This window comes from Curtobacterium sp. SGAir0471 (genome assembly GCF_005490985.1).
In the GTDB taxonomy this organism is placed as follows: Bacteria; Actinomycetota; Actinomycetes; order Actinomycetales; family Microbacteriaceae; genus Curtobacterium.
Window position 1 is genome coordinate 1824911 of the sequence record NZ_CP027869.1, and the last position, 230686, is coordinate 2055596.

At 72.2% G+C, this 230686-nt stretch carries 206 protein-coding genes, 2 tRNA genes and 1 pseudogene (2 of these 209 cut by a window edge); 57 read left to right on the plus strand and 152 right to left on the minus strand.

The features are described from left to right. On the minus strand, positions 1 to 357 hold the start of the coding sequence (locus C1N91_RS08480; RefSeq protein WP_175415965.1) for a D-alanyl-D-alanine carboxypeptidase family protein. Its footprint begins 975 nt before the window's first position; the window shows 357 of its 1332 coding nt (coding positions 1-357); it begins with the start codon at positions 355 to 357; its stop codon lies beyond the left edge, outside the window. Positions 358 to 516: 159 nt separating this feature from the next. Here C1N91_RS08480 and C1N91_RS08485 point away from each other — a divergent pair, with 159 nt between their 5' ends. After that, the gene (locus C1N91_RS08485) at positions 517 to 1707 is read left to right on the plus strand and encodes an acetamidase/formamidase family protein (protein ID WP_137767379.1); all 1191 of its coding nucleotides are present in this window, start codon (positions 517 to 519) and stop codon (positions 1705 to 1707) included. Next, the gene (locus tag C1N91_RS08490; protein WP_137767380.1) at positions 1704 to 3278 is read left to right on the plus strand and encodes an AtzH-like domain-containing protein; all 1575 of its coding nucleotides are present in this window, start codon (positions 1704 to 1706) and stop codon (positions 3276 to 3278) included. Before C1N91_RS08485 ends, C1N91_RS08490 begins: the two co-directional genes overlap by 4 nt. A 60-nt stretch (positions 3279 to 3338) precedes the next feature. On the opposite strand, the gene C1N91_RS08495 is transcribed toward C1N91_RS08490, so the two are convergent. Further along, positions 3339 to 4166 carry a TrmH family RNA methyltransferase gene (locus tag C1N91_RS08495; protein ID WP_137767381.1) on the minus strand — a complete coding sequence of 276 codons (828 nt, stop codon included), beginning with the start codon at positions 4164 to 4166 and terminating at the stop codon, positions 3339 to 3341. 50 nt (positions 4167 to 4216) lie between these two features. On the opposite strand from C1N91_RS08495, the gene C1N91_RS08500 reads away from it, so the two are divergent. From C1N91_RS08500 to C1N91_RS08510, 3 genes are all read left to right on the plus strand, one after another. After that, positions 4217 to 5146 carry a Sir2 family NAD-dependent protein deacetylase gene (locus tag C1N91_RS08500; RefSeq protein ID WP_254678196.1) on the plus strand — a complete coding sequence of 310 codons (930 nt, stop codon included), beginning with the start codon at positions 4217 to 4219 and terminating at the stop codon, positions 5144 to 5146. Next, on the plus strand, positions 5143 to 5778 hold the full coding sequence (locus C1N91_RS08505) for a histidine phosphatase family protein (RefSeq protein WP_137767382.1): 636 nt from the start codon (positions 5143 to 5145) through the stop codon (positions 5776 to 5778). Before C1N91_RS08500 ends, C1N91_RS08505 begins: the two co-directional genes overlap by 4 nt. Before the next feature lie 144 nt (positions 5779 to 5922). Then, positions 5923 to 6663, plus strand: a complete 741-nt coding sequence (locus tag C1N91_RS08510; protein WP_137767383.1) for a hypothetical protein — start codon at positions 5923 to 5925, stop codon at positions 6661 to 6663. Positions 6664 to 6696: 33 nt separating this feature from the next. On the opposite strand, the gene C1N91_RS08515 is transcribed toward C1N91_RS08510, so the two are convergent. Further along, positions 6697 to 7770, minus strand: a complete 1074-nt coding sequence (locus tag C1N91_RS08515; RefSeq protein ID WP_137768740.1) for a glycosyltransferase family 4 protein — start codon at positions 7768 to 7770, stop codon at positions 6697 to 6699. A gap of 5 nt (positions 7771 to 7775) precedes the next feature. Then, positions 7776 to 8762 (minus strand): alpha/beta fold hydrolase, encoded by a 987-nt coding sequence (locus tag C1N91_RS08520; RefSeq protein ID WP_137767384.1) that lies wholly within the window; start codon positions 8760 to 8762, stop codon positions 7776 to 7778. Positions 8763 to 9033: 271 nt separating this feature from the next. Here C1N91_RS08520 and treS point away from each other — a divergent pair, with 271 nt between their 5' ends. Together treS and C1N91_RS08530 are read left to right on the plus strand one after the other, a co-directional pair. Continuing rightward, positions 9034 to 10746 carry a maltose alpha-D-glucosyltransferase gene (treS, locus tag C1N91_RS08525; protein WP_137767385.1) on the plus strand — a complete coding sequence of 571 codons (1713 nt, stop codon included), beginning with the start codon at positions 9034 to 9036 and terminating at the stop codon, positions 10744 to 10746. A 238-nt stretch (positions 10747 to 10984) separates the two neighbouring features. Continuing rightward, the gene (locus C1N91_RS08530) at positions 10985 to 11692 is read left to right on the plus strand and encodes a 3'-5' exonuclease (protein WP_137768741.1); all 708 of its coding nucleotides are present in this window, start codon (positions 10985 to 10987) and stop codon (positions 11690 to 11692) included. A 773-nt stretch (positions 11693 to 12465) separates the two neighbouring features. On the opposite strand, the gene C1N91_RS08535 is transcribed toward C1N91_RS08530, so the two are convergent. From C1N91_RS08535 to glgA, 3 genes are all read right to left on the minus strand, one after another. After that, positions 12466 to 12714, minus strand: coding sequence for a type B 50S ribosomal protein L31 (locus tag C1N91_RS08535; protein ID WP_022905175.1), 249 nt, complete (start codon positions 12712 to 12714; stop codon positions 12466 to 12468). Between the two features lie 136 nt (positions 12715 to 12850). Next, positions 12851 to 13633 carry an ABC transporter ATP-binding protein gene (locus C1N91_RS08540; RefSeq protein WP_058727815.1) on the minus strand — a complete coding sequence of 261 codons (783 nt, stop codon included), beginning with the start codon at positions 13631 to 13633 and terminating at the stop codon, positions 12851 to 12853. Positions 13634 to 13642: 9 nt separating this feature from the next. After that, positions 13643 to 14842: a glycogen synthase gene (gene glgA, locus C1N91_RS08545; RefSeq protein ID WP_137767386.1), complete on the minus strand. Its 1200-nt coding sequence runs from the start codon at positions 14840 to 14842 to the stop codon at positions 13643 to 13645. Between the two features lie 47 nt (positions 14843 to 14889). Between glgA and C1N91_RS08550 the strand changes: the two genes are divergently transcribed. Both C1N91_RS08550 and serB read left to right on the plus strand, forming a co-directional pair. After that, positions 14890 to 16131 (plus strand): glucose-1-phosphate adenylyltransferase, encoded by a 1242-nt coding sequence (locus C1N91_RS08550; protein ID WP_137767387.1) that lies wholly within the window; start codon positions 14890 to 14892, stop codon positions 16129 to 16131. Between the two features lie 79 nt (positions 16132 to 16210). Further along, positions 16211 to 16849 (plus strand): phosphoserine phosphatase SerB, encoded by a 639-nt coding sequence (serB, locus tag C1N91_RS08555; RefSeq protein WP_137767388.1) that lies wholly within the window; start codon positions 16211 to 16213, stop codon positions 16847 to 16849. Between the two features lie 115 nt (positions 16850 to 16964). On the opposite strand, the gene fabG is transcribed toward serB, so the two are convergent. Then, a complete protein-coding gene (gene fabG / locus C1N91_RS08560) occupies positions 16965 to 17678 on the minus strand; it encodes a 3-oxoacyl-ACP reductase FabG (RefSeq protein ID WP_137767389.1) in 714 nt (237 codons plus the stop codon). A 163-nt stretch (positions 17679 to 17841) separates the two neighbouring features. Between fabG and C1N91_RS08565 the strand changes: the two genes are divergently transcribed. From C1N91_RS08565 to C1N91_RS08575, 3 genes are read left to right on the plus strand one after another with little or no spacing between them, the layout of a single operon-like run. Beyond that, on the plus strand, positions 17842 to 18333 hold the full coding sequence (locus C1N91_RS08565; RefSeq protein WP_137767390.1) for a DUF3099 domain-containing protein: 492 nt from the start codon (positions 17842 to 17844) through the stop codon (positions 18331 to 18333). After that, positions 18333 to 18641, plus strand: a complete 309-nt coding sequence (locus C1N91_RS08570) for a hypothetical protein (protein WP_374109361.1) — start codon at positions 18333 to 18335, stop codon at positions 18639 to 18641. Before C1N91_RS08565 ends, C1N91_RS08570 begins: the two co-directional genes overlap by 1 nt. Then, positions 18638 to 19666 carry an SURF1 family cytochrome oxidase biogenesis protein gene (locus C1N91_RS08575; protein WP_137767391.1) on the plus strand — a complete coding sequence of 343 codons (1029 nt, stop codon included), beginning with the start codon at positions 18638 to 18640 and terminating at the stop codon, positions 19664 to 19666. Before C1N91_RS08570 ends, C1N91_RS08575 begins: the two co-directional genes overlap by 4 nt. A 74-nt stretch (positions 19667 to 19740) precedes the next feature. On the opposite strand, the gene C1N91_RS08580 is transcribed toward C1N91_RS08575, so the two are convergent. After that, a complete protein-coding gene (locus tag C1N91_RS08580) occupies positions 19741 to 21339 on the minus strand; it encodes an ABC-F family ATP-binding cassette domain-containing protein (RefSeq protein WP_058727809.1) in 1599 nt (532 codons plus the stop codon). 115 nt (positions 21340 to 21454) lie between these two features. Between C1N91_RS08580 and C1N91_RS08585 the strand changes: the two genes are divergently transcribed. Beyond that, on the plus strand, positions 21455 to 22054 hold the full coding sequence (locus tag C1N91_RS08585) for a biotin transporter BioY (RefSeq protein ID WP_137767392.1): 600 nt from the start codon (positions 21455 to 21457) through the stop codon (positions 22052 to 22054). Between the two features lie 338 nt (positions 22055 to 22392). Here the strand turns inward: C1N91_RS08585 and C1N91_RS08590 are convergent, their stop codons facing one another. Genes C1N91_RS08590 through sufB form a run of 5 tightly spaced genes read right to left on the minus strand, consistent with a single transcriptional unit; the run spans position 22393 to position 26636 of the window. Further along, positions 22393 to 22722, minus strand: coding sequence for a metal-sulfur cluster assembly factor (locus C1N91_RS08590; protein ID WP_137767393.1), 330 nt, complete (start codon positions 22720 to 22722; stop codon positions 22393 to 22395). Continuing rightward, positions 22722 to 23489: a Fe-S cluster assembly ATPase SufC gene (gene sufC / locus C1N91_RS08595; protein WP_058727807.1), complete on the minus strand. Its 768-nt coding sequence runs from the start codon at positions 23487 to 23489 to the stop codon at positions 22722 to 22724. Before sufC ends, C1N91_RS08590 begins: the two co-directional genes overlap by 1 nt. Before the next feature lie 58 nt (positions 23490 to 23547). Then, the gene (locus C1N91_RS08600) at positions 23548 to 23874 is read right to left on the minus strand and encodes a non-heme iron oxygenase ferredoxin subunit (RefSeq protein ID WP_374109362.1); all 327 of its coding nucleotides are present in this window, start codon (positions 23872 to 23874) and stop codon (positions 23548 to 23550) included. Continuing rightward, positions 23874 to 25217, minus strand: coding sequence for a Fe-S cluster assembly protein SufD (sufD, locus tag C1N91_RS08605; RefSeq protein WP_175415966.1), 1344 nt, complete (start codon positions 25215 to 25217; stop codon positions 23874 to 23876). The genes C1N91_RS08600 and sufD overlap by 1 nt, the downstream gene beginning before the upstream one ends. Then, positions 25218 to 26636: a Fe-S cluster assembly protein SufB gene (sufB, locus tag C1N91_RS08610; RefSeq protein ID WP_058727805.1), complete on the minus strand. Its 1419-nt coding sequence runs from the start codon at positions 26634 to 26636 to the stop codon at positions 25218 to 25220. 250 nt (positions 26637 to 26886) lie between these two features. On the opposite strand from sufB, the gene C1N91_RS08615 reads away from it, so the two are divergent. After that, a complete protein-coding gene (locus C1N91_RS08615) occupies positions 26887 to 27873 on the plus strand; it encodes a COX15/CtaA family protein (RefSeq protein ID WP_137767394.1) in 987 nt (328 codons plus the stop codon). Positions 27874 to 28442: 569 nt separating this feature from the next. On the opposite strand, the gene C1N91_RS08620 is transcribed toward C1N91_RS08615, so the two are convergent. Beyond that, positions 28443 to 29387 carry a heme o synthase gene (locus C1N91_RS08620; RefSeq protein WP_137767395.1) on the minus strand — a complete coding sequence of 315 codons (945 nt, stop codon included), beginning with the start codon at positions 29385 to 29387 and terminating at the stop codon, positions 28443 to 28445. A 373-nt stretch (positions 29388 to 29760) separates the two neighbouring features. On the opposite strand from C1N91_RS08620, the gene tkt reads away from it, so the two are divergent. From tkt to pgl, 5 genes are all read left to right on the plus strand, one after another. After that, complete coding sequence (gene tkt / locus C1N91_RS08625) at positions 29761 to 31854, plus strand: transketolase (protein ID WP_137767396.1); 2094 nt, start codon at positions 29761 to 29763, stop codon at positions 31852 to 31854. Positions 31855 to 32008: 154 nt separating this feature from the next. After that, complete coding sequence (gene tal / locus C1N91_RS08630; RefSeq protein WP_137767397.1) at positions 32009 to 33121, plus strand: transaldolase; 1113 nt, start codon at positions 32009 to 32011, stop codon at positions 33119 to 33121. A gap of 193 nt (positions 33122 to 33314) precedes the next feature. After that, positions 33315 to 34853, plus strand: a complete 1539-nt coding sequence (zwf, locus tag C1N91_RS08635; RefSeq protein ID WP_137767398.1) for a glucose-6-phosphate dehydrogenase — start codon at positions 33315 to 33317, stop codon at positions 34851 to 34853. Next, a complete protein-coding gene (locus tag C1N91_RS08640; protein WP_137767399.1) occupies positions 34850 to 35794 on the plus strand; it encodes a glucose-6-phosphate dehydrogenase assembly protein OpcA in 945 nt (314 codons plus the stop codon). Before zwf ends, C1N91_RS08640 begins: the two co-directional genes overlap by 4 nt. 107 nt (positions 35795 to 35901) lie before the next feature. Then, positions 35902 to 36672 carry a 6-phosphogluconolactonase gene (pgl, locus tag C1N91_RS08645; protein ID WP_137767400.1) on the plus strand — a complete coding sequence of 257 codons (771 nt, stop codon included), beginning with the start codon at positions 35902 to 35904 and terminating at the stop codon, positions 36670 to 36672. Between the two features lie 302 nt (positions 36673 to 36974). Here pgl and C1N91_RS08650 read toward each other — a convergent pair whose 3' ends face one another. The 15 genes from C1N91_RS08650 to polA all read right to left on the minus strand — a co-directional run bounded on the left by C1N91_RS08650 (position 36975) and on the right by polA (position 58646). Then, entirely contained in the window at positions 36975 to 37334 is a 360-nt protein-coding gene (locus C1N91_RS08650) for an RNA polymerase-binding protein RbpA (protein WP_058727798.1), read from the minus strand. A gap of 3 nt (positions 37335 to 37337) precedes the next feature. Continuing rightward, positions 37338 to 37589, minus strand: coding sequence for a preprotein translocase subunit SecG (secG, locus tag C1N91_RS08655; protein WP_058727797.1), 252 nt, complete (start codon positions 37587 to 37589; stop codon positions 37338 to 37340). A gap of 120 nt (positions 37590 to 37709) precedes the next feature. After that, positions 37710 to 38489, minus strand: a complete 780-nt coding sequence (tpiA, locus tag C1N91_RS08660) for a triose-phosphate isomerase (protein ID WP_137767401.1) — start codon at positions 38487 to 38489, stop codon at positions 37710 to 37712. Beyond that, the gene (locus tag C1N91_RS08665) at positions 38486 to 39703 is read right to left on the minus strand and encodes a phosphoglycerate kinase (protein WP_137767402.1); all 1218 of its coding nucleotides are present in this window, start codon (positions 39701 to 39703) and stop codon (positions 38486 to 38488) included. Before C1N91_RS08665 ends, tpiA begins: the two co-directional genes overlap by 4 nt. Beyond that, a complete protein-coding gene (gene gap / locus C1N91_RS08670; protein ID WP_058727794.1) occupies positions 39700 to 40710 on the minus strand; it encodes a type I glyceraldehyde-3-phosphate dehydrogenase in 1011 nt (336 codons plus the stop codon). The genes C1N91_RS08665 and gap overlap by 4 nt, the downstream gene beginning before the upstream one ends. Before the next feature lie 259 nt (positions 40711 to 40969). Further along, complete coding sequence (whiA, locus tag C1N91_RS08675; RefSeq protein WP_137767403.1) at positions 40970 to 41950, minus strand: DNA-binding protein WhiA; 981 nt, start codon at positions 41948 to 41950, stop codon at positions 40970 to 40972. A 75-nt stretch (positions 41951 to 42025) separates the two neighbouring features. Next, positions 42026 to 42937 (minus strand): RNase adapter RapZ, encoded by a 912-nt coding sequence (gene rapZ / locus C1N91_RS08680; RefSeq protein WP_137767404.1) that lies wholly within the window; start codon positions 42935 to 42937, stop codon positions 42026 to 42028. Positions 42938 to 43045: 108 nt separating this feature from the next. Continuing rightward, the gene (gene uvrC, locus C1N91_RS08685; protein WP_254678197.1) at positions 43046 to 45202 is read right to left on the minus strand and encodes an excinuclease ABC subunit UvrC; all 2157 of its coding nucleotides are present in this window, start codon (positions 45200 to 45202) and stop codon (positions 43046 to 43048) included. Beyond that, on the minus strand, positions 45203 to 48286 hold the full coding sequence (uvrA, locus tag C1N91_RS08690; protein WP_254678198.1) for an excinuclease ABC subunit UvrA: 3084 nt from the start codon (positions 48284 to 48286) through the stop codon (positions 45203 to 45205). It lies immediately after the preceding gene. Between the two features lie 49 nt (positions 48287 to 48335). Continuing rightward, the gene (locus C1N91_RS08695) at positions 48336 to 49259 is read right to left on the minus strand and encodes an SDR family NAD(P)-dependent oxidoreductase (RefSeq protein WP_137767405.1); all 924 of its coding nucleotides are present in this window, start codon (positions 49257 to 49259) and stop codon (positions 48336 to 48338) included. Further along, positions 49249 to 51333 carry an excinuclease ABC subunit UvrB gene (gene uvrB / locus C1N91_RS08700; protein WP_175415968.1) on the minus strand — a complete coding sequence of 695 codons (2085 nt, stop codon included), beginning with the start codon at positions 51331 to 51333 and terminating at the stop codon, positions 49249 to 49251. Before uvrB ends, C1N91_RS08695 begins: the two co-directional genes overlap by 11 nt. Positions 51334 to 51417: 84 nt before the next feature. Further along, positions 51418 to 52020, minus strand: coding sequence for a dephospho-CoA kinase (gene coaE / locus C1N91_RS08705; protein ID WP_137767406.1), 603 nt, complete (start codon positions 52018 to 52020; stop codon positions 51418 to 51420). 89 nt (positions 52021 to 52109) lie between these two features. After that, the gene (gene rpsA / locus C1N91_RS08710) at positions 52110 to 53579 is read right to left on the minus strand and encodes a 30S ribosomal protein S1 (protein ID WP_058727787.1); all 1470 of its coding nucleotides are present in this window, start codon (positions 53577 to 53579) and stop codon (positions 52110 to 52112) included. A gap of 256 nt (positions 53580 to 53835) precedes the next feature. Next, positions 53836 to 55515, minus strand: a complete 1680-nt coding sequence (locus C1N91_RS08715) for a DUF885 domain-containing protein (RefSeq protein WP_137767407.1) — start codon at positions 55513 to 55515, stop codon at positions 53836 to 53838. A gap of 458 nt (positions 55516 to 55973) precedes the next feature. Beyond that, complete coding sequence (gene polA, locus C1N91_RS08720; protein WP_137767408.1) at positions 55974 to 58646, minus strand: DNA polymerase I; 2673 nt, start codon at positions 58644 to 58646, stop codon at positions 55974 to 55976. A 101-nt stretch (positions 58647 to 58747) separates the two neighbouring features. Between polA and C1N91_RS08725 the strand changes: the two genes are divergently transcribed. Further along, positions 58748 to 59116, plus strand: coding sequence for a PaaI family thioesterase (locus tag C1N91_RS08725; protein ID WP_137768745.1), 369 nt, complete (start codon positions 58748 to 58750; stop codon positions 59114 to 59116). 15 nt (positions 59117 to 59131) lie between these two features. Here C1N91_RS08725 and C1N91_RS08730 read toward each other — a convergent pair whose 3' ends face one another. The 6 genes from C1N91_RS08730 to C1N91_RS08755 all read right to left on the minus strand — a co-directional run bounded on the left by C1N91_RS08730 (position 59132) and on the right by C1N91_RS08755 (position 63723). Further along, positions 59132 to 59602, minus strand: coding sequence for a GNAT family N-acetyltransferase (locus C1N91_RS08730; RefSeq protein ID WP_137767409.1), 471 nt, complete (start codon positions 59600 to 59602; stop codon positions 59132 to 59134). Between the two features lie 293 nt (positions 59603 to 59895). Continuing rightward, on the minus strand, positions 59896 to 60501 hold the full coding sequence (locus C1N91_RS08735; RefSeq protein WP_022903868.1) for an ANTAR domain-containing response regulator: 606 nt from the start codon (positions 60499 to 60501) through the stop codon (positions 59896 to 59898). Positions 60502 to 60816: 315 nt separating this feature from the next. Further along, positions 60817 to 60897: transfer RNA gene (locus C1N91_RS08740), tRNA-Leu, on the minus strand. 41 nt (positions 60898 to 60938) lie between these two features. Next, positions 60939 to 61496, minus strand: a complete 558-nt coding sequence (locus tag C1N91_RS08745; protein WP_137767410.1) for an MOSC domain-containing protein — start codon at positions 61494 to 61496, stop codon at positions 60939 to 60941. Continuing rightward, on the minus strand, positions 61493 to 63064 hold the full coding sequence (locus tag C1N91_RS08750) for a sensor histidine kinase (RefSeq protein WP_137768746.1): 1572 nt from the start codon (positions 63062 to 63064) through the stop codon (positions 61493 to 61495). The genes C1N91_RS08745 and C1N91_RS08750 overlap by 4 nt, the downstream gene beginning before the upstream one ends. Then, on the minus strand, positions 63064 to 63723 hold the full coding sequence (locus C1N91_RS08755) for a response regulator (RefSeq protein WP_254678199.1): 660 nt from the start codon (positions 63721 to 63723) through the stop codon (positions 63064 to 63066). The genes C1N91_RS08750 and C1N91_RS08755 overlap by 1 nt, the downstream gene beginning before the upstream one ends. 237 nt (positions 63724 to 63960) lie before the next feature. Here C1N91_RS08755 and C1N91_RS16710 point away from each other — a divergent pair, with 237 nt between their 5' ends. Further along, on the plus strand, positions 63961 to 64440 hold the full coding sequence (locus tag C1N91_RS16710; protein WP_175415969.1) for a hypothetical protein: 480 nt from the start codon (positions 63961 to 63963) through the stop codon (positions 64438 to 64440). 212 nt (positions 64441 to 64652) lie between these two features. Continuing rightward, complete coding sequence (locus C1N91_RS16715; protein ID WP_175415970.1) at positions 64653 to 65192, plus strand: HdeD family acid-resistance protein; 540 nt, start codon at positions 64653 to 64655, stop codon at positions 65190 to 65192. Positions 65193 to 65252: 60 nt separating this feature from the next. Here C1N91_RS16715 and C1N91_RS08765 read toward each other — a convergent pair whose 3' ends face one another. The 18 genes from C1N91_RS08765 to C1N91_RS08850 all read right to left on the minus strand — a co-directional run bounded on the left by C1N91_RS08765 (position 65253) and on the right by C1N91_RS08850 (position 87076). Next, positions 65253 to 66329: a VIT1/CCC1 transporter family protein gene (locus C1N91_RS08765; RefSeq protein ID WP_137767413.1), complete on the minus strand. Its 1077-nt coding sequence runs from the start codon at positions 66327 to 66329 to the stop codon at positions 65253 to 65255. A gap of 401 nt (positions 66330 to 66730) precedes the next feature. Beyond that, complete coding sequence (gene pyk / locus C1N91_RS08770; RefSeq protein WP_058729696.1) at positions 66731 to 68176, minus strand: pyruvate kinase; 1446 nt, start codon at positions 68174 to 68176, stop codon at positions 66731 to 66733. A gap of 139 nt (positions 68177 to 68315) precedes the next feature. After that, positions 68316 to 69773: a glutamate synthase subunit beta gene (locus C1N91_RS08775; RefSeq protein ID WP_137767414.1), complete on the minus strand. Its 1458-nt coding sequence runs from the start codon at positions 69771 to 69773 to the stop codon at positions 68316 to 68318. Between the two features lie 59 nt (positions 69774 to 69832). Further along, on the minus strand, positions 69833 to 74440 hold the full coding sequence (gene gltB / locus C1N91_RS08780) for a glutamate synthase large subunit (protein WP_302640935.1): 4608 nt from the start codon (positions 74438 to 74440) through the stop codon (positions 69833 to 69835). 214 nt (positions 74441 to 74654) lie between these two features. Then, positions 74655 to 75650, minus strand: coding sequence for a prolipoprotein diacylglyceryl transferase (gene lgt / locus C1N91_RS08785; protein ID WP_137767415.1), 996 nt, complete (start codon positions 75648 to 75650; stop codon positions 74655 to 74657). Positions 75651 to 75851: 201 nt separating this feature from the next. After that, positions 75852 to 76655, minus strand: coding sequence for a tryptophan synthase subunit alpha (gene trpA / locus C1N91_RS08790; RefSeq protein WP_137767416.1), 804 nt, complete (start codon positions 76653 to 76655; stop codon positions 75852 to 75854). Further along, positions 76652 to 77866, minus strand: a complete 1215-nt coding sequence (gene trpB / locus C1N91_RS08795; protein ID WP_137767417.1) for a tryptophan synthase subunit beta — start codon at positions 77864 to 77866, stop codon at positions 76652 to 76654. The genes trpA and trpB overlap by 4 nt, the downstream gene beginning before the upstream one ends. A 62-nt stretch (positions 77867 to 77928) precedes the next feature. After that, positions 77929 to 78729: an indole-3-glycerol phosphate synthase TrpC gene (gene trpC / locus C1N91_RS08800; protein ID WP_137768748.1), complete on the minus strand. Its 801-nt coding sequence runs from the start codon at positions 78727 to 78729 to the stop codon at positions 77929 to 77931. A gap of 14 nt (positions 78730 to 78743) precedes the next feature. Then, a complete protein-coding gene (locus C1N91_RS08805) occupies positions 78744 to 78983 on the minus strand; it encodes a DUF6704 family protein (protein WP_137767418.1) in 240 nt (79 codons plus the stop codon). Continuing rightward, positions 78980 to 79780 (minus strand): Trp biosynthesis-associated membrane protein, encoded by an 801-nt coding sequence (locus C1N91_RS08810; protein ID WP_137767419.1) that lies wholly within the window; start codon positions 79778 to 79780, stop codon positions 78980 to 78982. The genes C1N91_RS08805 and C1N91_RS08810 overlap by 4 nt, the downstream gene beginning before the upstream one ends. Further along, on the minus strand, positions 79777 to 81321 hold the full coding sequence (locus C1N91_RS08815) for an anthranilate synthase component I (RefSeq protein ID WP_137767420.1): 1545 nt from the start codon (positions 81319 to 81321) through the stop codon (positions 79777 to 79779). Before C1N91_RS08815 ends, C1N91_RS08810 begins: the two co-directional genes overlap by 4 nt. Further along, entirely contained in the window at positions 81318 to 81743 is a 426-nt protein-coding gene (gene hisI / locus C1N91_RS08820; RefSeq protein WP_137767421.1) for a phosphoribosyl-AMP cyclohydrolase, read from the minus strand. The genes C1N91_RS08815 and hisI overlap by 4 nt, the downstream gene beginning before the upstream one ends. A 67-nt stretch (positions 81744 to 81810) precedes the next feature. Further along, entirely contained in the window at positions 81811 to 82566 is a 756-nt protein-coding gene (gene hisF / locus C1N91_RS08825; RefSeq protein ID WP_137768749.1) for an imidazole glycerol phosphate synthase subunit HisF, read from the minus strand. Positions 82567 to 82628: 62 nt separating this feature from the next. Beyond that, positions 82629 to 83468 (minus strand): ATP phosphoribosyltransferase, encoded by an 840-nt coding sequence (gene hisG / locus C1N91_RS08830; protein ID WP_137767422.1) that lies wholly within the window; start codon positions 83466 to 83468, stop codon positions 82629 to 82631. A 75-nt stretch (positions 83469 to 83543) separates the two neighbouring features. Beyond that, entirely contained in the window at positions 83544 to 83807 is a 264-nt protein-coding gene (locus tag C1N91_RS08835; RefSeq protein WP_058726551.1) for a phosphoribosyl-ATP diphosphatase, read from the minus strand. 113 nt (positions 83808 to 83920) lie between these two features. Further along, positions 83921 to 84580, minus strand: coding sequence for a ribulose-phosphate 3-epimerase (rpe, locus tag C1N91_RS08840; protein WP_137767423.1), 660 nt, complete (start codon positions 84578 to 84580; stop codon positions 83921 to 83923). A gap of 28 nt (positions 84581 to 84608) precedes the next feature. Beyond that, positions 84609 to 86144 (minus strand): RsmB/NOP family class I SAM-dependent RNA methyltransferase, encoded by a 1536-nt coding sequence (locus C1N91_RS08845; RefSeq protein ID WP_137767424.1) that lies wholly within the window; start codon positions 86142 to 86144, stop codon positions 84609 to 84611. Next, on the minus strand, positions 86141 to 87076 hold the full coding sequence (locus C1N91_RS08850) for a methionyl-tRNA formyltransferase (RefSeq protein ID WP_137767425.1): 936 nt from the start codon (positions 87074 to 87076) through the stop codon (positions 86141 to 86143). Before C1N91_RS08850 ends, C1N91_RS08845 begins: the two co-directional genes overlap by 4 nt. Positions 87077 to 87169: 93 nt before the next feature. Between C1N91_RS08850 and C1N91_RS08855 the strand changes: the two genes are divergently transcribed. Continuing rightward, complete coding sequence (locus C1N91_RS08855; protein WP_175415971.1) at positions 87170 to 87625, plus strand: DUF4383 domain-containing protein; 456 nt, start codon at positions 87170 to 87172, stop codon at positions 87623 to 87625. A gap of 94 nt (positions 87626 to 87719) precedes the next feature. Here the strand turns inward: C1N91_RS08855 and C1N91_RS08860 are convergent, their stop codons facing one another. The 16 genes from C1N91_RS08860 to C1N91_RS08935 all read right to left on the minus strand — a co-directional run bounded on the left by C1N91_RS08860 (position 87720) and on the right by C1N91_RS08935 (position 106550). Beyond that, positions 87720 to 88901, minus strand: coding sequence for a glycine C-acetyltransferase (locus C1N91_RS08860; protein ID WP_137767426.1), 1182 nt, complete (start codon positions 88899 to 88901; stop codon positions 87720 to 87722). Continuing rightward, positions 88901 to 89953: an L-threonine 3-dehydrogenase gene (tdh, locus tag C1N91_RS08865; protein WP_137767427.1), complete on the minus strand. Its 1053-nt coding sequence runs from the start codon at positions 89951 to 89953 to the stop codon at positions 88901 to 88903. Before tdh ends, C1N91_RS08860 begins: the two co-directional genes overlap by 1 nt. Positions 89954 to 90147: 194 nt before the next feature. Next, positions 90148 to 92130: a primosomal protein N' gene (locus C1N91_RS08870; RefSeq protein WP_137767428.1), complete on the minus strand. Its 1983-nt coding sequence runs from the start codon at positions 92128 to 92130 to the stop codon at positions 90148 to 90150. A gap of 7 nt (positions 92131 to 92137) precedes the next feature. Then, entirely contained in the window at positions 92138 to 93352 is a 1215-nt protein-coding gene (gene metK / locus C1N91_RS08875) for a methionine adenosyltransferase (RefSeq protein WP_137767429.1), read from the minus strand. A 5-nt stretch (positions 93353 to 93357) separates the two neighbouring features. Then, positions 93358 to 93618: a DNA-directed RNA polymerase subunit omega gene (rpoZ, locus tag C1N91_RS08880; RefSeq protein ID WP_137767430.1), complete on the minus strand. Its 261-nt coding sequence runs from the start codon at positions 93616 to 93618 to the stop codon at positions 93358 to 93360. A gap of 115 nt (positions 93619 to 93733) precedes the next feature. Then, positions 93734 to 94666: a guanylate kinase gene (gene gmk, locus C1N91_RS08885; protein ID WP_394586446.1), complete on the minus strand. Its 933-nt coding sequence runs from the start codon at positions 94664 to 94666 to the stop codon at positions 93734 to 93736. Next, positions 94663 to 95547, minus strand: a complete 885-nt coding sequence (gene pyrF / locus C1N91_RS08890) for an orotidine-5'-phosphate decarboxylase (RefSeq protein WP_137767431.1) — start codon at positions 95545 to 95547, stop codon at positions 94663 to 94665. Before pyrF ends, gmk begins: the two co-directional genes overlap by 4 nt. Next, positions 95544 to 98822 (minus strand): carbamoyl-phosphate synthase large subunit, encoded by a 3279-nt coding sequence (carB, locus tag C1N91_RS08895; RefSeq protein ID WP_137767432.1) that lies wholly within the window; start codon positions 98820 to 98822, stop codon positions 95544 to 95546. The genes pyrF and carB overlap by 4 nt, the downstream gene beginning before the upstream one ends. After that, entirely contained in the window at positions 98822 to 100051 is a 1230-nt protein-coding gene (gene carA, locus C1N91_RS08900; protein ID WP_137767433.1) for a glutamine-hydrolyzing carbamoyl-phosphate synthase small subunit, read from the minus strand. The genes carB and carA overlap by 1 nt, the downstream gene beginning before the upstream one ends. After that, complete coding sequence (locus C1N91_RS08905; protein ID WP_137767434.1) at positions 100051 to 100593, minus strand: PH-like domain-containing protein; 543 nt, start codon at positions 100591 to 100593, stop codon at positions 100051 to 100053. The genes carA and C1N91_RS08905 overlap by 1 nt, the downstream gene beginning before the upstream one ends. A gap of 16 nt (positions 100594 to 100609) precedes the next feature. Continuing rightward, complete coding sequence (locus tag C1N91_RS08910; protein WP_137767435.1) at positions 100610 to 101992, minus strand: dihydroorotase; 1383 nt, start codon at positions 101990 to 101992, stop codon at positions 100610 to 100612. Beyond that, positions 101989 to 102951, minus strand: a complete 963-nt coding sequence (locus tag C1N91_RS08915; RefSeq protein ID WP_137767436.1) for an aspartate carbamoyltransferase catalytic subunit — start codon at positions 102949 to 102951, stop codon at positions 101989 to 101991. The genes C1N91_RS08910 and C1N91_RS08915 overlap by 4 nt, the downstream gene beginning before the upstream one ends. Next, positions 102948 to 103589, minus strand: a complete 642-nt coding sequence (pyrR, locus tag C1N91_RS08920) for a bifunctional pyr operon transcriptional regulator/uracil phosphoribosyltransferase PyrR (protein WP_137767437.1) — start codon at positions 103587 to 103589, stop codon at positions 102948 to 102950. The genes C1N91_RS08915 and pyrR overlap by 4 nt, the downstream gene beginning before the upstream one ends. A gap of 57 nt (positions 103590 to 103646) precedes the next feature. After that, the gene (gene nusB / locus C1N91_RS08925; protein ID WP_394586450.1) at positions 103647 to 104165 is read right to left on the minus strand and encodes a transcription antitermination factor NusB; all 519 of its coding nucleotides are present in this window, start codon (positions 104163 to 104165) and stop codon (positions 103647 to 103649) included. An 11-nt stretch (positions 104166 to 104176) separates the two neighbouring features. Continuing rightward, positions 104177 to 104740: an elongation factor P gene (gene efp / locus C1N91_RS08930; RefSeq protein ID WP_058729119.1), complete on the minus strand. Its 564-nt coding sequence runs from the start codon at positions 104738 to 104740 to the stop codon at positions 104177 to 104179. Between the two features lie 121 nt (positions 104741 to 104861). Beyond that, positions 104862 to 106550, minus strand: a complete 1689-nt coding sequence (locus C1N91_RS08935) for an ABC1 kinase family protein (protein ID WP_137767438.1) — start codon at positions 106548 to 106550, stop codon at positions 104862 to 104864. 380 nt (positions 106551 to 106930) lie between these two features. Between C1N91_RS08935 and C1N91_RS08940 the strand changes: the two genes are divergently transcribed. Next, entirely contained in the window at positions 106931 to 107110 is a 180-nt protein-coding gene (locus tag C1N91_RS08940) for a hypothetical protein (RefSeq protein WP_137767439.1), read from the plus strand. Here the strand turns inward: C1N91_RS08940 and aroB are convergent. The 9 genes from aroB to C1N91_RS08990 form a co-directional block, all read right to left on the minus strand. Beyond that, the gene (gene aroB / locus C1N91_RS08945) at positions 107107 to 108189 is read right to left on the minus strand and encodes a 3-dehydroquinate synthase (protein ID WP_137768752.1); all 1083 of its coding nucleotides are present in this window, start codon (positions 108187 to 108189) and stop codon (positions 107107 to 107109) included. The genes C1N91_RS08940 and aroB overlap by 4 nt on opposite strands. Positions 108190 to 108200: 11 nt before the next feature. Further along, a complete protein-coding gene (locus tag C1N91_RS08950; RefSeq protein WP_254678200.1) occupies positions 108201 to 108824 on the minus strand; it encodes a shikimate kinase in 624 nt (207 codons plus the stop codon). After that, positions 108821 to 110056 carry a chorismate synthase gene (aroC, locus tag C1N91_RS08955; RefSeq protein ID WP_137767440.1) on the minus strand — a complete coding sequence of 412 codons (1236 nt, stop codon included), beginning with the start codon at positions 110054 to 110056 and terminating at the stop codon, positions 108821 to 108823. The genes C1N91_RS08950 and aroC overlap by 4 nt, the downstream gene beginning before the upstream one ends. A gap of 55 nt (positions 110057 to 110111) precedes the next feature. Further along, positions 110112 to 111713 carry an endolytic transglycosylase MltG gene (gene mltG, locus C1N91_RS16865; protein ID WP_254678201.1) on the minus strand — a complete coding sequence of 534 codons (1602 nt, stop codon included), beginning with the start codon at positions 111711 to 111713 and terminating at the stop codon, positions 110112 to 110114. Positions 111714 to 111802: 89 nt separating this feature from the next. After that, complete coding sequence (gene ruvX / locus C1N91_RS08970) at positions 111803 to 112246, minus strand: Holliday junction resolvase RuvX (RefSeq protein WP_175416095.1); 444 nt, start codon at positions 112244 to 112246, stop codon at positions 111803 to 111805. A gap of 8 nt (positions 112247 to 112254) precedes the next feature. After that, positions 112255 to 114912, minus strand: coding sequence for an alanine--tRNA ligase (alaS, locus tag C1N91_RS08975; RefSeq protein ID WP_137767442.1), 2658 nt, complete (start codon positions 114910 to 114912; stop codon positions 112255 to 112257). A gap of 56 nt (positions 114913 to 114968) precedes the next feature. Beyond that, positions 114969 to 115151 (minus strand): hypothetical protein, encoded by a 183-nt coding sequence (locus tag C1N91_RS08980; RefSeq protein WP_137767443.1) that lies wholly within the window; start codon positions 115149 to 115151, stop codon positions 114969 to 114971. A 130-nt stretch (positions 115152 to 115281) separates the two neighbouring features. Continuing rightward, complete coding sequence (gene rpsD / locus C1N91_RS08985) at positions 115282 to 115911, minus strand: 30S ribosomal protein S4 (RefSeq protein WP_058726527.1); 630 nt, start codon at positions 115909 to 115911, stop codon at positions 115282 to 115284. A gap of 252 nt (positions 115912 to 116163) precedes the next feature. Beyond that, positions 116164 to 117552, minus strand: coding sequence for a replication-associated recombination protein A (locus C1N91_RS08990; RefSeq protein WP_137768755.1), 1389 nt, complete (start codon positions 117550 to 117552; stop codon positions 116164 to 116166). A gap of 129 nt (positions 117553 to 117681) precedes the next feature. On the opposite strand from C1N91_RS08990, the gene C1N91_RS08995 reads away from it, so the two are divergent. Together C1N91_RS08995 and C1N91_RS09000 are read left to right on the plus strand one after the other, a co-directional pair. Next, on the plus strand, positions 117682 to 118488 hold the full coding sequence (locus C1N91_RS08995; protein ID WP_137767444.1) for a peptidylprolyl isomerase: 807 nt from the start codon (positions 117682 to 117684) through the stop codon (positions 118486 to 118488). A gap of 148 nt (positions 118489 to 118636) precedes the next feature. Next, entirely contained in the window at positions 118637 to 119869 is a 1233-nt protein-coding gene (locus C1N91_RS09000) for a DUF349 domain-containing protein (protein WP_175415972.1), read from the plus strand. Between the two features lie 90 nt (positions 119870 to 119959). Here the strand turns inward: C1N91_RS09000 and C1N91_RS09005 are convergent, their stop codons facing one another. The 5 genes from C1N91_RS09005 to C1N91_RS09025 form a co-directional block, all read right to left on the minus strand. Beyond that, the gene (locus tag C1N91_RS09005) at positions 119960 to 120922 is read right to left on the minus strand and encodes a bifunctional riboflavin kinase/FAD synthetase (protein ID WP_137767445.1); all 963 of its coding nucleotides are present in this window, start codon (positions 120920 to 120922) and stop codon (positions 119960 to 119962) included. Positions 120923 to 120930: 8 nt separating this feature from the next. Beyond that, complete coding sequence (locus C1N91_RS09010) at positions 120931 to 121371, minus strand: hypothetical protein (protein ID WP_137767446.1); 441 nt, start codon at positions 121369 to 121371, stop codon at positions 120931 to 120933. 76 nt (positions 121372 to 121447) lie between these two features. Beyond that, positions 121448 to 121813 carry a hypothetical protein gene (locus tag C1N91_RS09015; protein ID WP_137767447.1) on the minus strand — a complete coding sequence of 122 codons (366 nt, stop codon included), beginning with the start codon at positions 121811 to 121813 and terminating at the stop codon, positions 121448 to 121450. Continuing rightward, a complete protein-coding gene (truB, locus tag C1N91_RS09020; RefSeq protein WP_137767448.1) occupies positions 121810 to 122772 on the minus strand; it encodes a tRNA pseudouridine(55) synthase TruB in 963 nt (320 codons plus the stop codon). Before truB ends, C1N91_RS09015 begins: the two co-directional genes overlap by 4 nt. A 48-nt stretch (positions 122773 to 122820) precedes the next feature. Continuing rightward, a complete protein-coding gene (locus tag C1N91_RS09025) occupies positions 122821 to 123267 on the minus strand; it encodes a hypothetical protein (protein ID WP_137767449.1) in 447 nt (148 codons plus the stop codon). A gap of 70 nt (positions 123268 to 123337) precedes the next feature. Between C1N91_RS09025 and C1N91_RS09030 the strand changes: the two genes are divergently transcribed. Beyond that, complete coding sequence (locus C1N91_RS09030; RefSeq protein ID WP_137767450.1) at positions 123338 to 124237, plus strand: A/G-specific adenine glycosylase; 900 nt, start codon at positions 123338 to 123340, stop codon at positions 124235 to 124237. Between the two features lie 138 nt (positions 124238 to 124375). Here the strand turns inward: C1N91_RS09030 and rbfA are convergent, their stop codons facing one another. From rbfA to C1N91_RS09090, 12 genes are all read right to left on the minus strand, one after another. Beyond that, entirely contained in the window at positions 124376 to 124822 is a 447-nt protein-coding gene (gene rbfA, locus C1N91_RS09035; RefSeq protein ID WP_137767451.1) for a 30S ribosome-binding factor RbfA, read from the minus strand. An 88-nt stretch (positions 124823 to 124910) separates the two neighbouring features. Beyond that, on the minus strand, positions 124911 to 127772 hold the full coding sequence (infB, locus tag C1N91_RS09040; RefSeq protein WP_137767452.1) for a translation initiation factor IF-2: 2862 nt from the start codon (positions 127770 to 127772) through the stop codon (positions 124911 to 124913). A 75-nt stretch (positions 127773 to 127847) separates the two neighbouring features. Further along, positions 127848 to 128165, minus strand: a complete 318-nt coding sequence (locus tag C1N91_RS09045) for a YlxR family protein (protein WP_082687788.1) — start codon at positions 128163 to 128165, stop codon at positions 127848 to 127850. A gap of 99 nt (positions 128166 to 128264) precedes the next feature. Next, positions 128265 to 129260 (minus strand): transcription termination factor NusA, encoded by a 996-nt coding sequence (nusA, locus tag C1N91_RS09050; protein ID WP_137767453.1) that lies wholly within the window; start codon positions 129258 to 129260, stop codon positions 128265 to 128267. Positions 129261 to 129520: 260 nt separating this feature from the next. Beyond that, positions 129521 to 131275 (minus strand): proline--tRNA ligase, encoded by a 1755-nt coding sequence (locus tag C1N91_RS09055; protein ID WP_137767454.1) that lies wholly within the window; start codon positions 131273 to 131275, stop codon positions 129521 to 129523. 99 nt (positions 131276 to 131374) lie between these two features. After that, positions 131375 to 132508, minus strand: a complete 1134-nt coding sequence (gene ispG, locus C1N91_RS09060; RefSeq protein WP_137768757.1) for a flavodoxin-dependent (E)-4-hydroxy-3-methylbut-2-enyl-diphosphate synthase — start codon at positions 132506 to 132508, stop codon at positions 131375 to 131377. A 50-nt stretch (positions 132509 to 132558) separates the two neighbouring features. Continuing rightward, positions 132559 to 133134, minus strand: a complete 576-nt coding sequence (locus C1N91_RS09065) for a cysteine hydrolase family protein (protein ID WP_137767455.1) — start codon at positions 133132 to 133134, stop codon at positions 132559 to 132561. Continuing rightward, complete coding sequence (locus C1N91_RS09070; RefSeq protein ID WP_137767456.1) at positions 133131 to 134615, minus strand: purine-cytosine permease family protein; 1485 nt, start codon at positions 134613 to 134615, stop codon at positions 133131 to 133133. The genes C1N91_RS09065 and C1N91_RS09070 overlap by 4 nt, the downstream gene beginning before the upstream one ends. Before the next feature lie 47 nt (positions 134616 to 134662). Then, complete coding sequence (locus C1N91_RS09075; RefSeq protein ID WP_254678202.1) at positions 134663 to 135997, minus strand: M50 family metallopeptidase; 1335 nt, start codon at positions 135995 to 135997, stop codon at positions 134663 to 134665. A gap of 145 nt (positions 135998 to 136142) precedes the next feature. After that, positions 136143 to 137267 carry a 1-deoxy-D-xylulose-5-phosphate reductoisomerase gene (locus C1N91_RS09080; RefSeq protein WP_137768759.1) on the minus strand — a complete coding sequence of 375 codons (1125 nt, stop codon included), beginning with the start codon at positions 137265 to 137267 and terminating at the stop codon, positions 136143 to 136145. Between the two features lie 69 nt (positions 137268 to 137336). Beyond that, positions 137337 to 138308, minus strand: a complete 972-nt coding sequence (locus tag C1N91_RS09085) for an FKBP-type peptidyl-prolyl cis-trans isomerase (protein ID WP_137767457.1) — start codon at positions 138306 to 138308, stop codon at positions 137337 to 137339. Between the two features lie 6 nt (positions 138309 to 138314). Then, positions 138315 to 138791 (minus strand): OsmC family protein, encoded by a 477-nt coding sequence (locus C1N91_RS09090; protein WP_137767458.1) that lies wholly within the window; start codon positions 138789 to 138791, stop codon positions 138315 to 138317. Positions 138792 to 138896: 105 nt separating this feature from the next. Here C1N91_RS09090 and C1N91_RS09095 point away from each other — a divergent pair, with 105 nt between their 5' ends. Next, complete coding sequence (locus C1N91_RS09095) at positions 138897 to 139889, plus strand: asparaginase (RefSeq protein WP_137767459.1); 993 nt, start codon at positions 138897 to 138899, stop codon at positions 139887 to 139889. Between the two features lie 46 nt (positions 139890 to 139935). Here C1N91_RS09095 and C1N91_RS09100 read toward each other — a convergent pair whose 3' ends face one another. The 23 genes and pseudogenes from C1N91_RS09100 to C1N91_RS09205 form a co-directional block, all read right to left on the minus strand. Then, positions 139936 to 140868: a hypothetical protein gene (locus C1N91_RS09100; protein WP_137767460.1), complete on the minus strand. Its 933-nt coding sequence runs from the start codon at positions 140866 to 140868 to the stop codon at positions 139936 to 139938. Between the two features lie 108 nt (positions 140869 to 140976). Further along, positions 140977 to 142401, minus strand: coding sequence for an FHA domain-containing protein (locus C1N91_RS09105; RefSeq protein WP_254678203.1), 1425 nt, complete (start codon positions 142399 to 142401; stop codon positions 140977 to 140979). A 456-nt stretch (positions 142402 to 142857) separates the two neighbouring features. Next, positions 142858 to 142926 (minus strand): annotated as a pseudogene (locus C1N91_RS17215) (zinc-ribbon domain-containing protein); the annotation flags it as partial. Then, complete coding sequence (locus C1N91_RS09110; protein WP_137767462.1) at positions 142923 to 145424, minus strand: transglutaminase domain-containing protein; 2502 nt, start codon at positions 145422 to 145424, stop codon at positions 142923 to 142925. The gene C1N91_RS09110 and the pseudogene C1N91_RS17215, both read right to left, overlap by 4 nt. Further along, positions 145421 to 146833 (minus strand): DUF58 domain-containing protein, encoded by a 1413-nt coding sequence (locus C1N91_RS09115; protein ID WP_137767463.1) that lies wholly within the window; start codon positions 146831 to 146833, stop codon positions 145421 to 145423. Before C1N91_RS09115 ends, C1N91_RS09110 begins: the two co-directional genes overlap by 4 nt. Further along, positions 146830 to 147801, minus strand: coding sequence for an AAA family ATPase (locus tag C1N91_RS09120; RefSeq protein WP_137767464.1), 972 nt, complete (start codon positions 147799 to 147801; stop codon positions 146830 to 146832). Before C1N91_RS09120 ends, C1N91_RS09115 begins: the two co-directional genes overlap by 4 nt. A gap of 49 nt (positions 147802 to 147850) precedes the next feature. Continuing rightward, positions 147851 to 153712 (minus strand): Ig-like domain-containing protein, encoded by a 5862-nt coding sequence (locus C1N91_RS09125; RefSeq protein ID WP_137767465.1) that lies wholly within the window; start codon positions 153710 to 153712, stop codon positions 147851 to 147853. Next, positions 153685 to 155094: a serine/threonine-protein kinase gene (locus tag C1N91_RS09130; RefSeq protein ID WP_137767466.1), complete on the minus strand. Its 1410-nt coding sequence runs from the start codon at positions 155092 to 155094 to the stop codon at positions 153685 to 153687. The genes C1N91_RS09125 and C1N91_RS09130 overlap by 28 nt, the downstream gene beginning before the upstream one ends. Before the next feature lie 155 nt (positions 155095 to 155249). Next, positions 155250 to 156071: a PP2C family protein-serine/threonine phosphatase gene (locus C1N91_RS09135; protein WP_254678204.1), complete on the minus strand. Its 822-nt coding sequence runs from the start codon at positions 156069 to 156071 to the stop codon at positions 155250 to 155252. A gap of 52 nt (positions 156072 to 156123) precedes the next feature. Further along, positions 156124 to 156792 carry an FHA domain-containing protein gene (locus C1N91_RS09140; protein WP_137767467.1) on the minus strand — a complete coding sequence of 223 codons (669 nt, stop codon included), beginning with the start codon at positions 156790 to 156792 and terminating at the stop codon, positions 156124 to 156126. Between the two features lie 2 nt (positions 156793 to 156794). Further along, on the minus strand, positions 156795 to 157430 hold the full coding sequence (locus C1N91_RS09145) for a DUF4192 family protein (RefSeq protein WP_137767468.1): 636 nt from the start codon (positions 157428 to 157430) through the stop codon (positions 156795 to 156797). 106 nt (positions 157431 to 157536) lie between these two features. Beyond that, complete coding sequence (locus C1N91_RS09150; protein WP_368074220.1) at positions 157537 to 158307, minus strand: YaaA family protein; 771 nt, start codon at positions 158305 to 158307, stop codon at positions 157537 to 157539. Further along, positions 158304 to 158567, minus strand: coding sequence for a F0F1 ATP synthase subunit epsilon (locus tag C1N91_RS09155; protein ID WP_058729238.1), 264 nt, complete (start codon positions 158565 to 158567; stop codon positions 158304 to 158306). The genes C1N91_RS09150 and C1N91_RS09155 overlap by 4 nt, the downstream gene beginning before the upstream one ends. 1 nt (position 158568) lies before the next feature. Further along, positions 158569 to 160023, minus strand: coding sequence for a F0F1 ATP synthase subunit beta (gene atpD, locus C1N91_RS09160; RefSeq protein ID WP_137767470.1), 1455 nt, complete (start codon positions 160021 to 160023; stop codon positions 158569 to 158571). 48 nt (positions 160024 to 160071) lie between these two features. Next, positions 160072 to 160974 carry a F0F1 ATP synthase subunit gamma gene (locus C1N91_RS09165; protein WP_137767471.1) on the minus strand — a complete coding sequence of 301 codons (903 nt, stop codon included), beginning with the start codon at positions 160972 to 160974 and terminating at the stop codon, positions 160072 to 160074. After that, positions 160975 to 162603, minus strand: coding sequence for a F0F1 ATP synthase subunit alpha (gene atpA, locus C1N91_RS09170; RefSeq protein ID WP_137767472.1), 1629 nt, complete (start codon positions 162601 to 162603; stop codon positions 160975 to 160977). It lies immediately after the preceding gene. 110 nt (positions 162604 to 162713) lie between these two features. After that, the gene (locus C1N91_RS09175; RefSeq protein ID WP_137767473.1) at positions 162714 to 163508 is read right to left on the minus strand and encodes a F0F1 ATP synthase subunit delta; all 795 of its coding nucleotides are present in this window, start codon (positions 163506 to 163508) and stop codon (positions 162714 to 162716) included. A 2-nt stretch (positions 163509 to 163510) separates the two neighbouring features. After that, positions 163511 to 164065, minus strand: coding sequence for a F0F1 ATP synthase subunit B (locus C1N91_RS09180; RefSeq protein ID WP_058729233.1), 555 nt, complete (start codon positions 164063 to 164065; stop codon positions 163511 to 163513). A gap of 9 nt (positions 164066 to 164074) precedes the next feature. Then, a complete protein-coding gene (gene atpE, locus C1N91_RS09185; protein ID WP_027465781.1) occupies positions 164075 to 164311 on the minus strand; it encodes an ATP synthase F0 subunit C in 237 nt (78 codons plus the stop codon). Between the two features lie 56 nt (positions 164312 to 164367). After that, complete coding sequence (atpB, locus tag C1N91_RS09190) at positions 164368 to 165153, minus strand: F0F1 ATP synthase subunit A (RefSeq protein ID WP_111226179.1); 786 nt, start codon at positions 165151 to 165153, stop codon at positions 164368 to 164370. Positions 165154 to 165332: 179 nt separating this feature from the next. Next, complete coding sequence (locus C1N91_RS09195; protein WP_137767474.1) at positions 165333 to 165812, minus strand: hypothetical protein; 480 nt, start codon at positions 165810 to 165812, stop codon at positions 165333 to 165335. Further along, positions 165809 to 167035 (minus strand): MraY family glycosyltransferase, encoded by a 1227-nt coding sequence (locus tag C1N91_RS09200; RefSeq protein WP_137767475.1) that lies wholly within the window; start codon positions 167033 to 167035, stop codon positions 165809 to 165811. The genes C1N91_RS09195 and C1N91_RS09200 overlap by 4 nt, the downstream gene beginning before the upstream one ends. Next, positions 167032 to 167706, minus strand: coding sequence for an L-threonylcarbamoyladenylate synthase (locus C1N91_RS09205; protein WP_137767476.1), 675 nt, complete (start codon positions 167704 to 167706; stop codon positions 167032 to 167034). The genes C1N91_RS09200 and C1N91_RS09205 overlap by 4 nt, the downstream gene beginning before the upstream one ends. A 37-nt stretch (positions 167707 to 167743) precedes the next feature. Here C1N91_RS09205 and C1N91_RS09210 point away from each other — a divergent pair, with 37 nt between their 5' ends. Beyond that, positions 167744 to 168397 carry an HAD-IA family hydrolase gene (locus C1N91_RS09210; protein WP_137767477.1) on the plus strand — a complete coding sequence of 218 codons (654 nt, stop codon included), beginning with the start codon at positions 167744 to 167746 and terminating at the stop codon, positions 168395 to 168397. A gap of 56 nt (positions 168398 to 168453) precedes the next feature. Here C1N91_RS09210 and prmC read toward each other — a convergent pair whose 3' ends face one another. The 9 genes from prmC to argS form a co-directional block, all read right to left on the minus strand. Then, the gene (gene prmC / locus C1N91_RS09215) at positions 168454 to 169329 is read right to left on the minus strand and encodes a peptide chain release factor N(5)-glutamine methyltransferase (RefSeq protein WP_254678413.1); all 876 of its coding nucleotides are present in this window, start codon (positions 169327 to 169329) and stop codon (positions 168454 to 168456) included. A 19-nt stretch (positions 169330 to 169348) separates the two neighbouring features. After that, complete coding sequence (gene prfA / locus C1N91_RS09220; protein WP_137767479.1) at positions 169349 to 170431, minus strand: peptide chain release factor 1; 1083 nt, start codon at positions 170429 to 170431, stop codon at positions 169349 to 169351. A gap of 3 nt (positions 170432 to 170434) precedes the next feature. After that, positions 170435 to 172660 carry a transcription termination factor Rho gene (gene rho, locus C1N91_RS09225; RefSeq protein ID WP_254678205.1) on the minus strand — a complete coding sequence of 742 codons (2226 nt, stop codon included), beginning with the start codon at positions 172658 to 172660 and terminating at the stop codon, positions 170435 to 170437. A gap of 177 nt (positions 172661 to 172837) precedes the next feature. Beyond that, complete coding sequence (thrB, locus tag C1N91_RS09230) at positions 172838 to 173794, minus strand: homoserine kinase (RefSeq protein WP_137768761.1); 957 nt, start codon at positions 173792 to 173794, stop codon at positions 172838 to 172840. A gap of 32 nt (positions 173795 to 173826) precedes the next feature. Continuing rightward, positions 173827 to 174906, minus strand: coding sequence for a threonine synthase (gene thrC, locus C1N91_RS09235; protein ID WP_137767481.1), 1080 nt, complete (start codon positions 174904 to 174906; stop codon positions 173827 to 173829). A 51-nt stretch (positions 174907 to 174957) separates the two neighbouring features. Then, the gene (locus C1N91_RS09240; protein WP_058729225.1) at positions 174958 to 176277 is read right to left on the minus strand and encodes a homoserine dehydrogenase; all 1320 of its coding nucleotides are present in this window, start codon (positions 176275 to 176277) and stop codon (positions 174958 to 174960) included. Between the two features lie 55 nt (positions 176278 to 176332). Then, positions 176333 to 177733: a diaminopimelate decarboxylase gene (gene lysA / locus C1N91_RS09245; protein ID WP_137767482.1), complete on the minus strand. Its 1401-nt coding sequence runs from the start codon at positions 177731 to 177733 to the stop codon at positions 176333 to 176335. 78 nt (positions 177734 to 177811) lie between these two features. Continuing rightward, on the minus strand, positions 177812 to 178567 hold the full coding sequence (locus C1N91_RS09250) for an LmeA family phospholipid-binding protein (protein ID WP_137767483.1): 756 nt from the start codon (positions 178565 to 178567) through the stop codon (positions 177812 to 177814). A 251-nt stretch (positions 178568 to 178818) separates the two neighbouring features. Beyond that, complete coding sequence (gene argS / locus C1N91_RS09255) at positions 178819 to 180489, minus strand: arginine--tRNA ligase (protein WP_137767484.1); 1671 nt, start codon at positions 180487 to 180489, stop codon at positions 178819 to 178821. Positions 180490 to 180561: 72 nt separating this feature from the next. Between argS and C1N91_RS09260 the strand changes: the two genes are divergently transcribed. From C1N91_RS09260 to C1N91_RS09275, 4 genes are all read left to right on the plus strand, one after another. Further along, positions 180562 to 181134, plus strand: coding sequence for a hypothetical protein (locus C1N91_RS09260; protein ID WP_137767485.1), 573 nt, complete (start codon positions 180562 to 180564; stop codon positions 181132 to 181134). A 135-nt stretch (positions 181135 to 181269) separates the two neighbouring features. Then, positions 181270 to 181341 (plus strand) — tRNA-Arg (locus C1N91_RS09265). 168 nt (positions 181342 to 181509) lie between these two features. After that, on the plus strand, positions 181510 to 185520 hold the full coding sequence (locus C1N91_RS09270; protein ID WP_137767486.1) for a Pls/PosA family non-ribosomal peptide synthetase: 4011 nt from the start codon (positions 181510 to 181512) through the stop codon (positions 185518 to 185520). After that, a complete protein-coding gene (locus C1N91_RS09275; RefSeq protein ID WP_137767487.1) occupies positions 185517 to 186842 on the plus strand; it encodes a M1 family metallopeptidase in 1326 nt (441 codons plus the stop codon). Before C1N91_RS09270 ends, C1N91_RS09275 begins: the two co-directional genes overlap by 4 nt. On the opposite strand, the gene C1N91_RS09280 is transcribed toward C1N91_RS09275, so the two are convergent. Further along, positions 186839 to 187144: a helix-turn-helix domain-containing protein gene (locus C1N91_RS09280; RefSeq protein WP_137767488.1), complete on the minus strand. Its 306-nt coding sequence runs from the start codon at positions 187142 to 187144 to the stop codon at positions 186839 to 186841. The two genes, C1N91_RS09275 and C1N91_RS09280, sit on opposite strands and share 4 nt — an antisense overlap. A gap of 47 nt (positions 187145 to 187191) precedes the next feature. Here C1N91_RS09280 and map point away from each other — a divergent pair, with 47 nt between their 5' ends. Next, the gene (map, locus tag C1N91_RS09285) at positions 187192 to 187962 is read left to right on the plus strand and encodes a type I methionyl aminopeptidase (protein WP_137767489.1); all 771 of its coding nucleotides are present in this window, start codon (positions 187192 to 187194) and stop codon (positions 187960 to 187962) included. On the opposite strand, the gene C1N91_RS09290 is transcribed toward map, so the two are convergent. Both C1N91_RS09290 and C1N91_RS09295 read right to left on the minus strand, forming a co-directional pair. Beyond that, positions 187943 to 188596, minus strand: coding sequence for a 4'-phosphopantetheinyl transferase family protein (locus tag C1N91_RS09290; protein WP_137767490.1), 654 nt, complete (start codon positions 188594 to 188596; stop codon positions 187943 to 187945). The genes map and C1N91_RS09290 overlap by 20 nt on opposite strands. A gap of 43 nt (positions 188597 to 188639) precedes the next feature. Continuing rightward, positions 188640 to 188843: a hypothetical protein gene (locus C1N91_RS09295; protein ID WP_058729997.1), complete on the minus strand. Its 204-nt coding sequence runs from the start codon at positions 188841 to 188843 to the stop codon at positions 188640 to 188642. 289 nt (positions 188844 to 189132) lie between these two features. Here C1N91_RS09295 and C1N91_RS09300 point away from each other — a divergent pair, with 289 nt between their 5' ends. The 5 genes from C1N91_RS09300 (at position 189133) to C1N91_RS09320 (ending at position 194617) form a co-directional block, all read left to right on the plus strand. Further along, on the plus strand, positions 189133 to 191097 hold the full coding sequence (locus C1N91_RS09300; protein WP_175415976.1) for a TPM domain-containing protein: 1965 nt from the start codon (positions 189133 to 189135) through the stop codon (positions 191095 to 191097). A 116-nt stretch (positions 191098 to 191213) separates the two neighbouring features. Then, positions 191214 to 191939, plus strand: a complete 726-nt coding sequence (locus C1N91_RS09305) for a PspA/IM30 family protein (RefSeq protein ID WP_137767492.1) — start codon at positions 191214 to 191216, stop codon at positions 191937 to 191939. A gap of 45 nt (positions 191940 to 191984) precedes the next feature. Beyond that, on the plus strand, positions 191985 to 192806 hold the full coding sequence (locus C1N91_RS09310; protein WP_137767493.1) for an arginase family protein: 822 nt from the start codon (positions 191985 to 191987) through the stop codon (positions 192804 to 192806). Positions 192807 to 192854: 48 nt separating this feature from the next. Further along, on the plus strand, positions 192855 to 194258 hold the full coding sequence (locus C1N91_RS09315) for a dihydrolipoyl dehydrogenase family protein (RefSeq protein ID WP_137767494.1): 1404 nt from the start codon (positions 192855 to 192857) through the stop codon (positions 194256 to 194258). 2 nt (positions 194259 to 194260) lie between these two features. Then, the gene (locus C1N91_RS09320; protein ID WP_137767495.1) at positions 194261 to 194617 is read left to right on the plus strand and encodes a Fe-S oxidoreductase; all 357 of its coding nucleotides are present in this window, start codon (positions 194261 to 194263) and stop codon (positions 194615 to 194617) included. 190 nt (positions 194618 to 194807) lie between these two features. Here the strand turns inward: C1N91_RS09320 and C1N91_RS09325 are convergent, their stop codons facing one another. Both C1N91_RS09325 and C1N91_RS09330 read right to left on the minus strand, forming a co-directional pair. Then, positions 194808 to 195608, minus strand: coding sequence for an ABC transporter ATP-binding protein (locus C1N91_RS09325; RefSeq protein ID WP_254678206.1), 801 nt, complete (start codon positions 195606 to 195608; stop codon positions 194808 to 194810). 20 nt (positions 195609 to 195628) lie between these two features. Continuing rightward, positions 195629 to 196558: a siderophore-interacting protein gene (locus C1N91_RS09330; protein ID WP_137767496.1), complete on the minus strand. Its 930-nt coding sequence runs from the start codon at positions 196556 to 196558 to the stop codon at positions 195629 to 195631. 83 nt (positions 196559 to 196641) lie between these two features. Here C1N91_RS09330 and C1N91_RS09335 point away from each other — a divergent pair, with 83 nt between their 5' ends. From C1N91_RS09335 to C1N91_RS09360, 6 genes are all read left to right on the plus strand, one after another. Continuing rightward, positions 196642 to 197583 (plus strand): alpha/beta fold hydrolase, encoded by a 942-nt coding sequence (locus C1N91_RS09335; RefSeq protein ID WP_175415977.1) that lies wholly within the window; start codon positions 196642 to 196644, stop codon positions 197581 to 197583. A gap of 60 nt (positions 197584 to 197643) precedes the next feature. Continuing rightward, the gene (locus tag C1N91_RS09340) at positions 197644 to 199167 is read left to right on the plus strand and encodes an ABC transporter substrate-binding protein (protein ID WP_137767498.1); all 1524 of its coding nucleotides are present in this window, start codon (positions 197644 to 197646) and stop codon (positions 199165 to 199167) included. A 97-nt stretch (positions 199168 to 199264) separates the two neighbouring features. Beyond that, entirely contained in the window at positions 199265 to 200218 is a 954-nt protein-coding gene (locus C1N91_RS09345) for an ABC transporter permease (protein WP_137767499.1), read from the plus strand. After that, positions 200215 to 201174, plus strand: coding sequence for an ABC transporter permease (locus tag C1N91_RS09350; RefSeq protein WP_254678207.1), 960 nt, complete (start codon positions 200215 to 200217; stop codon positions 201172 to 201174). The genes C1N91_RS09345 and C1N91_RS09350 overlap by 4 nt, the downstream gene beginning before the upstream one ends. After that, positions 201171 to 201983 carry an ABC transporter ATP-binding protein gene (locus C1N91_RS09355; protein ID WP_137767500.1) on the plus strand — a complete coding sequence of 271 codons (813 nt, stop codon included), beginning with the start codon at positions 201171 to 201173 and terminating at the stop codon, positions 201981 to 201983. The genes C1N91_RS09350 and C1N91_RS09355 overlap by 4 nt, the downstream gene beginning before the upstream one ends. After that, on the plus strand, positions 201980 to 202762 hold the full coding sequence (locus C1N91_RS09360) for an ABC transporter ATP-binding protein (protein WP_175415978.1): 783 nt from the start codon (positions 201980 to 201982) through the stop codon (positions 202760 to 202762). The genes C1N91_RS09355 and C1N91_RS09360 overlap by 4 nt, the downstream gene beginning before the upstream one ends. 206 nt (positions 202763 to 202968) lie before the next feature. Here C1N91_RS09360 and C1N91_RS09365 read toward each other — a convergent pair whose 3' ends face one another. Together C1N91_RS09365 and C1N91_RS09370 are read right to left on the minus strand one after the other, a co-directional pair. Continuing rightward, the gene (locus C1N91_RS09365; RefSeq protein WP_137767501.1) at positions 202969 to 204408 is read right to left on the minus strand and encodes an amidase; all 1440 of its coding nucleotides are present in this window, start codon (positions 204406 to 204408) and stop codon (positions 202969 to 202971) included. Between the two features lie 11 nt (positions 204409 to 204419). Further along, positions 204420 to 205334, minus strand: a complete 915-nt coding sequence (locus C1N91_RS09370; RefSeq protein ID WP_137767502.1) for an NmrA family NAD(P)-binding protein — start codon at positions 205332 to 205334, stop codon at positions 204420 to 204422. Between the two features lie 121 nt (positions 205335 to 205455). On the opposite strand from C1N91_RS09370, the gene C1N91_RS09375 reads away from it, so the two are divergent. The 3 genes from C1N91_RS09375 to C1N91_RS09385 are packed head-to-tail and all read left to right on the plus strand — an operon-like array spanning position 205456 to position 208470. Next, positions 205456 to 206439 (plus strand): CPBP family intramembrane glutamic endopeptidase, encoded by a 984-nt coding sequence (locus tag C1N91_RS09375; RefSeq protein WP_137767503.1) that lies wholly within the window; start codon positions 205456 to 205458, stop codon positions 206437 to 206439. Beyond that, entirely contained in the window at positions 206426 to 207805 is a 1380-nt protein-coding gene (locus C1N91_RS09380) for a sensor histidine kinase (RefSeq protein WP_137767504.1), read from the plus strand. The genes C1N91_RS09375 and C1N91_RS09380 overlap by 14 nt, the downstream gene beginning before the upstream one ends. After that, positions 207802 to 208470, plus strand: coding sequence for a response regulator (locus tag C1N91_RS09385; protein WP_137767505.1), 669 nt, complete (start codon positions 207802 to 207804; stop codon positions 208468 to 208470). The genes C1N91_RS09380 and C1N91_RS09385 overlap by 4 nt, the downstream gene beginning before the upstream one ends. 172 nt (positions 208471 to 208642) lie before the next feature. Here C1N91_RS09385 and C1N91_RS09390 read toward each other — a convergent pair whose 3' ends face one another. From C1N91_RS09390 to C1N91_RS09400, 3 genes are read right to left on the minus strand one after another with little or no spacing between them, the layout of a single operon-like run. Next, entirely contained in the window at positions 208643 to 209458 is an 816-nt protein-coding gene (locus C1N91_RS09390) for an ornithine carbamoyltransferase (protein WP_254678208.1), read from the minus strand. Positions 209459 to 209478: 20 nt separating this feature from the next. Continuing rightward, positions 209479 to 210159, minus strand: coding sequence for an HAD family hydrolase (locus tag C1N91_RS09395; RefSeq protein ID WP_175415979.1), 681 nt, complete (start codon positions 210157 to 210159; stop codon positions 209479 to 209481). Between the two features lie 17 nt (positions 210160 to 210176). Next, the gene (locus tag C1N91_RS09400; RefSeq protein ID WP_137767507.1) at positions 210177 to 210773 is read right to left on the minus strand and encodes an NAD(P)H-dependent oxidoreductase; all 597 of its coding nucleotides are present in this window, start codon (positions 210771 to 210773) and stop codon (positions 210177 to 210179) included. A 110-nt stretch (positions 210774 to 210883) separates the two neighbouring features. Here C1N91_RS09400 and C1N91_RS09405 point away from each other — a divergent pair, with 110 nt between their 5' ends. After that, positions 210884 to 211417, plus strand: a complete 534-nt coding sequence (locus C1N91_RS09405) for a GNAT family N-acetyltransferase (protein WP_137767508.1) — start codon at positions 210884 to 210886, stop codon at positions 211415 to 211417. Between the two features lie 46 nt (positions 211418 to 211463). On the opposite strand, the gene C1N91_RS09410 is transcribed toward C1N91_RS09405, so the two are convergent. Both C1N91_RS09410 and C1N91_RS09415 read right to left on the minus strand, forming a co-directional pair. Next, positions 211464 to 211685, minus strand: a complete 222-nt coding sequence (locus C1N91_RS09410) for a hypothetical protein (RefSeq protein ID WP_137767509.1) — start codon at positions 211683 to 211685, stop codon at positions 211464 to 211466. A gap of 65 nt (positions 211686 to 211750) precedes the next feature. Beyond that, positions 211751 to 212674: a LysR family transcriptional regulator gene (locus C1N91_RS09415; RefSeq protein WP_254678209.1), complete on the minus strand. Its 924-nt coding sequence runs from the start codon at positions 212672 to 212674 to the stop codon at positions 211751 to 211753. A gap of 85 nt (positions 212675 to 212759) precedes the next feature. Between C1N91_RS09415 and C1N91_RS09420 the strand changes: the two genes are divergently transcribed. Continuing rightward, the gene (locus C1N91_RS09420) at positions 212760 to 213917 is read left to right on the plus strand and encodes a TDT family transporter (RefSeq protein ID WP_137767511.1); all 1158 of its coding nucleotides are present in this window, start codon (positions 212760 to 212762) and stop codon (positions 213915 to 213917) included. A gap of 482 nt (positions 213918 to 214399) precedes the next feature. On the opposite strand, the gene C1N91_RS09430 is transcribed toward C1N91_RS09420, so the two are convergent. Further along, a complete protein-coding gene (locus C1N91_RS09430; protein WP_137767512.1) occupies positions 214400 to 215263 on the minus strand; it encodes a 3-hydroxyacyl-CoA dehydrogenase family protein in 864 nt (287 codons plus the stop codon). Positions 215264 to 215340: 77 nt separating this feature from the next. Here C1N91_RS09430 and C1N91_RS09435 point away from each other — a divergent pair, with 77 nt between their 5' ends. From C1N91_RS09435 to C1N91_RS09445, 3 genes are read left to right on the plus strand one after another with little or no spacing between them, the layout of a single operon-like run. Continuing rightward, positions 215341 to 216093 (plus strand): acetoacetate decarboxylase, encoded by a 753-nt coding sequence (locus C1N91_RS09435; RefSeq protein ID WP_137767513.1) that lies wholly within the window; start codon positions 215341 to 215343, stop codon positions 216091 to 216093. A gap of 9 nt (positions 216094 to 216102) precedes the next feature. Continuing rightward, entirely contained in the window at positions 216103 to 216714 is a 612-nt protein-coding gene (locus tag C1N91_RS09440) for a TetR/AcrR family transcriptional regulator (RefSeq protein ID WP_137767514.1), read from the plus strand. A 30-nt stretch (positions 216715 to 216744) separates the two neighbouring features. Next, positions 216745 to 218409 carry an ABC-F family ATP-binding cassette domain-containing protein gene (locus C1N91_RS09445; RefSeq protein ID WP_137767515.1) on the plus strand — a complete coding sequence of 555 codons (1665 nt, stop codon included), beginning with the start codon at positions 216745 to 216747 and terminating at the stop codon, positions 218407 to 218409. Positions 218410 to 218470: 61 nt separating this feature from the next. Here C1N91_RS09445 and C1N91_RS09450 read toward each other — a convergent pair whose 3' ends face one another. Beyond that, entirely contained in the window at positions 218471 to 219187 is a 717-nt protein-coding gene (locus C1N91_RS09450; protein ID WP_137767516.1) for a DUF6584 family protein, read from the minus strand. Between the two features lie 88 nt (positions 219188 to 219275). Here C1N91_RS09450 and C1N91_RS09455 point away from each other — a divergent pair, with 88 nt between their 5' ends. Next, positions 219276 to 220016 (plus strand): hypothetical protein, encoded by a 741-nt coding sequence (locus C1N91_RS09455; RefSeq protein WP_137767517.1) that lies wholly within the window; start codon positions 219276 to 219278, stop codon positions 220014 to 220016. A gap of 51 nt (positions 220017 to 220067) precedes the next feature. On the opposite strand, the gene C1N91_RS09460 is transcribed toward C1N91_RS09455, so the two are convergent. The 3 genes from C1N91_RS09460 to C1N91_RS09470 form a co-directional block, all read right to left on the minus strand. Continuing rightward, positions 220068 to 220253 carry a hypothetical protein gene (locus C1N91_RS09460; protein WP_137767518.1) on the minus strand — a complete coding sequence of 62 codons (186 nt, stop codon included), beginning with the start codon at positions 220251 to 220253 and terminating at the stop codon, positions 220068 to 220070. Between the two features lie 253 nt (positions 220254 to 220506). Beyond that, positions 220507 to 221085 (minus strand): hypothetical protein, encoded by a 579-nt coding sequence (locus tag C1N91_RS09465; RefSeq protein ID WP_137767519.1) that lies wholly within the window; start codon positions 221083 to 221085, stop codon positions 220507 to 220509. Between the two features lie 58 nt (positions 221086 to 221143). Next, positions 221144 to 222460, minus strand: a complete 1317-nt coding sequence (locus tag C1N91_RS09470; protein ID WP_254678210.1) for a cytochrome P450 — start codon at positions 222458 to 222460, stop codon at positions 221144 to 221146. A 72-nt stretch (positions 222461 to 222532) separates the two neighbouring features. Here C1N91_RS09470 and C1N91_RS09475 point away from each other — a divergent pair, with 72 nt between their 5' ends. Next, a complete protein-coding gene (locus C1N91_RS09475) occupies positions 222533 to 223447 on the plus strand; it encodes a L,D-transpeptidase (protein ID WP_137767521.1) in 915 nt (304 codons plus the stop codon). Between the two features lie 6 nt (positions 223448 to 223453). Here C1N91_RS09475 and C1N91_RS09480 read toward each other — a convergent pair whose 3' ends face one another. Then, complete coding sequence (locus tag C1N91_RS09480) at positions 223454 to 223972, minus strand: gluconokinase (protein ID WP_137767522.1); 519 nt, start codon at positions 223970 to 223972, stop codon at positions 223454 to 223456. Further along, entirely contained in the window at positions 223972 to 225543 is a 1572-nt protein-coding gene (locus C1N91_RS09485; RefSeq protein WP_254678211.1) for a GntP family permease, read from the minus strand. The genes C1N91_RS09480 and C1N91_RS09485 overlap by 1 nt, the downstream gene beginning before the upstream one ends. A gap of 255 nt (positions 225544 to 225798) precedes the next feature. On the opposite strand from C1N91_RS09485, the gene C1N91_RS09490 reads away from it, so the two are divergent. Continuing rightward, a complete protein-coding gene (locus tag C1N91_RS09490; RefSeq protein WP_175415980.1) occupies positions 225799 to 226530 on the plus strand; it encodes a FadR/GntR family transcriptional regulator in 732 nt (243 codons plus the stop codon). A 424-nt stretch (positions 226531 to 226954) separates the two neighbouring features. On the opposite strand, the gene C1N91_RS09495 is transcribed toward C1N91_RS09490, so the two are convergent. The 5 genes from C1N91_RS09495 to C1N91_RS09515 all read right to left on the minus strand — a co-directional run bounded on the left by C1N91_RS09495 (position 226955) and on the right by C1N91_RS09515 (position 230522). After that, entirely contained in the window at positions 226955 to 227563 is a 609-nt protein-coding gene (locus C1N91_RS09495; protein WP_058729872.1) for a GNAT family N-acetyltransferase, read from the minus strand. Positions 227564 to 227628: 65 nt separating this feature from the next. Beyond that, positions 227629 to 228309 (minus strand): uracil-DNA glycosylase, encoded by a 681-nt coding sequence (locus C1N91_RS09500; protein WP_137767524.1) that lies wholly within the window; start codon positions 228307 to 228309, stop codon positions 227629 to 227631. A gap of 5 nt (positions 228310 to 228314) precedes the next feature. Further along, positions 228315 to 229034, minus strand: coding sequence for a Type 1 glutamine amidotransferase-like domain-containing protein (locus C1N91_RS09505; RefSeq protein WP_137767525.1), 720 nt, complete (start codon positions 229032 to 229034; stop codon positions 228315 to 228317). Next, the gene (locus C1N91_RS09510; RefSeq protein WP_254678212.1) at positions 229031 to 229564 is read right to left on the minus strand and encodes a phosphoribosyltransferase; all 534 of its coding nucleotides are present in this window, start codon (positions 229562 to 229564) and stop codon (positions 229031 to 229033) included. Before C1N91_RS09510 ends, C1N91_RS09505 begins: the two co-directional genes overlap by 4 nt. Positions 229565 to 229682: 118 nt before the next feature. Further along, positions 229683 to 230522, minus strand: a complete 840-nt coding sequence (locus tag C1N91_RS09515) for an SDR family oxidoreductase (protein WP_137767526.1) — start codon at positions 230520 to 230522, stop codon at positions 229683 to 229685. Between the two features lie 71 nt (positions 230523 to 230593). Here C1N91_RS09515 and C1N91_RS09520 point away from each other — a divergent pair, with 71 nt between their 5' ends. Then, positions 230594 to 230686, plus strand: partial view of an acyltransferase family protein gene (locus tag C1N91_RS09520; RefSeq protein WP_175415981.1) — the start only. Its footprint extends 1005 nt past the window's final position; only the first 93 of its 1098 coding nucleotides appear in the window; it begins with the start codon at positions 230594 to 230596; the stop codon falls past the right edge of the window.

Genomic DNA, 230686 nt, shown 5'->3' on the forward strand with positions numbered 1-230686 from the left:
GTCGAAGCGGATCGTCGGCCCGGACTCCCCGCGGCCGAGGGGCTTCGCGTCGAGCACGACCAGCGCCGTCACGACCTTCGTGATGCTCGCGATGGACCGCGGCTTCGAGTCGCCGCTCGTGCGGAGGCTCTCGGGGAACCCGGTCGCCTGCACCGCGGTCGCGCCGTAGCCCGGGAACCGCAGGTCCGGCAGCGTCGAGGTCGGGGCGGAGTACTTCGTCGTGGATGCGCTCGCCGGGGCGAACGGCACGACCGCGACGGCAACCAGGTACCCGACGGCGAGCAGGAGCACCGCGACGACGCCGATCGTCACGGGCCTCCGGACGGCGGAGCGGGGGCTGCGAGCGGTACGGGGCACGGGAACCGAGGGTACCGGGCGGTCCCGGGATGCCGGCCGACAGCGTGCCGCGCGGCGGCACGGGCCCGCAGGCCACGGTCGCGCTCGCCGTGTGACGAACACGTAAAACATCGCGCTCCGGCACCCGCCCGGTGTCGGGCTGCCCCTAGCGTGCTGGACATGCACCACGGAACCACCCCGGGCGCCACGCACGGCGACCGCACCACCGCGCCGCCCAGCGGCGACCCGACGAGCACGACCAGGTCTCCGCGCCGGCCGAGCCAGCCGAGCACGGCGACCGTGCTCCAGCCGGGGACCGGGCCCGTCCGCTCGTCCCGGTACCTGCCGGCCGAGGCGGACCAGGTGCTCTGGGGTCGTCTCCCGAGCGGCGACGACCGCCCCGTCGTCACGCTCGCCCCCGGCGACGACCTGACCATCGACACGGTGAGCCACGAGGGACTCCTTCCGGACCAGGGCAGCGACCCGGTCGCGTTCTTCGGTCGCCACGGGGTCCCGCCGGAGCACGTCCTCGCCGACGCGGTCGCGATCGCCAGGACGGGTCGCCGTCACCCCGAGCAGGACGGTCCGCACGTCGTGACCGGACCGATCGCCGTCGAGGGCGCCGAACCGGGCGACGTGCTGACCATGACCGTCCTCGAGACCCTCCCGCGCGTCCCGTACGGCGTGGTGTCGAACCGGCACGGCCGCGGGGCCCTGCACGGCGAGTACCCCGTCGACGGCACGACCGTCAGCGTCTTCGCCGACGTGGTGCCCGGCGACGACGGCCCCCGCGGGCGCATCCCGATCACCGAGGGCGGCGACCGGTACGCCCGCTTCCCGCTCGCACCCTTCCTCGGGATCATGGGCGTCGCCACACCCGGCGAACGCCTGCACTCGGTGCCGCCCGGCCGCCACGGCGGCAACATCGACGTGAACCTGCTCCAGGTCGGCGCCCAGCTGCACCTGCCCGTGCTCGTGCCCGGCGCGCTGGCGTACGTCGGCGACCCGCACTTCGCGCAGGGCGACGGCGAGGTCGCGCTCACCGCGATGGAGGCCTCGCTCCGCGCCACCGTGCGCTTCGACGTGACGCCGGCCGCCGAGGCCGCGCAGCAGTTCGGGGACCTCGTCTGGCCGCTCGTCGAGACGCACGAGCACCTGGTGCCGACCGGGCTCGACCCCGACCTCGACGAGGCCGTCCGAGCCTGCGTCCGGCACGCGATCGCGATCCTCGGCGCCCGGTACGGCATGGAGCCGCACCTGGCCTACGCCTACGTCAGCGCGGCCACGGACTTCGACGTCTCGCAGGTGGTCGACCTGGTCACCGGGGCGCACGCCCGCATCCGCAAGGCCGACTTCGCGGACGTCCGGTGAGCGCCGCGACACGCGACACCGGCGGTCCGGCCGTCCCCGCCGGGCTCCTCGACGCCCTCGACGCCTACGAGCGGGCACTCGCGGACGACGACCTCGCCGCACTCGACGACGCCTTCGTCCGCTCGCCCGACACGCTCCGCGGGGACGACCGCGGACTGCTCGTGGGCCACGACGCGATCAGCGCCTTCCGCGGGACGCGCGGGGGCATCGCGCCGCGGCACCTGAGCCGCGTCGAGGTCCGCGTGCTCGCCGAGGACCTCGCGCTCGTGGTCTCGGTCTCCGCCTTCCGCGACGGCGGGTCGGGTCTGCAGACGCAGCTCTGGCGCCGCGACCCCGAGGCGTGGCGCATCGAGGCGGCGCACGTCACCGGCCGGCAGCGCCCCCTCGACACCACGGTCTGGCGCGTCGTCGGCGACCCGCTCCTCCCGCCCACCGGCAGCGGCCCCCTCGACCGTGCCACGGTGGCGGTCAAGGACCTGTACGCCGTCGCCGGTCACCGCGTCGGCGCGGGCAACCCGACGTACCTGCGGGAGTCCGAGCCCGCCGCCGCGTCCGCCGCCGCGGTCGCCGCGCTCCTCGACGCGGGTGCGTCGGTCCGCGGCATCGCACGCACCGACGAGTTCGCCTACGCCCTGACCGGGCGCAACGAGCACCACGGCACCCCGCCGAACGCCGCCGACCCGTCGCGTGTGCCGGGAGGCTCGTCCAGCGGGTCCGCATCGGCCGTCCGTTCCGGGGCTGCTGACGTCGGACTCGGCACGGACACCGCGGGCTCGCTCCGGATCCCCGCCTCGTACCAGGGGCTCTGGGGTCTGCGGACGACGCACGGCGTCGTGGACCGCGCCGGGCTGCTGCCGCTCGCACCGTCGTTCGACACCGTCGGTTGGCTGACGCGGGACGCCGACACGCTGGTCAGGGCACTCGACGCCACGGTGCTGCACGGCTCCGACCGCGCCTCGGACGCCGGGACACCCGTCGTGCTCGCCGAGCTCCTCGCCGCGGCGGACCCGGCGACGCAGGACGCCTTCCGCGCGGTCGCCGGCGACTTGCCGGTCGTGACCCTCGACGACCTCGGGATCCCGCCGCTCGACGAGCTGCGGGAGCTCCTGCGGCTCGTGCAGGGTGCGGAGGCGACGGCGGCGCACGGGGTCTGGATCGTGGCGCACCCGGGCGCGCTCGGGGACGTCGTCGGTGCCCGGTTCGCCACGGCCGCAGCGAACGGACCAGAGCTCGTCGCGGCCGCCCACACGCGATTCCCCGTCGTCCGCGCCGCGATCCGCGCAGCCCTGGCCGACCGGGTGCTCGTCGCGCCGACCGCGCCCGGCCCGGCACCGTCGCTCACGGCGAGCGCGGAGGAGCTCGAACGGGTCCGGACCGCCACCACCACCATGACCGCGCTCGCGAGCGTGGGCGGAGTGCCGTCGCTGAGCGCTCCCGCGCTCACCGTCGACGGTGCGCCCGTCGGACTGTGCCTCACGGGCGGGACCGGCACCGACCGGTCCCTGGCGACCACGGCGGACCGGTGGCTGCGCGACGGGGTCGGGGCGAGCCTCCCGGCCGGCACGACCTGAACGGTCCGCATGGGCTGCCTGAGCTGCGCGACCTGAGCTCCTGCGCGAGCGCCGGACGGGTCAGGCGGACGGTCGCGCGGCGCGCTGCGCGTGCGTGACCGCCCAGAGGCCCACGGCGCTCGCCGCGGCGACGTTGAGCGAGTCGACGCCGTGCGCCATCGGGATGCGGACCGTCGTGTCGGCCGACGCGATGGCGGCGTCGGTCAGGCCCTGCCCCTCCGTGCCCATCACGAGCGCGACCCGCTGGGGGACGTCGGCGACGAACGCGTCGAGGTCGACCGAGCGGTCGGTGAGGGCCATCGCGGCGAGGTGGAAACCCTGGGCGCGGAGCTCCTCGCCCGCGGCCGGCCACTCGCCGATGCGGGTCCACGGCACCTGGAGCACCGTGCCCATGCTCACCCGGACGCTGCGGCGGTAGAGGGGGTCGGCGCACCGCGGGCTGACGAGCACCGCGTCCGCTCCGAGCCCGGCGACGCTCCGGAACACCGCGCCCACGTTCGTGTGGTCGACGACGTCCTCGAGCACCACGACGACCTTCGCGTCCCGGACGACGTCGGCGACGGACGGCAGCTGCGGGCGGTGCATCGCGGCGAGGGCGCCACGGTGCATCCGGAAGCCGGTCAGGTCCTCGAGCAGTGCGTCCGGCCCGACGAACACCGGGCCCTCGTGCTCCGCCACGAGCGGCAGCACGCTGTCGAGCCACTTCTCCTGGACGATGACGCTCCGCGGGACGTGCCCCGCGCGGACGGCGCGCTCGATCACCGTGTTCGACTCGGCGATGTAGAGCCCACCCTCCGGCTCCATGACCCGGCGGAGCGCCACGTCGGTGAGCCGGGCGAAGTCGTCGAGGCGGGGGTCGTCGAGGGAGTCGATGCGGACGGGGTGCACGGGGCTCGTTTCGTGGGAAGGCGGCTGGGCGTTCGGCTGTTGAGGGTACCGTGGACGACGTGCTGACCGACCCGACGACGGACGAGCTCGACCGCGTCGTGGAGCTCCTGGCGGGCAAGCGTGTCGCCGTGCTCTCCGGCGCCGGGCTCAGCACCGACTCCGGCATCCCGGACTACCGCGGCGCGGGCCGCGTCGTGCGGAAGCCGATGACGTTCCAGGAGTTCCGCTCGGACCCCGCGAAGCGGCAGCGCTACTGGGCCGGGTCGCACCTCGGCTGGCGCACCTTCGCCGCCGCACGACCGAACACCGGCCACGGGGCGCTCGCCGCCCTCGAGGACGCGGGCATCGTCACCGGCGTCGTCACGCAGAACGTCGACGGCCTGCACCTCCGCGCCGGGTCGCGACGGGTCGTGGAGATCCACGGATCGATGGACCGCGCGGTGTGCCTGACCTGCGGACAGGTGTTCTCCCGCGCCGACCTCGCGGCCGTGCTCGACCGCGACAACCCGTGGATCGACGACCCCGGCACCGTGCAGCTCCAGCCGGACGGCGACGTCGAGATCACCGACGTCGAACGGTTCCGCGTGCCCGACTGCTCGGTGTGCGGCGGTGTGCTGAAGCCCGACGTGGTGTTCTTCGGCGAGTTCGTGCCCGCCGAGAAGTTCCGCGAGGCCGTCTCGATCGTCGCGGACGCCGACGCGCTGCTCGTCGTGGGCTCGTCGCTCACCGTGAACTCCGGCGTCCGGCTCGTCGACCACGCCACCAGGCGGAAGCACCCGGTCGTCATCGTGAACCGCGGCGCCACCCGCAGCGACCGTCGGGCCGCGGCGAAGCTCGACGCCGGCACGACGGAGACGCTCGAGGCGCTGGCCGCACGGCTGGTCCCGTCCGACGCCGCGCCGGTCGCTCCGTCGTCGGGCGCTGCGCCGGTCGCTCGAGAGGCGTCCGCTCCTGGTCGCTCTGGCAGGATCGACGCGTGACGACGCTCCTCACCCTGGTCCGGCACGGCGAGACCGACTGGAACGCGCAGCGGCGCATCCAGGGCTCGACCGACATCCCCCTGAACGACACCGGGCGCTCGCAGGCCGCGGCCACCGCGCTGCTCCTCGGCCGCCGACGCTTCGACGCGGTCGTCGCCTCGCCGCTGTCCCGCGCGTTCGAGACCGGCGCGATCATCGCGCGCCACCTCGGGCTCCCGGAGCCGACGACGTACCCGGGACTCGCAGAGCGCTCGTACGGCGAGGCCGAGGGTCTCACCGACACCGAGGTGGCCCGCCGGTACCCCGACGACGTGATCCCCGGACGCGAGTCCCGCTCCGCGCTCCTGGAGCGCGCGACCGAGACCCTGGCCGAGATCGCCGTCCGCTTCGACGCCGGATCGGTCGTGGTCGCGACGCACGGCGCCGTCATCCGTGCCGTCGTGAACGCCGCCGCTCCCGGGACGGCGGACCGGTGGACGACACCGATCCGGAACGGGTCCGTGCACTCGTTCCGCTGGGACCCCGAGCGCTTCCGCGCCGAGCTCGTGCGCTTCGACGACCCGCTCGACGACGTCTCCGAGCAGACCGGCGACGAGTCCTTCGCGGAGCAGAACCCGCTCGAGCGCCGGTAGGGCGCAGCCGGCCGCGCTCCTCGGACCGTTACCGGACCGTCACCGCGCCTGGGGGATGGCTTCGCACTGCCCGGACTAGGCTCCGGTCCACGGGCGACCTGACCACCGCCCGGTGGTGCTCGCACCCGTGCGCGAGGAGGAGCCGTGACGAACCAGGGACCGGCGACCGACGGCCCGGCAGAGGACGGTGCACGACCGGAGGACGACCTGGACCGCGCGTTCGGTCCGGAGACGGCCTCGGTCGCGACTCCGTCGATCGGCCAACGGGTCCGACGCGGCACCGTCATCACGCTGGCCTTCGTCGCGGTCGGCGTCGTCATCGCCCTGGTGCTCTCGGTCATCGTGGGCAGCGTCCAGACCGGGGTCGGTGGGGTGTTCCCCCGACCGCAGGCAGCGCTCGACCGGTTCCGCAGCGCGGCCGGAGCCGTGCCGGGGGTCAGCGCCGTCCGTGACGAACAGACCACCCGCGACTCACTGGCCGCCTACCGGGTGTCGGCCGTGGTCGACGCGGCACCGGGCCTGTCGGCCGGGCAACAGGTCGACCTCGTCCGGGCGCTGAGCGCTGCGGCCGCCGACGCGGACGGCAACGGGGTGGTCGTGTCGGCGGAGGTCCACCTCGACACCCTCACGGTCGGGGTCACGACGGACGCCGAGGTCACGCGTCAGCGGCTCGAGGTCGCTCGGACGGTCGCGGCCATCGGAGGCGTCGTGGGCGTGCGGTGCGACTGGGGATCGGAGACTCCGAAGGACGCGGCGGACGCACAACGCGTCGAACTCGTCACCGGCGGCACCGGCGAGGCCCTCGCGGCGATCATGGACGTCGCACAGCGCGAGACGCAGGCGGTGTTCCCCGGCGCCGACGTCAGCTCGCGGCAGTCGACCTGACGGCACGCCGGCGGGTGGTCGCGCTGCGGTCGCTCACCGGTGCTGCCGGTCCGCCACGGCGCGCTCGACCGCTCGCGTCACCTGCTCCGCGGAGTCCTGCCACCGGAACCGGGCAGCACGTTCCAGCGATGCCCGTGCTGCCTCGTCCCACCGGGCCTCGAGCCGACGCACCGCAGCGGCCACCGCGGACGGCGAGGACGGATCGAAGTACTCCGCGGCGTCTCCGCCGATCTCGCGGAAGATCGGGACGTCGCTGACGACGACGGGTGTGCCCACGCCCATCGCCTCGACCAGGGGGATGCCGAAGCCCTCGTCGAACGAGGCCGTCGCCAGGGCGGTCGCGCTCCGCAGGGTGGCCAGGTACTCGTCGTCCGAGGCGCCGTCGTGGAACACGATCGACCCGGTCGGCGCGAGTGCCTCGAGCCGTCGGCGATCGGCATCGGACACCCGGGACATGCAGTGCAGCGTCCAGTCGGCGCCGAGCAGGGGCAGCGCGGCCGCGAGCGTCGCGACGTTCTTGTACGGCATGAACGAGCCCATGTAGACGAGCGTCCGAGAGCGTCCCGCTGCTGGATCGCGCGGAGCGGCGGGGTCGGCGGCGTTGTACGCCACGGTGACGGGCCGCTTCGTCAGACGGTGCTGCTCGATCAACCCGGCGGTGGTCTCCGACACGGTCACGACGCCGTCGGCACCGTTCAGCAGGAGACGCTGCGGCGCCCAACTCAGGTGGAAGAGGCGCCAGCCGATGCGGATCGGCCACGAGAACTCCCGCGGGGGCGTGCGGTTCCGGTAGTAGATGAGGTCGTGCAGCGTGAGCACGAGCGCGTACTGGCGTCCGCGGGACCCCATGGTCTGCATCGGCGAGAACACCGCGTCGAGTCCGAGTCGGTTCACCGCCCTGGCGACGAGCGGCTCGCCGGCGTCGGTCGGTGCGGGGATCCGCTCCCACGGCATGCCCTCGGGCAGGGACGCGAGCTGCCGTTCGTCGTGCACGAGCAGCACGTGGTCGTGCCGATCGGGCAGGTGCGCCACGATGCCGGCCGTGAAGCGGCTGATGCCGTCGTGCCGACCGATCCGGACGTAGCGGCAGTCGATGCCGATCCGCAGGCGCCTCACGACGCCGACTCCCCCGAAGCCGAGCCGGGCGCCGGCTGCGCCGACGACCGCTTCGACCCACGCGCGTGGCCCCGTCCGGCGCGGCGCCGTGGCGCAGGCTCCGCCATCCGACGCAGGACGGCGTCCGCAGCCGCCCCGGGGGTCTCGTAGTGCACCAGGTGCCCCACCCCGGGCACCACGACGAGCTCGGCGTCGCGGAGCCGCTCTGCCAGCGCCCGTTGCTCGGGCACCGCCGTGATGTCGTCGTGCTCTGCCGCGACGAGCAGGACGGGGACGTCGATGCGGTCCGCGTACTCCGAGACGTCGTGCGTGACCGAGGTCCGGAACGCCTCGAGCACGCTCGTGCGGTCCGCGAACGCCGAGAAGTACCGGTCGTGCTGGTCGTGCACCCAGCGCCGCAGGTCGCGGTCACGGGCCTTCAGCATCGCCAGGCTCATCGCTCGGACGATCGCCCCGTTGCGGAGCAGTCCGAGCCCGAGCGCGCGCGGCAGCAGGGCGGCGGCGCGGTAGTACCCGATCGCGATGCCGGTGCCGATCGCACGCGGCCCCTGCAGCGCGGGCGCGGCGATCGGGTTCACGAGCACGAGCAGCCGCGTCTCGAGCCCGGCGGCGACGGCGGCCGCCGTCACGATCGACCCGAACGAGTGTCCGAGCACGACCGTGTCGGGGTCGAGGCCGAGCGCGCGGTGGAACCCGGTGAGCCAGGTGACGTACGAGTCGATGTCGGACACCGGCAGCGGGTCGGAGATCCCGAACCCGGGCAGGTCGGGGACGACCACCCGCTTGCCGAGCAGGTGCGCCGCGATCGTCTCGAGGCCGTGGTGGTCACCACGGAAGCCGTGCACGGCGAGGACGGTCTCGGTCGCGTCGGCGGGGCCGTACTCCCAGTAGTGCGTGGTGCGGCCGTCGACGGTCAGGGCCCGGTGCACGACGGGCGTCGCGGCGACGAGCGACTGGTACGGGGAGATCACGGGGGGTTGCATCGCGGCCAGTCTACGAAGCGGGGCCCGACGGGGACGCGCCCCGCGCCCGGCTGTGGACGACGGCGGGCGTCCGGGACGCTGTGGAGGGGCACCGCGCCTCCCGGCCGACCTGCCGGAGGACCTTCGGGACGTGTCGTCGACCACCCTGCCGACCCGCCGTCCGGCCGCGCGGCGCGGTCGTGGTCCCGACCCGCGGACAGCAGCAGGAGCACGCGCCTACTGTGGCCGGAGTCGGGCCACGTCGCCGGCCCGCCGACGACGAGGAGCACGCTTGACCTTCACGGCCCCGATCCAGCTGCCCGGCCTGACCCTGGACCCGCAGTGGTACAAGCGCTCGGTCTTCTACGAGTGCATGATCCGCTCGTTCGTCGACTCGAACGGCGACGGCATCGGGGACATCCAGGGCGTCATCGGCAAGCTCGACTACCTGCAGTGGCTCGGCGTCGACGCGATCTGGCTGCCGCCGTTCTTCCAGTCGCCGATGCGCGACGGCGGGTACGACATCTCCGACTACAAGGCGATCCTGCCGGAGTTCGGGACCCTCGACGACTTCCGCGAACTCGTCACGAAGTCGCACGAGCGGAACATGCGCATCGTCATCGACATGGTGATCAACCACACGTCCGACCAGCACGAGTGGTTCCAGCAGTCCCGCGAGGACCCGGACGGCCCCTACGGCGACTTCTACGTCTGGCGCGACACCGACGAGCACTACGAGAACATCCGCATCATCTTCGTGGACACCGAGGAGTCGAACTGGACCTTCGACCCGGTCCGTCGGCAGTTCTTCTTCCACCGGTTCTTCTCGCACCAGCCCGACCTGAACTTCGAGAACCCGGCCGTCGTCGAGGCCGTCTACGACGTCGTCCGCCACTGGCTCGACCTGGGCGTCGACGGACTGCGGCTCGACGCGATCCCCTACCTGTTCGAGTCCGAGGAGGGCAACGGCGAGGGCGAGCCGGAGACGCACGAGTTCATCAAGAAGCTCCGCGCGATGGTCGACGACGAGTACCCCGGTCGGGTCCTGCTCGCCGAGGCGAACCAGTGGCCCCGCGAGACGGCGGCGTTCTTCGGCACCGACGAGGAGCCCGAGTGCCACATGGCGTTCGACTTCCCGGTGATGCCGCGCATCTTCTACTCGCTCCGCGCCCAGCACGCCGCCGAGCTCAAGGCGATCCTGTCCGAGACGCTCGACGTGCCCGAGAAGGCGGCGTGGGGCGTGTTCCTCCGCAACCACGACGAGCTGACGCTCGAGATGGTCAGCGAGGAGTACCGCCAGGCCATGTACGGCTGGTACGGCTACGACCCGCGGATGCGGTCGAACATCGGCATCCGCCGCCGCCTCGCACCCCTGCTCGACAACTCCCGCGCCGAGCTCGAGCTCATCCACGCGCTGCTCTTCTCGCTGCCCGGGTCGCCGTTCCTGTACTACGGCGACGAGATCGGCATGGGCGACAACATCTGGCTGCCGGACCGTGACTCCTCGCGCACGCCGATGCAGTGGACGCCGGACCGCAACGCGGGCTTCTCGACCGCCGACCCGGGCAAGCTCTACCTGCCCGTCGTGCAGTCGCTCGTGTACAACTACGCGCAGGTCAACGTCGAGGCGCAGCTCGCGCAGTCCCGCTCGCTGCTGCACTGGGTCCGCAACGTGATCCACGTCCGCAAGGCCCACCCGGTGTTCGGCATGGGTTCCCTGCACGTGCAGGACACCAGCAACGAATCCGTGCTCGCGTTCGTCCGCTCGTGGGAGGGCTCCGGACAGCAGTTCGGGCCGTCCGCCGAGGACGTCCTCTGCGTGTTCTCCTTCGCCACGAACCCGACGTCGGTGACGATCTCGGCACCGGAGTTCGCCGATCGGCCGCTCTACGACCTGTTCGGTGGCGGGTCGTTCCCGTCCTTCGACGAGGAGGGCACCGTGACGCTGACGATGGGCACGCAGTCGTTCTACTGGCTGCACGTGGGCGCGCCGGTCGGCGTCTAGGCACGGTCGCCGCATCGGTCCCCCGCGCGGTCACCGGCTCCGGCCGGTGGCCGCGTCGTCGTGTCGGCCGGTGACCGCGTCGACGTGTCCGCCGGTGACCGCGTCGACGTGTCGGCCTGGAGGCGCGGCGCACCCCCGGCAGGCGGGTCGCGTGGAGCGTGTCGGTACGTCCCGTTAGCCTCGTCGCGTGACGTACTCCGCAACAGCGCTCGACACGCCCGCACCCGCCGCCACGGCGGTGCAGGACCTCAGCGGTCGCCCCTGGTGGCACGCCCTCGGCGTGTTCGACCTCGAGACGACCGGCGTCGACGTCGAGACCGCCCGCATCGTCACCGCCCACGTCGGCCTGATCGACATGACCGGTCGCTCCATCGTCGAGGGCGCCTGGGTGGCCGACCCGGGCATAGCCATCCCCGAGGGCGCGGCGGCCGTGCACGGCTACACCACCGAGCGCGCGCAGGCCGAGGGGCGTCCCGCCGGCGAGGTCGTCGCCGAGATCGTCGCCGCGGTCGAGGCCGTCTTCGCCCGCGGCATCCCGCTCGTGATCTACAACGCACCGTACGACCTGACGGTGCTCGATCGCGAGGCCCGTCGGCACGGCATCGCCTCCCCCGTGATCGGCAACGTCGTCGACCCGCTGGTGATCGACAAGGCGCTCGACACCTACCGGAAGGGCAAGCGCACGCTCGAGGCGGCGTCGGAGCTGTACGGCGTCACGCTGTCGGACGCGCACGACGCCGGCGCGGACGCCATCGCTGCCGGGCGTGTCGCGCAGGCGATCGCGGCGAAGTACCCGGAGGAGCTCGGAGTCTCAGCCGAGGAACTCCACCGCAAGCAGGTCGGTTGGTGCGCCGAGCAGGCGACCTCGTTCCAGGACTACATGCGGAAGAAGCGCGACCCGTCCTTCACCGCCGACGGACGCTGGCCGCACCGCAACGGTTCGTAGCGCCTGAACGCTTCCCTTCGTAGCGCTCGCACGCTTCCCGCCGAGCTCCGCCGCGTGCTTCGCGCCGAGCGCGCTGCCCGCGGCCGCCGTCGCCCGTCGCCGTCGCGTCGCCCGTCGCCGCTGCCCGTCGCCGTCGCCCGTCGCCATCACGTCGCCGTCGCCGTCGCCGTCGCCCGTCGCCCGAGTCGAACCAGGTCGGCGCGCCGGTTCGACGTCGGAATCGTGGTTCGACGCGCGCGGTCCCGTCCTTTCGCGGCGGTCGCGCGCCGGCGCCGGCGCTGCGGCGCGGTCCGCGCGCACAGCCGAACGCACGTCGAGCCGCGTCATTGCGCGGCACGACGTGTTCGGTCTGGCTCGCGGGCACCACGCACCACGGGCGGAACCGCGCGCTGCACGGACGGAGGCGACCAGCCGGCACACGGTACCGCGTCCACTGGCGAGTGCAGTGGCGGACGCAGGATGAGCCTCCAGGCCGTTGTGCGCGCCGGGACGATCGCGGTCGGCACAACCGAACGCACCTCGAACCGCATCATCGCGTGGCGACACGTGCTCCGCGCACCCGCCGCCGCTGCGTCGCCCGCCTGCTGCTCCGACGTCGAACCAGGTTCCCGACATCGAACCACGCCGTGGCGCTGGTTCGATGTCGGAAACGGGGTTCGAACGCCGCCACGCCCCGCGACGCGCCACGCCTCGCGACGCCGCGGCCGCGCCGCGCAACGCAGAACGGGCGGCCCTCCCGCAGGAGGACCGCCCGTCCGAGCGCGAACGCGGACTTACTTGCTGAAGCCCTTGAAGCGCTGGTTGAACTTCTCGACGCGACCGGCCGAGTCGAGGATGCGCTGCTTGCCCGTGTAGAACGGGTGCGACGCGGACGAGATCTCGACGTCGATGACCGGGTAGGTCGCACCGTCGAGCTCGATGGTCTTGTCGCTGGTCGCGGTCGAACGCGTCAGGAACGTCTCACCGGAGGCCAGGTCGCGGAAGACGATGGCGTTGTACTCGGGGTGGGTGTCGGTCTTCATGGAGATTCCTCGGTTGGAGATGGTGGGAGATGCGCGGACGGCCGGTTCGAGCGGACTCGATCGGGACCCCCGCGCGGGAAGTCTGCGGCGTGCGCCAGCCGTCCACGTTACCAGACGACGGGCCGGATCGGGAGCGTCAGGCTGCGCGTGCCGTGTACCGACCGGCGTCCTTCGACACCGTCAGCTCGACGCCGAAGGCCTGGGAGAGCGTCGGGGCGGTGAGGACCTCGTCGATCGGACCGGCGGCCTGCACGGTGCCGTCAGCGAGCACCAGGGCGTGCGTGAAGCCCTCGGGGATCTCCTCGACGTGGTGGGTGACGATCACGATGGCCGGCGAGTCGCTGCTCTGGGCGTAGCCGCCGAGCGTGCGCACCAGGCTCTCGCGCGCACCGAGGTCGAGCGAGGCGGCCGGCTCGTCGAGGAACAGCACCTCGGGGTCGGTCATGACGGCACGGGCGATCTGCACGCGCTTCTGCTCGCCGTCGCTCAGCTCGCCGAAGGTGCGGTCGGTGAAGTCCCCGAGGCCCCACTCGTCGAGCACGCGCTGGGCACGGCGGACGTCGAGCTCCTCGTACTCCTCGTTCCAGCGCCCGGTCACCGAGTAGGCGGCGGTCAGCACGACGTCGACGACCTTCTCGGTCACCGGGATCCGGCGGGCGAGGGCGGTCGACGCGAAGCCGATGCGCGGGCGCAGCTCGAACAGGTCCGCACCGCCGAGCTCGGTCCCGAGCACCTCGACGCTGCCCGAGGTCGGGAACGTCTGGGCACCCGCCACCTGCAGCAGCGTGGTCTTGCCCGCGCCGTTGGCACCGAGCACCACCCAGCGTTCGTCGTCCTGCACCTCCCACGAGATCCCGTCGAGGATGGTGGCCCCGTTGCGGACCACGGAGACGTCTGACAAGCGCACGACCGAGGGCATGGCTCCAGCCTACGGCTTCCGGGCGAGCACCTCGTCGTAGACCTGCCGTGTGCGGTGCGCGATCGCGTCCCAGGTGAACTCGCTCTCGACGCGCAGGCGTCCGGCGCGTCCCATGAGCTTCGCGAGCCCCTCGTCGGCCAGGACCTCGTCGAGCGTGGCGGCGAGGTCTGCGACGAAGCGGTCCGGGTCGTTCGGCGTTCCCGTGCCGTCCTGCGCCTGGTCGATCGGGACGATGCGCCCGGTCAGGCCGTCGGCGACGACCTCCGGGATGCCGCCCGTGCGCGTCCCGACCACCGGGATCCCGCACGCCATCGCCTCGAGGTTCACGATGCCGAGCGGCTCGTAGATCGACGGGCACACGAAGACGGTGCCCGAGGACAGGACGTTGACGACCTCCTGGTGGGAGAGCATGCGGTCGATCCACACGACGCCGTCGCGCTCCTCTCGGAGGGACTCGACGAGCCCGGTGACCTCGGCCATGATCTCCGGGGTGTCCGGCGCGCCCGCGCACAGGACGATCTGCACGTCGGACGGCAGCGACGCGACCGCGCGGAGCAGGTACGGCAGGCCCTTCTGCCGGGTGATCCGGCCGACGAACACCACCGAGCGGCGCGACGGATCGATGCCGAGTGCGCGCACGGCGTCCTCGTCGACGGTCGGCTTCCACTCGTCGATGTCGATGCCGTTGTAGACGACGTGCACCTTCGCCGGGTCGATCGACGGGTACGAGCGCAGGATGTCGGCGCGCATGGCCTTGGAGACCGCGATCACGCCGTCGGCCTGCTCGAACGCCTCGCGCTCCATCCAGCTCGACAGGCGGTAGCCGCCACCGAGCTGCTCGGCCTTCCAGGGGCGCAGCGGCTCGAGGCTGTGCGCGGTGACCACGTGCGGGACGCCGTGGGTGAGCTGCGCGATGCGCCCGGCGGCGTTGGCGTACCAGGTGTGGGAGTGCACCAGGTCGGCGCCCTCGACGTCGGCGGCGATGCGGACGTCGGTGCCGAGCGCCTGCAGCGCGCCGTTCGCGTGCTCGAGGCCCTCGGGCGTGCGGTAGGCCCACACGCCCTCCTCGTCGCGGTACGCCCCGAAGGCACGCACGCGCACGTCCGTGTCCGTCCCCGACCGCAGCGCAGCCGTGAGCTCGGCCACGTGGACACCCGCTCCGCCGTAGACCTCCGGCGGATACTCCCTGGTCAGTAGATCGACTCGCACGGACTCAACGTAACGGGTTCCCTGTCCGGACGCCTACTGTGAACCACATGGCACCAAAGAAGGTATTCGGCATCGTCCTCGCCGGCGGCGAGGGCAAGCGGCTCATGCCGCTGACCGCCGACCGCGCGAAGCCCGCAGTCCCGTTCGGCGGCAACTTCCGCCTCATCGACTTCGCGCTCTCCAACCTGGTCAACTCCGGGTTGCAGAAGATCGTCGTCCTGACCCAGTACAAGTCGCACAGCCTCGACCGGCACGTGGCCGAGACCTGGCGCATGGAGGGACTCCTCGGGTCGTACGTCGCGTCGGTGCCGGCGCAGCAGCGACTCGGCAAGCGGTGGTTCGCCGGGTCCGCGGACGCGATCCTGCAGTCGCTCAACCTGCTCCGCGACGAGCGCCCGGACATCGTGGTGGTGGTCGGTGCCGACCACGTCTACCGCATGGACTTCCACCAGATGATCGAGGCCCACATCGCCTCCGGCCGCAGTGCCACGGTCGCGGCGATCCGGCAGCCGATCGCGCTCGCCGACCAGTTCGGCGTCATCCAGGTGGACCAGGACGACCCGACCAAGATCGACGCGTTCCTCGAGAAGCCGAAGGACGCTGTCGGCCTGGCCGACTCGCCCGGCGAGATCCTCGCGTCGATGGGCAACTACGTCTTCGACGCCGATGCCCTGGTGGACGCGGTGCTCCGTGACGGGCAGATCGAGACGAGCAACCACGACATGGGCGGCGACATCGTGCCGGACTTCGTGTCCCGCGGCGACGCCGGCGTGTACGACCTGCAGCGCAACGACGTCCCCGGCTCGAACGAACGCGACCGGTACTACTGGCGCGACGTGGGGACGATCGACTCGTTCTTCGACGCGCACATGGACCTCATCGCGCCGGTCCCGGTCTTCAACCTGTACAACCAGGACTGGCCGATCTTCAACCAGCAGACGAACCTGCCGCCGGCGAAGTTCGTGCGCGACGCGAACGGCAACACCGGCTCGACGGTCGACTCGATCGTGGCGCTCGGCTGCCTGCTCTCCGGCGCCCAGGTCGAGCGCAGCGTGATCGGCCCGTGGTGCGGGATCGACTCCGGCGCGAAGGTCCTCGACTCGATCGTGTTCGAACGTGCGTCCATCGGGGCCGGCTCCATCGTGAACCGCGCGATCCTCGACAAGGACGTGGTCATCGCGCCGGGCGCGCAGGTGGGCGTCGACCGCGAGGCGGACGAGGCCCGCGGCTTCACCGTCACGGATTCCGGCATCACGGTCGTCGGCAAGGGCGTGCGCGTCGAGGCGTGATGCGCTGACCACACCGGCCTGGAGGCGCGGCTGACGTCACAGACGTCGCCGCGCCTCCTGCTGTCGGTACCGTTGGTCCGTGCCACGTTTCCTCGTCGTCCTCGATGCCGACTCCACGTTGCTCGAGGACGAGGTCATCGAACTGCTCGCCGACCACGCCGGGACCCGGCCACAGGTGCAGGCGGTGACGGAGCGCGCCATGCGCGGCGAGATCGACTTCGCCGAGAGCCTCCGGGAGCGGGTCGCGACCCTGGCGGGCCTCCCGGCCGACGTCTGCACCCGCGCACAGCAGGCGGTCCGCGTGACGCGGGGTGCCGAGGAGCTGGTCCGCGGCGTGCACGCCGCCGGGGGCACCGTCGGCGTCGTCTCCGGCGGCTTCCACGAGGTCCTCGACCCGTTCGCCGCCCGACTCGGCCTCGACCACTGCCGGGCGAACCGGCTCGAGGTGGTCGACGGCGTGCTCACCGGACGCGTGCTCGGCGACGTCGTCGACGCGCACGCGAAGGCGGCGACGCTCCGCGAGTGGGCGGAGGCCGACGGCGTGGACGCCGCGCACACCGTGGCGGTCGGCGACGGCGCGAACGACCTCGAGATGATGCGCGTCGCGGCCCTCAGCGTGGCGTTCGACGCGAAGCCCCGCGTGCGGGAGCAGGCGGACGTTGCGGTCGTGGACCGCGACCTGTCCGCCGTGCTCGCGACGCTCGGCCTGCGCGGCTGACGAACGTGGTCGGCCGACGGCGGACGAGAGCGACCTCACGCGGTGGACGACACCTCACGGCCGCGGGTCGGCGTGAGGTGTCGCTGCGCGCGTGAGGTCGCTAGAGTCCCTCGGGCTAGTGCCCCATCCCGAGGCCGCCGTCGACCGGGATCACCGCACCGGACACGTACCCGGCGCCGTCGCTCGCCAGGAACAGCGTGGCGTCGGCGACGTCGTCGACCGTGCCGTAGCGCGCGGCCGGGATCTGCTTCTTGAACTCGGCCTGCAGTTCCTCGGGCAGCGCCGCGGTCATGTCGGTCTGGATGAACCCGGGCGCGACCACGTTCGCGGTGATGCCCCGGGACCCGAGCTCTCGGGTGATCGAGCGGGCCATGCCGACGAGGGCGGCCTTCGAGGAGGCGTAGTTCACCTGGCCGACCTGGCCGTAGGCGCCGACGACGCTCGACATGAGCACGATGCGGCCGAACTTCGCCTTCATCATCCCCTTCGTCGCGCGCTTGACCACCCGGAAGGTGCCGGTCAGGTTCGTGTCGATCACGGTCGTGAAGTCCTCCTCCGACATGCGGAGCAGGAGCTGGTCGTTCGTGATGCCGGCGTTCGCGACGAGGACCTCGATCGGTCCGAGCTCGGCCTCGACCTGCGTGAAGGCGGCGTCGACCGAGGCGGAGTCGGTGATGTCGGCGGCGACGGTGAGCGCTCCCTCGGGGCCGCCATGACCGCTGCGGGAGGTCACGGCGACGCGGTGTCCCTCGGCGACGAACCGCGCGGCGAGGGCGTGGCCGATGCCGCGGTTGCCGCCGGTGACGAGGACGGTACGGGGGGTGGTCATGATCGCTCCGTTCGAGTGTGGTGACGCGGCGTGCGCCGGTCCGACAGCGGGGCCGTCGGCCGCTGGACACGCCCGGACGAGCGTACCGGAGCCGTTCCCCGCAGCTGTCCCCCGCGCGGCGGGTCAACTGTCGGTGGTCCGGGCTTAGGCTTGACTCTGGCGAATGGAAGAACACCGTATGAAGTCGACGCAGCGCCGGTTCCACGCGACGCACACCCACTCCGGGTCCACGCAGAGCATCACGTCCCTGCCTGACTCCCCCGAGCTGGACCGGGCGCACCGCCTGTCCAAGTACGTCTGGCAGATGGCCGTGCGCGTCGTGTGCTTCATCGGCGCGGTCCTCATCTGGACGACCTGGCACACCTGGCTCGCGGTCATCCCGATCGTGCTCGCCGCGGTGATCCCGTGGGTCGCGGTCATCCTCGCGAACGCCGGCAGCAACGCCGAGAGCGACATCGTCACACCGGCCGGTGCCCTCGAGCTGTACGACGCCGTCGACCCCCGACTCCGCGAGCAGCAGGAGGACGCCAGGGCCGAGGCCTACCGCGCCGAGCAGGAACGCCTCCGCGAGCAGGCCCAGCATGCGCAGGAAGAGTGGCAGCGCAACGGCGACCGCTCCCGCGTCTGGTCCACGAAGTCCCGGACGCGTCGCTGATGGGCGCGACCTTCGACCTGTTCACGGAGCCCGGCTCCACCCCGGTCTGCTCCCGCGCGGGGTGCACGAACACCGCCGAGTGGCGGATCAACTGGCGGAACCCGCGCATCCACGCCGTCGACCGTGTGAAGATCTGGGCCGCGTGCGAGGAGCACTGCGACTTCCTCGCCGACTACCTTCGCTCCCGCTCGTTCCCGGTCCGCGTGACCGGGATGCACGAGGACGTCGACAGCCTCGACGACGTCCGTGCGCGTGAGGACGCCCCGAAGAACGACGTCGGGGTGCGCTCCACCGGCACCGGACGATGACGGACCAGTTCGACCCCACCGCCCGCTACGGCCGGAAGCACGCCGCGAAGCTGCAGCGCGAAACCGGACACCGTCCGGCGCAGACCACCGCGAGCACGGCCGGCCCCGACGACGATGCTGCGTCCGGCAGCGCTCGCGCGGCGGCGGACACGACCCCCGCCGCGGACGGCCCCACCGTCGGCTGGGCCTTCGTCCGGAGCCGACGCTGGCTCGGGTACTTCGCCATCGCGGTGGTGTTCGCGATCATCTGCGCGCTGTTCGGCATGTGGCAGTGGGACCGCCGCAACGAGGCGGTCCGACAGAACGAGCAGATCGCGCAGAACTACGACCACACCCCGGTGCCGCTCGACCAGGCGCTCCCCCGGGCCTCGTCGTGGGACGACGACCAGCAGTGGCTCCGCGTCGAGGTCACCGGCCGGTACGACGTCGACGACCAGCTCCTCGTCCGCAACCGCGTGCACAACGGGCAGCCCGGGTTCGAGGTCCTCACCCCGCTCGTGACCGCCGACGGTCGCGCGTTCGTCGTCGACCGGGGCTGGGTGCCGACCGGCAACCGGCAGGACGCGCCGGACAGTGTCCCCGCTCCCCCGAGCGGCGTGGTGACCGTGACGGCGCGCCTGCAGCAGAGCGAGCCGCGCATCCCGGGGCGCACCGATCCGTCGCACACCGACCAGGTGCAGTCCGTGACGCTCGCCGACGTCGCGGACAAGGTGGACACGCCGATCTGGACGGGTGCGTACGGCCAGCTCGCGTCCGAGTCGCCCGCGCCCGCCGAGTCCCGCCCCCTCGGCTGGGACCGGCCCTCCGCGGACACCGGCCTGCACCTCAGCTACTTCATCCAGTGGTTCCTCTTCGCCGCGGGCGGGTTCGGCTTCCTGGGCTACGTGATGGTGCAGGAGTACCGGAACCTCAACCAGGACGACCCCGAGGAGCGCGAGCGTGCCCTCGAGCGGCAGCGGCGGAAGGACGCCAAGCCGCGGTCCGACGACGAGGTCGAGGACGAACTGCTCAGCGCGCACCGCTGACGGATTGCGACCCCGTGACGGACGGGAGGCGCGGTGCCCAGCCGGCACCGCGCCTCCCGTCCGTCTGCGGGTCGCTACGCGAGCTCGACGAGCTCCGCGTAGTCCTTGTTCCAGTGGTCCTCGGTGCCGTCCGGCAGCAGCAGGACCCGCTCCGGGTTGAGCGCCTCGACCGCGCCTGCGTCGTGTGACACCAGGACGACCGCGCCCTCGTAGCCGGCGAGGGCACCGAGGATCTCCTCGCGCGACGCCGGGTCGAGGTTGTTCGTCGGCTCGTCGAGCAGCAGCACGTTCGCGCCGGACACCACGATCATCGCGAGCGACAGACGCGTCTTCTCGCCACCGGAGAGCACACCGGCCTTCTTGTAGCCGTCGTCGCCCGTGAACAGGAACGAGCCGAGCACGCGACGGGCCTCGGTCTCGGTGAGGTTCGGCGACGCCGACACCATGTTCTCGATCACGGTGCGGTTCACGTCGATGTTCTCGTGCTCCTGGGCGTAGTAGCCGATGCGCAGGCCGTGCCCGGGGAGGATCTCCCCCGTGTCCGGCTGGTCGGCGCCGGCGAGGATGCGGAGCAGGGTCGTCTTCCCGGCGCCGTTGAAGCCCAGGATGACCACGCGCGAGCCTCGGTCGATCGCCAGGTCGAGCCCGGCGAAGATCTCGAGCGAGCCGTAGGACTTCGACAGCCCCTCGGCCATGAGCGGCGTCCGGCCGCAGGCGGCGGGCGTCGGGAACCGCAGCTTGGCGACGCGGTCGACGGCGCGCTCGTCCTCGAGCCCCGCCAGGAGCTTCTCGGCGCGCGCGACCATCTGGTGGGCCGCAGCGGCCTTCGTGGCCTTCGCGCCGAAGCGGGCGGCCTGGTCCTTGAGCGTCGCGGCCTTCTTCTCGGCGTTCGCGCGCTCCTTGCGGCGGCGGTCCTCGTCGGCCGCGCGCTGCCGCTGGTACAGCTTCCACCCCATGTTGTAGACGTCGATGGTCTGACGGTTGGCGTCGAGGTAGAAGACGCGGTTGACGACCTCGTCGACGAGCTCGACGTCGTGCGAGATGACGATGACGCCGCCCGCGTAGGTCTTCAGGTGCTCACGCAGCCAGATGATCGAGTCGGCGTCGAGGTGGTTCGTCGGCTCGTCGAGGATCATCGTCTCGGCGTCCGAGAACAGGATGCGCGCGAGCTCGATGCGACGACGCTGACCGCCCGACAGCGTCTTGAGCGGCTGGTCGAGGATCCGGTCCGGCAGCTTGAGGTTCGACGCGATCGAGGCCGCCTCGGCCTCGGCCGCGTAGCCCCCGAGCGCGTTGAACTGGTCGTCGAGCCGGCTGTAGCGGCGCATCGCCTTCTCGGCGGTGTCCGGGTCCTCGCTCGCCATGTCGAGCGTCGCCTGCCGGATGCCTTCGACGAGCTCACCGAGGCCGCGGGCGTCGAGGATGCGCTTGCGGGCGGTGTCCTCCGGGTTGCCCGACCGCGGGTCCTGCGGCAGGTAGCCGATCTCGCCGGAGCGCTCGATCTTGCCGTCGGTCGGCTGCGACTCGCCGGCGAGGGCCTTCGTCATCGTGGTCTTGCCGGCGCCGTTGCGCCCGACGAGCCCGATCTTGTCACCCTTCTCGACGCGGAAGGACACGTGCTCCATGAGGAGGCGGGCGCCTACGCGGATCTCGAGGTCGTGCACGGCAAGCACAGGAGGACGTCCAATCAGTTGGTGATGTGCACAACGACGTGTGCGGGAGGTGCACCGCTACGCTGACGGGACCGATGGTCCGGAAGCGGACCAGCAGTCCATTCTAGGAGAATCCATGACGAACGCCACCGGGTTCGCTCGCCGCGCAGTCCTCGCCGACCGTCTTCGCACCTCGGGGCTCGCCACCGACGCCGCCCTGGTCGCCGGCGGCGCCCTGTTCACCGCCGCGATGGCGCAGCTCCAGGTCCCGATGTGGCCGGTCCCGATCACCGGGCAGACCCTGGCGGTCGTGCTCGTCGGTGCCACCCTCGGCGCCCGACGCGGCATGCTGTCGCTGCTCGTCTACGCCGTCGCTGGCCTCGCCGGTGCGCCGTTCTTCGCCGAGTTCTCCGGCGGCCTCGCGGCGCTGACCTCGCCGAGCTTCGGGTACGTGATCGGCTTCGTGCCCGCTGCCGGCCTGGTCGGCTGGCTCGCTCGCCGCAACTGGGACCGGAAGGTCGGCCGCGCGGCGATGGCGATGCTCCTCGCAAGCGCGATCCCGTTCGTCACGGGTCTGCCGTGGCTCGCGGTGGTGCTCGGCCAGCTCGGCGCGCCGAACGACCTGCAGTCGGTGCTCGCCGCCGGCCTGTACCCGTTCATCGTCGGCGGTGTCGCCAAGGCGCTCATCGCCGCAGGCGTCCTGCCCCTGGCGTGGAAGCTCACCGGTCGCCGCTGACGCCTCCGGACCACGACGGGCCCCGCACCTGCTGGTGCGGGGCCCGTCGTCGTTCCGGCGAGGTGGCCGTCGGGCGCCGAGGCCGTCCCCGGGTTCCGTTCTGGTCGCACGACATGCCGTCAGGCGCGAAGCCGAGCGGCACGTCCTGCGACCGAGACGGGCGTGAGCGGCAGGTTGCGTGACCGGAGCGGGGCGCTCCGCGCGCACCCTCACCGACGACGGACGGGAGGCGCGGGGCCAGCTGGCACCGCGCCTCCCGTCCGTCAGGTGGTCGCGCCCCTCGCAACGCTCCGCGTCGCCTCCGAGCGGGGCGCGCCCGTCCGTCTCTGTTGTCGCGCCTAGATCGAGAAGCCGAGCGCGCGCATCATCTCGCGCCCGTCGTCGGTGATCCGCTCTGGACCCCACGGCGGCATCCAGACCCAGTTGATGCGGAACGCGTCGACGATGCCGTCGAGGGCGTTCGCGGTGTCGCCCTCGATGACGTCGGTCAGCGGGCAGCCCGCGCTCGTCAGCGTCATGCTGATCACGAGCGCTTTCGCCTCGTCGTCCATCGCCAGGTCGTAGATCAGGCCGAGGTCGACGATGTTGACGCCGAGCTCCGGGTCCTGGACCTCCTTGAGGCCCTCGACGACCTCGTCGAACTTCTCCGGGGAGAGTGCGGTGATCATCAGTTGCCCGCCGCAGCTGCCTGGACGTAGCGGTCGTAGCCCTCGTTCTCGAGGCGCTCGGCGAGCTCCGGGCCGCCCTGCTCGGCGACCTTGCCCGCGACGAACACGTGCACGAAGTCCGGCTTGATGTAGCGGAGGATGCGGGTGTAGTGCGTGATGAGCAGCACACCGAGGCCGGTCGCTGCCTTGGCGCGGTTGACGCCCTCGGACACGATCTTCAGCGCGTCGACGTCGAGGCCGGAGTCGGTCTCGTCGAGCACGGCGAACTTCGGCTTGAGGAGCTCGAGCTGCATGATCTCGTGGCGCTTCTTCTCGCCGCCCGAGAAGCCCTCGTTCACGTTGCGCTCGGCGAAGGACGAGTCCATCTTGAGGTCGGCCATCGACTGGCGGAGGTCCTTGACCCAGCCGCGGAGTGCGGGTGCCTCACCGTCGATCGCGGTCTTCGCCGTGCGCAGGAAGTTCGACACCGTGACGCCGGGGATCTCGACGGGGTACTGCATGGCGAGGAACATGCCGGCGCGGGCGCGCTCGTCGACGCTCATCGACAGGACGTCCTCGCCGTCCAGGGTGATCGAGCCACCGGTGACGTTGTAGCGCGGGTGCCCGGCGATCGTGTAGGCCAGGGTCGACTTGCCGGAGCCGTTCGGCCCCATGATCGCGTGGATCTCGCCCTCGTTGATGGTGAGGTCGACACCCTTCAGGATCTCCTTGGTGCCCTGATCGGTGTCGATCGAGACCTGGAGGTCGCGGATTTCGAGAGTGGACATTGCGTTCCTTCGGTTGCAGCTGGTGTGCGGCGTCAGCCGCGGAGGAGAGTGGGGTCGCTCAGTCGACGGGGACGGTGTCGTGCACGTCGACGTAGACGTCGCCGTCACGGACCTCGACCCGGAAGACGGGCACCGGCTCGTACGCCGGGAAGTTCTGCGGCTTGCCGGTCGCCAGCGAGAACCGGGACCCGTGGGCCCAGCACTCGAGCGTGTCGCCCTCGACGAAGCCCTCGGCCAGGGAGATGTCCCCGTGCGTGCAGGTGTCGCCGATCGCGTGGACGGTGCCGGCGGAGTCCTTGACGATCGCCACGGCGGTGCCGTCGACGACGACCCGCATCGGGCTGTCGACGGCGATCTCGGACTCGGCGCAGACCTTCTCGGCCATCAGGCGTCCGCCTGCTCGGCCTCGGGCTCGGCAGCGGCGACCGCGGTGCGACCGTCGGCGAGCTCCTGCTCCACGGCGGCGATCAGACGCTCCTCGAGCTCGGGCGCGCCGATCTTCTGGATGACCTCGACCAGGAAGCCGAGGACGACGAGACGTCGGGCCTCTTCCTCGGGGATCCCACGGGCCTGCAGGTAGAACAGCTGCTCGTCGTCGAAGCGACCGGTCGCGCTGGCGTGCCCGGCACCCTCGATGTTGCCCGTCTCGATCTCGAGGTTCGGGATGCTGTCCGCGCGCGTGCCGTCGGTCAGGACGAGGTTGCGGTTCTGCTCGTACGAGTCGGTGCCGTCACCGGCGCGACCGATGAGCACGTCGCCGATCCAGACCGTGTGCGCGCCCTCGCCCTGCAGTGCGCCCTTGTAGTTGACGCGACCGCGGGTGTTCGGGGCGTCGTGGTTCACGTACACCTGCTGCTCGATGTACTGACCCGCGTCGGCGAAGTACACGCCGTACATCTCGGTGTCGGCGCCCTGCGCTCCGAGGTGCGTCGAGGGGTTCACCCGGACGACGTCGCCGCCGAGCGAGACCACGACGTGCTTGAGGAAGGCGTCGCGGCCGACCTCGGCGAACTGCGTCGACACGTGCACCGCGTCGTCGTCCCAGTCCTGCAGGCTGACGACCGTCAGTCGTGCGCCGTCGCGGACGACGATCTCGACGTTCTCGCTGAGGAGCGCCGACCCGCGGTTGTCGATCACGACGATGCCCTGCGCGTGCTGCTCGGCCGTGATGACCGTGTGCGCTGCGCGGGCGGACGTGCCGAAGTCCGACCGGGTGATCGAGATGGACTCGTGGGCGTCGGTCGCCTTGACCGTCACCTTGAGCACGGCGTCGCGCGCGGTCCAGGCCGCAGCCGCGGCGCGGTCCTCGGGCAGGCCGGCGGAGCCGACGACCGGGTCGTCGCTCCGGCCCCACTCGACGTCCGCGCCTTCGGTCTGGCGGGCCAGGAACCGGTAGGCGGAGCCGTCGAGGCCGCCGTCGAGCAGCGGCTGGAGCTTCGCGAGCGGTGCGAACTTCCAGTTGACCTCGCGGCCGGTGACCGGCGGGAAGGCGTCGAGGTCACCGGACTGCGGGCGCTCCGAGCGGGTCTGGACCGGGACCTTCGTGTCCCAGCCGCCGTCGGAGTGCGCCCGAGCGCCGTGCTGTTCCGAACCAGCGGTGCGCTCGGTCCCCTGCGCCGACGGGGTCTGCTGGCCCTGTGCGACGGCCGAGGGCTCGACCGGCTGGTCGATGCGGGGAGCGGGGGTCGCCCCGTCGGTCGGTGTCGGGTTGGTGCTGGTGTTCGACATCTAGCCGACGGATCCTTCCATGCTCATCTCGATGAGCTTGTTGAGTTCGAGCGCGTACTCCATCGGGAGCTCGCGGGCGATGGGCTCGATGAAGCCGCGGACGATCATGGCCATGGCCTCGTCCTCCGGCATGCCGCGCGACATGAGGTAGAACAGCTGCTCCTCGCTCACGCGGGAGACGGTGGCCTCGTGCCCGAGCTGCACGTCGTCGACGCGGATGTCGATCGCCGGGTAGGTGTCGCTGCGGCTCACCGTGTCGACGAGCAGCGCGTCGCAGCGCACCGTGTTCGCGGCGTGGTGCGCGGCCGGGTCGACGCGGACCTCGCCGCGGTAGCCGGCACGGCCGCCTCCGCGGGCGATCGACTTCGAGACGATGGACGACGTCGTGTACGGCGCCATGTGGATCATCTTCGCGCCGGCGTCCTGGTGCTGGCCCGGACCGGCGAAGGCCACGGACAGCGTCTCACCCTTGGCGTGCTCGCCGGCGAGGTAGATCGACGGGTACTTCATCGTGACCTTGGAGCCGATGTTGCCGTCGATCCACTCCATCGTCGCGCCCTCGTGCGCGATCGCACGCTTGGTGACGAGGTTGTAGACGTTGCTCGACCAGTTCTGGATCGTCGTGTAGCGCACGCGGGCGTTCTTCTTCACGATGATCTCGACCACGGCGGAGTGCAGCGAGTCCGACTTGTAGATCGGGGCCGTGCAGCCCTCGATGTAGTGGACGTAGGAGTCCTCGTCCGCGATGATCAGCGTCCGCTCGAACTGGCCCATGTTCTCGGTGTTGATCCGGAAGTAGGCCTGCAGCGGGATCTCGACGTGCACGCCCTTCGGGACGTAGACGAACGAGCCGCCGGACCACACGGCGGTGTTCAGCGCGGCGAACTTGTTGTCGCCGGCCGGGATGACGGAGCCGAAGTACTCCTCGAAGAACTCCGGGTGCTCGCGGAGCGCCGTGTCGGTGTCCATGAAGATGACGCCCTGCTGCTCCAGGTCCTCGCGGATCTGGTGGTAGACGACCTCGGACTCGTACTGGGCCGCCACGCCGGCGACGAGACGCTGGCGCTCGGCCTCGGGGATGCCGAGACGCTCGTAGGTGTTGCGGATGTCCTCGGGCAGCTCTTCCCAGGTCTGGGCCTGCTTCTCGGTGGACTTCACGAAGTACTTGATGTTGTCGAAGTCGATGTCCGACAGGTCGGCGCCCCACGACGGCATCGGCTTGCGGTCGAACAGCGTGAGCGCCTTGAGGCGGAGCTTGCGCATCCACTCGGGCTCGTCCTTCCGGGCGGAGATGTCGCTGACCACCTCGTCCGACAGACCACGGCGCGCAGACGCACCGGCCGTGTCGGAGTCGGACCAGCCGAACTCGTACTGGCCGAGCCCTTCGAGTTCTGGACGGTCGATGAGCACGTCGGACATGGTCTCCTCGTTTCCTTCTCGCGGCAGCGTCTTCCGGGACAACCCGTGACGTCCGGACGCCATTCCACCGCGGACCTCCGACAGGAGTCCCACGGCGTTGCTGCCTCGCAACGTCGATGGTCCCACGCAGTCGTCCGACCGATCGGCGATCTCGGCCCATTCGGAGCCGGCGCCTGCCTAGACTTGACTGCTGCTGAACCCTCGAATCCTACAGGTTCACCGCACGGAACAACAGGAAGGCACCACCCTCGTGACTCGCGTCGGACCCACCGTCGAGCAGGGCGTCCGCCCCGGCACCCGCGACCCGCGGTGGTGGTCGCTCCCCCGCGCGGTCGACCCCCGCGTGATCTGGCTCGCCTGGGCGTCCTTCGTGGTCGAGGTCGTGCTGATCGGCACCGGTGGCCTCGTCCGGCTCACCGCCTCCGGCCTGGGCTGCCCGACGTGGCCGAAGTGCACCGCCGAGTCGCTCGTGTCCACGCCCGAGATGGGCATCCACGGCGTGATCGAGTTCGGGAACCGTCTGCTCACCTTCGTGCTGGTGATCGTCGCGGTCGCGATGTTCCTGCTCGTGGTCCGGATGCGCCGCACGCGTCCCGAGCTCTTCTGGCTCGCCTTCGCCCAGGGCATCGCGATCCCGGTGCAGGCCGTGATCGGCGGTCTCAGCGTGCTCACGAACCTCAACCCCTTCGTCGTCGGCCTGCACTTCGTCGTCTCCACGACCCTCGTCGCGGTCACTGCAACACTGGTCTACCGCTCGATGAACGGCCCGCGCACCGCTGCCCGACTGGTCCCCGGCTGGTACACCGGCCTGGTCCGCGGCACGGTCGCCGCCGTGGTCGTCACCGTCCTGGTCGGCATCCTGACCACGGGCTCCGGCCCGCACGCGGGAGCGAGCGAGGCCGTCGACGGCGGCCGTCTGCACCGCACCGGCTTCGACCCGCAGCTCATGGAGCACCTGCACGCGATCCCGGCGTACGTGCTCTTCGCCCTGACCCTCGCGCTCGTCGTCGGAGCGGTCGTCCTGCGACTCTCGAGCCGCTGGGCCCTCGTCCTGCTCGTCGTCGAGTTCGTGCAGATCGCCGTCGGCCTGACCCAGGCACGCACCGGCCTGCCGGTCGGCCTGGTGGGGACGCACATGGTGCTCGCCGGACTCCTCGTCGGCGCCGTCACCGTCGTCGTGCTCTCCACGCGCGGCAGCGCCGGGCGCCAGGCCGTCCGGGAGCGCATCGCCGCCTGACCCGGCGCCGCCCCGCGCTCTTCTCCTCCGACATCCCGCGCGTCGCCTCCGTCTCGAGCGCCGACGCGCGGGATGTCGTCGTCCGGGCTGCTTGGGTACCGCGACCATGCGCGAGACGCCGGCGTCGCCGCGAGACGCCGTCGTCGGCGTGGGACGCCGTCGTCGGTGCGATGCGCCCCCGGATTCGGCGCCGTCTCACGCGGACGCGACCGTCTCGGACGCACGCCCCCGTCCCGCGCGGATGCGACCGGTCTGGCGCCGGCCCGGCCACGAGACGGACAGGAGGCTCGTCGCACGCCCGCCCCGCGCCTCCCGTCCGACACCGCTCGCGGTCCCGCGGCTGCCGCGACACCGTGGTCGTCGCACGACAGCGGATGCGTCACCTGAATCGGCGCCGCTCGCGGTCCTGCGGCTGCCGCGACACCTGCGTCGTCGTACGACAGCGGCCTCGTCGCCCGGGCCAGCACCCCGACACGGGCACCGATGCCGCCGAGACGGCCATGCGCCCCTCAACACGACAGCGCCGCCGGCGGACCGGCGGCGCTGTGGGATCGGGCGACGAGCCCGGACTAGATCGTGAAGGTGAAGACCTGCGGCAGCAGCGGGTCGATGCCCACGGCGATGAAGAGCAGCGTCAGGTACGTGATCGAGCTGTGGAAGACCCGCATCGGCTGGACCTGCTCCACGTGCTGGATCGCCCGCGAGTACAGCCGGTGCGACTCCACGACGAACCAGATGCCGCCAGCGAGCGCGACGACCGTGTACAGCGGCCCCATGTGCGCGACCGGGATGAGCAGCAGCGAGCAGACCAGCGTCGCCCAGGCGTAGAGCACGACCTGCAGCCCGACGACCGTGCGGCCGCGGACGACCGCGAGCATCGGCACGTCGGCGGCGTCGTAGTCGTCGCGGTACTTCATCGACAGCGGCCAGTAGTGCGGCGGCGTCCAGAGGAAGATCACCATGAAGAGGATGATCGGCGCCCAGGACAGCGACCCGGTGACGCCGGCCCAGCCGATGAGCACGGGCATGCAGCCGGCCGACCCGCCCCAGACGATGTTCTGCGGCGTGCGGCGCTTGAGCCAGAGCGTGTAGACGCACACGTAGATCAGGATCGCGACCACGCTGAGCGCGGCGGCGAGCCAGTTCACCAGGAAGCCGAGGACCGCGGTCGACAGCACCGCGAGGGTCCACGAGAACACAAGCGCTTCGCGGTCGGAGAGCTCACCGGTGACCAGGGGCCGCTGGCTCGTGCGCTTCATCAGCCGGTCGATGTCACGGTCGATGTAGCAGTTGAACGCCGACGCCGAACCCGCCGACATCGCACCACCGAGCATCGTCCAGAAGACGAGCCACAGGTCCGGGACCCCGCGCTCCGCCAGGAACATCGTCGGCGCCGTGGTGACGAGGAGCAGTTCCATGACCCGGGGCTTCGTCAGCGACACGTACGCCCGGACCTTGCGCGACAGCGTCGAGCGGGGTCGATCGGTGTCGGGCCGGGTCGCGGTGGCAGTCAACAGGGGAACCTCAGTCCGTTCGCGTCAGCTCGCACGCTCGGTGGGCGGCTCCGTCACCGTCGGGGCGTGCGTCGACCCGGAATGCACACGGGTCCCCGCCAGTTTAGGCCATCGAGGCGCCGCGAGGATGCCCCGCCTCGCCGACCGGGCCGAGTGCTCGACACGGCACCGTCGTCACCTGGACACCTTCTGAGAGCGTTGTCACTATGCTGGACACGCCCTCCCGCATCGTGTGCCCCGAAGACGTCGGTCGCGAAGAGCCGGTCGGCCGCCGCTCGACGGCGACACGACACACGGCCCCGGGACGGCGATCATGTCCGTGCGATGGCACGAGCCCTCGCACATGTCGCAACAACGAAGGGTCAACATCCAAGTGGCTGAATTCACCTGGGACGCCATCGACCGGAAGGCCGTCGACACCGCTCGCGTCCTCGCCGCCGACTCGGTCGAGGCCGCCGGCAACGGTCACCCCGGCACCGCGATGAGCCTCGCGCCGGTCGCCCACCTGCTCTTCCAGAAGGTGATGCGTCGCGACCCCAGCGACTCCACCTGGATCGGCCGCGACCGTTTCATCCTGTCCGCCGGACACGCCTCGATCCTGCAGTACGTGCAGTTCTACCTGCACGGCTACGGCCTCGAGCTCGAGGACCTGCAGCACCTGCGCAAGTGGGGCTCGAAGACCCCGGGTCACCCGGAGTACGGCCACACCGACGGCGTCGAGATCACCACCGGCCCGCTCGGCCAGGGCCTCGCCTCGGCCGTCGGCTTCGGCTACGCGCAGCGCTTCGAGCGCGGCCTGTTCGACCCGGAGACCGCCGACGGCGAGTCGCCCTTCGACCACTTCACCTACGTGATCGCCGGTGACGGCGACATGCAGGAGGGCGTCACCAACGAGGCCGCGAGCCTCGCCGGCCGCCAGCAGCTCGGTCGCCTGGTCGTCTTCTACGACTCGAACCAGATCTCGATCGAGGACGACACCGACATCGCGTTCTCCGAGGACGTCGCGGCCCGCTACGAGGCACTCGGCTGGCACGTCCAGCACGTCGACTGGAAGAAGACCGGCGAGTACTCCGAGGACGTCGAGGAGCTCTACCGCGCGGTCGAGGCGGCCAAGGCCGAGACGACCAAGCCGTCGCTCATCGTCCTCAAGACGATCATCGGGTGGCCGTCGCCGACCAAGCAGAACTCCGGCAAGATCCACGGCTCGGCGCTCGGCGCCGACGAGCTGAAGGGCCTCAAGGAGGTCCTCGGCTTCGATGCCGACAAGACCTTCCACGTCGACCCGGAGGTGCTCGAGTACACCCGCGGTGCGATCACCAAGGGCCAGGAGCAGCACGCCGAGTGGAACAAGACCTTCGACGCGTGGGCTGCGGCCAACCCGGAGAAGAAGGCGATGCTCGACCGCATCAACGCCGGTGAGCTCCCCGAGGGCCTCGAAGAGGCGCTGCCGGTGTTCTCCACCGAGAAGGCCGTCTCGACCCGCGCCGCGTCCGGCAAGGTCATCAACGCCATCGCGCCGCTCATGCCCGAGTTCTGGGGCGGTTCCGCCGACCTCGCCGAGTCGAACCTGACGACGATCGAGGGCGCCAAGTCCTTCGGTCCGGCCGAGGCCTCGACGAAGACCTGGTCGACCGACCCGTACGGCCGCGTGCTGCACTTCGGCATCCGCGAGCACGCGATGGGCTCGATCCTCTCCGGCATCGTGCTGCACGGGAACACCCGCCCCTTCGGCGGCACGTTCCTCATCTTCAGCGACTACATGCGTCCGGCGGTCCGTCTCGCCGCGCTCATGAAGGCGCCGGCGATCTACGTCTGGACCCACGACTCCATCGCCCTCGGCGAGGACGGCCCGACGCACCAGCCGATCGAGCAGCTCACCGCCCTCCGCGCGATCCCGGGTCTCGACGTCGTCCGTCCGGCCGACGCCAACGAGGTCTCGTACGCCTGGCTCGAGATGCTCAAGCACAAGGACCGCCCGGCCGGCATCGCGCTGAGCCGCCAGAACCTCCCGGTGTTCGAGCGTGGCGAGGGCGACGCCTCCGGCGACACGCTCGCGTCGGCGAAGAACGTCGGCAAGGGTGCGTACGTGCTGGCCGAGGCGCCGAACGGCACCCCGGACGTGATCCTCATCGCGACCGGTTCCGAGGTCCAGATCGCGGTCGACGCCCGCGAGCAGCTCAAGGGCGAGGGCATCAACGCCCGCGTCGTGAGCGCCCCGTCGCTCGAGTGGTTCTTCGAGCAGTCGGAGTCCTACCGCGAGCAGGTCCTGCCGAAGGCCGTGACCGCGCGCGTCTCGGTCGAGGCCGGCATCGCGATGAGCTGGCGCGACATCGTCGGCGACAAGGGCCGCAGCGTGTCGATCGAGCACTTCGGTGCGTCGGCCGACTACCAGCGCCTGTTCGCCGAGTTCGGCTTCACCACGGAGCACGTGGTCGCGGCCGCAAAGGAATCGATCGCAGCGTCCTGACCCACGAGGGGCCGGATCCGGTACGCCGGGTCCGGCCCCTCTGCCGGGAGGCACGCAGCGGGCCCGCCCCGCGCCTCCCGGCCCACAGACCACGACACCACGGCCCTGGTCGCCTCCGCGCACCGGGCCGGTCGACGAAAGAAGAAGAGAAACCATGGCTGAGAACACCCCCACCGCCGCCCTCTCCGAGGTCGGCGTCAGCATCTGGCTCGACGACCTGTCGCGCGAGCTACTCGAGACCGGCAAGCTCACCGAGCTCATCGAGCAGAAGAACGTCGTCGGCGTGACCACGAACCCGACCATCTTCGCGTCGGCCCTCGCCAAGGGCGAGCGCTACGACGCGCAGGTCAAGGAGCTCGCGGCGAAGGGCACCGACGTCACCGAGGCGATCTTCGAGATCACCACGCAGGACGTCGCGAACGCCTCCGACGTCTTCAAGCCGATCTACGACGAGACCAAGGGCTTCGACGGCCGTGTCTCGATCGAGGTCGAGCCGGGCCTGGCACACGACACGCAGAAGACCATCGAGCAGGCGAAGTTCCTGTTCGAGAAGGTCGGCCGCGAGAACGTCCTCATCAAGATCCCCGCGACCCTCGAGGGCCTCGAGGCCATCACCGAGGTCATCGGCGCCGGCATCTCCGTCAACGTCACGCTGATCTTCTCGCTCGAGCGCTACCGCGCCGTCATCGACGCCTACCTCGGTGGCCTCGAGAAGGCCAAGGCCGCCGGCCACGACCTCTCGAAGATCCACTCGGTCGCGTCGTTCTTCGTGTCGCGCGTCGACTCCGAGATCGACAAGCGCCTCGACGCCGTCGGCACCGACGAGGCGACGGCCCTCAAGTCGAAGGCCGGCATCGCCAACGCGCAGCTCGCGTACCAGGTCTGGACCGAGGCGTTCGCCACCGAGCGCGCCCTGGGCCTGCTCGAGTCGGGTGCCAACACGCAGCGTCCGCTCTGGGCGTCGACCGGTGTCAAGGACCCGTCGCTGCCCGACACGCTCTACGTGACCGAGCTCGCCGCGCCGAACACGGTCAACACCATGCCGGGCAAGACGCTCGACGCGACGTTCGACCACGGCGAGATCCACGGTGACGCGATCGCCGGCTCGTACGAGGCCGCGCAGCAGGTCATGGACCAGATCGCCGCGGCCGGTGTGGACTACGACGACGTCGTCGCGCTGCTCGAGAAGGAGGGCGTGGACAAGTTCAACGTCTCCTGGGGCGAGCTCGTCGACACGGTGAAGACCGCGCTCGAGAACAGCAAGTAGGCACCACAGGAGCCTGCGTCCCGGTGACGACACCACCGTCGTCGGGACGAAGGCACCCACGGTCAGGACCGGTCCGCCGGAGCCGCCACGCGCCTCCCGGCCAGCCCTGACCACCACGACGGCGGAGTCGCCGCTGCCACCGCAGCGTTGCGCTCCGCCGTCTCCGTTCGACTCACAAGGAGTTCACCGACTCATGTCACCGGTGGCGATCACCCCGGAGCACAACCCGCTCCGGTTGCCGACCGACCGACGTCTGAACCGGATCGCGGGTCCCAGCACCCTCATCATCTTCGGCGTCACGGGCGACCTGTCCCGCAAGAAGCTGATGCCCGCGGTCTACGACCTGGCGAACCGGGGGCTCCTGCCGCCCGGGTTCGCGCTCGTCGGGTTCGCCCGGCGCGACTGGGAGGACCAGGACTTCTCCCAGCTCGTGCACGACGCGGTCCGCGACCACTCCCGCACCCCGTTCGACGAGGCCGTCTGGAAGCAGCTCGAACAGGGCATCCGCTTCGTGCAGGGCTCGTTCGACGACCCCGAGGCGTTCCTCGAGCTGAAGCGCACCGTCGACGAGCTCGACGCCGAGCGCGGCACCCTCGGCAACCACGCCTTCTACCTGTCGATCCCGCCGAAGATGTTCCCGGTGGTGACCGAGCAGCTCAAGGTCTCCGGTCTCACCGAGAAGCGCGAGGGCTCGTGGAGCCGCGTCGTCGTCGAGAAGCCGTTCGGCTCCGACCTCCGCACCGCGCGCGAACTGAACGCGATCGTCGAGAGCGTCTTCGCGCCCGACGACGTGTTCCGCATCGACCACTACCTCGGCAAGGAGACCGTCCAGAACCTCCTGACGCTCCGGTTCGCCAACCAGATGTACGAACCCATCTGGAACTCGAACCACGTCGACCACGTGCAGATCACGATGGCCGAGGACATCGGCGTCGCCGGTCGTGCCGCGTACTACGACGGCATCGGCGCCGCGCGCGACGTCATCCAGAACCACCTGCTGCAGCTCCTCGCGCTCACGGCGATGGAGGAGCCCGTCTCGTTCAAGGCCGCCGACCTGCGTGCCGAGAAGGAGAAGGTGCTCTCCGCCGTGCGGCTGCCGGAGGACCTCGCCACGGCGACCGCCCGCGGGCAGTACGACGGTGGCTGGCAGGGCGGCGAGAAGGTGCTCGGGTTCCTCGAGGAGGCGGGGATGAACCCCGAGTCCACGACCGAGACCTACGCGGCGATCAAGCTCGACATCGCGACCCGTCGCTGGCAGGGCGTCCCGTTCTACCTGCGCGCCGGCAAGCGTCTCGGCCGTCGGGTGACGGAGATCGCGATCGTCTTCAAGCGCGTCCCCGAGGACGTCTACGGCAACACGGAGGCGCCGCTCGGACAGAACGCGCTGGTCATCCGTGTCCAGCCGGACGAGGGCGTCACGCTCCGCTTCGGCTCGAAGGTGCCCGGCGTCGGCACGCAGGTGCGCGACGTGACGATGGACTTCGGCTACGGGCACGCGTTCACCGAGGCCTCGCCGGAGGCGTACGAGCGACTCATCCTCGACGTGCTCCTCGGCGACCCGCCGCTGTTCCCCCGTCACCAAGAGGTGGAACTGTCGTGGAAGATCCTCGACCCGATCGAGGAGTTCTGGGCCACGCAGGGCCAACCCGAGCAGTACCGTCCCGGCACGTGGGGTCCGGCGTCCGCCGACGCCCTGCTCGCCCGAGACGGCCGGACCTGGAGGCGTCCATGAAGATCGACATGCCGAACACCACGGTCTCGAAGATCCAGAAGAAGCTCGTCCACATCCGCGAGGAGGGCGGCGCCGTCGCCCTCGGGCGCGTGCTGACACTCATCATCTCGACGGCCCTCGGCCACGAGGAAGAGGCGATCTCGGCCGCGAACCAGGCGTCGCGGGAGCACCCGATGCGCGTCATCATCGTGTCGAAGAACGACGGGGACACGAAGTCGCCCGGTCGTCTCGACGCGCAGATCCGCGTCGGGAGCGACGCGGGGGCGAGCGAGGTCATCGTCCTCCGTGCCTACGGCGAGACCGCGACCGACGAGGAGAGCCTGGTCACGGGCCTCCTGCTGTCGGACGCGCCCGTGGTCGCGTGGTGGCCGCAGGCCGCTCCCGAGCAGCCGGCGGCGTCCGCGCTGGGCCGGATCGCGCAGCGTCGCATCACCGACGCCGCCGCGCAGAAGGACCCGAACCGCGCCATCGAGGCGCTCGGGAAGTCCTACGTCCCCGGCGACACCGACTTCGCGTGGACCCGCCTGACGCTGTGGCGGAACCAGCTCGCCGCGGCGCTCGACCAGCCGCCGTACGAGCCCGTCACGGGTGTCGAGGTCTCCGGCGCGAGCGACAGCCCGTCGACGGTCCTGCTCGCCGCCTGGCTGCAGCTGCGGCTCGAGGTGCCGGTGTCCGTCGTGACCTCGCCGCGGGCCACCGGCTCCAGCGGCATCCACGGGGTCAAGCTCCACCGCGCCTCGGGCACGATCGACCTCGAGCGCTCGCTCGTCGACGTCGCGACCCTGTCGATGCCCGGCCAACCGACGCACGACCTGTCGCTGCCGCGGCGGAACCTGCGTGACTGCCTCGCAGAGGAACTCCGTAGACTCGACCCCGACGTCCTCTTCGGAGACGTCGTCAAGCACGGGGTGCCCCAGCTGCGCGAGACCATCGCCGGCTGAGCGCCCCACACGACCGGGTCCCGGGTGGTGGTCGACACGACTCCCACCCGGGCCCGGCCGGACCGAAGGCGGTCGCACCGGTCGGCCGCCACGAACACGGGAGACACGTGACCAACGAACGACGGGTGCTGGTGCACCCGGACAAGCAGTCCCTCGGCGCGTCGGTCGCCGCCCGCTTCATCACGAAGATCATCGACGTGCTGGACGAGCAGGAGCGCGCCGACATCGCGATCAGTGGCGGCTCCGTGTCGACCCTGGTCCTCGCGGCGATCGGGCAGTCGCCCGCGCGCGAGAGCGTGGACTGGTCGAAGGTGCACGTCTGGTGGGTCGACGAGCGCTGGGTCGCCGAGGGTGACGCGGACCGCAACGTCACCGGCACGCAGTCCGACTTCTTCGCGCACGTCGACATCCCCGAGACGAACATCCACCCGATGGCGCCGTCCGACGCGGGACTGACCATCGAGGAGGCCGCCGCGCAGTACGAGCGCGAGATGCAGGACGCCGCTCCCGAGGGTGCGGTCGCACCGCGCTTCGACATCACGCTGCTCGGCGTCGGCCCGGACGGCCACACGGCGTCGCTCTTCCCCGAGTTCCCGCAGCTCGCGGTCACCGACCGTGCCGTGCTGACGGTCGACGACTCCCCCAAGCCGCCGGCGCAGCGCCTGACGCTGTCGTTCCCGGTGATCAACGCCTCGCAGCGTGTGTGGGTGATCCTGTCCGGCGCCGAGAAGGCGTCCGTGCTCGGCCTCGCGCTCGCGGGTGCCGCGGTGGACGAGGTCCCCGTCGGCGGCGTGCAGGGCCGGAAGCGCACCGTGTTCTTCGTCGACCAGGACGCCGCGCGCGACGTCCCGGAGAACCTGATCGCCTCGACGTACTAGACGCAGCCCCCTGACGGACGGGAGGCGCAGTGCCGGCTGGCACCGCGCCTCCCGTCTGTCTGTCTGTCTGTCTGTCTGACGGCTGTCCCGCCGTGGTGGGCTTCTGGTCGCAGGACTTGCCGCTCACCTTCGCCGCCGACGGCATGCCGTGCGACCTGAACGGCAGCGGGCGGCACGTCGTGCAACCCGAGAGCCCGGCACCGGGAGTTCGCTCGTCGACTGCCGACCTCGGCACCAGGACGTCCAGGGACGCCGAAGGCCCCCGCACCGGGTCGGTGCGGGGGCCTCAGTGATGTCTGGTGCTACTTCGCGGTACCGCGACGCTGCCGGAGCTGCTGCAGCGCGTCCTCGAGGAGCTGCGCTGCCTCTTCCTCGGTGCGGCGCTCCTTCACGTACGCGAGGTGCGTCTTGTAGGGCTCGGTCTTCGCGACGACGGGAGGGTTCTCCTTGTCACGCCCGGCCGGGAGACCCGTGGAGGGCGAGTCGACCGTCTCCGGGATCTCGTCCTCCGGCAGGGTCGCCGAGAAGTACCGCACGACCTCGTTGCCGAGGGCATCCCAGTACGAGACCGCCACGCGCTCCGCCTGGACGCCGCGGTCCTGCTCCCCCATCGGGCCCGCGCCGACGCGCGACCCTCGGATTGCACTGCCTCCGGTTGCCATGGATCAGCTCCCCGCCGTGAACTTGTTGATGAGACCGAGCACGATGATGGACACGATCCAGACCAGACCGAGGATCACCGTGATGCGGTTGAGGTTGCGCTCGGCGACGCCGGACGCCCCGAGGTTGCTCGTCACGCCGCCGCCGAACATGTCGGAGAGACCGCCACCGCGGCCCTTGTGCAGGAGGATGAGGAGCGTGAGCAGGAGGCTCGTGATCGCGAGCAGGACCTGCAGCACGACGGAGAGTATCGCCACGACGTACCTTTCGTGTGAAGTCAGCCCTGCAAGTGTACCGGGCTGCGCGAGCAGCCAGGACACCGGGCAGGGCGTGGCTCAGGCCGGCCACGCGGACGTGACCGGCCTGAGCGAGGTGGATCAGAGTCCGACGTGCTGCCGGAAACGTGCGATGGCCGCGAACTCCTGCACGTCGAGCGAGGCGCCACCGACGAGCGCGCCGTCGATGTCGGGCTCGCGGAGGAAGCCGGCGATGTTGCCCGACTTCACCGAACCGCCGTAGAGCACGCGGGTGCTCGCGGCGAGGTCGTCGCCCCAGGCCTCGGCGATCCCGCGGCGCAGGGCGGCGCAGTCCTCCTGGGCCTGTTCCGGGGTGGCTGCCTGGCCGGAGCCGATCGCCCACACCGGCTCGTACGCGACGACGATCTCGGACGGCTTGACGGCGTCGAGGACGACCTTCAGCTGCTCGACCGGCACGACACCGGCGCCTCGCTGCTCGCGCTCCTCGCCGGTCTCGCCGACGCAGACGACCGGTACCAGACCGTGCTTGACGGCGGCGGCGGTCTTCGCGGCCACGACCTCGTCGGTCTCCCCGTGCACCGTGCGACGCTCGGAGTGCCCGACGATGACGTACTTCGCGTCGAGGGCCGCGAGGAACGCACCCGAGACGTCGCCGGTGTAGGCACCGGAGTCGTACTGCGAGAGGTCCTGCGCGCCGAACTCGATCGCGAGCTTGTCGGCCGAGATGAGCGTCTGCACGCTCCGCAGGTCCGTGAAGGGCGGGAACACCGCGACCTCGACGTCGTCGTGGTCGTGGCGCGCGTCCTTCAGCGTCCACGCGAGCTTCTGCACGGTGGCGATCGCCTGGAGGTGGTCCAGGTTCATCTTCCAGTTCCCGGCGATGAAGGGCGTGCGGGTCATCGGGACCACCCCAGTGCTTCGAGACCGGGCAGCGACTTGCCCTCGAGGAACTCGAGGCTCGCACCACCACCGGTCGAGATGTGCCCGAAGCGGTCGTCCGAGAACCCGAGGGACCGGACGGCAGCGGCGGAGTCGCCACCGCCGACGACGCCGAGGCCGTCGACCTCGGTCAGCGCCTGCGCGACGGCCTTCGTGCCGGCTGCGAACGCCGGGAACTCGAACACGCCCATCGGCCCGTTCCAGAACACCGTCTTCGAGCCGGACACCGCCGATGCGAAGCGCGCTGCGGTCTCCGGGCCGATGTCGAGGCCGATGCCGTCGGCACCGAACGACGAGGACTCGATGGCATCGGCCGCGACGGTCTCGTGGTCGGCGTCGGCCGCGAAGCCGGACGCCACGACCACGTCGGTCGGCAGGTCGATCGTCACGCCGAGCTCGTCGGCCTTCGCCAGATACGCGCGGACGGTGTCGAGCTGGTCCTGCTCGAGCAGCGACTTCGCCACCCCGTGGCCCTGGGCCGCGAGGAAGGTGAAGAGCATGCCGCCACCGATGCAGAGCGTGTCGACCTGCGGGAGCAGGTGCTCGATGACGCCGAGCTTGTCGCTGACCTTCGATCCGCCGAGCACGACCGTGTACGGCCGCTGCGGGTCCTTCGTCAGGCGCTCGAGCACCGTCAGTTCGGACTCGATGAGCGAGCCGGCAGCGCTCGGGAGCGCGGCCGCGAGCTCGTACACCGAGGCCTGCTTGCGGTGCACGACGCCGAAGCCGTCCGACACGAACGCGTCGCCGAGCGCGGCGATCCGCTCGGCGAACGCCTGGCGCTCCGACGCGTCCTTCGAGGTCTCCTCCGGGTTGAAGCGGAGGTTCTCGAGCAGCAGGACGTCGCCGTCCCCGAGGGCCTCGGCGGCCGCGGTCGCCTCGTCGCCGACGGTCTCGCCGACGAAGGTGACCTCCTTGCCCAGCAGCTCGGAGAGCCGCTGCGCCACGGGGGCGAGCGAGTACTCCTGCGCGGGCGTGCCGTCGGGGCGGCCGAGGTGCGAGATCACGATGACCCGCGCCCCGGCGTTGACGAGCGTGTTCAGCGTGCCCAGCGACGCGCGGACGCGGCCGTCGTCGGTGATCGTGCCGTCCTTGAGCGGGACGTTCAGGTCACACCGGACGACGACGCGCTTGCCGGCGAGGTCGCCGAGGTCCTCGAGGGTGCGGAGGCTCATGCCGGGAGTCGCTCGCCCACGTACTCGGTCAGGTCGACGAGGCGGTTCGAGTAGCCCCACTCGTTGTCGTACCACGAGGTGATCTTGACGAGCTTGCCGATGACCTTGGTCAGGCCGGAGTCGTAGATCGACGAGTGCGGGTCCGTCGTGATGTCGGTCGACACCAGCGGGTCCTCGCTGTAGAGCAGGATGCCCTTGAGCGGGCCCTCTGCGGCCTCCTTGTAGGCGGCGTTGATCTCGTCGACGGTGACCTCGGACGACGTCTCGAGGGTGAGGTCGGTGATCGAACCGGTGGGCACCGGCACGCGGAGCGCGTAGCCGTCGAGCTTGCCGGCGAGCTCCGGCATGACCAGGCCGATGGCCTTCGCTGCACCGGTCGAGGTCGGGACGATGTTGAGCGCAGCGGCACGGGCACGACGCGGGTCCTTGTGCGGGCCGTCCTGCAGGTTCTGGTCGGCGGTGTACGCGTGGACCGTCGTCATGAGACCGCGCTCGATGCCGAACTTGTCGTGGAAGACCTTGGCGAGCGGCGCGAGGCTGTTCGTGGTGCACGACGCGTTCGAGATGATGTTGTGGTTCTCGGGGTCGTACTGGTCCTCGTTCACGCCGAGGACGATGGTGACGTCGTCGCCGGTCGCCGGGGCCGAGATGATGACCTTCTTGGCGCCCGCGTCGATGTGCTTCTGCGCGTCGGCGGCCTTGGTGAAGAAGCCGGTCGACTCGATGACGATGTCGACGCCCAGCTCGCCCCAGGGGAGGTTGGCGGGGTCGCGCTCCGCGAGGACCTTGATCGGCTTGCCGTCGACGACGATGCTGTCGCCGTCGAGCTCGACGGAGACGCCGAGACGACCCGTGATGGAGTCGAACTTCAGCAGGTTCGCGAGGGCCGCGTTGTCGGTGAGGTCGTTCACCGCCACGATCTCGAGGTCGGAGCCCTTGGCGAGGGCGGCCCGGAAGAAGTTACGGCCGATGCGGCCGAAGCCGTTGATGCCGATCTTGACGGTCAATGGATCTCCTGGTGGGTGTGGAGCGCCCCCGGGGGCGCTGCTTTTCGGAGTCGTGGGGCCCTGCGGGCCCACGTGTGGTGGACGATACGCCCCGTAACGTCGCCGTAACGACCCTAGCAGTCGGACACTGCGCGCCCGCGCCGGATGACGGTCCGTCCGGACGGTCGCACGGCGCGCCCTGGACGCACCCCCTGGACGGACGGGAGGCGCGGTGCCAGCCGGCACCGCGCCTCCCGTCCGTCGTGCGGAGCGTCAGGGGCTACGCCCCCTCGAGCTCCTCCGGCACGCTGGCCTCGGTCCCCGGGATCCCCAGGTCCGACGCCTTCTTGTCGGCCATCGCGAGCAGGCGGCGGATGCGGCCGGCGATCGCGTCCTTCGTCATCGGCGGCTCGGCGTGCTGGCCGAGCTCGTCGAGCGACGCGTCCCGGTGCTGCAGGCGCAGCGAGCCGGCGTACTTGAGGTGGTCCGGCACCTCGTCGCCGAGGATCTCGAGCGCACGCTCGACGCGGGCGCACGCGGCGACGGCGGCCTGCGCCGAGCGGCGGAGGTTCGCGTCGTCGAAGTTCACCAGGCGGTTGGCGGTGGCGCGGACCTCGCGGCGCTGGCGCATCTCCTCCCATTCCGCGGTCGTGCGGGCGGCTCCCATGACGGTGAGCATCTGGCCGATCGCCTCGCCGTCGCGGATGACCACGCGGTGGACGCCACGGACCTCGCGGCCCTTCGCGGCGATGCCGAGGCGCGACGCGGCGCCGACCAGGGCCATCGCTGCCTCGTTGCCCGGGCAGGTCACCTCGAGGGCGGCGGCGCGACCCGGGTCGGTCAGCGTGCCGGAGGCCAGGAACGCACCGCGCCAGATGGCGGCGAGGTCCTCGCGGTTGCCGGTCGTGAGCCGGTTCGGCAGGCCGCGCACCGGACGACGGCGGGCGTCCATGAGCCCGGTCTGGCGGGCGAGCGTCTCCCCCGCCTCGAGCACGCGGACCAGGTAGCGGGTGCCACGGCGGGAGGAGGCGGACGACCCCACCGACGCCTCGCTCCGCACGCCGTACAGCTCCGCCAGGTCCTTTCGCACGCGGTGGACGATGATCCGGGTGTCGAGCTCGACCTCGACCGCGATCCTGCCCGAGATGACGTGCAGGCCACCCGCGAACCGCAGGATGGTCGCGAGTTCGGCGGCGCGGACCGTGTTGCGGTTCACGACGACCCTGGCCAGTTCGTCCTTGACCTCGGCAGTCAACGGCACAGCATCATTCCTAACGTTTTCTCTGGTGGGGTCCGCGGGTCCGGCGCACGTGGTGTGGAGCGGCCGGAGGAACGGTCACTCCCGGCCGAGATCTCGGTTCTTCACACGCACGGCGACGTCGGACATCCCGCGGAGGAGGTTCGCCAACTCGGCGACGACGGCGACCGAGCGGTGCTTGCCGCCGGTACAGCCGATGGCGATCGTAGCGTGTCTTTTGTTCTCGCGTTGGTATCCCGCGAGCACGGGCTCGAGCACGGCGGCGTAGCGCTCGACGAACGAGCGGGCTCCCGGCTGCGACAGGACGTACTCGGACACGGGGGCGTCGAGGCCGGTGTGCGGGCGGAGTTCCGGCACCCAGTAGGGGTTCGGGATGAACCGCACGTCGGCCACCATGTCGGCGTCGGCGGGCAGCCCGTACTTGAACCCGAAGCTCATCAGCGTGACCTGCACGCCGACGAAGTGGTCGTCGGCGAACCGCTCCGTCACGGCGTTCGCGAGCTGGTGGATGTTGAGGTCCGACGTGTCGATGACCACGTCGGCCGCCTCGCGCAGCGCGGACAGCCGCGACCGCTCGAGCCCGATGCCGTCGAGCAGCGTCCCGTCGCCCTGCAGCGGGTGCGGGCGCCGGACCTGCTCGAACCGGCGAACGAGCACGGCGTCGGTCGCCTCGAGGAAGAGCACCCGGACCCTTGCGGAGCTGCCCGCCCGGACCTGCTCGACGGCGTGCTCCGGGTCCGTGAAGAACCGGCCCCCGCGGACGTCGACGACGGTCGCGATCTTCGGGATCTTCTCCCCGGCGCGGTCGGCGAGCTCCGTCAGCGGGCCGAGCATCTGCGTCGGGAGGTTGTCGACCACGTACCAGCCGAGGTCCTCGAGCGCCTTGCCGACGGTCGAGCGTCCGGCTCCGGACATGCCGGTGACGATGAGGATGTCGTGCTGCTGCGACGCGGACGTCGGGGCGGGTCGGTCGTCGCTCGTGTCGCTCATGTGTGGGAGGGCTCCGTCGTGGCGGCCCGGGCCACGGCCCGGGGAGGTCTCGGCTGCGGGTGCCGGCTGCTCGTCCAGGCTACCGTCCCCCGTCCGGGGCGGCGCGGGTCACCGGGGGCGGGAGGGTCCGTCGTCGGAGACGGCGGGGACGCGGACGGGACCGGTCGGGACGGTCGGGACCGTCGGGACCGTCGGGACCGTCGGGACCGTCGGACGGGAGGCTCGGCTCGGCTCCGCCGCATCGGTCACCTCGTGCGCGTCCTGGTCGACGGCCGTGGCCCGCTCCGGCGTGCTGGAGTCGGGCTCGCTGGCGTCCCGTTCGCTCGCTTCCGGCGCGCTGGCGGCCGGTGCACTCGCTTCCGGCGCGCTGCGCGGTGTCTGCGCGAGCTTCGTGACGACCGCTGCCGCCGTCGCCGCGCCGACGCCGTTCACCTCGGCGATCTGCTCCGCCGTCGCCTCCCGCAGGCGCGCCACCGACCCGAAGTGCTTGAGCAGGGCGTTGACCCGTGTCGGACCGAGCCCGGGGATCTCGGACAGCTGCGACCGGACGTCGCGCTTCCGCCGGGTCCGCTGGTGGGTGATCGCGAACCGGTGCGCCTCGTCACGGATCCGCTGGATCAGGAAGAGCGCCTCGGAGTTGCGCGGCATGATCACCGGGAAGTCGTCGTCGGGCAGCCAGAGCTCCTCGAGACGCTTCGCGATGCCGACCAGCGCGATGTCGTGCACGCCTGCCTCGTCCATCGCCCGCTTCGCCGCCTGCACCTGCGGCTGCCCGCCGTCGACGATGAGCAGCTGCGGTCGGTAGGCGAAGCGCTTCGTCGGCTTCGTGCCCTCGACGACCTCGTCGCTGGTGGCGTCCGGGACGTCCGGCACCGCGGCGTCCTCGTCGAGGCGCGCCAGACGGCGGGACAGCACCTGGTACATGCTGTCCGTGTCGTCGGTCGTCTCGGCGATCGTGTACCGGCGGTACTGGTCCTTCCGCGGCAGCCCGTCCTCGAACACCACCATCGACGCGACGACGTTCGTGCCCTGCAGGTGCGAGATGTCGTAGCACTCCATGCGCAGGGGGGCCTCGGTCATGCCGAGGGCGTCCTGGATGTCCGCGAGGGCGGCCGACCGGGTCGTGTAGTCGGCGCTCCGCTTCGTCTTGTAGAGCATGAGCGCCTGCGCGGCGTTCTGAGCCGCCGTGCGGGCCAGGCCCGCACGGTCGCCGCGCTGCGCGGTGCTGAGCTTCGTGCCGCGCCCACCGCGCCGTTCGCTGAGCCACTGCTGCAGCGCCTCGGCGTCCTCGGGGAGCTCGGGGACGACGACCTCACGCGGGACGTCGTCGCTCGTCGCGTACTGGCCCTGGACGATCTGCTCGACGAGGTCACCGGTGCTGATGTCGAGCTCCTTGTCGACCACCCAGCCCCGGACACCGCGGATGCGCCCGCCTCGGACCGAGAAGAGCTGCACGGCGGCCGCGAGCTCGTCCTCGGCGACGCCGAACAGGTCGAGGTCGACCGAGTCGCGGAGGACGACGGCCGACTTCTCGAGCACGGCCTCGAGGGCACCGACCTGGTCGCGGTACTTCGCGGCCTGCTCGTAGTCCATCGCGTCGGCCGCCGCGGCCATGCGCTGCCGCAGGGTCGTGATCACCCGGCGGTCGTAGCTGCCCATGAAGCGGACGAACTCCTCGACGATCGCCCGGTGCTCCGCGATGGTGACCTTCTGCGAACAGGGGCCACCGCACTTGCCGATCTGCCCGGGGAAGCACGGCTTGCCGGTCTGCATCGCCTTCTTGTACGACGAGTCCGAGCAGGTGCGGATCGGGAAGACCTTGATCATCAGGTCGATGGTGTCGTGCACCGCCCAGATCTTCGGGTAGGGCCCGAAGTACTTCGCGCCCTTGATCTTCCGGTTGCGCGTCACCATCACCCGCGGCGACTCCTCGCCCAGGGTGATCGCCATGTACGGGTACGACTTGTCGTCCCGGAACTTGACGTTGAAGGGCGGGTCGAACTCCTTGATCCAGGTGTACTCGAGCTGCAGGGCCTCGATCTCGGAGCCGACCGTGGTCCACTCGACGCTCCGCGCGGTGAGCACCATCCGCCGGGTGCGCTCGTGCAGGGTCGGCAGCGGGGCGAAGTAGTTGCTCAGCCGGGCGCGGAGGTTCTTCGCCTTGCCGACGTAGAGCACCCGGCCGGCCTCGTCACGCCACCGGTAGACGCCTGGGTCGGTCGGGATCTCCCCCGCCTTCGGCCGCCAGGAGACGGTGTCCGCCACCTACCGAGCACCCGCCTTCTGCTTGCCCTGCTGCTTCGCGCCCTGGTGCGCCGCGGCCGGCTGCTTCGCGCCGTGCTGCGCGGTGCCCTGCTGCTTCTGGGTGGCCTGCCGCGCGCCGACGGCCTGCTCCTTGCCGACACGGGCGTCCTGCGCGTCGAAGATCTCGCGGAGGAAGACGCCGGTGTGGCTCTCGGGGACGTCGGCCACGTGCTCCGGGGTCCCGACGGCCAGGACCGTGCCACCGCCGGCGCCACCCTCTGGTCCCATGTCGACCAGCCAGTCCGCGGACTTGATCACGTCGAGGTTGTGCTCGATCGTGATGACGGTGTTGCCCTTGTCGACCAGGCTCTGCAGCACGAGCAGCAGCTTCCGGACGTCCTCGAAGTGCAGACCGGTCGTCGGCTCGTCGAGCACGTACACGGTGCGGCCGTTCGAGCGGCGCTGGAGCTCCGTCGCCAGCTTGACGCGCTGGGCCTCGCCGCCGGAGAGCGTCGTGGCGCTCTGCCCGAGGCGCACGTACCCGAGGCCCACGTCGACGAGCGTCGCCATGTAGCGGTGGATCGCGGAGATCGGCTCGAAGAACTCGGCCGCCTCGCTGATCGGCATGTCGAGGACCTCGGAGATGTCCTTGCCCTTGTAGTGCACCTGGAGCGTCTCGCGGTTGTACCGCGCACCACCGCAGACCTCGCACGCGACGTAGACGTCGGGCAGGAAGTTCATCTCGATCTTGATCGTGCCGTCGCCGGAGCAGTTCTCGCAGCGGCCGCCCTTGACGTTGAAGCTGAACCGGCCGGGCTGGTAGCCGCGGGCCTTCGCTTCGGGCGTCTCAGCGAACAGCTGCCGGATGCGGTCGAACACGCCCGTGTAGGTCGCCGGGTTCGACCGCGGCGTGCGGCCGATCGGTGCCTGGTCGACGTGCACGACCTTGTCGAGCTGGTCGAGGCCCTTCACGCGGGTGTGCTTGCCGGCGATGTGCCGAGCCCCGTTGAGCTGGTTCGCGAGCACCTTGTACAGGATGTCGTTCACCAGGGTCGACTTGCCGGAACCGCTGACACCGGTGACCGCGGTGAAGACGCCGAGCGGGAAGTCGACGTCCACCTGCTTGAGGTTGTTCGCTCGGGCACCCTGGACGCTGATCACGCGCTTCGGGTTGACCTTCCGGCGCTCCGCCGGCACCTCGATCGCACGACGGCCGGCGAGGTAGTCCCCCGTCACCGACTCGCGGTTCTCGATGATGCCCTCGTACGAGCCGGAGTGCACGACCTTGCCGCCGTTCACGCCGGCGCCCGGTCCGATGTCGACGACCCAGTCGGCCGTGCGGATGGTGTCCTCGTCGTGCTCGACGACGATGAGCGTGTTGCCGAGGTCCTTGAGCTTGACGAGCGTGTCGATGAGTCGACGGTTGTCGCGCTGGTGCAGACCGATGCTCGGCTCGTCGAGCACGTAGAGCACGCCGGTCAGGCCCGAGCCGATCTGCGTCGCGAGCCGGATGCGCTGCGCCTCGCCGCCGGAGAGGCCGCCGGCCCCGCGCGCGAGGGTGAGGTAGTTGAGGCCGACCTCGAGCAGGAACTCGAGGCGCGCCCGGATCTCACGGAGCACCGCGGCGGCGATGTGCGCCTCGCGCTCGGTGAGCGTGAGCTCCTCCATGAAGCCGTAGGCCTGGTCGAGCGACATGTCGGTCACGTCAGCGATGCTGCGGCCGTCGACCGTCACCGCGAGGACCTCGGGCTTGAGGCGCGTGCCGTCGCACACCGGGCAGGGCACCTCGCGCAGGTAGCCCTGGAAGCGCTGCCGCTGCGAGTCGGACTCGGCCTCGGCGAACTTGCGCTCGATGTAGGGCATGACGCCCTCGAAGCCGCTCGTGTACCGCATCTCGCGGCCGAAGCGGTTCTTCCACGACACCGAGACCTGGAAGTCCTTGCCGGTCAGGATCGCGGCCTGCACGGTGGGGTCGAGCTGGTTCCACGGGGTGTCGAGGCTGAACCCGAGGTCCTTGCCGAGGCCGGCGAGGAGCTTCTCGAAGTACGAGTACAGCCCGCTCGTACCGGTCCAGGGCAGCAGGACGCCGTCACGCAGCGACGCCTCGGGGTCGCCGAGCACCAGGTCCGGGTCGACCGACATGCGCGTGCCGAGCCCCGAGCACACGGGGCAGGCACCGAAGGGGGCGTTGAACGAGAACGTGCGCGGCTCGATCTCGGTCAGCGCGAGCGGGTGGTTGTTCGGGCAGGAGAGGTTCTCGGAGTAGGTCCGGACCGCACCGGGCCCCTCGTGGTCGACCAGGTCGATCGCCACGGTACCGCCCGTGAGCCGCAGGGCGGTCTCGAGGGAGTCGGTGAGGCGGCCGAGGATGTCGTCGCTCGCGACGAGGCGGTCGACGATCACCGAGATGTCGTGCTTGACCTGCTTCTTCAGCTTGGGCGGGTCGCTCAGCTGGACCCGCTCGCCGTCGACGATCGCGCGGGCGTACCCGGAGGCGGCGAGCTCCTGGAACAGGTCGACGAACTCGCCCTTCTTCTTCGAGACCACCGGCGCGAGCACCTGGAAGCGCGTGCCGGTCTCGAACTCCATGAGCTGGTCGGCGATCTGCTGCACGCTCTGCTTGCTGATCACCTCGCCGCAGACGGGGCAGTGCGGGACACCGATGCGCGCCCAGAGCAGGCGCATGTAGTCGTAGACCTCGGTGATCGTGCCGACGGTCGAGCGCGGGTTCCGGTTCGTCGACTTCTGGTCGATCGAGACCGCCGGGGAGAGCCCCTCGATGAAGTCGACGTCGGGGCGGTCCACCTGGCCGAGGAACTGGCGCGCGTACGCCGAGAGCGACTCCACGTAGCGACGCTGGCCCTCGGCGAAGATCGTGTCGAACGCGAGCGAGGACTTGCCGGACCCGGACAGCCCCGTGAAGACGACGAGCGAGTCGCGCGGGATCTCGAGGTCGACGTCGCGCAGGTTGTGGACGCGAGCACCCCGGACGCTGAGCGTCGAGGTGCTGTGCGGCGCCGTCCCGCCGGGGATGTGGAGGTCTGCGGGCTCGCCGAAGGCGTTCCGGCCCGGGGTCGCGGTTCCGCGGTCAGAGGTGATGGTCATCGCAGACGATTCTACGAAGCAGCACCGACATCCGTCCGGGCGTGGCGGGCTACCCGAGTATGTCGAGAGCGAACGCGACCCCCGTCGCCCGCTCGCTGGCCGTCCACAGCCGCGCTGCGGCGGTCCGGTCGTGCGCGCGCGGTCGCGCGGGCACGAGGCTCGGCGGTCCGGCGAACTGGAGCGGACCGCCGGGCCCCCAGTACTCCCCCGAGCGGACACTCCCGCCCACCGCGGCGTGCACGAGCGGCCACGCCCCGGCGTCCTTGCCCTGCGCCACCCAGCCCGATCCCGCGCGCATCCACGCCGGCTCCGAGCGCGTCGGGGCGACGTCCGGGCGGGGCGGTGCGGCGGCGTCGAGTGCCAGTCCCGGGTGCGCGACGACGCTGCGCACCCGCGACCCCGCGTCGCCGAGCCGCTGCGCGAGCTCGAAGCCGAACAGCATCACCGCGAGCTTGCTCCTGCTGTACTGCCGGTGCCCCTCGTACCGCCCGACCGCGAGGGGATCGGTGCGGTCGAGCGCGGCGAAGCGGTGCGCGATGGAACCGAGGTGCACGACCCGGCCGGTGTCCTGGTCGAGCGCGGGCAGCGCCAGGGCGGTCCAGGCGAAGTGCCCGAGGTGGTTCGTCCCGACCTGCAGCTCGAACCCCTGCGCCGTGCGCTGCGGCCGGGCGGACCCGACGACGCCGGCGTTGTTCAGGAGCGCGTGCACCGGCCCGAGTCCCGGCAGCTCGGAGGCCGCCTCGCGGACGCTGCCGAGGTCGGCGAGGTCGAGGTGCAGGTGCACCAGGTCGGCGTCGTCCACGTGCTTCCGGATGCTCCGCTCGGCGGCGGCGGCGCGGTCCGGGTTGCGCGTCGCGAGCACGACCCGGTGTCCCTGTGCCGCGAGCTGTTCCGCGGCGTGGTACCCGAGCCCGGCACTGGCGCCCGTGACGACGACGGTGCGCCGCCCGGGCGCCGGGGTGTCAGCGGACATGCCCGGCGGACTCCATCTGGCGCAGGGCCTTCTTGAGGTCCTGGACCTCGTCGCGGAGCCGTGCCGCGAGCTCGAACTTGAGCTCGGCCGCGGCCTGCAGCATCTGGTCGTTGAGGTCGGCGATGGTCGCCTCGAGCTGGGTCGCGCCCTCGCCGGCGATGCCCTCGCGGCGCAGGTTCGGCGTGGGCGACCGACGGCCGTCGGCGGCAGGACGACCCTCGAGCAGCGCCTTCGTGTCGTCGCTCTCGCGCTGCAGCACCTCGGTGATGTCCGCGATCTTCTTGCGGAGCGGCTGCGGGTCGATGCCGTGCTCGAGGTTGTAGGCGACCTGCTTCTCGCGACGCCGGTCGGTCTCCTCGATGGCCTGCTGCATGGAGTCGGTGATCTTGTCGGCGTACATGAGCACCTGGCCCGACACGTTGCGGGCGGCGCGACCGATCGTCTGGATCAGCGATGTCGACGAGCGGAGGAACCCTTCCTTGTCGGCGTCGAGGATCGCCACGAGGGACACCTCGGGCAGGTCGAGGCCCTCTCGGAGCAGGTTGATGCCGACGAGCACGTCGTACACGCCCTGGCGCAGCTCGGTCAGCAGCTCGACGCGCTTCAGGGTGTCGACGTCCGAGTGCAGGTACCGCACGCGGACCCCCGCGTTCCCGAGGAAGTCCGTGAGCTCCTCGGCCATCCGCTTGGTCAGGGTCGTGACGAGCACCCGCTCGTCGCGCTCGACGCGGAGCTTGATCTCCTCGAGGAGGTCGTCGATCTGGCCGTCGCTCGGCTTCACCACGATCTCCGGGTCGACCAGGCCGGTCGGCCGGATGATCTGCTCGACGACGCTGTCCGTCACGCCGAGCTCGTACTTGCCCGGGGTCGCGGACAGGTAGACCTTCTGGCCGACGCGCTCGAGGAACTCCTCCCACGTCAGCGGGCGGTTGTCGAGTGCGCTCGGCAGGCGGAACCCGTGCTCGACCAGGGTGCGCTTGCGGGACGCGTCGCCCTCGTACATCGCGCCGATCTGCGGCACGGTGACGTGCGACTCGTCGATGACGATGAGGAAGTCGTCCGGGAAGTAGTCGATGAGGCAGTGCGGCGCCTCGCCCGCGTCGCGCCCGTCCATGTGCCGCGAGTAGTTCTCGATGCCCGAGCAGAACCCGATCTGCTCCATCATCTCGATGTCGAACGTCGTACGCATCCGGAGCCGCTGCGCCTCGAGCAGCTTGCCCTGGCCCTCGAGTTCGGCGAGCCGCTCGGCCAGTTCGTCCTTGATGCGCTCGATCGCCCGGTGCATCACGTCGGTGTCGGCCACGTAGTGCGACGCCGGGAAGATCGAGACACCGGGCAGGTCCGCGATGACGCTGCCGGTCAGCGGGTGCAGCGAGGTCAGTGCCTCGATCTCGTCACCGAACATCTCGATGCGGATCGCGTGCTCCTCGTACATCGGGATGATCTCGATGGTGTCGCCGCGCACGCGGAACGTGCCGCGGGCGAAGTCGACGTCGTTCCGCTGGTACTGCATGCCGACGAACTTGCGGACGAGCTGGTCGCGCGAGATCGTCTGCCCGACGTGCAGCGCGATCGACGCGTTCATGTACTGCTCCGGCGTCCCGAGGCCGTAGATGCAGGACACCGTGGAGACCACCACGACGTCGCGCCGGCTGAGCAGCGAGTTCGTCGTCGAGTGGCGGAGTCGCTCGACCTCCGCGTTGACGGACGAGTCCTTCTCGATGAAGGTGTCCGTCTGCGGGACGTACGCCTCTGGCTGGTAGTAGTCGTAGTACGAGACGAAGTACTCGACCGCGTTGTTCGGCAGCAGTCCGCGGAACTCGTTCGCCAGCTGCGCGGCGAGGGTCTTGTTGTGCGCGAGCACGAGCGTCGGACGCTGCACCTGCTCGATGAGCCAGGCGGTCGTGGCCGACTTGCCGGTGCCGGTCGCACCGAGGAGCACCACGTCGGTCTCACCGGCGTTGATCCGACCGGCGAGCTCGGCGATCGCCGCCGGCTGGTCACCGCTCGGCGAGTACTCGCTGATCACCTCGAAGGGACGGATCGCCCGGGTGGGCTCGATCGACACTGCCATGCCGTCAACGGTAGTCGCGACCCCTGACACGACGCGGCCCTGATCGCCCACAGCTGAGCGTGTGCGCGACGGCGCCGCACCACGTCACCCGGCGATGCGCTCCCACACCTCGTCCGCCGAACGGAGGGTGTCGGCGAGCGAACCGGTGGCGTCGACCACGTGGTCCGCGAGGGCAAGTCGCTCCGCGTCGGACGCCTGTGCGGCCACCCGTCGCTCGGCCTCCGCACGGGGCAGGTCCCGGTGCGTGACGAGCCGCTCGACGCGCAGCGCCGCGGGGGCGTCGACGACGACGACCGCGTCGAACCGGATCGGCCGACTGCCCCGCGCCTCGGCGAGGAGCGGGACGTCGTACACGACGACGGCGTCGGGGTCGGCGGCCTCGGCCTGGTCGAACGCCTGCTGCGCGAGGCGCCAGACCTCGGGGTGGGTGATCGCCTCGAGGTCCTTCCGGGCGGCGGCGTCGGCGAACACGATGCTGCCGAGGGCGGGACGGTCGAGCGAGCCGTCCGGCGCGAGCACGCCCGGCCCGAACCGATCCGCGACGCGGGCGAGCCCGGGGCTGCCCGGCGAAACCGCCTGCCGCGCGAGCTGGTCGGCGTCGACGACGACCGCGCCGTGCTCCGCCCAGCGCCGGGAGACCGTGGACTTGCCCGCGGCGATGCCGCCTGTCAGACCGATGATGCGCACCGCACCAGGCTACCCAGCACGTCGTGGGACGCCGGAAGCCCGGCACCCCATCAGGAGTGCCGGGCTTCCGGGACGTGCGACCCGCTCGATCAGTTGTTCGAGCTGAGCTTCTCGCGGAGCGCCGCGAGCGAGGCGTCGTCGGCCAGGGTGCCCTGACCGTTCGACTCGCTCGAGAAGGACGACGAGGACGAGCTCGACGCCGAGGCGGGGAGGTCGAAGCCACCCTTCTCCTCGTCGGCGATGGTCTTCGCGACCTGCGCCTTGTGGGCCTCCCAGCGCGACTGGGCGGCCGCGTACTGGGCCTCCCACTCGGTGCGCTGGGTGTCGTAGCCCTCGAGCCACTCGTTGGTCTCCGGGTCGAAGCCCTCGGGGTACTTGTAGTTGCCCTGGTCGTCGTACTCGGTCGGCATGCCGTAGAGCGCCGGGTCGAACTCGGTGCCCTCCGGGTCCACGCCCTCGTTCGCCTGCTTGAGGCTGAGCGAGATGCGGCGACGGTCGAGGTCGATGTCGATGATCTTGACGAAGACCTCGTCACCGACGGAGACGACCTGCTCGGCGAGCTCGACGTGCTTGTTCGAGAGCTCCGAGATGTGGACGAGACCCTCGATGCCGTCGGCGACGCGGACGAAGGCACCGAACGGCACGAGCTTCGTGACCTTGCCCGGCGCGATCTGACCGATCGCGTGGGTGCGGGCGAAGACCTGCCACGGGTCCTCCTGCGTGGCCTTGAGCGAGAGCGACACGCGCTCGCGGTCCAGGTCCACCTCGAGGATCTCGACGGTGACTTCCTGACCGACCTCGACGACCTCGCTGGCGTGCTCGATGTGCTTCCAGGAGAGCTCGGAGACGTGGACGAGACCGTCGACGCCACCCAGGTCGACGAACGCACCGAAGTTGACGATCGACGACACGATGCCCTTGCGGACCTGGCCCTTGTGGAGGTTGTTGAGGAAGGTGGTGCGCGACTCGGACTGCGTCTGCTCGAGCAGGGCGCGGCGCGAGAGGACCACGTTGTTGCGGTTCTTGTCGAGCTCCAGGATCTTCGCCTCGAGCTCCTGGCCCAGGTACGGGGTCAGGTCGCGGACGCGACGCAGCTCGATGAGCGAGGCCGGGAGGAAGCCACGGAGGCCGATGTCGACGATGAGGCCGCCCTTGACGACCTCGATGACCGTGCCGGTGACGACACCGTCGGACTCCTTGATCTTCTCGACGTCGCCCCACGCACGCTCGTACTGCGCACGCTTCTTCGACAGGATGAGGCGACCTTCCTTGTCCTCCTTCTGGAGGACCAGGGCCTCGACCTCGTCGCCGACCTCGACGACCTCGTTGGGGTCGACGTCGTGCTTGATCGAGAGTTCGCGCGAGGGGATGACACCCTCGGTCTTGTAACCGACGTCGAGGAGGACCTCGTCGCGGTCGATCTTCACGACGGTGCCGGAGATGAGGTCTCCGTCGTTGAAGAACTTCAGGGTCTTCTCGACCTCGGCCAGGAAGTCATCAGCCGAGCCGATGTCGTTGATGGCGACCTGCTTGGGAGCCTTGGTCGTGGTGGTTGTCATGTAGAGATTGCTCCGAACGGACATGAGTCGGGCCGTGACGGCGAGGGAGCGACCCCCTGGTCCGCACCTGTCGCAGGTGCGAGCCGCCGCAGCGGTGTGTGTGTGGTGGCGCGGATTGCGCCGCTCGAGTCTAACCGGTGCGCGTCCGCGGAGACAACCGGGCGTGTCGCCCGGTGACGCCCGACGGAAAGGAGGCACGTGGCGGGGCCGCCACGCGCCTCCAGACCGGTGCACCGCTGACGGCGCCCGGGTCGGGTCAGCCGAGCAGCGCGCTCCGGAGCGTGTCGAGGCCGACGCCGCCGAGCGCGAGCGCGCGGTGGTGGAACGCCTTCAGGTCGAACGCGGCGCCCTCGCGGGCGGCGAGCTCGTCGCGGATCGACTCCCAGACGCGCTGCCCGACCTTGTACGACGGAGCCTGTCCCGGCCACCCGAAGTACCGGGCGACCTCGAACTGCACGAACTCCGGTGCCATGTTGACGTTCTGCCCCATGAAGTCGAGGGCGTACTCCCACGTCCATCCGCCGCCGTCGGGGTTCGTCTTCTGCAGGTGAACACCGATGTCGAGCACCACACGGGCCGCCCGCATCCGCTGCCCGTCGAGCATGCCGAGGCGGTCGCCGTCGTCGTCGAGGAACCCGAGCTGCTCCATGAGTCGCTCGGCGTAGAGCGCCCAGCCCTCGACGTGTCCGGACGGGCCCGCGAGCTGGCGGCGCCAGGTGTTGAGCTCCCCGCGGTTGTAGACCGCCTGGCTGATCTGCAGGTGGTGTCCGGGGACGCCCTCGTGGTAGACCGTCGTCTTCTCGCGCCAGGTGCCGAACTCCGTGACGCCCTGCGGCACCGACCACCACATGCGTCCCGCACGCGAGAAGTCGTCCGACGGGCCGGTGTAGTAGATCCCGCCCTCCTGCGTCGGGGCGATCCGGCACTCCAGGCGCTTGATCGGGTCGGCGATGTCGAAGTACCTGCCGTCCATCGCCCGGATCGACGCGTCGCTCGTCTCCTGCATCCACCGCTGCAGGGCGTCCGTGCCGTGCAGGACCCGCGCGGGGTCGGCGTCGAGGACCTCGATCGCGCGCGCCACCGAGGCTCCGGACTCGATGCGGTCCGCGATGCGCTCCTGCTCGTCACGCATGCGGGCGAGTTCCTCGATGCCCCACTCGTACGTCTCGTCGAGGTCGACGACCGCTCCGAGGAAGCGTCGGGAGTGCAGTTCGTAGTCCTCGCGCCCGACGGCGTCCACCGGGGTCGCGAGCGGCAGGAGCTCGTGCTCGAGGAAGCCGCCGAAGGACCGGTAGGCGGCGGCTGCGACCTCGGCGCCGCGGACCAGCTCGGCACGGAGCGCGTCCGGGATCGGCGCGCCGCCCTCGAGCGCGGCACCGTCGACGAGCTGCCGGAAGAAGCCGTCCGCGGCACCGTTGCGCGCGGCCTGCTCGGCGATGAGCTCGATCTGGCGCTTCGCGGGCGTGACCTGCTCGCGCGTGCCCTGCAGCAGGGTCTCGCGGTAGCCCTCGAGGGCGTCGGGCAGCGCGTGGAGGCGCCCGGCGACGTCCTGCCAGTCGTCGGTCGTCGCGGTCGGCATCAGGTCGAGGACGTCGCGGAACTCCTGCGCGGGGCTCGCGATCACGTTGAGGTCCCGCAGGTGCAGCTTCCGCTCGTGCGACTCGACGACCAGGTCGAGCTCGGCGCCGAGGTCGGTCTTCGTCACGCGGTCCACGTCGTCCGTAGCCTCGGCGGCGTCGAGGGCGCGGCGGGCGGAGCGGGCGGCGTCGGCCATCGCGTCGGCACCGGCGGGCGAGGTGTCGCCGTACCCGTCGGTGCGCCCCGGGACACCGATGTAGGTGGCGACGGTGGGGTCGAGGTCGACGAGGGTGGACACCCAGTCCTCGGCGACGCGGTCGACGGCGGACGGCTGGCGGACGGGTCGGTCTTCGCTCATGCCCCGACCCTACCGACCGGCGCGACGCAGGCCGAGGTCCTGCTCCTCGGACGCGGGCGCCGACGCGAGACGCCGGCGTCGGGTCCGCGCCGTCGGGTCCGCGAGACGCCGGCGTCGGGTCCGCGCCGTCGGGTCCGCGAGACGCCGGCGTCGAGGCGGGACGCCCCCTTCTGAGCGGAACGCCGTCGGATCCGGCGGCGTCTCGGCGCCAGCACGGCGTCTCGGAGCCAGCACGGCGTCTCGGGGTCAATACGGCGTCTCGGGGTCAGTACGGCGTCTGGGCGCCAGCATGGCGTGAAGTGACGGACGACGGACGGGAGGCACGGTGCCGGCTGGCACCGTGCCTCCCGTCCGTCGCGTGGTCACGTCGCGACCCGCAGCGCTCAGGTCCGCAGCGCCCAGGTCCGCTGCGGTCAGGTCCGCTGCGCTCAGTTCCGCAGCGCGCGGTCCCGCGGCGCTCAGTGCGCCGCGGCCTCCCAGTTCGGGCCGACGCCGACGGAGACGTCGAGCGGGACGCTCAGCTCGGCGGCCGCCCCCATCCGCGTCCGCAGGATCTCCTCGACGCGCTCCTGTTCGCCGGGGGCGACCTCGAGGATCAGTTCGTCGTGCACCTGGAGCAGCAGGTGCGACTCGAGCGAGCCCTCGCGCAGGTCCTCGTCGACACCGAGCATCGCGATCTTCATGATGTCGGCTGCCGAGCCCTGGATCGGCGCGTTCAACGCGGCGCGCTCGGCGTTCTCGCGCAGCACGCGGTTCGGGCTCTTCAGGTCGGGGAAGGGACGACGGCGACCGAAGATCGTCTCGGTGTAGCCGTCCTCGCGGGCCTGCTCGACGACGCCCCGGAGGTAGTCGCGCACGGCGCCGAACCGGGCGAAGTACTCGTTCATGAGCGTCCGGGCCTCGGACTGCTCGATGCGCAGCTGCTTCGACAGGCCGAACGGGCTGAGGCCGTACGCCAGGCCGTACGACATGGCCTTGACCTTGGTGCGCATCTCGGGCGTCACGTCGGCCGGCTCGACCGAGAAGACGCGGGCGCCGACGAAGCGGTGCAGGTCCTCGCCCTCGTTGAAGGCCTGGATGAGCCCGGGGTCGCCGGACAGGTGCGCCATGATGCGCATCTCGATCTGCGAGTAGTCGGCGGTGACGAGCGTCGTGTACGGCTCGGCGACCGCGAAGGCCGACCGGATGCGGCGCCCGACGGCGGTCTTCACCGGGATGTTCTGCAGGTTCGGGTCGGTCGACGAGACGCGGCCCGTGCTCGTGCCGGTCTGCTCGTAGCGGGTGTGGATGCGCCCGTCGACGACCGCGGCGTCGAGCGTGTCGACGATCTGCCGGAGCTTCGTCGCGTCTCGGTGCTGCAGCAGCAGGCCGAGGAACGGGTGCGGGTGCTGCTCCTGCAGGTCCGCGAGGCTCGCGGCGTCGGTCGAGAAGCCCGTCTTCGTCTTGCGGGTCTTCGGCATCGCGAGCTCGGTGAAGAGGACCTCCTGCAGCTGCTTCGGCGAGCCGAGGTTCACCTCGTGCCCGATCTCGGCGAAGGCCTGCTGCGCGAGTTCGGCGGCCCGCTCCCCCAGGTCGTGCGACAGCCCGGTCAGCACGGGCCGGTCGATGCCGACGCCGATGGTCTCCATGCCCGCGAGCACCGGGACGAGCGGCAGCTCGATCGTGTCGAGCACACGGAGCGAGGACTCGTCGACCCGTGAGCGCAGCGCGGTGTCGACGCGCAGGACGTACCAGGCGTGCACGCCGACGTTCACCGGCTCGGTCTCGGGGACGAGCTGGTTCGGGTCGGCAGTCGGCAGTTCCTCGCCGAGTTCCTGGTAGACGAGGTCGGCGAGCGGCTGCCCCTGCTTGCCCGGCTGTGCGATCCATCCGGTGATCCGAGCGTCGCCGGCGATGCCGTTCACGGTGATGCCGACCGTGCCGAGGGCCTTGATCGCGGCCTTGGCGTCGTGGAAGTGCTTCGGGGCGTCGGAGGCGAACCACGCCGCGAGCTGCTCGTAGTCCTTCGCGCCGCTGCCACCGGGCACCAGGACGGCGTCGTCGTGGGTGGCGATGCCGATCGCGCTGAGCCGGCCGTCGATGACCTCGACCGCGACGCCGAACCCGTTCTCGGCGTCGTTCGCGCCCTTGCGCTCGAGCCAGTAGCCGAGCTCCTCGTCGATGACCGTCGTCACCTTCGGCGGGGTGGGGGCGCCGTTGTCGACCGAACCGGGGGCGTCGGCGGCCTCGCTCGGCTCGCCCGTGCCCGCCACCTTGAACACACGGTCGAGCAGGGTGCGGAACTGCAGCTTCGCGAAGAGGTCGCGCACCGCCTGCTCGTCGAGCGGTCGCAGCGCGACGTCGCCGGGGCCCACGGGCAGCTCGACGTCGTTCACGAGCCGGTTGAGCCTGCGGTTCCGGATCGCCCGGTCCTTCTGCTCGCGCAGGTTGTTGCCGACGACGCCCTTGATCTCGTCGGCGTGCTCGAGCACCCCGTCGAGCGAACCGTACGCGGTGATCCACTTCACCGCGGTCTTCTCGCCGACCTTGTCGATGCCGATCAGGTTGTCGCTGGTCTCCCCCACGAGGGCGGCGATGTCCGGGTACTGGTGCGGCTCGATGCCGTAGCGCTCGTACACCTTGTCGCGGTCGTAGCGGGTGAGCTCGGAGACGCCGCGCACCGAGGGGTAGAGCAGCGTCACGTCGTCGTTGACGAGCTGGATGGAGTCGCGGTCACCGGAGACGACGTAGACCTGGTAGCCCTGCTCGGACCCCTGGCGGGCGAGGGTCGCGAGGATGTCGTCGGCCTCGTAGTCCTCCTTCGTGACCGTCGTGATGCCCATCGCCTCGAGCGCCTGCTGCAGGAGCGGGATCTGGCCCTTGAACTCCGGCGGGGTCTCGGATCGGGTGCCCTTGTAGTCCTCGTACTCACGCGTGCGGAAGGAGAACCGGGAGATGTCGAACGCGACCGCCAGGTGGGTCGGCTTCTCGCGCTGGAGGAGCATGAGCAGCATCGAGATGAAGCCGTGGATGGCGTTCGTGTGCTGCCCCTCGCGGTTCACGAAGCTGTCGACCGGGAGCGCGTAGAAGGCCCGGAAGGCGAGCGAGTGGCCGTCGATGACCATGAGGGTAGGCTTTGCGGAGTCCGACACCCGGACAGCCTACCGACGCCATCCGACACGGGAGTCCTGCGCGCGTGACCGACGAAGCGACCACCACCGGAGCCGTCGACGGACGGCTCGCCGACCGCGGCATGGGCGAGCTCGCCACGAAGATGGGCATGGAGATCACCGAGCTCACGGCCGAGCGTGCCGTCGGGTCGATCCCCGTCGAGGGCAACCGCCAGCCGGTCGGTCTGCTGCACGGCGGCGCCTACGTCGTGCTCGCCGAGAGCCTCGGGTCGATGGCCGCGAACGTGCACGCCGGCCCTGGTCACTACGCCGTCGGCATCGAGCTGAGCGCGTCCCACTCGCGGAGCGCGACGAGCGGCCGTGTCACCGGCACCTGCACCGCGATCCACCTCGGTGGCACCTTGACGACGCACGAGATCGTCCTGACCGACGACGAGGGGCGCCGCTGCTCCACCGTGCGGATCACGAACATGATCCGCGAGCGGCGCTAGGGTCGCCGACCGCGGTCAGTCCTCCGGGGGTCGCTGCAGCAGCAGGCGCGCGTCCCCGAACCCGAGCCGCCGGTAGAGCCGCTCGCCGACGACGCTCGAGTGCACCACGACGCGCTCCGCACCGGCTTCGTCCGCCACGTCGAGCAGCGCCGCGACGAGGTCGTTCGCCACGCCCCCGCCGCGCAGGTCCGGGTGCACGTAGACGCTCTGCAGCTCGGCCGCGACGCGTCCCCGCGGCCGGTGCGGCACCGGCGGACGGGCGTTCAGCGCGAGCCAGGCCATCCCCAGCACGACGCCGCCCCGCTCCGCGACGACGCACCGGTGCGAGTCGGCGTGCTCGTCGGCGAAGGCCGTCATCGCCTCGCGGTACTCCTCCGGAGTCACCGTCGGCGCGCGACCGTCCTCGTCGACGCTCCACCGCCACCGCAGGTCGGCGACCGCCGACATGTCCGCCGACCGGGAGGCTCGGATCACCACGTCGTCCATGCCCCCACCCTGCCACGTGGCGGCGCTGCGGCGGGGCCGACCCGCGCCTCCCGTCCGACGCTCTGCCGCGCCGTCGGCGCCCCGTCTCCGACATCGCGCTCGTCGTTCGACGAGTGCGATGTCGCACGGTGCACCCGCATCCGATGCAAGCGCATCGTCCGACACCGCGCGCGTCGTTCGACCGGTGCGATGTCGCACGGTGCCCTTGCGCCGACGGTCGCCTCGGTCGGGACGCGGAGAGCGCCGCCGGACCGGGTCCGGCGGCGCTCTCCACGTGAGCGAGTGGGGGCTCGTTACTTCTTGGCGCTGAGCTGCTCGATGATCGCCTTCGCGACGTCGTGCATGGTCAGGCGGCGGTCCATCGACGCCTTCTGGATCCAACGGAACGCCTCGGGCTCGGTGAGGCCCATCTTCTCGTTGAGCAGGCCCTTGGCGCGGTCGACGAGCTTGCGGGTCTCGAAGCGCTCGACGAGGTCGGCGACCTCGGCTTCGAGCGTGATGATCTGCTGGTGGCGCGAGAGGGCGATCTCGATCGCGGGCAGCAGGTCGTTCGGGGTGAAGGGCTTCACGACGTAGGCGAGGGCACCGGCCTCGGTCGCGCGCTCGACGAGGTCCTTCTGGCTGAACGCCGTGAGGAGGACCACCGGAGCGATGTGGTTCTTGGAGAGCTTCTCGGCAGCGGAGATGCCGTCGAGCTGCGGCATCTTGACGTCCATGACGACGAGGTCCGGGCGGAGGTCGGTCGCGAGCTGGACGGCGGTCTCGCCGTCGCCGGCCTCGCCGACCACGTCGAACCCGTTGTCGCGGAGGATCTCGACGATGTCGAGACGGATGAGCGACTCGTCCTCGGCGACGACGACGCGACGCGGTGCTGCTGGGGTTGCTTCTGTGTCACTCACGACCGAGAGCCTACTAGACGGAGCGCGCGGCTTCCGTCAGCTGTGTACGAGTGGCGGGACGCTCCGTGTGCGCAGCCCCGCACGCCGTGAGCGACCTTGTACGAGTGGCGGGACGCTCCGTGTGCGCAGCCCCGCCCGCCGTGAGCGACCTTGTACGAGTGGCGGGACGCTCGGTGTGCGCAGCCCCGCACGCCGTGAGCGACCTTGTACGAGTGGCAGGACGCTCCGTGTGCGCAGCCCCGCACGCCGTGAGCGACCGTGTACGAGTGGCGGGACGCTCCGTGTGCGCAGCCCCGCCCGCCGTGAGCGACCTTGTACGAGTGGCGGGACTCGAACCCGCACGCCGTGAGGCAGAGCATTTTGAGTGCCCCGTGTCTACCGTTCCACCACACTCGCGAGGGCACCAGGCTAGCAGGACCGCCAGCCGGCCCCGGTCGTCACACCGGCTCCAGCGGCTGCGGCTCCCCCGCCGGCAGCTCGACGCGGACGGCGTCGCCGGCACGGACCACACCGCCCGTCACGACCACGCCCATCACACCGCCCTTGCGCTCCACGGTGCCGTCCTCGGCCCGACCGAGGACCGCGCGCAGCAGCCCGGGGTCGAAGTCGTTGATCTGCTGGCACGGGTTCCGGAGCCCCGTCACGCGGACGCACGCCTCGTCGCCGAGGTGGAGCAGCGTTCCCGTCGGCAGCCCGAGCAGGTCGACACCGCGCGTGGTGACGTTCTCGCCCATGTCCCCGGGGACGACCACGTGCCCGGCCGCTGCGACCTCGTCGAACACCTCGGCGTGCAGCAGGTGGACCTGCCGCAGGTTCGGCTGCGAGGGGTCGCGGGCGACGCGCGACCGGTGCTGGACGGTGGTGCCGGCGTGCGCGTCGCCCTCGACACCCCACCCCGCGACCAGGGTGATCTCCTCGACGACGGGCTTGCTGAACCGGTGCTCGGTGTCGCGGGCCACCGCGACGATCCGACCGGGCTCCTGAATCGCGCTCACGTCCCCATCGTGGCAGACGCGGGCGCCCGACCGACAGTCCGGTCCGCTCCCGGTACGGGGTCGACCGACCGGCCGGCGACCGGCAGGCGGAGCACGAACCGCGCACCGCCGAGCGTGCCGTCGTCCCCGTGGACGAGGGTGCCGTCGTGGGCGGTCGCGATGCCGCGGGCGATCGGCAGACCGAGCCCGGCGCCGCCGGACCGGACGTCGCGGGAGCCCTCGAGCCTGACGAGCCGGTCGAACACCCGCTGCCGGTCCACGAGGGGGATCCCGGGTCCGTCGTCCTCCACCACGAGCACCGCCTCGCCGTCGTCCTCGTCGAGCGTCACGCGCACCGTCCCCGTCCCGCCGGTGGCGCGTGCAGCGTTGTCGACGAGGTTGCCGAGCACCTGGGCCAGCCGGTCCGGATCGACCTCGGCGACGACGGCGTCCGAGGGCAGCTCGGTGTGCAGGGCGATGCCCGGCAGCCGGAGCTCGAGCCGGTCGACCTCGGCACGCAGCCACGGGACGAGGTCGGTCGTCCGTCGGTCGAGGGCGATGCCGCGGTCGAGCCGCGCCATCGTGAGCATGTCGTCGACGAGCCGGGCCGCCCGGTCCGCCTGGCGCACGACGTGCACGGCGAGCACCTCGGTCGTCGCCGGGTCGTCGCCGCCGCTCCGGACGAGGGTGTCCGCTGCTGCGCGGACCCCGGCGACGGGGGTGCGCAGTTCGTGCGCGGCGTCGGACAGGAAGCCGCGCACTCGTTCCTCGGCGGCCACGGCCTGGGCCTCCGCGCCCTCGACGGCGTCGAGCATCTCGTCGAACGCGACGGCCACGCGGCCGATCTCGGTGTCGGTCCGTGCGGGCCGGAGACGCCGACCACGGTCGCCGTCGGCGATGGACCGCGCCGTCGCGGTGACCTCGTCGAGCGGGCGCAGCGCCCGCCGGACGACCAGGACGACGCCGACGACGGCGACCCCGAGGAACGCCGCGGAGGCTCCGCCCATGACCCACGCGAGCTGCGCGAGGGTCTCCTGCACGTCGCGCGTCCCGGCGGTGAGGGTGATGCGGGTGCCGTCGTCGAGGACGGACCGGAGCGTGAGGACGCCGTCGTCGTAACGCACGCTGGACGACACGACCGACGCGCCCGACGTCGCCGCGCCGGACGCGGAGCCGGACGACCCGGCGGACGACGACCCGGCCGACGACGACCCGGGGCCCGTCGACCCGGAGGACCGCTCGCGCGCTGCCGGTCCCGGCAAGCCTCCGGGGTCCGGCGGCCCGGAGCGCAGCTGGTCCGGGGTCGGACCGGCCTCGACGGCGGCGCCGTCGGGCTGCACGATCCGCACCGAGAGCCCCTGCGCCGACAACCGGTCGGCGAGGTCGTCCGCGTCGAGCACCCCCACGAGCGCGGCGGCTGCGGCAGCCCGGTCCCGCAGGCGGTCCTCGACCTGGGCGCGGAGCCGTGCGCCGAGCACCGCCTCGACCGCGACGACGAGCCCGGCCAGCAGCACCGCGAGCAGCACGAGCACCGCCACGACGGTGCGGAGGCGCAGGGACGTGGTGCGCAGCCGACCGCCCGCGGGCATCACGCCGCACCCCGGTCCACGGCGAGCCGGTACCCGAGCCCCCGCACCGTGTGCACGAGTCGGGGGCCGTGCGCCTCCATCTTGCGCCGGAGCGCGCTGAGGTGGACCTCCACCAGGTTCGGCGCGATGTCCTCGTACCCCCAGACCTGCGTCGTGATCTGCCCCTTCGAGACCGTCCGGCCCCGACTCTCGGCGAGGAATCGCAGCAGCCGGAACTCGGTGGCGGTCAGGTCGAGCAGGACCCCGCCGCGCCGCACGGTCGCGCCGTCGGGGTCGAGCACCAGGTCGCCGACCTCGATCACCGACGGCACCCTCCCGCGCCGCCGGAGCACCGCCGTGACACGGGCCACGAGCTCGGCCATCGCGAACGGCTTCACCACGTAGTCGTCGGCCCCCTCGGCGAACCCGCGCAGTCGGTCGTCGAGCTCGTCCCGCGCGGTCATCATCACGACGGCGGCGTCCGATCGGGTGCGGACCCGTGCGGCGAGCAGGATGCCGCTCGGGCCGGGCAGCATCCAGTCGAGCAGGACGAGGTCGGGGGCGGCACGGTCGAGGTCGTCAGCGATCGAGCGGCCGTCGGAGGCCTCGGTCACGACGAACCCCTCGGCGCGCAGGGTCGCGGCGACGGCGGTGCGGAGGGAGTCGTCGTCCTCGACCACCAGGACACGTGCGTGCGTTCACGGCGGACACGGTAGGTGGGCACTGCCCGCAGGGAGCCTGGAGGACGCTGGAGGATCCCTGTGCTTCAGTCCTGCTTCAGATTCGAGCTCGACCGTCGTCCTGGTCGCCGGACCACCCCGGTCCGGTGACACCGACACGGAAGGCACACCATGCAGGACGAACGACACGACCAGCCCGTCACCACTTCCGACCGCCGTCGACGCACGCTGCGACGCGTGGGGATCGGATCCGCGGCCGCTGCGGCGCTGCTCCTCGGCGGACTCGGCGTGACCGCGGCCGTCGCCGACGGCTCGGGCGCACCGAGCGCACCGACGGGAGCGCCCAGCGGCGCTCCGAGCGGTGCACCCAGTGGCGCTCCGGGCGGTGCGCCCAGCGGCGCTCCCGCGCCCGGCGCGAAGGGCGGCCCCGCCGCACCGGGTTCCGAGGGCACCGGGAAGGGCGCTGCTCCGGCTCCGGGCTGCGTGGCGGCACCGCCGGCAGCCGGCGACGCACCGAAGCCGAAGGACGGCGACGCCCCGAAGCCGCCGACGGGGTCCGACGCGCCGAAGTCGCCGACGGACGAGAAGGCTCCGAAGCCGAAGGACGGCGACGCCCCCACCCCGCCGACGGGGTCGGACGCCCCGAAGCCGCCGCAGCCGGACCAGGACCGCGGCACGGACGGGTCCGCCACCCCCGCACCGACCTCGGGGTCCTGAGCCGGACGGAGGGGCGCGGGAGGCGCACGTCGCCGGCCGATCGGACGACGCACGTCGCGCCTCCCGGCCCGACCGCGCCTCCCGGCCCGACCGGGGTGACCGCGGTGACCGCGGTGACCGGGGTGTCCGGGGTGTCCGGGGCCGACCGCGGACGCCGACCACCGCCCACGGGTACCGTCGGGGTCCTCGCGGACCGAGCGGAAGGGGCACCCGTGGACTCTCGCGCCGTGCGCTCGTTCCGCGCGTTCGTCGTCGTCACGGCCGTCGTCGCGATCGTGCTCGGCATCGTCGCCGTGGTCTGGCCCGAGCCGTCCCTCGTCCTCGTCGCACTCGTGTTCGGGGTCTACCTGGTCGCGGCGGGGACGATGCGCGTCGTCGCAGCCGTGCGCGGACACGGCACGACCGCCGTCTGGCGCTGGACGTCGGGCATCGTCGGCGGCCTGGTCGGGGTCGCCGGCCTGGTGACCCTCGTCGACCCCGCGATCCCGCTGCTGGTCTACGCCGTGCTCGCCGGGGTGGCGTTCCTGCTCGAGGGCGTCGCCGCGCTGGTCGGCGCGTTCGTGGGGCACCCTGGATCCTCGCGGCTGCCGACCGCGGTGAGCGGACTGCTCTCGCTCATCGGCGGTGTGGTCGTGCTCGTCGCCCCCGGACTGGCGCTGACGGTGTTCACGGTGTTCTCGGGCATCGCCCTGGTCGTCGTCGGCGCCGCGGCGCTCCTGCTGCTGCCGCCGCGCGCGGCTGCTCGCCGCTGAGCCGCACCGACCGCAGCCTCGCACCGTCGAGGGCCACGACCGTCACAGCCCTCGGCGGCGCTACGCGCTCCCGGTCCCGAACAGCAGCCCCAGCCCGTAGGTGACGACGGCCGCACCGAACCCGATCGCGAGCTGCCGAAGCGCGCGCTTGAGCGGCGAGGCCCCGCTCAGCACACCCACGACCGCGCCGGTGCCGAGGAGCGCGATGCCGACCAGCACCGCCGCGAGGACGATCGCCGGCCACCCCTCGAGCCCGAACAGGTACGGCAGCACCGGGATGATCGCGCCCGAGGCGAAGAAGCAGAAGCTCGACACCGCCGCGCTCGTGCCGCTCCCGACGGCCTCGTGCTCGTCAGTCGCGGCGGCCGCCGTCACGGTCCGACCGCCCAGGACCTCGGCCGCGTGCGCCTGCGCTGCGGCCTCGTCCATGCCCCGTGCACGGTAGACGAGGGCGAGCTCGTTCGCGTCGACGTCCAGGTCGGCGACCGCCCGCCCGGCCTCGGGGTGCGGTGCCGAGGCGTCGAGCAGCTCGCGCTGCGACCGCACCGAGACGTACTCCCCCGCTCCCATGGACAGCGCGCCGGCGAGCAACCCGGCGATGCCGCTGAGCAGCACGAAGTGCCGGTCGGCCCCCGAGGCGCTGATGCCGATGATCAGCGCGAGGTTCGAGACGAGCCCGTCGTTGGCGCCGAAGACCGCCGCGCGGAACGTGCCCGACAGCCGCATCCGGCCGCGGTTCGCGAGACCGCGGACGACCTCGCCGTGGATCCGTTCGTCCGCCGCCATCCGCGCGGTCGCGTCGTCGTCGTCGGCGTACGGTGACCGGTCCTCGGCGCGCTGCATGAGCGCGAGGACGAACACCGAGCCGAAGCGCTTCGCGAGCGCGGCGAGCACCCGGGTGCGCAGGCTGCCGCGGAGCGGCCGTCCGACGTCGTCACCGAGCAGGTCGAGCCAGTGCTGTTCGTGCCGTCCCTCGGCGTCGGCCAGCGCCGCGAGGATCTCGCGTTCCTCGCCGGAGCGGCGCGTCGACAGGTTCCGGTAGACCGCGGCCTCCGCGCGCTCGTCCGCCAGGTAGCGGCGCCAGCGGCGCACGTCCGCTGCGGTCGGTGCGGTGGGGCGGTCGTCCTGGAGGCTCACAGCACCGATCCTGCCCGCTCGCCCGGGCGGCTGGTCACGCCGCACCGCCGGTGGCCGATTCCGGCACGTCCCGGCCGCCGCCGGACGCCGCCGTCCCGGTGAGACACCGCCGTCTCAGTGCGACGCCGCCGTCCCGGTGAGACGCCGCCGTCCCGGTGAGACACCGCCGTCCCGGTGAGACACCGCCGCCCCGGTGAGGCGCCGCCAATCCGACGAGACGGCGCCGGATCCGGCGGCGTCTCACTCACTCCGGTGCGTCTCGGGGCCACGCCGGCGTGTCGAGACCGCCGCCGGCCGGGCGGGGCGTGCGGGGCAGGAACGCGACAGGGCGCGCACCGGAGGCGGTGTGCGGAACCCGCACCGTGCCTCCCGTCCGCGCCCTGCGGCGTGGTGATCCGGGGTCAGTCCCGCACGTAGGCGGGAGCCGCCTCGGCGTGCGCGTCGCCGACGCGGTGCACGCGCAGGTCGTTCGTCGAGCCCTCGAGTCCGGGAGGCGAACCCGCCGTCACGATGACCCGGTCGCCGGGGGCGGCGAGACCGTTCGCGAGCAGCACGTCGTCGACCTGCGAGAACAGCTCGTCGGTGTGGGTCTTGCGCTCCACGAGGAACGAGCGGACACCCCAGGTGAGCGCCATGCGGCGACGCGTGGCCTCGTTCGGGGTGAAGGCGATGATCGGCAGGCCGTGGCGGAGGCGCGACATGCGACGCGCCGAGTCACCGGACTCGGTGAACACGCAGAGGTAGGACGCCTCGGTGAACTCCGCGATCTCGACCGCGGCGAGCGTGATCGCACCACCGAGCGTGCGCGGCTTCGTGCCGAGCGGGGCGATGCGCTCGAGGCCGTGGTCCTCGGTCGACTCGACGATGCGGGCCATCGTGCGCACGGTCTGCACCGGGTACTCGCCGACGCTGGTCTCGCCGGAGAGCATGACCGCGTCCGCGCCGTCGAGCACGGCGTTCGCGACGTCGGAGGTCTCCGCACGGGTCGGGATCGGCGACGAGATCATCGACTCGAGCATCTGCGTCGCGACGATGACCGGCTTTGCCATGCGGCGGGAGAGCTCGACGGCGCGCTTCTGCACGATCGGGACGGCCTCGAGCGGGAGCTCGACGCCGAGGTCACCACGGGCGACCATGATGCTGTCAAAGGCGTCGATGATCTCCTCGAGCGCGTCGACGGCCTGCGGCTTCTCGACCTTGGCGATGATCGGGAGGCGCTTGCCCTCCTCGTCCATGATCTCGTGCGCGCGGTCGACGTCGGCGGCGTTGCGCACGAACGACAGCGCGATGAGGTCGGCGCCCTGGCGGATCGCCCAGCGGAGGTCGGCCTCGTCCTTCTCGCTCAGCGCGGGGACGTTGACGGCGACGCCGGGCAGGTTGATGCCCTTGTTGTTCGAGACCGTGCCGGCGACGACGACCTCGGTGCGCACGCGCACGCCGTCGGTGTCGAGCACGCGCAGGCGGACTCGGCCGTCGTCGATGAGCAGCGGGTCGCCGGGCTTGACGTCCTGCGGCAGGCCCTTGAACGTCGTGCCGCAGATCTCCTTCGAGCCGGGGACGTCCTCGGTGGTGATCGTGAAGACGTCGCCGACGGCGAGCTCGTGCGGGCCGTCGGCGAACTTCGCGAGTCGGATCTTCGGGCCCTGCAGGTCGACGAGGATCGCGACCGGCTTGCCGAGGTCCGCGGCGGCGCGACGGACGTTCTCGTAGTTCGCCTCGTGGACGCTGTAGTCACCGTGGCTGAGGTTGAGGCGGGCGACGTCGACGCCCGCTTCGATGATCTCCTTGACGGTCTCGTAGTCCGACGTAGCCGGACCGAGCGTCGAAACGATCTTTGCGCGTCTCAATGGGTTCCTTCGTGTGGTGGGTGGTGCCGGTTTCCGCGCTGTGGGGCCGCGCGGAACGAGAGCAGGCCACCAGCACCCTATCGAGTGCCGGTGGCCTGCTGCTCATCGGTGGACCGGTGTTCCGTGTGCGTTCACGGCGTCAGACCGTGAGTGCGCGGTCGGTCGCCTTGACGGGTGCCGGCAGGATCGTCGAGCCCTCGAGGTACGCGTCGACCTTGGATGCGGCGGCGCGCCCCTCGGCGATGGCCCAGACGATGAGCGACTGACCGCGGCCGGCGTCGCCCGCCACGAACACGCCGGGCTCGTTCGTCGAGTAGTCCGCCTGGCGTGCGACTGCGCCGGACACCGTGGTCGGGAGTCCGAGCTGCGGCTCGATCGTGTCGGTCTCCGGGCCGGTGAAGCCCATCGCGATGAGCACCAGGTCCGCCGGGATCTCCCGCTCGGTACCGGCCTTCGGGACGCGACGGCCGTCGAGGTACTCGGTCTCGGCGACCCGCAGCGCACGGACCTCGCCCGCGGCGTTGCCGAGGAACTCGACCGTCGACGCCAGGAAGTGCCGCTCGCCGCCCTCCTCGTGGGCGCTCGTGACCTCGAACACCGTCGGGAACATCGGCCACGGCTGCTCGGACGGACGCTCGAGCGGCGGCTGCTTGCCGATCGCCAGGTTCGTCACGCTGAGGGCGCCCTGGCGGTGGGCCGTGCCGATGCAGTCCGCACCGGTGTCGCCGCCGCCGATGACGACGACGTGCTTGCCCTCGGCCGTGACCTGGTTGTCGACGGTCGTGCCGGCGTTCGCCTTGTTCTGCTGGACGAGGTACTCCATGGCGTAGTGCACGCCCGCGAGGTCGCGTCCCGGGATCGGGAGGTCGCGCGGCACCGTGGCGCCGGTGGCGACGACGACCGCGTCGTAGCGGGACTTCAGGTCGTCCCACGTGATGTCGACACCGATCTCGACGCCGGCGCGGAAGCGGGTGCCCTCAGCCTGCATCTGGGCGAGCCGCGCGTCGATCTGGCGCTTCTCCATCTTGAAGTCCGGGATGCCGTAGCGCAGCAGACCGCCGATGCGGTCGTCGCGCTCGTAGACGGCGACGGTGTGCCCCGCCCGCGTGAGCTGCTGGGCGGCGGCGAGGCCGGCGGGACCGGAGCCCACGACCGCGACGGTCTTGCCCGTCAGGCGCTCCGGCGGGTGCGGGGTCACCCAGCCGTTCTTGTAGGCCTCGTCGATGATCGAGACCTCGACCTGCTTGATGGTCACCGGCGGCTGGTTGATGCCGAGCACGCAGGACGCCTCGCACGGGGCCGGGCACAGCTTGCCGGTGAACTCCGGGAAGTTGTTCGTGGCGTGCAGCCGCTCGATCGCCTGGCGGCCCTCACCACGCCACGTCAGGTCGTTCCACTCCGGGATGAGGTTGCCCAGCGGGCAGCCCTGGTGGCAGAAGGGCACGCCGCAGTCCATGCAGCGACCGGCCTGCCGCTTCAGGGCGCCGGACTCCTGCTGCTCGTAGACCTCCTTCCAGTCCATGAGTCGCACGGGGACGGGTCGACGGGGCGGGAGCTCGCGCTCCTGCACCTTGAGGAAGCCCTTCGGGTCAGCCACGGTTCGCCTCCTGCTCGTGCTGGGTGGTGCTGGGGATGGACGTTGGGGTCGCGGTGCGGTCAGCCACCGGTCACCTCCAGGATGCGGTTCCAGACGACCGTGCCGTCCGGGTCGAGGCCCTCGTCGACCGCCTGCTGACGGGTCGCGAGCACCGCGGCGTAGTCGCGCGGCAGCACCTTGACGAAGTCGCCCAGGTCACCGGACTCGAGCAGGTCGCCGGCGACGGTCGACCCGGTCTCCGCGAGGTGCTGCCGGAGCAGGTCGGTGACGATCTCGACGTCGGCGCTGTCGAGCTCCTCGAGCCGCAGCTCACCGGTCGCGAGCGCGTCGGCGTTCACGTGCTCCCGACGGAGCCCGCGCACGTACGCGGTGCCGCCGGACATGCCTGCGCCGAGGTTCCGACCGGTCTCGCCCAGGATCAGCGCGAGCCCGCCGGTCATGTACTCGAGTGCGTGGTCGCCCACACCCTCGACGACCGCCGTGGCGCCAGAGTTCCGGACGAGGAAGCGCTCACCCACGATGCCGCGGATGAACATGCTCCCCTGCGTCGCACCGTAGCCGATGACGTTGCCGGCGATGACGTTCTCCGACGGGTCGAAGCCGGACTCGGTGTCCGGGCGGACGACGATCGCGCCGCCGGACAGGCCCTTGCCGACGTAGTCGTTGCTGTCGCCGACCAGGCGGAGCGTGATGCCTGCGGGAAGGAACGCACCGAGCGACTGTCCGGCCGACCCGCGCAGCGTGACGTCGATCGACCCGGCGGGCAGGCCGTGCTCGCCGTGCCGCAGCGTGACCTCGTGGCCGAGCATGGTGCCGACGGCCCGCTCGGTGTTGCGGATCGGCAGGTCGAGCGCGACGGAGCCGCCGTGCTCGAGGACGTCCGCCGTCTGCGCGATGAGCTGCACGTCGAAGTGCTCGTCGAGCTCGTGGTCCTGCTCGCGGACGTGCCGGCGGGGCTCGTCGCGGGCGAACTCCGGTCCGTGCAGCACGGGCGCGAGGTCGAGCCCGGAGGCCTTCCAGTGCTCGATCGCACGGTCGGTGTCGAGTGCGTCGACCTGCCCGATCGCCTCGTCGAGGGAGCGGAACCCGAGCTCGGCGAGGAGCTCTCGCACCTCTTGCGCGATGAACTCGAAGAAGTTCACGACGAACTCGGGCTTGCCCGTGAAGCGCTTGCGGAGTTCGGGGTTCTGCGTCGCGACCCCCACCGGGCACGTGTCCAGGTGGCAGACGCGCATCAGGATGCAGCCCTCGACGACGAGCGGAGCCGTCGCGAAGCCGTACTCCTCGGCGCCGAGCAGCGCCGCCACGACCACGTCGCGGCCGGTCTTCATCTGCCCGTCGACCTGCACGACCACGCGGTCGCGCATGCCGTTCAGCATGAGGGTCTGCTGGGTCTCGGCCAGGCCGATCTCCCACGGGGTGCCCGCGTGCTTGAGCGAGTTGAGCGGGGACGCCCCCGTCCCGCCGTCGTGGCCGGAGACGAGCACGACGTCGGCCAGGGCCTTCGTCACGCCGGCGGCGACCGCGCCGATGCCGGACTGGCTCACCAGCTTCACGTGGACGCGAGCGGACGGGTTCGCCCGCTTGACGTCGAAGATGAGCTGCTTGAGGTCCTCGATCGAGTAGATGTCGTGGTGCGGCGGCGGCGAGATGAGCCCGACGCCGGCGGTCGCGTGTCGGGTCCGCGCGACCCAGGGGTAGACCTTCGTCGGGGGCAGTTGGCCGCCCTCGCCGGGCTTCGCGCCCTGCGCCATCTTCAGCTGGATGTCGGTGGCGTGCGTCAGGTACATGCTCGTGACGCCGAAGCGCCCGGAGGCGACCTGCTTGATCGCGCTGCGACGCTCGGGGTCGAGCAGCCGTTCGACGTCCTCGCCGCCCTCACCCGTGTTCGAGCGCGCGCCGAGGCGGTTCATCGCGATCGCGAGCGTCTCGTGGGCCTCCTGCGAGATCGACCCGTAGGACATCGCGCCCGTGTTGAACCGCTTCACGATCGACTCGATCGGCTCGACCTCGTCGAGCGCGATCGGCTTCCGGACGCCGTGACGGAACCGGAACAGCCCGCGGAGCGTCATGAGCTCCTCGGACTGGTCGTCGACCGCCTGCGAGTACTCGCGGAAGATGTCGTACCGACGCGCACGCGTGGCGTGCTGCAGCCGGAAGACCGTGTCCGGGTTGAACAGGTGCGGCGGACCCTCGCGGCGCCACTGGTACTCGCCGCCGGTCTGCAGCCGCTCGTGCGACAGCACCGCACCATCCTGCGGGTACGCCTGGGCATGCCGCTCGGCGTTCTCCTTCGCGATCACCTCGATGCCGACACCACCGAGGATCGACGAGGTCCCGGTGAAGTACCGGTCGACGAACTCCTGGCTGAGGCCGACCGCCTCGAACGCCTGGGCACCGGCGTAGCTGGACACCGTGGAGATGCCCATCTTCGACATGATCTTCAGGACGCCCTTGCCGAGCGCCTTGATGACGTTCTTCACGGCCTGCTCCGGCGTGATGCCGGTGATCATGCCCGAACGCACGAGGTTCTCGCACGTCTCCATCGCCAGGTACGGGTTGATCGCCGAGGCGCCGTACCCGATCAGGGTGGCGACGTGGTGGACCTCGCGCACGTCGCCGGCCTCGACGATGAGCCCGACCTTCATGCGCTGCTCGGTGCGGATGAGGTGGTGGTGCACGGCCGCGAGCAGCAGGAGGCTCGGGACGGGCGCCTGCTCGGCGTTGCCGTCACGGTCGGACAGCACGATGAACTGCTTGCCCGACTCGATCGCCTGGTCGACCTCGTCGCAGACCGCCGCGATGCGCTTCTGCATCGCCTTCTTGCCCGCGTCGACGCGGTACAGGCCCTTGATCGTCACCGTGAGGTGGCGACCGGACTCCGTCTCGAAGTGCTGGATCTTCGCCAGCTCGTCGTTGTCGATGACCGGGAAGTCGAGCACGATCTGCTTCGCGTGCTCGGGCCCGGCGCTCAGCAGGTTGCGCTCCGGCCCGAGGCCCATCCCCATCGAGGTGATGACCTGTTCACGGATCGAGTCGAGCGGCGGGTTCGTCACCTGCGCGAACTGCTGCGTGAAGTAGTCGAACAGCAGACGGGGACGCTCGGAGAGCACGGCGATCGGCGTGTCCGAACCCATGGCACCGAGCGGCTCCGCGCCGGTCTGCGCCATCGGGCGGAGCAGGATGCGCACTTCTTCCTCGGTGTAGCCGAAGGCACGCTGGCGCCGGGTGACGGACGCCGGGGTGTGCACGATGTGCTCGCGCTCCGGGAGGTCGCTCAGGTTGATGCGGCCCTCGTCGAGCCACTGCGCCCAGGGCCCCGAGGTCGCCAGCTCGCGCTTGACCTCGTCGTCCTCGATGATCCGCCCGGCCTCGGTGTCCACGACGAACATCCGGCCGGGACGCAGGCGGCCCTTACGCACGACCTTGGCCGGCGGGACGTCGATGACACCCGTCTCCGACCCCATCACGATGAGCCCGTCGTCGGTCACCAGGAAGCGCCCGGGGCGCAGGCCGTTGCGGTCGAGCGTCGCACCGACGACCGCTCCGTCGGTGAACGTGATCGCCGCCGGTCCGTCCCACGGCTCCATGAGCATCGAGTGGTACTCGTAGAACGCCCGGAGGTCCGGGTCCATCCCGACCTGGTTCTCCCAGGCCTCTGGCACCATCATCGACACCGCGTGCGGCAGCGAGCGGCCGGTCAGGGTGAGCAGCTCGAGGGTCTCGTCGAACGACGCCGAGTCGCTCGCGCCCGGGCTGACGATCGGCAGCAGCGGGGCGAGGTCGCCGAGGAGCTCGCTCTCGAGCTGCGACTGGCGCGCCCGCATCCAGTTGCGGTTGCCGCGGACGGTGTTGATCTCACCGTTGTGCGCGAGCGTGCGGAACGGCTGCGCCAACGGCCACGACGGGAACGTGTTCGTCGAGTACCGGGAGTGCACGATCGCGAGCTTCGACGCGAAGCGCTCGTCGCTGAGGTCCGGGTAGAACGGCTCGAGCTGGAGCGTCGTGACCATGCCCTTGTAGACCATCGTCCGGCTCGACAGCGACATGAAGTAGACCTCGACGCCGTGCTCCGCGCGCTTGCGCAGCCGGAACGCCTGCCGGTCGAGGGCGATCCCGCTCCACGCGGCACCGTGCACGTCGTGCCGGGTCGAGGCCACGAAGAGCTGCTCGAACGCCGGCATCGCCGCACGCGCGAGCGTGCCCAGCACGTCGGGTCGCACGGGCACCTCGCGCCAGCCGAGCACCTTGAGGCCCTCTTCGCGGGCGATGCGCTCGACGGCGCCCTTCACCGCGTGGCGCTCGTCCTCGTCGACGGGCAGGTACGCCGTGCCGACGGCGTACTCCCCCGCCGCGGGCAGGTCGAAGTCGACCTCGTCGCGGAGGAACGCGTCCGGCACCTGGCACAGGATGCCCGCACCGTCACCGGTGCCGGCGTCGGACCCGACGGCACCACGGTGCTCGAGGTTCCGGAGCGCGCCGAGCGCGGCGTCGACGATGTCGTGCCCGGCGGTGCCGCGGAGCGTCGCGACCATCGCCAGGCCGCAGGCGTCCTTCTCGTTCGCCGGGTCGTACGCACCCGTGGCCTCGGGCACGGCCGAGAAGCGTCGGTGCGCCTGCTGCAGGGAGCGCGTCGAACGGGGGGCAGGGTCTGGCTGGAGCGCCATGGGGAACCGTCCTCACGAGGAAGTGGAACAGGGACGTCGGTGGCCCGGTGGTGCGTTCCGCCCGAGCGGGCGGGACTGGTGCCCGTGCGCGTCGCCGTGGAGGGTGCGCAGACGACGCGCGAGGTGGCGGGGCCACTCGTGGTGACCCGACCGTGCGGAGGGTGCTCCGTGACCGGCGGGTGCCGTCCGCGGAGCGGTGCTGCCGGTCGCGGAGTTACCGCGCGCGGCCTGCTGCAGGGACCGGATCGGCGTCGACGTCGGTCGCCGGAGCGTCGTCGTCGTGTTCCGACCAGGTGTCGTCCGAGTCTACATCGGAGGTCCGACGCGGCTCGCGACCCGGCAGGTACGGGCTCGGCTCCGCACCGGTGTGCCGACGCGTCTGCACGAGGAAGATCACGATGCCGAGCAGGATCGCGGCGAAGGACATCCACACGTTGGTGCGGATCCCGAAGAAGGTCTCGCTCGTGTCGACGCGGATGGACTCGAGCACCGAACGGCCGGTGCCGTACCAGATCAGGTAGAGCGCCATGACCTTGCCCCACTGCAGCCGGAAGCGCTTGTCGAGCAGCAGGATCACGACGACGCCGACGACGTTCCAGATGATCTCGTAGAGGAAGGTCGGGTGGAAGAGCGTGCCCTCGGGCAGGCCCTTCGGGAACGCGGCGTTCGTCGACTCGATCTCGAGACCCCACGGCAGGCTCGTCGGCATGCCGAAGAGCTCGTGGTTGAAGTAGTTGCCGAGGCGGCCGAAGGCCTGGGCGAGCAGCACGCCCGGCGCGATGGCGTCGATCAGGGTCGAGAAGCGCAGGCCGACCTGGCGGCACCCGATGTACGCGCCGAGCGATCCGAGGATGAGCGCGCCGAAGATCGCCAGGCCGCCCTCCCACACGTAGAGGAACGACAGCGGGTCACGCCCGGGACCGAAGTAGTCGCTGACGTGCGTGAACACATGGAAGAGCCGGCCGCCGATGATGCCCGCCGGCACCGCCCAGATCGCGATGTCGATGATGATCCAGCGCTCGACCCCGCGTGCGTTGAGCCGACGGTTCGCCAGCACGACGGCAGCGACGATGCCCAGCAGGATGCAGATGGCGTACGCGTGGATCCGGAAGTCGAGCGGCAGCGACAACCCGAAGACGTCGCGGACCCAGGCGGTCAGGTCGAAGTACTGCCACGCGGTGCTCGGGCTCGGGATGCTCAGGAGGGGCATGGAGGTGCTGTCGCCTTTCGGTGCTGGACGGCCGCGGTGCCGCTGGAGGGTCGGCCCCGCTCACTGTAGCGCGGGAACCGCGCCCGTCAGGAACCAGGGGGCCGGTCCTGTGGGAACCGTGATCAGGACGGACGGGAGGCGCGGTACCGGTGAGCCGGTCGGCCCACCGCACCGCGCCTCCCGTCCGCGGGGGTGGCTGCGTCAGCCGCGCACGGCGCCGCTGGTCAGGTCGGCCGCGCGGTCCGCGACCCCCTGGACGCCGAGGTCGGCGAGGGCACGCACGAAGGCGGAGCCGATGATCGCGCCGTCCGCGTACTCGAGGACCTCGCGCACCTGGTCGGCGGTGGAGATGCCGAGGCCGACGCACGTGCGCTCCACGCCGGCGTCACGGAGTCGTGAGACGACGGTGCGGGCGGCGGTGTCGACACCGACCCGTGCACCGGTGACGCCCATCGTCGACACCGCGTAGACGAAGCCGCGACTCGAGTGGACCGCCTGCTCCATGCGGGCGTCCGTCGAGGACGGCGCCGCGAGGAACACGCGGTCGAGCCCGGTGCGCTCGGACGCGTCGATCCAGGCGCGACCCTCGTCCGGGATGAGGTCCGGCGTGATCAGCCCGGACGCGCCGGCCGAGACCAGGTCGTCGGCGAAGCGGTCCACACCGTAGCGGAGCACCGGGTTCCAGTAGGTCATCACGAGCACGGGGACGTCGACCCGGTTCGTGATCTGGTCGACCGCGTCGAAGACCTGCGCGACGCGGAAGCCGTTCGCCAGGCTCTCCTCGGCGGCGCGCTGGATGACCGGGCCGTCCATCACGGGGTCGGAGTACGGCAGGCCGAGCTCGATGACGTCGACGCCGTTCTCGGCGAGGGCGACCGCGGCGTCCACGCTCGTCTGCAGGTCGGGGAAGCCGGCGGGCAGGTAGCCGACGACGGCTCCGGCGCGCTCGGCGTTGGCGGTGTCGATCGTCGTCGCGACCGACCGGTTCGTCTCGGTGTTCGTCACAGCTGCACCGCGTTCTCGTCGAGGATGCCGAAGTAACGACTGGCGGACGCGACGTCCTTGTCACCACGTCCGGACAGGGACACCAGCACGACGCCGTCGGGACCGAGCTCCTTGCCGAGCGTGATCGCACCGGCGAGGGCGTGCGCCGACTCGATCGCCGGCAGGATGCCCTCGGTGCGGGCGAGCAGGCGGAAGGCCTCCATCGCTTCGGTGTCGGTGACCGGGCTGTACTGCGCACGGCCGATCGACGCCAGGTAGGCGTGCTCGGGGCCGACGCTCGGGTAGTCGAGCCCGGCGGAGATGCTGTGGCTCTCGATGGTCTGGCCGTCCTCGTCCTGCATGAGGTACGACATCGTGCCCTGGAGCACACCGGTGCGGCCGAGCGAGATGCTCGCCGCGTGCCGACCGGTCTCGATGCCGTCGCCGCCGGCCTCGAAGCCGTGCAGCCGGACGGACTCGTCGTCGAGGAACGCCTCGAAGATGCCCATCGCGTTCGACCCACCGCCGACGCACGCGGCGACGGCGTCCGGCAGGCGACCGACGCGATCCAGGACCTGCTGACGGGCCTCTTCCCCGATCACCTTGTGGAACTCGCGGACCATCTCCGGGAACGGGTGCGGTCCCGCGACCGTACCGAGCAGGTAGTGCGTCGAGTCGACGTTCGCCACCCAGTCGCGCAGGGCGTCGTTGATGGCGTCCTTCAGGGTGCGCGAACCGGTCTCGACCGGGATCACCTCGGCACCGAGGAGCCGCATGCGGGCGACGTTCAGCGCCTGGCGCTCGGTGTCGACCGCCCCCATGTAGACGACGCAGTCCATGCCGAACAGGGCCGCGGCCGTCGCGGTCGCGACGCCGTGCTGCCCGGCACCGGTCTCGGCGATCAGCCGGGTCTTGCCGAGCCGCTTGGCGACGAGGGCCTGACCGAGCACGTTGTTGATCTTGTGCGAACCGGTGTGGTTGAGGTCCTCGCGCTTGAGGATGATCCGGGCGCCACCGGCGTGCTGCGCGAACCGCGGCGCCTCGGTGATGATCGACGGGCGACCGGTGTACTCGCGCTGCAGCGTGTCGAGCTCCGCGCGGAACGCCGGGTCCGCCCAGGCCTCGCGGAAGGCGGTCTCGAGCTCGTCGAGCGCGAGCACGAGCGACTCGGGGACGAAGCGTCCGCCGAAGTCGCCGAAGTACGGGCCCTGCAGGTCACGGAGTGAGGTCACGTTGGGTCTCCCGGGGTGTTCGGTCACCCCGACGTGCGGAGTGACCGGTGGGACGGTGTCGGTCAGGCGCGCGGGCGGCCGGAGCCGTCCGCTGCGGCGATGAACGACGCGAGGGTGGTGGCGGGGTCCGCGCCCGTGACGAGCGCCTCCCCCACCAGGACGACGTCGGCCCCCGCAGCGCGGTAGTGGGCGACATCGGCAGGACCGGCGACGGCCGACTCGGCGACGCGCACGACCCCGTCGGGGATGCGGTCGGCGAGCGAGCCGAACAGGTCGCGGTCCAGCGAGAAGTCGGTGAGGTCGCGCGCGTTCACGCCGAGGATCCGCGCACCTGCGTCGAGGCCGCGGGCGACCTCGTCCCCGGAGTGCGCCTCGACCAGGACGCGCATGCCGAGCTGCTCGGCGAGCTCGTGCAGTTCGACGAGCTGCCGCTGCTCCAGCGCCGCCACGATGAGCAGCACCAGGTCGGCGCCGGCCGCGCGGGCCTCGAGCACCTGGTACGGCTCCGCGATGAAGTCCTTGCGCAGCACCGGCAGCGACACGCGCGCCTTCACCGCTTCGAGGTCGGCGAGGCTGCCGAGGAACTTCCGTCCCTCGGTGAGGACGCTGATCGTCGACGCGCCGCCGCGCTCGTAGTCGGCGGCGAGGGCGGCCGGGTCCTCGATGGGCGCCATGGAGCCGCGCGAGGGGCTCGCGCGCTTGACCTCGGCGAGGATCTTGACCCGATCGCCGGGCGCCAGGAACGCGAGGGCGTCGAGGGGCGACGCCACCCGGTCGAGGTCACGTTCGACTTCGGCGGTCGGACGGTCGGCACGACGGGCGGCTGCGTCCTCGAGCGCGCCCGCGACGAGGGTCTCGAGCACGTTCGGCACGGTGACTACTCCGAGTGGTGCTTGGGGACGAACTTCGGGCCGTTGACGCCGTAGCCCGCCTTCGCCATCACGGCGCCGACGACGAGACCGATCACCACGACGGCAGCGGAGGCCCAGACGCCCCAGGCCACGTCGAACCAGAAGAACAGCGTGCCTGCCGCGAAGCCGATCAGCATGATCACGACGGCGGTCCAGGCGGCGGGCGAGTGGCCTTCGCCGAGTTCTGCGGGCTCAGTGTTGCTCACGGTGCTCCTCGTTCTGCTCCGGCGCCGTCGTCCGATCGGCGCCGCTCCGATCCTACCGTGTCGGTCGTGGGCGACTCCCCCACCGCGCCGACCCCGGGCGTCGCCGCGGTGGCGTCGCCACCGTGCCCGGCGGCGGGCGCAGCAGCCGGCGCGCCGGCCGTGCCGACACTCGGCTCGGCAGGTCCGGCGACGGGGCCGGCGGTCGGGTCGTCCCCGGCGCTCAGGTCGTCCCAGTCGGTGATCGCGTCGCGCTGGGTCGGAGCGGCGGCACGGGCGTCGGCAGCGGCGCCCGCGGTCGCGGCCGCGTACTTCCGTGTCGGACCGGGCCAGTTCCGCTGCACGACGAACACGACGATGCCGAGCACCACGGCGAGCACACCGCCGGCGATGCCCACGGCGGGCCATGCGGTCACGTCCACCCGGTCGACGACCTGGCGCACGGCCGCGGTGTCGCTGACGCCGGCGACCTCGCCGACCGCGCCCTTCGAGGCGGCGACCGGGTCGGCGAGCGCACCGATGCCGGTCGCGACGACCGCGAGGCCGAGCAGCACCTCGACCGCCGCGAGCACGACACGGAGCACCCGGCCGGCGATCGTCAGTGCGAGGAACAGCGCCAGACTCGCGATCGCCAGCGCCGTGTACTGCGGCACGACGGCGGCACCGTCGGCGACGACCCGAGGCACGACCGCGGTGCCGGCGTGCAGGTGCACCGTGAACCAGGTCTGGGTCCAGGCGAGCATCACGATCCCCGCGACGGCCAGGCCGGCGACGACGACGAGCGGGCGGGAGCGCTTCACGAGCGGACCTCGCGCATGCGGTTCGCGGTCGCGACGGCACGCAGGGGCGCGGCGGCCTTGTTGACCGCCTCGACGTGCTCGGTGTGCGGGTCGGAGTCGGCGACGAGTCCGGCGCCGGCCTGGACACGCGCGACACCGTCCTTGATCAGGGCGGTGCGGATCGCGATCGCCAGGTCGGCGTCGCCGGCGAAGTCGAAGTAGCCGACGACCCCCGCGTAGGCGCCGCGCGTCGCCGGCTCGAGCTCGTCGATGATCTCGAGCGCACGCGGCTTCGGTGCGCCTGACAGCGTGCCGGCCGGGAAGGTCGCCCGGAAGACGTCGATCGCGGAGGCTCCCGGTCGCACCGACCCCTCGACGCTCGACACCAGGTGCATGATGTGGCTGAAGCGCTCGACGGTCATGAACTCGGTCACCGCGACGGTCCCCGGCTCGCACACCTTCTGCAGGTCGTTGCGGGCGAGGTCGACGAGCATCAGGTGCTCGGCGCGCTCCTTCGGGTCGGCGAGCAGCTCGTCGCCGAGGCGCACGTCCTCGACCGGGCTCGCCCCTCGGGGCCGGGAGCCGGCGATCGGGTGGGTGATCGCCCGACCGTCCTGCACCTTCACGAGGGCCTCCGGTGAGGCGCCGACGATCCAGAAGCGCTCGTCGTCGGTGTCCGCCAGCGCGAGGAAGTACATGTACGGGCTCGGGTTCAGGGTCCGCAGCACCCGGTAGACGTCGAGCGGGTCGGCCGTGACGTCGTGGTCGAACCGCTGCGAGATCACGACCTGGAAGACGTCGCCGTCGCGGATGAAGTCCTTCGACCGCTCGACCGCGGCCATGTAGTCCTCGGGCGTCGTCCGGTGGCGCGGGGTCGGCTCGGCGATCTCGAACGCCTCGGCCACGGTCGCCGGGCTCGGCTGCACCAGGTCCGCCTGCATCCGGTCGAGCCGCACCTGGGCGTCCGACCACATCGTGTCGGCGTCGTCGGTCCCGTCGTTGAGGACGCTCGCGACCAGGAGCACGAGGCCCGTCCGGTGGTCGAGCGCCGCGAGCTCCGACACGAAGGCCAGCGCCTGGCCGGGGACCTCGAAGTCGGCCGGGGGGACGTCCGGCAGGTGCTCGAGCTGCCGGACGGCCTCCCACCCGATGAACCCGACGGTGCCGCCGACGAGCGGCGGGGTGCCCGGCACGCGCGGGGTCGCCCACCGGTCGTGCAGGCGCGCCAGGACGTCGAGGGGCGCGCCGTCGAGCGAGTCCACGGCGCGGGACGCCGGGATGCCCGTGTCGATCCATGCGGCCCGGTCGCCGTCCTGGGTCAGGACGCCGAAGCTCCGGACCCCGACGAACGACCACCGCGACCACAGCCCGCCCTGGCCGGCGGACTCGAGCAGGAACGACCCGGGACGGCCGTCCGCGAGCTTGCGGTAGACGCCGACGGGCGTCTCGCTGTCGGCGTACAGGGCGCGGACGACGGGGACGACGCGGTGGCCGTCGAGCAGCTCGTCGAAGGCCTGCCGGGAGGTCGTGCGCGGTTCCTCCGCGCCGGTGGCGGTGCTCATCGGGTCTCCTCCACGGCCGTGCTCACTCCGTGCGCGTCGGTCACGGCCCCGGCCGGCGCGGACGCCGTCACCGGGTCGAGCGGATCGACCTCGAAGCAGCTGTGCGCACCGGTGTGGCACGCCGCCCCGACCTGCTGCACGGTGACGAGCAGGGTGTCGTCGTCGCAGTCGAGCGCCGCGGCCCGGACGTACTGCGCGTGCCCGGATGTGTCGCCCTTCCGCCAGTACTCCTGCCGCGACCGCGACCAGAAGGTCACGCGGCCCTCGGTGAGGGTGCGGCGGAGGGCTTCGCGGTCCATCCAGCCGAGCATGAGGACGTCCTTCGAGGACTCCTCCTGCACGACTGCGGGGAGCAGCCCGTCGTGTCCGAACCGTGCGCGGTCGAGGACCGCCTCCGTGCTGGTGCTGGTGCTGTCGGTCATGGGACTCCTAGCCTACGGCGGGGTGCCGGCGGACGGATGCCGGCGGGCGGTCGTCCGCGGACGGGTGTCAGCGGACGGGGTGGCCGGCGGCGCGCAGCGCTGCCTTGACGTCCCCGATGGTCATCTCGCCGCGGTGGAAGACACTGGCGGCGAGGACGGCGTCCGCGCCCGACTCGACGGCCGGGGCGAAGTGCTCGACGCGACCAGCGCCTCCCGAACCGATGACCGGGACCGACGAGACCGCGCGCACCGCGGCGATGAGCTCGAGGTCGAAGCCGTTCTTCGTGCCGTCGGCGTCGATCGAGTTGACGAGCAGCTCGCCCGCGCCACGCTCGACGCCCTCACGGGCCCAGTCGATGGCGTCGAGGTCCGACTCGGTGCGACCGCCGTGCGTGGTGACGACGAAGCCGGACGGCATCCGGTCCGAGCGCTTCACGTCGAGCGACAGCACGACCGCTTGCGCGCCGAAGCGGTCCGCGATCTCGCCGACCAGCGCGGGTCGGGCGATCGCCGCGCTGTTCACGCCGATCTTGTCCGCGCCGCACTGCTGCAGGCGGGAGACGTCGTCGACGCTCCGGACGCCACCGCCGACGGTGAGCGGGATGAAGACCTGCTCGGCTGTCCGGGTCACGGTGTCGTACATCGTCGCCCGGTTCTCGACCGTGGCTCCGACGTCCAGGAAGGTCAGCTCGTCGGCTCCCTGCTCGTAGTAGCGGGCCGCGAGCTCGACCGGGTCACCGGCGTCCTGCAGGTCGAGGAAGTTCACGCCCTTGACGACGCGACCACCCTGCACGTCGAGGCACGGGATGACCCGGACCGACACCCCGCCGGCGACACCGGCGGCGCCGCTGTCCGACCCGGTGCCGTCCGGTTGCGCTGCCGCGTTCACAGGCGTGCGGCGTGGATCGGGCTGACGAGGATGGCGCGCGCGCCGAGGTCGTAGAGCGCGTCCATGATGAGGTTCGCGTCCTCGCGCGGGATCATCACCCGGACCGCCGACCAGTCACGACCGTGCAGCGGCGAGACGGTGGGCGACTCGATGCCCGACGCCACCGCGGTGGCCTGCTCGAGCAGGTCCGTCGGGATGTCGTAGTCGAGCATGACGTAGCCGCGCGCGACGAGCACGCCCTGCAGGCGACGACGGAGCACGTCGATGCCCGGGATGGTCTCGTCGGTCGAGATGAGCAGTGCGGTCGACTCGAGGATGACCGGCCCGAAGATCTCGAGACCCGCGGCGCGCAGGGTGCTCCCGGTGGAGACGACGTCGGCCACGGCGTCCGCGACCCCCAGGCGCACCGCGCTCTCGACGGCCCCGTCGAGCTTCACGAGCGTCGCGGTCACCCCGTGCTGCGCGAGGAACTCGCCCACCAGCCCCGGGTAGCTCGTCGCGACCCGCACGCCGTCGAGGTCCTGCAGCTCGGTGAAGCGCCCCGGCGTGCCGGCGAACCGGAACGTCGAGTCGGCGAACCCGAGCGCGTCGACCTCGTGCGCCGCAGACCCGGAGTCGAGCAGCAGGTCGCGGCCGGTGATGCCGACGTCGAGCGCGCCCGAGCCGACGTAGGTCGCGATGTCGCGCGGGCGGAGGAAGAAGAACTCGACGCCGTTGCGCTCGTCGAGCAGGTGGAGCGCCTTCGGGTCGCGGCGACCGGCGTACCCGGCCTCCCTGAGCATCTCGGAGGCGGTCTCGGACAGCGAGCCCTTGTTGGGCACGGCGATGCGGAGCATCAGGGGGTCTGCTTTCTGCTGGAGGTCGGGACGACTGCGGGTCGCGGCTGCGCTCGGTCGGCGCGTCGCGGGTGCCTACAGATGTCGCCAGACGTCCGCCGGGGTGAGCCCCTTCGCGACCATGAGCACCTGGAGGTGGTAGATCAGCTGCGAGATCTCCTCCGAGGTGCGCTCGTCGCCCTCGTACTCGGCCGCCATCCAGACCTCGGCGGCCTCTTCCACGATCTTCTTGCCGATCTGGTGCACGCCGGCGTCCAGTTCGGCGACGGTGCCGGAGCCCTCGGGGCGCGTGCGCGCCTTCTCGGTCAGCTCCGCGAACAGGTCGTCGAACGTCTTCACGGGGTCCAGGCTACCGTCCTGCGCGGACACGGCCGACGCACCGTCCGGACGGGAGGCACCGGTCGCGTCCGTCTCGTCGGTCGCGTCCGCCGTCGCGCGGCCTGCGACGTCGGTCACGCGCCGACCGCCGCTGCCGCCTGACGCAGGTCGGCGATGCGCTGGGCGGGCTCGCCGCCGTACACGGCGGACCCGGCGACGAGCGTGTCGGCACCGCTGCGGACCGCCTCGGGCACCGTGTCCACCGCGATGCCGCCGTCGACCTCGAGCCACACGTCGAGCCCGGAGGCGTCGACCGCGGCACGGGCGTCGGCCAGCTTCGGCATCACGGACGGCATGAAGGACTGGCCGCCGAACCCGGGCTCGACCGTCATGAGCAGGATCATGTCGTAGGCGTCGAGGTGGTGGAGCACCTGCGTGATCGGCGTGCCGGGCTTCACGGCGACGGCGGCGCGGGCCCCGTTCGACCGGATCGCCGCGGCGGTCGCCACCGGGTCGTCGGCGGCCTCGAAGTGGAACGTGACGCTCGAGGCGCCCGTCTCGGCGTACTTCGGCGCCTGCGTGTCGGCGTCGGTGATCATCAGGTGCACGTCGAGCGGCACCGGCGAGACCTCCTGCAGGCGCTGCACGATCGGCAGGCCGAGCGTGAGGTTCGGCACGAAGTGGTTGTCCATGACGTCGACGTGCACCATGTCGGCGCTCTCGATGCGGTGCAGCTCCCGCTCGAGGTTGGCGAAGTCGGCGGACAGGATGCTCGGCGAGATGCGGATCGTCACCGTGCAACCCTACCGAGCACCGTCGGGGTCAGGGGCGACGGCGGAACAGCGCGACGAACATGGCGTCGGTGCCGATGCGGTGCGGCCACAGCTGCACCGTCGGGCCGTCGGCGACCTGCGGGTCCCGAGCGGCGACGGAGCGCACGACGCCGGCGGTGTCGAGCTGCTCGAGCACGTCGCCGTGCCGCGCGAGCAGCGCGTCGACCTGCCCGCGCGTCTCGGCCAGGTGCGGCGAGCACGTCACGTACGCCAGGGTCCCACCGGGCGCGAGCGCACGGACGGCCGCGTCGAGGAGCTCGGCCTGGAGCGCCGCGAGCTCGGGGACGTCCTCGGGCTGCTTCCGCCAACGGGCCTCGGGCCGACGGCGGAGCGCCCCGAGCCCGGTGCAGGGTGCGTCGAGCAGGATCCGGTCGAACGGCTCGTCGCCGGGCTTCCCGAAGCGTCGCCCGTCACCCTCGACGACGGTGACCGTGTCGTCGCCCGCGACCGTCGCCAGTGCCTTCCGCACGAGCCCGGCGCGTGCGGGCACGAGCTCGTTCGCCACGAGGGTCGCGCCGCCCTGCGCGGCCTCGGCGGCGAGGAGCGCAGCCTTGCCGCCCGGTCCTGCACACATGTCGAGCCATCGCTCCCCCGGGCGGACGGCGGACGACCGTGTGAGGGCGAGGGCCGCCAGCTGCGACCCCTCGTCCTGCACCCGGAGACGACCGGCTGCGACGCCGGGGACCCGCGCGGGGTCGCCGGCGGTCCCGCGGATGCCGACCGGCGAGACCGGACCGGCGTCGGCGACGGGGATGCGGACGGGAGGCACGGCGCCGGTCGCGTCGTCGGTGCCGGTCGCGTCGTCGGTGCCGGTCACGTCGTCGGTGCCGGTCGCGTCCTCGGTCACTACGGGGCCGGCAGCCGCGGTGCGGACGTCCTCGTCGGTCGCGAGCCCCGGGAGCGCGACGAGCTGGACGCGCGGGGCCACGTTGTCGGCGGCGAGCAGCGCCGCGAGCTCGTCGCGCGAGCGCTCGGCGGCCAGCGCGTCACGGAGCGCGGCGACGACCCACGACGGGTGCGACCACCGGGTGGCGAGCAGCGCGTCGCCGCTCCGCCCCTCGGTGACCAGGGCGTCCCACTCGTCGTCGGTCCTCGCCGCGACCTTCCGCAGGACGGCGTTCACGAAGCCGGTCGCACGGCGGGCACCGACCTCGCGCGCGAGCTCGACGGTGGCCGAGACGGCGGCGTGCGTCGGGGTGCGCATACCGAGCAGCTGGTGCACCCCGAGGCGCATCACGTCGAGCACGTCGGACTCGATGTTGTCGACGCGACGACCGGATGCGACCCCGACGATCGCGTCGTAGCGGCCGAGCATCCGGATCGACCCGTAGGTGAGCTCGGTGGCGAAGGCCGCATCGCGGGCGGAGAGCCCGGCGCGGCGGATGCGGGTCGGCAGGAGCAGGTTGGCGTAGGCGTCGTCGACCTGCACCGCGCGGAGGACGTCGAACGCGACCCGCCGTGCGCTGGTCGGACGGGGTCGACGGTCGCCCTGAGCCCGCCGGGGCGTGGGCTGTGCGGGGCTCACGAGAGCACCACGCCCTCGAGGGAGCCGAGGCCGCGCGCCCAGGCCGCGCCGTCCATCGCCTTCTTGCCGGCCGGTTGCACCTCGGTGAGCACGAGCGGCCCGTCGGCCGTCCCGACCAGCAGACGCCCGTCGACCAGCGCGAGCGCGCCGGGCGCGAGGTGCGGGGCGGAGGAGGCCGAGCCTCCCGGCAGCAACGCGCTGCGGAGCAGCTTCACGCGCGTCTCGCCGAGGTGGGCGAACGCGCCGGGCTCGGGGGTCACGCCGCGGATCCGGGCGTGGACGGCGACGGCCGGCTCGTCGAACCGGAGGTGTGCGTCGTCGGCGGTGGGCTTCGGGGCGAGGGTCACCGTCCCGGACTGCTCGGTGGCGACCGCGCTGCCGTCGGCCAGGGCGTCGACGACCCGCAGGACGGTGTCCGCCCCCGTCTCGGCCATCGCCGCGAGGACGTCGCCGCTCGTGGCGTCGGGGTCGATGTCGAACGGGTCGGAGGCGTACACGGGGCCGGCGTCCAGCGCCTCGACGAGCTGGAAGACCGTTGCGGCGGTCCGGGTGTCGCCGGCCATCACGGCGCGCTGCACCGGCGCGGCCCCGCGGTACGCCGGCAGGTCGGAGAAGTGCAGGTTCACCCAGCCGAGACGAGGAGCGTCGAGGGCGGGGCGGCGGAGGAGCGCGCCGTAGGCGACGATGACGCCGAGGTCGGCCTGCAGCTCGACGAGCTGCGCGGTCACGGCGTCGTCCACTCGCGTGGCCTCGATGACGGGCAGCCCGAGCTCCGCGGCGACCTGCGCGACCGGCGTCGGCGTGCGGACGCGCTTCCGGCCCTGCGGGGTCGGGGGTCGGGTGAGGACGGCCGCGATCTCGTGGTCGGAGGCGGCGAGACGTCGGAGGGTGGGGACGGCCGCAGCGGGGCTGCCGGCGACGACGAGACGCATGGGGTCAATCGTCCCACGCCCGACGGTGTCCGACGCGCGCGGAACGCCCCCGACCGGGAACGGACTGCGAGTCACCTGGGTAACGTCCGGACCATGAGTGACGTCACCACCTCCACCAACCGCTACGCCGGCTCGTCGATCCAGAAGGTCGCGCTCGTCGTCGGCATCGTGTTCCTGCTCGTCGGGATCGCCGGGTTCGTGCCGGGGCTGACCTCCGGCGACCTCGGCGGCGCCGGCCACCACTCGATGGCGATGCTGCTCGGGATCTTCCAGGTGTCGGTCCTGCACAACATCGTGCACCTGCTGTTCGGCGTCGTCGGGCTGCTCGCGGCGAACCGTGCGACCGGGTCGCGGATGTACCTCGTGATCGGCGGGGTCGTCTACTTCGTGCTGTGGGTGTACGGCCTGATCACCGCGGGCACGGTGTCCGGTGCCAACTTCGTCCCGCTGAACTGGGCCGACAACTGGCTGCACCTCGTGCTCGCGATCGGCATGGTCGCCCTCGGCGTCGTGTTCCCGCGGGAGCGCCGCCGCCCCGTCGGCGCCTGACCCCGGGCCGAACCCGCAAGACGCAACGTCGGCGGCTCCTCGCGGCGGTACAGCCCTGCGAGGCACCGCCGACGTTGCGCTCCGCGGAAGGTCGTCAGGCGTCGACGGCCGTGCGGGCCCCGACGAAGGCGTCCACGCACCGGCGCACCTGCTCCTCGGTGTGGGCCGCGGAGAGCTGCACCCGGATCCGCGCCTTCCCCTTCGGCACGACCGGGTAGCTGAACGCGGTGACGTAGACGCCCCGCGCCTGCATCTCGTCCGCGATCCGTGCGGTGCGGGCGGCGTCGTGGAACATCACGGGCACGATCGGGTGCTCCCCCGGCAGCAGCTCGAAGCCGGCGTCGGTCATGAGCGACCGGAACGTCCGGGCGTTGTCCGCGAGTCGTGCACGGGCGTCGTCCGAGCGCTCCACGAGGTCCAGCGCCGCGACGGTCCCCGCCGCGATCACCGGCGCGAGGGAGTTCGAGAACAGGTACGGGCGCGACCGCTGCCGGAGCAGGTCCACGACCTCGCGACGGGACGCCACGTACCCGCCGGACGCTCCGCCGAGCGCCTTGCCGAACGTCCCCGTGTACACGTCGACCCGGTCGGCCACGCCGCACAGCTCGGGAGTACCCCGGCCGTGCTCGCCGACGAACCCGACCGCGTGCGAGTCGTCCACGACGACGAGGGCGTCGTACCGCTCGGCGAGGTCGCAGATCTCGGCGAGCGGAGCGATCGAGCCGTCCATCGAGAAGACGCCGTCGGTGACCACGGCGCGGAAGCGGGCCGACGAGGCGGCGGCGAGCTGTGCCTCCAGGTCGGCCGTGTCGCGGTTGCGGTACCGGAACCGCTGCGCCTTCGAGAGCCGGATACCGTCGATGATCGACGCGTGGTTGAGCTCGTCGGAGATGATCGCGTCCTCCGGACCGAGCAGCACCTCGAACAGTCCCCCGTTCGCGTCGAAGCCCGACGAGTACAGGATCGCGGCCTCGGTGCCGAGGAAGCCGGCCACCCGCCGCTCGAGGTCGAGGTGCAGGTCCTGCGTGCCGCAGATGAAGCGCACGCTCGCCATGCCGTACCCCCACCGGTCGAGGGCGTCCTTCGCCGCGTCGACGAGGTCGGTCGAGTCCGCGAGCCCCAGGTAGTTGTTCGCGCAGAAGTTCAGCAGGTCGGCACCGTCCGCCTCGATCGCCGCGCGCTGCGGACCGGTGATGCCGCGCTCGCGCTTCGTCAGGCCTGCGTCCTCGATGCCGGCGAGCTCCGTTGCCAGGTGGTCCTTGATCGCGCCGTACATCAGGTCTCCGTCCAGTCGATGACGACCTTGCCGCCGTCCGCACTCGCCGCCGCGGCGAACGCTGCCTCCCAGTCGCGCGCCGGGTGGCACGCCGACACGATCGAGCCGATGCGGTCACGGAGGACCGCACTCGTGGCCAGCATCGAGCTCATCGCCTGCCACGTCTCGAACATCTCGCGCCCGTAGATGCCCTTCACCGTGAGCATGTGCGTGACGACCTTGCCCCAGTCCACCGCGATCGGGCCGCTCGGCAGCCCGAGCATCGCGATGTGACCGCCGTGGTTCATGTTCTCGACCATCGCGGGCAGGGCGGCCGGCGCGCCGGACATCTCGAACCCGACGTCGAAGCCCTCGCGCATGCCGAGGCGCTCCTGCGCGGCGCGGACGGCCGCCGCCCCGTCACCGTGCACGTCGACGCCGAGGTCGGCGCCCATCGCCTCGGCCATGCGCAGTCGCTCGGGACTCACGTCGGTCCCGACGACGAAGCGCGCACCGGCGTGCCGTGCCACCGCGATCGCCATCAGGCCGATCGGCCCGCACCCGGTCACCAGCACGTCCTCGCCGACGAGCGGGAACGCGAGCGCGGTGTGCACGGCGTTGCCGAGCGGGTCGAACAGCGCGCCGACCTCGGGCGCGACGGGGCCGTGGTGCACCCACACGTTCGTGCCCGGCAGCGTCAGGTACTCTGCGAACGCGCCGTCGCGCTGCACGCCGAGGCCCTTCGTCCGGATGCACATCTGCCGCCGCCCCGCCCGGCAGTTCCGGCAGGTCCCGCAGACGATGTGCCCCTCGCCCGACACCAGGTCGCCGACGGCGACGTCCCGCACGGCGGCGCCGACCTCCACGACCTCGCCGGAGAACTCGTGGCCGGGGACGAGCGGCGCGGCCACGGCCGACGCTGCCCAGTCGTCCCACCGTTGGATGTGCAGGTCGGTCCCGCAGATCCCGGTCCGCAGCACGCGGACGAGGACCTCGTCCTCGGTCGGGACCGGCACCGGCCGGTCGGTCATGACCAGCCCCGGACCGGCGTCCGGCTTCCAGAGCGCTCGCATCGGCGTCACCTCGTCACTTCGTCGTGCGTGTGGTGTGTTCGGCGGTGGCGCGTGGCCACCACCACCCAGCCTGGCACACCGTCCGGACGGACGGGAGGCACGGTGCGCGTCCGGCGCGTCGCCCCACCTCGGTCGCGTGGTCGCGGCGGTGGCCGTGGTGTCCGCGTTGCGACGGCTGCGGTGGCCGCTGCGGCTCAGACCTCGGTGAACGGCTCGACGTCGTCGAGCCGGACGCGCAGGGTCGGCGCCGCGCGACGGCGGTTCCCGCCCGGCAGCACCCGCCGGGTCGACGACCGGCGGATCACCTCGGCCTTGAGCGTCGCCGCGACCTCGGCCCCGTGCGCGTAGGGGAACCGCACGATCGCGCGCACCGTCCCCGGCACCGGGTCCTCCGGCACCGGCACCGGTCCGAGGACCGCTCCGACGACCGCGTCACCGAGGGCCTCGACCGCCGCGGTCACCGCCTCGTCCGTGCCGGTGAGGGTCGCGACCCGGACCGCCGGCGGGAAGTGCAGGGCCCGTCGGTCGACGAGCTCGTCGTGCGCCGGCCCGTCCAGCCGCCAGAGCGCCATCGCGGTGGCGAGCCTCCCGCCGATGCCGACGAGGTACACCTCGGCCCCGGGCGCGCCCTTCGCCGCGGCGTTCGTCCAGAACCGGAGCACGTCCTCCTGCACCCGGAGCCCCTCGCGGGCCAGGAGTCGTTCACCGTCGAGCAGCAGCACGCACGCGTAGCCGCCCGGCACGCTCGGCTCCGCGCCGCGGGTGGCGACGACCACCGCGGGACGCGCCGGGACCTCGTCGAGCGGACGAGAGCCGTCCGCGACGACGATCCGGGTGCCGGGGAACGCCCGGCCGAGCTCGTCGGCGGTGCGCTGCGCCCCCTGCCCGACGGGCTTGAGCCTCCCCCCGCCGCACGTCGGGCAGCGGAAGCCCACCGCGAGGGCGCCGCAGAACCGGCACTGCGGGGTCGCGTTCCGGTGCGGGCTGCCGAGGGGCCCGCCGCAGACCCGGCAGTGCGCGCGCTCCCCGCAGTCTGCGCAGACGAGGCCGGTGCCGAAGCCCGGGTTCGCGACCTGCACCAGGACCGGCCCGTGCTGACTGGCCTCGCGCGCGGCCCGCCAGGCCGTGCTCGGGATGCGTGCCTGGGCGGCGAAGCCCTCGGCACCCGCCTGCTGCGCGGTCGGGATCACCTTCGGCGTCGGCACCCGGTACGGCGCGAGCTCCTGCAGCCAGTGCAGCTCGACGAGTCGCTGGACGTCGGTCGACCGAGCGTGTCCCAGGAACAGCAGGGCGGCACCGGACTGGGCGGTGCGGACGAGGGCGACGTCGCGCGTGTGCACGTACGGGGCACGGGGCTCGACGAAGGAGGCGTCGCCGTCGTCCCACATCGCCACGAGCCCGAGCTCCGTCGCGGGTGCGAACGCCGCCGTCCGGTTGCCGATCGCGACGACGGCGTGCGTCCGCGCCTGCAGCAGCGCCTTCGCCCGCTGACCGTTCGTCTGCTTCGCGTCGAACCGGACGACGCGCTCGGGCGGGAGCACCGCGAGCAGCGCACGCTCCAGGTCGGTGACGTCGCGGAAGTCCGGGACGGCGAGCACGGCGGACTGCTCGCGGGCGACGACGTGCGATGCGGCCTGGGCGAGCGTGGCGGCCCATCCGGGGACCCAGACGGGGTCGTCGGCGGTCCCGACGTCGACGGGGTGGGGGACGGCGTCGACCGCAGCGCGCCCACGGTCGGCGAGCAGTGCCTCCAGGACGCCGTCGGCGTAGCCGGTGACCGGTGTCGGGTCGACCGACGGCGGGACCCACGCGGTGTCACGGTCGAGCCAGGCCTTCTCGGCGCGGACCTGGCGGGTCGGCACGGCGAGCCGCAGCACGTCGGAGGCGACACCGGCGGCGCGGTCGGCGACGGCGCGCGCGAGCGTCCAGATCTCCGGCGCGAGGACGGGCACCGGTGAGACGACCTGCTCCACCTGGCTCAGTTCGCCGGGCCAGTCGCCGTCGGAGACCACCTCGACGACGTAGGCGTCGGTCATCCGGGCGCCGGTGCGCAGCGGAACCTTCACGCGGACCCCCGGCACGCAGTCGTCCTCGAGCTCGGCCGGCACCCGGTAGTCGAACAGACGGTCCAACTGCGGGAGCGGCGAGTCGAGGACGACGCGCGCGACGGTGGTCACACGGTGCCTAGACGGCGGCGGTGACGAGTCCTGCTGCGGCGCGGAGCTCCTCGACGCGGTCGAGCTGCTCCCAGGTGAAGCCGGGCAGCTCGCGGCCGAAGTGGCCGTACGCCGCGGTCTGGGCGTACCGCGGCTTGAGCAGGTCGAGGTCGCGGATGATCGCGGCCGGACGCAGGTCGAACACCTCGGTGATCGCCGCCTCGATGGTGGCGTCGTCGACGTGCCCGGTGCCGAACGACTCGACGTACAGGCCGACCGGCTTCGCGCGGCCGATGGCGTAGGCCACCTGCACCTCGAGCCGGTCCGCGAGCCCCGCCGCGACGGCGTTCTTCGCGACCCAGCGCAGCGCGTACGCGGCCGAGCGGTCGACCTTCGACGGGTCCTTGCCGCTGAACGCACCACCGCCGTGCCGGGAGGCACCGCCGTACGTGTCGACGATGACCTTGCGCCCGGTGAGCCCGGCGTCGCCCTGCGGGCCACCGATCTCGAACCGGCCGGTCGGGTTCACGATGACGTCGACGTGGGACGAGTCGAGGTCGACCAGGTCGAGCACCGGGCGGATCACGTGCTCGGTGATCTGTGCCGTGAGCTCGTCGAGCGTGACCGCGGGCGAGTGCTGCGTGGAGAGCACGACCGTCTCGACGGTCCTCGGCACGACGCCGTCGTAGCCGACCGTGACCTGCGTCTTGCCGTCCGGACGGAGGAAGTCGAGCACGCCGGTCTTGCGGACCTCGGCCAGGCGCTCCGCCAGGCGGTGCGCGAGCCAGATCGCGACGGGCATGTACTCGGGGGTCTCGTTCGTCGCGAAGCCGAACATGATGCCCTGGTCACCCGCACCCTGGCGGTCGAGCTCGTCGACACCGGCGCCGGACCGGCTGTCGAGCGACTCGTCGACGCCCTGGGCGATGTCCGGCGACTGCGCGCCGATCGACACCTCGACACCGCAGGTCCGGCCGTCGAAGGAGACCTCGGACGAGTTGTACCCGATACCCGTGATGACGTCGCGGACCAGCTTCGGGATCTCGACGTAGCCCGAGGTCGTGACCTCGCCCGCCACGTGCACCAGCCCGGTGGTGACCATCGTCTCGACCGCGACCCGCGCGTGCGGGTCGACCGCGAGCAACGCGTCGAGGATCGTGTCCGAGATCTGGTCGCAGATCTTGTCGGGGTGCCCCTCCGTCACCGACTCGGACGTGAAGAGGCGCAGGTTCGTGCCGCTCACCGGGGTCAGTCGGTGGGCTGCTGCTTGGTGACGGTCAGCTTGTCCTCGTTGATCTCGTGCAGAGCGACGGACAGCGGCTTGTCGTCGATCGTCGAGTCGACGAGCGGGCCGACGTTGTCGAAGAGCGACCCCTCGTGCAGGTCGGCGTAGTAGTCGTTGATCTGGCGCGCGCGCTTCGAGGCGAAGATGACGAGCGCGTACTTCGACTCCACCTTGGCGAGCAGGTCGTCGATGGGCGGGTCGATGATGCCCTGGGGGTTGGCCATGGTGTCTCCTGTCGGCTGCGGATGCGTGGGGCGCGGGTCCGAGCGGATCGGACCGCTCGACCGGGGTCGGGCTGCGCGGACGCGGCGCCCCGGGGGCACACGCGCGTGCGCCGTGTCAGGGCGCAGAGAACAAGTCTACGACCTCGCGTGCCGCGGTGCCGACATCCGAGTTCACGATGCGGACGTCGAACTCGTCCTGCGCGGCCAGCTCGACCTTCGCCGTCTCGAGTCGTCGGGCCTGTTCCTCCGCGGACTCGGTACCGCGGCCGATGAGCCGGCGGACGAGTTCCTCCCACGTCGGCGGCAGCAGGAAGACGAGGACGGCCTCGGGCATGGCGTCACGGACCTGCCGCGCGCCCTGCAGGTCGATCTCGAGCATCACCTTGTCGCCGGCGTCGAGCGCACGGTCGATCGGCGGCCGCGGCGTGCCGTACCGGTAGGAGTTGTGCACGACCGCCCACTCGAGCAGCTCGCGGTCGCGGATCATCCGGTCGAACTCGGCGTCGTCGACGAAGTAGTAGTGCACCCCGTCGACCTCGCCCGGGCGGGGCTTGCGGGTCGTCGCCGAGACGCTGAGGTTCACGTCCGGGAAGTGCTCGCGGATGTGCGCGCTCACGGTGCCCTTGCCGACCGCGGTGGGTCCGGCGAGCACGACGAGCTTCGACGCGCCGCGCTTCCGACCGCGCGCGGCGAGCCAGTCGGCCAGGGCGGTGCGCTGGCGGGTGCCGAGCCCGCCGAGCCGCTTCGACGGCGCGATGCGGAGCTCCCCCATCACGGCTTCGGCGCGTGCCGGGCCGATGCCGGACATGCTCGTGAGGAGGTCCCGCACGCGCAGGGACTTCTCGGCGGGGAGGTCCGCGTCGGACCAGGCGGCACGAGCGACCTCGAGGGCGCTGCGCTCCCCCGACGCCACCTGCGCCTTCACCGCGGCCCGGGCGCGCCGCGCGGCGACGGCAGCCCGGGCGGCGGCGACGCGGTCGACCTCCGGCGGGTTGCGGTGCGCGGGCAGCTCGCTGCGGTCGGGGGTCTCGGGCGTCTGGTCCGTCACGCGGCGGCTCCGAGCGCGACGTGGATGCGGTCGACGCGGTCCTGCACGAGGGCCGCGACGCCGTCGGGGCCGTCCGTCAGCAGACCGCGGGACTCGTTCACCAGGACCTGCTCGGCGCGCGCGCCGTACCGGGCGCGCAGGTCCTCGATGCGCGCGCCCTGGGCACCGAAGCCCGGAGCCAGCACCGGCGCGTTGCCGATGGTCTCCGCGTCGATGCCGAAGTCGTCGAGGTCGAGGGTGGCGCCGAGCACGAGCCCGACGTCCCCGAGCGGCTGCTCGCCGCCGGTCCGGTTGTCGTCTGCCACATCAAGGACGATACCGGCAGCGACGGACCGCCCGGCACGCGGTCCCTCGGCGAGCACCGCGGTCTGCAGCACGCGCGCCTCCGGGTTGCTCGTCGCGGCGAGCACGAACACCCCGGCGTCGTTCCGCCGGGCGACCTCGACGGTGCCGGCGAGCGAGCCGTAGCCGAGGTACGGCGACACGGTCATCGCGTCCGCCCGGAACGGGCCGTCCCGGTCGAGCCACGCGAGCGCGTAGTCGTCACCGGTCGAGCCGATGTCGCCCCGCTTCACGTCGGCGACGACCAGGAGGCCCGCATCACGCGCACGACGCAGGGTCGCGTCGAGCGCACGGTAGCCGGGCACCCCCGCCGCCTCGAAGAAGGCGATCTGCGGCTTCACGATCGCCGCACGACCGGCGGCCGCGTCGACCAGGGTCGCGCCGAAGGCGGTGAGACCCTGCTCGTCGCGGCCGAGCCCCCACGCCGCCAGGGTGGCGGCGTGGGGGTCGATGCCGACGCACAGGGGGGAACGCTCCCCGATGGCGGCGGCGAGCCGGACGCCGAAGGAGGCCGGGCTTCCCGTCCGTCCGTCGCTCACCAGGTCGCGCGCTCGAGCGCGTAGTCCTGCAGGCTGCGGGCGCTGAGCGGCGTGCCGATCGTCTCGATCGCCGCGACCGCCGCGCCGAGCTGCGCGATGGTCGTGAAGAGCGGCTTGTCCGCGGCGACGGTCGCCGCGCGGATCTCGTAGCCGTCCGCGCGACCGGCGGCACCGGAGGGCGTGTTGATCACGATGTCGACCGCGTCGCGGGCGAGCAGGTCGACGACGCTCTCGCCGCCCTCGCTGTACTTGCCGACGAGCGTGACCTCGATGCCGTTGCGGCGCAGGACCTCGGCGGTACCCTCGGTCGCGGTGATCGTGAACCCGAGCTGCTGCAGGCGGTGCACGGGCAGGACCACCTGGCGCTTGTCGGTGTCGGCGACGCTCACGAAGACCGTGCCGCTCGTCGGCAGGCCGCCGTACGCGGCGTCCTGCGACTTGAGGAAGGCCCGCGGGAAGTCGCGGTCGATCCCCATGACCTCGCCCGTGGAGCGCATCTCCGGGCTGAGCACCGAGTCGACGACCTGGCCGTCGTGCGTGCGGAAGCGGCGGAAGGGCAGCACGGCCTCCTTGACCGCGACCGGTGCCTGCGGCGGGACCGAGGAGCCGTCGCGCTCCGGCAGGACACCCTCGGCGACGAGCGCGTCGATCGAGGTGCCGGTCATCACCCGGCTGGCCGCCTTGGCGAGCGGGATGCCGAGCGCCTTCGACACGAACGGGACCGTCCGGCTGGCGCGCGGGTTGGCCTCGAGCACGTAGAGCACACCCGCGCCGATCGCGAACTGCACGTTGAGCAGGCCCTGCACGTCGATGCCGCGGGCGATCTTCTCGGTCGCCTCGACGACCGCGCGGATCTCCGCCTTGCCGAGCCCGACCGGCGGCAGGGTGCACGCCGAGTCGCCGGAGTGGATGCCGGCCTCCTCGATGTGCTCCATGATGCCGCCGACGTAGAGCCGCTCGCCGTCGAAGAGCGCGTCGACGTCGATCTCCACCGCGTCGTCGAGGAACCGGTCGACCAGCAGCGGCAGGTCCGGGCCGATGATCGCCTGGTCGGCCATGCGGTCGAAGTAGTCCGCCAGGGCCGCCGGGTCGTAGACGATCTCCATGCCGCGGCCGCCGAGCACGAAGGACGGACGGACGAGGACCGGGTAGCCGATCTCCTCGGCGACCGCGGTCGCGCTGGCGAGGTCGTGCGCGGTTCCGTTCCGCGGCGCGAGCAGGCCGGCCTGCTCGAGGATCGCGGCGAACTGCCCGCGCTCCTCGGCGGAGTCGATCGCGCTCGGGGTGGTGCCGAGGATCGGGATGCCGGCGGCCTCGAGCGGCTTCGCCAGGCCGAGGGCGGTCTGTCCGCCGAGCTGCACGACGACACCGACGAGCTCGCCGGACGCGGCCTCGGCCTCGATGACCTCGAGGACGTCCTCGGTCGTGAGCGGCTCGAAGTACAGCCGGTCCGAGGTATCGTAGTCGGTCGACACAGTCTCCGGGTTGCAGTTGATCATGATCGTCTCGTAGCCGGCGTCCGACAGCGCGAACGAGGCGTGCACGCAGGAGTAGTCGAACTCGACGCCCTGGCCGATGCGGTTCGGGCCGGAGCCGAGGATGACGACCTTCTTCCGGTCGCTCGGGGCGACCTCGGTCTCGGTGTCGTACGACGAGTAGTGGTACGGCGTCAGGGCCGGGAACTCGCCGGCGCAGGTGTCGACGGTCTTGAACACCGGGCGGATGCCTGCGGCGTGCCGTGCGTCGCGGGCCTCCTGCTCGGAGATGCCCCGCAGCGACGCGATCTGGGTGTCGCTGAATCCGTGCTCCTTCGCCCACCGCAGCGTGTCGGCGTCGAGCGTCTCGGCGGCACGGACCTCGTCCGCGACCTCGTTGATGAGGACGATCTGGTCGATGAACCAGGGGTCGATCTTCGTGGCCTCGAAGACCTCGTCCGCAGTGGCGCCGGCGACGAGGGCCTGCTGCACCGTGACGATGCGGCCGTCGGTCGGGGTCTGCGCCTTCTCGAGCAGGGCGTCCTTGTCGAGCTCGGCCGCCGGGGTGTCCCAGTGGAAGCTCGAGCCGCGCTTCTCGAGCGATCGGAGGGACTTCTGCAGCGCGGTGGCGTAGTTGCGGCCGATGGCCATCGCCTCGCCGACGCTCTTCATGGTCGTGGTGAGCGTGGCGTCCGCCGCCGGGAACTTCTCGAACGCGAACCGCGGGGTCTTCACGACGACGTAGTCGAGCGTCGGCTCGAAGCTCGCCGGGGTCACGCGGGTGATGTCGTTCTCGATCTCGTCGAGGCGGTACCCGATGGCGAGCTTCGCGGCGATCTTCGCGATCGGGAAGCCCGTCGCCTTCGACGCGAGCGCGGAGGACCGGGAGACGCGCGGGTTCATCTCGATGACGATGATCCGGCCGTTCGACGGGTCCACCGCGAACTGGATGTTGCAGCCGCCGGTGTCGACACCGACCCGACGGATGATGTCGATGCCGATGTTCCGCATGTTCTGGTACTCGCGGTCGGTCAGCGTCAGCGCGGGGGCGACGGTGATCGAGTCACCGGTGTGTACGCCCACCGGGTCGACGTTCTCGATCGAGCAGATGACGACGGTGTTGTCGAAGTTGTCCCGCATCAGCTCGAGCTCGTACTCCTTCCAGCCGAGGATCGACTCCTCGAGGAGCACCTCGGTGGTCGGGCTGGACTGCAGGCCGTCGCCCACGAAGCGGACGAGCTCCTCCTCGTTGTAGGCGAAGCCGGAACCGAGACCGCCCATCGTGAAGGACGGCCGGACGACGAGCGGGTAGCCGAGGTCCTGGGCATACTCCTTCGCTTCTTCGAGCGTGTGGGCGATGTGGCTCCGTGCCACGTCCGCACCGGACTCGAGCACGAGCTCCTTGAACAGCTGGCGGTCCTCACCGCGCTGGATGGCGTCGACCTTCGCGCCGATGAGCTCGACGTCGTACTTCTCGAGGATGCCCTCGGCGTCGAGCTTGATCGCCGCGTTGAGCGCCGTCTGGCCGCCGAGCGTCGGCAGCACGGCGTCCGGGCGCTCGATCTTGATGATCTCCTCGAGCGACGCGCTCGTGATCGGCTCGATGTACGTCGCGTCGGCGAAGTCGGGATCCGTCATGATCGTCGCCGGGTTCGGGTTGACGAGGATCACGCGGACGCCCTCGGCGCGGAGAACGCGGCACGCCTGGGTGCCGGAGTAGTCGAACTCGGCTGCCTGCCCGATGACGATCGGGCCGGAGCCGATGACGAGGACCGAGTTGATGTCTGCGCGCTTCGGCATCAGTTGCTGCTTTCGTTCTGCGCGGCCGACGCGCCGGCGTCGGTCGTCGGGTCGGCTGCGGGGGTCGTGGCGGTGGCGGTCGCCGCGTCGAGCGGCTCGCCGTCGCGTCGCGCACGGACCAGGTCCGCGAACCGGTCGAACAGGTACATGGAGTCGTGCGGACCGGCCGCCGCCTCGGGGTGGTACTGCACGCTGAACGCGGGCACGTCGAGCGCGCGGAGGCCCTCGACGACCTGGTCGTTCAGGGAGTAGTGCGAGACCTCGACCCGGCCGAACCCGGCCGGCGACTCGAGCACCTCGCCCAGGGGCGCGTCGACCGCGAACCCGTGGTTCTGGCTCGTGATCTCGACCTTGCCGGTGGCGGTGTCGAGCACGGGCTGGTTGATGCCGCGGTGGCCGAACGGCAGCTTGTACGTGCCGAAGCCGAGCGCGCGGCCGAGGAGCTGGTTGCCGAAGCAGATGCCGAAGAACGGGCGGCCGGTCTTCAGGGACTCCTGCAGCAGCTCGACCTGTGCGTCGCTCGCGGCGGGGTCGCCGGGGCCGTTCGAGTAGAAGAGGGCGTCGGGGTCGAGCTCCTGCAGCGCGCTCGCCGTGATGTCCTGCGGCACGACGTGCACCTCGAACCCGCGCTCGGCGAGGTACCGGGTGGTCGACGCCTTCACACCGAGGTCGAGCACGGCGAGCCGGCCGATCTGCTCGCCGACCGCGGGGACCACGTAGGTCTCCGGGGTCGACACGATCGACGAGAAGCTCGCACCGGCCATGCCGGCCTGGTCGCGCACGACCTGCAGCTGCTCGTCGGCGGACAGCTCGGCGTCCGCCCCGCTGAACACGCCGCCCTTCATGGCGCCCGCGTCGCGGATGCGGCGCGTCAGTGCACGGGTGTCGATGCCGGAGATCCCGACGATCCCGTCGCGCACCAGGTGGTCGTCGAGGGTCGCGTTCGCGCGGTGGTTCGACACGACGCGGCTGGGGTCGCGGACCACGTAGCCGGCGACCCAGATGCGACGGGACTCGGGGTCCTCGTCGTTGACGCCCGTGTTGCCGATGTGCGGCGCGGTCTGCACCACGATCTGCCCGGCGTAGGACGGGTCGGTCAGCGTCTCCTGGTAGCCGGTCATGCCGGTGGCGAAGACGACCTCTCCCAGGGATCGGCCTCGGGCGCCGTAGGCCCGTCCGTCGTAGCGGGTGCCGTCCTCGAGGACCAGTACGGCCCGTTCGCGTGTCATCAGTTCGTCCCTTCGCCCGCGGTGTGCGGGTGTTCGTGCGTCGTCGTCAGTCCCTGCAGGGCGGCGAGTGCTGCTGCGTCGCCCTCCGGGAACCGGAAGTAGGTGTCGAGGTCCGTCGCTCCTGCGGCGCCGGTCGCCGTCCATCGCAGACGGACCAGTCCCCCGGGCTCGACCACCCGGTCGATGGCCGAGGTCGCCCGGTCGGCGCCGCGGACGTCGGCCGCGGCGATCCACCGGTCGGCGGCGCCGGCGTGGTGCAGGACCACCCCGGTGTCGTGCACGGTCACGCCGCCGCGGCCCCGGAACCCGAGTCCGCCCGCCGTGATCCGCTCGAGCGGCTGGTCGGCGCGGGTCGTCGCGACGGTGAAGCCGTCCCACGACCCGGCCGCCGGACCCAGCCCGGTCGGGACCGGGACGGGAGGCACGGCCGCGGTCTGCGCACGGGTCCGGGTCCGCCAGGTGCGCGCCATGGCGACGAACAGCGCGGCCACCAGGAGCAGGATCACCGCTCCCGTCAGCCAGCGCAGCGCGTCGCCGCTCACCGCGTCACCGCCGGGGTCACGCGGTCCCCGCCTTCGCCGCGTCCGCCGCGTTCGCCGCGTCCGCCGCCGAAGCCGCCGCGGCCACGCGCTCGGCGTCGACGAGCGCGCCGTCGAGGAGCGTCGGGTACCCGTGGTGGAACGTCGCGACGACCCGACCCGGCAGGCGCATGCCGAGGTACGGCGAGTTCTGCGACTGGCCGGCGAGGTCGTCGACCGAGAACTCCCGCACCGCCGCGGGGTCGTACAGGGTCAGCTCGGCCGGGGCACCCTCGGCGATCGCACGACCGTGCCCCTCGACCTGGCCGATGCGTGCGGGCGCCTCGGACAGTACCCGCGCGACGTCGGCCCAGTCGAGCCGGCCGTCCTCGACCACGGCGGCGTGCACGACGCTCAACGCCGATTCGAGCCCGACCATGCCGTTCGCGGCGGCCGGCCACTCGCAGCACTTCGCCTCGGCGGTGTGCGGTGCGTGGTCCGTCGCGACGATGTCGATCGTGCCGTCGGCGAGGGCGGCGCGCAGGGCGTCGACGTCCTCGCGGGAGCGCAGCGGCGGATTCACCTTGTAGCGGGCGTCGTACCCGGCCGCGCCGTCGACCCCGGCGATCAGGTCCTCGGTCAGCACGAGGTGGTGCGGGGTGACCTCGGCCGTGACGTCGATGCCGCGGGACTTCGCCCAGCGGATGACCTCGACGCTGCCCGCGGTCGAGACGTGGCAGACGTGCAGGCGTGCGCCCACGTGGTCGGCGAGCAGCACGTCGCGGGCGATGATGGCCTCTTCCGCGACGGCAGGCCACCCCGCGAGCCCGAGCTCCGACGACAGCCGGCCCTCGTTCATCTGCGCGCCGATCGTCAGCCGGGGTTCCTGCGCGTGCTGCGCGAGGACGCCGCCGAAGCCCTTGATGTACTCGAGCGCCCGGCGCATGAGCAGCGGGTCGGCGACGCACGAGCCGTCGTCCGAGAACACCCGGACCTTCGCGCGGCTCGTCGCCATCGCACCGATCTCGGACAGGTGCGTGCCCTGCAGGCCCTGCGACACCGCGCCGATCGGGCGCACCGTGACGTACCCGGCGTCGTCCCCGAGCGCCTGCACCTGCTCGACCACGCCCGCGGTGTCGGCGACCGGCGACGAGTTCGCCATCGCGTTCACCGCGGTGAAGCCGCCGGCGGCGGCCGCCCGCGAACCGGTGAGCACCGTCTCCGACTCCTCGAAGCCGGGCTCGCGCAGGTGCGTGTGGAGGTCCACGAGACCGGGCAGGGCGATCAGGCCGTCCGCGTCGACGACCGTCGCGCCGGCCGCGTCGAGACCGGAGCCGACCGCCGAGATGCGCCGTCCCTCCAGACGGATGTCGGCTCGCGAGCCGTCGACCAGCTGCGCGCCGCGGATCAGGTGGGCGGTCATGCGACGGACTCCTTCGGTTCGTGCTCGCCGGTCAGGGCGAGGTACAGGACGGCCATGCGGACCGACACACCGTTGGCGACCTGCTCGACGACCGTCGAGCGCGGGTCGTCCGCGGCGACGCCGGCGATCTCGAGGCCGCGGTTCATCGGCCCCGGGTGCATGATCAGCGTCCGGTCGGACAGGGCGGCCGCGCGGGCGGCGGTGAGTCCGAAGTGGCGGGTGTACTCGCGGGGGTTCGGGAAGAACGCGTCGTTCATGCGCTCCTGCTGGATCCGGAGGAGCATCACGACGTCCGGGTCCTCGGCGAGGGCCGCGTCGAGGTCGTGGTGCACGGCGGCGCCGAACGGGCGGTCCACCGCGGGGAGCAGGGTCGGCGGTGCAGCGAAGGTGACCTCTGCACCGAGCGTGCGGAGCAGCCAGGCGTTGCTCCGCGCGACACGGCTGTGCAGGACGTCGCCGACGATCGTGACCCGAACGCCGTCGAGGCCCTTCCCACGGCTGGCCTCGCCGTGGAGCCGACGCCGCATCGTGAAGGCGTCGAGCAGGGCCTGGGTGGGGTGCTCGTGCGTGCCGTCGCCCGCGTTCACGACCGGGACGTCGATCCAGTCGGCCTCGGCCAGCACCCGCGGGGCGCCCGATGCCGGGTGGCGCATGACGATGCCGTCGATGCCCATCGCACCGAGGGTCTGGACGGTGTCCTTGAGCGACTCGCCCTTGGAGACGCTGGAGCCCTTCGCCGCGAAGTTGATGACGTCGGCGGACAGGCGCTTGGCGGCGGCCTCGAAGGAGATGCGGGTGCGGGTCGAGTCCTCGAAGAAGAGGTTCACGACGGTCTTGCCCCGCAGTGCGGGGAGCTTCCGGACCTCGCGGGTGTTGACCTCGGCCATCTCCTCGGCGACGTCGAGGATCCGGACGGCCTGGTCGCGGGAGAGGTCGGCAGTGGAGAGGAGGTGCTTCACGCTGCGCCTCCCTGCTCGGCCGCCTGCTGAGCGTTCGGCTGCTGAGCGTCCGGCTGCTGCGCGCTCGGCTGCTGCACGTCGGGCTGCTGCGCGTCGGGCTGCTCGATGACGACCTCGTCGGTGCGGTCGGTCTCCGTCAGGCGCAGCGTGACCCGCTCGTCGGATGCAGTGGGCAGGTTCTTGCCGACGTGGTCCGCCCGGATCGGCAGTTCGCGGTGCCCCCGGTCGACGAGCACCGCGAGGCGGACGGCGCGCGGCCGGCCGATCCCCTGCAGCGCGTCGAGCGCCGCGCGGACCGTGCGGCCGGAGAAGAGCACGTCGTCGACGAGCACGACGACCTTGCCGTCGATGCCACCGGCCGGGATCGTCGTCCGGTGCGGGGCGCGACCGATGCCGTGGCCGAGGTCGTCCCGGTGCATGGTGACGTCGAGGGTGCCGGTGCGGGTCGGCCCCGGCGTCCACTCGGGCTCGATGTCGGCCAGGATGCGGTCGAGCCGCTCGGCCAGGACGGCACCCCGCGTCGGGATGCCCAGGAGCACGAGGTCCGAGGCGCCGTGGTTGGCCTCGAGGATCTCGTGCGCGATGCGTGTCAGAGCACGCGTGATGTCGGGGTGTTGCAGGACCGTTCTGGTGCCCACGCCGACCTCCTTCCCCGCCTCACCGGACGGACTTAAAGGATGCTGACGTGGACAACCCTACTCGGACTCCTGGTCCCCCGCGACAGTCCGACCGGACGGTGCGGCGGCCTGCTCAGCGTCGCCGCCGGACGGTGCGGCGGCCTGTTCGGCGCCCCGGACGGACGGGGCTCGTCCGCCCGCGACGGCGCCGAGCACGCCGTTCACGAAGCCGGCCGAGTCGTCGGTGGACAGCGACTGCGCGAGCTCGACCGCCTCGGCGATCGCGACCGCGTCCGGGACCTCCGGGTTGTACCGGAGCTCCCAGACGCCCATCCGCAGGATGCAGCGGTCGAGCACGGGCATGCGGGCGATGGACCAGCCCTGCGCGTGCTCGACGATCACCTTGTCGATCGCCGCGCGGTCGTCGTCGACACCGGTGACGATCTGCCGCGCGTAGTCCCAGCTCGAGGCGCGCTCGGGCTGGTCCAGGTGCCGCACCGTCTCGGTGGCCAGCACGTCCGCGATCGGGAGCTCACGCACCTCGGCGACGTACAGCATGTCGAGGGCGCGCTTGCGGGCCTTCGAACGAGCACTCATGTGGCGGACGCCTAGTTGTTGACGCGGCCGAGGAAGCTGCCGTCGCGCGTGTCGATCTTCACGGTGGTGCCGTTCTCCAGGTACAGCGGCACCTGGATGCGGTGGCCGGTCGCGATGATCGTCGCGTCCTTCGTGCCACCGGAGGAACGGTCGCCCTGCAGGCCCGGCTCGGTCTCGACCTCGGTGACGATCGACGTCGGGAGCTCGATGTAGAGCGGGTTGCCCTCGTTCATCGCGATGGTGACCATGGCGGACTCGAGCAGGTAGTTCTTGGCGTCGCCGACGACGGTCTCCGACACGGGGACCTGGTCGTAGGTGTCGGTGTCCATGAAGACGTACGACTCGCCGTCCTGGTACAGGTACTGGTAGTCGCGGCGGTCCACGGTCGCGGTGTCGATCTTCGCGCCGGCGTTGAACGTGCGGTCGACGACCTTGCCCGAGACGACGTTCTTGAGCTTGGTGCGGACGAAGGCGCCGCCCTTGCCCGGCTTGACGTGCTGGAACTCGACGACCGACCAGAGCTGCCCGTCGATGATGAGAACGGCGCCGTTCTTGATGTCAGTGGTACTCGCCATGGGTCTTCCGTTCGATGGTGTTGTGAAGGTCTCCCGGACGTGCGTCCGGTCCTGGCGACGACGGGGTGTGCCCGCGCCGACGCCCCGACGAGTGTAGCGGACGAGCTCCGCCGGACCGGGCTCACCGTCGCCGTCGTGCCCGCCACGCGTCGACCGCCGCCCAGACCAGCAGCACCACGGCGGTCCCGCCCAGGATCCCGCCGGCCGCACCGGTGGAGAGCACCGCCGTCGGGCGCGCCGGTGACGCGAGGTACACGATCGCCAGCACGCCGGCACCGGCTCCGAGCAGCACGAGCAGCACGCGTCGGACCAGCCCGGAGACCACCTCGCGGTCGCGGCGGTCCGAGAACAGCCGGATGTTCACGGCGAGCTTGCCGGTCTCGAGCGCCTCGGTGATCCGGTCGACCCGACGGGGCAGCTTCCGCGCCGCCGACACCACACCGAAGAGTTCCCGGACCGCGAGGTCCCGCACGGCCCGCGGTCGCAGCTGGTCGCGGATCTGCTGCCGGGCCAGGTCGCGCGACTCCTCGAGCAGGTCGAACGTCGGCGCGAGGCTCCGTAGTGTGCCCTCGAAGATCGCGAGCGCTCGGGCCGCTGCGACGAAGTCCGGTGGCGGCTTGAGCCGGTACCGCCCGAACACCGCGACGGCGTCGTCCACGGTCTCGACGCCGATGCGGGCACCCGGTCCGAGCTCGTCCGCCACGAACGCCGCGATGTCCCGACGGAAGTCGGGTTCGTCCTCGGCGTCCCGCACGGGCGCCATCCGCATCACCGCATCGGCGATCCGCTCCGTGTCGTCCTGGATGTAGCCGGCGAGCAGGTCCTGGACGGTGCCGCGAAGACCCGGGTCGAGCCGCCCGACGGACCCGAAGTCGATCAGGGCCGGGCGGCCGTCCGGCAGCAGCACGACGTTCCCCGGGTGCAGGTCGGCGTGGTAGATCCCGTCGAAGACGATCTGCCGGAGGAAGGCGTCGAGCACGGCACGCATCGGGGTGTCGAGGTCCTGGCCGGTGCCCGCTGCGCGCAGGGCGCTGAGCGTCTCGCCCTCGAGGAACTCCATCACCATCACGCGACGCCCGGACATGTCCCGGTACGGCTCCGGGTAGGCGACCGCGTCGGGACGGGCGCTCCGCGCCTGTGCCGCGCGGAGGGCGGTCAGGTTCCGCATCTCCGACGTGAAGTCGACCTGCCGCACCAGGTCGTCGGCGTACTGCTGCGCGACGTCGGCGACCCCGACCTGGCGCGCCTCGGTGCTCGTCCGCGCGAGGAAGCGGACCACCCGCAGGGCGATGTCGACGTCGCGACGGACCGCGGCGTCGATGCCGGGTCGTTGGACCTTCACCGCGACGACCGTCCCGTCGCGCAGGGTCGCGCGGTGCACCTGCGCGATCGACGCCGCGGCCACCGGCTCGGTGTCGAACGATGCGAACACCTCGCCGACGGGCGATCCCAGCTCCTCCTCGAGGAGGACGGCGACCTCGGCCGCGTCGGCCGGGCGGACGCTCCGCTGCAGGTGCGCGAGCCCCTCGGTCCACTCGTCCGGCAGCAGGTCGTCGCGGGTCGACAGGAGCTGTCCCATCTTCACGAAGCCACCACCCGCCTCCTCGAGGGCACGGCGCAGGTGCTCGGCCTGCCTCCGGCGCAGGTCCGACGTCTCCGGGTCGCGGGAGAAGTCGAGCCGACGGAAGGGCACGAGCTCGTGTCGGCGGGCGATCGACAGCAGCTCGGCGAAGCGTCGGGCACGGGATCGCAGGCTGCCGACGGCGACGTCCTGCTGGCCGAGGTCGCTCAGGCGGGGCGGGGTGGGCACCGGACCAGTCTGCTCCCCGGCCCTGCGGACCCACCCCGCTCCTGCACAGCCGGGAGGCGCGGCGCACCCTCCACAGGTCGGCCCGCCCGCCCCTCCCTGTCGCGTCCACTGCGCGACGCTCCTCACATGGACACCGCACTGATCACCACGTCGATCGCGGCCGCCGCGTCGATCGCCGCTGCCGTCGTCAGCTGGTTCGGCGCGTTCCAGGCGAGACGGTCCGCCGACCGTGCACACGACATCTCGATCGCTGTGCTCCGGAACCTCGCGACCGTAGCGTGGTGGCCGAAGGCCGACCGGCGGCTGGCGCACCGCGCACTCCGAGGTCGCTCGGATCCCGGCCACCGAGCGGACGGATCGACAGGAGGAGACCTCGGACGATGCGGATCTTCAAGCCACTGCCCGACGCGCTCGACCCCGATCGCGACGGAGACGAGTACTGGGCGTGGGAGAACGGTGCGACGCTCGACGAGTTCCGCGAATGGGAACGCACGGGCGTGCTCACGCTCTCCATGCGTCTGAAGTGGTGGTGGCGCCGGACCCGCCCGACCCTCCGCTAGACGCCGACCTCCTGGTAGGCGGTGAACAGCAGGTGGTCCTCGGGGCCCTCGAGCGTCACGGGCTTGCCGACCCCGTCGAGGATGATGAACCGGAGCATGCCCGCACGTGCCTTCTTGTCGCGGCGCATCGTCGCGAGCAGACCCTCCCACCGTCCGATCCCGTAGGTCGTCGGCAGCTCCAGCGACTCGAGGATCGACCGGTGCCGGTCGACGGTCGCGTCGTCGAGGTGCCCGGTCAGCCGGGCGAGCTCCGCGGCGAACACCATGCCCACGGACACCGCCGCACCGTGCCGCCACTGGTAGCGCTCGGCGTGCTCGATCGCGTGCCCGAGGGTGTGCCCGTAGTTCAGGATCTCCCGGCGGCCCTGCTCGGTGAAGTCCTCGGAGACGACCTCGGCCTTCAGCGCGATCGCGAGCTCGACCACCCGGCGGAACTCCGGCGTCGTCGGGTCGGTGACGCGGTCGACGTCGGCCTCGATGACGTCCAGGATCTCGGGGACGGCGATGAACCCGGCCTTCACGATCTCGGCGAACCCGGTGAGCACGTCGTTGCGCGGCAGCGTCCGGACCAGGTCGAGATCGGCGACCACGGCACGCGGGTGGTGGAACGCCCCGACCAGGTTCTTGCCCTCGTTGGTGTTGATGCCGGTCTTCCCGCCGACACTCGCGTCGACCAGTCCGAGCACACTCGTCGGCATCGCCAGGAACGGCACGCCGCGGAGCCACGTCGCGGCGACGAACCCGGCGAGGTCGGTGACGGCCCCCCCGCCGAGGCCGATGACGGCGTCGGTGCGGGTGAAGTCCGCCTGGCCCATGACCTGCCAGCAGAACGCCGCGACCTCGACGCGCTTGGCGGCCTCGGCGTCCGGGACCTCGGCGATGAGCGCGTCGAGACCGGCGTCGACGAGGACGGCACGCAGCTCGTTCGCCCGGGCGCCGAGCGTCGGCGCGTGCACGATGAGCACCTTGGCGACGCGCGGGCCGAGCAGCGACCGGACCGAGCCGAACAGGTCGTTGCCGACCACGACGAGGGACCCGCCCTCGCCGCCGACACGGATCTCGGTGGTGCCCTCGGGCAGGTTCGTCGCGGTCACGGTGTCCCTCCGGTGGTGTGCTCCGGGCCGGAGCCGATGTGGTCCTGGTCGGAGCCGGTGTGCTCCTCGTCGGAGCCGGTCTGCTGCTCGGTCACCCACGCCACGACGTCGCGGACGACGTGCGACATCGGGCGCCGCGAGGTGTCGAACGTCGCGTGCGCGAGCTCCGCGTACGTGGCCGCCCGTTCGTCGGCGATGGTCTGCCAGGCATCGATCCCGCCCTGTGCCAGCAGCGGCCGGTCGCTCCCGGAGATCCGGGCGGCGACGGCCTCGGGCGACACCGTGAGCAGCACGATGCGCGCGCCCCGCAGGGCGGCACGGGTGTCGGCGTGCGTCACGGCTCCGCCGCCGACCGAGACGACGCCTCCGGTCGCGACGGCGTTCCGGACGGCCTCGGCCTCGAGCAGCCGGAACGCCGGCTCGCCGCGATCGGCGAAGATCCCCGGGATGGGGCCGTGCGTCCGGGCGATGACGCGGTCGGTGTCGGTGAACGGCACGCCGAGCGCCTTGGCGACACGCTTGCCGACGCTCGACTTGCCCGCACCCATCGGTCCGATCACGACGACCGGCGTGTCGAGCCGCGCAGTCGGAGCGGGCACCGACGCGTCGGCGCCGCTCACCGGACCGACGACGACTCCGCCGCCATCGACCCTGCCCCGTCCGTCCGGCGGGTGCGCAGGGTCTCCGGGAGCGCGGCGAGGTAGGCGTCGAGGTTGCGCTTCGTCTCGGTCAGGCTGTCACCGCCGAACTTCTCCAGCACGGCGTCGGCGAGCACGAGCGCGGCCATCGCCTCGGCCACGACCCCCGAGGCCGGGACCGCGCAGACGTCGCTGCGCTGGTGGTGGGCCGCGGCGTCCTCGCCCGTGGCCACGTCGATGGTGTGCAGCGCGTGCGGCACGGTCGCGATCGGCTTCATGCCCGCGCGGACGCGGAGCACGGTGCCGGTGGACATGCCGCCCTCGGTCCCCCCGGCCCGGTCGCTCGTCCGGACGATCTCGCCGTCCTCGCGGTACAGCTCGTCGTGCGCCTCGGACCCGCGGCGTGCCGCGGTGGCGAACCCGTCACCGACCTCGACGCCCTTGATCGCCTGGATCCCCATGATCGCCGCGGCGAGCCGGGCGTCGAGACGGCGGTCCCAGTGCACGTGCGAGCCGAGGCCCGGCGGGACGCCGTAGAACAGCACCTCGACGACACCGCCCAGGGTGTCGCCGTCCTTCTTCGCCGCCTCGACCTCGGTGACCATCCGGGCGGAGGTCTCCGGGTCGGCGCAGCGGAGCTGGTCCTCGTCGAGGCGGTCGACGTCGTCGGGCAGGGGCAGCGGCGTGCCGTCGGGCACGCGGACCGTGCCCACCTGCAGCGTGTGGGCGACCGAGCGGATGCCGAGCTCGGCCAGGAAGGACTTCGCGACCGCACCGAGGGCGACCCGCGCCGCGGTCTCGCGGGCGGACGCGCGCTCGAGGATCGGCCGTGCCTCGTCGAAGCCGTACTTCTGCATGCCGACCAGGTCGGCGTGGCCGGGGCGCGGCCGGGTCAGGGGCGCGCTGCGGCCGCGGGACATCTCGGTGGACTCGACGGGTTCAGGGTTCATCACCTCGACCCACTTCGGCCACTCGGTGTTGCCGATGCGGATGGCGATCGGGCTGCCGAGGGAGTACCCATGGCGCACACCACCCGAGACGTGCAGCTCGTCCTGCTCGAACTTCATGCGCGACCCGCGCCCGTAGCCGAGCTTCCGTCGCGCGAGGTCGGTGCGGATGGACTCGAACGACACCGGGACGCCGGCGGGCAGGCCCTCGAGCATCGCGATGAGTTCGGGTCCGTGGGACTCACCAGCGGTCAACCAACGAAGCATGTCGACCATCCTCCCACAGGGTCCGGCCGTGCGACGCGGCCGGACCCCGGCGGGCCTACTGGTACTCAGGGTGTGCCCGGAGCCAGGCCTGGAACTGCTTCACGGCGACCTGGTGCTCCGCGTACGTGTCCGAGAAGACGGTCTCCCCCGTGTCGAGGTCCACCGTCACGAAGTAGAGCCACTTCCCGTCGGCCATGTTCGTCACGGCCTTGATGGCCACGTCGCCCGGGTTCGAGATCGGCGCCGGCGGCAGCCCCTTGTGCACGTACGTGTTGTACGGGTTCCCGGCGTCGGCGCGCTCGGCGTCCGTCGTCGTCACCTTGTGCGTGTTGCCCGTCCCGTAGGCGACGGTCGCGTCCGACTGCAGCGGCATGTCGATGTCGAGGCGGTTCTGGAACACGCGGGCGACCTTCGGGTAGTCGGCGGCGAGCCCGGCCTCCTTCTGCACGAGCGAGGCGAAGACGACCACGCGCTCCTGGTCGGCCTCCGCGACACCGGCGGCCGCCAGGTGCTCCTTCATGGTGTCCACCATCGACTGGAAGTACTGCTGTGCGGTCCACCCGGGGTTGATCGGGTAGGTCGCCGGGAAGAGCCAGCCCTCGAGCGTCGTCGTGCCCGCCGGCAGCCCGTACGCCTGCACGTCCTTCGCCGCAGCGCTCACCTCGGCCTCGGAGAGCCCCGCCTTCGAGACCATGCCCGCCTCGATGTCCTGCAGTGCGGTCCCCTCGGGGATCACGATCGAGGCCTGGACGCGGTTGGCGGAGTCCTTGAGCGCGGCCAGCGCGGCCTTCGAGCTCATCTCCTTCTTCAGCTCGTAGGAGCCCGGCTGGAACGACACGTCCGGCGAGGTCAGCAGCAGCTTGTAGAAGACCTTCGAGCTCTTCACGACCCCGCTGCGCTGCAGGGTCTTCGCGACGTCCTCGCCGATGTCGCCCTGCTTGATGGTGATCGTGACCTTGCTCGTCCCGTCGCCGGTGTAGTCGTCGGGCTCACTCGACCCACCGATCGCGCTGACCAGTTGCTGCACCTTGGGCGCCGCGAAGGCGTACGCACCGACGCCGCCGACCAGCACGAGGGCGACGATCACGATCCCGGCGATCAGCGGCCCGCGACGGCGCTTCGGTCGCGGTTCGCGTGGCGGCCTGGAGGCTCCCCCGCCTCCGCCACCCCGCCCGCGTCCGCCTCCGGTGCCGCCGACCCCGTGGTCACCCTCGGCAGGTCCGCTCGCGGCAGCCGCGGACCCGCTCGCGGCAGCCGACGAACCGTCGCGACCGCTCGCGGCCCGCGCGTCCGGGTCCTGCCGGTCGCCGGCGCTGGCCTCGCGGACGGCCTGTGCGTCCGGAGCCCGGAGCTCGCCGGTGAGCAGCGCCCGCACGTCGGGGTGGAGCTCGTCGTCCGACCGGGCGACCGGGGCGTCCGCCGGGGACGCGGGCCGCGCCGTGGCCCGCCCACGCTGTTCGCCGGCCGACGAGGCGGGATCGCCGTCGGTCCCGGTCGCTGGCCGGCCGAGGCGTTCGGCCTCCGCAGCTTCGGCAGCGCGTGCCTCGCGGCGGGACATCGGCCGGTCGGACCCGGCTGCGGGGTCGGCGGTGCGTCGTCGCTGTCCGGCATCGTCGCCGGGCGCGATGATCGCGTCCCAGTCCAGGTCGTCTGCCAAGGGATCCTCGGTCTCTCGGGTCGGGGGCTCCACCTGGGCCCCGTCGGTCCGGGGACGACGGTCTCCCGACCCGTCCCGGGGCCGGTCGGTCAGGGGAGCGTTGCGCCGGGAGCGGCGCTGGACGCACGCTCGTGGTCGAGCGCGTGTTGCAGGATGATAACAGCGGCCGCTTGATCGATCACGGCCCGGGACTTCTTCGTGTTCCGTCCGGCCTGGTGCAACCCGCGCTGCGCCGTCACCGTGGACAACCGCTCGTCGACCAGGCGGACCGGACGGTGCTCGGCCAGCAGCTCCGCGAAGCCCCTGGCGTCCGCGGTCGACGGGGTGTCGTCGCCGGACATCGACAGCGGCAGCCCGACGACGATCTCGAGCACGTCGTACTCGTCCGCGAGCTCGACGATCCGACGGACGTCGGTCGCCTGCGCCCGCGGCACCGTCTCGACCGGGGTGGCCAGCAGGCCGTCCCGGTCGCAGACGGCGACACCGATGCGGGCCTTGCCGACGTCGACGCCGAGACGGCGCCCCGGACGGATCGGCACGCTCAGCCCGCCAGTCGTGCGGTCACGGCGCGGAGTGCCGCGGGCAGCGCGGCAGCATCCGTGCCACCGCCCTGGGCGAGGTCCGGCTTGCCGCCACCACCACCGCCGAGCACACCGGCGGCCTCCTTGGCCAGTGGTCCCGCCTGCACACCGGCAGCGCGGGCCGCGTCGTTGGTCGCCACGATGACCACGGGCTTGCCGTTGACCACGGCACCGAGGACCACGACCGCGGCGCCGTCATCGAGCTGCCCGCGCACGCCGGTCGCCAGGGAGCGCAGGTCGTCGCCGGACTGCAGCCCGTCGACCGTCTCGGCGACCACGGTCACCGCGCCGACGGTCTCGGCCTGGCGAGCGATCGACGGCACCCGCTGCTGCAGGTTCGCCGACTCGAACTCGGCGACCCGCTTCTGCGCGGTGCGGAGGTCCTCCATCAGCGCCTGCACGCGGGTCGGCAGGTCCTCGCGGGGAGCCTTCAGGGCGCTCGAGAGCTGCGACACGATCGTCCGCTCGACGGCGAGGTCGCGGAAGCCCTCGAGTCCGACGAGTGCCTCGACGCGACGGTTGGTCGAACCGACGCTCGACTCCCCCACCAGGTTCACGAGGCCGACCTGCGCGCTGGACGCGACGTGCGTACCACCGCACAGCTCGCGCGACCACGGGCCGCCGATGTCGACCATGCGGACCTCGGCGCCGTACTTCTCGCCGAACAGCGCCTGCGCGCCGAGCGCCTTCGCCTCGTCGAGCGGGAGCACGCGGGTCTGCACCGCGAGGTCGGAGCGGATCGCCGCGTTCACGACCTCCTCGATCTCGGACCGGGTGGCGCCGGAGACGGGCTGCGACCACGAGAAGTCGAGACGCATGTAGCCGGACTTGTTGTACGAGCCGGCCTGGAGGGCCTCCGGGCCGAGCACGTCGCGCAGGGCCGCGTTCACGAGGTGGGTCGCGGAGTGTGCCTGGGTCGCCCCGCGGCGGTACTCGGCGTCGACGACCGTCGTGGCTGCGTCGCCGACACCCACCTCGCCCGAGCGGACCTGGACGGTGTGGCTCCAGAGACCCGCGACCGGACGCTGCACGTCGAGCACCTCGAGGTCGAAGCCGTTGCCGACGATCGATCCCTGGTCGGCGTCCTGGCCGCCGGACTCCGCGTAGAGGGACGTCTCACCGAGGATGACCTCGGCGATGTCCCCGGCGACGGCGCGGTCGACACTGACGCCGTCCACGATGATGCCGAGCACGGCGGACTCGGCCTCGAGGGCGTCGTAGCCCAGGAAGACCGTCTCGCCCTTCGCGCGGAAGGCGCTGTAGACGCTGAGGTCGGCGAGGGCGGTCTTCTTGCTCTTCGCGTCGGCCTTCGCCCGGGCGCGCTGCTCCGACATGAGGGTCTCGAACGCCCCGCGGTCGACCTGGACCCCGGCCTCCTCCGCCATCTCCATGGTGAGGTCGATCGGGAAGCCGAAGGTGTCGTGGAGCAGGAAGGCGGTGTCCCCGCCGATCGCGGGGGCGCCGTCCTGCTTCGCGCGCTCCACCGCGACGTCGAGGATCGTGGTGCCCTGCGCGAGCGTCCTGAGGAACGTCTCCTCCTCCGCGTAGGCGATCCGGGCGATGCGGTCGAAGTCGCCGGCGACCTCCGGGTACGCCTCCTGCATCGCGTCGCGCGAGGCCGGGAAGAGATGCGGGAAGGTCGCGCCCTCGACGCCGAGCAGGCGCATGGCGCGCACAGTGCGTCGGAGCAGACGGCGGAGGATGTAGCCGCGACCCTCGTTCGACGGCGTGACGCCGTCGGCGACGAGCATGAGCGAGGAGCGCACGTGGTCGGCGATCACGCGCATCCGGACGTCGTCCTCGTGCACGGCGCCGTACCGACGACCGGAGATCCGCGCGGCCTCGTCGAGGACCGGGCGCACCTGGTCGATCTCGTACATGTTGTCGACGCCCTGCTTGATGAAGGCGACGCGCTCGAGCCCCATGCCGGTGTCGATGTTCTTGTTCGGCAGCTCGCCGGTGATCGTGAAGTCGTACTTCGACCGCACGTCGGCGATCTGGTACTGCATGAAGACCAGGTTCCAGATCTCGACGTAGCGGTCGTCGTCGGTCGCGGGACCGCCGTCGATGCCGTACTCGGGACCACGGTCGAAGAAGATCTCGGAACACGGGCCGGCGGGACCGGGCTGGCCGGTGGACCAGTAGTTCGTGTCCTTGCCGAGGCGCTGGATGCGGTCGTCCGGCAGCGACGAGTGCTGCTTCCAGAACGCGATCGCCTCGTCGTCGTCCTCGTACACCGTGACCCACAGGTCGTCGGCGGAGAACCCGAGGCCGCCGTCCGACTCCGGGGTGGTCAGGAACTCCCAGGCGTACTGGATCGCCTGCTCCTTGAAGTAGTCCCCGAACGAGAAGTTGCCGTTCATCTGGAAGAACGTGCCGTGGCGAGGGGTCTTGCCGACCTCCTCGATGTCGTTCGTGCGGATGCACTTCTGCACGCTGGTCGCGCGCGGGTACGGAGCGGGGACCAGCCCGGTCAGGTACGGGATGAACGGGACCATGCCGGCGACCGTGAAGAGCAGCGACGGGTCGTCCGAGACGAGCGACGCGGACGGGACGACGGTGTGTCCGCGGTCGCCGAAGAACTGGAGCCAACGGCGGCGGATCTCTGCGGTCTGCATGGTGCTTCCTGATTCAGGTCGGCGGAGGGTGCGTGGGAGCTGGGGCGCGGGGACGCTCAGGTGTCGGTGCGGAGTTCGGCCTCGCGGGAGCGGTACCCGTCGGCCACGGCGTCGGTGAACGCCTTCGTCCGGGCGTCGACGTCCGCGAAGAGTCGTGCACCACCGGGCGTGTTGGCGATCCGGTGCGCGGCGGCAAACCCGATGACGACGCCGACGGCGACGAAGAACAGCTGCTTCACGGTGCCTCTCCCTCTCGCGCACGCGAGCGGTGCGTGCCCGAACGAGTGTAGTGGCGCGGGATGGCCGGGACGCCGAACGGCGGGCCGTCCTCCTGAGAGGACGACCCGCCGTTCGGGTGTGATCGGTGGATCAGCGAGCTGCGTAGTACTCGACGACGAGCTGCACTTCACAGGTCACGGGGACCTCGGCGCGCTTCGGACGACGGACCAGGCGGGCCTGGAGCTTGTCGATCTCGACCTCGAGGTAGCCCGGGACCTTCGGCAGCACTTCCTGGTGCCCACCGGCGGCGGCGACCTGGAAGGGCTCAAGGGACTCGGAGCGCTGCTTCACGTGGATGAGCTGCCCCTCCTTCACGCGGAAGGACGGACGGTCGACGAGCTTGCCGTCGACCAGGATGTGACGGTGCACGATCAGCTGACGGGCCTGCGCGGTGGTGCGGGCGAAGCCGGCACGCAGCACGAGGGCGTCGAGGCGCTGCTCGAGGAGCTCGACGAGGTTCTCACCCGTCAGGCCCTTCGTCTTGCGGGCCTCTTCGAAGACGATGCGGAGCTGCTTCTCGCGGATGCCGTACTGGGCACGCAGACGCTGCTTCTCACGGAGACGGACGGCGTAGTCGCTGTCCGCGCGACGGCGGGTGCGGCCGTGCTCACCGGGGCCGTAGGGGCGCTTCTCGAGGTACCGGGCCGCCTTCGGCGTCAGCGGGATGCCGAGCGCGCGCGAGAGGCGGGTCTTGCTGCGGGTGCGTGACTTGGTAGACACAGGGTCCTTTTCTCTGTCTGAACTGAATGACTCGCCGGAACGCGACCGACCGCGGGCGCTGCGCGCACGTGGGAGGTCGACCCCGACGACGGGATCCAGAGGGATGAGCCTGTGGGATCGGACGGCTACAGTCCGAACCTCTGCCCCCGTCCCACCGGAGTGGGACTCTGTCCTCGGCGCAGCCGCACGCGAGGACCAGGACGTAGGCCCGTCAACGATAGCAGCATCGGGCCCCCGGGTGAAGCACCGCGCTCACTCGCCGCGCGTGATCCTCCGGAGGCGTTCGAGCCGGGGGCCGACCTCGCGCTCGTACCCGTTGCCGGTCGGGGTGTAGTACTCCGTGCCCTCGAGCGCGTCGGGCAGGTACTGCTGGCGGGCGACCCCGTGCTCGGCGTCGTGCGAGTAGACGTAGCCCTTGCCGTGCCCGAGTCGCTTCGCGCCCGGGTAGTGCGCGTCGCGCAGGTGCACCGGGACGACGCCCATCCGCCCCGCCTTGACGTCCGCCACGGCGGCGTTGACACCGTTGTAGGACGCGTTCGACTTCGGTGCGGTCGCGAGGTACACCACGGCCTCGGCCAGGGGGATGCGCCCCTCGGGCATCCCGATGAGCTGCACCGCCTGCGCCGCGGCGACGGCGATCGGCAGCGCCTGCGGGTCCGCCATGCCGATGTCCTCGGACGCCGAGATGATGATGCGGCGGGCGATGAACCGCGGGTCCTCGCCAGCCTCGATCATCCGTGCGAGGTAGTGCAACGCGGCGTCGACGTCGCTCCCCCGCACCGACTTGATGAACGCGCTGATGACGTCGTAGTGCTCGTCGCCCTGCCGGTCGTAGCGCAGCAGCGCCCGGTCGACGGCCGCGGCGACGGTGTCCGCGTCGACCAGCGGGACCGTCGCGACGTCGTCGGGCGAGAGCTCGTCGTCGTCGTCGTCCGTGTCCGAGGCCGCCGCGGCGATCGCCGACGACGCCGCTGCCTCGAGCGCGGTGAGCGCCCGGCGGGCGTCGCCGGAGGACAGGCGGACGATCGCCGCCCGGGCGTCGTCGCCGAGGACGACCGAGCCACCGAGGCCGCGCGGATCCTCGACCGCCCGGTCGACGAGCATGCCGAGGTCCTCGTCGGTGAGCGGCTTGAGGGTCAGCAGGAGCGAGCGGGAGAGCAGTGGGGAGATGACCGAGAAGGACGGGTTCTCGGTCGTGGCAGCGATGAGGATCACCCACCCGTTCTCGACGCCGGGCAGCAGGGCGTCCTGCTGGGCCTTGCTGAACCGGTGGATCTCGTCGAGGAACAGCACGGTGGTCGAGCCGTAGAGGTCGCGGTGCGTCAGGGCCTTCTCCATGACCTCGCGCACGTCCTTCACGCCGGCCGTCACCGCGGACAGCTCGACGAACTCGCGGCCGGACTGCCGCGCGATCGCCTGGGCGAGGGTCGTCTTGCCGGTACCGGGCGGTCCCCAGAGGATCACGGATACCCCGCCGGGGTTCTCGCGCGTGCCGGTGGCGAGCTGCACCAGCGGGCTGCCGCGCCCGAGCAGGTGCTGCTGCCCCGCGACCTCGTCGAGGCTCGTCGGCCGCATCCGCACCGCCAGCGGGACGGACCCCTGAGCCAACCCGGCGCGACCACCCGTCGTGGGCGCGCGCATGCCCGATCGATCCGCTGCCATGCTCCGATCGTAGGCCGGACCACCGACGTGCTGCGTGCCTCCAGGCCGACGCCGCCCGTCGGTCCGCTACGCTCGTCGGCACAGTCGACGAGAGGTCCGATCAGCACCGTGGCACCGAAGAACCAGGCGCGCGACAACCGCGAGGCGCGTGAGCGGCTCCGTCTGTACCAGGCCCGACAGGGCCTGCACGACCGGCAGCGACGCCGGCGGGTGCGGGACGACGTCGTCGGCGTGGGGGTGCTCGTCCTGGTCGCTGCCCTGGCGACCGGGTCACAGCTCGCCTTCGCGGGGTCGCGGGCCGGGGACGCGCCGAGCGCGAGCGCGACGTCCACCCCGACCCCCTCGGCGAGTGCGACGGCCGGCAACACCGGGACGGTGCCGAGCAAGGACATCGCGGACGGGGCGACCTGGACCGGCACGCTGACGCTGAACAAGGACGTCCGGCTCGGCATCGAGCTCGACGGGAAGGCCGCACCGCAGGCGTCGAGTGTCGAGATCGACCTCATCCGGAAGCAGTTCTACGAGGGCACCACCTGCCACCGACTCGCCGACAGCGCGGACTTCCGGTTCCTGCAGTGCGGCTCCGCCAACGGGGACGGCACGGGTGACGCCGGGTTCCAGTACGGCCCGCTCGAGAACGTCCCGAGCGACGGCCGGTACGCCGCGGGCACCCTCGCGATCGCGCGCGGTGCGTCGCCGTACTCGCAGTCGACGCAGTTCTTCATCGTCTACGGCGACACGACGCTCGACGGCTCGACGGGCGGGTACACCGTCGTCGGCAAGGTCACGAGCGGGCTCGACGACCTGGAGCGCGAGATCACCTCGAAGGGCATCGCGTCGGCGGGGTCGGACGGCACCGGCGAGCCGAAGGTCGCGACCACGATCACCGGCGCGACCATCCGCGAGCAGGACTGACCGGACCGGTCGGACCCGACGCCGGACTCCGGTCGTCCACAGCCCGCACGTCCGACTGGCCCCCGGGCCCCTCCGGTGCAATAGGCTGACGACCTGACCGTGCCGACGGGGACGTCGGCGATGCACGACCACGATCGAGGCGAGACCTGTGGGACCTGACGAAGCAACGACCTGGGGCCGGGTCGACGAGAACGGGACGGTGTACGTCCGGTACGACGACGGCGAGAAGGCCGTCGGCGAGTACCCGGACGCCACCCCGGACGAGGCCCTCGCGTACTTCGCGCGCAAGTACGCCGACCTCGAGGGGCAGGTGAAGATCGCCGAGCAGCGCGTCCAGCGCGGCGCCTCGGCGAACGACGTCGCTCGGACCGTCGAGCACCTGCGCACGCAGGTCGCCGAGGCTCGTGTGGTCGGTGACCTGAAGTCGCTCGAGAACCGGGTCGCCGCCCTGTCCGAGCAGGTGGGCTCCCTCACGAAGGAGCAGCAGGCGCAGGCACAGCAGGCGCTCACCGACGCACTGGCGTACCGGACCTCGCTGGTCGAGGAAGCCGAGTCGCTCGCCGCCGTCGACCCGGCTCGGGCGCAGTGGAAGCAGATCACCGCGCAGCTCGACGACGTCTTCGCCCGCTGGCAGCAGCACCAGCACGACGGCCCGCGCCTGCCCAAGAACGAGGCCAACGAGCTGTGGAAGCGCTTCCGCGCCGCCCGTTCGACCGTCGACCAGCACCGCCGCGCCTTCTACTCGGAGCTCGACGCGCAGCACCGCGACGCGCGGAACCGCAAGCAGGAGCTCGTCCAGCAGGCGGAGGCGCTCGCGTCCCGCGGCTCCGACGGCATCCCCGCCTACCGTGAGTTGCTCGACGACTGGAAGCGTGCCGGCCGTGCCGGGAAGCGCCACGACGACGCACTCTGGGCACGCTTCAAAGCCGCCGGTGACGTGCTGTTCGAGCAGCGCCACGCCGAGGCCGCGGTCGAGAACGAGGAGTTCTCCGCGAACCTCGTCGCGAAGCAGGCCCTGCTCACCGAGGCCGAGCCGCTGCTGCAGCAGAAGGACCGGGTCGCCGCCCGTCGCACGCTGACGGACATCCAGCGCCGCTGGGACGAGATCGGCAAGGTCCCGCGCGGCGACGTCCGTCGGATCGAGGACCGTCTGCGTGCGGTCGAGGACCACGTGCGGAGCCTCGAGGACGAGCACTGGAAGGCGTCCGACCCGGAGCGCAAGGCACGGCAGACCGGGCTCGCGAGCCAGCTCGAGGACGCCATCGGCAAGCTCCAGGCCGAGCTCGAGGCCGCGCAGGCCTCCGGTGACTCGCGCAAGATCAAGGAGGCGCAGGAAGCGCTGGACGCCCGCAAGATCTGGCTCGACGCGCTCGGGAGCTGACCAGCGCCAGGCACGAGGACGCCCCGCGACCGTCGATCGGTCGCGGGGCGTCCTGCATCACCGGCTGTCAGCGGCCGGTCGGGATCGGCGTCAGACCGGTGCGGGCAGACCGAGCAGCAGCCGGATGTCGAGGTCGTCCTGCCGCATCTGGGCCGCGAGCTCGTCCATCGACGAGAACGCGACCATGCCGCGCACGTACGAGACGAAGAGCACCGAGATCGTGTCGCCGTACAGGTCGATGTCGACGTCGAGCAGGTGCGCCTCGATCTGCTTCGCCGGCACGCCCTGGAACGTCGGGTTGTTGCCGACCGACACCGCGGCCGGGTAGACGGTGCCCTCGTGCAGCACGCGCGCCGCGTAGACGCCGTCGGCCGGGACGAAGCCCTCGCACGCGGGGTCGAGGTTGGCCGTCGGGTAGCCCATCGCCCGGCCACGCTGGTTCCCGTGCACCACGGTGCTCCGGACGGCGTGCTCGCGACCGAGCAGTCGAGCGGCCTCGGCCACGCGACCGTCACCGAGCAGCTCGCGGATCCAGGTCGAGGAGACGCGTCGCTCGTCGGACGGGCGGACGTCGTCGCGCAGGTCGACGTCGTCGATGAGCTCGACGCGGAAGCCGTGCTGCTCCCCCAGTCGGCGCAGCAGGTTGACGTCGCCGGCGCCGCGGGCACCGAAGCGGAAGTCGCTGCCGACGAAGACCAGCTCGGCGTGCAGGGTACGGACGAGGACCTCGGACACGAAGGCCTCGGGTGCCTGCGACTGCAGGTCCTGGTCGAAGCGCAGCAGGAGCATCGCGTCGACCCCGATCTCCTCGAGGAGCTCGCGGCGCTGCGCGGTGCTCGTCAGCGCTGGCGGCACGCGGTCGGGGTCGATCACGCTGAGGGGGTGGCGGTCGAACGTCACCACGGTGGAGACGAGCCCGCGCTCGCGTGCGGCGCGTTCGAGGTGCGCGATCACCGCACGGTGGCCGACGTGGACCCCGTCGAACTTGCCGATCGTGACGGCGCTCGGACCGAAGCCCTGCGCCACGTCGGCGACGTCGTCGTAGTACTGCACGCCGGGCCCTACTCGCCGACCGTGACCGACGCGGCCGCGGGCTCGACGGCGGCGGCCCGGTGGTGCTTCCGCAGCCACCAGAGTCCGGCGATCGGGAGCACCAGCGGCGCGAAGACGTAGCCGAGGCCGTAGTACGACCACACGGTGTCGTCGGGGAACAGCTGTCGGTCGATCAGGGACAACGTGCCGACGATCAGCACCCCGGCCATCTCGAAGCCGATGGTCACGCACGCGACGCGGTACCAGGCGCGGCCGGGGGCGATGAGCGCGATCATCGCGACGATGTAGACGACGGCCGCGACGGCGCTGAGCGTGTAGGCGAACGGCGCGAACGAGAACTTCTCGATGATCTGGACGACACTGCGTCCGGTGGCCGCGAGGGCCAGGATGCCGTACACGGCGATGAGGACGCGGCCGACGCCGGTCGCGAGGGAGGATCTGTTCGCCACGGCGATGAGTCTACCGACGACGGGTGACGTGCGCGGACGCCACCAGCGCCCGGCAGGCACGGAGACGGGCACCGGGCTAGTTGAGCGCGAACCAGATCTGGTACATCCGGTAGACCATCACCGCGACGGTGAACGCGCCGGCTCCGAGCACGACCGTGCTCCACTTCGTCCGGTCGATCAGCGCCCAGAGGATCGCGGCCGGCGGCACGAGCAGCACCGAGACCGCGTAGACCCCGAACTCGAGCGCGTTGCCCTGCGGCGGGCTGCCGACCGCGGGGAGCACGAGCGACACCACGCCCTGCGCCAGGAGCAGGAGCTCGATCAGTGCGAGCGACCCGACGGTGTAGTCGTTCGGCTTCCAGCCGAGGAACCCGACGACCACGGCGAACAGCCCGGCGACCACGGACACCGCGAGCTGCACCCACATGAACCACTCGATCACGCGTGCGCTCCGTCCGTCGTGGTGCCGACCGGGGCCGGCGCCGGGAAGTTCGTGATGACCCGCAGCCGACCACGCCGCACGGAGACGAGGCCGACGAGTCGGTCGTCGTCCTTCGCCACAGCCGCGACCGGGCCGTCGTGGTCGGGGTGCTCGACCGCGACACGCTTGCCGTCTGTCAGGTCCTTCGCCGCGGCCGCGTCGAGTGCCACGACGTCGAAGAGGCGACGTGCGACGTCCGCCGGGCGGGCGAGGGCTGCGGCGACGTCGACCGAGTCGTCCTCGAGGTCCACCGCGTCCGCGACGTCGAAGGGTCCGACCGCGGTGCGTCGGAGGGCGGTGAGGTGCGCCCCGGTGCCGAGTGCCGCACCGACGTCACGCGCCAGCGCACGGACGTACGTCCCCGACGAGCAGTCGACGACGACGTCGAGGTCGACCACGGGGACGTCGACGCCGTCGACCGTGACCGTGTGGTCGTCCCGGCCGGTCACCACGAAGCGGGACACCGTGACGGTGCGCGAGCGCAGGACGACCTCCTCGCCCTTCCTGGCGAGGTCGTAGGCTCGGCGCCCGTCGACCTTGATCGCGCTGACCGTCGAGGGCACCTGGTCGATGACGCCGCGCTGTGCGGCGACGGCTCGCTCGATCGCGTCGTCCGACACGTCCGCCGCCGCGACACCCGCAGCCGAGGTCGGCGTGCCGTCCGCGTCGTCGGAGTCGGTGCCGACCCCGAGTCGGATCGTCGCCGTGTAGGTCTTGCCGAGGCCGACCAGGTGCGTCAGGAGCCGCGTGGAGGGCCCGGCGCCGAGCAGCAGCAGTCCCGTCGCCATCGGGTCGAGCGTGCCGGCGTGACCGATCTTCTTCAGGCCGAGACGCCGACGTGCGATCGACACCACGCGGTGGCTGGAGATGCCCTGCGGCTTGTCGACGAGGAGGATGCCGTCAGGCTGGGGAGCGACCACCGGACGAGGCTACCAGCGCGGCGCTCCCGCACGGGGTCGGTCGGACCGTCAGCAGGCGTCGTTCCACTCGCGACGCGGGTGGTCCGGGTCGGTCACGTCGAGCACCGCCGACGCGGCGATCTTGACGTCCGCGCGCCGCTCGAGGCGACCGTCCTCCTGCTCCACCCAGAGCGACCAGCGCCAGAGGTTCCTGGTGCCCGACGCGAGCAGTCCCTGGCCGTGGACGACGAGCACGCCGTCGCCCGCACCCGTCGTCCGGAAGGGCGTGACGACGTCGGCCCGGAGAACGTCGAGGTCGGCGGAGGGCGCCGCCGCGGCCATCGCGGACACCCCGTGCTGCTGGAAGGCGGCGACGAGCGCCGCAGCGACCCGCTCGAGGTCGGTGCCGTCCTGTCCGTCGATGCCGACGACGGTCCGGTTCGTGCCGACCTGCGCGATCACCTCGCCCGCGATCGCAGCCATCGTGTCGGTCTCCTGCGGTGCCCAGCGTGCCATGCTCCCACCGTAGGCTGTCGTGGTGAACGCGAGCGGAGCCTCCCGGCAGCCTGTGGAGGAGACGACGGCTGTGGAGGACCCGACGGACCCGAGCCGTCCCGACATCGCGTCCCCGCTCGTGGCGTGGTTCCGCACCGAGGCCCGCGACCTGCCGTGGCGCCGTCCGGGGTTCCCCGCCTGGGGCACGCTGGTGAGCGAGATCATGCTGCAGCAGACGCAGGTCGCGCGGGTCGTCCCCCGTCTGGAGGCGTGGCTCACCCGGTGGCCGACCCCTGCGGACCTCGCGGCGTCGCCTCCCGGCGAGGCGGTCCGTGCCTGGGACCGGCTCGGCTACCCGAGGCGCGCGCTCGCGCTGCACGCGGCCGCCACCGCGATCGCCGAGCAGCACGACAACGTGGTCCCGCGGGACGTCGACGCGCTCCTCGCCCTGCCCGGCATCGGCGACTACACCGCCAGGGCCGTGGCGGTCTTCGCCTACGGCGACCGGCACCCCGTCGTCGACGTCAACGTCCGGCGTGTGCTCGCCCGGGCGGTCCTCGGCGAGGGCGAGCCCGGACCGGCGAAGGCGCGGCGCGACCTGCCGCTCATGGAGTCCGTGCTCCCCGAGGACCGCGAGGCGGCCGCCGCGACGAACGCCGCGGTGATGGAGCTCGGTGCGCTCGTCTGCGTCGCCCGCTCCCCCGCGTGCGACGTCTGCCCGATCGCCGACCGCTGCGCCTGGCGGGCCGCCGGGTACCCGGAGCACGACGGACCGCGCGCCCCGAAGCAGGCACGCTTCGCCGGCAGCGACCGCCAGGTGCGCGGTCTCGTGATGGCCGAGCTGCGGGCGAGCGACGTGCCGGTCACGCGGGACGAGGTCGACCTGGTCTGGCCGGACGCCGAGCAGCGTGCCCGTGCGCTCGCGTCCCTGCTGCACGACGGGCTCGTCGTCGGCGACGACGCATCGGGCTACCGGCTGCCCGACGCCTGACCGACGACCGGCGACCGCCGGCAGGCGGCACGCGGCACGCGGCACGCGACAGCCGGGCCGGGCGGCCGCGCGATTGGGTGGCACACGACGACGGCCGCCGGACGAGGTGTCCGGCGGCCGTCGCGGTGCTGCGGTGGATCAGGCGCGCTCGCCGCGCTCCTCGTCCTGGTCGTCGTGCTTGTACGGGTCGGCGTCACCGGCGTACTGCGCCCCGGCCGACGCGGCACGCACCTGCGCGTCGCGCTGCTGGGCCTGGACGAGCAGGTCCTCCATGTGCGCCGACGTCTCCGGCAGCGCGTCGGCGATGAACTCGAGCGACGGGGTGAGCCGTGCGGTGATGTTCTTGCCGACCTCGCTCCGGAGCATGCCGGTCGCGGCCTTGAGCGCAGCGGCGGAGTCGGCGCGCTCCTCGTCGGAGCCGTAGACCGTGTAGAACACCGACGCGTGCTGCAGGTCGCCGGTCACACGGACGTCGGTGATGGTGACGAAGCCGAGGCGCGGGTCACGCAGCCCCTTGTCGAGCCGCCGTGCGACGACTTCCTTGATGCGGTCCGCCATCTTGCGCGCGCGCTGCGGATCGGCCATGGGTGCCTCCTGGGGCAGTGATCTACTGGTGGAACGGGACGGACCCCGCCCCTCCCGAGGGAGGAGCGGGGTCCAGGATAGCCAGACGTCAGTCGCGCGGCTTCTCGACGAGCTCGGTGGTCTCGATCTCGTCACCGACCTGGATGTCGTTGTACTTGCCCAGACCGATACCGGCTTCGAAGTCCGTGCGGACCTCGGTGACGTCGTCCTTGAAGCGACGCAGCGACTCGATGGCCAGGCCGTCGGCGAGCACCACACCTTCGCGGATGACGCGCGCCTTGGCGTTGCGCGTGATCGTGCCGGACCGGACGATGACACCGGCGATGTTGCCGAACTTCGAGGAGCGGAACACCTCGCGGATCTCGGCGACACCCGACTGGACCTCTTCGTACTCGGGCTTGAGCATGCCCTTGAGGGACTGCTCGATGTCCTCGAGTGCGTTGTAGATGACCGAGTAGAAGCGCACGTCGATGCCTTCGCGCGCCGCACGCTCGCGGGCCTTGACGTCCGGGCGGACGTTGAAGCCGACGACGATCGCGTTGTCGATCGTGGCCAGGTCGATGTCCGACTCCGTGATCGCACCCACACCGCGGTGCAGGATGCGGAGCTGGACGCTGTCGTCGACCTCGATGTCCAGGAGCGACTGCTCGAGTGCCTCGACGGCACCGGAGACGTCACCCTTGATGATGAGGTTGAGCGAGTCGACCTTGCCCTCCTCGAGAGCACGGGTGAAGTCCTCGAGCGAGATGCGCTTGCGGGCCTTGGCCAGCTGGGCGTTGCGCTCGGCCGCTTCACGCTTCTCGGCGATCTGGCGGGCCGTGCGGTCCTCCTCCGTGACCAGGAAGGTGTCACCGGCGCGCGGCACCGACGACAGACCCTGCACCTGGACCGGACGGCTCGGCGTCGCCGCCTTGACCGCGACACCGTTCTCGTCGGTCATCGCACGGACGCGGCCGTAGGCCGTACCCGCCACGATGGCGTCACCGACGTGCAGGGTGCCGGACTGGATGAGCACCGTGGCGACCGAACCGCGACCCTTGTCGAGTCGGGCCTCGATCGCGACACCGCGGGCGTCCTTGTCGGGGTTCGCCCGCAGGTCGAGACCGGCGTCCGCCGTGAGCAGCACCGCGTCGAGCAGGTCCTGGATGCCGACGTTGTTGCGCGCCGACACGTCGACGAACATGACGTCGCCGCCGTACTCCTCGGCCACCAGGTTGTACTCGGTGAGCTGCTGCCGGACCTTGGCCGGGTTCGCGCCCTCCTTGTCGATCTTGTTCACCGCGACCACGATCGGCACACCGGCCGACTGCGCGTGGTTCAGCGCCTCGATCGTCTGGGGCATGATGCCGTCGTCCGCCGCGACCACGAGGATCGCGATGTCCGTCACCTGCGCACCACGGGCACGCATGGCGGTGAAGGCCTCGTGACCCGGGGTGTCGATGAACGTGATCGGACGGTCGACGCCCTCGTGCTCGGTGACGATCTGGTACGCACCGATGTGCTGCGTGATGCCGCCGGCCTCGCCCTCGACCACCTTCGAGTTGCGGATGGCGTCGAGCAGGCGGGTCTTGCCGTGGTCGACGTGACCCATGACCGTGACGACCGGGGGACGCTGCTGCAGGACGGAGTCGTCCTCGTCGGCGTACTCGGCGTCGATGTCGATGTCGAAGCCCTCGAGGAGCTCGCGGTCCTCGTCCTCCGGCGAGACGATCTGGATCTTGTAGCCCAGTTCCTCACCGAGGACCTCGAACGTGGCCTCGTCCAGCGACTCGGTCGCCGTGGCCATCTCACCGAGGTGGAACAGCACGGTCACCAGGTTGCCGGGGCTCGCGTCGATCTTGTCCGCGAAGTCCGAGATGCTCGCACCACGACGGAGGCGCACGACCGTGTTGCCGTCACCGCGAGGGACCTGCACACCGCCGAGCGACGGCGCCTGCCGCATCTCGTACTCGGCGCGCTTCGTCCGCTTCGACTTGCGGGCACGGCTCTTGCCGCCACCGCGACCGAACGCGCCGGCGGTACCACCACCGGGGCCACGACCGCGGCCACCGCCACCGGCGGGACGCGGGCCGCTGAAGGCCGGACGGGGGAAGCCGCCACCGGCACCACCGGCACCGCCCGGACGACCACCGGGGCCGCCACGACCGCCACCCTGGCCCGGGCGCTGCCCGAAGCCGTTCGGGCGGTTCGCCTGGCCGGGGCCACCCGGACGCGGAGCACCCGGACGGGGCACGCCGGGACGCGGCGGGGCCGGACGCGGGATGCCGTTGCCACCACCGGCACCGCCGGCGGGACGCTGACCCATGCCCTGGTTCGACGCGTACGGGTTGTTGCCGGGACGCGGCGGGCGCGAGCCCATGCCCTGGCTCGACGCGTAGGGGTTGTTGCCCGGGCGTGCACCCGGCTTGGGGCCACCCGGCTTCGGGCCGGCAGCGGAGCCGGGCTTCGGCGCGCCACCGGGCTTGACGGAGTCGCTCTTCGACGCGCTCGCGTCACCACCGGACTGCGCTCCGGAAGCGGCCTGCTCGGCTGCGGCTGCCTTCTCGGCGGCTGCAGCCTTCTGTGCGGCCTCGGCCTCGGCCTGACGCTGCGCGACGGACTTCGGCGCGGCGGGCGTCGGGGTCTCGGCGACGGGCGCCTGCACCTCGGGCTCGGCCTTCGGCGCGGGTGCCGGACGCGCCGGACCCGGGCGGGGACCGCCGGGCTTCGGGGCGCCGGACCGCGGGGCGGCGGCCTTCGCGGGAGCGCTCGGGGTCGCCGAAGCCGCGGGCTTCGACGCCGTCGAGGCGCCGTCCGCCTGCAGCGCAGCACGGAGCTTGCGCGCGACGGGGGGTTCCACACTGGAGCTCGGGCCCTTGACGAACTCGCCGAGTTCCTTGAGCTTCTCCATTGCGGTCTTGCTGTCGACACCGAGTTCGGATGCGATCTCGTGTACGCGTGGTTTTGCCACAGTTCTCCTTCACGGGTCCCACCCCGCGAAGGGGGCAGGACTCACTGGATGACGGGTCTCATCTCGAGCCGCTCATCAGTTGTCCATAAGCCGTTCAGCCTGTTCTGTCGTGTCCCGGTGACGCGCCTGCTCTTCGGCGCTGAGCGCCTCGAGGTAGTCACGTACCGCTGACGTGTCCGGTTCACGATCGAGTCGGAGCGCGCGGCGGTAGGCCCTGCGCTTGACGGCCTGATCGTGTGCCTCGACGGTCGGGGTGAGCCAGGCTCCCCGCCCCGGCATGACTGCCTTCGGGTCCGCCACGACGCGACCGTCACTCAGGGCGACGACACGGAGGAGGGAGGACCGGGGAGCACGACGACGACTGCCGATGCATGTTCTGACGGGAACCACCATACTCCTTGCCTCCGACCACCGCGATCCGGCGCGCCCGGACGGGCCACGCCACCAGCGAAACGGTGCCGGGCGACGGTCGCCGTCCGGCGTGTTCCGGTCCTACTCGTCGCCGTCCAGGATGCTGTCGGGCTGGATGTCGATGCGCGCACCGGTCAGCTTCGCGGCGAGGCGGGCGTTCTGCCCCTCCTTGCCGATCGCGAGCGACAGCTGGTAGTCCGGCACCAGGGCGCGGACCGCCTTCGTCGAGGCGTCGAGCACGAACGCACTCGTCACCTTCGCCGGCGACAGCGCGCTCGCGACGAACGACGCCAGGTCGGACGAGTAGTCGACGATGTCGATCTTCTCGGCCCCGAGCTCGGTCGTCACGGCCCGCACACGCGCGCCGAGCTCGCCGATGCAGGCGCCCTTCGCGTTGACGCCCGGCTCGTTCGCCTTCACCGCGAGCTTCGTGCGGTGCCCGGCCTCGCGGGCGATCGAGGTGATCTCGACGACGCCCGATGCGATCTCCGGGACCTCGAGCGCGAACAGCTTGCGGACCAGGCCCGGGTGCGTCCGCGACACGGTGATCTGCGGCCCCTTCGCGCCGCGGCCGACGCTCGTGACGTACACGCGGATGCGGTTGCCGTGCTTGTACTCCTCGCCCGGTACCTGCTCCTCGGGCGGCAGGATCGCCTCGACGGTACCGAGGTCGACGTGCACCATCTTCGGGTTCGGACCCTGCTGGATCACACCCGCGACGATGTCGCCCTCCTTGCCGCGGAACTGGCCGAGGATCTTGTCGTCGCCGATGTCCCGCAGGCGCTGGTTGATGACCTGCTTCGCGGCGAAGGCGGCGATGCGGCCGAAGTCGCTCGGCTGGTCGACGGCCTCGCCGACGACGGTGCCGTCCTCGTCGCGCTCCGGCACGTAGACGGAGACCTCGCCGGACTTGCGGTCGAGTTCGACGCGGGACTGCGCGTCGACGGGCTCGTCGTTCTCCGCGCGGTGCTTCTGGTACGCCGTCAGGATGGCGGATTCGATGATGCGGACGAGTTCGTCGAACGGGATCTCCCGCTCGCGCTCCATGAGTCGCAGGACTGCGAGGTCGATCTTCACCGAGGTGCCTCCGTATTCAGCTGAGTCGCTCCCGCGGGTGGATCTGCGCGGAAGTCGGCGACCAGCCTACCTCAGGACGGGCGACGGACGGGAGGCGCGTGGCGGGCCCGCCACGCGCCTCCCGTCCCCCTCTGCTCACCCCGGACACGCGAGACGCGCCCGGCACGACGAGACGCCCCCAGCACGCCGAGACGCCGCCGGATCCAGCGGCGTCTCGATGATGTGGGGGCGTCTTGCGCAGACGGTCCCGTCTGGCGCGATCAGATCGCGCGGACCGCCTCGAGCAGGTCGGCGACCGGCACGTCGCGGCGCTCGCCCGATGCTCGGTCCCACAGCTCGACGACGCCGTCGGCGGCGTTCCGGCCGGCGACGACGACGACCGGCATGCCGAGCAGTTCGGCGTCGCGGAGCTTCACGCCGGGCGACACCTTCGGGCGGTCGTCGTACACGACCTCGAAGCGGTCGCCCTCGAGGGTCTCGACGATCGAGGACGCGAGGTCGTAGGCGACATCGTCCTTGCCGGTCGCGACGACGTGCACGTCGAACGGCGCGACGTTCTTCGGCCAGACCAGGCCCTTCTCGTCGTTGTGCGCCTCGGCCAGGATCGCGAGGATGCGCGTGACGCCGATGCCGTAGGAGCCCATCGTCACCGTGGCCAGCTTGCCGTTCTCGTCCTGCACCTTGAGCCCGAGCGCCTCGGCGTACTTGCGGCCGAGCTGGAACACGTGGCCGATCTCCATGCCGCGCGCGGTCTCCAGCGGACCGGAGCCGTCCGGCGCGGGGTCGCCGGCGCGGACGTCGGAGACCTCGGCGACGCCGTCGGCCGTGAAGTCACGGCCCATCACGAGGCCGGAGACGTGCACACCGCGCTCGTTCGCACCGGTGATCCAGGCCGTGCCGTCGACCACGCGGGGATCCACGAAGTAACGGATACCGGAGGGGCTGTCGGCGCCGAGCACCTGCGGGCCGATGTAGCCCTTGACGAAGACGCCCGGGTGCTTCCGGAAGTCGTCGTCGCCCGCGGCCTCGACCTCGGCGGGCGCGAAGGCCACCTCGGCGCGCTTCAGGTCGACCTCGCGGTCACCCGGCAGGCCGACGACGACGACCTCACGGGTGCCGTCGAGGTGCGTCAGCGCCAGCACGACGTTCTTCAGCGTGTCGGCCGCAGTCCACGGGGCACGGTCGCGCGGGGCGACCGCGTTGGCGTGGGCGACCAGCGTGTCGATCGTCGGGGTGTCCGCGGCCGGCAGCAGCACGGGCTCCGGCTGGCCGTCGATCGGCAGCGACTCCGGGACGGGCGTGACGTAGGCCTCGACGTTCGCGGCGTAGCCACCGGCGCTCCGGACGAAGGTGTCCTCGCCGACCGCGATCGGGTGCAGGAACTCCTCGGACTTCGAGCCGCCCATCGCGCCCGCGTCGGCCTTGACGATCGCGTACTCGAGACCGAGGCGCGCGAAGATCCGCTCGTAGGCGTCGCGCATCGTCTGGTAGCTGCGGTCGAGGCCGGCGTCGTCGATGTCGAACGAGTAGGCGTCCTTCATCGTGAACTCGCGGCCGCGCAGGAGCCCGGCGCGGGGACGGGCCTCGTCGCGGTACTTGTCCTGGATCTGGAAGAGCGTGACGGGGAGGTCCTTGTACGACGAGTACAGGTCCTTCACGAGCAGCGCGAAGAGCTCCTCGTGGGTCGGCGCGAGGAGGTAGTCGGCGCCCTTGCGGTCCTGCAGGCGGAAGATGCCGTCGCCGTACTCTGTCCAGCGGTTCGTCGCCTCGTACGGCTCGCGCGGGGCGAGTGCCGGCAGCAGGACCTCTTGCGCGCCGGCCGCGACCATCTCGTCGCGGATGATGCCCTCGATCCGGGCGCGGACCCGGAGGCCGAGCGGGAGCCAGGCGAAGATGCCCGGGGCCTGACGACGGATGTACCCGGCGCGGACGAGGAGCTTCGCGCTCGTGACCTCGGCGTCGGAGGGGTCGTCGCGGAGCGTGCGGAGGAAGAGATGGGAGAGCCGTGTGACCACGGACGCAAGCCTAGCGGCGCGGCGCTCGCCCAGCCGTCCGGTGACGGACGGGAGGCACGGTGCCAGCCGGAACCGTGCCTTCCGTCCGTCAGACATGCACTACGGCGCGGTGATCACCTGGACGGAGCCGGTGGCGGCAGCCGGGCCCATCTCGTCGGCGATGCGGTTCGCCTCCTCGATGAGGGTCGCGACGATCTCGCGTTCCGGCACGGTCTTGATGACCTCGCCCTTGACGAAGATCTGGCCCTTGCCGTTGCCCGAGGCGACGCCGAGGTCCGCCTCGCGCGCCTCGCCCGGACCGTTCACGACGCAGCCCATCACCGCGACGCGCAGGGGCACGGTCATGCCCTCGAGACCCTTGGTCACGTCGTTCGCCAGCTGGTAGACGTCGACCTGCGCGCGGCCGCAGCTCGGGCAGGAGACGATCTCGAGCTTGCGTTCGCGCAGGTTCAGCGACTGCAGGATCTGCAGGCCGACCTTGACCTCCTGTGCAGGGGGTGCGGAGAGCGAGACGCGGATGGTGTCGCCGATGCCCTCGGCGAGCAGGATGCCGAACGCGGTGGCGCTCTTGATGGTGCCCTGGAACTCCGGCCCGGCCTCGGTGACGCCGAGGTGCAGCGGCCAGTCCCCCGCGGCGGCGAGCTGGCGGTAGGCCTTCACCATCACGATCGGGTCGTTGTGCTTGACCGAGATCTTGAAGTCGTGGAAGTCGTGCTCCTCGAACAGGCTGGCTTCCCAGACGGCCGACTCGACGAGCGCCTCGGGCGTGGCCTTGCCGTACTTCTGCAGCAGGCTCGGCTCGAGCGATCCGGCGTTCACACCGATGCGGAGCGAGACGCCGGCGTCCTTCGCGGCCTTCGCGATCGCGCCGACCTGGTCGTCGAACTTGCGGATGTTGCCCGGGTTCACACGGACGGCGGCGCACCCGGCGTCGATGGCCTGGAAGACGTACTTCGGCTGGAAGTGGATGTCCGCGATGACCGGGATCTGCGACTTCTTCGCGATGATCGGCAGCGCGTCGGCGTCGTCCTGGCTCGGCACCGCCACGCGGACGATGTCGCACCCCGACGCCGTGAGCTCGGCGATCTGCTGCAGTGTCGCGTTGATGTTCGTCGTCGGGGTCGTCGTCATCGACTGCACGGAGACCGGGGCATCCCCGCCCACGAGGACCTTGCCCACCCGGATCTGCCGCGACTTCCGACGCGGGCTCAGGGTTTCGGGGACTTTCGGCAGACCGAGGTTCACTGCTGGCACGGGTGTGACTCTACGCGCTCCCGGTGACGTCACACCTGGTCGGTGACCAGGTCCGTCCCGCGCTCCACGACCGTGATGAGCGGCGCGTACAGGCGCATGAGCGCGAGGGCACGCTCGTGGTCCTCGTCGCTCGCGCCGGCGCACGCGTCGGCGACGACGGTGACGCGCGCCCCGGCGTCCGCGGCGGCCAGCGCCGTGGACACGACGCAGCAGTCCGTGGAGACGCCGGTGAGCACGAGGTGCGGACGGTCCCCGACGACGGCCCGGAGGCTCGTCCCCCACTTGCCGAAGGTCGGCTCGGTCACGACCGGGGTGCCGTGGTCCGTCACCGCGGCTGCGAAGGGCGCGGTCAGGTCGTACAGGGGGTCGGTGTCGGGCACGAGCGCGAACGACCACTCGCGGTAGTACGGCACCCACGCGCCCTGCGGTCGCTCCGGCGCCACGAACCGCGTGAACACCGTGCGTCCGGCGAAGTGCGGCAGCAGTCGCGCCGTCCCCGCCGCGGCCTCGTCGTACCGGGGCGTCGACCAGGGGCTGTCACCGGTGAAGACCCGCTGCAGGTCGATCGCGACGAGCCAGGCGTCCGCGGGCACGACGACACTCACGGCTGGTCCTGCCGGACCGGGACGGTCCGCTGGGCCGGCTGGGCTTCCTGGCGGCGCACGCTCCCGCGGGCCGTGAGCAGCGTGCCGGCGAAGCCGACGACCAGGGCGACGAGGACCCCGAGGTTCGCGTAGGCCCAGGCCCCCTCGCGTCCGCCGAGACCGAACGGGCCGAGCAGGTAGCCCTGCCAGTTCAGCCACGCCGGCACGCCGTACGTGTTGGTGACGAGTCCCCACCCGAGCACCGTCCCCAGCACGACGAGACCGATCGCGGCCCAGCGCACGTCGCCGTAGCGACCACGCACGTCGTCGAGCTCGGCGTCGGCGTACGCGCGGCGCCGCAGCACCACGTCGGCGACGAACACGCCGGCCCACGCGGCGATCGGGACGCCGAGGGTGACGAGGAACGCCTGGAACGGCGAGATGAAGTCCTTCGCGAAGAAGACGACGTAGACGGCGCCCGCGACCATGAACACGCCGTCGACGCCCGCTGCGACCGGTCGCGGGATCCGGACGCCGGCACTGAGCAGGGCAAGGCCCGACGAGTAGATGTCGAGCACGGCGCCGCCGACGAGCCCGAGGATCGCCACGATCGCGAACGGCACGAGGAACCAGACCGGCAGGATCGTCGTCAGCGCCCCGATCGGGTCCGCGCCGATCGCGTCGTCCAGGTCCTTCGACGAGCCGGCGAGCAGGACGCCGACGACGACGAGGACCGCGGGCGCGAGGGCGCCGCCGAACGTCGTCCACCAGACCACGCCACCCGTCGAGGACGTGCGCGGCAGGTACCGCGAGTAGTCCGCCGCCGCGTTCACCCATCCGAGGCCGAAGCCCGTCATCACGAGCACGAGGGCACCGATGACGTTCTGCGCACTGCCCGCCGGCAGGGCACCGAGCGTTCCGAGGTCGATCGACGGCGCCGCGAGCACGACGTACACGACGGTGAGCACGGCGGTGACGACGGTGATCACGGTCTGCAGGCGCATGATCACGTCGAAGCCCGCGATGCCGGCACCGACGACGAGGGCCGCGACGACCACGAGGGCCACGAGCTTCGTCACGACGCCGTCGTCCCACCCGAGCTCGCGGAACACCGTCGAGGTGGCGAGGACGGCCAGCGATGCGAGCGCGGTCTCCCACCCGACCGTCAGCACCCAGCTGAGGAACGACGGCAGTCGGTTCCCCCGCACGCCGAAGGCCGCACGGCTCAGCACCATCGTGGGCGCCGAGCCCCGCTTGCCCGCGATCGCCACGATGCCGCAGAGCAGGAACGAGAACGCGACACCGACGACGGAGACGATCGTCGCCTGCGCGAGCGAGATGCCGAAGCCGAGGACGAACGAGCCGTAGCTCAGCCCGAGCACCGACACGTTGGCGGCGAACCACGGCCAGAACAGCCCGCGGGGTCGCCCCTTGCGGTCGGACTCGGCGATGACGTCGATGCCCTGGCGCTCGACGGCGCGGACCTCTGGCGCGGTGCTCATGCGCTGAGCGTAGTGGGCGCGCGACCCCGCGGGTCCGACCGGCCGCGCTACCCGAACAGGTTGACGGGGCGGACGATGTCGGCGTAGATGAGCAGGGCGCTCATCCCCGCCAGCAGCACGACGACGACCATCGTCAGCGGCATCGTCTTCGCGAGGTCGATCGCGCCCGGGTCGGGCTTCCCGACGAGCACGTACGCGCGGCGCTTCACGGCCTCCCACAGCGCACCCGCGATGTGCCCGCCGTCGAGGGGCAGGAGCGGCACCATGTTCAGCACGAACAGGCCGATGTTCAGCGAGGCGAGCAACCCGAGGATCGTGTACGCCTTGTCGACGACGGGCACACCGCTCATCGACGAGACCTCTCCGATCGCCCGGCCCACGCCGACGACCGACACCGGGCTGTCCTGCGACCGCTCCTGCGCGCCGAACGCGGCGTTCCACACGGCGACGAGACGCTGCGGCAGGTCGATGATCAGGTGAGCGGACGCGGCGATCTGCGCGCCGGTCGCGGGCAGCACCGCGGCGGGCGACTGCCGGACCAACGACTGCCCGATGCTGACGCCGACGACGCCCACGCGCTGCGTCTTCGTGGTGCCGTCCGCGTTCTTCGCGACCGTGCCCTGCTCGGTCACGACGTCACGGGTCGCGAGCTGCGGCGTGACCTCGAGCGTCCGGCGCTGCCCGTCGCGCTCGACGACGACCGTGACCGACTCGCCCGCCGACCGCTGGAAGACCCGGGAGACCTCGGCGATCGTCGGGTCCTGCTGCCCGTCCACCGCGAGCACGACGTCGCCGTCGCGGATGCCCGCCTGCTTCGCGGGCGACTCCGCGTCGCCCGGCGTGCACCGCGTCGCACTGCTCGTCGGCAGCACGCAATCGACGCTCGACGTGAAGGTCGTGGTCGGCGCACCGAACCCGCACAGCAGCACCCCGAACAGCACGATGCCGATCACCAGGTTCATGGCCGGACCGGCGACCATCACGATGATCCGCTTCCACGGCGTCAGCCGGTAGAACGCCCGCGAGTCGTCGCCGCCCGAATCGGCGATCTGCTCCGCGCTGGCCTGGCGGGCGTCCTGCACGAAGGCGCCGTACATCCCGGTGTTCGTGATCGCGTTCGGCTTGCCGGACGCACGGGGCTTGAGCATGCCGACCATCGAGATGTACCCGCCGAGCAGGATCGGCCGGATGCCGTACTCGGTCTCGCCCCGGCGGAAGGACCAGATCGCCTTGCCGAACCCGAGGGAGTACTGCGTGACCTTCACCCCGAAGAGCTTCGCGAAGGTCAGGTGTCCCAGCTCGTGGAGTCCGATCGAGACCAGCAGGCCGACGATGAAGACGACCACGCCGAGGACGAAGAGGAGCACGGATTCGACGGTCACCGTCAGAGGGTACGGGACCCTGCCCATGACGGAGCCGAGCGCGCCCTGAGAGGTCTGCCGTGCCTCCCGGCCGGCCTGGAGGCACGGATCACCGCCGGCGCGCCCGTCACGCGACCGTGTGGCGGGCTCGCGTCGTCCGCTCGCGTCAGCGGGCCAACAGGCGGTCCGCCTCGGTGCGCGCCCAGCGCTCCGCGGCGAGCACGCCGTCGAGGGACGGCTCCCCCGCGATGTGCACGTCGACGACGCGGCGGACCGTGTCGACGATGTCCAGGAAGCCGATCGCCCCCGCATGGAACGCGGCGACGGCCTGCTCGTTCGCGGCGTTGAACACCGCCGGGAAGGTCCCACCGAGGCCGCCGACGTGCTTTGCCAGGTCGACCGCGCCGAACGCCTCGGTGTCGAGCGGTTCGAACGTCCAGGTGCTCGCGGTCGTCCAGTCGAGCGGCACGCCGACGCCGGGCACGCGATCCGGCCAGGCGAGGCCCAGCGCGATCGGCAGCCGCATGTCCGGCGGGGACGCCTGCGCGATCGTCGAGCCGTCGACGAACTCGACCATGGAGTGCACGATCGACTGGGCGTGCACGGTGACGTCGATGCGGTCGTAGGGCACGTCGAACAGCAGGTGGGCCTCGATGACCTCGAGCCCCTTGTTCACCAGGGTCGCGGAGTTCGTCGTCACGACCAGCCCCATGTCCCACGTCGGGTGCGCCAGCGCCTGCGCCGGCGTGACGTCGCGCAGGCTCTCCCGGGAGCGTCCGCGGAACGGACCGCCGCTGGCCGTGAGCACGAGGCGGCGCACCTCGGAGCCGGCACCGGAACGCAGCGCCTGCGCGATCGCGGAGTGCTCGCTGTCGACAGGCACGATCTGTCCGGGACGGGCGGCGGCCTGCACCAGCGGACCACCAACGATCAGGCTCTCCTTGTTCGCGAGGGCCAGGGTCGATCCGGTCTCGAGCGCGGCGAGCGTCGGGCCGAGGCCGACGGAGCCGGTGATGCCGTTGAGCACGACGTCCGCTGCGACGGTCCGGACGAGCCGTTCGGCGTCGACGGCACCGAACGCGGTGTCCCGGACCCCGAACCGGGCCGCCTGCTCGGCGACGAGGTCCCGGTTCGTGCCGGCGGTCAGGCCGACGACCTCGAACCGGTCGGGGTTCCGGGCGACGACGTCGAGGGCCTGCGTGCCGATCGAGCCCGTGCTGCCGAGGACGACGATGCGGCGCCTGGTCGGCGCGGCGGTGACGTCGGTGCCGCGCCCGGCGGTCGTCGGCACGGTGGCGCCGTCGGCACCGGCGGTCGTCAGCACGGTGGCGCCGTCGGCACCGGCGGTCGTCGGCACGGTTCAGCCCTTGGCGAGGATGTCGACGACGAAGACGAGCGAGGCGTCCTTCGGGATGCCCGAGCCCTCGGGCGGGTTCGAGCCGTAGGCGTCCTCGGGGGTGGTGACGATGAGGACCTGCGAGCCGACCTTCTGTCCGACGAGTCCGGTGACGAAGCCCTTGATGAGCGAGCCCTCGGAGACGGTGAAGGTCGTCGGAGCGCCCTTCGACCACGAGGAGTCGAACTCCTTGCCGTCCGCCAGGGTCACGCCCTTGTACTGCACGAGCGCGGTGTCGCCGTTCTCGATCGTCGCGCCGTCGCCCTGCTTCAGGACCTCGACCTCGGTCTTCGACGGGGCCGTCGCGCCCGACGGGATCGTGATCTCCGGCTCACCGTCGGCCTTGTCCTCGACCGTGGGAAGCGACGGGTCCTGCGTCTGCGGGGTGCCGGTCGCCTTCGTCGGGGTCTGCGCGACGACGTCCGCCACGACGACGATCTCGCCGCCGGTGTTGAAGCCGAGCGCCGAGGACTGTCCGACGACCGCGACCCGGTCGCCGACCTTCGTGCAGGCGAGCAGGGCGCCGAAGCCGGTGCCGCCGACCGAGAGCACCTGCGGGTTGCCCTGGTCGAACCCGACCGCGCCGAGCTTCGAGGCGTCCGAGGCCTTGTAGACGGCGTAGGAGACCTGGGCGAACTCGCCGTCCTTGAGTGCCCTGCCCGAGCCCTCCACCACCGTGGTGGCCTGCGGGGTCTTCGCGCTGAGCCCCTTGTCGAAGGTGACCTTCGGCGCTTCCGTGCCGGCGACAGCCCCGGTGACCTCGATGCTCTTCGACGCCGAACCCGACTCCGGGCACGACGAGATGGGCGTCGCCGTGGCGCTGGACGACGCGCTCGGCGAGGCCGAGGCGTCACCAGAGCCGTTCCCGGAGCAGGCGGCGAGTCCGAGCACGACGGCGGGGACGATGGCGATCGGGAGCAGGCGGAGACGCTTCACGGGGACCTATCCTGCCGCACGCACCTTGGTGACCGGCGTGTGGTGGACGGGGAACGCCACCGAACGCGCGATGAAGCACAGTCGGTTCGCCTCGGCGTGCGCGGTCTCGGCGTCGGCGACCCGGTCGGCCTCGAGCACCGTGACGACGGGGCGGAGGGTGACCTCGGTGACCTCGCCGGTGCCGTCGCGGTGCACGTCGAGCGACGCCGTCGCCGTGTCCTCGTAGTCGACGACCGTGAACCCCCGCCGCACCGCCACGTAGAGGTAGCTCATCATGTGGCACTGGGCGAGGGCGCCGAGCAGCATCTCCTCGGGGTTCCACCGGTCGCGGTCGCCGCGGAAGGCCGGGTCGGCCGACCCCGCGATGGGGTGCTTGCCCGCTGCGGTGACGTCGTGGTCGCGGCCGTAGTCCCGGTAGCCGCTGGTCCCGGTCCCCCGGTCCCCGGTCCAGCGGACGGAGACCTCGTAGGTGTGGTCGGTCACGGTGCGCTCCTTCGTGCTGGTGTTCGGTGGGCGGAGCGTGTCCCGCCCGCTCGTGCTGGTGCTCGGTCGGCGGAGCATGTCCCGCCCGCTCGCTACGATGACGACATGACGGTGAGCCACGACGTCCGCACAGACCGCCATCCTCTCACCGCCGAGGGCTCCGTCGAGCTCGCGGTGCTCGACCGGAACGGCTTCGACGAGAGCCGCCACGTCGGCGCCGGCGTGGTGGTCGCCGCGGACGGGACCGTGCTCGACGCCGTCGGCGACGTGAGCGCGAGCATCTACCCGCGCTCCACCATGAAGCCGTTCCAGGCACTGGCGATCCGTCGCGCCGGTGCGGTCTTCAGCGACGACGAACTCGTCCTCACGACGGCCAGCCATGCCGGGACCGTGCCGCACCAGGCCCTCGCGCTGCACATGCTCGAGTCCTTCGACCACGTCGAGTCCGACCTCGGGTGCCCGCCCGACCTGCCGTTCGACCGCGCCACCGCGCGCACGATGGACGGCCCGCGCCGCCTGGCGATGAACTGCTCGGGCAAGCACGCCGGGATGCTCGCCGCGTGCCGTGTGAACGGGTGGGACGAGGCGACCTACCTCGAGGTGACGCACCCGCTCCAGCAGCGCGTCCGCGAGACCGTCGAGGAGTACACCGGCGAGGTCGTCGACGTCGTCGGTACGGACGGCTGCGGTGCGCCCGTGTTCCCGCTGACCCTGCGCGGACTCGCGCGCGGCTTCGCCGGGGTCGTCGCACGGTCGGACGCGGACACCGCAGCGCTCGTCGACGCGGTGCTCGACCACCCGTGGGCGATCGACGGCGTCGGGCGCGCCAACACCGTGACGATCGAACGGCTCCGGGTGCTCGCGAAGTTCGGCGCGGAGGGCGTGATGGTGATGGGCCTGCCCGGTGGTGCGGCGGTGGCCGTGAAGACGCTCGACGGCTCCCAGCGCGCCGGGACGCTCGCGGCCCTCACGCTGCTCGAGCGCAACGGTCTGGTCGACGCCGCGGGGGTCGCGGACGTGCTGGCCGCCACGGGCGAGCAGGTGCTCGGCGGTGGCGTGCCGGTCGGCACGGTCCGCGCGGGGTCCGGGTTGCGCTGACCGGCTGCTGCGCTCCCCCGTCGGAGCGCACCGCATCCAGGGCACCTCACCCTGGTACGGGAGCGAGGTCCGCACCGAGCGGATCGCCCGGAGACCGGGTGCCCACCAGCAGCGGGAGCACCGGGTCCAGGGGCACCGGTCCGCCGCCGCCGCTGTCGCCGCCGCCGCTGTCGCCGTCGCCGTCGCCCCAGACGCGACAGCCGTGGCGCGTGACCTCCAGGACCCGGTCGTGCCGTCGTGGGAGCAGACCGACTCCGGGCACGAGCACGACGGTCGCCCACGGCCGGCCCAGATCGTCGAGGCGCGCGGCGACGGCTGTGCCGGTCGGCGTCGGGCGGAGCCCGGGTGGCGCTCCCGATCGAGAGCCGTCATCGGTGACGATCCGGACGTCCGGACCCGGCTCGTCGGTACTGACGGCATCGGCCGCGGCACCGACGACCGCGGCACCGACGACCGCGGCACCGAGGACTGCGGCACCGTCGACCCCGGCATGGTCGGCCGCCGCCGTGCGACCGACCCCGAGCCCGGTGAGCTGCGCGCCGAGCGCCTCGAACACCGCGCGCGCACAGGGGCCGGGCCCGACGACGACCACGTGGCACGGCGCGGACGGCCCCACCTCGACGCTCTCGGTCCCCCCGTCCGGTCGTCGACCGAGCACCAGCGTGCCGCCGGCATCGGCGCACGGGGCCGAGGGCGGGTCACGGTCGGCCACACGGCCCGACTCGCCCGCGCCGGTGCCGCCTGCGGGCACGGACCCGTGATGTCCCGAGGTGTCGACCGGGCCCGGCGGCAGGGTGACGACGACCCGGGGCGGACCAGCACCGGGAGCACGTACCGTCAACGCGTCGAGCACCGCGCAGCACGCCGCCGCCGCGAGCAGCACCACCCTGGCCGTCCCGGCGAGGTCGGCGAGGACCCCGACGAGCACGAGCACCACGGCCGACCCGACCAGGCACCATCGAGCGACGAGCGGAGACATGCCGAGAGCCAAGCAGCCCCATGTGTCCGTGCTCGGACTCTTGGGGCTGCTTGTGGACGCAGTGCGACGAGGGCCCCGCTGTGGAGGACGGTCGTCGCCGCTGCCGGACTACTGCACGAGGAAGAACTGCTCGCCGATGTCGACCCGCGCGCCACGCTCCACCCGGTAGCGACGTCCGGGTTCGCAGCGCCGGATGCTCCCGTCGATGTGCCGGATGACCGTGCCGTTGCCCGAGTGTCGGTCCGACACCCAGAGGTCGTCGCCGTCACGTCCGAGCTCGAGGTGCGTCTTCGACACCGACTTGCCGGGGTCGTGCACCGTCAGCAGGTCGTCGAAGCGCTCCGCCGGCTCCGGGCGTGGCAGACGCCCGAGCAGGCCCGTCCCGTGGACGGCGGTGCGCTCCCCGGTGCTGAAGTGCAGCACGAAGGGCGCGGTCGACTCGGTCTTCACGACGATGCGCGTCTCCTCGACGTCCTCGTCGGGGTCGAGGTCACCGCTCGACGGCACCATCGCGATGTCGACCGGCGGGAGGACCGGCCCGATCGAGCCCGGGATCGGCGGTAGCGGAGCAGCGCGCGGGACCGGCGGCAGGTCCTGATCACCGGTTTCGACGCCCACGCCGTCGCGGACGTCAGCGTCGGTGGACCGGGCCGAGGACGGCACGGTGGGCGAGACCGGCTCGGGCGGGATCGCCGCGCCGTCGGTCGCGCGCTCGGGCTCCTCGACCTCGGACCGCGCCCCGTCGACGTCGTCGACGTCGACCGGGCCAGCATCGGCCGCACCGGCATCGGTCGCGACGTCCGCGGCCCGATCACGCTCGGCGGCTCGGTCGCCGTCAGCGACGAGATCGCCGTCAGCGACTCGATGGCCGTCGGGGGCGCCGGTCGCCGAGTCGTCGTCGAGCTCGGACGCTCCGGACCCGCCGTCGACGCCGTTCTCCGACGGCTCGTCGCCGGCGCGGACCTCGTCGTCGGCTGCCCAGTCCGGCCGGGCCATCGGCAGCGGGACGACCGGGCCGGTGAAGGCCGCGGTCACGGTCGGACGGACGGCACCGCACTCCGCACAGAAGATGTCGTCGGGCTCGAGGGTGTGGCCGCACACTGGGCAGGTCGCAGGTCCGCTCCCCGGAGCGATCAGCGGCGTCGGCGCGGGACGACGATCGACCAGGGGTTCGACCACCGCGGTGTCGCCGGCACGGGACTGCTCGTCACCGGACGACACCTCGTGCTGGTCCTCGACGGGCGGATCGGCGGCGGCGGGACCACGCCCGACCCACCAGGAGGGTCGCGAGGGCGCTGCCGTCGGCTGCTGCGCGACAGGAGGAGACCACACCGGGGCCGCAGGCGGTTCGGGGCGCTCCGACGTCGCGTCGGTGGTCGGCGCGAGCCGGGTGCGTTCGGTGTCGGCGAGCTCGCCGGACGAGGTGCTCCGGTCAGCCGAGGCGAGCGGGTCCGGGGAGGACGGGTACGCATCGGGGTCGAGGGGCGGCTCCACCTCCGGAGCACCCGCCCGCAGGTCGGCTGCGCCCGACACGGCCGAGGTGCCCGCCGGACTCCCGGTCTCGCCGGCTCCGGCGCCGGTCGCGGGGGTACCGGTCGCGTCGCTACCGGTTGCGGCGGTACCGACCGGATCAGCACCGATCGCCCCGGTACCGGTCGATCCCGTCCCGCGGCGTGGTCGGCCCGGGTCGCCGTCCTCGGGTCGCGCCCACGAGGGTCCACCGACCGGAGCGCCGGGGACGGCGTGATCGGGCGGACCCATCGGCCCGGCCGGTGCTGACGGACGATCGGGCACGGGACCCGGGGACCGCCGGTCCTCGCCGGTGAGCCAAGCACGCGTCGCGGGGTCGAGCGTCGCCTCCGGCAACCACGCCTCGGCCGCCGGGTCGGGCCGGTGACCGTACTGGTCGGGCTGGCGGAGCGGCGGCGGTGGGGTGTCGTCCGCGGGCGCCGCCGGAGCGGGCCGGCGGTTCGCCGAGACGTTCACCGACCGCCCGCACTCACCGCAGAAGATCGCGCCGTCCGGCAGCATCGATCCGCAGTGTTCGCATCTGATCACGGTTCGCCTCTGTCCTCACTCGGCCGTCCACGACGCTCGCCGGCCTCCGGACCATCGTAGTCACGGCCACCGGGACGCCCCTGGTCGCCCCGGCCCCCGACGCCGACGCCGACGTTCCCCCGACCGGCCGGTCCCGTCCCGGCGACCAGGTGCGGTCGCCCGGCGCCGGACCAGACGGACCGCAACGACACGGCCGCTCGGAGGCGTTCGCGCCGGTTCCGCCCCTCGCGCAGGCTCTCGATCGCCTCGTCGGTCGCCGACCACATCCGGTCGGCGGTCGCCGGGTCGACGTCGTCCGGCCCGAAGACACTGCGGTCCGCCAGCGCGGCCAGCCCGGTACCGCCACGGCCGGGAGCACCGGCGACGGCCTCGCGACGGGTCGCGCCTCCGGGCACGGCGTGCCCCCGGTCGAGCAGCGCGTCGCGGTACTCGTCCCACGCACCGGTGACGCGGGCACGAGGGGTCGGTGCCCTGCGTCGTCGGCGTCGCCGGACCCGCTTGCACAGCAGCACGGTCGCGAACGGCAGGAGGACGAGGGCCACGAAGCCCAGCGTCGCGAGGACCCACGGCATCGCCGCGAGCAGCACCTGGAGCCACAGCGGCGGCACCGGCGGTGTCTCGCGGTCGGTCTGCGGCGGCGCCTGCTGGTCCTGGTCCTGCCGCTCGACGGGCGGCGGCGGGACGACCGTCTCCGGGCGCGTGACGGGTTGCGGGGTCTGGTCCTGCTCCTCCGGGATCTCCCGGACGACGGGGTTCGGGTTCAGGGTGACCCAGCCCCACTGTGCCGTGTCCACCTCGACCCGCGCGGTCACGTCGGACCCGCGTAGCGTCGTCGTCCCGCCCGAGCTGGCTGTCCGGCCGGACGATGAGGCGCCGGAGTCGCCGCCCGGGGTGAACCCCATCACGACCCGCGACGGGAACCCGATCTGCCGCGCCATCAGTGCAGCTGCCACCGCGTACTGCTCCTGGTCGCCGATCATGACCGGCGCGGTGAGGAGCTCCTGGATGCGGTCCGCGCCGTGCCCGGAACGGCTGGCACGGTCGTCGCCGACGCCGTGGCTGACGTAGCCGGTGCTGGTGAGCCACCGGACGGCGGCGACGAGCTTCTCGCCGTCCGTCCGGGCATCGGCGGTCGTCGACTCGACGCGCTCCCGCACGGCGTCCGGCACCCCGGTCGCCGGCGGGACCGCAGCCGTCCCCGGCCGTGCCGAGGCGAGCTGCTGGTCGTCCGGCTGGTCGGGCAGCACAGCGTCGAGGTCGTAGCGGGTCCCCGCCCCGACCCCGCCGACGACGGCGCCGGTCGACGTCGCACGGTCGTAGAAGAAGGAGCGCCGCGCCTGCTCTGCGCCGTCCCCGCGGAAGGTGACCGACTCCAGGTCCCCGACGGTCGGCAGCCAGACGCCACGGTAGGCGTCGACGTCCACTCCGACCCGGAGGTCGCTCCCCCGCACGCCGCCGACGTCGACGGTCGTCGGCACCCGCTCGAACGTGCCAGACACGGACGCCCCGTCGTCGCCGCCGACCCGGAACACGACGCCGTCGTACGTGTCGAGGGTCGCGATCCGGACGAACCCGCCCTGCGGCAGCCCCGAGACGCGCAACTGCGCCGCGTCGGCCGAGCCGGTCTCCTCGTACGCCCGGAAGGTGCTCAGCGGGCTGACCTCGTCGCGGGGGTCGAAGGGCTTGACGACGTCGGTGCGTGCGACGGTGCGGCCGACCGACGGCGGCGCGACCAGCCCGAGTCCGGTCGCGACGACCGCCGCCGCCAGCACGGTCCCCGTCCCGACGAGCGCGGGTCGCGCCACGGACCGCCACACCGGGACCGGCGCGCCGACGGTCGTCGCGACGGCGGCCGCCCTGCGGGAGTGGCGGACGACGAGCGCCCAGACCAGGGCGATCCCGCCGAGCGCGACCGCGGTCGCGACCGGCACATCGAGGCGGCTCGGTCCGACGACGACACCCGCCGCGAACAGGACGAGGGCCGGGATGCTCGCGGTCTCCGGTCGGGAGGCGCGGGTCGCCACGGTCACGGCCGTCACCGTGGCGACGAGGGTCGTCACGAAGTACGGCACGAGCAGGGACTCGTAGGACCCGACCGGCAGGCTGACGGTGACGAGGCGCTTCCAGTCGAGCGCGACGCCGGCGAAGAGGTCGACGAGGCCCGGCCCGGTCGGCAGCAGCCCTGCGGCCTCGGCCGGGACCGCGACTGGCACGCCGGTCAGGGTGAAGACGGCCACGGTCAGGACGCCGACGACCAGCGTCGGCAGTCGCCCGAGCGCGCCGGCCCACGCCACGGCGGTCCCGGCGACGACCGCGGTGACGCCGGCGGTGACCATCGAGCCGTCGCGGTGGACCGGCCACCAGGCGGTGCTCGCCACCGCGACGAGGAGCCAGACGACGAGCGTGCCACCGACCAGCCGTGCGGGCGCGCGCCGGCGAGCCGCGCGACGGGTCGCACGACGGCTGCGCGTCCGTCGGTCCGTGGACGTGGTACTCACGCGGCGGCCGCCGATCGGTGCAGGGCCTGGCGCAGGTCCTCGAGGTAGCCGACGGTCAGCACGGTGAGACCGGCGACACGGAGCACGCGCGGCTGGGCCTCGGGCTCGCAGGTGACGGCCACGACCTCGACCCCGACGGGGAAGCGCGTCGCGGCGAGCCGGAGCGCCGGCAGCCCGACCGCAGGACCAACCACCAGGAAGGCGACCGAGATGCCCGCGGTGTCGTTGCCGACGATCCCGGCGACCTCGGCGACGGGCAGGCACGCATCGGAGAGTCCGACGGTCGCGAACTCGTCCAGCAGTCGGGTCGGGGTGACGGTGGTCAGCCGGTGCACCGCCCGCACCGGGCGTTTGGCGTACTCCGGCGTGCGCTCGGACACGACGACGGAGACCTCCCGGCCGTCCCGGACGGCGCGCGCGCCGAGGGACGCGGCGACGCTCACGGCGAGCTCGAACTCGTCGTCGTCGTCGAACTCGGACCGTCGGGTCGCGAGGGCCACCACGAGGTGGGAGCGCCGGGTGTCCTCGAACTGCCGGACCATCAGCGCGCCGGACTTCGCGGTCGACTTCCAGTGGATGGTGCGCGGGTCGTCGCCGGGGACGTACTCACGCACGGCGTGGAACGCGATGTCCGCCGAGGAGAGGTCGGTCGTCGCCTGCCCCTCGAGGTCGCGGACGAGTCCGGTGCTCGTCGACGGGATCGCGATCGTACGCGGGTGGACGATCACCTGCTCCCGGGCGGTCCAGACGACCTCGCGTCGCACCAGCCCGACCGGGTCGGCCCGGACGCCGGTGACCGGACCGACGTCGAGGACGCCCCGGCGCACCGTCGGCACCGGCACCAGTTCCTCGAACACGCCACCGGGGGCGACGGACGGCACCGCGACGTCCACCAGGCCGGAGCCGACGGGCAGCTCGACCGTGGTCGGCACGGACGGCAGCCGCGCAGGGTTCTCCGCGGTGACCACGACCCCGGCGTCGTCACCGACCGCCACGCGGTGCTGCGGCAACCGCATGCCCACGACCAGACGGGTCCGCCCGACGAGCGCGACGGCAGCCACGACCGCGAGCACGGCGCCGGCGAAGCCCACCACCACGACCTCACGCAGTCCGGAGCGGTACCCGACCACGAAGGCGACGACCGTGACGGCGGCGACCGTCCACCCCAGGCCGGTGACCACCGCGGCGACCTCGGCCCACAGACGTCGTGCGGTCCTCCAGGCCGCCGCCCACGCCTTCGCCGCACCGACGACCGCGTCGGCGGCGACGCCCTCGCGGTCGCCGACGAGCCGGGTGCGCACGTTCGTGAGGCCGGCGACCGTCGTCGTCCGTTCGGGCGAGACCGGACCGCGACGGGACCTCGTGCTGCCGCGTCGCGTCCTGGTGCCGGTGGGACGGCGGTCGGTCACGACGCCGCTCGGTCGGCCGGTGGCGGCGTCTCGACAAGGAGCTGCGCCACGACGCTCGTGGCGCTGACCCCGTCGAACTCCGCCTCGGCGTCGAGCACGAGCCGGTGGGCCAGCACCGGGACGGCCAGTGCCTTCACGTCGTCCGGTGTGACGTAGTGGCGGCCCTGCACCGCGGCGTACACACGGGCGGCGCGGACGAGTCCCATCGCACCGCGGACGCTCACGCCGAGCCGGACCTCGCTCGCGGCTCGGGTCGCGTCGACGAGGCGGGCGACGTAGTCGGCGATCGTCGGGTCGACGTGGACGGTGCGGGCGAGGGCCGCCATCTCCGTGACGGTCGCCGCGGGGACGACGCTCGGCAGGGGCACCGAGGTGGACGGTGCCGAGGAGGTCTCGAGGATGCGGACGGTCGCGGCGTGGTCCGGGTAGCCGATCGAGGTGCGCACGAGGAACCGGTCGAGCTGGGCCTCGGGCAGGCGGTACGTTCCGGCCTGCTCGACGGGGTTCTGCGTCGCGATCACCATGAACGGGGCCGCCAGGCGGTGGTTCACACCGTCGACGGTCACCGCCGACTCCTCCATCGCCTCGAGGAGCGCGGACTGGGTCTTCGGGCTCGCCCGGTTGATCTCGTCGGCGAGCACGACGTTGGCGAACACCGGGCCCCGGTGGAAGTCGAACTCCTGCGTGCGCTGGTCGTACACGCTGATGCCCGTGATGTCGCCGGGCAGCAGGTCCGGGGTGAACTGGATCCGGTTCGTCGACCCCTGCACGCTCTGCGCCATCGCCCGGGCGAGGCTCGTCTTGCCCGTCCCGGGGACGTCCTCGAGGAGCAGGTGCCCCTCGCTGAGCATGGTCGTCACGGCGAGCCGGATGACGAACGTCTTCCCGAGGAGCACCTGCTCGACGTTGGTCACGATCCGGCCGGCGACGTCGGCGAACCAGGTGGCCTGCTCGGGGGTCATGCTCATGCGGTGGTGTCCTCGTTCTCGGGGGCGGGATCGCTGGCGGGTCGAGACCCTAGCCTGCGGCGGGGTTGCTCGGGTCGGTACCGGACGGCGGGTCGTCCGTACCCGTGGCCGGCGTGACGGTACCGCGCGCGCCGGTCGGGTCCTGCTGCCCGTCCACGGTCGCCTTGACCCGGATCGAGGAGTACCCGCTCGGGACCGGATCGCTCGTCGTCCACGGCGCCCTCGTGGTCGGGTTCGTGTCGTCGCAGACGTCGCCGAGGATGGTCGAGCGGCAGTACGAGATCTGGTAGCCGTCCGCTGCGATGCGCCCGTTGTTGTCCGGCGGGTTGATCACCGGGGCCTGACCGACGACTGCGCTGACGACGGACGCCCGGGTGGTGAACGCGGTCGCCGTCTGCGCATCGCTCGAGGTGCAGTACTGGCCGTCGGCTGCGCAGGCAGTGAACACGACGCTCGTCTGCAGGCCGTAGCCGGCGCCCGCCCCGAGGGAGGCCGAGCCGCTGAAGCGCACGGGCTGCCCGCCGCCGACGGAGTAGTACAGGTACGGCGCGCTCGACTGCGCACTCGCCGTGAGGCCGACCGTCCCGTCGGTGCCGGGCTGCTGCGCGCGCTCGAGCGTGCCGGTCGGCGCGTCCGGTGCCTGGTAGCCCTGCACGTCGGCGGGCTGGGAGGCGGTGCAGAAGAGTCCGTTGTCGGCGAGGGCGACGTAGCGGTACCGGCTCGTGATGCGGTCGCTCGCCGTCTGGGCGTTCCAGACCTTCTCGGCACCGGTCGTCGAGCAGCCGGACGGGATCGGCGTGGACGCCGCGTACTTCGCGATCCGCCACCCGGCGGTACCGCCGGCCCAGTCGGCCTCGGACGCGCTGAGCGTCACCGCGGTTGTCGATCCGTCGGGTTGCCCGGTGGCCGACAGCTCCGGGGTGGCGGGGGCGCCGACGGCCGAACCGGTGGCGGACGCCTCGTTCCACTGCACGGGGCTGCCGTCGCGGTCGGCCGCGTTGCGCGCGGACACCCGCACGGTGTACTCGGCACCGCTCTGGGCACCGGGGAACGACGTGCTGGTCGCGGTGCCGACGTTCTTCGTCGAGGACAGGCCGGGGCCCTGGACGGTCACCGCGTAGTTCGACACCGGCGACCCGCCATTCGGCGTCCCGACGGCACTCCAGGTGACGTCGAGCTGGTCCGGGGTCGTGCTGCTCGGCGTCACCCGGACGCCCTTCGGCGCTGCCGGGACGAAGTCGGCGCTCATCGGCGCGGACTGCGACGAGGGCTCGGACTCGCCGACGGCGTTCCGCGCGACGACCGAGAAGCGGTACGACGCAGACGGGTCGACGCCCGTGAGGGTGCAGACCGTCGCGGTCCCGCAGTCCTTCGCGACACCGTTCGTGCCCTGGACCCGGTAGCCGGTGATCGGCGCGTTGTTCGCCTGCGGAGTCGCCCACGTGAGCGTGAGCTTACCGCCCTGGAAGGTGCCGGTCCTGGTGGGTGCCCCCGGCGCGTCCGGGACGTCCTGCACGGCGATCGTCACGTCGGCCCAGACGTACCGGGAGGGGTCGTCCGTCGCGTCCGCCACCTGGTACTGCAGGTGTGCGTCGACGGGTTGCGCCCGGTCGGCGACGGTGACCTGCAGTCGGGACCGGTCGGCGCTCGGCGTGACGCTCACCCCGGCGGGGAGCCCACCGGCGAGTCCGCGGATCGCGACCACCCGCAACGGCCGGTCCGGGAAGGGGTTCGTCGCCTGGTCGTTCGACAGGACGTCGATGGTCGCGGTCGTCCCGCGCTGGACGACGGCCCGATCGGCTCCCGGCTGAACGAGGGGCCTGGTCGACCCGACGATGCCGACCTGGACGACGCCGGCGCGGCCCTGGTTGGCGGCGTCGGACACCCCGATGCCGATCGACGCCGTCGTGTCCTTCGGCGCGTCCTCGGCCACGGACACCCGGAGCTGCTGGCCCTGGACGGTCGCGGTGGTGCCGGAGCCCGGACGGCTGACGACGGAGTACCGCAGCTCCCCGAGGTCGTCCGGGTACGGGTAGTCCGTCAGCTTCGTCAGGTCGAGCGTCCGGGAGTCGCCCGGCTGCATGTCGATCGACGACCCGGTGAACGCCGGTGGCTGGTTCGACCGCGGTGTGACCTTGATCGGCAGGACGAGCGTCGCGACCCGGCCCTTGCCGCCGTTCGTGCTCGACCCGTCGGTGACCTCGAAGGAGATCGACGCGTTGCCGTAGAAGAGCTTCGACGACGTGAACTGCAGCGTTGACCGGTCGACCACGAGGTCCTGTCCGTTCGCGTGCGTCGCCTTCACGGTGCTGCGGTCGGTGATCTGCGCGGTGCGCCCGTTCGCCGTGACCACGTAGCGGTCGAGCGGGATGCGGACCGTCGCCTCGCTCTTCACGGTCACGGCGCCGACGCTGCGGTCGACCTGCGGCAGGGCGTCGTCGAACCCGGGCACGTGCACGAAGCCGTAGGACACGACGTCGGGGTGGTCGCTCCGGGCGACCGAGAACGGCACGACCTGCGCGGCGTCCGTCAACCGGATGGTGATCCGACGGTCCTTCGTCACCTGCGCGGTGTCGCCGTAGCCGTCGACCACGCCGACCTCGAGCCGCGAGGTCGACCCCTCGGCGAAGAAGACGTTCTGCAGCACGTCGACCGTCACGCTCTCGCGACGCAGGATGTCCTGCAGGTCGAGCGTGGTGTCCTCGACCTCGGGCCGGAGCGGCGGGGCGTCGCGGTCGACCGTCACGGTCAGGAAGGCGGTGCTCGACCCTCCGCTCGCGTTCGCGACCGTGTAGAGCACCGCGAAGTCACCCTCGGTGGCGGAGCGGGGCGGCGTGACCCGCACCTGGGTGCGCTGGAGGACCTTCGCCGTGACCCCGGCGGCGGTGGGCTCCGCGGCGGTGACGGTGAGCTGCCCGCCCTCGGGGTCGGAGTCGTTCTGGAGGACCCGCACGGTGACGGACCCCCCGGGACGGATGGTCACGTGGTCGGCCTGGGCGACGGGGTTCGCGGCCTGCTCGGCACGGGGGCTGATGCCGACCCGGACCGTCCCGGTCGCGCGGGCGCCGAGCGCGTCGACGACGGTGTACGTGAACTCGTCGGTACCGGAGGAGTAGTCCCCCGCGTCGTAGGTGAGCGCGTCAGCGGTGACGTCGCTCACCGATCCCTTCTGGGGGTTGTCGGCGACGCCGACGAGCTGCACCGAGTCGCCGTCGGGATCGATGCCGTTCAGCGGCACGGTGATGCGCACGGCCTGTCCGGCGACGGCGCGCGCCGTCACGGTCTCGGGCACCGGCGGGTTGTTCGTCGCGGCGTCGCGCTCCCGCACGGAGATCGACACCGTCGCGTCGGCGTACTGCCCGTCCGGCCCACGGACGCGGTAGACCGCGGTGTGGTTGCCGGGCGTCTGCGGTGCGAGGTACCGGAGCCGGTCGCCCGACACGAAGAGCAGCCCGCCGTCGCCCGGGACGTTCTGCACGAGCTGCGGGTCGAGCGTCAGCGGCTCGCCCTCCGGCTGGGTGTCGTTCGCCAGGACGTCGATCTCGGCGACGTCCCCGACCCGGACCGTGGCGGAGTCGGACTGCGCGACGGGCGGTTGGATCCGGTCGGGCTTCGGGATCTCGACCACCGTGATCGTCCCGGCGGCGGTGGCCAGACCGTTCGACTCCGTGTACCCGAACGTCACCGGCCCGTCGAGCGGCGCGGTGAGCGTGACCCGGACGACGTGCTGGTCGAGGATGCTCGCCTGCACCCCGGTGGCGCGTCCGGGCCCGTCGAGCGCCGTGACCATCAGGACGCCGCCGGCCGGGTCGGTGTCCGTCGCGGTGACGTCGGTGTCCTTCGTCGACAGGGTGGTGACGAACACCGTCTTGGGCGTCGTGATCGGCGGGGTCGAGGCATCGGGCGGCGCGAGCACGGTGACCCGGACGACGCCGCTCGCGGTCTTCGTGCCGTCGGTGACGGTGTACTCGAGCTGGTGGTCCCCCACCCCGGCACCCTGGACGCGGAACGTGCCGGCGTCGTACGAGGGGGTGACCGTCAGGCCGCTCGACGACGACACGCTGGTGAGCGTGACGGTGCCGTTGCCGCCGCGGACGTGGTCGAGCGGCTCCACCGTGAACGCCTTGCCGGCGTAGCCCTGCACCGCGAAGGCGTCGGCGCGCAGCGGGACGTTCCCCTGCGCCGCGACCCGGACGGTCATCGACCCGCGGCCGCGGTCGCGTCCGTCGCTCACGACGAGCTGCACGGTGCGGTCTCCGGTCCGGCCGCTCGCGTTGCGGAAGTCGAGCAGCCCGTCCGGCGTGGTGGAGACACGGTCGCCGTCCGCGGAGGCGGACTCCAGGTAGACCGGGTCACCGTCCGGGTCGACCCAGTCCGACAGCACGTCGGTCACGACGTGCCCGTTCTGCACGACGTCGGCCGAGGTGCTGCGGACCTGTCGCGGCGGCTCGTTCTCCGTGTCGGGACGGACGGTCACGCGCACGGTCGCGCTGTCCGACCCGCCGTTGCCGTCGGTGATCGTGTACGGGAAGGACAGCGTGCCGCGGGCGTCCGCGGTGAGCGTGACCTGCAGTCGCTGCCCGTCGCCGACGATCGCGACGCTGCCCTGGGCGTCGGGGATGCTGCCGACCTCGCTGATGACCAGCGGGTCGCCGTTCGGGTCGTAGTCGTTGAGGAGCACCGGCAGGCTCGTCGTCCGTCCGGGACGCGCGCCGAGCTCGTCGTCCACGGCCACCGGCGGCTTCTGGTCCTTGTCCACCTGCGGGTCGTCGTCCGACACCCGTTCCTGCTGCCGCTCGTCGTCCTGGTCGACCAGGTCGGACCAGTTGTCGATGAGCTGTCCGCTGCGACCGATCGCCCACGACCGCCCGCTCCGCGGGTCGTTCGCCACGACGGTGCCGCCGTTGTGCACGATCTGCAGGTCGTCGGCGTCGGCGCTCTGCGCCAGCCGCTGCAGCCCGCTGCCGCGGCAGGAGTCCATCGCCTGCCCGCCCGCCCACGCGGCGTAGGTGCACGAGCCGACCACGGTCGGGCGCGCCGCTCGACCCGAGACCCGCAGCGCCGTCCGGTCCACCTGGCCGGAGGCGGAGACCCGCACCAGGCCCGCGGTACCGGCGACCAGGACCGAGGACGAGGAGTCGGACGACCGCTGCAGCGCGGGGGTCCCGCCGACGCGGTCGCCGAGGTCGACGGTGTCCCCGTCGACCGAGAGCTGCCCCGTGGTCCGGTCGAGGACGGCGACGTGGTCCCCGAAGGACGCGACCTGGAACTCGTGGGAACGGTCGAACCGGACGTCCCACCGCTGCTCGACCGTCAGTTCGGGCCCGACGTCGACGAGTGACGCCCGCCCGGTGCGCGGCGAGTAGACGGTGACCCGGTCGTCGGAGGCGTCGAAGACGGCGTCGGCACCGAGGGTCAGGTCGGCCCTGGCCGAGGCGTCGAAGTCGGCCAGCCGGGCAGCCGGGGTCGCCCAGAGCTCACCGGTGTCGCCGTTCCCGACGACGGCGGTGTCCCCGGCGAAGAACACCTGCGGCGACCCGGCAGGCAGGGTGACGGCGTCGCCCACGGTCGCGTCGGCGACGTCGACCCTGGCCACGGTCCCCTTCGTGCCGTCGACGCTGTAGACCTCGGCGCCGCGCTGCACGACCGAGAGATCGTCGCTCGGTGTCTCGACGGCCGTGTTGAGCGCCAGGACCCCGGTGTTCGCGCGGCCGACGGCACCGTACTGCGCGGAGGGCACCCACACCGTGCCGTCGCCGAGGTCGATCCGCTGCGTGTGGTACCCGGTCGACACGACCGCAGCGGTCGCCACCACGGCACCGACGACGACCGACGCACCGAGCGTGACGGCCGCCGACCGGTGCTTCGCCAGGAGCGCCCGGATCACCCGGTGCTCCCGATCGTCCCGCACTGCTCGGGGCTCGCGGCGCCCGTCTTGCCGTCACGGTTCACGGCGACCGTGATGCACTGCTCGGCCCCCGTCCCGCCGGACACGACGAAGGTGGTGCCGGTCTGCTGGCTCGTCGCGCCGGACGAGGTGATCACGTAGGTGTCACCGGGACGGAGCCCCGGGTCGGCCCAGCTGAACGACACCGAGTCGGCACCGGCGCGGGCGCTGACGTCGCGGACGGTGGGGATCGACGCGGTGCCCGCGCGTGTGACGAGCAGGACGCTCACCACGGCGACGGCCGCGAGGACGAGGACACCGGCCGATCCGGCCACCACGACGTTCGTGCGACCCCGCCGACGCGCGACGGTCGCCGATCCGGTGCGGTGGACCGTCCCCACGCTCTGCACCCCCGTGGAGGCCCCGCCCCGGACGGCGCGCCGCGTGCGGCGCCGGGCACCGGTCCGGGAGGGCGGCTGCAGCTCGCGGACGACGGTCCGGTCCGCGTCGGACGACGGGGTCGCGACCGCCCACGACTCGACCGCCACCTCGGCGGGGGTCTGCGGGATCCCGAGCTCGGCCTCGACCTGCTGGAGTCCGCGGACGAACTCCATCACGGTCGCCGGGCGCGTGGACACCCGGCGCGACATCGCCGTGGCGAGCAGTCGCTCGAGCGACGGCGGGACGTCGGTCCTGCCCGTCGGTCGCGCGCCGCCCTTGTCGATCCGGTCCATCAGGTCCGCCGCGGCGTTCTTCCCCCCGGGGACCTCGAACGGGCTGCGCCCTGCGAGCAGCGAGTAGACGGTGGCGGCGAGCGAGTACACCTCGGACTGCACGGTCCCGCGCGACTCGTCGCCGAGCACCTCGGGCGCGGACCACGGGATCGACATGCCCACCGGTTCGTCCGGGTCGGCGCTGCCGATCGTCGCGGCGATGCCGAAGTCCGACAGGACGGGTGCGCCGTAGGCGGTGCGCAGGATGTTGGAGGGCTTGACGTCCCGGTGGAGCACGCCTTCCCGGTGGGCCGTCTCGAGCGCCGAGCCGATGCGGATGCCGACGGCCAGGACCTCGGACACGGGGAGCGGCTCGCGACGGTAGCGCTGGCTGAGCGAGGACGAGCACAGCTCCATGACCAGGTACGGTCGGCCGTCGGCCGCGATGCTGGCCTGGAACACCGTGAGGATGGAGGGGTGCGTGCTGAGCCGGGCCATCAGGTTCGCCTCGGCCTGGAACATCTGCCGGACGCGCTCGTCGACGACCTCGTCCAGGAGCACCTTCACCGCGACCTGTCGTCGGGGCATGTCCTGTTCGTAGAGGAACACGTCGGCGAAGCCACCGGAACCCAGGACGTGGACGGGGCTGAACCCGGCGATGACGGGCGGATCGGACGGCAGGCGTCGGGCCATCGGCGTCGTTCCCTCCCCCGGCCCCCGGCCGGCTCGTCCGTTCCTCGCAGCCAGGTCATTCTACGAAGCGCGCTCCGACACCCGGCGGCCGCGAGCCACCCTGTGGACAGCGACCATCCCCCACTTCGGGGGACGCCCGAGCCCGACGACCGCGGTCAGTGCCGCGGCAGCGTGTCCTCGACGTCGGGGTCCTCGGGCGCGCCGTCGACCTGCACGACCACCACCGTGACGTTGTCGCGGCCGCCGGCGACGACCGCGTCCCCGACCAGCCGCTCGGCCAGTGCCTGGGCCGCGGGCACCCGCGCCGCGATCCGGGCGATACCGACGTCACCGAGTTCCTTGGTGAGCCCGTCGGAGCACACGATGTAGCGGTCACCGGCACGCAGCGGCAGCGTCCACCAGTCGGGCTCCGGCGGCTCACCGAAGCCGACCGCGCGGGTGATGACGTTGCTGTCGGGGTGCTGCTCGGCGTCCTCGGCCCGGAGGAGCCCGGCGTCGACCATCTCCTGCACGACCGAGTGGTCCACCGTCACGCGCCGCAGTGCGCCGGACTCGATCCGGTAGGTGCGGGAGTCACCCACGTTGAACACGAGCGCAGCCGGCTGCCCGTGGCTCGCGACGAGCGCGACGCCGGTCACGGTGGTCCCGGCGCCGAGGGCGTTGCCACCGGCCGCCCGCTCGATGTCGGCGGTGGCGAGCAGCAGGGCCCGCTGGATGTCCTGGCGGCTGGTGAAGTCGCCCGTCGCGACCTGGTCGAGTCGTCGGACGACCGCGTCGCTCGCCCGGTCGCCCGCGAGGTGCCCACCCATGCCGTCGGCGACGACGAAGAACGGCGCACCGACGACGTAGCTGTCCTCGTTGTGGTCCCGACGTCGACCGACGTCGGTCGCGGCTCCCCACGAGAGCGTCAGGGGGGTGCCGGCTGCGCCGGGGACGTCGATGGCGTGCTCGGTGGCAGCTCGGCCGAGTTCGGTCACGGTTTCAGGATCGCTCTCTGGGAGTGGAGGGACGTGCCGGGCGGACGGTTCGTCACGGGTTCGGAGGGAACGGTGGGAGGCCGTCGTCCGGTCCGACCCGGAGGTGCGGCGACAGGACCTCGACGACGTTGCCGTCACCGATCTCGACGAGCGTACCCGTCAGGACGACGATCGACGCACCCGCGGCCATCCGGAACGGCGCGGCGCCCGGGGGTCGCACCACGGTGCCGTTCGTCGACCGCAGGTCCTCGACGACGGCGGCCTCGCCCGCAGCGTGCACGAGCAGGTGGGACGAGGAGACCTGCCCGCTCGGCGACGGCACGGGCACGAGGACGGGACCGTCGTCGACCACCACGCGTGGCGCAGCGGGGCGACGTCCGACGACCAGTGGTCGGTCGAGCCGGACGGTGCGTCCACCGATGCGGACGGACGGCGTCCGGCGGCGGACCGGTTGCTCGTCGCTGCGCGGGACGGCCGCACTCGGTGGCGCTCCCCCCGGTGTCCCGGTCGGCGTCGGCCGACCGGGCCGATCACGCAGGACCGTGTCATCGGCAACCGGTCCGGGCCCCGGTCCGACGCCCCGCACGGGCCGGATCACCGTGTCCCCGTACGGGTCGTCGTCGCGGAGACCGTCCGGCTCTGCACCGGGAAGGCCGACGGGACCGGCGTCGAGACGCGCACGGATCACCGTGTCGTCGTCGCGCACCGGTTCCCGCTCCATGGTCATCCCACCGTAGACGATCCTGTCGACCCCGTGGGCGTGGCCCACCCGGGTCCGTGTCCGGACCGGACGGCGCGCAGGACCAACCAGCCGAAGGGGTCGTCCGGGCGCGTGTCCAGGGCGTGCCGCGCGCGGACCTCGGCCCGCGCGGAGGACCCGAGCGCCCAGGCGCACCACGCACCGAGTGCGAGGGCACCGGCCGCGCCGATCGCCACGTCTCCCCCGACCGCCCCGTCGGCGCGCCAGGTCCGCCAGGCAGCAGCGCACCGGTCACCCGCCACCCGCAGCCGCGCGCGGTCCGGCTCCGGACCCGATCCGCCGAGCGCCGGCGGCGTCGGGTCGCGGAACGGGTCGAACGGCACGACCGTCCCGGGGTCCGGGCGACCCCGCGAGGCGAGGAAGCCGACCAGCGCGAAGCGGGTCGCGAGCGCGCCGCACGCCGTCGTCACCGCGACGGCCTGCGGACGCGCGAGCACCTCGTCGCCTGCCGACGCACCGGCTCGCTGGGGCGCGAACGACGCGGACGGCGGGGACGGCGCGACGAGCGCGGCACAGGCGGCGCGCAGGGTGACCGCAGCGGCGATCTCACGCGGGTAGCGCACCTGGGTGGACGAAGGGCGTCGTGTCGTGGAGGTCATGCACGAGATCGTGACCCGTGCCGTGCCTCCAGGCCGGTCGCACCGGAGCATCTGTGGACGGGTCCGACGGATCCGCCGGTTGTGCAGGACGTCTTCCCGCCGCCGGTCAGACGCGGACCGGCTCGAGGCTCTCCGCGACCAGGTCCCAGCCGTCGTCCGTGCGTTCGACCACCACGCCGTGCTCGCCGGCCCACCGAAGCAGTCCCGCGGTGTCGCCCACCTCCGCACCGGTCCGTCCGAGGAGCGCGGTCAGCCGCCCCTTCGCGGTCTTGTTCCAGTGGTTCAGCGCCCGACGACGTCCGCCGTCGTCGACGCTGACCACCCGGAGGGTGAGCGCCTCGGGGACCGGCCCGAGCGCACGGTAGCCCTCGGAACGCAGGTCGAGCACGAGACCATCGGCGCGACGACCGAGCACACGGGAGGACGGCTCGGGCCAGTGCTTCGCGAGTCGGAGCGCGCCGAGCCTCGAGTCGTGCGAGAGCCGGTACGCGGGGATCTCGTCGCCGGCGCCGATCGGGCCGAACATCGCGGACTGGACCACGACGTGGTCCGCCCACCAGCGCCGCGTCGCGTCGTCCGCACCCGGAGCGTCGAGTGGGTCGTAGAGCACACCGGTGTACCGCTCGATCGCCGGCAGCGTCGGTGCGGTGTCGAGCGCCAGGTTGCGGAGTCGCTCGCCCACCGACCTCGGGCCGAGCTTCAAGGCCGTCCGTGCCGTGGACTCCTCGGAACTGACGGAGCGGGCCGCGGTGATCACCGCGGCCCGCTCGTCGGACAGTTCCGGGAAGGACAGCGCACCCAGGTCGAGGGTGCGTGCCGTGTCCCCGCCCTCCCGCTTCGTCTCGGACGGCGGGAGGAGGACGGTCAGTCCGGTCAGGACGCCAGCGCGGCCTGCCGCGCCACGATCGTGACCGTGTCGTGCTCGACCGACAGGAAGCCGTCCTCGGCGTCCGCCGTCACCGTCGAGCCGTCGGCCCGGGTGATGCGGACCTGGCCCTGCGCGAGGGTCGCGAGCAGTGGCTCGTGCCCCGCGAGGATGCCGATCTGGCCCTCCGTCGTCCGTGCGACGACCATGGTGGCGTCGCCCGTCCAGACCTCACGGTCCGCCGAGACGACGCTCACGGTGAGTGCCGCCATGTCAGCGGTTCTCCTTCTGGATCTGCGCCCACTTCTCTTCGACGTCGTTGATGCCACCGACGTTGAAGAAGGCCTGCGTGGCCACGTGGTCGAACTCGCCGTCGGCGATCGCGCGGAAGGACTCGATCGTGTCCTTGAGCGGGACCGTCGAACCCTCGACACCCGTGAACTTCTTGGCCATGTACGTGTTCTGCGAGAGGAACTGCTGGATACGACGAGCGCGCTCGACCGTGATCTTGTCCTCTTCGGAGAGCTCGTCGACACCGAGGATCGCGATGATCTCCTGCAGCTCCTTGTTCTTCTGCAGGATCTGCTTGACGCGCGTCGCGGTCTCGTAGTGGTCGGCGCCCAGGTACCGGGGGTCCATGATCCGCGACGTGGAGGTCAGCGGGTCGATGGCCGGGTACAGACCCTGCGACGCGATCTCACGGGAGAGCTCGGTCGTGGCGTCGAGGTGCGCGAACGTGGTCGCCGGCGCCGGGTCGGTGTAGTCGTCGGCGGGGACGTAGATCGCCTGCAGCGAGGTGATCGAGTGACCACGCGTCGAGGTGATGCGCTCCTGGAGCACACCCATCTCGTCGGCGAGGTTCGGCTGGTAGCCCACCGCGGACGGCATGCGGCCGAGCAGCGTGGAGACCTCGGACCCGGCCTGCGTGAAGCGGAAGATGTTGTCGATGAAGAGGAGCACGTCCTGCTTCTGGACATCGCGGAAGTACTCCGCCATCGTCAGCGCCGACAGGGCCACGCGCAGACGCGTTCCCGGCGGCTCGTCCATCTGGCCGAACACGAGCGCGGTCTTGTCGAAGACACCCGCCTCTTCCATCTCGCCGATGAGGTCGTTGCCCTCACGGGTGCGCTCACCGACACCGGCGAACACCGACACACCGCCGTGGTCCTGTGCGACGCGCTGGATCATCTCCTGGATGAGGACCGTCTTGCCGACGCCCGCACCACCGAAGAGACCGATCTTGCCACCCTGCACGTACGGGGTGAGGAGGTCGATCGACTTGATGCCGGTCTCGAACATGGTGGTCTTCGACTCGAGCTGGTCGAAGGCCGGGGCCTTGCGGTGGATCGGCCAGCGCTCGGTGATCTCGAGCTTCTCGTCGGTGTTCAGCACGTTGCCGAGCACGTCGAAGACCTTGCCCTTGGTGACGTCGCCGACGGGGACCGAGATCGGGGCGCCCGAGTCACGGACCTCCTGACCGCGGACGAGACCGTCGGTCGGCTTCAGCGAGATGGCGCGGACCAGGTCGTCGCCCAGGTGCTGCGCGACCTCGAGGCCGATCTCCTGCGACTGGTCACCGATGGTGACCGTCGTGTGCAGGAGGTTGTAGATGTCGGGGATGGCGTCGTGCGGGAACTCGATGTCGACGACGGGACCCGTGACACGGGCGATCCGTCCGACACCGGGCGCCGACGACGTCTCGACCGCGGTGGTGGCGGTGTCGGTCATGGCGTGTGCCTTCCTGAGGGGTGGTGTCTGTCCGCGGGCGTCCGCGGACTACTTCTTCTTCGACGAGAGGGCGTCGGCGCCGCCGACGATCTCGGAGATCTGCTGGGTGATCTCGGCCTGACGCGCGTTGTTCGCGAGCCGGGTGAACTCGTTGATGAGCGAGTCGGCGTTGTCGCTCGCGGACTTCATCGCCTTCTGACGGGCGGCGTGCTCGGAGGCAGCCGACTGCAGCATGGCGTTGAAGATCCGGCTCTCGATGTAGACCGGGAGCAGCGCGTCGAGGACGGCGTCGGCGTCGGGCTCGAACTCGTACAGCGGCAGGGGCTCACCGTCGGCCGGCTCCTCCACGCCCTCGACGACCTCGAGCGGGAGCAGGCGCACGACCTGCGGCTCCTGGGTCGCCAGGCTGATGAACCGGTTGAAGACGATGTGGATCTCGTCCACGCCGCCCTCCGCCGTGTCCTGGAGGAACTTCGACACGACCGCGTCGCCGATCTCCTTGGCCGTCGAGAACTCCGGCTGGTCGGTCCCACCGATCCACTGCCGCTCGGACGGGCGCTCGCGGAACGCGAAGTACCCGACCGACTTGCGGCCGACGAGGTAGAACACGACCTCCTTGCCCTCGCTCCGGAGCAGGGAGGCGAGCTCCTCGCCCTGCTTGAGGACGTTGGTGCTGAACGCGCCGTTCAGACCACGGTCGGACGTGAACAGCACGACCGCGGCACGCGTCGACGACTCGGGCTCCGTGGTCAGCACGTGGTCGACGTTCGAGAACGTCGCCACGGCCGACACGGCCCGCGTCACGGCCCGCGAGTACGGGCCGGACGCGGCCATGCGGGCCTGCGCCTTCTGGATCCGCGACGCCGAGATCAGCTCCATCGCGCGAGTGACCTTCTTCGTGGTCTTCGCCGACTTGATGCGCTGTCGGTAGACCCGGACCTGTGCTGCCATCTAGCGACGACCCTTGACGATCTGCTCCTGGTCGACGTCCTCGGCGTCCGCCGCGTCGAACTGCTCCGAGCCGAGCGTCTTGCCGTCGCTCGTCTGGAAGCCCTTCTTGAACGCGTCGATCTCGCGGTCCATCGCGGCGACGGTCTCGTCGCTGAGCTGGTTGGTCTCGCGGAGCGTGGTGAGCACGTCGGAGTTGCGACGCAGGTGCTCGAGCAGCTCGGCCTCGAAGCGGAGCACGTCGGGGACGGGCACCTCGTCGAGCTTGCCGTTCGTGCCGGCCCAGATCGAGACGACCTGCTCCTCGACCGGGTACGGCGAGTACTGCGGCTGCTTGAGGAGCTCGGTCAGGCGGGCACCACGGTCGAGCTGACGACGCGACGCCTGGTCGAGGTCGGACGCGAACATCGCGAACGCCTCGAGCGAGCGGTACTGCGCGAGCTCGAGCTTGAGCGTGCCGGAGACCTTCTTGATGGACTTGACCTGCGCGTCACCACCGACGCGGGACACCGAGATGCCCACGTCCACGGCCGGACGCTGGTTCGCGTTGAACAGGTCCGACTGCAGGAAGATCTGGCCGTCGGTGATCGAGATCACGTTGGTCGGGATGTAGGCCGAGACGTCGTTCGCCTTGGTCTCGATGATCGGGAGACCCGTCATCGAACCGGCGCCGAGGTCGTCGGACAGCTTCGCGCAACGCTCCAGCAGGCGGGAGTGCAGGTAGAAGACGTCACCCGGGTAGGCCTCGCGGCCCGGCGGACGACGCAGGAGGAGCGACACCGCACGGTAGGCCTCGGCCTGCTTCGACAGGTCGTCGAAGATGATCAGGACGTGCTTGCCGCCGTACATCCAGTGCTGGCCGATGGCCGAGCCGGTGTAGGGGGCGAGGTACTTGAAGCCGGCCGGGTCGGAGGCCGGGGCGGCGACGATGGTGGTGTACTCCATCGCGCCGGCGTCCTCGAGCGCACCCTTGACGGAGGCGATCGTGGAGCCCTTCTGACCGATGGCGACGTAGATGCAGCGGACCTGCTTGTCCTCGTCGCCCGACTCCCAGTTGGCCTTCTGGTTGATGATCGTGTCGATCGCGATGGCCGTCTTGCCGGTCTGGCGGTCGCCGATGATCAGCTGGCGCTGACCGCGGCCGACGGGGATCATCGCGTCGATGGCCTTGATGCCGGTCTGGAGCGGCTCGTGGACCGACTTGCGGGACATGACGCCCGGGGCCTGGAGCTCGAGGGCGCGGCGACCCTCGGCCTGGATCTCGCCGAGACCGTCGATCGGGTTGCCGAGCGGGTCGACGACGCGACCGAGGAAGCCGTCGCCGACGGGGGCCGAGAGGACCTCGCCGGTGCGGGTGACCTCCTGGCCCTCTTCGATGCCGCCGAACTCGCCGAGCACGATGGCTCCGATCTCGTCCTCGTCGAGGTTCTGCGCGAGACCCAGGGTCCCGTCCTCGAAGCGGATGAGCTCGTTCGCCATGACGCCGGGGAGGCCCTCGACGTGTGCGATGCCGTCGCCGGCGTCGGTGACGTGCCCGACCTCGGCCGTGGAGGCCTTCGTCGGCTCGTAGTTCGAGACGAAGTCCTTCAGGGCATCACGGATCTCATCGGGGCTGATGGTGATGTCTGCCATGGGATTTTCCTTGTTGGTTTCCGGGGCCCTTCGGCTCCGAGAGGGTGATGCTGCCCCGGCGAGGGACAGTTCCCGTTGTGGACTTGGAGGAGTCGGCTTCGACCGTACGCTCAGCCGGCGAGCTGGAGCCGGAGCTCCGACAGGCGCGTGGACACCGTGCCGTCGATGACGTCGCCACCGACCTGCACGCGGACCCCGCCGACGACCGCGGGGTCGACGACCTGGTTCACGCTGACGTCCTTGCCGTAGCGCTCCGCAATGCCGCGGGCGACACGGGCCGCCTGGCCGTCGGAGAGCGGGGAGGCCGTGATGACCGTCGCGACGACCTTGCCGGCCTGGTCGGCCACGATGCGCGAGGCGTCGCGGACGATCTCACCGATGCGGCGGCCACGAGGCTGCTGCACGAGGTGCTCCAGGATGGCGGTGGTCTGCGGCGAGACCTTGGCGCCGACGAGCCGCTGGACGAGCGCGCCCTTCTCCGACGGGCTGCCAAGCTTGGTGCCCAGCGCCAGTTCGAGCGCGGCGTCCGAACGGACCGCCGTCTCGAAGGAGAACAGCTCGGCCTCGATCGACGTCTCCGCCGGCGCGGTCCGGGCGACGGCACGGATGCCGGCGTCCTCGATGCCCGCGAGCAGGTCCTGCTGCGAGGACCAGCGCGAGCCGGCCGCCGCGGTCAGGACCGCACGCGTGGCGTCGGACTGGCCGCCGAAGACCCGGTCGATGACCGACTTCTTGCCGACGACGTCAGCCGTCGGGTCGGCCAGCAGACCGAGCAGCTGCGGCGCCCCGGCGATCGCACGCCCTGCGGCGAGGATCTCGACACCCGTGTCGAGCTGGACGGCGTCACCGAGGTCGGTGAGCACCGCCCGCGTCGACGCGAGCGCTTCCCTGGTGGCGCTGCGCATGCTCAGCGCTCCCCGGCGGACTGGCCCTGCGACGCCTCGAGGTCGGCGAGGAAGCGGTCCACGACCGCAGCCGACTTCTGGTCGTCCTTGAGGGACTCCCCGATCACACCGGAGGCGAGGTCGAGGGCGAGGGTGCCCACCTCGCTCCGCAGCGACTGGAGCGCGCTCTGCCGCTCGGCCTCGATCTGCGCCTGGGCGTTGGCGGTGATGCGTGCTGCATCGGCCTGTGCCTGCTCGCGGACCTCGTTGCCGATCGCGGTGGCGTCGGCACGGGCCTGCTCACGGATGCGCGAGGCCTCGGCACGCGCGTCCGCGAGCTGCTTGTTGTACTCGTCGAGTGCAGCGGCGGCCTGCTCCTGAGCGGCCTCCGCCTTCTTGATGCCACCCTCGATGGCCTCGGTGCGCTCATCGAGCATCTTCGTGATGCGCGGCGTCACGACGCGCCACATCACGAGGAAGATGATGACGAAGGCCACCGCGGACCACACGATGTCGTACACCGGTGGGATCAGCGGATTGTGGGTCTCCTCCGCCGCGATGATGAGTGCAGTCTGCATCGAGAAGCCTTAGTTGGTGAAGATGAAGTACGTCGCGATACCGATGAAGGCCAGGGCCTCCGTGAAGGCGATACCGATGTACATGAGGGTCGTCAGACGGCCCTGGAGCTCCGGCTGGCGAGCGACGGACTCGATCGTCTTGCCGACGACGATGCCCACGCCGATGGCCGGACCGATCGCGGCGAGGCCGTAGCCAACCGTTGCGATGTTGCCGTTGATCTCCGCGAGAACGGTCGTTGCGTCCACGTGTTTTCCTTTCGAGTGCGGCCCGACGGATGTCGTGCCGTATGGGGGTCAGTAGGTCAGTGCTCGTCAGCCAGCGCGAGCTGGATGTACACAGCGGTCAGCAGCATGAAGACGTACGCCTGCAGCAGCGCGACGAGGATCTCGAAGAAGCTGAACGCGATGCCGAACGCCAGGGTCCCGACACCGAAGAGCTTGAAGAGGCTCTCGGCGTCGAAGAAGAAGAACCAGGTGGCCGAGAAGAAGAGCACCAGGAGGAGGTGACCCACGACCATGTTCATGAGGAGTCGCAGCGTCAGCGTCACCGGACGGAGCACGAAGGTCGAGACGAGCTCGATCGGCGTCACGATGATGTAGAGGTACCACGGCACGCCGGGCGGGAAGAGCGCGTTGCGGAGGAACGTGCCCGGGTGCTTGCGCAGACCCGCGTAGATGAACGCGACGTAGGCGACGATCGCGAGGATCATCGGCATCGCGATGCGGCTGGTGCCGGCGATGTTCATGAACGGGATCAGACCCGTCAGGTTCATGAAGAGCACACCGAAGAAGATGGTGGCGAGGAGCGGCAGGAAGCGCTTGCCGTCCTTCTCACCGAGGTTGTCGAAGGTGTTGCGACGGACGACGTCGAACGCGTACTCGATGAACGCCTGTCCGCGGTTCGGGACCAGCTTCAGTGCGCGCGTCCCGACGAACGCGAAGACGAGCAGCACGGCCACCGCGAACAAGCGGATGAGGACGATGCGGTCCATCTCGATCGGGGTCCCGGCGAAGAAGATCGGGTCCGGGAAGAACTCGTTGATCGACGGACCATGGAATTCGGCGGCCTTGCTGCTCCCCGCCGCCACGGTGTTGGCCGCGGCGGTGAGGGACAGGGGAAGAGCGTGGGATAGCAGCGCTGTCTCCTGTGTCGGCGCGCGCACACACGGCACGCGATGGTGGACTTTGTGGAGGCTCGTCCGCTCCGAGCGAGGCTCCGGACGCGGACATCCGGAAGCCTATCAGGTGCGAGAGGCTTCTCGGGCTCTCAGGGGCGTGGGTCGTCGTTCCCAGGATCGACGGTGTCGCCCGGCAGGCGCACGCCGATCGGGATGCGGGCCTTGGCGACCACGACGACGTCGATCACGAGCGAGCCGACGACGCCGACGATGATGACGACGGCGAGGACGGGGAAGTCCACCCACGCCCGGTCGCGGAGCGCGATGAGGACCACCAGGAAGAGCACGAACTTCAGGAACCAGGTACCCATCACGATGCCGAAGAAGGCACCGGAGATCATCTGCCCCTTCGACACCCGCAACGCCACCAGCACCGACACCGCGGTGAGCCCCAGGAACACCACGCTCAGCACGGCGCCGAGCAGGCCCCCGGCGAGCCCGGGCGTCCCGGCGAGGACGAGCCCCACGACTCCCCCGACGACGGCGAGACCGACGGCGAGGACGGCCGCCCAGGTGAGGATCCGGCGGAACACCGGCCGGACGTGGTCGAGGGCGTTCGGTGCGGTCACGAGGGGTCTCCCGGGATGGTTCGGTCGTTGGCGGCCCGGTCGAGCGGGTCGAGACTCGCGTCGACGACGGTGTTCGAGCGGGTGGCGGCCTGCGCGGCGAACTCGGCGCGCTTCCGGCCGAGCGGGGCGAAGGTGGCGACGGCGCAGACCGCGAAGCCCACGGCGACGACCGTGACCACCCAGTACCACTCGACGAACAGGAACAGCAGGCACCCCACGGCGACGGTGGCCGTCCACGCGTAGAAGATCAGCACGGCGTGGAAGTGCGAGTGCCCCATGTCGAGCAGGCGGTGGTGCAGGTGCTTCCGGTCGGCCGAGAACGGCGACTTCCCCGCGCTCAGCCGTCGGGTGACGGCGAGCCCGAAGTCGAGGATCGGCACGATCAGGATCGCGAAGGGCAGCAGGATCGGGATGAACGCGGGCAGCAGTGCCTGGCGCGTGGAGATGACCGCGGGGTCGATGTTGCCCGTGACGGACACGGCGCTCGTCGCCATGAGGAACCCGACGAGCAGCGCTCCCGCGTCGCCCATGAAGAGCTTCGCGGGGTGCCAGTTGAGCACGAGGAAGCCGCAGCACGCGCCGACCAGGACCGCGGTGAGCAACGACGGCAGGTTGAAGAAGAACTCCGTCTGCACGACCACGCGGTTGATGAAGAACGTGTAGAGGAAGAACACGCCGCCGGCGATGATCGCGACGCCCGCGACGAGTCCGTCGAGGCCGTCGATGAAGTTCACCGCGTTCATCACGAGCACGACCGCGAGCACCGTGAAGATCAGGCTCATGTAGGACGAACCGACGCCGAGCGTGTTGCCGATCGGCAGCGACACGATCGCGACGCCCTGCCAGGCCAGGATGCCCGCCGCGATGATCTGCCCGGCGAGCTTCGTCATCCAGTCGAGGTCCCAGATGTCGTCGGCGACGCCGAGCACCACGATGATGGTCGCGCCCGCGAGCACCGCGATGACGCGCCCCGGCTCGGAGAAGACCAGCCGGAAGTAGTCGGTACCCGCGATCGACGGGAACAGGAACCACGCCGCCAGCAGCGACACGATCACGCCGATGTACATCGCGATCCCGCCGAGGCGCGGGGTGGGCGTGCGGTGCACGTCACGCTCGCGGACCTTCGGGTACCAGCCGTAGCGCAGGCCGAGCTTCCACACGGCCCAGCTGCAGACGAAGCTCACGACGGCCGCGATGGCCCCGGCGAGCAGGTAGTACTTCACGTGACGAGGTCGGCTCCGACGACCCGGACGATGTCCTCGTCGGCGATCACCCCGTGCCGGACGATCGTCAGCTTCCCCCCGGTCGACAGACCGGTCGCATCGACGATCGTGGAGCCGGTCGACGCGGCGAAGCCGTCGTGCACCGCGAGGGCACCGCCGTCCAGGTACACCGAGACGCTGTCGCCGAGCATCGACTCGGCCTGGTCGACGTCCATCGCGGCCGGGTCCCCGGTCGAGTTCGCGGAGGACACCGCGAGCGGCCCGACCTCCTGCAGCAGCTCGAGGGCGATGCGCGAGTCCGGCATGCGGAGCGCGACCGTCCCGCGGGTCTCCCCCAGGTCCCAGTCCAGCGAGGGCTGCGCGCGCAGGATCACGGTGAGGCCGCCGGGCCAGAACTCGTCCACCAGGTCGCGGACCTGCTGCGGGATCTCGGTCGCCAGCGCCTCGAGCGTCGGCGGCCCGGGGATCAGCACCGGGGGCGGTGACTGGCGGGTGCGGCCCTTCGCGTCGAGCAGGCGCTGGACGGCGGTCGCGCTGAAGGCGTCCGCGGCGACGCCGTAGACGGTGTCGGTGGGGACGACGACGAGTTCACCCCGTCCGAGCGCGGCACGTGCGAGCCGCATCCCGGTCAGGAGCCCGTCGGGGTCGGTGCAGTCGTATCGGGAGGCCATGACTCGACGATGATAGTGCGACACAATGGACGGCATCGTGAACGAGACGCCCGCGCCCCGACTCCTGTTCCTCTTCGACATGGACGAGGTGCTCGTCCGGTACGACTGGCGGGTCCGGATGGCGGCCCTCGCCGAGTACACCGGCCACACCTTCGAGGAGCTCCGCCGACGGTGGTGGGACTGCGGCGACGAGGCCCGCGCCGAGGCAGGGCACTTCCCCGACGGCGACGCCTACCTCGCCGCGTTCACCGCGGCGATGGGGTGCGACGTCCCCGAGACCGACTGGGCCCGCATCCGCGGTGCGGCGATGACCGAGCTGCCCGAGCGGATCGAGGCGGTCCGCATCGCCGCCGACCACGGCCGGGTCGGCCTCCTCACCAACAACGGCCCGCTCGCCGGTCGGTGGATCGGGCGGTGGGCGCCGTCGCTGCCGCCCCTCTTCGGCGAGCACCTCGACACGACGAGCAACTTCGGTGCCCGGAAGCCCGAGCCCGAGGTCTTCGAGCGCGCGCTCGCGCACCACGGCGTGCCCGCCGAGCGCACCTTCTTCGCCGACGACATGCCGGTGAACGTCGAGGCTGCCCGCGCCGTCGGCATCCACGCCGTCCTGGTCGAGGAGCACACGGACCTCCGCGACGCCGTCCGCGCCTTCGTCGCGGCACAGCGGTCCGCGCCGGCACCCGTCGCCTGACCGAGGCCCTCCGCGGGGACGGGGACTGGCGGCCGGGAGGCCCGGTGCGCCTCCGCCTAGCGGGTCGCGGTGGTCGTGCGGTCGCGTCCCGTCAGGTCGACGTGCGTCTCCGGGGACCGGAACCCCCGCCGTGCGAGCACGTCGCGCACGCCCGCTCCCTGCTGCTCGGCGTGCTCGACGACGACGAGCCCGCCCGGCACGAGCAGCCGCCAGGCCGTCTCCGTGAGTGCGCGGACGGCGTCGAGGCCGTCCGCTCCCCCGTAGAGCGCGAGCGCCGGGTCGTGGTCGCGGACCTCCGGGTCGACCGGCACCATGTCGTCGGGCACGTACGGCGGGTTGGACACGACCACGGACACCGTGCCGTCGAGCTCGGGCAGCGCGTCCGCGAGGTCGCCCTCGACGAGCCGGACCGTCCCGCCGTGCGCGTCCACGTTGCGCCGCGTCCAGGGCAGCGCCTCGGGTGACCGCTCGACTGCGTACACGACGGCGTTCGGCACCTCGGTGTCCATCGCGATCGCGATCGCGCCGCTGCCGGACCCCAGGTCCACGGCGACCGGCGCCGGGACGGCCGTCGCGCGCAGTGCGTCGATGCCGAACTGCACGACGCCCTCGGTCTCCGGGCGGGGGACGAAGACGCCGGGCCCGACCGACAGGGTCAGCGCACGGAAGTGCGCCTCACCGGTGATGTGCTGCAGCGGCTCACGGGTGAGGCGACGGGCGACGGCGTGCCGGAAGCGCTCGACGTGCTCCGCGGCGATCGTCCCACCCGTCAGGGCGCGGGCCTGCACGGCGCCGCGCGTCGTGTCGGTCGCCCAGGCGAGCAGGAGTTCGGCGTCCACACGCGGGGTCGGGACCCCGTGCGCGACGAGCGCAGCGGTCGCCTCGTCGAGGAGGCGATCCGCTGCGTGCGTGGGCTGACTGACGGAGGTGATCCGTTCCTCCCGGCCGGGTCTAGGCGTCCTGGTCGCCGATGGCGGCCAGACGAGCCTCTTCGTCCGCCTGGATGGCGGACTGGACGACGGGCTCGAGCGCACCGTTCATCACGCGGTCCAGGTCGTACGCCTTGTACCCGGTGCGGTGATCCGCGATGCGGTTCTCCGGGAAGTTGTACGTGCGGATGCGCTCCGAGCGGTCCATGCCGCGGATCTGCGACTTGCGCGCGTCCGAGGCGATCGCGTCGAGCTCCTCCTGCTGCTTCGCGAGGATGCGGGCACGCAGGACGCGCATCGCCGCCTCGCGGTTCTGGAGCTGCGACTTCTCGTTCTGCATCGCCACCGTGATGCCCGTGGGCAGGTGGGTGATGCGGACCGCGGAGTCCGTCGTGTTGACGGACTGCCCGCCGGGGCCGGACGACCGGTAGACGTCGATCTTGAGGTCGTTCTGGTTGATCGCGACCTCTTCCGGCTCGTCGACCTCCGGGAAGACGAGCACGCCCGTCGTCGACGTGTGGATGCGCCCCTGCGACTCGGTGGCCGGCACGCGCTGCACGCGGTGCACGCCGCCCTCGTACTTCAGGTGCGCCCAGACGCCCTGCGACGGGTCGGTGGTGTTCGACTTGATCGCGACCTGCACGTCCTTGTAGCCGCCCAGGTCGGACTCGGTCCGCTCGAGCAGCTCGACCTTCCAGCCCTTCGACTCGGCGTAGTGCGAGTACATGCGCAGGAGGTCGGCCGCGAACAGCGCCGACTCCTCGCCGCCCTCGCCGCCCTTGATCTCCATGATGACGTCACGGCCGTCGTCCGGGTCCCGCGGGATGAGCAGCCGACGGAGGCGCTCCTGGCGCTCCGACAGCTGCCCCTCGAGCGCGGGAACCTCGTCGGCGAACGACTCGTCCTCGCGGGCGAGCTCCTGGGCGGCGGCGAGGTCCTCCCCCGCCGCCTGCCAGGACTCGTACGCCGCCTTGATCTGACTGAGCTCGGCGTACCGCCGGTTCACCTTCTTGGCTCGGGCCGCATCGGCGTGGAGCGCGGGGTCCGACAGCTGCTGTGTCAGGTCCTCGTGTTCCGCCAGCAGCCCCGCTACCGACTCGAACACGCGTTACTCCTGGTGGCCGTCGTGGCGACCGCCGGTCGTCGGGACCGACTTCTGCACCTGGACCAGGAACTCGACGTTCGACTGCGTCTCCTTGAGGTTGCGGAGGACGACGTCGAGTGCCTGCTGCGGGTCGAGCCCGGCGAGGGCGCGACGGAGCCGCCACGTGATCTTGACCTCGTCGGCGGAGAGCAGCTGCTCCTCGCGACGCGTGCCGGAGGCGTTGATGTCGACCGCCGGGAAGATCCGCTTGTCGGCGAGGTGCCGGTTGAGGCGGAGCTCCATGTTGCCGGTGCCCTTGAACTCCTCGAAGATGACCTCGTCCATCTTCGAGCCGGTCTCGACGAGCGCGGTCGCGAGGATGGTCAGCGAGCCGCCGTCCTCGATGTTGCGCGCGGCGCCGAAGAAGCGCTTCGGCGGGTACAGCGCGGCCGAGTCGACACCGCCGGAGAGCACGCGGCCCGAGGCCGGCGTCGCCAGGTTGTAAGCGCGACCGAGGCGGGTGATCGAGTCGAGGAGCACGACGACGTCGTGGCCCAGCTCGACCAGGCGCTTCGCACGCTCGATGGCGAGCTCGGCGACCGTGGTGTGGTCCTCCGCCGGACGGTCGAAGGTCGAGGCGATGACCTCGCCCTTCACCGAACGCTGCATGTCGGTGACCTCTTCGGGCCGCTCGTCCACGAGCACGACCATGAGGTGCGCCTCGGGGTTGTTCTTGGCGATCGCGTTGGCGATGGCCTGCAGCACGACGGTCTTGCCGGCCTTCGGCGGCGAGACGATCAGACCGCGCTGGCCCTTGCCGATCGGCGCGACGAGGTCGATGATCCGCGTGCTCAGCTTCGACGGCTCGGTCTCGAGGCGCAGGCGCTCGTTCGGGTACAGCGGGGTCAGGTCGTGGAACTCGACGCGCGCCGCGGCCTCGTCGGCGGTCTGGCCGTTGACCGAGTCCACCTTGACGAGCGCGTTGTACTTCTGACGTGCCTGCTGCTCGTTGTCCCGCGGCTGCTTGATCGCACCGACGATCGCGTCACCCTTGCGCAGGTGGTACTTCTTCACCTGGCCGAGGGACACGTAGACGTCGCTCGGGCCCGGCAGGTAGCCGGTCGTGCGGACGAAGGCGTAGTTGTCGAGGACGTCGAGGATGCCCGCGATCGGGATGAGGACGTCGTCCTCGGTGATCTCCGGCTCGAACTCGTCGTTCTGGCCACCGCGGCCGCGCTTCCGGTCACGCTGCCGACGACCACGACCGGTCTCGGTCTCGTCGCCGTGCTGGCCGTTCTGCTGCTGGCCGTTCTGCTTCTGCTGGCCGTGCTGCTGCTGGCCGTTCTGCTTCTGCTGACCGTTCTGCTGACGGTCGTCCTGCTTGGCGTCGCCGGACTTCTGCTCGTCCTGCTTGCCGCCCTGCTTCTGCTGCTGACCGTTCTGCTGGTCGCCGTTCTGCTGGCCGCCGTTCTGCTGGCCGCCGTTCTGCTGCTCGGCGCCCTCGGCGTTCTGCCCGCGACCGCGGCCACGACCACGGCTGCGACGCCCGCGGCGCGGGCCGCCCTCGCCCTGCTGGTCCGCCTGGTCGTCCTGCTCCGGTGCGGACGTGGGCTGCTCGGTCGAGGTGCCCTGCGTCGCCTGCGCAGCGTCCTGCTGCACACCGTCCTGCTGGGTCTGCGGTGCGGTGTCCTGACCACCGCGGCGGCCGCGACGGCGACCGGACTGCGCGGCCTCCTCCGCGTCCTTCTCAGCGCGGACCTGGTCGAGGCCCGCGAGCAGGTCCTCGGTGCCGGTGTGGCCGTGGTTGGTGTGCTCGGCGGCCGAGGTCGGCGCGGCGTTCACGGTGCCGGCCGAGGAGGCGCGGCGCGAGCGGCGACCGCGGGGCTCGGCCGCGGGCTGCTCGCCCGTCTGCCCCCCGGACTGCTCGGCAGCGGCCTGCTGCGGCTCGGGGTCGGCCTGCTGCTGCCCGGGTTCCTGGGCAGCAGGCGAGGACGCCGGGGTCGCCAGGGTCGGCTGCTCGGCGACCGGGGCCTGCTCGACCGGCGCGGACTGCTCGGCGGCCGGAGCCTCGGCACCAGCGTCGTCGGCGACGGGGCGCTTGTCCTCGATCGAGGCGATGAGGTCGCCCTTGCGGAGCTTCGAGAGCCCGGTGATGCCGAGCGAGGAGGCGATGCGCTGGAGCTCCGGCAGGCGGAGTGCGCGCAGGTCGCTGGGGATCTCCACCTGGGTGGAGTCGTTGACGTTCGTCAAGGTCGGTGTTTCCTTTCGAACCGCAGAACGCGGAGAGTTTCCACCGTCCCGGCGCATGGGTGCGCTGCGACCGCCGTTCAGACGACGGACCGGGATTCGGTGATCTGAAAGAGAGTGCCCCCGCGCACCGGACCCTGCGCCAGCGCCGACGGATCCGGTGCGGATCGGCCTGTGCGCCTACGCTGGATCGGCTTCGAGCGCCGAGTGCGGCACCACTGTAGCACCACCGAGGTCGACGGCCAGCATGAGCGCCCGCCAGTCGGACTGGGCGTGTCGAGCCACCAACTCGGCCGCGGTCAGGCGCTGCGACGGATCGCTGCCGAGCACCAGCAGGCTCGGACCGGCCCCGGACACCACGGCGGCGAGGCCGTGCTGCCGGAGCAGTCCGATCAGGGCGTCGGTCTCCGGCATCGCGCTGGCCCGGTACGACTGGTGGAGTCGGTCCTCGGTCGCGGCGAGCAGCAGCTCCGGGCTCTGGATGAGCGCGGCGACGAGCAGGGCCGACCGGGACACGTTGAAGGCCGCGTCCTCGTGGGGCACGCTCGCGGGCTGCAGGGACCGCGCGAGCTTCGTCGACAGCGTCGAGGTCGGCACGAAGACCACCGGCGAGACACCGCGGTGCACGAGCAGCCGCTTGACCGCAGGACCCTCGGCCGTCATCCACGCGATGGTCAGACCGCCGAACAGCGCCGGTGCGACGTTGTCGGGGTGGCCCTCCATCTCGGTCGCGAGGGTGAGGAGTGTCGACGCGTCGAGGTCGACCACGCCCTCGAGGAGACCGCGGGCCGCCATCAGCCCGGCGACGATCGCCGCGGCCGACGAACCCATGCCACGCCCGTGCGCGATCGCGTTGACGGCGTGCAGTTCGAGCCCGGGCTGCTCCAGGCCGGCGTGCTCGAGACCTCGGCGGACGGCCCGGACGACCAGGTTCGACTCGTCGGTGGCGACCTCCCCGGCGCCGACGCCCTCCACCGTCACGGTCGCGCCGGGCTCCGGGCGGACGCGCACCACGACCTCGTCGTAGACCGAGAGCGCCAGGCCGAGCGAGTCGAACCCGGGCCCGAGGTTCGCAGAGGTCGCCGGGACCCGCACACGGACCGCCCGTCCGGCCGGTACAGCACTGCGGGCGGTCACGCCCTCCCCCGGTCCGGACGAGCGGTCGGCGCTCACGCGGGGCCGACCAGTCCGAGCACTTCGGCGACCGACTTCGTGTCGACCGGCACGCTCGTCGGGGCGACCTCGCCACCGTCCTCGGTGCGGAGCGCCCACTGCGGGTCCTTGAGGCCGTGGCCCGTCACGGTGATGACCACCTTCGCACCCTGCGGCACGACACCGGCGTCCGCGCGCTCGAGCAGACCGGCGACACCGATCGCCGACGCGGGCTCGACGAAGACGCCGACCTCGGCCGACAGGATCCGGTGCGCGGCGAGGATCCCCTCGTCGGTGATGGCCCCGAAGTACCCGTCGGTCTCGTCGCGCGCCTCGAGCGCGTACTGCCACGATGCCGGGTTGCCGATGCGGATGGCTGAGGCGATGGTGTCCGGGTGGCGGACGACCTCGCCCGAGACGATCGGTGCGGAGCCGGCGGCCTGGAAGCCGAACATGCGCGGCATCTTCGTCGAGCGGCCCGCGGCGACGTCCTCGCGGTACCCGCGGGAGTACGCCGTGTAGTTGCCCGCGTTGCCGACCGGCAGGAAGTGGAAGTCCGGGGCGTCGCCGAGCACGTCGACGACCTCGAACGCGGCGGTCTTCTGCCCCTCGATGCGGTCGTTGTTCACCGAGTTGACCAGGTGCACCGGGTAGTTCGCGGCGAGGTCGCGGGCGATGTCGAGGCAGTCGTCGAAGTTGCCCTGGACCTGCAGCAGCTGGGCGTCGTGCGCGACGGCCTGGCTGAGCTTGCCCATCGCGATCTTGCCCTCGGGCACGAGCACCGCGGCGGTGATGCCCGCGTGTGTGGCGTACGCGGCGGCCGACGCACTCGTGTTGCCGGTCGAGGCGCAGATGACGGCCTTCGCGCCGTGCTCGACGGCCTTCGAGATCGCCATCGTCATGCCGCGGTCCTTGAACGACCCGGTCGGGTTCATGCCCTCGTACTTCACGTACACCTCGGCGCCGGTGCGCTCGGACAGGCGTCGGGCCGGGATGAGCGGCGTGCCGCCCTCGCCGAGGGTCACGACGGGCGTCGCCTCGGTGACGTCGAGACGGTCGGCGTACTCGCGCAGGACTCCCTGCCACTGGTGGGCCATCAGGCTCTCCTTGTTCGGTGTTGGTGCAGTCGGGGGCGGACGGTGCGGGGGCTAGGCCCCGACCACCCGCAGGACGCTGGTGATCTCGACGACGACGTCCTCGTTCCGGAGCGCGACGACCGTGGCGGCCAGGTCGGACTCGCGGGCGAGGTGCGTACCGATGACGAGGGTCGCAGTCCCTGCGGTGCCGTCGCCCGGGTCGGTCGCGGCGGACTGCTCGACGGTCTCGACGCTGACGCCGTGCGCCGCGAGCACACCGGCGACGGTCGAGAGCACGCCGGGAGCGTCGGCCACGTGCAGCGTGATCTGGTAGCGGGTGCGGACGGTGCCGATCGGGAAGACGGGCAGCGCCGACTGGGTCGACTCCGCGATGCCCGGACCGCCGATGACGTGCCGGCGCGCGGCCGACACCAGGTCGCCGAGCACCGCCGACGCGGTCTCGACGCCACCGGCACCGGCACCGTAGAACATGAGGTCGCCGGCGGCCTCGGCCTCGACGAACACGGCGTTCTTCGCCCCGTGCACGCTGGCGAGCGGGTGCGACTCCGGCACGAGCGCCGGGTACACGCGGGCGCTGACGCCCTCGACGCCGTCCTCATCGGTGAGCCGCTCGGCGGTCGCCAGGATCTTCACGACGTAGCCGGCCTTGCGTGCGGCCCGGACCTGCTCGATGGTCACCGAGGTGATGCCCTCGCGGTGGACGGCGGCGAGCGGCACCGACGTGTGGAACGCGAGCGAGGCCAGGATCGCGGCCTTCTGCGCGGCGTCGTAGCCCTCGACGTCGGCGGTCGGGTCGGCCTCGGCGTACCCGAGCTCGGTCGCGGTCGCAAGGGCGGCCTCGAAGGTCGAGCCCTCGCGGTCCATCAGGTCGAGGATGAAGTTCGTGGTGCCGTTGACGATGCCCATGATCCGCTCGATGCGGTCGCCCGCGAGCGAGTCGTGCAGCGGTCGGATGATCGGGATCGCACCGGCGACGGCGGCCTCGTAGTAGAGCTGTGCGCCGACCTGCTCGGCCGCGGCGAAGAGCTCGGGACCGTGCGTGGCGAGGAGCGCCTTGTTGCCCGTGACCACGTCGGCGCCGGACTGCAGGGCCTCGAGCACCAGGGTGCGCGCCGGCTCGATGCCGCCGATCAGCTCGACGACGATGTCCGCGCCGAGGATGAGCGACTGCGCGTCCGTCGTGAAGAGCTCCTTCGGCAGGTCCACGTCACGCGGCGCGTCGAGGTCCCGGACCGCGATGCCGACGAGCTCGAGCCCGGCACCGGCGCGCGAGGCCAGCTCGTCGCCGTGCTCGAGGAGCAGGCGCGCCACCTGGGAACCGACGGAGCCGGCTCCGAGCAGCGCGACGCGGACGTTGCGGTATTCGATCATGTGGTGCGCATTCCTGTGGGGCGGGCGGCAGCCCGGTCGGTCGGGGTCAGCGGCATCAGCCGGCGACGACCCCCGTGTCGCGGGCGAGCAGGTCGTCGATCGACTCGCCACGGACGAGGATACGGGCTGTGCCGTCCGCGACCGCGACGACCGGCGGGCGGCCGACGTGGTTGTAGTTGCTCGCCAGGGACCAGCAGTAGGCACCCGTGGCCGCCACGGCGAGCAGGTCGCCACGGTGCACGTCGCCGGGCAGGTACTCGTCGTTCACCACGATGTCGCCGGACTCGCAGTGCTTCCCGACCACGCGCGTCAGCACCGCCGGGGCGTCCGACGCGCGGGCGAGTCGTGCCGAGTAGTCCGCGCCGTACAGCGCCGGCCGGGCGTTGTCGCTCATGCCGCCGTCGACGGACACGTACGTGCGCGTGGCCGAGGAGCCGTCGTCCGTCTCGAGCGTCACCGGCTTGATCGTGCCGACGCGGTAGAGCGTCGCGCCGGCCGGACCGACGATGTAGCGACCGGGCTCGACGGCGATCTCCGGCACCGGGATGCCCCGCTCGGTGCAGGCATCGGCGACGATGGTGGCCAGGGCCTCGGCGACGTCCTCGGGTGCGAACGCCTCGTCCGCCTCGGTGTAGTCGATGCCCCAGCCCCCGCCGAGGTTGAGCTCCGGCACCGGACCGGACGCCACGAGCTCGGCGTGCACGTCCATCAGGCGCCGTGCGGCCTCGCGGAAGCCGGACTCGTCGAAGATCTGGGAGCCGATGTGCGAGTGCAGCCCGACGAACGCGAGCGAGGGCTCGGCCCGGACCGCGGCCGCGGCGTCGACGGCCTCGGACAGGGGGATGCCGAACTTCTGGTCCTCGCGCGCGGTGGCGAGGTACTCGTGCGTGGAGGCGTGCACCCCGCTGTTGATCCGGATGCGCACGCGCTGCACCGTACCGGCGTCGGCGGCCGCGCGTGCGACGCGGCAGATCTCCTCGTGGCTGTCGAGCACGATCGTGCCGAGGCCGACCTCGACCGCGCGGGCGATCTCGGCGTCCGACTTGTCGTTGCCGTGGAAGCCGAGGAGCGCGGGGTCCGCTCCCCCGGCCAGCGCGACGGCGAGCTCGCCCGCGGTGCAGACGTCGAGCCGGAGTCCGGCCCCGGTCATCCACGCGGCCACCTGGGTCGTGAGGAACGCCTTCGCGGCGTAGTAGACGTGCGCGCGTGTCCCGATCCGGGCGAAGGCGTCGGTGAACGCCGTGCGGACCCGGGCAGCCCGCGCCTGCACGTCGCGCTCGTCGACCACGTACAGCGGTGAGCCGAACCGTGCGACCAGGTCCGATGCCGTGATGCCGCCGATCGCGAGTTCGCCGTCGTCCGTCCGCGTCGCGGAGGCCGGCCAGATCCGCGCGGTGAGCGCGGAGGCGTCGGCCGGGAACCGCAGCCGCGGCGGGGCAAGGGGGTTGGCGCTCACGGGACCCGATCCTACCGAGCCGGGGCGGGCCTCCCGGCCGGTGTTACGCCCGTCGGCCACGGTGGCGGTGCGCCGGGGTCAGCCGCAGGAGCCGACCGTGCCCAGGCCCTGCTCGGAGAGCGGCAGCGAGTCCGCGGTGACCCGGACGGTGGCCTGCTCGGCGGTGACGTCCACGGACCGGACCCGGAGCTGCTCCGGCAGGAACTGCGCCGTGCAGACCTGGACCGGCACGCCCGTGACGCCCGGGATGCGGTCGACGCGCAGCCCGAGCGCGGAGTTCGTGATGCGGACGCTCTGCGGGGTGATCGTGACGCCGCGGCCGTCCTGCTGCGCGACCACGTCACCGGTGGCGGCGTAGTTGATGTCGTAGCCGAGCACCGCGGTCGACCCGGAGAGCTCGACGCCGCCGTCGACGAGCCGGAGCCGTTCGAACAACGGGCTGTACTTCGCCAGGTCCTGCACGCTCGTCGCGGCGAGGGTCACGTGGCCGTCGACGTCGCTGACTTCGCCCTGACCGTCGACCGGGACGTCGCGCGCGGTGACGTCGGCGGCGAGCGGGACCCCGTCGACCGTCAGGCGGTCCGAGGTGATGTCGACCCGGTCGAGCGTGCCGGCGAGCAGCTGCGGGATGACGACGCCGTCGGCGTGCGCGGTGACCTCACCGGTCGCGCCCTCCGGCAGGGACTGCTCGACCTGGTCCGCGATGATCCGGTCGACGACGCCGCGCAGGACGAACTCCGCGACGACGACCAGCGCGGCGAGCACGAGCACCACGACGACGAGGACGACGGGCCAGCGACGGCGCTTCCGGGAGGGCGCGGTGGCGGAGGACATCGTCCCACCCTGCCAGGTGCTCCCCGTGGCCGGCCTGGAGGCGCGGTGTGTGCCCGCCGAGCCCGCTGCGCCGGGCGCATTGCGTCGCGTGGTCGCCGCGGCGGCGCGGCGCGGCGGTGGCGCGGCGTGTGGTGGCGTGGCGCGGCGTCGAACCACGGAAACGACATCGAACCAGGCGGACTGCCTGGTTCGATGTCGCAATCGTGGTTCGTAGCCCGACCGGCAGCCGCTGCCACGCGGCGCCGCAGCAGCTACATGCGCTCGGGCGCGCTCACCCCGAGGAGGCCCAGGCCGTTGCGGACGACCTGCCCGGTGGCGTCGTTCAGCCAGAGTCGGGTGCGGTGCAGGTCCGTCACGGCCTCGTCCCCGAGCGGCGTCACGCGGCAGGCGTCGTACCAGCGGTGGTACAGCCCGGCCAGCTGCTCGATGTACCGCGCGATACGGTGCGGCTCGCGGAGCTCGGCGGCCTGACGCACCACGCGCGGGTACTCGGCGAGGGCCCCGAGGAGGGCGCCCTCCGTCTCGTGCGTCAGCAGGGACGCGTCGAACGCCGAGCGGTCCACGCCCGAGGCAGCGGCGTTCCGCGCGACCGACTGCGTGCGCGCGTGGGCGTACTGCACGGTGAAGACCGGGTTGTCGTTCGTCCGCTTCGTGAGCAGGTCGAGGTCGATGTCGATCGACGTGTCGCTGGCGAACCGCACGAGGGCGTACCGACCGGCGTCGACACCGACGGCGTCGACGAGGTCCTCCATCGACACGATGGTGCCGTTGCGCTTCGACATCCGGAACGGCTGGCCGTCCTTGAGCAGGTTCACCATCTGCCCGATGAGGATCTCGAGGTTCTTGCCCGGCTCGTCGCCGAACGCCGCGCACATCGCCATCATCCGGCCGACGTAGCCGTGGTGGTCCGCGCCGAGCATGATGAGGTTCCGCTCGAACCCGCGCTCGCGCTTGTCGAGGTAGTACGCCAGGTCACCGGCGATGTAGGCGGGCTGGCCGTCGGACTTGATCACGACGCGGTCGCGGTCGTCGCCGAAGTCGGTCGTGCGGAGCCAGAGCGCCCCCTCGGCCTCGTACATCTTGCCGAGGGACTGCAGCCGCTCGATGGCCCGCTCGACGGCCTTCGACTCGTGCAGCGAGTTCTCGTGGAAGTAGACGTCGAAGTCGACGCCGAAGTCGTGCAGCGACGACTTGATGTCGGCGAACATGAACTCGACGCCCTCGCGACGGAAGAGCTCCTGCGCCTCGTCGCGGGGCAGGTCGCGGACGTCGGTCCCTGCGGGGAGCGTGGCGATCACGCGCGCCGCGATCTCGCCGATGTACGCGCCGCCGTAGCCGTCCTCCGGCGTGGGCTCCCCCAACGCCGAGGCGACGAGCGACCGGGCGAAGCGGTCGATCTGCGCGCCGTGGTCGTTGAAGTAGTACTCGCGGGTGACGCGTCCGCCCTGCGCCTCGAACACGCGGGCGAGCGAGTCGCCGACGGCGGCCCAGCGGACACCGCCCATGTGGATCGGGCCGGTCGGGTTCGCGGACACGAACTCGAGGTCGATCGACACGCCCTCGTACAGGTCGCCGTGCCCGAACGCGACGCCCTGGTCGACGATGGTGCGGGCGATCTCGCCGGCGGCGGCGGCCTCGAGCGTGATGTTGATGAAGCCCGGGCCGGCGACGTCCACCGAGGCGACACCGTCGAGCTCGGTCAGCTCGCCCGCGATCTCGGCAGCGAGCTCGCGCGGGTTCGTCCCGAGGCGCTTCGCGAGCTGCATGGCCGCGTTCGAGGCCCAGTCGCCGTGCGCACGGTTCTTCGGCCGCTCGAGGGCCACGTGGGACTCCCCGATCGTCACGGTGTCGGACGCGCCTCGTCGCTCGACGACCCCGGTCAGGATCGACAGGTACGCGGCGGAGAGTTCGGCAGGAGTCACGAGGGTCGAGTCTACCGGGACGCCCAGGTGCCTCGCGGGCCGGTGCCGGACGGCGTGCAGCATCATGGCTGGATGACCTCCCGCAGCCGTGCCCGGGCGATCACCGTCGCCCTGCTCTCCGTGTCCGCCACCGTCCTGCTGGCCGGGTGCACGGGCGGGTCCGGCGACGCCGCCCCGAGCGCGAGCCCCACCCCGATCGGCACCGCCGTGCGCCAGACGTGCGCCGAGTTGCTGCCCGAGAGCGCCCTCGCCGTCTACGGGAAGACCTTCGAGCAGGACACCTCGTGGACGCCCGAGAAGGGCACGCCCGCCGCGACGATCGAACGCCAGCGCGGTCGCGTCTGCCACCTCGTCGCCACCGACGACCCCGCGACGACGATCACGCTCGCCGTCGCGCACCTGCCTGAGAAGTCGCTCACGACCCTGAAGGACGCCCTGTACGAACGCGGCGGCTCCGTCCCCACCTACCGCGTCGAGGGCTACTACGCGCTGGACGACGGGGTGGGTCGCGCGGACGCCTTCCCCGACCCGTACTGGATCACCACGGAGTCGACCCTCTTCACGGAGCCGGGCGGGGCGCAGCCCGTCGTGGACGCGGTGCGCGCGGTCCTCCAGCCGTCCGCCTCGGCCAGCCCGGCGGGCTGACGCCACCACCCGCCGGACGGGAGGCGCGGTGCGGGCCGGTGCCGCGCCTCCCGTCCGGCGGTGGTCGCGACACGGACGCGACACGCGCTGTCGGGACGGGGTCGCCGGACCTGCTACGGTTGGTGTCACCCACGAGCCCCCATAGCTCAGGGGATAGAGCACTGCCCTCCGGAGGCAGGGGCGGAGGTTCGAATCCTCCTGGGGGCACTGTTACATTCCCGCGCAAGCGGACGTTCTCGCTTCGCTCGATCGGCCGCGCGCGATGTCGCCTTCGGCGACCGTCCCCCGTGGGTGCGTCCGCCACGTTCGTCGCCACGCCGCCCGGGCACCGGGTGTTTGCGGGGGCGACACCCGGCGTCAGTATGATCCGCGCCGATGAGCACCGGCACCACGGACACCCAGGCACCCCTCGCCCGCGGCCAGTACGCACCCGACCCCCGCACCCTGGTCGACGTCCTCGAGGCGACCGCGCGTGCCACGCCCGACGCCCTCGCACTCGAGGACCCGGTCGGCACCCTCGACTACGCGACGCTCCTCCGACTCGTCCGCGAGCAGGCCGACGACCTCGCCACGCGAGGCGTGCGCCGCGGCGACCGGGTCGGGGTGCGCATCCCCTCGGGGGGCCGCGACCTGTACCTGTCGATCCTGGCCGTGCTCGCCGCCGGCGCCGCCTACGTCCCCGTCGACGCGGACGACCCCGAGGAACGCGCCGCACTGGTCTTCGGCGAGGCCGGCGTCGTCGGCGTGCTCGGTGCCGGCGGTGTCCTGCGGACGAGCGGTGCGCCGGACGCCGCCCCTGCACCGGTCGTCGACCCCGGCGCCCGCGCCGCGACACCGACCACGGACGACGACGCATGGGTGATCTTCACCTCCGGCTCGACGGGCGTGCCGAAGGGCGTCGCGGTGACGCACCGGTCCGCCGCGGCGTTCGTCGACGCCGAGGCCCGGATGTTCCTGCAGGACGCCCCGATCGGTCCCGGCGACCGGGTGCTCGCCGGGCTGAGCGTCGCGTTCGACGCCTCGTGCGAGGAGATGTGGCTGGCGTGGGGGCACGGTGCCTGCCTGGTGCCGGCGCCGCGGTCGCTCGTCCGCACCGGGGTCGACCTCGGCCCGTGGCTCATCGCCCACACGATCACGGTCGTGTCGACGGTCCCGACGCTCGCCGCGCTGTGGCCGGACGACGCCCTGGAGCAGGTGCGCCTCGTGATCTTCGGCGGGGAGGCCTGCCCGCCCGAACTCGCCGCCCGGATCGCATCGCGCGACCGCGAGCTCTGGAACACCTACGGCCCCACCGAGGCCACCGTCGTCGCCTGCGGGTCGCTGATGGACGGCAGCCAGCCGGTGCGGATCGGCCTGCCGCTTGACGGGTGGGACCTCGCGGTCGTCGACGAGCAGGGGCAGCGCGTCCCGGCGGGCGGGGTCGGCGAGCTCGTGATCGGCGGGGTCGGACTCGGCCGGTACCTCGACCCGGCGAAGGACGCCGAGAAGTACGCGCCGTTCCCCGCGCTCGGGTGGGACCGCGCCTACCGCAGCGGTGACCTCGTCCGTTACGAGCCGGAGGGCCTCGTGTTCCAGGGCCGCGCGGACGACCAGGTGAAGCTCGGCGGCCGCCGGATCGAACTCGGCGAGGTCGACGCGGCACTGCAGGGCCTCGACGGCGTCGCCGGCGGTGCGGCGGTCGTGCAGCGGACGCCGGCCGGCAACCAGGTGCTCGTCGGCTACGTCGCCCCGGTCGCCGGCGCCGAGGTCGACACCGCCGCGGCGAACGCGCGGCTGCGCGAGGAACTGCCCGCAGCCCTCGTTCCGCTCCTGGCCGTCGTGGACGCCCTGCCGACCCGGACGTCGGGCAAGGTCGACCGTGCGGCGCTCCCGTGGCCACTGCCCGGCGCGACCGACGCGGCCCTGCTGCCCGACACCGTCACGTGGATCGCGGAGCGGTGGTCGGCGATCCTCGGGGTCCCGGTGACGAGCGTGGACGACGACTTCTTCGCGCACGGCGGCGGCTCCCTCACCGCCGCGCAGCTCGTGTCGGCGATCCGGGAGCGCTTCCCCACCACGACCGTGTCCGACGTCTACGACCACCCCCGCATCGGTGCCCTCGCCGAGGCACTCGACGACGCCGGGCCCGCCGCGGCCGCCCGGCGTCCGGTGCGTCCGGTCCCGCCGACGACCGGCCTGCTGCTCACGGTGCTCGGGCTGCCCGTCCAGGTGCTCCGGGGCCTCCGCGTCCTGACCTGGACGGCCCTCGTCGCGGCGGTCCTGCACGCCACCACCCTGCCGGTGCTGCCCGTCCTGCCGTGGTGGGCGCTCGTCGTCGCGGTGCTGTTCTTCGTCACCCCGATCGGCAAGATGGCCGTCACGGTGGTCCTCGCACGCCTCCTGCTCGTCGGCGTCCGTCCCGGCGACCACCCGAGGGGCGGATCGGTGCACGTGCGCGTCTGGCTCGCCGAGCGCATCGCCGAGGCCGTCGACGGCCCGTCCACGGCGGGTGCCCCGTGGATCAGCTACTACGCCCGCGCGCTCGGAGCCCGCATCGGCCGCGACGTCGACCTGCACACGCTGCCGCCCGTCACCGGGATGCTCACGGTCGGCAAGCGGGCGTCGATCGAACCGGAGGTCGACCTCGCCGGGCACTGGGTCGACGGCGACGTGTTCCGCCTCGGCCGCGTGCGGGTCGACGCCGACGCGGTGGTGCACAGCCGCTCGACGCTGCTGCCCGGGGCCCACGTGGGCGAGGGCGCCGAGGTCGAGGCCGGCTCCGCCGTCACCGGGCGGGTCCCCGACGGGGAGCGGTGGGCGGGCTCCCCCGCCGAGCGCGTCGGCTCGGCTCGTCACGGCCGGGAGGCACGTCCCCCGGCCCGACGCCGCTGGCTCGTCGCGTACGGGGTCGGGTCGGTCGTCGTGGCCGGTCTGCCCGTCGTCGGCGTCACCGCCGGGCTGGCCGTCGCGATCGCGCTCGTCGGGCCCGCCGGCACCCTAAGCGCGGCCGTGCTCCGCGCGCTCACGGCGGTCCCGCTGGCCACGCTCGTCGCGGGACTCGTGTACGCCGTCCTCGTGGTCGCGACCGTGCGGCTCCTCGCGCTCGGGCTGCACGAGGGGCGCCACCCGGTGCGGTCGCGCCCGGGCTGGCAGGCGTGGTGCACCGAACGGGTGCTCGACGCCGCCCGGACGCTGCTCTTCCCGCTGTACGCGTCGTTGGTCACCCCGCTCTGGCTGCGGCTGCTCGGCGCACGCGTCGGGCGGGACACCGAGATCTCGACGGTGCTGCTCATCCCCTCGCTCACGCAGATCGCCTCCGGGGCGTTCCTGGCTGACGACACGATGGTCGCCACGTACGAACTCGGCGGCGGGTACGTCCGCATCGGTCGCTCGAAGGTGGGCCGCCGGGCGTTCCTCGGCAACTCCGGCATGACGGGCGCCGGTCGTTCGGTCCCCCGCGAGGCGCTCGTCGCCGTGCTCTCGGCCGTGCCGAAGAAGGCCAAGCGCGGTTCGTCGTGGCTCGGGTCGCCGCCCGTCCGGCTGCGCCGTGCGACCACGGAGTTCGACGAGGCACGGACGTTCCGCCCGCCACGCCGACTCAAGGTCGCGCGCGGGTGCTGGGAGCTGCTGCGCCTGCTCGCCCCGATGGTGTCCGCGACGATCGCCCTCGGCGTGGCCGGGACCCTCCTCGCGCTCTGGTCGGCCGTCGGCATCGGCTGGACGGTGCTGCTCGCCGGCCCGGTGCTCATCGTGGCGGGAGCGGTCGCAGCCGTCGTCTCCACGGTGGCGAAGTGGGTGTTCGTCGGCCGGATCGACGCCAGGGAACACCCGCTCTGGTCGTCCTTCGTCTGGCGCAACGAGGTGCAGGACACCTTCGTCGAGACGGTCGCACGGCCGTGGTTCGCCGAGCAGGCCCCCGGCACGCCCGCACTCGCCGCGTGGCTCCGGAGCCTCGGCGCGCGCATCGGTCGCGGCACCTGGGTCGAGACGTACTGGTTGCCGGAGGCCGACCTCGTGGCGATCGGCGACGGTGCATCGGTCGCGCGCGGCACCGTCGTGCAGACGCACCTGTTCCACGACCGGGTCATGCAGCTCGACGAGGTGCGCCTCGACGACGGTGCGACGCTCGGGCCGCACAGCGTCGCACTGCCGGCCTCCGGGATCGGGACGAGTGCGACCGTCGGGCCGGGGTCGCTCGTGATGCGCGGCGAGCAGGTCCCCGGTGGCACGTGGTGGGCCGGCAACCCGATCGCGCCGTGGACGACGGCGCCGACGGTGCCGGACGCGCCGGCCCCGCCGACCGCGCCGGACGCTCCCGGTGCGCCGGGCGTTCCCCCTGCGCGGGACGGGGAACGCACCGGCATCGTCCTCGGGTCCGCCGCCGTGGCAGACTCGACGACACCGTGAAGCCGAACCCCGACGCCGACCCGTACACCCCGCACAGCGGCGACCGGCGGTGGAGCGCGCTGCACTACGACCTGCGCCTCGGCTACCGCGTCGCCACGAACCGTCTCGACGCCAGCGCGACCGTCACCGGCCGCGCCCTCGTACCGCTCGACCGCATCGTGCTCGACCTGCACGGGCTGCGGGTGGACCGCGTCGACGTCGACGGCACGCGCGCGGCGAAGGTCGCCACCGGCACGCACAAGGTCACCGTGACCCCGGCGGCCCCGATCGCCGCCGGGGACGACTTCTCGGTGCACCTCCGGTACCGCGGCGCACCGCGGCCGCTCCGTAGTCCGTGGGGACAGATCGGCTGGGAGGAACTGACGGACGGCGTGATCGTCGCCGCGCAGCCCACCGGAGCGCCCTCGTGGTTCCCCTGCAACGACCGACCGGACGACAAGGCCACGTACCGCTTCGAGGTCACCGCCGAGAGCGGGTACGACGTCGTGGCGAACGGCGACCTGCTCGGGAGCGAACGCGCCCGCGCCGGCACCACCTGGGCCTACGCCGTCACCGAACCGATGGCGACGTACCTGGCAACCGTGCAGATCGGGCGGTACCGCACCACGACGCTGCGGGGGACGCCGGCGGTGACCGTGCACCACCCGGCCGACATGACCGCGGCGGTCCGGACGGACTTCGGCCGGGTGCCGGACATGATCGCCCTGTACGGCGACGTCTTCGGGCCGTACCCGTTCTCGTCGTACGGAATCGTGGTCACCGACGACGAGCTCGAGATCCCGCTCGAGGCGCACGGCCTCGCGGTGTTCGGGCGGAACCACGTCGACGGCGAGCACGGCACCGACCGGCTCATCGCGCACGAGCTCGCGCACCAGTGGTGGGGCAACTCGGTGACCGCCGGACGGTGGCGGGACATCTGGCTGCACGAGGGCTTCGCCTGCTACGCCGAGTGGCTGTGGTCGGAGCACCGCGGGGGCGACTCCGCCGACGTGCTGGCCGACCGGCACCGGCAGGCGCTGCTCGCCGGACCGCAGGACCTGGTCGTCGCCGACCCGGGCGCGCGCGAGATGTTCGACGACCGGGTCTACAAGCGCGGGGCGCTTGCCCTGCACGCGCTCCGGCGGACCTTCGGCGACGCGGTGTTCACCGCGGCGCTCCGGAGCCTCGGCGACCGCCACCGGCACGGCACCGTCGCACCGACGGACGTGTACGCCGCCGTCGCGCACGCCGCGGGCACCACGGAGCTCGCGGTGCGCCGGGTCACGGGGCCCTGGATCGACGAGCCGGGCGTCCCCGGACTGCCGACCACCGTCGCAGGCTAGGCGCGCACGGCTCCGACGCGTGGACCCGGGTCGTCGACGCCGGTGGGGGGCCCGGGTGCCGGCGGGTGCACCTCCGCCCACAGCGCGTCCAGCGAGAGACCGACGACGCCGGCGACGGCGGCGATGCTCGCGAAGGAGGGCGTCGCGATCCGGCCGGTCTCGATCTTCCGGAGGGTCTCCGGCGAGATGCCCGCGGCCAGGGCGACGTCGAGGATCGAGCGGTCGCCTCGGGCGCTGCGGAGCAGCGCGCCGAGACGGCGACCGCGTTCGAGCTCGTCGGGGCTGAGCGGGAGACGGACCATGCTCCCGATACTAGTACCGGCCGAACAGTACCGGTACGATCATCGGCATGATCGAGATCCTCTCCCCCGCCGAGATCGACCGGGCCCGCCGGACCGGCGCCCTCGTCGGCACGATCCTGCAGACCCTCCGCGAGCGGACGACGGTCGGTACCGACCTGCTGGAGATCGATCGGTGGGCCCGGACGATGATCGACGACGCCGGCGCGGTCTCCTGCTACGTCGACTACGCCCCGTCGTTCGGCCGCGGCCCCTTCGGCCACCACGTCTGCACCGCGGTGAACGACGCCGTGCTGCACGGCCTGCCGCACGACCGGGCGATCGCCGACGGCGACCTGCTCACCCTCGACCTGGCGGTGACGCTCGACGGGATCGCGGCCGACGCCGCGATCAGCTTCGTCGTCGGTGACGCCGATCCCGCGGACACGGCCCTGATCGACGCCACCGAACGCGCGCTCGCCGCCGGGATCGCCGCGGCGGGCCCCGGGGTCCGGGTGGGGGACGTGTCGCACGCAATCGGCTCCGTGCTGACCGCAGCGGGGTACCCGGTGAACACCGAGTTCGGCGGCCACGGCATCGGCTCGACGATGCACCAGGACCCGCACGTGGCGAACACCGGCCGACCCGGGCGGGGCTACGCCCTGCGCCCCGGTCTCCTCCTCGCGCTCGAGCCCTGGGTGATGGCGGACACCGACGAACTCGTGACCGACCCGGACGGCTGGACGCTGCGGAGTGCGACCGGAGCGCGGACGGCCCACACCGAGCACACCGTCGCGATCACGGAGGACGGCGTCGAGGTGCTCACCCGGCCGAGCCGCTGACCCCGTCGTCGGCTCGACCACCGGTGCCGTCGTCGATCCCGTTCCCGGACCGGTCGTCGACGGCCACACGCAGGCCGTCCGCCGCGATGGCGAGCACGGTGTCCGGCGCGAGCCAGCAGACCGTCACGGGGTGGTCCCGACGGGCGAAGCGCGCCGTCCCGCGGGCGAGGTCGACCTCGACCGCGGCCGGGTCGACGCGCAGTCCACGGCCGTCCCGCTTCAGCACAGCTTCCTTGACGGCCCAGGCGGCGGCACGGTCCCGGTCCTCCCGCAACCGGGCGAGCTCGGTCGGGGTGAAGACGTCGAGCGGTGCGGCCGCCACCCGGTCGACCCGCTCGAGGTCGATGCCGACCGCGTCGGTGCGCACCCCACCGGTCACCACGGCGATGGCGGTGCGCCCCACGCCGCCGGGCTCGCGGGCCGGCGTCCGGGCGAGGCTCACCGGGACCGAGCGGCCCGCTGCGATGGCCCACGGACGTCCGTGCTCCATCGAGCCGCAGTGCTGACAGCAGCGCCCCACGCGCACGGCGACCGGGTCTGTGCCGTGGGCCGATGCGACGGCGGTGAGCAGGGCCTCCCGGTCGGCGCCCGAGGGCGCGATCGTCACCCGGACGACACGCGACGGACGGACCACGCGGCGAGCCTAGCGGGCGGGTCGCCGCAGAGCCGTCGCCGTCTCAGGCGTGCGTGAGCGCGATGAGCGCGACGTTCATGGTGCTGTAGGCGCCCTCGGACCGCGTGGCCTGTCGGACCCGGCCGCGGAGGACCTCGTAGCGGCCGTCCTGCTCACGGACGAAGCCGATGACACCGCTCGCGGGTGTCGAGACGCGGTGGTAGCCGTCCTCGAGTGGGACGACCTCGGTGCTCGTCGTACGCTCCATCGCTTTCCCCTTCCGTTCGTCGTCGAACGATGACCATCACCATACCCCGGACCGGGGTACAAGTCCTCCACATGACGGACGTCACCGGGGGTTGTCCCATCATCCACCCGCTGTGTGCGTGGTCTGGATAGCATCGGGGCGTCGGCACCCGTGCGGGGGCCGTCGGGGGCGGCACGAGGGTCCCCGGACGACGGATGGAGGACGGATGCGAGCGGTCCACGACGGAGCGGACACGGACGACCGAGCGGCAGGACGGCTGCTCTCGCGGCTCCGCGGTGGCGCAGCGTCCGTGGCAGCCCGATCCGTCGGTCGCGTCGGTGCACTGCTCCTCGCCGCCGGGCTCGTGCTCGCACCCGCCGCCGCAGCCCACGCCACCGACCCGGTGGACCTCGGCGGCGCCTACGTGGTGGACGAGGCAGGTGCCCTGAGCAGCGGTCAGCGGACGCAGGTCGAACGGGCGGTCCAGGACCTGTACGACGAGACGAGGACGCAGCTCTACGTGGTCTACGTCCCGACCTTCACGAACCCGACCGACCACGCGGCCTGGGGCGACGCCCTGCGGGAGCGCAACCAGATCGACTCGGACGCCATCGTGCTCTCCGTGGCGGTCGACGACCGCATCGCCGACATCCAGCAGACCAACGAGACCGCACTGTCGCGGTCCGACGTCGAGTCCGCCTACCAGCAGGACGCGGTGCCGCAGCTGCGTGACGGCGACTGGGCGGGTGCTGCGGTCGCGCTGGCGAACGGCCTCGTCGCGTCGCAGGCACCGCCGGACCTCACCTGGTTGTGGGTGCTGCTGCTCGTCGTCGTGGTCGGAGCGGTCGTCGCCGTCCTGGTGATTCGCACCCGGAACAAGCGTCGGACCGCCGAGGCCGAGCGGGCACAGCAGGAGTCGCTCGCCGGGCTCGAGCGCAAGGCCGGGAATGCGCTCGTCACCATCGACGACGAGCTCCGGACCGCCGAGCAGGAGGTCGGGTTCGCCACGGCGCAGTTCGGCGAGGACGCCGCGAAGCCCTTCGCCGACGCCGTCGCGACCGCGAAGCGCAACGTGCGGCAGGCCTTCTCCTTCCAGCAGCAGCTCGACGACGAGGTACCGGACTCCCCGCAGCAACGCGCGCAGTGGGCGAACCAGATCATCGCGATCTGCGAGCAAGCGCACGCGTCCATCGACGAGCAGACCGAGGCGTTCGACCGGCTGCGCGCGCTCGAGGACGGTGTCGAGGACGCCGCGGCCGGCCTCGCCTCCGCGGTCGCCGCGGCCCCGGTGGAGCTCGACGCCGCGCGCCGGGCGCTCGAACGGGTCCGCGGGTCGTACGGCGGCCGGACGCTCGCGACGGTCGCCGGAAACGTGGAGCAGGCCGAACAGGTGCTCGGGTACGCGACGGAACGCTCGCAGGTGGCGACCGCCGCCGTCGCGTCGGGCGACAAGGGCGAAGCCGTGATCGCCGTGCGCGACGCGCAGCACGCCCTCGCGCAGGTGCAGCAGTTGACCGCCAGCGCGACGGGCGCCGAGCGGGCGTTCGCCGAGGCGGCTGCGCGGGCCGAGGCGATGCGCGCAGACATCGAGGGCGACGTCGCCGCGGCACGCGCGATGCGCTCGGGCGACCCGGCCCTCGCCGCCGCGGTCACCCGCGCGGACACCGTCCTCCGTCAGGGGTCCGACCCGCGCGACCCGATCGCCGCGGTGGACGCGTTGACGAAGGCGAACACCGAGATCGACGCCGCGCTGGCCGCTGCGCGCGGGGCGCAGGAGCAGCAGCAGCGTGCGCAACGGGCCCTCGACGACGCCCTGCGTGATGCCCGGTCCCGCATCAGTCAGGCCCGCGACTTCATCTCCCTCCGCCGCGGTGCCGTCGGGACCACGGCCCGCACGCGCCTGTCCGAGGCCGAGCGTGCCCTCGACGACGCGGTCGACCTCGCGACGAGCGACCCCGCTCGCGCCCTGGGAGCGGCGCGCGCTGCGGAGCAGTACGCCGCTGCGGCCATGGACGCCGCGAACGACGACATGGGCGGGTGGCCCGGGCAGGGCGGCGGCGGCAACGGCGCTCAGCTCGGCGGCCTCGTGACCGGGATCGTGCTCGGCGGCCTGCTGGGCGGACGCGGCGGCAGCTTCGGCGGCGGCTCGTTCGGCGGCGGCGGGTTCGGCGGCGGCGGGTTCGGGGGCGGCGGCTTCGGGGGCGGTGGCGGCTTCGGTGGCGGTGGCGGCGGTGGCGGCGGTGGCGGCGGCTTCTCCGGCGGCGGCCGCTTCTGACCCGGCCACGACCAGCACGACACACGCACGACCCGCACGACCCGCATGACGAACGCACGACCCGCAGGACGCTCGACCAGCAGCACCACCACAGACCTTCCAGGAAAGGGAAAGCAATGGCAAAGCAGACGATCTTCGGCCGCATCTCGTCGCTCATTCGAGCGAACGTGAACCAGCTCATCGACGACGCCGAGGACCCGCAGAAGATGCTGGACCAGCTCGTCCGTGACTACACGAACAACATCGCGGACGCCAAGACGGCGATCGCGCAGACCATCGGCAACCTCCGCCTGCTCGAGCAGGACAACGAGGAGGACAAGCGCGCCGCGACCGAGTGGGGCCAGAAGGCCGCGAACGCCTCGGCCGCCGCCGACAAGTACCGCGCCGAGGGCAAGACCGCCGACGCGGACAAGTTCGACAACCTGGCGAAGATCGCGATCGGCAAGCAGATCGCGGCCGAGCAGGAGGTCAAGGACAACGAGGCCCCGCTCGCGACCCAGAACGAGCAGGTCGAGAAGCTCAAGTCCGGCCTGGCCGGCATGGAGCAGAAGCTCGAGCAGCTCAAGGCCAAGCGCGACTCGCTGGTCGCACGCCAGAAGACCGCCGAGGCGCAGTCCAAGGTCAACGACGCCATCGGCAACATCGACATCACCGACCCGACCAGCGACCTCGCCCGCTTCGAGGAGAAGGTCCGCCGCGAGGAGGCGAAGGTCCTCGGTCAGCAGGAGCTGCAGTCGTCGAGCCTCGACGCGCAGTTCGAGAGCCTCGAGGACGTCGGTCGCGACGCCGAGGTCGAGGCCCGGCTCGCCGCGCTGAAGAACGGCGGCTCGTCGAGCATCTGACGCGCACCTGCGGACGGCGCCGGACCGTGCTGACAGACTGAGACGATGCAGTTCCTCGTCGTCGGTCAGTGGCAGGGTTCGGCGTCGTCGCGCGCGATGCGCCTCGGCGACGGAGCGCAGGCCATCGCAGCCGACCTGCCCCGTGCCGCCACCACCGTCGTCGACGTCCCGGCCGGCGCCGGCGACCGCCTCGAGACCGCCGTCGCCCGCTACACCTCGGTGCGCGCCGTCGCCGAACGCGTCGCCGAGGAGACCGGCGTGGCGAGCGAATCCGTGCTCGTGGTCGGCGGGGACGGGGCGAGCGTGCTCGGCGCCACCGTGCTCGTGCGCCCGGGCACCGCATTCGTCCGCATCGCCGGCTCGACCGGCTACCGGTCGCTGAACCGAGCGCAACCCGTCGCGGCCGAGACCGCCGTGCTGCGCCTGCTCGTGGACCGACCGGACGACCTGTTCCCCGACCTCCCGGTCCTCGATCCGGCGATGGTCGTGCTCGCCGGTGTCCGCGGCGCCGAGGACGCAGAGACCGCCGCCCTCGACCGGGTCGGCATCACCCACCTCGACGTCGACGCGGCGACGCCGGACGCGGTCACCGCCGCGGTCGACGCCACCGGCGCCGACGGGGTCTTCGTCCACGTCGACCTCGACGTGCTCGACCCCGCCGAGGTCGACGGCCTGCTCGAACCGGTGCCGTTCGGGCTCGACGCCTCCGGGCTCGTCGAGCGGATCCAGGCGGCGACACGGGGACGGCGACTCGTCGGGGCCGCACTGACCGGCTTCGCTCCGGTGGACCCGGATCGTGCGGTCGACGACCTCGGCGTGATCCTCCGCGCGGTCGGCGCGCTCACGACGGCGTCCCGCACGGCCTGACCGACGCTCTCGGCCCGCGCCCCGCCGCCGCCGCGTAGGTTCGAGCGCATGACGGACTACGACCTCATCGTGATCGGCGCCGGCGCTGTCGGCGAGAACGTGGCGGACTACGCCCACAAGCGCGGCCTGTCGGTCGCCGTGGTCGAGGCCGAACTGGTCGGCGGTGAGTGCTCCTACTGGGCGTGCATGCCGTCGAAGGCGCTCCTCCGCAGCGGTCATGCGGTCGCGGCCGCGAAGCGCGTGGACGGCGCAGCGCAGGCAGTGACCGGACCGGTCGACGCCGCGAAGGTCCTGGCACGCCGCAACTCGTTCACCTCCGACTACCGGGACGACAGCCAGGTCGAGTGGCTCGAGTCCGCGGACATCGCCCTGATCCGCGGCCACGCCCGCATCACCGGCGAGAAGACCGTCGAGGTCGGCGGCGAGACCCACACCGCTCGGTCCGCCGTCGCCGTCGTGACCGGTTCGCTGCACCAGCTGCCCGACGTCCCGGGCCTCGCCGACGCGAAGCCGTGGGGCACCCGCGAGGGCACCAGCGCCCAGCAGGTCCCGGAGAGCCTGCTCGTCATCGGCGGCGGGGTCGCCGGCTCCGAGCTCGCGACCGCGTGGGCGTCGCTCGGGTCGAAGGTCACCCTGGTCGCCCGGCACGGTCTGCTCGGCGGCATGGAGCCCTTCGCGGGCGAGCTCGTCGCCGACGCGATGCGCGAGCTCGGCATCGACGTGCGCACCGGCGTGAACCCCACACGGGTCGACCGCGACGAGCACGGCCTCGTCACCACGACGCTCGACGACGGCACGACGGTCGTCACGAGCGAGGTCCTGGCCGCGACGGGCCGGAAGGCGCACACCGCCGACCTCGGTCTCGAGTCCGTCGGGCTCACCCCGGGCGACTGGCTGCAGGTCGACGACACCATGCTCGTGCAGGGCACCGACTGGCTCTACGCCGTCGGCGACGTCAACCACCGCGCCCTCCTCACCCACCAGGGCAAGTACCAGGCGCGCGCCGCGGGCGAGGCCATCGCCGCACGTGCACAGGGCCGACCCGTGCACGCCGAACCGTGGGGCGCCCACGTCGCGACCGCCGACCACGCGGCCGTCCCGCAGGTCACGTTCACCGACCCCGAGGTCGCGAGCATCGGGCTGACCGAGACGGCCGCCCGCGAGCAGGGCATCGACGTCCGCGCGGTCGAGTACGACCTCGGCGCGGTCGCCGGCTCCGCGCTGCAGGCCGACGGCTACACCGGCCGGGCGAAGATGGTCGTCGACGAGTCGCGCGGCGTCGTCGTCGGCGTGACCTTCGTCGGCCAGGACGTCGCCGAGATGCTGCACGCGGCGACGATCGCCGTCGTCGGCGAGGTCCCCGTCGACCGGCTCTGGCACGCGGTCCCCGCCTACCCGACGATGAACGAGGTCTGGCTGCGGCTGCTCGAGACCTACGGCCGACCGGAGTAGGGGTGCGCAACCCGCTCCTCGACTCCCCCGTGTCCCGCGCGGGCTGGCTGTTCGCCACCGCCGTCGGGCTGGCCGTCGGGGTGCCGTTCTCGACCGGCCCGGTCCGTGTCGAGGACGGGTTGATCGTCTGCACCGGGATGCCCCGGTGGGCATTCCGCCGCGGCGGCACCTGCGTCGGCTCCGTGTACCTGACGCGGGACAACGACGGCCCCCGCGTGCTGCGGCACGAGCGGGTGCACGTCGCGCAGTGGCGCCGCTACGGCATGCTCATGCCGGTGCTCTACGCGCTCGCGGGGCGCGACGCGACGCGCAACCGCTTCGAGGTGGAGGCCGGTCTCGAGGACGGCGGCTACCGCTGACCCGGTGACCACCACCGGACGGGAGGCGCGGTGCGACCCCGCCCCGCGCCTCCCGTCCATCCCCTGGTCCTGCTCGCTCCCCCGACCGGGCCGGATCGTCACGCTCGCCGCCCTTCCCCGACGGAACGCGCCCGCTCGGCGAACGCGAGCGGCGCGTCCCGCCCGCTCGGCGGCGCACCGCCGAGCACCGTCAGGCGGCGCGCCGCCGCGGGACCACGAGCGGGGTGCCCGTCTCGGGGTCCGGGACCACCACGGAGGGCAGTCCGAAGACGTCCTCGACGAGCTCCGAGGTCAGCACCGCGGCCGGGGTGCCCTGCGCCACGATCGCCCCGTCGCGCATCGCCACGAGGTGCGTCGCGTACCGGGCCGCCTGGTTGAGGTCGTGGAGCACCGCCACCACCGTGCGCCCGGACGCGTGCAGGGCCGATGCGAGTTCCAGTACGTCGTACTGGTGCGCGATGTCGAGGAACGTCGTGGGCTCGTCGAGGAGCACGATGTCGGTCTCCTGCGCGAGGACCATCGCGATCCAGACACGCTGCCGCTGCCCGCCGGAGAGCTCCCCGACGCTGCGGTCGGCCAGGGCCACGGTGTCCGTCTGCTCGAGCGCGGCCTGCACGGCGATGCGGTCGGACCCCGACGACGGGTGCAGCAGGTCCTGGTGCGGGAAGCGCCCGCGGGACACGAGGTCGCGGACCGTGATGCCCTCGGGCGCGATCGGGGTCTGGGGCAGCATGCCGATCCGTCGGGCGACGGCCTTCGGGCGGAGCGAGTCGATCGGCGCACCGTCGAGGTACACCGTCCCGGCACTCGGCTTCAGGGTCCGGGCGAAGGACTTCAGCAGCGTCGACTTGCCGCACGCGTTCGGTCCGACGATGACGGTCAGCTCACCGTCGGGCACGTCGACGTCGAGCGCCGAGACCACGACCCGGTCGTCGTAGGCGAGCGTCAGGCCGCGTGCACCCAGGGCGGTCGCCGGGATCGCGCCCACCACCGGGGCGGGTGCTGCCCCGCTCAGTGCTCGGCCTTGCCGTGCCGCCAGTAGCCCATGAAGGCGACTTGCCGACGATCGAGCCCGACGCCGCGCACGAGGTGGCGACGGAGCTCCTTGACGCACCCGGCCTCGCCGGCGATCCAGGCGTAGACGGGGCGCTCCTCGGCGACCTCGGGGACGTCCCAGAGCACCTGCTCGTCGACGTCCACGTCGGCCAGCTCGACGGTACCGCGCGCGGTGCGGTCGGCCCCGGCCGGGCCGGCGGCGACCTCTGACGCCCACGCGTGCACCTGGTCGGTCATGCGGACCCCGTGCGAGGCGCCGTTGCGGGCGATCCAGCGCACCTCGACCCCGGCGGGAGCGGAGACCGGCAGCCGGTCGGCGTCGGTCGGGACCTCGATGAAGACGTGTCCGACGGTCGCGACGTCGAGCGCCTCGAGGATGGCGCAGATCGCGGGAGCGGCGGTCTCGTCCCCCGCGAGCAGGATCCGGGTCGCGCTCCCCGGTGCGAACTCGGCGGCACCACTCGGCAGCTCGGCGGGCGAGGACGGCACGGCGGGACCGACGATGCGGAGCTCGTCGCCGACGCGGCAGGACGACACCCACCGCGAGGCGGGGCCGGTGTCCCCGTGCGCCACGAAGTCGATGTCGAGCTCGTGCGCGTCCGGGCGGAACGAGCGCACGGTGTAGGTGCGGAGGGGGTTCCGCTCGGCGTCGGGCAGCGCGCGCCAGGCGCCGTACCAGTCGTCGCCGTCGGGCAGGTCGGTGAACCCGTGCCCGGGGATCGGCAGGACGACCTTGATGCGCTGGTCGAGCCCGACCGCGGAGAAGTCCGCGAGCGCGTCACCGGTGAGCGTCACCCGGACGAACGACGGGGTGAGCGTCGACACGGCCGCGACGCGGACGGAGAAGACTCGGTACCGGGCTGCCACGAGGTACGAGTATGGCATGCCTTACCTAAGGCTGCCAGGGTCTACGGGGTACCCCACCACGGGTGCAGCGGGGCACCCGCCGGGGTGCGAGGATCGGACCCGTGCACGAACCCGACGACGAATTCTCGGACCTCGCCGCCCTCGCCGCCGCGAGCGGCGTGACGGAGCCGCTGCGCGCCTCCCGGCAGGTGGTCCACACCGACGGACGCGAGACCGCGGCGATCCGCTGGGACACGGCGGACGGCCGGGAGGCGCGGATCACCTACCTGCACGGGCTCGGCATCGACGCGCACAGCTTCGACCAGACGGCGATCGCTGTCGGGGAACCGGCGGTCGCCCTCGACCTGCCCGGGCACGGCCGGTCGTCCTGGCGGGACGACGCCGACTACGGTGCCAGCACGACGGCACCCCAGGTGCTGGCCGCGCTCGACGCCCTCGGGGTCCCGCCGGGCGTCGTCGTCGGGCACTCGCTCGGCGCCATCCTCGCCGCCCGGCTCGCCGCGACGGCACCGGAGCGCGTCACCGGACTGGTGCTCGTCGACATGTCCCCGGACTTCGCGCAACGCGCCGTGGACCGCATCGCCCGCGCACTCGAGGACGAGACACCGTTCGCGTCCCTCGACGAGGTCGTCGACCGCGCCGTCGAGGCCCGCGTCGGCGACGACCGGGCGGTGCTCCTCCGCGAGGCCCGGCACACCACCCGGCTCGGCGAGGACGGACGGCTCGTCCGCCGACACCACTTCCCGCACCTGCCCGCGGGTCGGACGGCCTCGGTCGGTCGGTTCGCCGACGCGTGGCCGGACCTCGAGGCACTGGACGTGCCGCTCCTGCTCGTCCGGGGTGACCGCGGCTACGTCTCGCCCAAGCTGCACACCGGCTTCACCGAGCGCCTGCCGGGCGCCGAGGTCGTCACGGTGACCGCCCGGCACGCGGTGCAGAACCAGGCCCCCCTCGAACTGGCGTCGGCGATCCGGGCATGGGGCGAGCGTCACACGTTGTTGCACCCGGTCCAACAACCGTCACACGGCACCGATCGCCGGTAACCTCGTCCCCGCGCGATGCGACGACCGTCGCCCCCACGCGCCCGGAAGGAACCCACACCCATGAGTCCGCTCCTCCCCCGTCGCGGCAGCCGCGCAGCACGCGTCACCCTGGCCGCCACCGCGGTCGCCGTCGCCTCGGCCCTGACACTCGCCGGCTGCTCCGGCTCGGACAGCGGCGACCGCGGCGGCGACGACGCCACCGTGCGCGTCGGCCTCGTCCTCGAACCCACGAGCCTCGACATCCGCACGCAGTCCGGCGCCGCGCTCGACCAGGTGCTCATCGACAACGTGTACCAGGGCCTGGTGGGACGGACGGCGGACGGGGAGATCCGCGACGTGCTGGCGTCGAAGCACGAGGTGTCGGCGGACGGGAAGACCTACACGTTCACGCTGCGCAAGGGCACCACGTTCCAGGACGGCAAGCCCGTCACCGCCGCCGACGTCGTCTGGTCACTGCAGCAGGCCAAGGACAACGCGTCGTACGTCGACTCGGCGAAGCTCGCGGGCGTGACCTCGATCACGTCGCCGTCGGACGGCGTCGTCGAGCTGCAGCTCACGCAGCCGGACTCCGACCTGCTCTTCTCCCTGACCGGCCGTGCCGGGCTCGTGCTCGAGCAGGCCGCGAAGAACGATCTGTCCGACAGCGCCAACGGCACCGGCCCGTACGAGGTGTCCTCCTGGAAGCAGGGCGACTCGCTCACCTTCAGCCGCAACGACGACTACTGGGGCACCGAGCCGAAGGTCGCGAAGATCGTGTTCCGGTACATCACGGACCCGTCGACGGCCGTGAACGCGATGGCGAACGGCGACCTCGACGTGCTCAACCCCGTCGATGGCACCCTCGCGAGCCAGTTGCAGGGCAACCAGGACATCGAGCTGCACCGCGGCAAGACGACCGACAAGTACACGCTCGCGTTCAACGACGCCCAGGCGCCGTTCACGGACAAGCGGGTGCGGCAGGCGATCCGGCAGGCGATCGACCCGAAGGCACTCATCAAGGCCATCGGTGGCACCGGCGTCGAGCAGGGCGGCCCGATCCCGGAGCTCGACCCCGGGTACGAGGACCTGACGTCGATCGACGCGTACGACCCGGACAACGCGAAGAAGCTCCTGGCCGAGGCCGGGAAGCCCGACCTCGACCTGACGCTGACCTACGCCAACGTCTACCCGGCGACGATCGGCGACGTGCTGAAGTCGCAGCTCGCCGAGGTCGGCATCACGCTGAAGGTCGAGCGGGTCGACTTCGCCACCTGGCTCGACCAGGTGTTCACGAAGAAGGACTTCCAGCTCTCGATGGTCGATCACGTCGAGGCACGGGACTTCGGCAACTGGGCGAACCCGGACTACTACTTCGGGTACGACAACCCCGAGGTGCAGCGGCTCTACGCCGAGTCGATCGCCGCGACCTCGGAGACCGAGAAGGAGCAGGCGCTCCGCGAGGCCGCCCGGATCGTCAGCGAGGACGCGGCCGGCGAGTGGCTGTACACGGCGACGGAGATCACCGCCGTCCGGAAGGGCGTGACCGGGTTCCCCGTCGACGGCGGGAACTCGCGCCTCGACCTGGCCGGGCTGGCGGTCCGGTGAGCGGGGCCGCCGCGGGCACCGCGGGCCCGTCGCGTGTCGGGGCGCCGTCCGGCGCTGCGGTCCGGGCTCGCGCCGCCACCCCCGTAGCATCGGACGCGTGACCCGGTTCCTCGTCGGGCGACTGCTGCTGCTCGTCGTCGGCCTGCTCGTGGCGAGCATCATCGTGTTCGCCACGCTGCGCGTGCTGCCCGGCGACGTCGCCCAGATCGTCGCCGGCACCCAGTCCACGCCGGCGCAGGTCGAGCAGCTCCGGCAGCAGCTCGGCCTCGACCGGCCCGTGGTCGTGCAGTACCTCGACTGGATCGGCGGCGTGCTCCGCGGCGACCTCGGCCGGTCGCTCGTCACGAACGGCGCCGTCGGACCGGAGATCGCGCAGAAGCTCGCCGTCACGCTGCCGCTCGCGGGGATGTCCCTGGTGGCCGCCCTCGTGCTCGGTGTCCCGCTCGGCGTGCTCGCCGCGGTGCTCCGTCGCCGGGCCGGCGGCGCGGTGATCGGCTTCGTCGCGCAGGCGGTCGCGGCGGTCCCAGTGGTCTGGGCCGGCATGCTCCTCATCGCCCTGTTCGCGGTCACGCTGCACTGGCTGCCGACGCAGGGCTTCCCGCTCGACGGCTGGGACGAACCCGGACGGGCGTTCTCGTCGCTCGTGCTGCCCGCGCTCACCATCGGTGCGGTCGAGGGTGCCGTGATCCTGCGCTTCACCCGGTCCGCCACGCTCGCCGTGCTCGACGCCGACCACGTCCGCACCGCGGCGGCGATCGGCCTCACCCGGACGCGCGCGCTCCTGCGGCACGGACTGCCGTCGGTGGCCCTCACAGTGCTGGCGGTCCTCGGCGTGCAGATCGCCGGACTCCTGGTGGGGGCGGTCGTCGTCGAGCAGCTGTTCTCGCTCCCCGGGGTCGGCCGCATGCTCGTCACCGACGTCGGGCGACGCGACATCACGAAGGTGCAGTCGGAGCTCCTCGTGCTCACGGGGCTGGTGCTCGTGGTCGGCTTCGCGGTCGACGTCGTGCACCGCGCGCTCGACCCCCGGCAGCGGGAGGTGGGCGAGTGATCCGCCGCATCGTCGCCCGGCCGACCGGGTGTTTCGCCGTCGTGGTGCTCGCGCTCCTCGTCGTGCTCGCCGCGGTCTCGCTGGTCTGGACGCCCCAGGACCCGTTCCGCGCCGACCCGTTCCGGCAGTGGGCGGCACCGAGCCCGGCGCACTGGTTCGGCACCGACGCCTCGGGCCGGGACATCGCCAGCTACCTGCTCGCCGGCACCCGGACGACCGTGCTCGTCGCGGTCGGGTCCGGCGTCGTCGCGAGCGTCGTCGGCATCGTCCTGACCGCCGTCGGCTCGCTGACCGCACGGTGGGTCCGCGAGGGCACCGCCGTGCTCCTCGACATCCTCGTCGCGTTCCCCACGCTGCTGACCGCGATGCTCCTGACAGCGGTGTTCGGCGGGTCGCTCGGCATCGTCGTGGTGAGCGTGGGGCTGTCCTTCGGCGTGACGATCGCCCGCGTCGCCCGCGGCGAGATCCGTCGCATCGCCCGGAGCGACTACGTCGTCGCTGCCCGGTCCTCGGGCGTCGGGCCGCTCGGCGTGCTCACCCGTCACCTGGTGCCGAACGCGGCGCCGCTGTTCACCGTGCAGCTGTCGCTCGCGATGGCGACGGCGGTCCTCGCCGAGGCCGGCCTGTCCTACCTGGGCTACGGCGCCGGGTCGGACACCGCGTCGTGGGGGAACCTGCTCGCGGACCTGCAGACGTACATCGGCGTGCACCCGTGGAGTGCGACCTGGCCGGGCGCCGCGATCGCCCTCGTGGTGGCCGCGCTCTCGCTGCTCGGCGACGCGGTCCGTGACGCGACCGACCCGCGCCTCACCACCGGCGACCGGCCCAGCGGCGACCGAGCCACCGGCGACCGGACGGCCGTGGACGGACGCGGTCCGGACCCCGTCGACGGGACCAGCGGGCCGGACGGACGCGGGCCGGACGGCACGGCCACGACCCCGGGGGTGACGGCGTGAGCGACCAGCGGACCGGACGCGACGGTCTCGAGGTGACCGGCCTGACGGTGCGCATCGCGGGGCGGACGGTGCTCGACGACGTGACGTTCACCGTGCCTCCCGGCCGACGCGTCGGCGTGATGGGCGCGTCCGGCTCGGGCAAGTCGATGACCTCGCTCGCCCTGATGGGCCTCGAGCCGACCGGGGCCGAGGTGCGCGGGAGCATCCGTCTCGACGGCACCGAGCTCGTCGGCCTGCGGGACCGCGACCGCGCACGGCACCGCGGTTCAGGCATCGGGATGGTGTTCCAGGAACCCGGGACCGCCCTCGACCCGCTCCGCCGGGTCGGCGCGCAGGTCGCGGAACCGCTCCGGCTGCACCGCGGCCTGGACCGCCGTGCGGCCGCGACCGCCGCGGTCGCACTCGCCGACGCCGTCGGGCTGCCCGACCCCGCAGCGCTGCTCCGGCAGTACCCGCACCAGCTGTCCGGCGGGCAGCGGCAGCGCATCTGCATCGCGATGGCGATGGCCGGCTCCCCCGCGTACCTCGTCGCGGACGAACCGACGACCGCGCTCGACGTCACGACCGAGGCGCGGATCCTCGAGCTGTTCGAACGCCTCTCGACCGAGCGCGGCACCGGGATGCTCTTCGTGACGCACGACCTCGCGGTGCTCGCACGGATCGCCGACACGGCCGTCGTGCTCGACCACGGCCGGGTCGTCGAACAGGGGTCCGTGCGGTCGCTGCTCGACGCTCCGCAGCACCCGGCGACGGCGGCCCTCGTCGACGCCGCGCGTGCCACCGCCCGCCGCACCGGAGGCCCCGCATGACCGACGCGCTGCACGCCAGCGGCCTGCACCGAACCTACCGCCTGCCCCGTCGCGGACCCTTCGAACCGGGTCCGGTGCGGACCGCCGTCGACGGGGTCGACCTGACGGTCGCCTCCGGTGCGCGGCTCGGGATCGTCGGTGAGTCCGGCTCCGGCAAGTCGACGCTGGTGCGGCTGCTCGCCGGCCTGGAGGCGCCCACCGCCGGCACCGTGTCGGCCGGCGGTCGTCCCGTGGTCGCGTCGGCATCCGCACGTGCGATGCGCTGGTTCCGTCGCGAGACCGGGGTGGTGTTCCAGGACCCGTACGCGTCCCTCGACCCGAGGATGCGCGTCGGGTCCATCGTCGCCGAGCCGCTCCGCGCGCTGCGGGTGCCCGGCGATCACCGGGCGCTCGTGGCATCGGTGCTGGAGCGCGTCGACCTGCCCGCCGACGCCGCCGACCGGTACCCGCACGAGTTCTCCGGCGGGCAGCGGCAGCGCATCGCGATCGCCCGCGCGGTCGTGCACGCGCCGCGGATCCTGTTCGGGGACGAGCCGATGAGCGCCCTCGACGTGGTGGTCCGTGCCCGCGTGATCGACCTGTTCCGCTCGCTCGCCGACGACCTCGGGCTGACGCTCGTGCTCGTGTCGCACGACATCGGCGTGGTGCAGCGGCTGTGCGACACCGTCGCGGTGCTCTCCGAGGGGCGGATCGTGGAGCAGGGCCCGGTGTCACTGCTCGACGACCCGCGGCACCCGGTGACGCGGGCGCTGGTGGCGGCGGCGCCGACGCTGCCGTAGGGCCCTCTCGGTCCTCCGCGCCGTCCGCGACATCCCACACGTCGATCGACGCGTGCGGTGTCGACCGATGCGCGTGCATCCGGTGCGTGCGCATCGAGCGACGTCACACCGGTCGATCGACGCGCGTCGTGTCGAAGTCGCGAGCCGCCGCGCCCGGCCTCAGCCCCGCGCCCGGCGTCAGACCCGCGCCCGGCCTCAGCCCCGCGTCACCATCCCGCCGGGTGCCGCCGCTGCCACCGCAGCCGTCGCTCGAGCTGCGCCCCGATCGCGAGGAGCACGCGCTCCCCGCCCGGCCGCCCGATCAGCTGCACGCCCATCGGCAGCCCAGCGCCGTCGGGGTGTCCGTCCTCGGTGACCCCGACCGGCAGCGTGATCGCGGGCAACCCCGACACGTTCGCCATCGAGGTCCACGGCGAGTACGCGCACTGCCGCCGGAAGTCCTCCTCGGGGTCGTCGCCGTACCAGCCGAGGGGTCGCGGGGTGAGCGCCAGGGTCGGGGTGAGCACGGCGTCGAAGCGGTCGAACGCCCGGATGAGCCCGACCGAGAAGGCGTCGAGGGTCGCCATCGCGTCGAGCACCTGCGTCGCTGTCAGCGCCCGGCCACGTCCGACCAGCCAGGACACCAGCGGGGTGAGCTCGGACAGGTCGATCCCCGGGACGCGGGGCAGCCCGGCGGCGCCGGACTCCCACGCCACCCGGAACGCGTCGGCGTACGGCAGGCGGGGCATCGCGACGTCCTCGACCCCGTGCCCGACCTCGCCGAGCACCCGCACGGCGGTGTCGACGGCGGCCCGGGCGGCGGGGTCGACCACGACGTCGACGGTGTCGTCCCACGGCGAGCCGTCCAGCAACCCGACCACGAACCGCCCCTCGCCCCGCACGGCAGCGGCGGTGAAGGGCCCCTCGCCGACCTCGGGCGTGACGAGCGCGTACGGGCAGGGTTCCGGCAGCCCGGTGGGTGCGACCAGGGCGTCGAGGAGCATCCCGGCGTCCGCGACGTTCCGCGTGAGGGGCCCGGCGACGCTCAGCCCGCCGAGGCCCGTCCGTCCGGGCATCGAGGGCACCCGGCCACGGCTCGGCTTCAGTCCGACCAGGCCGGTCGCAGCGGCGGGGATGCGGACCGATCCCCCGCCGTCCGTCCCGACCGCCGCGGGCACGAGTCCCGCGGCGACGGCGACGGCGGTGCCGCTCGACGACCCGCCGGGCGCCCGGGTGGTGTCGTACGGGTTCCGGGTCGTACCGATCCGGGTCTCCGACGACGACGACATCCCGAACTCCGGCGACGTCGTCTTGCCGAGGCTCACGGTGCCGGCCGCGGCGAGCGCCGCCACCAGCGGGTGGTCGGCGGGCGCTGGCGTCACGGGCAGCGCGGCGGAGCCGTGGCGGGTGGGGACACCGGCACGGTCGTAGAGGTCCTTGTCGACGGTCGGCAGTCCCCACAGCGGTCGGGAGGTCGGGACGAGCGATCCGAGGGCGGACGCTCGTTCCCGTGCGGCGTCGGCGGTGACGGTGACGAACGCGCCGAGTGCGGGGTCGAGCCGTTCGATGCGGTCGAGGTAGTGCTCGGTCACCTCGAGCGCGGTCGCGTCCCCCCGACGGATCCAGTCCCAGAGTTCCTGCGCCGTGAGGTGGTGGAGTTCGAACACGGTCCCCGAGCCTAGGCCTGCAGGTGTGCGGCGAGCACGTCCCGCACCGTCGTCCAGTCGTGCGGCCCGTAGCGGTCGTTCGCGACGTGGTGGAGTTCGGCCTCGCCGCTGAACATGCTGACGAAGTACTGCATCCCCTGCCAGGCGGGGAACGGCTCGGCGTCGTCGGCCCTCGAGAGTCGTCGGCCGACGCGGGCCATCGCGGAGAGCGTGCCGGCGGTGCCTGCCCACTGCGTCCGGAAGCGGGTGCCGGTCAGCCGCGACAGGGTGTCGGCGACGCTCCGGGCGGTGACCCGGTCCCCCGCGACCTCGACGACGCGCGGGGCGTCCGGGTCGAGGGCCACGCGTGCGGTGACCCAGGCGGTGTCGTCCTTCGTGGTGAAGTCGAGGCCCTGGTCGGGCGACGACCAGTACAGGACGGTGCGGCGGTCGAACAGGATCATCGGCGCCTGTCCGGTGAGCATGTCGGTGAAGGCGCCGTTCAGCACCGAGGTCGCGCGGACCGGAGCGGCGTCGAGGGTCGTGGCGAACTCGCGGCGCAGCTCGAAGTTCCGGTTGGTGCCGGGTGTGATCGCCCGGTAGTCCGCCGAGTAGTCGGACGGCACGAAGCGGGGCACCCCGGCGTCGAGCGCTGCCCGGAGCAGGGCGGTCTGCGCGTCGACGATGACCGATCGGGTGCCGCTCAGCACGGAGACGACGACATCGACCCCGGCGAGCGCCGTCACGAGTGCCTGGTGGTCCTCGTAGTCGGCCGCGGCGACCGAGACGCGGTCTGAGCGTCGGGCGAGCCGGTCGGCCGCAGGCCCGGTGGCCGATCGACTGAGGGCGCGGACGCGGACGTCGGGGTCGGCGGCGAGGAGCGCGTCGACGATGCGGGAGCCGAGGTCCCCGGTGGCGCCGGCGACGAGGACGGTGCTGCTGGTCATGCACCCGACGCTACGCACGGGCGTCCGGACTCGATCGGGGCTTGCATCCTTGGGTGCAACTCCCGCTGGTGCGTCCCTCCGCCGGTCGTCCCGGCGAGCGGTCGTTCCTAGCGTCGGTGTCATGACGAACACGACGAGAGTCCGGCCCGGTGACCACACCGCTGCCGGCACCACTGCACCCCGTGCGACGGGGGTCCGGGGCGTGGTGTCCCGGCACCCGCTCGCATCCTTCGCGACCCTGGCGCTCGGCCTGAGCTGGCTCGCGTGGGTCCCCTACATCCTCAGCCCCCACGGCCTGGGCGTGTGGGACCTGCACTTCCCCGAGCTCCTCGGCACGGCGCAGTTCACGGGCATCCTGCCCGGGGCGCTCCTCGGCCCGCTCGGCGGCGCGTTCTTCGTGACCGCGCTGGCGGACGGTCGCCCCGGCCTGCGCCGCTGGGTCGGGCGGCTCTGGCGCTGGCGCGTGTCCTGGTACTGGTACGCACTCGCCCTGGTCGGTGTCCCCGCCCTGGTGGTCGTGACCGGGCTGCCGTTCTCCGGTGGTCAGGTCCAGGCACCGAGCACCCTCGCCCTGCTGGCACTCGTGCCGGGGCTCGTGGTGCAGCTGTTCACCACGGGACTGTCGGAGGAGCCCGGTTGGCGCGACTTCGCACTCCCCCGACTGCAGGAGCGCTACGGCCCCCTCGGCGCGGCGGCGGTGCTCGGACCGCTGTGGGCGCTGTGGCACATGCCGCTGTACCTGTCCGACTGGGGCGGGTGGCCCGAGGCGCACTGGTCGGAGCCGCTGGTGTTCGCCCTGTTCACGATCACGTTCAACGTCGTGATGACGTGGGTCTTCAACCGCACCGGTGAGAGCCTGCCGATCGCGCTCCTGCTGCACGTCGGCGTGAACAACACCATCTCGACCCTGTGGGCGGACATGTACCCGGGGATGACGGCGGGGACGATGATGCACGGGCTCGCGATCGTCTCGACCGTGGCCGCGGCCGTCCTGCTGGTCGCGACCCGGGGTCGGCTCGGGTACGACCGTCGGCCGGGAGGCACGGATCGCCTTCCCGCAGCGGCTGCCGCCCGCCTCGTAGGATCGGACGATGGCACCCGCTGAAGCGAGTGCGGCTCGCGTCGCCGCCGACCCTCGTCCCGCACGGGAGGTCGACGGCGACCGCCGCACGCGCCGCACCGACGGTCTGGTCGCCGTCGCGACCGCGGTGGTCTCGTTGGGGCTGCTGCTCGGGCTGCCGTACCTCGACGCCGTCGACCCGGACAGCGTGGGACGCCGGCTCGCGAGTCCCGGAGTCGGCAGCTCCGACTGGGCAGCGACCGCGCTCGGACTGCTCGTCCAGTCCGCAGCCCTGCTCGTTGCGCGTCGGGCTCCCCGGACGGTCGTGCTCGCGGCCGCTGTCGTACCCGTCCTCGTGATCGCCGGCGTATCCGGCGGTGACCTGTTCGGCGTCGCCGTGCTCCCCGTCGTCGTGGCTGTGGTCCTTGCTGCCCTGCGGGTTCCGCTCACCCGGCTGTGGCCGTCGGCCGTCGGTGCGGCGGTGCTCGTGGCGGCGGGCACCGCGGGCAACTGGATCAAGCTCAACGGTGCACTCTCGGGCCACTCGCTCGCCGAAGCACTCGTCGGCGCCCTCCCGCAGGGCGTCACGCAGGCCATCGGCGCTGTGGGCCTCCCGCTCGTCGGCGCCCTCGTCGTCCGCTCCCGCCGCGAGGTCCGCGCCGCACGCGACGCCGAGCTCGTGGCCCGCACAGCCGAGGCATCCGCGGTCGTCCGGGAGCAGGACGCCCGGGTCGACGCAGCCGTGTCCCGCGAGCGGGCGGCGATGGCCCGGGAGCTGCACGACATCGCCGCGCACCACCTGTCCGGGATCGCGCTCATGTCGGCCGTGATCGACCGGCAGATCGACACCGACCCGCTCGCCGCGCACGAGGGCGTCCGCCAGGTCCGGGAGCAGAGCACCGCCGTGCTCGAGGACCTCCGACGCCTGGTCGGGCTGCTCCGTGACGACGCACCCGCCGAACGCGCCGTGGAGACCGTGGCGGGGATCGTCGACCTGGTCGAGCGCGCTCGGTACCGGTCCGACGTGCGCCTGGAGGTCCTGCCCGGCGAGCACCCGCTCTCGGACGGCATCGGACCCCTGGCGCAGCTCGCCGCCTACCGGACCGCGCAGGAGGCCCTGGCGAACGCCGCCCTGCACGCCCCGGGTGCCGTCGTCACGGTGACGATCGACGACCGCGCCGCCGACCACCTGGAGCTGCACGTGGAGAACACCGCCCCGCTGGACCCCTCGGCGCGGGCGGGACAAGGTGACCCGGTCCCGGGGAGCGCGGCAGCGGGTGGGAACGGACTGCGTGGCATGCGTGAGCGGGCGGAGCTGGTGGGGGCGCGCCTCCAGACCGGTCCGACGGCCGACGGTGGCTGGTCCGTCACGCTCGGCCTGGGTCGGCAGGCTGCGGAGGTGTCCCCGTGATCCGGGTGCTGGTGGCGGACGACCAGCCGCTCGTGCGCGCCGGGGTGTCCGCGCTGCTGGCCGCCGAGCCGGACGTCGAGGTCGTGGCGGTCGCTGCCGACGGCGGCGAGGCGCTCGCGCTGGCGCGGAGCACACGGCCCGACGTCGCGGTCCTCGACATCCGGATGCCGGTCCGGAACGGCATCGAGGTCGCACGGGAGCTCTGCGCACCGGACGCCGACCCCGCCGTCCCCGTGCTGGTGCTGACGACGTTCGACCTCGACGACCTCGTGTTCGGGGCGCTCGAGGCCGGCGCGTCCGGGTTCCTGCTGAAGGACGCCGAACCGGACGTCATCGTCGACGCCGTGCGCCAGGTCGCCGCGGGGAACGGCACGATCGACCAGAGCCTGACGCGGCGGGTGCTGCGGGAGTTCGTGTCGCGGCGGAGTCTGCAGCCGGTGACGGGCGACCGCGCGTCGGAGGTGCTGACCGCCCGGGAGCGGGACGTGCTGCTGCTCCTGGCACAGGGCATGTCGAACGAGGAGATCGCCGCGGCGCTCGTCGTCGAGGTCTCCACGGTGAAGTCGCACCTGGCGCGGATGCTGCCGAAGCTCGGGGTCCGGTCGCGCCTGCAGGCCGTGGTCTGGGCCTACCAGAACCGCGTCGTGGCGGTCCCCGAGGCGTAGCGGCGGCGTCAGGCGTGCGCCCGGCCGTTCCGGGCACACCTGGTCGTCCCGGGCATAGCTCGCGCTTCCGGGCATACCTGGCGCTTTCGGGCATACCTGGTCGTCCCGTTCCACCAGGGACGCCCGCTTCCACCTGGCATCGCACGCGTTCTGGGAAGGAACGGGCGCGGCGTCAGGCGAGGCAGTGCGCGAGGACCGCCTGCTGCACCGGCAGCAGCGCACGCTTCGCGTCGTGCCCCACGAAGGCCGGGCTCGCGAGCGCGTCGGCGCTCACCTCGCGCCCGCGGACGAACGGCGGGCACGGGGCGAAGCGGACACCGGCAGGGGCGAGTGCCAGGACGTCCGCGGTCACCCGGTAGGGCGCGAGCGCGGCGGCGTGCCGGCCGGGCCCGTCGGTCACGACGACGTCCGCGTCCGCCATCGCTCCGGCCAGATCGTCCGTCCACCGCACGCCCGGCGCCGCGAGCCCCTCGGGACAGGACTGGAGCAGGTCGAAGCCGAACAGCCGCGAGGCCTCCGCCCACGCCCGGGCGATGTTGCCGTCGGCGCCGACGAACCGCACCCGCAGCGACCCGACCTCGTGCCCACCCGTGAGGGCCCAGAGGTCCGCGAGCACCTCGCACGGGTGGTTCTCGCTCGTCATCGCGTTCACGACCGGCACCGCGTCAGCAGCGGCGAGCGCCTCGAGGACGGACAGGTCCGGATGGCGGACCACCAGCACGTCGACGAAGTCCGCCAGGTACCGGGCGACGTCGTCGTGTGCCTCGTCCTTGTCGAGGGACTCCGGCGGGAACACGATCGGCTGCAGCCCGGCGAGCGCGGCGCCCCGCTCGAAGGAGGCCCTGGTCCGCAGGCTCGTCGGCGGGAAGAACATCGCTGCGGCGCCGTGCAGCGCCGGGCCGCTCCCCTGCTCGTACGCACGGGCGAGTCCGAACACCGCGTCGGCGTCGTCGGTGGTCCAGTCGTCGAGTCGCAGGAGGTGGCGCACCCCGCCACGCTAGGGGGCGGTCACCGAAGATCCGTCTCCGACTCCCCGCCGAGGGCCGACAGCACGCGGGTCCGGACCACGGCACCGCCCTCGCTGGCCGGGTCGACCAGGACCGCGCGCATCCCGGCAGCGCGTGCACCTGCGACGTCCCGGTGCGGGTCGTCGCCGACGAAGAGGCACGCGGCGAGGGGGACGCCGAGCTCAGCGGCCACCCGCTGGAAGGCGCGCCGGTCCGGCTTCGCCACCCCGATGCGCTCGGACGTGCACACAACGTCGACGAGGTCGCCGAGCCCGGTGAGCGCGAGCTTGTCGCGCTGCTGCTCCTCGGTCCCGTTGGTCAGCACACCGACGGTCGTCCCGAGATCGGCGACCTCGCGCAGGAGCGACGGGCTCCCGGGGAACGGCCTCCAGGCGGCGCGGTACGCCGCGAGGTACCGGCCGAACAGCGAGTCGAGGTCGTCCGGGTCACGCGGCGGCCGGAGTCCGGCGAGGGGCAGGACCTCGACGAGCCGTGCCCGACGCTGCTCGGCGAAGTCGATCTCCCCGAGCCGCCACCGCTCGAAGTGGCGGCGTTCGGCCTCGCCCCAGGCAGCGCGCAGGGCCGGATCCGCAGCGACCCCGAGGTCTCGGAAGAAGTCGTCCACAGCGCGGGCGGACGCCCCCGCGTGGTCGAACAGGGTGCCGTCCAGGTCGAAGACCACGGCTCGGACGGGAGAAGTCATCCCCGCACCGCGGCGACGACCCGCTCGACCGCGGCCGCGACCGCCCGCTCGCGGACTGCAGGGTCCTCGTGCTCGGAATCGTGGACGAACGCCGTCGCGCCGCGGACCGCGCCGCAGAAGTCCACCACGCCGTGCTCGAGCTGCGTCCGCAGTGCGTGCTCGTACCCGTGCCGCTCGTACACCCCGGCGTCGTCGCCGGCGATCGGCACGAGGTGCACGGTGAGCCGCCCGAGTCGGCGGTCGATGCGGCCGTCCTCCGCGACGCCGAACGCCCACCCGTTCACGAACACCCGGTCGAGCCAGCCCTTGAGGAGCGCCGGGAGCGACCACCACCACACCGGGAACACGAGCACGAGGTGCTCTGCCATGTCGAGACGCGCCTGCTCCGCTGCGACGTCCGGCGCGGGGTCGGTCCCCGTCCGGTAGGTGTGTCGGTCGGCCGGGGTGTACCGGGGGTCGAAGCCCTCGGCGGCGAGGTCTGCGACCGTCACCGGTCCTGTGTCGGCGGCGTCGAGCGCCGCCTGGAGGCGGTGGGCGACGGCGAGCGTCAGCGAGTCGGGGTCCGGGTGGGCGGTCACGATGAGCGTCGACACGGCTCGATCCTGCCAGCAGCGGGTGCACGGGCACCGGCGATGCGTCCTGGACAGCACGCATCACGATGGCGGCCTGCCTCCTGACCCTCGAACATCAGCGAGAATGCGGTGTGATCTCCGGATTGGATCTTCCCGTCTCCATCACCTCCCGCGACGACGAGCTGCTGCTCCGACGGGCCACAGCCGCGGACCTGCATCCGATCATCGGGCTCCTGTCGGACGACCCGATCAGCGCCGGGCGCGGCGACGTCGCGAGCACCGCGGACGAGGCGGCCTACGCGGATGCGCTGCAACGCATCATCGACGACCCGAGCAACGACGTGCTCGTCGTGGAAGACGATCACACAGCCGTCATCGGGACCCTGCAGCTGACGACCATCCCGGGGATGGCTCGACGAGGCAGTGCCCGGCTGCTGGTCGAGGCGGTACGCGTCGCCAGCGCAGAACGGTCTTCCGGCGTCGGAACGGCCTTGATGCGATGGGTCGTCGAGCAGGCCGCGGTCGAACTCAGGACTCCGCTGGTGCAGCTGACTTCCGACGCCGCGCGGACCGACGCGCATCGCTTCTACCGCTGTGTCGGCTTCATCGACTCCCACGTCGGGTTCAAGTTCGCCGTCACCTTGCCCGACGCGCTCGCCCATTAGGCGAACGGCGACCCGACCGCTCTTGCTCGCGCCGTCGGTTCTTCAGTCACTCGGGGTGACCGAAGATCGACAGGAGCGTCCAGAGGATGCCGATCATGGCGAGCCCGACTGCAAGCACACGGACGAGCCCCGGAGTCATCGCATCTCGTGGCCCGCGGCTGCCCCGCTGGGCATCGGTGAAGTGCCCGGCGATCGGCGCTGCATGCACGAACGCGGCGATTGCTACCGCGACGATTGCCGGCCCGGCGATGAGCCCGGGGATCCACATGGACTTCACCCAACCACGTCAGCTCGATGGTCGCGAGACGGAGCTGGTCGCTGTGCTGTTGCCGTTCAGGACCGCGACGAAGTCGCGGTGGAGTTCCGGACGCTCGTGCTGCGGGCGGTGTCCAGGAACGCCATGACGGCAGGCCCCTGGTGGCCCGACCAGACCGCACGCAGCGATCGGACCAGTGGCGGGCCGAGCAGCGGCACGCGGACGAGGGCACCGTCGGCGATGTCGCTGCTCACGGTGCGGAGACTCATCACGGCCGGGGCGATGCCCGCTCGGGCGTTGGCGCGGATGATGCCCGTCGTCTCCAGCACTGCCGCTGGCCCGACCGGGCGGAGCCCAGCATCGATGAGCCACGCCTCGACCGTGGCGCGGGTGCCGGATCCTTCCTCCCGGAGCAGCAGCGGCGTCTCCGCAAGCTCACCCGGGGTGATGCTCGAGGCCCGCGCCCACGGATGGTGCGGAGTGACGACGACCACGAGTTCGTCCTCCTCGACCACCAGCGATGAGATGCCCGTCGGCGCAGCAGGAGTCTCGGTGAACCCGAGATCGGCGCCACCGGAGCGAACGAGGTCGAGCACGGCAGCGGAGTTGCCCGCGATCAAGCGCACCGACGCATCGGGCGCGGCAGCCCGGTGGGCGAGCAACCATCCGGGGAGCAGCAGTTCGGCGATCGTCTGCGACGCGGCGACCACGAGGGACCCCGCGGGTTCTCCGAGTGCGGCGACTCCTGCTTCGAGCCGCCGGGAGGCCTCCAACACCGGGACGGCCAGACCGAGTACCACTCGACCGGCGTCGGTCAGCGCGGTCCCGGATGCCGTCCGGAGCGCCAGCGCCTGACCGATCGCCTGCTCCGCGACACGCAGACGCGCAGACACCGCCTGCTGCGTCACCCCCAACGCATCGGCCGCACGGGTCAGCGACCCGGTTTCCGCGACACGGACGAGCACCTCGAGGGTGTCGAGGTCCAGGGTCCGGTCCGTCAACCGCCGCAGCGCCACAAGGAACCATTGTGCCCTGCCAACGAGTCCGCCGTTCCCGAACCGTGGGCAACACGCACACGCTTGGTGCATGTCCGCTCATCTCGCCCACGCACCCGCGACGTCTGAGCACGGTGTGCGCGACCGGCGGCTTTTCCGAGAGCTGGAGCGGCCCGGCCTGATCGTGTCGAACCTGACCCCGAACTGGTTCGCGTCGATCATGGGCACCGGGATCGTCGCCGTCGCGGCTGCATCGCTGCCGCTGCAGCTCCCGGGGCTCCGCACCGCGGCGACGATGGTGTGGTCGATCGCCGCGGTCCTGCTCATCGCTCTCACCATCGCGACGGTCCTGCACTGGGTCCGCTACCGGAGCACCGCAGCGAAGCACCACCTGCACCCGGTCATCTCCCACTTCTACGGCGCACCGCCGATGGCGTTCCTCACCGTCGGCGCCGGCACCATCCTCCTCGGCAAGGACTGGATCGGCCTCCCCGCCGCCGTCACCATCGACTGGGTCCTCTGGACCATCGGCACCCTCGGCGGGCTCCTCACAGCGGTCCTCGTCCCGTACCTGGCGTTCACCCGCCACGAGAACAAGCCCGACGCCGCGTTCGGCGGCTGGCTGATGCCCATCGTCCCGCCCATGGTGTCCGCCTCCACCGGGGCACTCCTCCTGCCCTACGCCCCCGCCGGGCAGGCACGCGAGACCCTCCTGTGGTCCTGCTACGGCTTCTTCGGCCTCAGCCTCGTCACGTCCCTGGTCGTGATCACGCTGATCTGGAACCGACTCGCGCAGCACAAGGTCGGTGCGGCCGGCATGGTTCCGACCCTGTGGATCGTCCTCGGCCCGGTCGGGCAGTCCATCACCGCGGTGAACCTCCTCGCCTCGAACGCGCCGACCGTGGTCGATGCATCGACCGCCCACGCGCTGCTGGTCGTGGCGTTGGTGTACGGGTTCGCGATGCTCGGCTTCGCGCTGCTGTGGACCGCCATCGCCCTCGCCATCACCGTCCGGACCGCCCGAGCACACCTGCCCTTCAGCCTGACCTGGTGGTCGTTCACGTTCCCCGTCGGCACCTGCGTCACCGGGCTGAACGGCCTCGCCCTCCACTCCGGACTCACCGTCGTCGCCGTCCTCGCCGTCGTCTACTACGTCGGCCTCGTCGCCGCGTGGATCACCGTCGCCGTCCGCACGTTCCACGGCTCCGTCATCCGCGGCACACTCCTCGCGCCGCCGCAGACGGCGTGAGCACCCCGACGAGCTCGCGGACGAGGTCGCGGATCTTCGATCGCTGAACGCTCTCGCGGCGACGTGGCGCAGCGCACACGGCGGTCTGCAGCGAGGATACCCCGGGGCCGACCGCGGCCGCGTTCCGCGCAGCCCGCATCGAGTCCGGGCTCGTACGCAACGCGTCCCTCCGCTGGAACCTCATCCCCTGGCAGCTCCCCGGCCGTGGACGACCTGCCGACGTCGACGAAGGACGACATGCGCTCGGCGAGGCTTCGGCTTCCGTCGCCGGCCAGGCCAGCGTGACCGGTACCCGGTCGGCCGACGGACAGCGCAGTGGGCGCTGGTCGTGGGTCCGGCACCCGCGAGCCGCGTGGCCACGATGAGCGCCGACACGGCTCGGTCCTGCCAGCAGCGGGTGGACGGACACCGCGACCGACGGCCGGACGGGAGGCGCGGGGCGGCCCGGCACCGTGCCTCCCGTCCGGCGGGTGGTGACGACGTCAGTCGTCGTAGCGGTAGAAACCGCGTCCGGTCTTCACGCCGAGGTGGCCGGCGTCCACGTACTCGCGCAGCAGCCGACGCGGCCCCTCGGGCAGGTGCGGGTCCTCGGCCGCGTAATGCTCCTCGATGTCGAGGACGACGTCGAGGCCGACCTGGTCCATCATCCGGAAGGGCCCTGCCGGTGCGCCGCTGTTCACCTGCCACATGGCGTCGACGTCCTCGGGGGTCGAGACGCCGTCGGCGACGACGGCGAGGGCCTCGCGCTTGATGGCCGCCCAGATGCGGTTGAAGATGAACCCGGTCGACTCGCGGCGGGCGAGGAACGGGTGCACGCCGTAGCGGGGTAGGACGTCGAGCAGCAGGTCGATGACGGCGGGGTCGGTCCGGCCGTCGCTCATCAGGTCGACGGCGTTCTGCTGCGGCGGCATGTAGAAGTGCACGTTGAGGACGCGCTCCGGGTGCTCGACCTCGTCGATCACCAGGCGGCTGGCGTACGAGGACGAGTTCGTCGCGAGGATCGTGTCCGCCGCGACGATCGCGTCGAGCCGGCCGAACAGCGGCGTCTTCAGCTCGAGCCGCTCGGGGATCGCCTCGACGACGAGCCAGGCGCCGGCCACGGCGGCCTCGAGGTCGGTCTCTCCGCGGACCGTTCCCGCGCTGGCGCCGTCCCGCGCGGCCACCACTCCGGGCAGGGTCTCCTCGACGTAGGCGACCGCAGCGGCCCGGACGTCGTCGGACAGGTCGTGGATGCGGACCTCGGCCCCACCGCTGGCGAACATCAGGGCGATCCGGCGGCCGAGGGTCCCACCGCCGATCACGGTGACGGGGCGGTCGGCGGTGTCGCGGGGCGGCTGGTAGGGCACGGGGTTCCTGCTCTCGGTTGAATTGGGTACAGTTCGTATTCGATACAGATCGTATCTGAGTCGAGAAGGAGATGCGCATGCACGCCGACGACGTCCTCCAGCACCTGACCACTCCGCTCGCGGCGCCGGTGTACCCGCTCCGGCCGACCCGCTTCACGGACCGCGAGTACTTCAACGTCGTGTACCGCACCGACCCCGACGCACTGCGCGCCGTGGTCCCGGAGCCGCTCGAGGTGACCGAGCCGCTCGTCCGGTTCGAGGTCATGAAGATGGGCGAGGTCGACGGGTACGGCCCCTACGTCGAGTCGGGGCAGGCGATCCAGGTCGAGCACGAGGGCGAACGCGGCGAGTACCTGCACGCGATGTACCTCGACAACTCCGCCGCGACGCTCGCCGGCCGGGAGCTCAGCGCCTACCCGAAGGTGCTCGGCACCCCGGCACTCCGGGTCGACCAGGGCGCACTGGTCGGCACCCTCGACCGTGGGACGGAGCGCGTGGCCACCGCGACCATGGCGTACGAGTGGGAGCCGCTCGACCACGACGCCGCCCTGGCGGAGATCACCGTGCCGACCTTCATGGTGAAGCTCGTCCCGGACCTGCGGACCCAGCGCCACCTGGTGGCCGACCTCGTCCGCACCGAGATCACCGACGTGACCGTGAAGTCGGCGTGGACCGGGCCCGCCCGGCTCCAGCTGTTCGCGCACGCGCTCGCGCCGATGGCGGACCTGCCGGTGCTCGAGGTCGTCCGGGCGTCGCACATCGTGACGGACCTGACGCTCGCCCCGGTCCGCACCGTGCACGACTACCTGGCCGACCGACCCTCGGCCTAGCCTGGTGCCGTGACCGAACCAGCCGCACCGCGCACCGTCCGACGGCGGAGCAGCACCCGGGCGACGCTCATCGCGGCCGCCGACGCGATCTTCCGGGAGACCGGGTCGACCTCGGTGAGCGTCGAGGCCGTCGTCGCCCGCGCCGGCTACACCCGCGGAGCGTTCTACTCGAACTTCCGCACGGTGGACGAGCTGTTCTTCGCGGTGTACGAGCAGCAGGCAGAGGCCGTCTTCGCCGTCCTCGAACACGAGCTCGGGGCGGCGCTGGACGGGCACCCGACGGTCGACGGGGTCGTGCAGGGCGTCGTGCACGGCCTGCCCCCCGAGGACCGCTGGTACGCGATCCGATCGGTGCTCACCACGAGGGCGCGACACGATCCCGAGGTGAACGCCCTGCTCCGTGCGCACACCGACCGGTTCCACGCGACGCTCCAGCCGCTCCTCGTCGCCGCGCTCGAACGGGCAGGTCGGGTGCCCACCGTCGACCCGGCGCTCTACACGCGGGCGGTGGTCGCGGCGCACGTCGGCGCGGTCAGTCAGAGCGTGCTGTTCGACGGGACGGACGAGGTGCGGGTCGCGGCGGTCGAGGGGTGCATCCTCGGACTCACGCGGCCGGCCTGAGCGCCGTCCCGACCGTGGGACGATTGCCGGATGACCGCCACGCTCGTCGCAAAGGACCTCGCCGGCGGCTACGCCGCCCGCACGCTCTTCGAGGGCCTCGACCTCACCGTCGCCCCGGGCGACGTCATCGGCCTGGTCGGCGTGAACGGTGCGGGCAAGTCCACGCTCCTCCGCTTGCTCGCCGGTGTCGACGAACCCCTCGCCGGCACGGTCTCGACGAACCCGCCGGACGCCTTCGTCGGCTGGCTCCCCCAGGAGCACGAGCGGGTCGCCGGCGAGACCGTCGCGGCGTACGTCGCCCGGCGCACGGGCTGCGCCGACGCCACCGCCGACATGGACCGCGCCGCCGAAGCCCTCGGCGACCCGGACGCCGGTGACGCCGCGGCCGACCGCTACTCGGCCGCGCTCGAGCGCTGGCTCGCGTCCGGCGCCGCCGACCTCGACGAGCGCCTGCCCGTCGTGCTCGCCGAGCTCGGACTCGACACCACCACGGACGGCACCGGCGTCGGTCCCGACTCGCTCATGACGGCGCTGTCCGGGGGCCAGGCTGCCCGGGTGGGTCTCGCCGCGCTGCTGCTGTCCCGCTTCGACGTCGTCCTGCTCGACGAGCCGACGAACGACCTCGACCTGGACGGCCTCGACCGGCTCGAGCAGTTCGTCACGGGACTGCGCGGCGGTGCGGTGCTCGTCAGCCACGACCGCGAGTTCCTCGCCCGCTCGGTGACGGCCGTCCTCGAGCTCGACCTGGCGCAGTCGTCGCACCGGCTGTTCGGCGGCGGGTACGAGTCGTACCTCGAGGAACGCGAGATCGCCCGGCAGCACAAGCGCGACGCGTACGACGAGTACGCCGCGACGAAGGCCGACCTGGTGTCCCGCGCACGGACCCAGCGCGAGTGGTCGAGCCAGGGCGTGCGGAACGCCATGAAGAAGAACCCGGACAACGACAAGATCCGTCGGCGGGCCGCCAGCGAGTCGAGCGAGAAGCAGGCGCAGAAGGTCCGGCAGATGGAGTCGCGCATCGCCCGGCTCGACGAGGTCGAGGAGCCCCGCAAGGAGTGGCAGCTCGCCTTCACCATCGGCAGCGCACCGCGCTCGTCGGCGGTCGTCGCCACGCTGTCCGACGCCGTCTTTGAGCAGGGCGACTTCACGCTTGGCCCGGTCTCGCTGCAGGTCTCCGGCGGTGACCGTATCGGCATCACCGGCCCGAACGGTGCCGGCAAGTCGACCCTGCTCCGTGCCCTGCTCGGCCGCACCGAGCCGACGAGCGGATCGGCGTCGCTCGGCTCCAGCGTCGCGATCGGCGAGGTGGACCAGGCGCGCGCGGCGTTCACCGGTGAGCAACCCCTGGCCGCGGCCTTCGAGGAGCTCGTCCCCGAGATGACCACTGCGGACGTCCGCACCCTGCTCGCGAAGTTCGGGTTGAAGGCGGACCACGTCGGTCGGCCCTCCTCGGCGCTCTCGCCCGGTGAGCGCACCCGTGCCGGCCTCGCGCTGCTGCAGGCCCGAGGGGTGAACGTGCTCGTCCTCGACGAACCGACGAACCACCTGGACCTGCCCGCGATCGAGCAGCTCGAGCAGGCCCTGGAGTCCTACGACGGCACCCTGCTGCTCGTCACCCACGACCGGCGGATGCTCGACACCGTCCGGCTGGACCGCCGCTGGCGGGTCGAGGCGGGTCGCGTCACCGAGGTGTGACCCTCGGGACGGAAGGCCCGTGGCGCGCCCGCCACGGGCCTCCCGTCCGTCCCCGGTGCGGTCAGTGCTCCCAGGCGAAACGGATCACGCCGTCGTGCTCGGTCGCGAGCGCGAGGAGTCGGAGCACGCCGACGAACAGCGCGAGACACGCCGCGCCCCAGCCGACGGCAGCCCACGGACGGTGTCCGGAGCCCCGCCGGAAGGCCAGCATCCCGCTGAAGAGCCCGCAGAACGTCAGGGACAGCATCGCGGCCCACCGGGCGAAGCCGGTCATCTGCGCGCCGAGGATGCTGCCGCCCCAGACGATCGCCAGTGTCACGAGCCACGAGCACACGGCGATGATGAGGGCGCCCTCGATCGCGTCGCCGAGACGGTCCTCGGGCCGCTCCGCACCGCGCCACCGCGTGTACGCCTTCTGCTGGAAGACCTCCCGGTAGCGGTCGATCTCCGGTACCAGCGCGACGACCTCCGTCGGCAGGGCCGATCCCTCGGGCAGCACCAGGAACGTCGTCAGTTCGGACTCGTCGACCCCGGAGGCCGCGAACAGTCGGGCGGCCCGGTCCTGCTCCTCGGGCGTCGCGAGGCCGGGCACAGCGAGACCCCAGCGACCGGCCTGGTCGGGTGCGCCGAGTTCGCGGTACCGCTCGACCAGCGCGAGCCGCACGTCGAGCGCTGCCGGCGCCGCCCGGACGCGGGTGCGCAACGACGCGAGCGCTTCAGCGCGTTCGCCACTCGCCCATCGTTCAGCGGCGCGATCGATGACTTCGTGATCCTGCACCCGCTCATCCTGGAGCATCAGCGCGCTCGATGTCGTCCACGTCGCCCGCCCTCATCATCTCCGGTCACCGCTCTGCAAAGATGACGCAATGCGATCGATCGGCCATGACGGGAGGGTGGTCCTGCAACGGCCCGAGGACTACGACGACGATCTCGCCGTCTCGGTGCAGGCCACGCAGCTCGACGTTCCGCGATCGCTGGCCACGCGGATCGTCGCAGAGTGGTGCGACTTCTTCGGCGCCGGTCCGAGCCAGATCCGCGAGTTGGAGTTCACGAGCAGGACCCCCAAACGGCTCTTCGCGTCACTCGAGGGGCAGACACAACTCGAGACCCTCATCACCAAGTGGGGTGACTACGACGACCTCCGCCCGTTGATCGGCATGCGATCGCTCGAGACGCTGGAGCTCCACGACGCACCAGCTCTGATCGACTTGGCTCCCCTTGCCGACGTGCCCTCGCTCCGGAGGCTCGTGCTGACCGGCACCTTCCGCGCGCGGGACTACAGCGCCATCGGCGCCTGCAAACGCCTTGAGTACCTCGCCGTCTTCCCGGGTACCGAGCGTGGACGGTCGACCACCCCGAGCCTGGACTTCCTCGCGGAACTTCCACTGCTGCGCGAAGTGCACTTCGGTGTCGAACCCGTCGACCGCGACTGGTCACCGATCCTCCGCCTGCAGCACGTCGATCGCATCAACATCGCGACAGCCTCGGACATGCGCCCGACGTTGCTGGATCTCGAATGGGCGGTCCCTGGTGTTGCCATGGTGATCACCGAGCAACACGACTGGGACGAGAGCCACCACTGGGTCGAGGGCGGTCCCGACGACTGAGCGCTGAACGAAGAGCTGGGCGCCGAGGATGGCGCCATCCCAGTCACCGCGTCATGCGTAGTGGAGGGTGTGCGCCGCCTCCTCGGAGATCTGCGCCAGACCGAGCAGCTCGTGTCCCTGGGGCGAACGCATGAAGGGGACGGTCAACGTCCGGACGAACGGGATGATCACGTCGTCCGTCATCGCGGAGAGTTGTCGCTCGAGTTGCGGATTCTCGTCCAGCAGCATGTCCTCCATGTCGTCACGATCCACCCAGACGTCGAGACGCGTGTACACATCTCGTTCCCGACCCCCGTCGGGGTCGTCGAGGTGGAGGCCGATGTTGATGAAGCTGCGTCCGCCGTACCGGGACCGCTGAAGCTCGAGCTCGACCCAGAGTCCCTCCTGGTCGATGAATCACCGCCGGTTCCTCGCCTTCCGGAACCCCGCTGCTCGGAGGCGATCCCGCAGGACCACTTCAGCTGTGATCATCGCGTCATCTCCGCAGCCCTCAGTACTCGAGCGCCGGCCACGTCGACAGTCGCGAGAAGCGAGGGCGTGGCGGTGCGGGCTCGTCGTCGTCCATCACTCGGACCTCCGTGAGCACCGTGACCTCGCTCGTGCCGTACCAGCGGTGCGCGACACCGTCCCGCTCGTCGATGACCGCCGTCATCCGGTCCGCGGGGTCGTGCTCGTGCTCGCACGTCACGAGCAGCCAGTGGCCGCGGAGCCGCTGCACCAGGACCGGAGCGAAGCTCGCGGGCGAGCCCCACATCGGCAGGAGCTCCGGGGTGAGCATCCGGACCGCCGGAGCAACCGTGCCGCTGCGGGCGAAGCTGACCTCCACCGGTCCATCGACCGAGTGGAGGACGCCGTCCGCGTACCGGTCTCGGTGACGGTCGCCCTGCCGATCGAACGTCCAGCTCTCGTCGCGCTCGTCCACGACGAGCTGGAACTGCCGCGGCTGCGACGAGCCGCTCCGGGCCGCGGTCACCCCGCGAGCGAATCGTCGAGCAGGTCGCCGCAGCGCTGCGACTTCTCCCCGGAGGATCGGGACGTCGGTCGCGGCCAGGACGGTGTCGAAACGCACGTCCTCATGGTGCACGAACGGGCACCGTCTCCGCGCTGACCGGGCCTCGGCGAGTCGGTCAGTGCGCCGCCCGGTGGAAGGGGCAGCCGCCGGCCCGTGCGGTGCCCGCGTCGCGGCGCGTCACCCGACCACCCGAGGCGGGCTTCGTCGGCATCCGGCGTCGGTCGACGCCGAGCCCCTCGTCATGCACCTCGATCCGCGGGTCGCTGAGCACGGCGACGGCGGTGGCGAGGGCCGCGACCGCGACCTTCTCCCCCGGGCACCGGTGCCCGGTGGCGACGTCCGCTCCACCGTGCGGCACGAAGGTCGCCACGGCCTCGACGTCGTCCCAGCTCGTGACGTCGAGCCACCTTGCTGGGTCGAACCGGTCGGCGTCGGGCCAGGAGCGCTCGTCGGTGTCCGTGCCGAGGATGTCGAGCACCACCCGGCCGCCCTTGCGGAGGTGCTCGCCGTCGAGCTCGACGTCCTTGGTCGCCCATGCCGGGAGCACGGGGACGAAGGGGGCGGTGCGGCGGATCTCCTGCGCGAACGCGACAGCGACGGGCCCGTCGACGAGGGAGCCGCGGGACCGGGTCTCCTCGGCGATCCGGACGCGCCACTCGGGCCGGTCGTGGAGCTCCTTCGCCGCGAAGGCCACGAACCGGGCGACGGCGATCGCGGGACGGATCGAGTTCTGCAGTTCGATGCCCGCGGTCCGCGGTGGGAGCAGGGCGCCCTCCTGGTCACGGTGCCAAGCCCACTCATGCAGTGCCGTGCCCTCGGCGGGGTGCAGCCGTCCGCCGCGGACCGCCTCGACGAGCCGGGCGGCGTGTCGGTCCGACCAGTACCGGTTCAGCACGGCGAGGAGGTACTCCTGCGAGTACGGCACGCCGAACCCGTCGACGACCTGCGCGAGCTTCGCAGCCCACCGGGTCTTCGCAGCCGGGGTGCCAGGGAGTCCGGCCCAGCGCATGACCGCCCGCCCGATCGCGCCGACCGCGGCGTCGTACGCCGACCGCCGACCGCCGTCGAGCCACGCGTCGAGCTCGAGGGCCCACTCCTCGGCGAGGAACGGCGTGAGGCGGCGGACCTGCTCGTCCTCGTACGCGACGTCGACGAAGGTGGCCTTGCGGTGCCGGTGCTCCGCGCCGTCGAGGGAGTGCACCGACCCGACGCCGAACAGGGTCCGCTGCACGAGCGCGGGCATGGCTCCGTGCCGCCGGGTGCGAGAGCCGTCGTAGAAGAGGTCGACACCCTCCCTGCCCCGCACGAGCAGCGCCGGCCGACCGAGCAGCCGGAACGGTACCGCGCGGGCGCCGGGAGCAGCCCGCCGCCAGAGACGGGCGCCGAAGCCGTAGCCGCGGGTGAGGAGTCCGAGGGAGTCGTCGATCGCCATGTCGCCATGCTGCCAGCGCATCCCGAGGTGCCCTCACGGCCGGGATCTGGTGGACTGTGCGCAGGAGGGGACATGCGACGCAGGACCTGGGGCATCACGATCGGTGCGGTGGCGGCAGCGGTGCTGGCCGCGGTGGGGATCGGCGCGGCCGTGCAGCAGCCGGAGCCCGTGGCCACGACCGTCGCGCAAGCCCCGGCACCGACGCGGACGGCCACCCCGACGCCGACACCGACACTGCCGGCGATCCCGGCAGCGGCGTCCGAGGCCGAGCTCGCCGCACTCCCCCTGGCCTATCACGACGCCGTCGTCCCCGAGCTGCTCGACGGCAGCCGGGTGCGCCCGGACAACCGGTGGGAGATCGCCACCCCGAAGCAACGCCTCGTCGCGCTCTACGCGGATCCGTCGCCGGACGCCCGTCCGGTGGCGACCCTCGCCTCGACGGTCTCCACGATCGAGACCCCCGCCGCGACCGCGGTCTGGGGTCGGTCGGACGGCAAGGACGGCGGGATGGTGCTCGTCTCCACCCCCGCCCGCAACCGCACACCCGGCGACGGTGGCGACCCGACCGCCCCGAGCGCCACCTTCGCCTGGGCCCGCGCCGCGGACTTCACGATCGCGGCGACCGACCGGATGATCCAGGTCGACGTGGCGGCGTCGACGGTGTCCGTCGTGCACCAGGACGGGTCCGTGTCGGCGTCCGAACCCGCTCGGCTCGGGACCCCGGACGACCCGACCCCCACCGCGACCGCGACGTACGTCGAGGCAGCCTACGTCGACAGCCGGGTGACGTACACGCAGGGCAACCCGATCATCCTGACCGGCGCACACTCGTCGCGCATCCCGCAGTACGGCGGGAACGCGGCGCTCACCGCGCTGCACTACTACCCGGACCCGAACGGCAGCTCGCACGGGTGCGTCCGGATCTCCGCCGCGATGACGAAGACCCTGGCCGAGCTGCCGGTCGGGACCGCGATCTGGTTCAGCTGACGGACGTCAGCGGCCGGCTCCGAGCCCCAGCCGCGCCACGACGTCGGCGCTCTCCTCGTCCGGCGAACGCTCGGACGAGACCGTGAGGTGCGCCTCGTCCGGCTGGGGCGGCTCGAGCGTCGCCAGCTGCGAGGCGAGCAGCGACGTCGGCATGAAGTGCCCCGCCCGGGCTGCCATCCGCTGTTCGACGAGCGCGGGATCACCGGCGACGTGCACGAACACCACCCCGGGAGCCCGCAGGACGTCGCGGTAGGAGCGCTTCAGGGCCGAGCACGTGACGACGCCCGGGGTCCCGTCGGCCAGGTGCGACCGGATCCACTCCGCGATGGTCCCGAGCCACGGCCAGCGGTCCTCGTCGGTGAGCGGGGTGCCGGCCTCCATCTTCGCGACGTTGGCGGCCGGGTGCATGTCGTCGCCCTCGGCGAACTCCCACCCCAGGCGCTCGGCCACGGTCGCCGCGAGCGTCGACTTGCCGGAACCCGAGACACCCATGACGACGAGGACGCGCGGAGCGGTACCCGCCATCAGAAGAACACCCCCGCGATGAGGACGCCGACGAGACCGAGCACCGAGATGAGGCACTCGAGCACCGTCCACGTCTTGAACGTCTGCCCGACCGTGGTGCCGAGGTAGCCCTTCACGAGCCAGAAGCCCGCGTCGTTCACGTGCGACAGGAACACCGACCCGGCACCGATCGCGAGCACGAGGAGCGACGTCTCGGGCGTGGACAGGTCGGCGGCGATCGGGGCCATGATGCCCGCAGCCGTGACCGTCGCGACCGTCGCCGACCCCGTGGCGACGCGCACCAGGGCGGACACCACCCAGGCCACGAGCAGCACCGAGATGCCGGACTCCTGCACCGCGTCGGCGATCACGCCGCCGATGCCGGTGTCGATGAGCACCTGCTTGAACCCGCCACCGGCACCGACGATGAGCAGCACGCCGGCGACCGGGGGCAGGGCGTCCTCGAGGGACTTCGCGACGGCGCTGCGGTCCATCCCGCCGCCGATCGCGAAGAAGACCATCGCGAAGACGGTCGCGATGCCGATCGCGATCATCGGGGTGCCGAGGAAGTCGAGCAGCGACACCCAGCCGCCCGCGGCGTCGGGTGCGACCGCCTCGCGGACCGCCTGGGCGAGCATGAGCACGACCGGCAGCAGGATGCCGACGAGCGCGACGGCGAACGACGGGCTGCGCGGTTCGCTGATCACGCGGGTGAAGTCGCTCTTGCCGTTCGGCAGGGACGCGGTGTCCTGCGTGGCGGGGCCGCGGCGTGCCTCCCGGCCGGCGTGCGCAGGGTCCGACGGGCCGGAGCCGCCGGACGGACCGGAGCCGGATCCGGAGCCGCGCGAGCCGAACATGTCGGGTGCCGGGATGTCGACCCAGCGGGCGGCGAAGCGCGCGAAGACGGGGCCGGCGAGGATGATCACCGGGATCGCCAGGACGATGCCGAACGCGAGCGTCGTGCCGAGGTTCGCACCGACCGTGGAGACCGCGACGAGCGGGCCCGGGTGCGGCGGGACGAAGGCGTGCATGGTGGAGAGGCCGACCAGTGCGGGGACCGCGATCTTCATGATCGGGACGCCGCTGCGCTTCGCGACGAGCACGATGATCGGGATGAGGAGCACCAGGCCGACCTCGAAGAACATCGGCAGGCCGATCAGCGCCCCGATGAGCGCCATCGTCCACGGCAGCGCGGCCTTCGACGAGCGACGGACCAGGGTGTCGACCACGCGGTCCGCGGCGCCGGAGTCGACGAGCATCCGTCCGAACATCGAGCCGAGGCCGACGAGGATGCCGACGCTCGTCATCGTCGCGCCGAACCCGTTGCCGAAGCTCGTCACCGTCTTGTCCGGGGCGAGCCCGGCGCCGATGCCGACACCGAGCGCGCCGATGGTCAGCGCGACGAACGGGTGCACCTTCAGCCACGTGATGAGCACGATGATGACCACGATGCCGAGCAGTGCGGCGACGATCAGCTGCCCGATCGGGCCGGACGGGTCGACCGTCTGCGTGCCGCCGCCCTCGGCGGCCAGGACCGTGAGCCCGTGCAACGCGTCGGCCGGCGCGGTTCCTCCGGTGGGTGCGTGAGGCATCTGTGCCCCTTCCTGGAGCCGCTGCCTCGCGGCTCCGTCGCCTTCGTGTGCGTCTGCTGGTGGTGACGCGCGGGCGGCCGTTCGGGGCGGCCACCCGAGCGGCTCCGTGGCCGCCCAATAATCTGACAAATCAGACTGTACTACGATCTGCCGCGCGGCACCCACCCTGCGGCGCAGTCTGCCGCTTCGATGGGGACCGCGTCACAGGGACCGCTCCCCGGCGCACCCGTCCCGCACAGCACGACCGGAGGAACGATGACCACGGCCCGCGGACTCCACGCCCACGTGCTCGAGACCCTCGGGCAGCGCATCGTCGACGGGGTCCTGCCCGCGGGCACGGTCGTCCGACCGGAGCTCGTCGCGAGCGAGTTCGGCGTGTCCCGGTCCGTCGTGCGCGAGGCCCTGCGCGTCCTGCAGTCCCTCGGGCTGGTCGAGCCCCGGCAGCGCGTCGGCACCCAGGTGCTCCCCCTGACGTCGTGGGAGCTCCTCGCGCCGACCGTCATCCGGTGGCGCGGCGCCTCACCCGCCTACTTCGTGCAGCAGCGGGAGCTCCTCGAACTCCGGCTCGGCGTGGAACCCGTGGCGGCGGCGCTCGTCGCGGGCGCGCATCCGTCGGGTGCAGGTCCGGCGGGCGCGGGTCCGGCGGGCGACGCGGTCCTGCTCGCCGCGCGGGACATGCTCGACGCCTGCGCCCGCGAGGACAGCCGCGCCTACCTCGAGGCCGACGTCCGCTTCCACCGCGCGCTCCTGACCGGGTCGGGCAACGCCGTGTTCACCCACTTCGCGGGGACCGTCGAGGCACTCCTGCGGACCCGGACCTCGGAGTCGCGCGACACCATCTCCCGCTGGACCCGCGACGCCGCGGTCCGGCACGAGGCGGTCGCACTGGCGGTCGTCGCCGGGGACGCCGCCGCAGCCGGCGAGGCGGCCACGGCGCTGCTGCGCGTCACGCGCGACGAGTTCATCGCCGAGGCGCCGGGCGCCTGACGCGCGCGCCGGTGCGCTGGTGCAGGCACGCGCGCCCAGTGGAACCGGGCACACCTGGCGGAACCGGGCACACCTTGCGGAACCGGGCGTACTTGACGTTCCCGAAGCACCAGGTACGCCCGGAATGACCAGCCATCGCACGCGTGATGGGAAGGAACGGGCGGACGGGAGGCTCGTGGCCGACCCGCCACGCGCCTCCCGTCCGGCGCCGACCCACCTCCACCGCCGCCCCGCCTCGACCACCGAGCTCGCCCCGCGCGAGACTCCGCCCGGACGCGACGCCCCGTGAGACGCCGCCCGAGCGGCGAGACGCCGCGATCCAGACGGCGTCTCGTGCACGCCGGAGGAGTCTCGGAGCGACGCCGGCGTCTCGCGGGAACCCCGGCGCGCCGGCGCTGGCGTCTCACGGCCCGCCTCCCGCGGCTCAGCGCCGCGCGCGGGCGAACAGCCGCGGCCCGCGCAGGCGGAGCCGCATCGTCACCGTGCCGAGCCACCGGTCGTACTTGAAGCCGACCTTGCCCATGCGGCCGACCTCCTCGAAGCCGAGCCGCTCGTGCAGGCGGATCGAGGCCTCGGCCTGCCGGTCGGCGATCACGGCGATGACCTCGCGGACGCCGGCGGCGCGGCACTCCTCGAGCAGCGCCTCCATGAGCGCGCGCCCGAGGCCCTTGCCGCCCGACGCCGCACCGAGGTAGATCGAGTCCTCGACGACGTGGTTCGACCGGTCGCGGGGGTTCCACGGGTCGACCAGGGCGTACCCGAGGATCTGCCCGGACGGGTTCTCCGCGACGAGGAACGGCAGCCCGCGGCGACGGACCTCGTCGTAGCGCTGCTTCCACCGGGCGAAGGTGAAGGCCGACGGGTCGAAGGTCACCGACGAGTTCCGGACGTAGTGCGTGTGGATCTCACGGACGTCGGGCAGGTCCCGGGGTTCGGCGGCCCGGATCGTGTACGAGAACGACGCCTCGGCGGGCACGGGCGCGCGCAGGTGTCGCGGCAGGACACGGCGGCGCTGGTATTCCTCCTCGAGCACGGTCCGAGCCTACGGGGTGCGGTCCGGCCGGGGACGCTGCGCCGCGGACGATCAGGCGGCGACGTTCAGGCGGGGAGTGTCCAGTCGACCGGGTCCGCGCCCTGGTCGCGGAGCAACGCGTCGACCTGCGAGAACGGCCTGCTGCCGAAGAAGCCCCGGGACGCGCTGAGCGGTGACGGGTGTGCGGACGCCACCACCGGGGTGTCACCGAGCAGCGGGCGGACCGACGCGGCCTGCGCGCCCCACAGCACGGCGACCAGGGGCTTCCGCCGGGCGACGAGCGCTCGGACGGCCTGGTCGGTGACGGCCTCCCAGCCCTTGCCGCGGTGGCTCCCGGCGGCACCGGCCTCGACGGTCAACACCCGGTTGAGCAACAGGACGCCCTGCTCCGACCACGCCCGCAGGTCGCCGTGCTGCGGCGGGGTCACGCCGAGGTCGTCGTGGAGCTCGCGGTAGATGTTCGCCAGGCTCCGCGGGACGGGGCGCACGTGCGGGTCGACCGCGAAGGACAGCCCGATCGGGTGACCGGGGGTCGGGTACGGGTCCTGGCCCACGACGAGCACCTTCACGTCGTCGAAGGGCTGCGTGAAGGCACGCAGGACGAGGTCGCCGGCGGGCAGGTAACGACGACCCGCGGCGACCTCGTCGCGGAGCCAGTCCCCCATCCGGTGCACGTCGTCCTCCACCGGCGCGAGGGCCGCGGCCCACCCGGGGTCGACGAGGTCCCGCAGCGGGTGCGGCCGCACGGGGTTCAGGCGCCCATGGTCGCGACGGAGACGGACTCGTCGCCGGCGACCACGCGCCAGACGCTGCCCGTCCCGCGGACCTCGAGCGCACCCTCGCCGACGACCAGCGCGGTGTCCTCGTCGATCGCGAGCCCGGCGGTGACGAACTCGGCCTCGGCCGCGGCGATCAGCCGGGCGAGCGTGCCGGCCTGCACGGCGTGCACGTCGATCGTCAGGTCGACGAGCCCGAGCCCTTCGCGGAGCTCCACCTCGTCCAGGCCCTCGGACGAGTCCTCCGGGCAGACCTCGACGCCGCCGATGCGCCAGCCGCCGACGAGCGCCCGGTCGGCTGCGACCATCGCGCCGGCCGAGTATCCGAGGTACGGCAGACCGTCGGAGACCAGCAGCCGGATCTGGTCGACGAGCGGCTGGATCGCGTCGAGGTACGCCGGGGTGACCCCGCCGCCGATGACGAGCGCGTCCACGTCGCTGAGGACGGTGGTCGCGAAGACCTCGCCCGCGGCGACCTCGGTCACCAGCACCTCGGCCTGCCGGGCGCCGCCGAGCACCTCGGCGATGTCCGGGGTCGACGACGGCGTGGCACCGGTCGGGCCGGTCACGGAGAGCAGGGCGATGCGGGGCACGCTCCGACCGACGGCGGCAGACCGCGCGGTGGCCTCGGCCAGGAACGGGGCGGCGACGTCGGAGGCGACGAGGGGTCCCCCGCCGACGAGGTGGATGCTCACGACTCGGCCGTCACCGGGGCGAGGGCGCTCCACGGGAACGTGATCCACCCGTCGACACGACGCCAGACGTGGTCGGGCTCGAGCACGGTGCCGGGCTTCGAGTACAGGCAGGCGCTCCGGACGTCGGCGCCGGCGTTCCGGATGATGTCGACCACCAGGCGCAGGGTGCGGCCGGAGTCGGACACGTCGTCGACGACCAGGACGCGCTTGCCCGCCAGGCTCGGCGCGTCGAGGGCGGGCGACAGGATGACGGGCTCGTCCAGGCGCTGCTCGACGTCGGTGTAGAACTCGACGTTGATCGAGCCGCACTCCTTCGTGCCGAGCGCGTAGGCCACGGCACCGGCGATGATCAGCCCGCCTCGGGCGACCGCGACGACGACCTCGGGCTCGAAGCCGGACGACAGGACGTCCTTGGCGAGCAGCCGTGCCGCGTCGCCGAACTCCAGCCAACCGAGCACCTCGGGCCCGCTCGTCACGGTCACGGTCGAGGGCGCCTGCTCGGCGTGCCCGGGTTCGCTGCTGATCGGCATCCGCCCACGGTACCGGCAGGGAGCCACCCGCCGCGACCCGTGCCCCGACACCGCGCGCGCCGGGACCCGTTCGCAGCCCCGACCGTGTGCGTCAGGACCGGAAGACCGGCCCGCGGCGTCAGCTCCTGGGCGTCAGCGGTCCGCGGGCCAGCTTGTGCTGCGCGGACTGCGCGACCGGCCGCACCGTCACCAGGTCGAGGTTGACGTGCGCCGGCAGCTCGACCGCGTGCACGATCGCCTCGGCGACGTCCTCGGCGACGAGCGGGTCCGGCACGTCGGCGTAGACCGCTTCGGCCTTCGCGCGGTCGCCCCGGAACCGGGTCAGGGCGAACTCGTCGGTCTTCACCAGTCCGGGAGCGATCTCGACCACGCGCAGCGGCTCGCCGTTCAGCTCGAGCCGCAGGGCGCCGACCAGCGCGTGCTCGGCGAACTTCGCGGCGTTGTACCCGCCGCCGTTCTCGTACGCCACGTGGCCCGCGGTGCTCGTGACCGTGACGACGTCCGCGACCCCCGCCGTGGCCGCACGACGCCGGAGCTGCGGGAGCAGGGCGGCCGTGACGCGCTTCGTACCGATGACGTTCACCTCGAACATCGCGCGCCAGTCCTCGACGTCGGACTCCTCGACGCTCGCGGACCCGAGGGCACCACCGGCGTTGTTCACGAGCACGTCCGCGCCGCCGAGTCCGTCCACCCGTGCGGCGAGCGCCGCGACCGCGTCGGCGTCGGTCACGTCGGCGACCAGGAACGAGGCACCGGTCTCCGCGGCGAGCGCCTCGAGCTTCTCCTGCCGCCGGGCGACGGCGAGCACCTGCCAGCCGTGCCCGCGGAACAACCGGACGGTCGCCGCTCCGATGCCCGAGCTCGCGCCGGTGACGACGGCGAGGCGGTCGTCCGCGCGCCGGTCGGCGGTGCCGGACCGCCCGGTGTCGGGACGCTCGGTGCCGGGACGTGCTGCCATGGGGTCCTCCTGGTGGTCGGGCCACCACCGTACCGAGGACGGCGGACCACGATCGGGTAGCGTGACCGGCCATGACGACGGACGCCGCTCCCCCAGCGCCCTCGGCCCCGGCGACGCCGCTCCAGCCGGGCCGGTCGCCGCGGCGCATCCCGATGTGGGACACC

Coding starts and splice junctions, on each gene's coding strand:
- C1N91_RS08990 (WP_137768755.1), bottom strand. CDS start 117,552: ATGCGCGCGCCCACGACGGGTGGTCGCGCCGGGTTGGCTCAGGGGTCC.
- C1N91_RS09340 (WP_137767498.1), top strand. CDS start 197,644: ATGAGTCCGCTCCTCCCCCGTCGCGGCAGCCGCGCAGCACGCGTCACC.
- C1N91_RS09025 (WP_137767449.1), bottom strand. CDS start 123,267: ATGGCACGCTGGGCACCGCAGGAGACCGACACGATGGCTGCGATCGCG.
- C1N91_RS08695 (WP_137767405.1), bottom strand. CDS start 49,259: ATGTCCGCTGACACCCCGGCGCCCGGGCGGCGCACCGTCGTCGTCACG.
- C1N91_RS08650 (WP_058727798.1), bottom strand. CDS start 37,334: ATGGCAACCGGAGGCAGTGCAATCCGAGGGTCGCGCGTCGGCGCGGGC.
- C1N91_RS09330 (WP_137767496.1), bottom strand. CDS start 196,558: ATGCCATACTCGTACCTCGTGGCAGCCCGGTACCGAGTCTTCTCCGTC.
- uvrA (WP_254678198.1), bottom strand. CDS start 48,286: ATGACCATCACCTCTGACCGCGGAACCGCGACCCCGGGCCGGAACGCC.
- C1N91_RS09310 (WP_137767493.1), top strand. CDS start 191,985: ATGCAGTTCCTCGTCGTCGGTCAGTGGCAGGGTTCGGCGTCGTCGCGC.
- C1N91_RS08815 (WP_137767420.1), bottom strand. CDS start 81,321: ATGAGCACCGCCACCGGCGCGGAGGAACCGCGCACGACCTCCCGGCAG.
- C1N91_RS08575 (WP_137767391.1), top strand. CDS start 18,638: ATGACGGACCAGTTCGACCCCACCGCCCGCTACGGCCGGAAGCACGCC.
- sufB (WP_058727805.1), bottom strand. CDS start 26,636: ATGTCCGACGTGCTCATCGACCGTCCAGAACTCGAAGGGCTCGGCCAG.
- tal (WP_137767397.1), top strand. CDS start 32,009: ATGGCTGAGAACACCCCCACCGCCGCCCTCTCCGAGGTCGGCGTCAGC.
- C1N91_RS08600 (WP_374109362.1), bottom strand. CDS start 23,874: ATGGCCGAGAAGGTCTGCGCCGAGTCCGAGATCGCCGTCGACAGCCCG.
- C1N91_RS09045 (WP_082687788.1), bottom strand. CDS start 128,165: ATGGTGGTTCCCGTCAGAACATGCATCGGCAGTCGTCGTCGTGCTCCC.
- zwf (WP_137767398.1), top strand. CDS start 33,315: ATGTCACCGGTGGCGATCACCCCGGAGCACAACCCGCTCCGGTTGCCG.
- C1N91_RS08855 (WP_175415971.1), top strand. CDS start 87,170: ATGAGTGACGTCACCACCTCCACCAACCGCTACGCCGGCTCGTCGATC.
- C1N91_RS09140 (WP_137767467.1), bottom strand. CDS start 156,792: ATGGAGCGGGAACCGGTGCGCGACGACGACACGGTGATCCGTGCGCGT.
- C1N91_RS09180 (WP_058729233.1), bottom strand. CDS start 164,065: ATGCAGACTGCACTCATCATCGCGGCGGAGGAGACCCACAATCCGCTG.
- gltB (WP_302640935.1), bottom strand. CDS start 74,440: ATGGCGCTCCAGCCAGACCCTGCCCCCCGTTCGACGCGCTCCCTGCAG.
- nusB (WP_394586450.1), bottom strand. CDS start 104,165: ATGAGTGCTCGTTCGAAGGCCCGCAAGCGCGCCCTCGACATGCTGTAC.
- C1N91_RS08850 (WP_137767425.1), bottom strand. CDS start 87,076: ATGCGTCTCGTCGTCGCCGGCAGCCCCGCTGCGGCCGTCCCCACCCTC.
- C1N91_RS08910 (WP_137767435.1), bottom strand. CDS start 101,992: ATGACCGCCCACCTGATCCGCGGCGCGCAGCTGGTCGACGGCTCGCGA.
- thrC (WP_137767481.1), bottom strand. CDS start 174,906: ATGGCCCACCAGTGGCAGGGAGTCCTGCGCGAGTACGCCGACCGTCTC.
- lgt (WP_137767415.1), bottom strand. CDS start 75,650: ATGCCCCTCCTGAGCATCCCGAGCCCGAGCACCGCGTGGCAGTACTTC.
- C1N91_RS09470 (WP_254678210.1), bottom strand. CDS start 222,460: ATGGCGATCGACGACTCCCTCGGACTCCTCACCCGCGGCTACGGCTTC.
- C1N91_RS09130 (WP_137767466.1), bottom strand. CDS start 155,094: ATGGCCCGACGCCTGCCGTCCGATCCGCCCGTCATCGCCGGGTTCAGC.
- alaS (WP_137767442.1), bottom strand. CDS start 114,912: ATGCAGACCGCAGAGATCCGCCGCCGTTGGCTCCAGTTCTTCGGCGAC.
- C1N91_RS08940 (WP_137767439.1), top strand. CDS start 106,931: ATGCGGATCTTCAAGCCACTGCCCGACGCGCTCGACCCCGATCGCGAC.
- hisG (WP_137767422.1), bottom strand. CDS start 83,468: ATGCTCCGCATCGCCGTGCCCAACAAGGGCTCGCTGTCCGAGACCGCC.
- C1N91_RS09250 (WP_137767483.1), bottom strand. CDS start 178,567: ATGTCCTCCGCCACCGCGCCCTCCCGGAAGCGCCGTCGCTGGCCCGTC.
- C1N91_RS09205 (WP_137767476.1), bottom strand. CDS start 167,706: ATGGCCTCCCGATACGACTGCACCGACCCCGACGGGCTCCTGACCGGG.
- rpoZ (WP_137767430.1), bottom strand. CDS start 93,618: ATGGCCAACCCCCAGGGCATCATCGACCCGCCCATCGACGACCTGCTC.
- C1N91_RS09240 (WP_058729225.1), bottom strand. CDS start 176,277: ATGATCGAATACCGCAACGTCCGCGTCGCGCTGCTCGGAGCCGGCTCC.
- C1N91_RS09380 (WP_137767504.1), top strand. CDS start 206,426: ATGGCACCCGCTGAAGCGAGTGCGGCTCGCGTCGCCGCCGACCCTCGT.
- C1N91_RS09165 (WP_137767471.1), bottom strand. CDS start 160,974: ATGGCAGCACAGGTCCGGGTCTACCGACAGCGCATCAAGTCGGCGAAG.
- C1N91_RS09120 (WP_137767464.1), bottom strand. CDS start 147,801: ATGAGCATGACCCCCGAGCAGGCCACCTGGTTCGCCGACGTCGCCGGC.
- C1N91_RS08715 (WP_137767407.1), bottom strand. CDS start 55,515: ATGAGCGAAGACCGACCCGTCCGCCAGCCGTCCGCCGTCGACCGCGTC.
- C1N91_RS09370 (WP_137767502.1), bottom strand. CDS start 205,334: ATGACCAGCAGCACCGTCCTCGTCGCCGGCGCCACCGGGGACCTCGGC.
- map (WP_137767489.1), top strand. CDS start 187,192: ATGATCGAGATCCTCTCCCCCGCCGAGATCGACCGGGCCCGCCGGACC.
- C1N91_RS09445 (WP_137767515.1), top strand. CDS start 216,745: ATGACCGCCACGCTCGTCGCAAAGGACCTCGCCGGCGGCTACGCCGCC.
- C1N91_RS08570 (WP_374109361.1), top strand. CDS start 18,333: ATGGGCGCGACCTTCGACCTGTTCACGGAGCCCGGCTCCACCCCGGTC.
- C1N91_RS09315 (WP_137767494.1), top strand. CDS start 192,855: ATGACGGACTACGACCTCATCGTGATCGGCGCCGGCGCTGTCGGCGAG.
- rapZ (WP_137767404.1), bottom strand. CDS start 42,937: ATGAGCGACACGAGCGACGACCGACCCGCCCCGACGTCCGCGTCGCAG.
- rbfA (WP_137767451.1), bottom strand. CDS start 124,822: ATGGCCGATCCGCAGCGCGCGCGCAAGATGGCGGACCGCATCAAGGAA.
- C1N91_RS08540 (WP_058727815.1), bottom strand. CDS start 13,633: ATGCCCTCGGTCGTGCGCTTGTCAGACGTCTCCGTGGTCCGCAACGGG.
- C1N91_RS09100 (WP_137767460.1), bottom strand. CDS start 140,868: ATGTCTCCGCTCGTCGCTCGATGGTGCCTGGTCGGGTCGGCCGTGGTG.
- aroC (WP_137767440.1), bottom strand. CDS start 110,056: ATGCTTCGTTGGTTGACCGCTGGTGAGTCCCACGGACCCGAACTCATC.
- C1N91_RS09410 (WP_137767509.1), bottom strand. CDS start 211,685: ATGTGGATCCCCGGGCTCATCGCCGGGCCGGCAATCGTCGCGGTAGCA.
- C1N91_RS09435 (WP_137767513.1), top strand. CDS start 215,341: ATGCACGCCGACGACGTCCTCCAGCACCTGACCACTCCGCTCGCGGCG.
- C1N91_RS08730 (WP_137767409.1), bottom strand. CDS start 59,602: ATGGACGACGTGGTGATCCGAGCCTCCCGGTCGGCGGACATGTCGGCG.
- C1N91_RS09480 (WP_137767522.1), bottom strand. CDS start 223,972: ATGGCGGGTACCGCTCCGCGCGTCCTCGTCGTCATGGGTGTCTCGGGT.
- C1N91_RS09270 (WP_137767486.1), top strand. CDS start 181,510: ATGAGCACCGGCACCACGGACACCCAGGCACCCCTCGCCCGCGGCCAG.
- tpiA (WP_137767401.1), bottom strand. CDS start 38,489: ATGACCCGCACGCCCTTCATCGCCGGGAACTGGAAGATGAACCTGGAC.
- C1N91_RS09175 (WP_137767473.1), bottom strand. CDS start 163,508: ATGCGCAGCGCCACCAGGGAAGCGCTCGCGTCGACGCGGGCGGTGCTC.
- C1N91_RS08725 (WP_137768745.1), top strand. CDS start 58,748: ATGGGCGAGCTCGCCACGAAGATGGGCATGGAGATCACCGAGCTCACG.
- C1N91_RS08665 (WP_137767402.1), bottom strand. CDS start 39,703: ATGAGCCTCCGCACCCTCGAGGACCTCGGCGACCTCGCCGGCAAGCGC.
- C1N91_RS09475 (WP_137767521.1), top strand. CDS start 222,533: ATGCGACGCAGGACCTGGGGCATCACGATCGGTGCGGTGGCGGCAGCG.
- C1N91_RS08750 (WP_137768746.1), bottom strand. CDS start 63,064: ATGCCCGCGGGCGGTCGGCTGCGCACCACGTCCCTGCGCCTCCGCACC.
- C1N91_RS09515 (WP_137767526.1), bottom strand. CDS start 230,522: ATGGCAGCACGTCCCGGCACCGAGCGTCCCGACACCGGGCGGTCCGGC.
- C1N91_RS08550 (WP_137767387.1), top strand. CDS start 14,890: ATGGCACCAAAGAAGGTATTCGGCATCGTCCTCGCCGGCGGCGAGGGC.
- C1N91_RS09360 (WP_175415978.1), top strand. CDS start 201,980: ATGACCGACGCGCTGCACGCCAGCGGCCTGCACCGAACCTACCGCCTG.
- C1N91_RS09485 (WP_254678211.1), bottom strand. CDS start 225,543: ATGCCTCACGCACCCACCGGAGGAACCGCGCCGGCCGACGCGTTGCAC.
- C1N91_RS08565 (WP_137767390.1), top strand. CDS start 17,842: ATGGAAGAACACCGTATGAAGTCGACGCAGCGCCGGTTCCACGCGACG.
- C1N91_RS09420 (WP_137767511.1), top strand. CDS start 212,760: ATGTCCGCTCATCTCGCCCACGCACCCGCGACGTCTGAGCACGGTGTG.
- carB (WP_137767432.1), bottom strand. CDS start 98,822: ATGCCGAAGCGCGCAGACATCAACTCGGTCCTCGTCATCGGCTCCGGC.
- C1N91_RS09510 (WP_254678212.1), bottom strand. CDS start 229,564: ATGCCGATCAGCAGCGAACCCGGGCACGCCGAGCAGGCGCCCTCGACC.
- C1N91_RS09460 (WP_137767518.1), bottom strand. CDS start 220,253: ATGGAGGACATGCTGCTGGACGAGAATCCGCAACTCGAGCGACAACTC.
- C1N91_RS08590 (WP_137767393.1), bottom strand. CDS start 22,722: ATGATCACCGCACTCTCCCCGGAGAAGTTCGACGAGGTCGTCGAGGGC.
- C1N91_RS09260 (WP_137767485.1), top strand. CDS start 180,562: ATGACCTCCCGCAGCCGTGCCCGGGCGATCACCGTCGCCCTGCTCTCC.
- C1N91_RS08535 (WP_022905175.1), bottom strand. CDS start 12,714: ATGAAGACCGACACCCACCCCGAGTACAACGCCATCGTCTTCCGCGAC.
- fabG (WP_137767389.1), bottom strand. CDS start 17,678: ATGACCACCCCCCGTACCGTCCTCGTCACCGGCGGCAACCGCGGCATC.
- C1N91_RS08640 (WP_137767399.1), top strand. CDS start 34,850: ATGAAGATCGACATGCCGAACACCACGGTCTCGAAGATCCAGAAGAAG.
- C1N91_RS09155 (WP_058729238.1), bottom strand. CDS start 158,567: ATGGCGGCACTCACCGTGAGCGTCGTCTCGGCGGACCGTGAGGTCTGG.
- sufD (WP_175415966.1), bottom strand. CDS start 25,217: ATGTCGAACACCAGCACCAACCCGACACCGACCGACGGGGCGACCCCC.
- C1N91_RS09305 (WP_137767492.1), top strand. CDS start 191,214: ATGGCAAAGCAGACGATCTTCGGCCGCATCTCGTCGCTCATTCGAGCG.
- C1N91_RS09295 (WP_058729997.1), bottom strand. CDS start 188,843: ATGGAGCGTACGACGAGCACCGAGGTCGTCCCACTCGAGGACGGCTAC.
- sufC (WP_058727807.1), bottom strand. CDS start 23,489: ATGTCCACTCTCGAAATCCGCGACCTCCAGGTCTCGATCGACACCGAT.
- C1N91_RS09070 (WP_137767456.1), bottom strand. CDS start 134,615: ATGAGCACCGCGCCAGAGGTCCGCGCCGTCGAGCGCCAGGGCATCGAC.
- C1N91_RS08585 (WP_137767392.1), top strand. CDS start 21,455: ATGACGAACGCCACCGGGTTCGCTCGCCGCGCAGTCCTCGCCGACCGT.
- C1N91_RS09455 (WP_137767517.1), top strand. CDS start 219,276: ATGCGATCGATCGGCCATGACGGGAGGGTGGTCCTGCAACGGCCCGAG.
- rpsA (WP_058727787.1), bottom strand. CDS start 53,579: ATGACAACCACCACGACCAAGGCTCCCAAGCAGGTCGCCATCAACGAC.
- C1N91_RS08520 (WP_137767384.1), bottom strand. CDS start 8,762: ATGCAACCCCCCGTGATCTCCCCGTACCAGTCGCTCGTCGCCGCGACG.
- tdh (WP_137767427.1), bottom strand. CDS start 89,953: ATGCGAGCGCTCTGGAAGCCGGACGCCGGTCCGGGGCTGGTCATGACC.
- C1N91_RS09280 (WP_137767488.1), bottom strand. CDS start 187,144: ATGGTCCGTCTCCCGCTCAGCCCCGACGAGCTCGAACGCGGTCGCCGT.
- C1N91_RS09490 (WP_175415980.1), top strand. CDS start 225,799: ATGACCACGGCCCGCGGACTCCACGCCCACGTGCTCGAGACCCTCGGG.
- atpA (WP_137767472.1), bottom strand. CDS start 162,603: ATGGCAGACATCACCATCAGCCCCGATGAGATCCGTGATGCCCTGAAG.
- hisI (WP_137767421.1), bottom strand. CDS start 81,743: ATGACCGACAGCACCAGCACCAGCACGGAGGCGGTCCTCGACCGCGCA.
- uvrB (WP_175415968.1), bottom strand. CDS start 51,333: ATGGCAGTGTCGATCGAGCCCACCCGGGCGATCCGTCCCTTCGAGGTG.
- atpD (WP_137767470.1), bottom strand. CDS start 160,023: ATGACCGACACCGCCACCACCGCGGTCGAGACGTCGTCGGCGCCCGGT.
- efp (WP_058729119.1), bottom strand. CDS start 104,740: ATGGCGAGTACCACTGACATCAAGAACGGCGCCGTTCTCATCATCGAC.
- carA (WP_137767433.1), bottom strand. CDS start 100,051: ATGACACGCGAACGGGCCGTACTGGTCCTCGAGGACGGCACCCGCTAC.
- C1N91_RS09375 (WP_137767503.1), top strand. CDS start 205,456: ATGACGAACACGACGAGAGTCCGGCCCGGTGACCACACCGCTGCCGGC.
- C1N91_RS08860 (WP_137767426.1), bottom strand. CDS start 88,901: ATGTACGGCGCGATCAAGGACCACCTGGCAACGGAGCTCGCCGGCATC.
- C1N91_RS09145 (WP_137767468.1), bottom strand. CDS start 157,430: ATGACCTCCACGACACGACGCCCTTCGTCCACCCAGGTGCGCTACCCG.
- C1N91_RS08485 (WP_137767379.1), top strand. CDS start 517: ATGCACCACGGAACCACCCCGGGCGCCACGCACGGCGACCGCACCACC.
- C1N91_RS09095 (WP_137767459.1), top strand. CDS start 138,897: ATGACGGTGAGCCACGACGTCCGCACAGACCGCCATCCTCTCACCGCC.